The 228,502-nt window shown below is 66.5% G+C and carries 219 protein-coding genes, 2 tRNA genes, 2 pseudogenes and 1 CRISPR repeat array (1 of these 224 only partly in view); of the genes and pseudogenes, 92 read left to right on the top strand and 131 right to left on the bottom strand.

Annotated elements, in window-relative coordinates:
* On the bottom strand, positions 1-211 hold the 5' portion of the coding sequence (gene egtB, locus ERC79_RS17965; protein WP_207390535.1) for an ergothioneine biosynthesis protein EgtB. The gene continues 1,079 nt to the left of window position 1, outside the view; the window shows 211 of its 1,290 coding nt (coding positions 1-211); its start codon is at positions 209-211; its stop codon lies beyond the left edge, outside the window.
* Positions 212-213: 2 nt separating this feature from the next.
* The gene (egtA, locus tag ERC79_RS17960) at positions 214-1,440 is read right to left on the bottom strand and encodes an ergothioneine biosynthesis glutamate--cysteine ligase EgtA (protein ID WP_131579771.1); all 1,227 of its coding nucleotides are present in this window, start codon (positions 1,438-1,440) and stop codon (positions 214-216) included.
* Between the two features lie 90 nt (positions 1,441-1,530).
* Between egtA and ERC79_RS17955 the strand changes: the two genes are divergently transcribed.
* The 4 genes from ERC79_RS17955 (at position 1,531) to ERC79_RS23290 (ending at position 5,253) form a co-directional block, all read left to right on the top strand.
* The gene (locus ERC79_RS17955; RefSeq protein WP_131579770.1) at positions 1,531-2,703 is read left to right on the top strand and encodes an aminotransferase class V-fold PLP-dependent enzyme; all 1,173 of its coding nucleotides are present in this window, start codon (positions 1,531-1,533) and stop codon (positions 2,701-2,703) included.
* A gap of 291 nt (positions 2,704-2,994) precedes the next feature.
* A complete protein-coding gene (locus ERC79_RS17950; RefSeq protein WP_131579769.1) occupies positions 2,995-3,606 on the top strand; it encodes a 50S ribosomal protein L25/general stress protein Ctc in 612 nt (203 codons plus the stop codon).
* Positions 3,607-3,721: 115 nt separating this feature from the next.
* Entirely contained in the window at positions 3,722-4,294 is a 573-nt protein-coding gene (pth, locus tag ERC79_RS17945; protein WP_131579768.1) for an aminoacyl-tRNA hydrolase, read from the top strand.
* 260 nt (positions 4,295-4,554) lie between these two features.
* Positions 4,555-5,253: a hypothetical protein gene (locus tag ERC79_RS23290; RefSeq protein ID WP_207390361.1), complete on the top strand. Its 699-nt coding sequence runs from the start codon at positions 4,555-4,557 to the stop codon at positions 5,251-5,253.
* 91 nt (positions 5,254-5,344) lie between these two features.
* Here the strand turns inward: ERC79_RS23290 and ERC79_RS17935 are convergent, their stop codons facing one another.
* The 5 genes from ERC79_RS17935 to ERC79_RS17915 all read right to left on the bottom strand — a co-directional run bounded on the left by ERC79_RS17935 (position 5,345) and on the right by ERC79_RS17915 (position 11,902).
* The gene (locus ERC79_RS17935) at positions 5,345-7,012 is read right to left on the bottom strand and encodes an HNH endonuclease signature motif containing protein (protein WP_131579767.1); all 1,668 of its coding nucleotides are present in this window, start codon (positions 7,010-7,012) and stop codon (positions 5,345-5,347) included.
* A 503-nt stretch (positions 7,013-7,515) separates the two neighbouring features.
* The gene (locus tag ERC79_RS17930; RefSeq protein WP_131579766.1) at positions 7,516-8,226 is read right to left on the bottom strand and encodes a hypothetical protein; all 711 of its coding nucleotides are present in this window, start codon (positions 8,224-8,226) and stop codon (positions 7,516-7,518) included.
* Positions 8,223-8,582, bottom strand: a complete 360-nt coding sequence (locus ERC79_RS17925; RefSeq protein ID WP_207390360.1) for a PadR family transcriptional regulator — start codon at positions 8,580-8,582, stop codon at positions 8,223-8,225. The genes ERC79_RS17930 and ERC79_RS17925 overlap by 4 nt, the downstream gene beginning before the upstream one ends.
* A 149-nt stretch (positions 8,583-8,731) precedes the next feature.
* The gene (locus ERC79_RS17920) at positions 8,732-9,994 is read right to left on the bottom strand and encodes a hypothetical protein (RefSeq protein ID WP_131579765.1); all 1,263 of its coding nucleotides are present in this window, start codon (positions 9,992-9,994) and stop codon (positions 8,732-8,734) included.
* 276 nt (positions 9,995-10,270) lie between these two features.
* Positions 10,271-11,902 carry a fatty acyl-AMP ligase gene (locus tag ERC79_RS17915; protein ID WP_131579764.1) on the bottom strand — a complete coding sequence of 544 codons (1,632 nt, stop codon included), beginning with the start codon at positions 11,900-11,902 and terminating at the stop codon, positions 10,271-10,273.
* 199 nt (positions 11,903-12,101) lie between these two features.
* Between ERC79_RS17915 and ERC79_RS17910 the strand changes: the two genes are divergently transcribed.
* From ERC79_RS17910 to ERC79_RS17885, 6 genes are all read left to right on the top strand, one after another.
* Entirely contained in the window at positions 12,102-13,781 is a 1,680-nt protein-coding gene (locus ERC79_RS17910; protein ID WP_131579763.1) for a peptide chain release factor 3, read from the top strand.
* Positions 13,781-14,446: a nicotinamide riboside transporter PnuC gene (pnuC, locus tag ERC79_RS17905; protein ID WP_131579762.1), complete on the top strand. Its 666-nt coding sequence runs from the start codon at positions 13,781-13,783 to the stop codon at positions 14,444-14,446. Before ERC79_RS17910 ends, pnuC begins: the two co-directional genes overlap by 1 nt.
* Positions 14,447-14,491: 45 nt before the next feature.
* Positions 14,492-15,355 (top strand): LLM class F420-dependent oxidoreductase, encoded by an 864-nt coding sequence (locus ERC79_RS17900; protein WP_131579761.1) that lies wholly within the window; start codon positions 14,492-14,494, stop codon positions 15,353-15,355.
* Positions 15,356-15,463: 108 nt separating this feature from the next.
* The gene (locus tag ERC79_RS17895; RefSeq protein WP_131579760.1) at positions 15,464-15,877 is read left to right on the top strand and encodes a hypothetical protein; all 414 of its coding nucleotides are present in this window, start codon (positions 15,464-15,466) and stop codon (positions 15,875-15,877) included.
* 22 nt (positions 15,878-15,899) lie between these two features.
* Positions 15,900-16,601 carry a response regulator transcription factor gene (locus ERC79_RS17890; protein WP_131579759.1) on the top strand — a complete coding sequence of 234 codons (702 nt, stop codon included), beginning with the start codon at positions 15,900-15,902 and terminating at the stop codon, positions 16,599-16,601.
* Positions 16,598-17,902: a HAMP domain-containing sensor histidine kinase gene (locus tag ERC79_RS17885; RefSeq protein WP_131579758.1), complete on the top strand. Its 1,305-nt coding sequence runs from the start codon at positions 16,598-16,600 to the stop codon at positions 17,900-17,902. Before ERC79_RS17890 ends, ERC79_RS17885 begins: the two co-directional genes overlap by 4 nt.
* Here ERC79_RS17885 and ERC79_RS17880 read toward each other — a convergent pair.
* The 7 genes from ERC79_RS17880 to ERC79_RS17845 all read right to left on the bottom strand — a co-directional run bounded on the left by ERC79_RS17880 (position 17,878) and on the right by ERC79_RS17845 (position 24,739).
* Positions 17,878-18,900, bottom strand: a complete 1,023-nt coding sequence (locus ERC79_RS17880) for an enoyl-CoA hydratase/isomerase family protein (RefSeq protein ID WP_131579757.1) — start codon at positions 18,898-18,900, stop codon at positions 17,878-17,880. The two genes, ERC79_RS17885 and ERC79_RS17880, sit on opposite strands and share 25 nt — an antisense overlap.
* 253 nt (positions 18,901-19,153) lie before the next feature.
* Positions 19,154-19,600 carry a VOC family protein gene (locus ERC79_RS17870; protein ID WP_165497163.1) on the bottom strand — a complete coding sequence of 149 codons (447 nt, stop codon included), beginning with the start codon at positions 19,598-19,600 and terminating at the stop codon, positions 19,154-19,156.
* Complete coding sequence (locus tag ERC79_RS17865) at positions 19,561-20,043, bottom strand: nuclear transport factor 2 family protein (RefSeq protein ID WP_131579755.1); 483 nt, start codon at positions 20,041-20,043, stop codon at positions 19,561-19,563. Before ERC79_RS17865 ends, ERC79_RS17870 begins: the two co-directional genes overlap by 40 nt.
* A gap of 112 nt (positions 20,044-20,155) precedes the next feature.
* A complete protein-coding gene (locus ERC79_RS17860; RefSeq protein ID WP_131579754.1) occupies positions 20,156-21,958 on the bottom strand; it encodes an ABC-F family ATP-binding cassette domain-containing protein in 1,803 nt (600 codons plus the stop codon).
* Positions 21,958-22,893, bottom strand: a complete 936-nt coding sequence (locus ERC79_RS17855; RefSeq protein ID WP_131579753.1) for a 4-(cytidine 5'-diphospho)-2-C-methyl-D-erythritol kinase — start codon at positions 22,891-22,893, stop codon at positions 21,958-21,960. Before ERC79_RS17855 ends, ERC79_RS17860 begins: the two co-directional genes overlap by 1 nt.
* Before the next feature lie 62 nt (positions 22,894-22,955).
* Positions 22,956-23,699 (bottom strand): ABC transporter permease, encoded by a 744-nt coding sequence (locus ERC79_RS17850; protein WP_131579752.1) that lies wholly within the window; start codon positions 23,697-23,699, stop codon positions 22,956-22,958.
* A gap of 59 nt (positions 23,700-23,758) precedes the next feature.
* Complete coding sequence (locus ERC79_RS17845; protein ID WP_242676626.1) at positions 23,759-24,739, bottom strand: ATP-binding cassette domain-containing protein; 981 nt, start codon at positions 24,737-24,739, stop codon at positions 23,759-23,761.
* Between the two features lie 100 nt (positions 24,740-24,839).
* Between ERC79_RS17845 and ERC79_RS17840 the strand changes: the two genes are divergently transcribed.
* Positions 24,840-25,808, top strand: a complete 969-nt coding sequence (locus tag ERC79_RS17840) for a YafY family protein (protein WP_131579751.1) — start codon at positions 24,840-24,842, stop codon at positions 25,806-25,808.
* Here the strand turns inward: ERC79_RS17840 and ERC79_RS17835 are convergent.
* Together ERC79_RS17835 and ERC79_RS17830 are read right to left on the bottom strand one after the other, a co-directional pair.
* Positions 25,793-26,275 (bottom strand): nuclear transport factor 2 family protein, encoded by a 483-nt coding sequence (locus ERC79_RS17835; protein WP_242676625.1) that lies wholly within the window; start codon positions 26,273-26,275, stop codon positions 25,793-25,795. The two genes, ERC79_RS17840 and ERC79_RS17835, sit on opposite strands and share 16 nt — an antisense overlap.
* Positions 26,276-26,430: 155 nt before the next feature.
* Positions 26,431-26,634 carry a cold-shock protein gene (locus ERC79_RS17830; RefSeq protein ID WP_031940068.1) on the bottom strand — a complete coding sequence of 68 codons (204 nt, stop codon included), beginning with the start codon at positions 26,632-26,634 and terminating at the stop codon, positions 26,431-26,433.
* A 327-nt stretch (positions 26,635-26,961) separates the two neighbouring features.
* Here ERC79_RS17830 and ERC79_RS17825 point away from each other — a divergent pair, with 327 nt between their 5' ends.
* The 3 genes from ERC79_RS17825 to ERC79_RS17815 are packed head-to-tail and all read left to right on the top strand — an operon-like array spanning position 26,962 to position 30,370.
* Positions 26,962-27,171, top strand: a complete 210-nt coding sequence (locus ERC79_RS17825) for a heavy-metal-associated domain-containing protein (protein WP_131579750.1) — start codon at positions 26,962-26,964, stop codon at positions 27,169-27,171.
* 8 nt (positions 27,172-27,179) lie between these two features.
* A complete protein-coding gene (locus ERC79_RS17820) occupies positions 27,180-28,112 on the top strand; it encodes a hypothetical protein (RefSeq protein WP_131579749.1) in 933 nt (310 codons plus the stop codon).
* Complete coding sequence (locus ERC79_RS17815) at positions 28,112-30,370, top strand: heavy metal translocating P-type ATPase (RefSeq protein ID WP_131579748.1); 2,259 nt, start codon at positions 28,112-28,114, stop codon at positions 30,368-30,370. The genes ERC79_RS17820 and ERC79_RS17815 overlap by 1 nt, the downstream gene beginning before the upstream one ends.
* 19 nt (positions 30,371-30,389) lie before the next feature.
* Here the strand turns inward: ERC79_RS17815 and ERC79_RS17810 are convergent, their stop codons facing one another.
* From ERC79_RS17810 to ERC79_RS17795, 4 genes are all read right to left on the bottom strand, one after another.
* Positions 30,390-30,866, bottom strand: coding sequence for a hypothetical protein (locus ERC79_RS17810; protein WP_242676624.1), 477 nt, complete (start codon positions 30,864-30,866; stop codon positions 30,390-30,392).
* A 134-nt stretch (positions 30,867-31,000) separates the two neighbouring features.
* Positions 31,001-31,912, bottom strand: coding sequence for a 16S rRNA (adenine(1518)-N(6)/adenine(1519)-N(6))-dimethyltransferase RsmA (rsmA, locus tag ERC79_RS17805; protein ID WP_131579747.1), 912 nt, complete (start codon positions 31,910-31,912; stop codon positions 31,001-31,003).
* 29 nt (positions 31,913-31,941) lie between these two features.
* Positions 31,942-33,069: a resuscitation-promoting factor gene (locus tag ERC79_RS17800; RefSeq protein ID WP_131579746.1), complete on the bottom strand. Its 1,128-nt coding sequence runs from the start codon at positions 33,067-33,069 to the stop codon at positions 31,942-31,944.
* 10 nt (positions 33,070-33,079) lie between these two features.
* Positions 33,080-34,198 carry a resuscitation-promoting factor gene (locus ERC79_RS17795; RefSeq protein WP_131579745.1) on the bottom strand — a complete coding sequence of 373 codons (1,119 nt, stop codon included), beginning with the start codon at positions 34,196-34,198 and terminating at the stop codon, positions 33,080-33,082.
* Between the two features lie 167 nt (positions 34,199-34,365).
* Between ERC79_RS17795 and ERC79_RS17790 the strand changes: the two genes are divergently transcribed.
* On the top strand, positions 34,366-35,376 hold the full coding sequence (locus ERC79_RS17790) for a pirin family protein (RefSeq protein WP_131579744.1): 1,011 nt from the start codon (positions 34,366-34,368) through the stop codon (positions 35,374-35,376).
* Here ERC79_RS17790 and ERC79_RS17785 read toward each other — a convergent pair.
* The gene (locus tag ERC79_RS17785; RefSeq protein WP_131579743.1) at positions 35,359-36,198 is read right to left on the bottom strand and encodes a TatD family hydrolase; all 840 of its coding nucleotides are present in this window, start codon (positions 36,196-36,198) and stop codon (positions 35,359-35,361) included. The two genes, ERC79_RS17790 and ERC79_RS17785, sit on opposite strands and share 18 nt — an antisense overlap.
* 20 nt (positions 36,199-36,218) lie before the next feature.
* On the opposite strand from ERC79_RS17785, the gene metG reads away from it, so the two are divergent.
* The 3 genes from metG to ERC79_RS17770 all read left to right on the top strand — a co-directional run bounded on the left by metG (position 36,219) and on the right by ERC79_RS17770 (position 40,480).
* A complete protein-coding gene (gene metG / locus ERC79_RS17780) occupies positions 36,219-37,775 on the top strand; it encodes a methionine--tRNA ligase (protein WP_131579742.1) in 1,557 nt (518 codons plus the stop codon).
* Positions 37,776-37,817: 42 nt separating this feature from the next.
* Positions 37,818-39,092: a DUF2786 domain-containing protein gene (locus tag ERC79_RS17775; RefSeq protein ID WP_131579741.1), complete on the top strand. Its 1,275-nt coding sequence runs from the start codon at positions 37,818-37,820 to the stop codon at positions 39,090-39,092.
* 92 nt (positions 39,093-39,184) lie between these two features.
* Positions 39,185-40,480, top strand: coding sequence for an aminodeoxychorismate synthase component I (locus ERC79_RS17770; RefSeq protein ID WP_131579740.1), 1,296 nt, complete (start codon positions 39,185-39,187; stop codon positions 40,478-40,480).
* Here the strand turns inward: ERC79_RS17770 and ERC79_RS17765 are convergent.
* Positions 40,401-44,465 carry a WD40 repeat domain-containing protein gene (locus ERC79_RS17765; protein WP_242676623.1) on the bottom strand — a complete coding sequence of 1,355 codons (4,065 nt, stop codon included), beginning with the start codon at positions 44,463-44,465 and terminating at the stop codon, positions 40,401-40,403. The two genes, ERC79_RS17770 and ERC79_RS17765, sit on opposite strands and share 80 nt — an antisense overlap.
* A 250-nt stretch (positions 44,466-44,715) precedes the next feature.
* Here ERC79_RS17765 and ERC79_RS17760 point away from each other — a divergent pair, with 250 nt between their 5' ends.
* Entirely contained in the window at positions 44,716-44,898 is a 183-nt protein-coding gene (locus ERC79_RS17760; protein ID WP_131579739.1) for a hypothetical protein, read from the top strand.
* A gap of 31 nt (positions 44,899-44,929) precedes the next feature.
* Here the strand turns inward: ERC79_RS17760 and rsmI are convergent, their stop codons facing one another.
* Positions 44,930-45,760 carry a 16S rRNA (cytidine(1402)-2'-O)-methyltransferase gene (gene rsmI / locus ERC79_RS17755; protein ID WP_131579738.1) on the bottom strand — a complete coding sequence of 277 codons (831 nt, stop codon included), beginning with the start codon at positions 45,758-45,760 and terminating at the stop codon, positions 44,930-44,932.
* Between the two features lie 23 nt (positions 45,761-45,783).
* Here rsmI and ERC79_RS17750 point away from each other — a divergent pair, with 23 nt between their 5' ends.
* Entirely contained in the window at positions 45,784-47,343 is a 1,560-nt protein-coding gene (locus ERC79_RS17750; RefSeq protein WP_131579737.1) for a phospholipid carrier-dependent glycosyltransferase, read from the top strand.
* Positions 47,344-47,356: 13 nt separating this feature from the next.
* Here the strand turns inward: ERC79_RS17750 and ERC79_RS17745 are convergent, their stop codons facing one another.
* Both ERC79_RS17745 and ERC79_RS17740 read right to left on the bottom strand, forming a co-directional pair.
* Positions 47,357-48,913: a BCCT family transporter gene (locus tag ERC79_RS17745; protein WP_131579736.1), complete on the bottom strand. Its 1,557-nt coding sequence runs from the start codon at positions 48,911-48,913 to the stop codon at positions 47,357-47,359.
* Positions 48,914-49,029: 116 nt separating this feature from the next.
* Positions 49,030-49,359 (bottom strand): GntR family transcriptional regulator, encoded by a 330-nt coding sequence (locus ERC79_RS17740; protein ID WP_242676905.1) that lies wholly within the window; start codon positions 49,357-49,359, stop codon positions 49,030-49,032.
* A gap of 148 nt (positions 49,360-49,507) precedes the next feature.
* Between ERC79_RS17740 and arsC the strand changes: the two genes are divergently transcribed.
* Positions 49,508-49,855 (top strand): arsenate reductase (glutaredoxin), encoded by a 348-nt coding sequence (gene arsC, locus ERC79_RS17735; protein WP_207390359.1) that lies wholly within the window; start codon positions 49,508-49,510, stop codon positions 49,853-49,855.
* Positions 49,856-49,876: 21 nt separating this feature from the next.
* On the opposite strand, the gene ERC79_RS17730 is transcribed toward arsC, so the two are convergent.
* From ERC79_RS17730 to ERC79_RS17715, 4 genes are all read right to left on the bottom strand, one after another.
* Positions 49,877-51,106 (bottom strand): arginine deiminase, encoded by a 1,230-nt coding sequence (locus ERC79_RS17730; protein ID WP_131579733.1) that lies wholly within the window; start codon positions 51,104-51,106, stop codon positions 49,877-49,879.
* An 84-nt stretch (positions 51,107-51,190) separates the two neighbouring features.
* Entirely contained in the window at positions 51,191-51,700 is a 510-nt protein-coding gene (locus ERC79_RS17725; protein WP_131579732.1) for a DUF2505 domain-containing protein, read from the bottom strand.
* Between the two features lie 22 nt (positions 51,701-51,722).
* Entirely contained in the window at positions 51,723-52,352 is a 630-nt protein-coding gene (locus ERC79_RS17720; RefSeq protein ID WP_131579731.1) for a response regulator transcription factor, read from the bottom strand.
* The gene (locus ERC79_RS17715; protein WP_131579730.1) at positions 52,349-53,563 is read right to left on the bottom strand and encodes a sensor histidine kinase; all 1,215 of its coding nucleotides are present in this window, start codon (positions 53,561-53,563) and stop codon (positions 52,349-52,351) included. Before ERC79_RS17715 ends, ERC79_RS17720 begins: the two co-directional genes overlap by 4 nt.
* Positions 53,564-53,691: 128 nt before the next feature.
* Here ERC79_RS17715 and ERC79_RS17710 point away from each other — a divergent pair, with 128 nt between their 5' ends.
* Both ERC79_RS17710 and ERC79_RS17705 read left to right on the top strand, forming a co-directional pair.
* Complete coding sequence (locus ERC79_RS17710) at positions 53,692-54,759, top strand: ABC transporter permease (RefSeq protein WP_131579729.1); 1,068 nt, start codon at positions 53,692-53,694, stop codon at positions 54,757-54,759.
* Between the two features lie 33 nt (positions 54,760-54,792).
* On the top strand, positions 54,793-55,491 hold the full coding sequence (locus ERC79_RS17705; protein ID WP_131579728.1) for an ABC transporter ATP-binding protein: 699 nt from the start codon (positions 54,793-54,795) through the stop codon (positions 55,489-55,491).
* Here ERC79_RS17705 and ERC79_RS17700 read toward each other — a convergent pair.
* Both ERC79_RS17700 and ERC79_RS23185 read right to left on the bottom strand, forming a co-directional pair.
* Positions 55,475-56,314, bottom strand: coding sequence for an SDR family oxidoreductase (locus ERC79_RS17700; RefSeq protein ID WP_131579727.1), 840 nt, complete (start codon positions 56,312-56,314; stop codon positions 55,475-55,477). The genes ERC79_RS17705 and ERC79_RS17700 overlap by 17 nt on opposite strands.
* A 139-nt stretch (positions 56,315-56,453) precedes the next feature.
* A complete protein-coding gene (locus ERC79_RS23185) occupies positions 56,454-56,597 on the bottom strand; it encodes a hypothetical protein (RefSeq protein ID WP_165497013.1) in 144 nt (47 codons plus the stop codon).
* A gap of 268 nt (positions 56,598-56,865) precedes the next feature.
* On the opposite strand from ERC79_RS23185, the gene ERC79_RS17695 reads away from it, so the two are divergent.
* Positions 56,866-57,282: a helix-turn-helix domain-containing protein gene (locus ERC79_RS17695; protein WP_131579726.1), complete on the top strand. Its 417-nt coding sequence runs from the start codon at positions 56,866-56,868 to the stop codon at positions 57,280-57,282.
* Between the two features lie 92 nt (positions 57,283-57,374).
* Here ERC79_RS17695 and ERC79_RS17690 read toward each other — a convergent pair.
* Positions 57,375-57,450, bottom strand: a tRNA-Ala gene (locus tag ERC79_RS17690).
* 186 nt (positions 57,451-57,636) lie between these two features.
* The gene (gene glpR, locus ERC79_RS17685) at positions 57,637-58,413 is read right to left on the bottom strand and encodes a gephyrin-like molybdotransferase receptor GlpR (RefSeq protein WP_131579725.1); all 777 of its coding nucleotides are present in this window, start codon (positions 58,411-58,413) and stop codon (positions 57,637-57,639) included.
* A 537-nt stretch (positions 58,414-58,950) separates the two neighbouring features.
* Between glpR and ERC79_RS17680 the strand changes: the two genes are divergently transcribed.
* Positions 58,951-59,688: an MspA family porin gene (locus tag ERC79_RS17680; RefSeq protein ID WP_131579724.1), complete on the top strand. Its 738-nt coding sequence runs from the start codon at positions 58,951-58,953 to the stop codon at positions 59,686-59,688.
* A gap of 4 nt (positions 59,689-59,692) precedes the next feature.
* On the opposite strand, the gene ERC79_RS17675 is transcribed toward ERC79_RS17680, so the two are convergent.
* From ERC79_RS17675 to ERC79_RS17665, 3 genes are all read right to left on the bottom strand, one after another.
* On the bottom strand, positions 59,693-60,328 hold the full coding sequence (locus tag ERC79_RS17675) for a GNAT family protein (protein WP_131579723.1): 636 nt from the start codon (positions 60,326-60,328) through the stop codon (positions 59,693-59,695).
* Between the two features lie 7 nt (positions 60,329-60,335).
* On the bottom strand, positions 60,336-61,595 hold the full coding sequence (glp, locus tag ERC79_RS17670; RefSeq protein WP_131579722.1) for a gephyrin-like molybdotransferase Glp: 1,260 nt from the start codon (positions 61,593-61,595) through the stop codon (positions 60,336-60,338).
* A gap of 124 nt (positions 61,596-61,719) precedes the next feature.
* On the bottom strand, positions 61,720-62,643 hold the full coding sequence (locus ERC79_RS17665) for a UTP--glucose-1-phosphate uridylyltransferase (protein ID WP_131579721.1): 924 nt from the start codon (positions 62,641-62,643) through the stop codon (positions 61,720-61,722).
* Positions 62,644-62,702: 59 nt separating this feature from the next.
* Between ERC79_RS17665 and ERC79_RS17660 the strand changes: the two genes are divergently transcribed.
* The 3 genes from ERC79_RS17660 to cpaB all read left to right on the top strand — a co-directional run bounded on the left by ERC79_RS17660 (position 62,703) and on the right by cpaB (position 64,532).
* Complete coding sequence (locus ERC79_RS17660) at positions 62,703-63,299, top strand: 5-formyltetrahydrofolate cyclo-ligase (protein ID WP_165497162.1); 597 nt, start codon at positions 62,703-62,705, stop codon at positions 63,297-63,299.
* Between the two features lie 98 nt (positions 63,300-63,397).
* Complete coding sequence (locus tag ERC79_RS17655; RefSeq protein ID WP_131579719.1) at positions 63,398-63,718, top strand: FmdB family zinc ribbon protein; 321 nt, start codon at positions 63,398-63,400, stop codon at positions 63,716-63,718.
* A 163-nt stretch (positions 63,719-63,881) separates the two neighbouring features.
* The gene (gene cpaB, locus ERC79_RS17650) at positions 63,882-64,532 is read left to right on the top strand and encodes a Flp pilus assembly protein CpaB (RefSeq protein ID WP_207390534.1); all 651 of its coding nucleotides are present in this window, start codon (positions 63,882-63,884) and stop codon (positions 64,530-64,532) included.
* 98 nt (positions 64,533-64,630) lie between these two features.
* On the opposite strand, the gene ERC79_RS17645 is transcribed toward cpaB, so the two are convergent.
* The 8 genes from ERC79_RS17645 to ERC79_RS17610 all read right to left on the bottom strand — a co-directional run bounded on the left by ERC79_RS17645 (position 64,631) and on the right by ERC79_RS17610 (position 71,376).
* Positions 64,631-64,855 carry a hypothetical protein gene (locus ERC79_RS17645; RefSeq protein ID WP_131579718.1) on the bottom strand — a complete coding sequence of 75 codons (225 nt, stop codon included), beginning with the start codon at positions 64,853-64,855 and terminating at the stop codon, positions 64,631-64,633.
* Between the two features lie 18 nt (positions 64,856-64,873).
* Entirely contained in the window at positions 64,874-65,368 is a 495-nt protein-coding gene (locus tag ERC79_RS17640) for a molybdenum cofactor biosynthesis protein B (protein ID WP_242676621.1), read from the bottom strand.
* Between the two features lie 83 nt (positions 65,369-65,451).
* On the bottom strand, positions 65,452-66,831 hold the full coding sequence (locus tag ERC79_RS17635) for a trypsin-like peptidase domain-containing protein (RefSeq protein ID WP_207390358.1): 1,380 nt from the start codon (positions 66,829-66,831) through the stop codon (positions 65,452-65,454).
* 266 nt (positions 66,832-67,097) lie between these two features.
* A complete protein-coding gene (locus ERC79_RS17630) occupies positions 67,098-68,495 on the bottom strand; it encodes a HAMP domain-containing sensor histidine kinase (protein ID WP_131581280.1) in 1,398 nt (465 codons plus the stop codon).
* A 62-nt stretch (positions 68,496-68,557) separates the two neighbouring features.
* Entirely contained in the window at positions 68,558-69,244 is a 687-nt protein-coding gene (locus ERC79_RS17625; protein ID WP_131579716.1) for a response regulator transcription factor, read from the bottom strand.
* Positions 69,245-69,314: 70 nt separating this feature from the next.
* Positions 69,315-69,926: a trimeric intracellular cation channel family protein gene (locus tag ERC79_RS17620; protein ID WP_131579715.1), complete on the bottom strand. Its 612-nt coding sequence runs from the start codon at positions 69,924-69,926 to the stop codon at positions 69,315-69,317.
* A gap of 34 nt (positions 69,927-69,960) precedes the next feature.
* On the bottom strand, positions 69,961-70,134 hold the full coding sequence (gene rpmF, locus ERC79_RS17615; RefSeq protein ID WP_131579714.1) for a 50S ribosomal protein L32: 174 nt from the start codon (positions 70,132-70,134) through the stop codon (positions 69,961-69,963).
* Positions 70,135-70,137: 3 nt separating this feature from the next.
* Positions 70,138-71,376: a GTP-binding protein gene (locus tag ERC79_RS17610; protein WP_131579713.1), complete on the bottom strand. Its 1,239-nt coding sequence runs from the start codon at positions 71,374-71,376 to the stop codon at positions 70,138-70,140.
* A 126-nt stretch (positions 71,377-71,502) separates the two neighbouring features.
* Here ERC79_RS17610 and rpmB point away from each other — a divergent pair, with 126 nt between their 5' ends.
* The 9 genes from rpmB to ERC79_RS17570 all read left to right on the top strand — a co-directional run bounded on the left by rpmB (position 71,503) and on the right by ERC79_RS17570 (position 76,593).
* The gene (rpmB, locus tag ERC79_RS17605; protein WP_131579712.1) at positions 71,503-71,739 is read left to right on the top strand and encodes a 50S ribosomal protein L28; all 237 of its coding nucleotides are present in this window, start codon (positions 71,503-71,505) and stop codon (positions 71,737-71,739) included.
* Between the two features lie 2 nt (positions 71,740-71,741).
* Complete coding sequence (rpmG, locus tag ERC79_RS17600) at positions 71,742-71,906, top strand: 50S ribosomal protein L33 (RefSeq protein WP_114718202.1); 165 nt, start codon at positions 71,742-71,744, stop codon at positions 71,904-71,906.
* A gap of 5 nt (positions 71,907-71,911) precedes the next feature.
* Complete coding sequence (gene rpsN, locus ERC79_RS17595) at positions 71,912-72,217, top strand: 30S ribosomal protein S14 (protein WP_131579711.1); 306 nt, start codon at positions 71,912-71,914, stop codon at positions 72,215-72,217.
* Between the two features lie 9 nt (positions 72,218-72,226).
* Positions 72,227-72,481, top strand: a complete 255-nt coding sequence (gene rpsR, locus ERC79_RS17590; RefSeq protein WP_131579710.1) for a 30S ribosomal protein S18 — start codon at positions 72,227-72,229, stop codon at positions 72,479-72,481.
* A gap of 83 nt (positions 72,482-72,564) precedes the next feature.
* Positions 72,565-73,614, top strand: coding sequence for an ABC transporter substrate-binding protein (locus ERC79_RS17585; protein ID WP_242676620.1), 1,050 nt, complete (start codon positions 72,565-72,567; stop codon positions 73,612-73,614).
* Entirely contained in the window at positions 73,611-73,748 is a 138-nt protein-coding gene (locus ERC79_RS23610) for a hypothetical protein (protein WP_242676619.1), read from the top strand. Before ERC79_RS17585 ends, ERC79_RS23610 begins: the two co-directional genes overlap by 4 nt.
* A complete protein-coding gene (locus ERC79_RS17580) occupies positions 73,745-74,782 on the top strand; it encodes an iron ABC transporter permease (RefSeq protein WP_131579709.1) in 1,038 nt (345 codons plus the stop codon). Before ERC79_RS23610 ends, ERC79_RS17580 begins: the two co-directional genes overlap by 4 nt.
* Positions 74,779-75,558 (top strand): ABC transporter ATP-binding protein, encoded by a 780-nt coding sequence (locus ERC79_RS17575; protein ID WP_131579708.1) that lies wholly within the window; start codon positions 74,779-74,781, stop codon positions 75,556-75,558. The genes ERC79_RS17580 and ERC79_RS17575 overlap by 4 nt, the downstream gene beginning before the upstream one ends.
* A gap of 108 nt (positions 75,559-75,666) precedes the next feature.
* Entirely contained in the window at positions 75,667-76,593 is a 927-nt protein-coding gene (locus tag ERC79_RS17570) for an AEC family transporter (protein ID WP_131579707.1), read from the top strand.
* Between the two features lie 10 nt (positions 76,594-76,603).
* Here ERC79_RS17570 and ERC79_RS17565 read toward each other — a convergent pair whose 3' ends face one another.
* Positions 76,604-77,296: a helix-turn-helix transcriptional regulator gene (locus ERC79_RS17565; protein ID WP_242676618.1), complete on the bottom strand. Its 693-nt coding sequence runs from the start codon at positions 77,294-77,296 to the stop codon at positions 76,604-76,606.
* Between the two features lie 25 nt (positions 77,297-77,321).
* A complete protein-coding gene (locus ERC79_RS17560; RefSeq protein ID WP_131579706.1) occupies positions 77,322-78,740 on the bottom strand; it encodes an amidase family protein in 1,419 nt (472 codons plus the stop codon).
* Positions 78,741-78,958: 218 nt separating this feature from the next.
* On the opposite strand from ERC79_RS17560, the gene ERC79_RS17555 reads away from it, so the two are divergent.
* Positions 78,959-79,342 (top strand): VOC family protein, encoded by a 384-nt coding sequence (locus ERC79_RS17555; RefSeq protein WP_131579705.1) that lies wholly within the window; start codon positions 78,959-78,961, stop codon positions 79,340-79,342.
* A gap of 24 nt (positions 79,343-79,366) precedes the next feature.
* On the opposite strand, the gene ERC79_RS17550 is transcribed toward ERC79_RS17555, so the two are convergent.
* Genes ERC79_RS17550 through ERC79_RS17540 form a run of 3 tightly spaced genes read right to left on the bottom strand, consistent with a single transcriptional unit; the run spans position 79,367 to position 83,119 of the window.
* The gene (locus tag ERC79_RS17550; RefSeq protein ID WP_131579704.1) at positions 79,367-79,738 is read right to left on the bottom strand and encodes a hypothetical protein; all 372 of its coding nucleotides are present in this window, start codon (positions 79,736-79,738) and stop codon (positions 79,367-79,369) included.
* Positions 79,739-79,773: 35 nt separating this feature from the next.
* Entirely contained in the window at positions 79,774-81,717 is a 1,944-nt protein-coding gene (locus ERC79_RS17545) for a VWA domain-containing protein (RefSeq protein WP_131581276.1), read from the bottom strand.
* A 10-nt stretch (positions 81,718-81,727) separates the two neighbouring features.
* Positions 81,728-83,119, bottom strand: a complete 1,392-nt coding sequence (locus ERC79_RS17540; RefSeq protein ID WP_207390357.1) for a sigma 54-interacting transcriptional regulator — start codon at positions 83,117-83,119, stop codon at positions 81,728-81,730.
* Between the two features lie 121 nt (positions 83,120-83,240).
* On the opposite strand from ERC79_RS17540, the gene ERC79_RS17535 reads away from it, so the two are divergent.
* Positions 83,241-84,209 (top strand): alpha/beta fold hydrolase, encoded by a 969-nt coding sequence (locus ERC79_RS17535; protein WP_131579703.1) that lies wholly within the window; start codon positions 83,241-83,243, stop codon positions 84,207-84,209.
* Between the two features lie 332 nt (positions 84,210-84,541).
* Positions 84,542-84,790: a hypothetical protein gene (locus tag ERC79_RS17530; RefSeq protein WP_131579702.1), complete on the top strand. Its 249-nt coding sequence runs from the start codon at positions 84,542-84,544 to the stop codon at positions 84,788-84,790.
* A gap of 44 nt (positions 84,791-84,834) precedes the next feature.
* Here the strand turns inward: ERC79_RS17530 and purH are convergent, their stop codons facing one another.
* The 4 genes from purH to ERC79_RS23765 form a co-directional block, all read right to left on the bottom strand.
* Positions 84,835-86,448, bottom strand: a complete 1,614-nt coding sequence (gene purH, locus ERC79_RS17525) for a bifunctional phosphoribosylaminoimidazolecarboxamide formyltransferase/IMP cyclohydrolase (protein ID WP_131579701.1) — start codon at positions 86,446-86,448, stop codon at positions 84,835-84,837.
* The gene (gene purN, locus ERC79_RS17520; protein ID WP_131579700.1) at positions 86,441-87,049 is read right to left on the bottom strand and encodes a phosphoribosylglycinamide formyltransferase; all 609 of its coding nucleotides are present in this window, start codon (positions 87,047-87,049) and stop codon (positions 86,441-86,443) included. Before purN ends, purH begins: the two co-directional genes overlap by 8 nt.
* Positions 87,050-87,137: 88 nt before the next feature.
* Entirely contained in the window at positions 87,138-88,721 is a 1,584-nt protein-coding gene (locus tag ERC79_RS17515) for a DUF6350 family protein (protein ID WP_131579699.1), read from the bottom strand.
* Between the two features lie 72 nt (positions 88,722-88,793).
* Positions 88,794-89,750, bottom strand: a complete 957-nt coding sequence (locus tag ERC79_RS23765) for a DUF5336 domain-containing protein (protein WP_131579698.1) — start codon at positions 89,748-89,750, stop codon at positions 88,794-88,796.
* A gap of 137 nt (positions 89,751-89,887) precedes the next feature.
* Here ERC79_RS23765 and ERC79_RS17505 point away from each other — a divergent pair, with 137 nt between their 5' ends.
* Complete coding sequence (locus ERC79_RS17505) at positions 89,888-90,511, top strand: YigZ family protein (protein ID WP_131579697.1); 624 nt, start codon at positions 89,888-89,890, stop codon at positions 90,509-90,511.
* Between the two features lie 129 nt (positions 90,512-90,640).
* Here the strand turns inward: ERC79_RS17505 and sucD are convergent, their stop codons facing one another.
* The 3 genes from sucD to ERC79_RS17490 all read right to left on the bottom strand — a co-directional run bounded on the left by sucD (position 90,641) and on the right by ERC79_RS17490 (position 94,722).
* Complete coding sequence (sucD, locus tag ERC79_RS17500; protein ID WP_131579696.1) at positions 90,641-91,543, bottom strand: succinate--CoA ligase subunit alpha; 903 nt, start codon at positions 91,541-91,543, stop codon at positions 90,641-90,643.
* Between the two features lie 15 nt (positions 91,544-91,558).
* Entirely contained in the window at positions 91,559-92,728 is a 1,170-nt protein-coding gene (gene sucC / locus ERC79_RS17495) for an ADP-forming succinate--CoA ligase subunit beta (RefSeq protein ID WP_131579695.1), read from the bottom strand.
* A 143-nt stretch (positions 92,729-92,871) separates the two neighbouring features.
* Positions 92,872-94,722: a hypothetical protein gene (locus ERC79_RS17490; RefSeq protein ID WP_131579694.1), complete on the bottom strand. Its 1,851-nt coding sequence runs from the start codon at positions 94,720-94,722 to the stop codon at positions 92,872-92,874.
* Between the two features lie 277 nt (positions 94,723-94,999).
* On the opposite strand from ERC79_RS17490, the gene ERC79_RS17485 reads away from it, so the two are divergent.
* Positions 95,000-96,064 carry a M23 family metallopeptidase gene (locus ERC79_RS17485; RefSeq protein WP_131579693.1) on the top strand — a complete coding sequence of 355 codons (1,065 nt, stop codon included), beginning with the start codon at positions 95,000-95,002 and terminating at the stop codon, positions 96,062-96,064.
* 86 nt (positions 96,065-96,150) lie between these two features.
* On the opposite strand, the gene ERC79_RS17480 is transcribed toward ERC79_RS17485, so the two are convergent.
* From ERC79_RS17480 to ERC79_RS17470, 3 genes are all read right to left on the bottom strand, one after another.
* Entirely contained in the window at positions 96,151-96,954 is an 804-nt protein-coding gene (locus tag ERC79_RS17480; RefSeq protein ID WP_131579692.1) for a tyrosine-protein phosphatase, read from the bottom strand.
* A 127-nt stretch (positions 96,955-97,081) separates the two neighbouring features.
* Positions 97,082-97,495 carry a phage holin family protein gene (locus tag ERC79_RS17475; protein ID WP_131579691.1) on the bottom strand — a complete coding sequence of 138 codons (414 nt, stop codon included), beginning with the start codon at positions 97,493-97,495 and terminating at the stop codon, positions 97,082-97,084.
* 358 nt (positions 97,496-97,853) lie between these two features.
* Positions 97,854-99,329: a LuxR C-terminal-related transcriptional regulator gene (locus ERC79_RS17470; protein ID WP_131579690.1), complete on the bottom strand. Its 1,476-nt coding sequence runs from the start codon at positions 99,327-99,329 to the stop codon at positions 97,854-97,856.
* 240 nt (positions 99,330-99,569) lie between these two features.
* Between ERC79_RS17470 and ERC79_RS17465 the strand changes: the two genes are divergently transcribed.
* The 7 genes from ERC79_RS17465 (at position 99,570) to ERC79_RS17435 (ending at position 106,774) form a co-directional block, all read left to right on the top strand.
* On the top strand, positions 99,570-100,247 hold the full coding sequence (locus ERC79_RS17465) for a GAP family protein (protein WP_242676617.1): 678 nt from the start codon (positions 99,570-99,572) through the stop codon (positions 100,245-100,247).
* A gap of 72 nt (positions 100,248-100,319) precedes the next feature.
* Complete coding sequence (locus tag ERC79_RS17460) at positions 100,320-100,694, top strand: SHOCT domain-containing protein (protein WP_131579689.1); 375 nt, start codon at positions 100,320-100,322, stop codon at positions 100,692-100,694.
* A complete protein-coding gene (locus ERC79_RS17455) occupies positions 100,691-101,128 on the top strand; it encodes a DUF6325 family protein (protein WP_131579688.1) in 438 nt (145 codons plus the stop codon). Before ERC79_RS17460 ends, ERC79_RS17455 begins: the two co-directional genes overlap by 4 nt.
* Position 101,129: 1 nt before the next feature.
* On the top strand, positions 101,130-101,438 hold the full coding sequence (locus ERC79_RS17450) for an SHOCT domain-containing protein (RefSeq protein ID WP_131579687.1): 309 nt from the start codon (positions 101,130-101,132) through the stop codon (positions 101,436-101,438).
* Positions 101,439-101,503: 65 nt separating this feature from the next.
* A complete protein-coding gene (locus ERC79_RS17445) occupies positions 101,504-102,445 on the top strand; it encodes a DUF1214 domain-containing protein (protein WP_131579686.1) in 942 nt (313 codons plus the stop codon).
* Positions 102,446-102,672: 227 nt separating this feature from the next.
* Entirely contained in the window at positions 102,673-104,109 is a 1,437-nt protein-coding gene (locus tag ERC79_RS17440) for a hypothetical protein (RefSeq protein WP_131579685.1), read from the top strand.
* A gap of 121 nt (positions 104,110-104,230) precedes the next feature.
* Positions 104,231-106,774 (top strand): LuxR C-terminal-related transcriptional regulator, encoded by a 2,544-nt coding sequence (locus ERC79_RS17435; RefSeq protein WP_131579684.1) that lies wholly within the window; start codon positions 104,231-104,233, stop codon positions 106,772-106,774.
* A 51-nt stretch (positions 106,775-106,825) separates the two neighbouring features.
* Here the strand turns inward: ERC79_RS17435 and pcrA are convergent, their stop codons facing one another.
* A complete protein-coding gene (pcrA, locus tag ERC79_RS17430) occupies positions 106,826-109,294 on the bottom strand; it encodes a DNA helicase PcrA (protein ID WP_131579683.1) in 2,469 nt (822 codons plus the stop codon).
* Positions 109,295-109,632: 338 nt separating this feature from the next.
* On the opposite strand from pcrA, the gene ERC79_RS17425 reads away from it, so the two are divergent.
* Positions 109,633-109,932 (top strand): chorismate mutase, encoded by a 300-nt coding sequence (locus ERC79_RS17425; RefSeq protein WP_131579682.1) that lies wholly within the window; start codon positions 109,633-109,635, stop codon positions 109,930-109,932.
* Positions 109,933-110,001: 69 nt separating this feature from the next.
* Here the strand turns inward: ERC79_RS17425 and ERC79_RS17420 are convergent, their stop codons facing one another.
* On the bottom strand, positions 110,002-111,453 hold the full coding sequence (locus tag ERC79_RS17420; RefSeq protein WP_207390356.1) for an NAD-dependent succinate-semialdehyde dehydrogenase: 1,452 nt from the start codon (positions 111,451-111,453) through the stop codon (positions 110,002-110,004).
* Positions 111,454-111,532: 79 nt separating this feature from the next.
* Here ERC79_RS17420 and pgi point away from each other — a divergent pair, with 79 nt between their 5' ends.
* Positions 111,533-113,182, top strand: coding sequence for a glucose-6-phosphate isomerase (pgi, locus tag ERC79_RS17415; RefSeq protein WP_131579681.1), 1,650 nt, complete (start codon positions 111,533-111,535; stop codon positions 113,180-113,182).
* A gap of 15 nt (positions 113,183-113,197) precedes the next feature.
* Here the strand turns inward: pgi and ERC79_RS17410 are convergent, their stop codons facing one another.
* Entirely contained in the window at positions 113,198-113,998 is an 801-nt protein-coding gene (locus ERC79_RS17410; RefSeq protein WP_131579680.1) for an FAD:protein FMN transferase, read from the bottom strand.
* 65 nt (positions 113,999-114,063) lie between these two features.
* Positions 114,064-114,672 carry a TetR/AcrR family transcriptional regulator gene (locus ERC79_RS17405; protein ID WP_131579679.1) on the bottom strand — a complete coding sequence of 203 codons (609 nt, stop codon included), beginning with the start codon at positions 114,670-114,672 and terminating at the stop codon, positions 114,064-114,066.
* 77 nt (positions 114,673-114,749) lie between these two features.
* Between ERC79_RS17405 and ERC79_RS17400 the strand changes: the two genes are divergently transcribed.
* The 8 genes and pseudogenes from ERC79_RS17400 (at position 114,750) to ERC79_RS17365 (ending at position 122,884) form a co-directional block, all read left to right on the top strand.
* Positions 114,750-115,514, top strand: a complete 765-nt coding sequence (locus tag ERC79_RS17400; RefSeq protein ID WP_131579678.1) for a crotonase/enoyl-CoA hydratase family protein — start codon at positions 114,750-114,752, stop codon at positions 115,512-115,514.
* A gap of 50 nt (positions 115,515-115,564) precedes the next feature.
* Positions 115,565-116,839: a hypothetical protein gene (locus ERC79_RS17395; RefSeq protein ID WP_131579677.1), complete on the top strand. Its 1,275-nt coding sequence runs from the start codon at positions 115,565-115,567 to the stop codon at positions 116,837-116,839.
* Between the two features lie 32 nt (positions 116,840-116,871).
* A pseudogene (locus tag ERC79_RS17390) lies at positions 116,872-117,492 on the top strand (ABC transporter permease); the annotation flags it as partial.
* A gap of 471 nt (positions 117,493-117,963) precedes the next feature.
* The gene (locus ERC79_RS17385; RefSeq protein ID WP_242676616.1) at positions 117,964-118,641 is read left to right on the top strand and encodes an alpha/beta hydrolase; all 678 of its coding nucleotides are present in this window, start codon (positions 117,964-117,966) and stop codon (positions 118,639-118,641) included.
* 22 nt (positions 118,642-118,663) lie between these two features.
* Positions 118,664-119,203 carry a cupin domain-containing protein gene (locus ERC79_RS17380; RefSeq protein WP_165497160.1) on the top strand — a complete coding sequence of 180 codons (540 nt, stop codon included), beginning with the start codon at positions 118,664-118,666 and terminating at the stop codon, positions 119,201-119,203.
* Between the two features lie 88 nt (positions 119,204-119,291).
* Entirely contained in the window at positions 119,292-119,954 is a 663-nt protein-coding gene (locus ERC79_RS17375; RefSeq protein ID WP_165497159.1) for a TetR family transcriptional regulator, read from the top strand.
* A 126-nt stretch (positions 119,955-120,080) separates the two neighbouring features.
* The gene (locus ERC79_RS17370) at positions 120,081-121,310 is read left to right on the top strand and encodes an MFS transporter (RefSeq protein ID WP_242676615.1); all 1,230 of its coding nucleotides are present in this window, start codon (positions 120,081-120,083) and stop codon (positions 121,308-121,310) included.
* 122 nt (positions 121,311-121,432) lie between these two features.
* Complete coding sequence (locus ERC79_RS17365; protein ID WP_131579672.1) at positions 121,433-122,884, top strand: NAD(P)/FAD-dependent oxidoreductase; 1,452 nt, start codon at positions 121,433-121,435, stop codon at positions 122,882-122,884.
* On the opposite strand, the gene ERC79_RS17360 is transcribed toward ERC79_RS17365, so the two are convergent.
* On the bottom strand, positions 122,858-123,517 hold the full coding sequence (locus ERC79_RS17360; protein WP_165497158.1) for a TetR/AcrR family transcriptional regulator: 660 nt from the start codon (positions 123,515-123,517) through the stop codon (positions 122,858-122,860). The two genes, ERC79_RS17365 and ERC79_RS17360, sit on opposite strands and share 27 nt — an antisense overlap.
* A 97-nt stretch (positions 123,518-123,614) precedes the next feature.
* On the opposite strand from ERC79_RS17360, the gene ERC79_RS17355 reads away from it, so the two are divergent.
* The 3 genes from ERC79_RS17355 to ERC79_RS17345 all read left to right on the top strand — a co-directional run bounded on the left by ERC79_RS17355 (position 123,615) and on the right by ERC79_RS17345 (position 125,316).
* The gene (locus tag ERC79_RS17355; protein ID WP_165497157.1) at positions 123,615-124,079 is read left to right on the top strand and encodes an SRPBCC family protein; all 465 of its coding nucleotides are present in this window, start codon (positions 123,615-123,617) and stop codon (positions 124,077-124,079) included.
* Positions 124,080-124,235: 156 nt separating this feature from the next.
* On the top strand, positions 124,236-124,781 hold the full coding sequence (locus tag ERC79_RS17350) for a hypothetical protein (protein WP_131579669.1): 546 nt from the start codon (positions 124,236-124,238) through the stop codon (positions 124,779-124,781).
* Positions 124,782-124,893: 112 nt separating this feature from the next.
* The gene (locus ERC79_RS17345; protein WP_131579668.1) at positions 124,894-125,316 is read left to right on the top strand and encodes a hypothetical protein; all 423 of its coding nucleotides are present in this window, start codon (positions 124,894-124,896) and stop codon (positions 125,314-125,316) included.
* 856 nt (positions 125,317-126,172) lie between these two features.
* Here ERC79_RS17345 and ERC79_RS17340 read toward each other — a convergent pair.
* The 4 genes from ERC79_RS17340 to ERC79_RS17325 all read right to left on the bottom strand — a co-directional run bounded on the left by ERC79_RS17340 (position 126,173) and on the right by ERC79_RS17325 (position 128,483).
* Entirely contained in the window at positions 126,173-126,607 is a 435-nt protein-coding gene (locus ERC79_RS17340; RefSeq protein ID WP_131579667.1) for a hypothetical protein, read from the bottom strand.
* Positions 126,604-127,020, bottom strand: a complete 417-nt coding sequence (locus ERC79_RS17335) for a helix-turn-helix transcriptional regulator (RefSeq protein WP_165497156.1) — start codon at positions 127,018-127,020, stop codon at positions 126,604-126,606. Before ERC79_RS17335 ends, ERC79_RS17340 begins: the two co-directional genes overlap by 4 nt.
* A gap of 88 nt (positions 127,021-127,108) precedes the next feature.
* Positions 127,109-127,609: a hypothetical protein gene (locus ERC79_RS17330; RefSeq protein WP_131579665.1), complete on the bottom strand. Its 501-nt coding sequence runs from the start codon at positions 127,607-127,609 to the stop codon at positions 127,109-127,111.
* Positions 127,610-127,856: 247 nt separating this feature from the next.
* Positions 127,857-128,483 (bottom strand): class I SAM-dependent methyltransferase, encoded by a 627-nt coding sequence (locus ERC79_RS17325; protein WP_207390355.1) that lies wholly within the window; start codon positions 128,481-128,483, stop codon positions 127,857-127,859.
* A gap of 237 nt (positions 128,484-128,720) precedes the next feature.
* Here ERC79_RS17325 and ERC79_RS23600 point away from each other — a divergent pair, with 237 nt between their 5' ends.
* On the top strand, positions 128,721-128,945 hold the full coding sequence (locus ERC79_RS23600) for an SRPBCC domain-containing protein (protein WP_242676614.1): 225 nt from the start codon (positions 128,721-128,723) through the stop codon (positions 128,943-128,945).
* Between the two features lie 69 nt (positions 128,946-129,014).
* Here ERC79_RS23600 and ERC79_RS17315 read toward each other — a convergent pair whose 3' ends face one another.
* From ERC79_RS17315 to ERC79_RS17300, 4 genes are all read right to left on the bottom strand, one after another.
* Positions 129,015-131,042 (bottom strand): FtsX-like permease family protein, encoded by a 2,028-nt coding sequence (locus ERC79_RS17315; RefSeq protein ID WP_347563598.1) that lies wholly within the window; start codon positions 131,040-131,042, stop codon positions 129,015-129,017.
* 5 nt (positions 131,043-131,047) lie between these two features.
* Positions 131,048-131,779, bottom strand: coding sequence for an ABC transporter ATP-binding protein (locus ERC79_RS17310; protein ID WP_207390353.1), 732 nt, complete (start codon positions 131,777-131,779; stop codon positions 131,048-131,050).
* A gap of 165 nt (positions 131,780-131,944) precedes the next feature.
* Positions 131,945-132,607 (bottom strand): response regulator transcription factor, encoded by a 663-nt coding sequence (locus tag ERC79_RS17305; protein ID WP_131579661.1) that lies wholly within the window; start codon positions 132,605-132,607, stop codon positions 131,945-131,947.
* Complete coding sequence (locus ERC79_RS17300; protein ID WP_165497155.1) at positions 132,589-133,716, bottom strand: ATP-binding protein; 1,128 nt, start codon at positions 133,714-133,716, stop codon at positions 132,589-132,591. The genes ERC79_RS17305 and ERC79_RS17300 overlap by 19 nt, the downstream gene beginning before the upstream one ends.
* A 460-nt stretch (positions 133,717-134,176) precedes the next feature.
* Between ERC79_RS17300 and ERC79_RS17295 the strand changes: the two genes are divergently transcribed.
* Genes ERC79_RS17295 through ERC79_RS17285 form a run of 3 tightly spaced genes read left to right on the top strand, consistent with a single transcriptional unit; the run spans position 134,177 to position 137,686 of the window.
* Positions 134,177-135,715, top strand: coding sequence for a carboxylesterase/lipase family protein (locus tag ERC79_RS17295; RefSeq protein ID WP_131579659.1), 1,539 nt, complete (start codon positions 134,177-134,179; stop codon positions 135,713-135,715).
* Entirely contained in the window at positions 135,712-137,187 is a 1,476-nt protein-coding gene (locus tag ERC79_RS17290) for a carboxylesterase/lipase family protein (protein ID WP_131579658.1), read from the top strand. The genes ERC79_RS17295 and ERC79_RS17290 overlap by 4 nt, the downstream gene beginning before the upstream one ends.
* 58 nt (positions 137,188-137,245) lie before the next feature.
* Positions 137,246-137,686, top strand: coding sequence for a GtrA family protein (locus ERC79_RS17285; RefSeq protein WP_131579657.1), 441 nt, complete (start codon positions 137,246-137,248; stop codon positions 137,684-137,686).
* Here ERC79_RS17285 and ERC79_RS17280 read toward each other — a convergent pair.
* Positions 137,669-138,535 (bottom strand): DNA-formamidopyrimidine glycosylase family protein, encoded by an 867-nt coding sequence (locus tag ERC79_RS17280; RefSeq protein ID WP_131579656.1) that lies wholly within the window; start codon positions 138,533-138,535, stop codon positions 137,669-137,671. The genes ERC79_RS17285 and ERC79_RS17280 overlap by 18 nt on opposite strands.
* A 62-nt stretch (positions 138,536-138,597) precedes the next feature.
* Positions 138,598-139,356 carry a precorrin-6A synthase (deacetylating) gene (gene cobF, locus ERC79_RS17275; RefSeq protein WP_131579655.1) on the bottom strand — a complete coding sequence of 253 codons (759 nt, stop codon included), beginning with the start codon at positions 139,354-139,356 and terminating at the stop codon, positions 138,598-138,600.
* Positions 139,357-139,479: 123 nt separating this feature from the next.
* Here cobF and ERC79_RS17270 point away from each other — a divergent pair, with 123 nt between their 5' ends.
* The 3 genes from ERC79_RS17270 (at position 139,480) to ERC79_RS17260 (ending at position 141,168) form a co-directional block, all read left to right on the top strand.
* Positions 139,480-140,238, top strand: coding sequence for a thymidylate synthase (locus ERC79_RS17270; protein WP_242676904.1), 759 nt, complete (start codon positions 139,480-139,482; stop codon positions 140,236-140,238).
* Positions 140,238-140,720 carry a dihydrofolate reductase gene (locus ERC79_RS17265; RefSeq protein WP_131579654.1) on the top strand — a complete coding sequence of 161 codons (483 nt, stop codon included), beginning with the start codon at positions 140,238-140,240 and terminating at the stop codon, positions 140,718-140,720. The genes ERC79_RS17270 and ERC79_RS17265 overlap by 1 nt, the downstream gene beginning before the upstream one ends.
* 121 nt (positions 140,721-140,841) lie before the next feature.
* Positions 140,842-141,168, top strand: a complete 327-nt coding sequence (locus tag ERC79_RS17260) for a cupin domain-containing protein (protein WP_131579653.1) — start codon at positions 140,842-140,844, stop codon at positions 141,166-141,168.
* 10 nt (positions 141,169-141,178) lie between these two features.
* Here ERC79_RS17260 and ERC79_RS17255 read toward each other — a convergent pair whose 3' ends face one another.
* The 3 genes from ERC79_RS17255 to ERC79_RS17245 all read right to left on the bottom strand — a co-directional run bounded on the left by ERC79_RS17255 (position 141,179) and on the right by ERC79_RS17245 (position 143,369).
* A complete protein-coding gene (locus tag ERC79_RS17255; protein ID WP_131581261.1) occupies positions 141,179-141,757 on the bottom strand; it encodes a TetR/AcrR family transcriptional regulator in 579 nt (192 codons plus the stop codon).
* A gap of 161 nt (positions 141,758-141,918) precedes the next feature.
* A complete protein-coding gene (locus ERC79_RS17250; protein ID WP_131579652.1) occupies positions 141,919-142,830 on the bottom strand; it encodes an alpha/beta hydrolase in 912 nt (303 codons plus the stop codon).
* A complete protein-coding gene (locus ERC79_RS17245) occupies positions 142,827-143,369 on the bottom strand; it encodes a PadR family transcriptional regulator (RefSeq protein ID WP_131579651.1) in 543 nt (180 codons plus the stop codon). Before ERC79_RS17245 ends, ERC79_RS17250 begins: the two co-directional genes overlap by 4 nt.
* 236 nt (positions 143,370-143,605) lie before the next feature.
* On the opposite strand from ERC79_RS17245, the gene ERC79_RS17240 reads away from it, so the two are divergent.
* Positions 143,606-145,282, top strand: a complete 1,677-nt coding sequence (locus ERC79_RS17240; RefSeq protein ID WP_131579650.1) for a GAF domain-containing protein — start codon at positions 143,606-143,608, stop codon at positions 145,280-145,282.
* On the opposite strand, the gene ERC79_RS17235 is transcribed toward ERC79_RS17240, so the two are convergent.
* The 3 genes from ERC79_RS17235 to ERC79_RS17225 form a co-directional block, all read right to left on the bottom strand.
* Positions 145,239-146,432, bottom strand: coding sequence for an NADH:flavin oxidoreductase (locus tag ERC79_RS17235; protein ID WP_131579649.1), 1,194 nt, complete (start codon positions 146,430-146,432; stop codon positions 145,239-145,241). The genes ERC79_RS17240 and ERC79_RS17235 overlap by 44 nt on opposite strands.
* Positions 146,429-147,013 (bottom strand): TetR/AcrR family transcriptional regulator, encoded by a 585-nt coding sequence (locus ERC79_RS17230; protein ID WP_131579648.1) that lies wholly within the window; start codon positions 147,011-147,013, stop codon positions 146,429-146,431. The genes ERC79_RS17235 and ERC79_RS17230 overlap by 4 nt, the downstream gene beginning before the upstream one ends.
* Before the next feature lie 318 nt (positions 147,014-147,331).
* A complete protein-coding gene (locus ERC79_RS17225; RefSeq protein ID WP_131579647.1) occupies positions 147,332-147,970 on the bottom strand; it encodes a response regulator transcription factor in 639 nt (212 codons plus the stop codon).
* 432 nt (positions 147,971-148,402) lie between these two features.
* Between ERC79_RS17225 and ERC79_RS17220 the strand changes: the two genes are divergently transcribed.
* The 7 genes from ERC79_RS17220 to ERC79_RS17190 are packed head-to-tail and all read left to right on the top strand — an operon-like array spanning position 148,403 to position 154,292.
* Positions 148,403-149,770 (top strand): MFS transporter, encoded by a 1,368-nt coding sequence (locus ERC79_RS17220; protein ID WP_131579646.1) that lies wholly within the window; start codon positions 148,403-148,405, stop codon positions 149,768-149,770.
* Positions 149,734-150,435 (top strand): GntR family transcriptional regulator, encoded by a 702-nt coding sequence (locus tag ERC79_RS17215; RefSeq protein WP_242676613.1) that lies wholly within the window; start codon positions 149,734-149,736, stop codon positions 150,433-150,435. The genes ERC79_RS17220 and ERC79_RS17215 overlap by 37 nt, the downstream gene beginning before the upstream one ends.
* A gap of 17 nt (positions 150,436-150,452) precedes the next feature.
* On the top strand, positions 150,453-151,265 hold the full coding sequence (locus tag ERC79_RS17210; RefSeq protein WP_131579645.1) for a carbon-nitrogen family hydrolase: 813 nt from the start codon (positions 150,453-150,455) through the stop codon (positions 151,263-151,265).
* Positions 151,262-151,942 (top strand): DUF2848 family protein, encoded by a 681-nt coding sequence (locus tag ERC79_RS17205; RefSeq protein WP_131579644.1) that lies wholly within the window; start codon positions 151,262-151,264, stop codon positions 151,940-151,942. Before ERC79_RS17210 ends, ERC79_RS17205 begins: the two co-directional genes overlap by 4 nt.
* Before the next feature lie 2 nt (positions 151,943-151,944).
* Positions 151,945-153,399: a 4-hydroxyphenylacetate 3-hydroxylase N-terminal domain-containing protein gene (locus tag ERC79_RS17200; RefSeq protein WP_131579643.1), complete on the top strand. Its 1,455-nt coding sequence runs from the start codon at positions 151,945-151,947 to the stop codon at positions 153,397-153,399.
* A 12-nt stretch (positions 153,400-153,411) separates the two neighbouring features.
* Positions 153,412-153,759 carry a cupin domain-containing protein gene (locus ERC79_RS17195; protein ID WP_131579642.1) on the top strand — a complete coding sequence of 116 codons (348 nt, stop codon included), beginning with the start codon at positions 153,412-153,414 and terminating at the stop codon, positions 153,757-153,759.
* An 8-nt stretch (positions 153,760-153,767) separates the two neighbouring features.
* Positions 153,768-154,292: a flavin reductase family protein gene (locus ERC79_RS17190; RefSeq protein ID WP_131579641.1), complete on the top strand. Its 525-nt coding sequence runs from the start codon at positions 153,768-153,770 to the stop codon at positions 154,290-154,292.
* Positions 154,293-154,428: 136 nt separating this feature from the next.
* Here the strand turns inward: ERC79_RS17190 and ERC79_RS17185 are convergent, their stop codons facing one another.
* On the bottom strand, positions 154,429-156,744 hold the full coding sequence (locus ERC79_RS17185) for a LuxR C-terminal-related transcriptional regulator (protein ID WP_131579640.1): 2,316 nt from the start codon (positions 156,742-156,744) through the stop codon (positions 154,429-154,431).
* Between the two features lie 258 nt (positions 156,745-157,002).
* Here ERC79_RS17185 and htpG point away from each other — a divergent pair, with 258 nt between their 5' ends.
* Both htpG and ERC79_RS17175 read left to right on the top strand, forming a co-directional pair.
* Complete coding sequence (gene htpG, locus ERC79_RS17180) at positions 157,003-158,964, top strand: molecular chaperone HtpG (RefSeq protein ID WP_131579639.1); 1,962 nt, start codon at positions 157,003-157,005, stop codon at positions 158,962-158,964.
* A 163-nt stretch (positions 158,965-159,127) separates the two neighbouring features.
* Complete coding sequence (locus tag ERC79_RS17175) at positions 159,128-160,117, top strand: rod shape-determining protein (protein ID WP_131579638.1); 990 nt, start codon at positions 159,128-159,130, stop codon at positions 160,115-160,117.
* 31 nt (positions 160,118-160,148) lie between these two features.
* Here the strand turns inward: ERC79_RS17175 and ERC79_RS17170 are convergent, their stop codons facing one another.
* Positions 160,149-163,010: an FtsW/RodA/SpoVE family cell cycle protein gene (locus tag ERC79_RS17170; RefSeq protein ID WP_131579637.1), complete on the bottom strand. Its 2,862-nt coding sequence runs from the start codon at positions 163,008-163,010 to the stop codon at positions 160,149-160,151.
* Entirely contained in the window at positions 163,007-164,239 is a 1,233-nt protein-coding gene (locus tag ERC79_RS17165; protein WP_131579636.1) for a hypothetical protein, read from the bottom strand. The genes ERC79_RS17170 and ERC79_RS17165 overlap by 4 nt, the downstream gene beginning before the upstream one ends.
* 288 nt (positions 164,240-164,527) lie before the next feature.
* On the opposite strand from ERC79_RS17165, the gene ERC79_RS17160 reads away from it, so the two are divergent.
* Positions 164,528-166,096 carry an FUSC family protein gene (locus ERC79_RS17160; RefSeq protein ID WP_131579635.1) on the top strand — a complete coding sequence of 523 codons (1,569 nt, stop codon included), beginning with the start codon at positions 164,528-164,530 and terminating at the stop codon, positions 166,094-166,096.
* A gap of 63 nt (positions 166,097-166,159) precedes the next feature.
* Here ERC79_RS17160 and ERC79_RS17155 read toward each other — a convergent pair whose 3' ends face one another.
* From ERC79_RS17155 to ERC79_RS17145, 3 genes are all read right to left on the bottom strand, one after another.
* The gene (locus tag ERC79_RS17155) at positions 166,160-167,062 is read right to left on the bottom strand and encodes a universal stress protein (protein ID WP_131579634.1); all 903 of its coding nucleotides are present in this window, start codon (positions 167,060-167,062) and stop codon (positions 166,160-166,162) included.
* Positions 167,063-167,248: 186 nt separating this feature from the next.
* Complete coding sequence (locus ERC79_RS17150) at positions 167,249-168,289, bottom strand: LLM class F420-dependent oxidoreductase (RefSeq protein WP_131579633.1); 1,041 nt, start codon at positions 168,287-168,289, stop codon at positions 167,249-167,251.
* Between the two features lie 54 nt (positions 168,290-168,343).
* On the bottom strand, positions 168,344-169,270 hold the full coding sequence (locus tag ERC79_RS17145) for a universal stress protein (protein WP_131581257.1): 927 nt from the start codon (positions 169,268-169,270) through the stop codon (positions 168,344-168,346).
* A gap of 252 nt (positions 169,271-169,522) precedes the next feature.
* Between ERC79_RS17145 and ERC79_RS17140 the strand changes: the two genes are divergently transcribed.
* The 4 genes from ERC79_RS17140 (at position 169,523) to ERC79_RS17125 (ending at position 173,124) form a co-directional block, all read left to right on the top strand.
* Complete coding sequence (locus ERC79_RS17140) at positions 169,523-169,969, top strand: Rrf2 family transcriptional regulator (RefSeq protein WP_131579632.1); 447 nt, start codon at positions 169,523-169,525, stop codon at positions 169,967-169,969.
* Between the two features lie 24 nt (positions 169,970-169,993).
* Positions 169,994-171,217, top strand: coding sequence for a globin domain-containing protein (locus ERC79_RS17135; RefSeq protein WP_131579631.1), 1,224 nt, complete (start codon positions 169,994-169,996; stop codon positions 171,215-171,217).
* 87 nt (positions 171,218-171,304) lie between these two features.
* On the top strand, positions 171,305-172,327 hold the full coding sequence (locus tag ERC79_RS17130; protein ID WP_131579630.1) for a Dyp-type peroxidase: 1,023 nt from the start codon (positions 171,305-171,307) through the stop codon (positions 172,325-172,327).
* Entirely contained in the window at positions 172,324-173,124 is an 801-nt protein-coding gene (locus ERC79_RS17125; protein ID WP_131579629.1) for a family 1 encapsulin nanocompartment shell protein, read from the top strand. Before ERC79_RS17130 ends, ERC79_RS17125 begins: the two co-directional genes overlap by 4 nt.
* A gap of 176 nt (positions 173,125-173,300) precedes the next feature.
* On the opposite strand, the gene ERC79_RS17120 is transcribed toward ERC79_RS17125, so the two are convergent.
* Positions 173,301-174,146: a M23 family metallopeptidase gene (locus ERC79_RS17120; RefSeq protein WP_131579628.1), complete on the bottom strand. Its 846-nt coding sequence runs from the start codon at positions 174,144-174,146 to the stop codon at positions 173,301-173,303.
* Positions 174,147-174,481: 335 nt separating this feature from the next.
* On the opposite strand from ERC79_RS17120, the gene ERC79_RS17115 reads away from it, so the two are divergent.
* A tRNA-Arg gene (locus ERC79_RS17115) sits at positions 174,482-174,554 on the top strand.
* 134 nt (positions 174,555-174,688) lie between these two features.
* On the opposite strand, the gene ERC79_RS17110 is transcribed toward ERC79_RS17115, so the two are convergent.
* On the bottom strand, positions 174,689-176,926 hold the full coding sequence (locus ERC79_RS17110; protein ID WP_131579627.1) for an ATP-dependent DNA ligase: 2,238 nt from the start codon (positions 176,924-176,926) through the stop codon (positions 174,689-174,691).
* Between the two features lie 95 nt (positions 176,927-177,021).
* Positions 177,022-178,167, bottom strand: a complete 1,146-nt coding sequence (locus tag ERC79_RS17105) for an acyl-CoA dehydrogenase family protein (protein ID WP_131579626.1) — start codon at positions 178,165-178,167, stop codon at positions 177,022-177,024.
* A 120-nt stretch (positions 178,168-178,287) separates the two neighbouring features.
* Here ERC79_RS17105 and ERC79_RS17100 point away from each other — a divergent pair, with 120 nt between their 5' ends.
* Positions 178,288-178,920, top strand: coding sequence for a TetR/AcrR family transcriptional regulator (locus ERC79_RS17100; protein ID WP_131579625.1), 633 nt, complete (start codon positions 178,288-178,290; stop codon positions 178,918-178,920).
* A gap of 62 nt (positions 178,921-178,982) precedes the next feature.
* On the opposite strand, the gene ERC79_RS17095 is transcribed toward ERC79_RS17100, so the two are convergent.
* Entirely contained in the window at positions 178,983-179,600 is a 618-nt protein-coding gene (locus ERC79_RS17095; RefSeq protein WP_242676612.1) for a glycoside hydrolase family 5 protein, read from the bottom strand.
* Positions 179,601-179,974: 374 nt separating this feature from the next.
* Between ERC79_RS17095 and ERC79_RS17090 the strand changes: the two genes are divergently transcribed.
* Complete coding sequence (locus ERC79_RS17090) at positions 179,975-180,421, top strand: hypothetical protein (protein ID WP_131579624.1); 447 nt, start codon at positions 179,975-179,977, stop codon at positions 180,419-180,421.
* 392 nt (positions 180,422-180,813) lie between these two features.
* Here ERC79_RS17090 and ERC79_RS17085 read toward each other — a convergent pair whose 3' ends face one another.
* The 24 genes from ERC79_RS17085 to ERC79_RS16980 form a co-directional block, all read right to left on the bottom strand.
* Positions 180,814-181,278, bottom strand: a complete 465-nt coding sequence (locus ERC79_RS17085) for a hypothetical protein (RefSeq protein WP_131579623.1) — start codon at positions 181,276-181,278, stop codon at positions 180,814-180,816.
* Positions 181,279-181,590: 312 nt separating this feature from the next.
* Positions 181,591-184,191, bottom strand: coding sequence for a hypothetical protein (locus ERC79_RS17080; protein ID WP_131579622.1), 2,601 nt, complete (start codon positions 184,189-184,191; stop codon positions 181,591-181,593).
* A 275-nt stretch (positions 184,192-184,466) separates the two neighbouring features.
* Positions 184,467-184,901 carry a hypothetical protein gene (locus ERC79_RS17075; RefSeq protein ID WP_131579621.1) on the bottom strand — a complete coding sequence of 145 codons (435 nt, stop codon included), beginning with the start codon at positions 184,899-184,901 and terminating at the stop codon, positions 184,467-184,469.
* 26 nt (positions 184,902-184,927) lie between these two features.
* Entirely contained in the window at positions 184,928-185,278 is a 351-nt protein-coding gene (locus ERC79_RS17070; protein WP_131579620.1) for a hypothetical protein, read from the bottom strand.
* A 61-nt stretch (positions 185,279-185,339) separates the two neighbouring features.
* A complete protein-coding gene (locus ERC79_RS17065; RefSeq protein WP_131579619.1) occupies positions 185,340-185,675 on the bottom strand; it encodes a hypothetical protein in 336 nt (111 codons plus the stop codon).
* Positions 185,672-186,064, bottom strand: a complete 393-nt coding sequence (locus ERC79_RS17060) for a hypothetical protein (protein ID WP_131579618.1) — start codon at positions 186,062-186,064, stop codon at positions 185,672-185,674. Before ERC79_RS17060 ends, ERC79_RS17065 begins: the two co-directional genes overlap by 4 nt.
* 141 nt (positions 186,065-186,205) lie before the next feature.
* Complete coding sequence (locus tag ERC79_RS17055; RefSeq protein ID WP_131579617.1) at positions 186,206-187,582, bottom strand: hypothetical protein; 1,377 nt, start codon at positions 187,580-187,582, stop codon at positions 186,206-186,208.
* Between the two features lie 12 nt (positions 187,583-187,594).
* Complete coding sequence (locus ERC79_RS17050; protein ID WP_131579616.1) at positions 187,595-188,962, bottom strand: hypothetical protein; 1,368 nt, start codon at positions 188,960-188,962, stop codon at positions 187,595-187,597.
* Positions 188,959-189,279 carry a hypothetical protein gene (locus tag ERC79_RS17045; protein WP_131579615.1) on the bottom strand — a complete coding sequence of 107 codons (321 nt, stop codon included), beginning with the start codon at positions 189,277-189,279 and terminating at the stop codon, positions 188,959-188,961. Before ERC79_RS17045 ends, ERC79_RS17050 begins: the two co-directional genes overlap by 4 nt.
* A gap of 75 nt (positions 189,280-189,354) precedes the next feature.
* Positions 189,355-189,786, bottom strand: a complete 432-nt coding sequence (locus ERC79_RS17040) for a DUF2744 domain-containing protein (RefSeq protein WP_131579614.1) — start codon at positions 189,784-189,786, stop codon at positions 189,355-189,357.
* Positions 189,787-189,827: 41 nt separating this feature from the next.
* The gene (locus ERC79_RS17035) at positions 189,828-191,519 is read right to left on the bottom strand and encodes a phage tail protein (RefSeq protein ID WP_131579613.1); all 1,692 of its coding nucleotides are present in this window, start codon (positions 191,517-191,519) and stop codon (positions 189,828-189,830) included.
* Positions 191,516-192,382 (bottom strand): phage tail protein, encoded by an 867-nt coding sequence (locus ERC79_RS17030; protein WP_131579612.1) that lies wholly within the window; start codon positions 192,380-192,382, stop codon positions 191,516-191,518. Before ERC79_RS17030 ends, ERC79_RS17035 begins: the two co-directional genes overlap by 4 nt.
* 52 nt (positions 192,383-192,434) lie before the next feature.
* Positions 192,435-192,833: a hypothetical protein gene (locus tag ERC79_RS17025; protein WP_131579611.1), complete on the bottom strand. Its 399-nt coding sequence runs from the start codon at positions 192,831-192,833 to the stop codon at positions 192,435-192,437.
* Positions 192,834-192,860: 27 nt separating this feature from the next.
* Positions 192,861-193,250, bottom strand: a complete 390-nt coding sequence (locus tag ERC79_RS17020; RefSeq protein WP_131579610.1) for a hypothetical protein — start codon at positions 193,248-193,250, stop codon at positions 192,861-192,863.
* A complete protein-coding gene (locus ERC79_RS17015; RefSeq protein ID WP_131579609.1) occupies positions 193,247-193,693 on the bottom strand; it encodes a hypothetical protein in 447 nt (148 codons plus the stop codon). Before ERC79_RS17015 ends, ERC79_RS17020 begins: the two co-directional genes overlap by 4 nt.
* 38 nt (positions 193,694-193,731) lie before the next feature.
* Entirely contained in the window at positions 193,732-194,064 is a 333-nt protein-coding gene (locus ERC79_RS17010) for a hypothetical protein (RefSeq protein ID WP_131579608.1), read from the bottom strand.
* A gap of 30 nt (positions 194,065-194,094) precedes the next feature.
* On the bottom strand, positions 194,095-194,265 hold the full coding sequence (locus tag ERC79_RS23180; protein ID WP_165497154.1) for a hypothetical protein: 171 nt from the start codon (positions 194,263-194,265) through the stop codon (positions 194,095-194,097).
* 141 nt (positions 194,266-194,406) lie between these two features.
* Positions 194,407-195,069 carry a hypothetical protein gene (locus tag ERC79_RS17005; RefSeq protein WP_131579607.1) on the bottom strand — a complete coding sequence of 221 codons (663 nt, stop codon included), beginning with the start codon at positions 195,067-195,069 and terminating at the stop codon, positions 194,407-194,409.
* Positions 195,070-195,170: 101 nt separating this feature from the next.
* A complete protein-coding gene (locus tag ERC79_RS17000) occupies positions 195,171-195,620 on the bottom strand; it encodes a hypothetical protein (protein WP_131579606.1) in 450 nt (149 codons plus the stop codon).
* The gene (locus ERC79_RS16995; protein ID WP_131579605.1) at positions 195,620-195,853 is read right to left on the bottom strand and encodes a hypothetical protein; all 234 of its coding nucleotides are present in this window, start codon (positions 195,851-195,853) and stop codon (positions 195,620-195,622) included. The genes ERC79_RS17000 and ERC79_RS16995 overlap by 1 nt, the downstream gene beginning before the upstream one ends.
* Before the next feature lie 240 nt (positions 195,854-196,093).
* On the bottom strand, positions 196,094-196,759 hold the full coding sequence (locus ERC79_RS16990; protein ID WP_131579604.1) for a hypothetical protein: 666 nt from the start codon (positions 196,757-196,759) through the stop codon (positions 196,094-196,096).
* A gap of 1,110 nt (positions 196,760-197,869) precedes the next feature.
* On the bottom strand, positions 197,870-198,013 hold the full coding sequence (locus tag ERC79_RS23175; protein ID WP_165497153.1) for a hypothetical protein: 144 nt from the start codon (positions 198,011-198,013) through the stop codon (positions 197,870-197,872).
* 650 nt (positions 198,014-198,663) lie between these two features.
* Entirely contained in the window at positions 198,664-199,155 is a 492-nt protein-coding gene (locus ERC79_RS16985) for a DUF6301 family protein (protein WP_131579603.1), read from the bottom strand.
* Between the two features lie 81 nt (positions 199,156-199,236).
* Entirely contained in the window at positions 199,237-202,236 is a 3,000-nt protein-coding gene (locus ERC79_RS16980; protein WP_131579602.1) for a hypothetical protein, read from the bottom strand.
* 496 nt (positions 202,237-202,732) lie between these two features.
* Between ERC79_RS16980 and ERC79_RS23595 the strand changes: the two are divergent.
* Positions 202,733-203,472 (top strand): annotated as a pseudogene (locus ERC79_RS23595) (integrase core domain-containing protein); the annotation flags it as partial.
* On the opposite strand, the gene ERC79_RS16975 reads toward ERC79_RS23595, so the two are convergent.
* Positions 203,469-204,248, bottom strand: coding sequence for an N-acetylmuramoyl-L-alanine amidase (locus ERC79_RS16975; protein ID WP_131579601.1), 780 nt, complete (start codon positions 204,246-204,248; stop codon positions 203,469-203,471). The pseudogene ERC79_RS23595 and the gene ERC79_RS16975 sit on opposite strands and share 4 nt — an antisense overlap.
* Before the next feature lie 1,078 nt (positions 204,249-205,326).
* Between ERC79_RS16975 and ERC79_RS16970 the strand changes: the two genes are divergently transcribed.
* Positions 205,327-205,887 (top strand): ImmA/IrrE family metallo-endopeptidase, encoded by a 561-nt coding sequence (locus ERC79_RS16970; protein WP_131579600.1) that lies wholly within the window; start codon positions 205,327-205,329, stop codon positions 205,885-205,887.
* Positions 205,888-205,923: 36 nt separating this feature from the next.
* Here the strand turns inward: ERC79_RS16970 and ERC79_RS16965 are convergent, their stop codons facing one another.
* Both ERC79_RS16965 and ERC79_RS16960 read right to left on the bottom strand, forming a co-directional pair.
* Entirely contained in the window at positions 205,924-206,667 is a 744-nt protein-coding gene (locus tag ERC79_RS16965; protein ID WP_131579599.1) for a DNA-binding protein, read from the bottom strand.
* A 13-nt stretch (positions 206,668-206,680) separates the two neighbouring features.
* A complete protein-coding gene (locus ERC79_RS16960; RefSeq protein WP_131579598.1) occupies positions 206,681-206,950 on the bottom strand; it encodes a hypothetical protein in 270 nt (89 codons plus the stop codon).
* A gap of 730 nt (positions 206,951-207,680) precedes the next feature.
* On the opposite strand from ERC79_RS16960, the gene ERC79_RS16950 reads away from it, so the two are divergent.
* Entirely contained in the window at positions 207,681-208,106 is a 426-nt protein-coding gene (locus tag ERC79_RS16950; protein WP_131579596.1) for a hypothetical protein, read from the top strand.
* Between the two features lie 696 nt (positions 208,107-208,802).
* Here the strand turns inward: ERC79_RS16950 and ERC79_RS16940 are convergent.
* From ERC79_RS16940 to soxR, 5 genes are all read right to left on the bottom strand, one after another.
* On the bottom strand, positions 208,803-210,437 hold the full coding sequence (locus ERC79_RS16940; protein WP_131579595.1) for a substrate-binding domain-containing protein: 1,635 nt from the start codon (positions 210,435-210,437) through the stop codon (positions 208,803-208,805).
* A gap of 51 nt (positions 210,438-210,488) precedes the next feature.
* Entirely contained in the window at positions 210,489-210,920 is a 432-nt protein-coding gene (locus tag ERC79_RS16935) for an SRPBCC family protein (RefSeq protein WP_131579594.1), read from the bottom strand.
* A gap of 97 nt (positions 210,921-211,017) precedes the next feature.
* Positions 211,018-212,673 (bottom strand): cation acetate symporter, encoded by a 1,656-nt coding sequence (locus ERC79_RS16930; RefSeq protein WP_131579593.1) that lies wholly within the window; start codon positions 212,671-212,673, stop codon positions 211,018-211,020.
* A complete protein-coding gene (locus ERC79_RS16925; protein WP_131579592.1) occupies positions 212,670-213,032 on the bottom strand; it encodes a DUF485 domain-containing protein in 363 nt (120 codons plus the stop codon). The genes ERC79_RS16930 and ERC79_RS16925 overlap by 4 nt, the downstream gene beginning before the upstream one ends.
* A gap of 191 nt (positions 213,033-213,223) precedes the next feature.
* On the bottom strand, positions 213,224-213,673 hold the full coding sequence (soxR, locus tag ERC79_RS16920; protein ID WP_131579591.1) for a redox-sensitive transcriptional activator SoxR: 450 nt from the start codon (positions 213,671-213,673) through the stop codon (positions 213,224-213,226).
* 54 nt (positions 213,674-213,727) lie between these two features.
* On the opposite strand from soxR, the gene ERC79_RS16915 reads away from it, so the two are divergent.
* Positions 213,728-215,179, top strand: coding sequence for an MFS transporter (locus ERC79_RS16915; protein ID WP_131579590.1), 1,452 nt, complete (start codon positions 213,728-213,730; stop codon positions 215,177-215,179).
* A 35-nt stretch (positions 215,180-215,214) separates the two neighbouring features.
* Here the strand turns inward: ERC79_RS16915 and ERC79_RS16910 are convergent, their stop codons facing one another.
* The 7 genes from ERC79_RS16910 to ERC79_RS16880 form a co-directional block, all read right to left on the bottom strand.
* Positions 215,215-216,969, bottom strand: a complete 1,755-nt coding sequence (locus ERC79_RS16910; RefSeq protein ID WP_131579589.1) for a cation acetate symporter — start codon at positions 216,967-216,969, stop codon at positions 215,215-215,217.
* A 16-nt stretch (positions 216,970-216,985) separates the two neighbouring features.
* Entirely contained in the window at positions 216,986-217,360 is a 375-nt protein-coding gene (locus tag ERC79_RS16905; RefSeq protein WP_131579588.1) for a hypothetical protein, read from the bottom strand.
* Positions 217,357-218,151, bottom strand: a complete 795-nt coding sequence (locus tag ERC79_RS16900) for a LytTR family DNA-binding domain-containing protein (protein ID WP_131579587.1) — start codon at positions 218,149-218,151, stop codon at positions 217,357-217,359. The genes ERC79_RS16905 and ERC79_RS16900 overlap by 4 nt, the downstream gene beginning before the upstream one ends.
* A gap of 81 nt (positions 218,152-218,232) precedes the next feature.
* Positions 218,233-219,462: a histidine kinase gene (locus ERC79_RS16895; RefSeq protein WP_131579586.1), complete on the bottom strand. Its 1,230-nt coding sequence runs from the start codon at positions 219,460-219,462 to the stop codon at positions 218,233-218,235.
* Positions 219,438-220,646, bottom strand: a complete 1,209-nt coding sequence (locus ERC79_RS16890; RefSeq protein WP_242676611.1) for a lipase family protein — start codon at positions 220,644-220,646, stop codon at positions 219,438-219,440. Before ERC79_RS16890 ends, ERC79_RS16895 begins: the two co-directional genes overlap by 25 nt.
* 31 nt (positions 220,647-220,677) lie before the next feature.
* Positions 220,678-222,315 carry a Na+/H+ antiporter gene (locus ERC79_RS16885; protein ID WP_131579585.1) on the bottom strand — a complete coding sequence of 546 codons (1,638 nt, stop codon included), beginning with the start codon at positions 222,313-222,315 and terminating at the stop codon, positions 220,678-220,680.
* 30 nt (positions 222,316-222,345) lie between these two features.
* The gene (locus tag ERC79_RS16880) at positions 222,346-222,537 is read right to left on the bottom strand and encodes an antitoxin (protein WP_131579584.1); all 192 of its coding nucleotides are present in this window, start codon (positions 222,535-222,537) and stop codon (positions 222,346-222,348) included.
* A gap of 216 nt (positions 222,538-222,753) precedes the next feature.
* Here ERC79_RS16880 and ERC79_RS16875 point away from each other — a divergent pair, with 216 nt between their 5' ends.
* Positions 222,754-223,905 carry an acetyl-CoA C-acetyltransferase gene (locus tag ERC79_RS16875; RefSeq protein WP_131579583.1) on the top strand — a complete coding sequence of 384 codons (1,152 nt, stop codon included), beginning with the start codon at positions 222,754-222,756 and terminating at the stop codon, positions 223,903-223,905.
* A 289-nt stretch (positions 223,906-224,194) separates the two neighbouring features.
* Positions 224,195-225,078: direct repeats of the CRISPR family, unit length 28 nt; unit sequence GTGCTCCCCGCGCGAGCGGGGATGGTCC.
* Positions 225,079-225,135: 57 nt separating this feature from the next.
* Here ERC79_RS16875 and ERC79_RS16870 read toward each other — a convergent pair.
* Entirely contained in the window at positions 225,136-225,801 is a 666-nt protein-coding gene (locus ERC79_RS16870; protein ID WP_207390351.1) for a ScbR family autoregulator-binding transcription factor, read from the bottom strand.
* Between the two features lie 204 nt (positions 225,802-226,005).
* Positions 226,006-228,471, bottom strand: a complete 2,466-nt coding sequence (locus ERC79_RS16865; RefSeq protein WP_131579582.1) for an HAD-IC family P-type ATPase — start codon at positions 228,469-228,471, stop codon at positions 226,006-226,008.
* Between the last annotated feature and the right edge of the window lie 31 nt (positions 228,472-228,502).

Here is a 228,502-nt window from a genome sequence, read left to right as displayed (position 1 = left end):
CGATGTCGCGGCGCACCGGCTCCCGGCCGCCGACGTCGCGGACCAGCCAGAGTTCCTCCTGGTTGCCGATGTGCGCGAGGTCCCACACCAGCGGGCTCATGAGTGGGGAGTGCTGCGCCACCAGGTCGGCGTCGTCCAGGCAGTCGGTCAGCGCGATGCTGCGTCGGCGGGCCCGCAGCAGAGCACTTTCCAACTGCTCACGAAGTCCGATCACTACCTCTCCTCCGTCGGCGGGTGGCCTCGGCGACACCGTCGCGCCGCGGCATCGAGATCAGCGGCGTGCCGACGGTCCGTCGCATTCTCTGCGGCCAAAAACAGCAAGTCCGCTGCCGCGCTACGAAAATCGGGGTCGGCCAGGCCATCTCGCGCAGCGTCGCGCCACCGCCCGCGGGTGGCCGGCACAACATCGGTCGCTTCCCGCGCCGTCGCCGGTGAGCGAAGGAGGGCGTCGAGTGCCGCGATCGGCAACCGCCACTGACCACTCGGCTGAGCGTCGATGTAACGCACCTCGAGATGACCGACGGCGCGGACCGGTGGAAACAGCGTCGTGAGGTGGTAGTCGAGATCGCCGCGCGTGGGCCTGCGATCGATCTCGTCGTCGAGCGCACCGTCGATCCAGTCCCCGAACGTCGCATCCGGGGGCGCCGTCCAGCACGGTCCGTCGCGCACGACGCACAGCAGCGGCACATCCAGCACCCAGCGCGCATAGTCGCCGATGGGATCGGGCGAATCGTCGACGGCCGCCGCGGTGCGGGGCGGATCCAGTTCGAGCCAGGTCCGCATACGCTGCGATGCCCACGTCCCCGGCGGAATGCCGCGCAGTCGCGGCGAACACGCGAACGCCGCCGTCAGCGCCGGGCCCACGGTGTGGAGAAGATTCCACCGCAGCGCAATCTCTGCGGCATCGCTGCCCGCGTCGACGCTGACCTGGACCGCGGCCGTATTGCACATCATGAGGGTCCCGAATGGCCCGATGGCGCGGAATCGCTCCTCCATCGCCCGGTACCGCGGCGACTGCAGGAGCCGCTGCGCGGAACGTTCGGTGTCGGCGGCGGCCGCGCGGGCGGTGATGGAATGTGTGGAGAGGAGGTCGCGCAGTACTTGTTCGTCCGCGGCGAGTGTCTCGCAGAGTGCGTGCGCGCTTGCGCATGGAGCGCTGGAGAGTTCGATCTGGCCGCCGGGCTCGATGGTGACGAGGCTGCCCGCGGGAAGTGGGCGGGCGGGGGAATCGGGAGCCAGAGATCGGGGCGCGTGGGGGCCGAGGGCCGCGGCGATGGACGCGAGCGTCGGGCGGGTCGAGCCGGGAGTGTGGTGTTCCGTGAGCCATTCCAGTTCCGCGCCGATCAGACGCGGCGGCCCCAGCTTGAAACAGACCCCGCCGACGTAGGCCTGCGCGGCCGGACGCGAGGTCAGACTGGTGGACTCGACTGCGACAACCATGCCATCCTCCCCTCGGGAGCGGTCGAGCATCCTTCTCGAGGGTAGAGCGCGCTCCCTGTCGTGGCTACCACTGAGGAAGGATTTGGCGCGATGCTCAATCTCGAGCAGGTCCGACTGGACACCCCTGGGTGTCTCGATCGGGTATTCCTCGACAGTGCCGGATCGTCATTGCCGCCGCAACCGGTTCTGACGACCGTTATCGACCACCTGCGCAGGGAGGCCGAGGTCGGCGGCTATGTCGCAGCGCGCGAGCGTGCTGCCGACCTCACTGCGGTGCGAGTCTCGCTCGCCCGGCTGCTCGGCGCGGAGCCTGGCAACATAGCCCTCTCCGACAGCGCGACCCGGGCGTGGACCGACTTCGCTGGCTCGATCGCATTAGGGCCCGGGGACCGAATTCTGATATCGGCGGTGGAATACGCCGGCAACGCCATCACCGCACTGCACCGGGCGCGGACCGCTGGCGCCTCCGTGGAAGTGATACCGAGCGATCCGACCGGCCGTGTCGACCTCGACGCCTTGGAGCGAATGCTCGATGAGCGGGTTCGGTTGGTCTCGCTGGTCCACGTGCCGACGAATGGTGGCCTGATCAATCCGGTACGCGAGGTGGTGGACCTCGTCCACCGGCACGGCGCGCTCGTGCTGCTCGATGCATGCCAGTCGGTGGGGCAGATTCCGATCGACTTCGCCGCACTGGGCGTGGACGCGCTCTCCGCGACCGGACGCAAGTGGCTCCGCGGACCCCGCGGCACCGGATTCCTCTGCCTTCGCGAAGAATCGACCCGCTCCTTGATGCCCGCCGCGCTGGATCTGCATGGCGCCGAATGGGTCGCGCCGGACAGTTACCGCCCCGCGGCGGACGCCACCCGGTTCGAATTGTGGGAGTGCGACGTCGCCGCCCGTCTGGGGCTCGGCGCGGCGGCAGACTACCTGCTGAACATCGGAATCGAGACGGCCGCAACGGCAATTACCGAAAGGGCCGATGCGCTGCGGGCCGGACTGACCGCCCTCCCCGGCGTGACCGTCCGAGACCTCGGCGCCGAGCGCAGCGGCATCGTCTCGTTCACGATCGACGGCGTCGATCCATTCTTCATTCAGGACAGATTGGCGGACAGCAAGGTCGTGGTTACCGTCAGCGGCCGCTCATCGACCCTGATCGACATGTCCGCGCGGGGACTCGACGCGATCGTCCGAGCCTCGCCACACTATTTCACCTCCGCCGAAGACCTCGCAGACTTCCTGGCCGCGGTCGCGAACCTCACCTGATCCTGGAGTAACGGTTCGATGCACGGCCCCGGACGCGGTGCAACATCCGGCCAACGGCCAGCCGATTCACAGATCCGGGGCAACTTCCGGTAGAGTCTCTCAAGTTGTCTCGGCGAGGGCGATTCGCGAAGAACTTCTACCCGCGGAATCACCGTGATCGACGCGGCTACGGCTCTGCTCGAGCAGTCTGTACAGTCTGCTCCCTTGCCGTCCGTGTCCGTCCCCGCCTCAGCGCCGCGACGACGACCGACCGCCAGCGAAGATCTCATGTGAGTTGTAGGAGCCGTTCAAATGTCTGACGAAAATCGCCTCGTAGCCGCCACGCGCACCGAGTTCGGTAAGGGCGCCGCCCGTCGTGCTCGTCGCGATGGCCAGGTTCCCGCCGTCCTGTACGGCCACGGTACCGACCCGCAGCACCTGAACCTCCCGGCCCGCGAGTTCGCAGCGATCCTGCGCGCCCACGGTACCAATGCCGTCCTGACCCTCGACATCGACGGCACGGAGCAGTTCGCGCTGACCAAGTCGGTCGTCGTGCACCCGATCCGTCGCTACATCGAGCACACCGACCTGCTGGTCGTGAAGAAGGGCGAGAAGGTCACCGTCGAGGTGCCCGTCGTCCTCACCGGTGAGGCCGCTCCCGGTGCCCTGGTCACCCAGGACGTCACCACCATCAAGCTCGAGGCCGAGGCGCTGCACATCCCCGACCAGATCGAGATCTCCATCCAGGGCGCCGAGGCCGGCACCCAGATCCTGGCCGGCGCTGTCGCGCTGCCCACGGGCTCGGCACTGCAGGACGATGCCGAGCTGCTGCTCGTGAACATCGTCGCTTCCCCGTCTGCCGAGTCCCTCGAGGGCGAGGCAGGCGCGGGTCAGGCTGGCGAGGAGCCGGCCGCCGAGGCCTGATCAGTTCTGCGCTGAACGTCGTGCGGCGCGTCGATCCCGAACTCGGGAACGGCGCGCCGCTGTCGTATGGGAAGACCGTGGCACAGAAGGCGACCGTATGAAAGGACACAGCTCGGTGAGCGACGAGACCGCGTTGGTGGTCGGCCTGGGCAATCCGGGACCGCAGTACGAGAAGACCCGGCACAACATCGGATTCATGGTGGCCGACGTGCTCGCCGGGCGCCTCGGCGGAAAGTTCAGCGCCCACAAGCGCAGCGGTGCGGAGATCATCCAGGGGCGTATTTCCGGTCGGCAGACGATCCTGGCGAAGCCCCGCTCGTACATGAACCTCTCCGGCGGCGCCGTGTCCGGCCTCGCGCGATTCTTCTCCGTCGAGCCGTCGAACATCGTCGTCGTGCACGATGAGCTCGACCTCGATTTCGGCACCATCCGCTTCAAGCTCGGCGGCGGCGAGGGCGGACACAACGGCCTGCGCTCGATCTCGACTTCGCTGGGCACCAAGGACTACCTCCGCACCCGTATCGGTATCGGCCGTCCCCCGGGTCGACAGGATCCGGCCGACTACGTCCTCAAGCCGTTCTCCAGTGTCGAACGTAAGGAACTGGACCTCGTGTGCGAGGAAGCCGCCGACGCCGTCGAGCTGCTGCTCCAGATCGGCCTCGAGGCCGCGCAGAACCGGCTGCACTGACGCCTCGCACCGGCTGACTGCGCCGGGCGCACGTCGGGTGGGGGCTGGGCGCGGGATCGGCCGGGCTGGGCTGGGCGCACACAGCTTGTGGCAGCGTCGCACAAGTCGTAGCAGCGTCACACACCCGTTCCGCATCAGCCGGTGTGTGGCCTCGACAGGAAGCATGTGTCGTCCGGAGGTTGGCGAACCGGTGCGTCGGCGTTCCCGAAGCTGCTCGGCCATGATCTGATCAGCACGTCCGTCCGAACCAGGAGATTGCTGTGAGCGGTCCCACCAATCCCACCGATCCGGCCGATCCCACCGATCCGGCCAGGCAGGGATACCCCACACCGGGCTATCCGATGAACCAGGACTACTCCGGTGATCCGGGGTATCCGGACCGTCAGGGTTATCCGTCAGGTCCGGGCTATCCGGCGCCGTACCAGCCGGTTCCTGGAGGCCTCCCCGCCGGGCAGGTGCCGCCACAAGGCGGATTCCCGGGAGGCCCGGTCTTCCCCGGCTGGAGCCCCGCACCTGCACCGCCGAAGAACCGGTTCTGGGTCGGATTCGCATCGGGGTTCGGCGCGGCCGCAGTCCTGGCGGCGTTCGTGCTGGGCGCCGTCCTGGTGATCCGCATGGTCGCTTCGTCCGGCACTTTCGATATCCCCGGCACCCTGAGCCTCACCGGTAGCACCACCACCAGCGGACTGCCCGCCGGATTCGAATGCGCCGGAGCAGGTGGATACGACGACATCATCCCCGGCACCGAGGTGACCGTGTCGGACGAGTCCGGAACGATCCTCGGAAAGGGTGAATTATCCAGCAGCACTGGAGGTTCCGGATATTGTGACTTCGAGTTCACCATTCATGACGTGCCACGCGGCAAACACTTCTACGACGTCGAGGTCTCCCAGCGCGGTGCGTTGTCCTTCACCGAGGAGGAAGCCGAGAGCGGGCTGTCCCTGACCCTTGGCACCTGAGGGCAACGCCGGACCGCGATTGTCGGCGCAATGGCCTGCACGTCACGGCCACAGGTTCGACGAAGTCGAGATCGCACGCCGCGTGGCCGTTTCAGAAGGGCGGGGGCTCGTCGAAGTCGATGATCCGCGGCGGCGGGGGTGTGGGGGGTGTCGGGGTGGTGCGGTGTCGGTGGCGTGCGGGGATCAGGCTGTCGAGTAGGTAGTCGAGGTCGAGTTCGGCGCTCGAGTAGTTCAGCCGGGTGAGGGTGCGGGTGTCGGTGAGTCGGGCGAGGAGTTCGTCGTCGAGTCCGGCGGTGAGACCGGGCGGCATTGCCGGATCGCAGAACGGTCCGTGTGGCTGTGTCACGGTGGCCCGGCCGGTGGGGTCGATCCATTCGAGGTGGCCTTCCCCGATGTGACGGACAGCCCAGTAGCCGAGGGTCTTGAGTCGGTGATGGGTCCTGCACAGACACGCCAGGTTCGATTCGGTGGTGAGCCCGCCCCGATCGGGGTTGTCGTGATCGAACGGAACCGTGTGGTCGAGGTCGCAGTCGGTGGCCGGTGCGGCACAGTTCGGGAATCGACATCCGCCATCGCGGGTACGGACGATGTCCGCCAACGCGGCGGCAGGCCGATACGTTCTTTCCTGCCGGTGCGCTCGTGTTCTTGCCGCTACCGAGCGCGGGGAACACTCGGGGGCAGGTAAGGGGTGACCGATACCGAGTACCGGTCCGGTGGGCAGATCTGCGGTCAGCCGGGCGCGATCTCCTGCGGACAGGGTGAGGACCTGCTTCCAGGTGGCATCCGCGGCGAGTTCACGGGCGAGGTCGGCGTCGATGGCCCCGTAGCCGGACAGGTAACCGGGGTTGTCGTCGAACCCGAGGAGGGTCGACGCATCCACTCCGACGAGTACCTGCACCCCGACGCCCCCGCCCCCGGTGGCTGGAGCACTGGTGGTTGGGGTGCTGGTGGTTGGGGTGCTGGTGGTCGGGGTGCTGGTGGTTGGGGTGCTGGTGGTTGGGGTGCTGGTTCGAGCGGTGCAGTCGGGGCGGGCGCAGCGGCAGTCGAGGTGGGTGTGGCCGGCGGCCAGGGCGACGAGCGCATCTGCGCGGCGTTGCGCCTGGGTTCGGGGGTCGCGGGCGCAGACGTCGAAGGTCATCGCGCGGAGGCGGCCGGCGAGGATACGGCCGCCCTCGGCGGGGAGCAGCCCCTCGAGATGCGAGGTCGCATTGTCGCCCGCGATCACCCGGACGTCGCGGTCCCCGGCGGCGCGGAGACGTCGTTCCCGGGCGCCGTCGGGGTCGAGTCGGGCGATCAGCCGTCGGGCACGGTCCTTGAGTCGGGAGGTGTTCGAGCGGGCCGCGCCGTCGAGCAGGAGGCGTTCGATGTCTTCGAGTTTGTCGTCGGAGACGTTCGCCAGCGCCTCGGACAGTGCATACGCTTTCGCGAGGTCGATCCGCCCCGTTTGGAACGCGGCACGAACCTGATGCAGATGCCACCGCAGATCGCAGCCCAGTCCGATCATGCGCCGCGCCGAGGTCTCGGTGAGACCGAGGATGCCGGCGACCTCGACGTGCGCGAACTCACCGTGGCGTGCCTCGTTGCGTCCCGCGCGCGCATCTTCCTCGCAGCGCACCACGAACAGTGTGGTCACCAAGTCGATCTCGCAGAACTGTTCACGGGCGATGCGGGCGTGCTGCTCGGCGAGCACGGCGGACACATCAGCGTTCACCACCGCGCCATCCACCACCGCGCCGTCCACCACCCCGGTATCGAACATGTTTTCGATCATAGTGGGACCTGCCGACACTTTCAGGCGTCGACGCTGATCTCGATCTATTGCCGGTTCGGCCTCGACTAATCGCGCACCCCAGCTACGGTGTGCAACTCGGCGCGGGCGGTGTTGTCGGGGGAAATGTCCGGTGCCGAGGCTGCCAGTCGGCACGGGGCGTCGGACACGTCGGTGCCGAAGGTCGATCGCTACGAGGCTCTGGCGGCGAAGTACGCGCAGGACTGGCCCGCGTGGAGGCACTGCAAGATCGCCGTCCTGATGCACGCCAACGACCACCCCGGTGTCGGATTCGACCGTGGAGCGGGCTTTGCGTCGCCATGGGCTGCTGTTGCCGTACCTTGCACGCCTGGAGTAAGTCGGCGCTCAATACACCTGCCGGAGCTGTCCTCCGCGCAGCTCCGGTCATCCGCCGCAACATGACCGCATCGTGACGTAAGACCTTGCCGTGCAGACACTTTCGATCCGTCACCCTACGACATGGCAGCAGTCACTCAACCAACGTCATTACCCACTACATCTCGACCGGTTTCCGTTTCGCTGTCATTGCGCCCATTCACGCCAAGGTATCGAGCGAGCCCGATCGTGAGCCCCAGTCCGACGACCACAACTCCGACGACCGTGACGAACACCGGCACGGACGTGTTGAAGCCTCTCGACCAGGCGACGGCGACGCCCGCTCCGGTGCACAGTACGCCGCCGATCGGGAGCAGCACAGAAAGCCATCGCACGGTCGACAGTGCATTCGGGTCACCGAAGCATCGCAGGACTCCCCACACGCACAACAGGGCACACAGATACCCCAGGAGCCCGCCCGAGGCGTAGAAGGGCAGGACGAATGGTCCCGGGTCGAACGCCGTCGACCAATCCGAGAACCCAGCGAGGAGCACGAGGAGAACGACGGACATGCCCGTCACGATGCCGATGAAAGCTGAGGGGATAACCAACGCCAATCGCAAAGCGCGACCGCACATTCCGCGCTCGATTGCCCATGACCGGAGCATCTGATCGCTATCCTCGCCCAGTACCGAGTCCACGCCGTGACCATCCTGGTGCGCGCCGTTGAGTTCGGTCTCGAGCTCTGCGAGCAGCGCCTTCCGGTCCGCCGTGCGGACACCTGCGCGACGCCAGAGGCTGTTCGCCTTCCGGAGGATGACTGTGAACCCTTCGACGCTGTCAGAATGTGCGTCCGCGGTGGTAATCATGGGAGGTCCTTTCCGATGTCGGCTGCGGTGCAAGACTGCAATAGCGAGGTGACACTGGTCGAGACGGCGAGCCATTCCGCGGTGCCGCTCTCGAGCAACCTGGCCCCGTCCTCGCTGAGCGAGTAGTACTTTCGCGGTGGGCCAGACGGCGATGGACGCATCTGCGATGTGACGAGGCCCGACTTCTCCAGTCGCGCCAGCAACGGATACGTGGATCCACCCGAGACGAGGAGATTCTGCTCGGCCAGCCGTACTGTCAGTTCGTACCCATACACCGGACGTTCCCGCAGCAAGGCCAGAAGGCAAAGGTCCAAGACTCCTCGAAGCACGAGGCTTCGCCTCTCCACGGCACTCATGCTGAGCATGATAGCAAGTGGCCGCTTGCTGAGCCGCCACCGTTCACCCGGTGCAGCACCGAGAGATCTTCCTGCTCGACAACGGAATCCCCGCAGGTGGCCGGGATGACTGAAACGCGGGTGCGGCGATGCGAGGAAGCGGTTTCCGGTCAGCCGAGGACGCGCCGGGAGTTGAATGCAATAGCCACCAACCCCAACCCGTACACAGCGGCCGCCCCGAGAACAAGACCCACCGAATGCCCAACCGGGCCAGTGAGACCAGCCGCGACACCCAGCGCAGCACAGAACGCCACATTGAATACTGTGTCCTGCAACGCGAACACCCGCCCCCGGCGATCATCGTCGATCTCGATCTGCACCGCCGCATCACCCGTCAGCTTCACCGTCTGACCAGCAAACCCCAGCAGGAACGCCCCCACCAACAACAACGGCTGCCACAACGACGCCACCACAACCACCTGCACGACAGTCGCGAACACCAAGGCGACAACGACCGTCCGAGACCGTCCCAGAACAGGAATCAACCACGGCGTCGACAGAGCCGCACACAGCATGCCCGCCGCCGTCGCCCCCACCGCAACGGTCAAACCGGCAAGGCCACCCGACAGTGCACCACCGACATCCGGCCCACGCAGAACCAACACCATGACCAAGGTGTTGACACCGAACACCATGCGATGAACGCCGATTCCGATCATCGCCGTCGTCACACCAGGCGCCCGCCACACCGCAGACACCCCGGTACGCAACCCGGACACAACCACCGCGGCCGCACCCCGTCCCGCAACCACACCGGTACCATCGCCCGCCGCCGGACCGAGCACCCGATGCCCGAAACCACTGACGATCCACGCACCGATCACCGACGCGACAGCGCCCAGCGACACCGCGACACCGGAGCCGAAGTCCCCCTCACCGACCACCCCGATCACCACGACGGCGACACCCGCACCTGCCGCCGAGAACCCCGATCCCACCGTCGCAAGCACCGAATTCGACGGCACCAACCAACTCTGCTGCACCACATGTGGCACAGACGCAGACACACCCGCGAGGACGAAACGACTGACACCGATCACCACCAACGCCGACAACAACAGCAGCGTCTCCCCCGCACCACCGAACAACAGCATCGCGACAACGACGATCAGACAGCCCCGCAGCACATTCGCCCACAACAAAACCGATCGACGATCCCACCGATCCAGCAGAGCACCCGCGAACGGACCGATCACCGAATACGGCAACAGCAGCACCACGAAACCGGCAGCAATCGCAAGCGGCTCCGCCTCCCGCTCCGGATTGAACAAGATCGCCCCACCCAGGGCCGCCTGGAACAACCCATCGCCGGCCAGCCCAACAAACCGGACCGCTGCCAGACGACCAAGGCCCGGCGACCGCCGCAGCGTCATTCCGACAGCCGTCCATCCCGGCCGCCTCGACGAAGCACCCCGGCCACGCCCACCCGACGCCCCGTCGAGCCACCCACCCACGGATCCCTCACCACCGAGATCCTCAGCACACAAGGGCTTCTCGCCAAACCGGAGAGACCACCGGGCCGTCATCGAACTTCCAGCTCAGGACTCATGCTCAGCAAGGTAGCAGGAGCTAGCTTGCTGAGCAATATACCTTCCAGTGCGCCACCTCTACCCTGACCGCGAGAGCGAAATCCTGCTTCGCCCTGCCGACTACCCCAGCAATGACACCGACGTCGACCGCCGCAGCTTGCCGGATGAGGTCTTGGGGATACTCCCAGGGCCGAGTACTGCCACGGTCCTCGGCCGCACCCCAACCTCCGAGACGACCGCGTGTACGACCTCGCGCTCGATCCGCTTCACCTCTTCGGGATCGCCAATTGCATTGGTTTCCACAGCAACTGCGAAGCTCTCGCGCTTCTGACCGGCGTCCAATCTGATCGCGACGGCGTTGCCGGGACGCACCCCCCTCACCGACCCGGCCGCGCGCTCGATGTCGGTGGGATAGATGTTCCGGCCGCCCATGATGATGACATCCTTGACGCGCCCGCAGACCACGACGAGTCCGTCCTCGGTGAAGTACCCGACGTCGCCGGTGTTGATCCAGCCGTCGGCGTCCTGCGTCGGCTCCGGACCGTTCACCGTCAGATATCCGGGCGTGACGGCCTTTCCACGTAGTTCGATGATTCCGACTGCACGGCGGGGCAATTCGAGACCATCCCGTGCGACGACGCGACCTTCGAGACCCGGCACCAGCGGACCCAAAGTCGGGAGTGCGCGCGCATTGTTTCGGTTGGAGGGCACCGCCATGCCGCCGGACTCGAGCAGATCTGGATCTACATGGTCGAGAACCATCCCCTGCCCCGGTTCCGGGACCGACACCGCGAGCGTCACCTCCGCCATACCGTAGGTCGGCGCGAGCGCCATCGGATCCAGGCCGAATCGCGCACCGGCCTCCGCGAGCGCAATCATGGTGTCCGGGTCGACCGGTTCGGCACCGTTGAGCAGGCACCGCATGGTGGACAGGTCGTACTCGCGCTCGGGTGCCTGCGCCAACCGGCGGGCCAGCAGCGAGTACGCGAAGTTCGGTGCCGCGGTGACGGTTCCACGGTACTTCCCCATCAGCTCCGCCCACAGCAGCGGCGAGTTCAGGAAGTCCAGCGGCGTGATGTGGACGGTGGTGGCACCGATCTGCATCGGAACGGTGAGGAATCCGATCATGCCCATGTCGTGGAACAGTGGAAGCCAGCTGATCATCACGTCCTGCTCGGGATTGACCTTGACGCGGTCGATCATGGAATAGGCGTTGGCGTAGAAGTTCCCATGAGTGAGCTGGACCGCTTTCGGAGATCCGGTGGAACCGGACGTCAACTGCTGCAGCGCGATATCGGTTTCGGCGGTCTCCACCGGGGCGATGTCGTGGCCGCCGCGCATCTCGTCGATCGTCACGACCTTGACGCCCCGCTCGACCAGCAGCGGCGTCGCCGCCTCGAACGGCGCTCCGACGATCACCGCGGCTGCCGTGACCATCCCGATGATCGTCTCGGTGTCCTGCGCCCACACATGCAGGTCGGTGCGTGGCGTCGGCTGATGAAGCATCGTCACCGATGCACCGCGCATCCATGTCGCCTGGCAGGCCGGAGCAATATCGGCAGGCATTCCGGCGAGCACACCGATCGCGTCGCCGTGCCCGATGCCGGCGTCTGCGAGGGCCCCGGCCATGCACCGGGCCTGCCGATGCACCTCGCCCCATTCCTGGCGCAGCGGGGCATCGGGTTCACCCGTGATCAGGGCCTGCGAGCTGGTCGCGGCCGTGGCATACATCTCGTCGGTGAACTTGCTCATCGCAACTCCTGCCGGTCCCTGTCGGGACATTACGACTGCACCCCCGGTTCCCGACACGTTTGTCCACAAGCGGTGCCGACCTGTTACCCCGTCGGCGGTGCCGACCTCACTCGCGCGCAGAGCCCGCGTACCCTGGTATCGGTTTCTCACCACCTTGTAAAGTCCGGATTCCGTTCACGAACCTGAGAGGCTCACCCCGTTGACTACCGCGCCCGACTCGGCCGAGCTCACCCCTGCCGAGACGGCGTCCTCCACCGCTGCTGGCCCGAAGTCGCTGTCGACGGAGGCCGCGCGACGCCGCACGTTCGCCGTCATTTCACACCCCGACGCTGGTAAGTCGACGCTCACCGAGGCCCTCGCGCTGCACGCGAAGATGATCTCCGAGGCCGGCGCCGTCCACGGCAAGGCGGGACGAAAGGCCACGGTCTCCGACTGGATGGAAATGGAGAAGGCCCGCGGCATCTCGGTCTCCTCCACGGCGCTGCAGTTCAACTACCACTCGGAGGAGTCCGGCGACGACGTCGTCAACGTCGTCAACCTCGTCGACACCCCCGGTCACTCCGACTTCTCGGAGGACACGTACCGCGTGCTCACCGCAGTCGACGCGGCCGTGATGCTGATCGACGCGGCCAAGGGCCTCGAGCCGCAGACGCTCAAGCTCTTCCAGGTGTGTCGCCACCGCGGCATCCCCGTCATCACCGTGATCAACAAGTGGGACCGTCCGGGCCGCACTCCGCTCGAGCTGCTCGACGAGATCAACGAGCGCATTGGCCTGACCCCCACTCCCCTGTACTGGCCGGTCGGTATCGCCGGCGACTTCCGTGGACTGCTGCGCCGCGGGGAGGACGGAGTTGCGCAAGAGTACGTCCGCTTCACCCGCACGGCGGGCGGCGCCAAGATCGCTCCCGAGGAGCGGCTCACACCCGAGCAGGCCGTCGAGCGCGAGGGCTCGGAGTGGGAGACCGCGGTGGAGGAGAGCGAACTGCTCTCGGCAACCGGGCAGGACCACGATCAGGAACTGTTCCTCGCGGGGCAGACGTCCCCGGTGATCTTCGCGTCCGCGATGCTGAACTTCGGCGTCCGGCAGATTCTCGACGCACTCATCGCGCTGGCCCCGCCGCCGGCCGCCCGCGACGACATCGCCGGCAAACCGCGTCAGGTCACCGACCCGTTCAGCGCGGTCGTGTTCAAGGTCCAGGCCGGTATGGACACCGCGCACCGCGACCGTCTCGCATTCATGCGCGTCGTGTCCGGCGTGTTCGAACGCGGCATGGTCGTCACGCACGCTCAGACCGGTAAGCCTTTCACCACCAAGTACGCTCTCACCGTCTTCGGCCGCGACCGAACCACCGTCGAGAACGCGTACCCCGGCGATGTCGTCGGACTCGTGAACGCGAACGCACTGGCTCCCGGCCACACCCTGTTCAGCGACAAGAAGGTGGAGTTTCCGCCGATCCCGTCTTTCGCGCCCGAGCACTTCTCGGTGCTGCGCGCCGAAAGCGCCAGCAAGTACAAGCAGTTCCGCCGCGCCGTCGATCAGCTCGACTCCGAGGGCGTCGTGCAGATCCTGCGCAACGACATCCGCGGCGACGCTTCACCCGTCATGGCGGCCGTCGGCCCCATGCAGTTCGAGGTGGTGGCCGCCCGGATGATGGCCGAGTTCAATGTCGAGGCCCGGATGGAGCCGCTCGGCTACGCGCTCGCCCGCCGCACCGACGCCGAGTCCGCTGTGGAGCTGGGCCGCCAGCGTGGAGTCGAAGTCTTCACGCGCTCCGACGGTGTCATGCTGGCTCTCGTCAGCGACAAGTGGCGACTGCAGTACATCCAGAAGGAACTGCCGGAGCTGACGCTCGAACCGCTCGTGGCCGCAGCCGACTAGTGAGCGTTCTCCAGACCCTGTTCGACGCCGAACTCCACATCGGTGACGCCACTATCCTGTGGCGCGAGATCATCGGGAACTCGTTCGGTATCGCGTCCGCGATCGGCGGCATGCGACGCGTCGTGTGGGCCTGGCCAGTGGGCATCATCGGCAACGCACTGCTGTTCACGGTGTTCATGGGCGCGCTGTTCTACACCCCGCAGGACCTCAACCTGTACGGGCAGGCTGGACGGCAACTGCTGTTCATCACCGTCAGTGTCTACGGCTGGACGCGGTGGGTTCAGTCCCGGCACGACTCGGGCAAAGCGGTGCTGCCGCACTGGGCGTCCACGCGGCAACGGATCGCGATGGTCACCACCATGGTCATGGGCACCGTCGTGTTCGCTCAGGTCTTCGGGATGCTCGGCTCGTACGGCCGGTGGGCCGAGGCATGGATCTTCACCGGATCGATCCTCGCCACCTACGGCATGGCCCGCGGCTGGACCGAGTTCTGGATCATCTGGATCGCCGTCGACGTGGTCGGCGTCCCGCTGCTACTGAAGGCTGGCTTCTACCCCTCGGCAATCCTGTACCTGCTGTATGCCGGATTCGTGGTGTGGGGCTTCGCGGTGTGGCTACAGATCCAGCGGCGATCCACGGCCGAGTCCGTCGTCACCGCAGCCTGACCCCGTACCAGGAATGAACCACCGGCCGGTCCGGTTGCAGCCGGTATGGCACAGGACACAGCAGAGCCCCTGAACCTCGGCGCGTTCGGCGTCTGGCGTCACGCGTTCGGCCTGACCCCCGAGGTAGGCGAGGAGATAGAGCGGCTCGGCTTCGGCACCATCTGGGCCGGCGGATCCCCGCCCGCAGACCTGGCGGTGATCGAGGACCTCGTCGCCGGCACCGAGACGGTCACTGTCGCGACGGGGATCGTGAACATCTTCGCCGCGCCCGCCGGCGAGGTCGCGCGCTCGTACCACCGGATCGAGGCCCGGCATCCCGGACGCTTCGTCCTCGGCATCGGTGTGGGGCACCCGGAAGTTCCCGGCATGGGCGCCGAGCGGCCGTACGACGCCCTCGTCCGATACCTCGACGCCCTCGACGACGCGGGTGTTCCGGTGCAGCGGCGCATGCTCGCCGCGCTGGGCCCGAGGGTGCTGAAACTGGCTGCGGACCGCTCGGCCGGCGCCCATCCGTATCTGACGAACCCCGAGCACACCCGGGAGGCGCGCGAGGTGCTGGGCCCGAACGTGTTGCTGGCCCCGGAGCAGAAGGTGGTGCTGGATACCGACACGGACGCCGCACGCACCGTCGGGCGCGCAGCCGTCGAGAACCCGTACCTGCACCTGCGCAACTACCGGCGCAACCTCGAACGGCTGGGCTACCCGGCCGAGGAACTAGACCACGGCGGCAGTGACCGCGTCATCGATGATCTTGTCGCACACGGCGATACGACCACCATCGCACGGCATCTCACCGAGCATCTCGACGCGGGCGCCGATCACGTTGCGATACAGGTACTGCCGATGGCCGCAGATCCACTGCCGGCGTTGCGGGAACTCGCTGCGGCGCTGGGGATCGTGCGTACGTAACTCTCTCACCAACCCCTAAGACTTCGCTAACGGGTACCGAGTTTTTCGGCCATAACTTTGCTGGTGTCGGGGCCACCGGGGCGTCGACACCGAGCGAGGAGTCCGATCATGACCAAGTCCCGCATCAGCCACACCACGCGCCGGCGAGCGGCCGTCGCCGTCGCGAGCATCGCCGCGGCCGGTGCCCTTGCCGTGCCCGGCGTCGCCTGGGCCCAGAACGCCATCCCCGCAGGCTCGCCGTCGGTCGTCGCTCCCGCCGCAGCCGCAGCGGCAGGTACTCCAGCCACAGCGGTCACCCCGGCCACCGAGACCGCGCCGGCCGTCGTCGATCCGGGTTGCTCGGTAACGGCGACACGCCTGTCGGACGAGGAGATCCATAAGCAGATCGCCGACGGCGCGCTCGGTGGCCCCATGGTGATCGAGCCCGGCGACGTGACGCTCGGGGAGAGCGTGTCCCGAAATTATGTGGCCGAGAACGAGACAGGGGACGCTGCGAGGACGATCGCGGCACGGAACTGCTGAGCGTTCTCGGAGTACGGGCACTATGGACCGAGTGACCGATAGCGCCCGCATCCTGCTCGTCGACGACGACCCGAAGGTCCTGTCATCCCTCACACGGGGGCTCCGTCTGTCCGGTTTCGAACTCGAGACCGCACTGGACGGAGTCTCCGCGCTCCGTGCCGTGACAGCGTCGAACCCCGACGCGATCGTGCTCGACGTCAACATGCCGGGGCTCGACGGGGTGAGTGTGGTGACGGCGCTGCGAGCAATGGGCAACGAGGTGCCGATCTGTGTGCTCAGCGCACGCAGCACGGTCGGCGACCGGATCGCGGGCCTCGAGGCCGGTGCCGACGACTACCTCACCAAGCCCTTCGAACTCGGCGAACTCGTGGCGCGGCTGCGGGCACTGCTCCGCCGGGCGCCGCGCACCCCCGCGCCGACGGGGATCGTCACCGTCGGCGCCCTCGAGGTGGACCTGCCGGGCCGACGCGTCCACACGAGGGGTGAACGCGTCGAGCTGACCAAACGCGAGTTCGACCTGCTCAGCGTCCTCGCCGAGAACGCGGGGATCGTCCTGAGCCGGGTGCAACTGCTCCGTCTGGTGTGGGGCTACGACTTCGACGCGGACACCAACGTCGTCGACGTCTTCATGACGTATCTGCGAAAGAAGTTGGAGGCCAACGGGATGCCACGCGTGCTGCACACCGTGCGAGGGGTCGGATTCGTTCTGAGGGAGCAACCGTGAAGAGACGTCGCCGCTCGCTGTCCTTGCGGGCCCGGGTAGCCCTGGTCTCCGCTCTGGCCGCCGCGATCGTCATCGCCGCGATCGGATTTGCCTTCGCGGTATTCCTGCGGGTCAACGGCTCCGAACAGCTCGATCGCACCCTCGACTCGGTGTCGCTGAGCATGGCCACCGACCCCGCTGCCTCGGCCGACAACACCGTGGCTCCCGTTCTGCCCGAGGACCTCAGCCCACAGGTCGTGCAACCGACGGCCATCGCCGCCGACCCGGTCCGCGCGACCACGATCGGCGGCACCGCAGTGCGGGCGAAGGACGTCCCGATCAATGGAGCCATAGGCCAGGTGGTCGCTGTCTCGGTTCCCGAGGATCCGATGAGTCGCGCCATCCGGGAACAGCAGTGGCAGGTTGCCGGTGTCGCCCTTGCTGCAATCGCGGTGGCTGCCGGGCTCGGCTGGTTGCTGGCCGGCCGCGCGGTTCGGCCGCTGCAGCGCCTCGCGGCCGCGACCCACACTGTCGGTGACGAACTACCCGCCGCACTGCCCGACATCCGCGGCGCCCGCGAAGCCGAGGAACTCTCCGACGCCCTCTCCCGCATGCTGGATCGAATCAGCAAGGCCCGCAGTCGCACCCAGGAGGCTCTCGGGGCGGCGCGGGACTTCGCAGCGGTATCCGCGCACGAGCTGCGCACGCCGCTGACCGCGATGCGCACCGACCTCGAGGTGCTCACCACACTGCCGCTCACAGAGGAGCAACGGACCGAGATCCTGCGCGAGGTGCTCGCGACGCAACGACAGATCGAGGCGACGCTCACCGACCTCGAGCGGCTCGCGGTGGGCGAACTGTCCGACGCCACCGACCACGAGGACCTCGACCTGGCGGAACTCGCCGATCGCTGCGTGCAGGAGTTGGCCCGCCGACTACCCGACGTACAAATCGAACTGAACTCCCCACCCACGGTCAGCGTTCGCGGCATTCCGTCGGGACTGCGCCTGGTCCTCGAGAACGCGGTCACGAACTCGGTACGGCACGGGCGCGCCGAACGGATCCGGATCACCCTCGTTCACAGCGACTCTCAGGGAGCGGTCGTTGCCGTCGACGACGACGGTATCGGCATTCCCCAGCACGAGCGTGCCCCACTGTTCGAACGGTTCGTGCGCGGATCGTCCGCCGACCCCGAAGGATCCGGACTAGGGCTCGCCCTGATCGCACAGCAGGCAGCGCTGCACGGCGGACGGGCCGAACTCTCCGACAGCCCGCTCGGCGGGACGCGCCTGCTGATCTACCTCGCGGCACGGCCCGCCTGAACGAACAGGGCTTCGATCAGGGTCGGATCGACGCCTGCGAGAGTGTCCGGCGACCAGCGCGGGTTGCGGTCCTTGTCGACCAGCACCGCTCGTACACCTTCGATGAAGTCGTGGCTGCGGGTGATCTCTGCACCCAACGCCAATTCCATTGCCAGACACTGTTCGAGCGTGAGTGCTGCGCCGCGGCGGATCAGCTCCGCGGTGACCCACAAGCTGGTGGGTGACAGGCTCGTCAGCGCACCTCGCGTACGGACAGTCCACTCGTCGTCGCCGGTGAGCCTCGCGACCATCTCCGGGACCGTTCCCGACCCGAAGACTCGGTCGATCTCGGCCATCCGGGCCGCCAGATCGGAGACGGGCGCGTCCTGCACATGCTTGCCGAGCGCGGCCTCGATGTCGCCGGTGCGCAGGTCGTCGGCAAGCTCCGCGAGACGCTCACTCGGCACGAAGTGGGTAGCCAGGCCAGCGGTGATCGCGTCCGCGGCGGACGCACGGGCACCGGTGAGCCCCAGGTACATTCCGGTGGCCCCGGTCAAACGCGGCAGGAAGTGGCTGGCCCCGATGTCAGGGAAGAAGCCGATCGCGGTTTCGGGCATCGCGAGCGCCGCCCGCTCGGTGACCACCCGGACCGAGCCGTGCACCGAAATCCCCAGACCGCCGCCCATCGCGTGCCCGTCGATGAGCGCGATGTACGGCTTGGGGTACTCCGCAATGAGCGCATTGAGCCGGTACTCGGAGGCGAAGAACTCATGGACCGCCGCATGGTCCCCGTCGAGCGAATCCTGGCGCACCGTCTTGATGTCACCGCCGGCACAGAACGCACGGTCGGATGCACTCGTGACGAGCACCGCTTCGATCGTCTCGTCGTCGCGCCACTGCAGCAGCGGGACGTACATGTCGCGGATCATGCTCGCGTCCAGCGCATTGAGCGCCTTCGGCCGGTCCAGCACGATTTCTGCGACCGCTCCGTGCACGCGGGTCTGGATGTACGACGTCATCGAGTTTTCCTCCACTCACCTCGAACAGGTCACGGCCCCAGCGCGTCACAGTCCCAGCCCCCGACACCGGGGCGTTGCCGGTACCGCACCCGCAGGTGCCGTCGGCCCGGATCCGCATGTCAGAACTCGATCGTTTCCGGGACCGGACACCAAGCCTGCCAGGTCGACGAGACGAACACCGGATCGGGCCTCACATGGATCCAGCTGCGGGCATCGGGCAGGGGCTCCGGGGCGGGACGGTCGCGCCGTGACCCTATGCGCCGGCAGTCTCCTTCATCGGCCCCGACAGCATCCACCGGTGTCCGAACGGATCGATCAGAGTCGCGTTGCGACGGCCGTGGTTCTCCGAGATCCATCGCTCGACCGTGCCGCCGGCATCGTGCGCCCGCTGGAGCACCGCATCGGTGTCGTCCACAGGGAGCATCAGGCTCACTGAAGTCGCGCCCGCCTCAGGTGCGGTCAGCCCCATCTCCGGAAACTCCTCGGCCAGGTAGATCAAGCCGGTCTGCAGACGCAGCTCCACGTGCCCGATCCGGCCGTCGTCCATCACGATCGGTTCCCCGAGCACCTCGGCCCCGAAGACCCTGCGATACCACTCGACGGCGTCCCGCGCGCCCCGCACCGTCAGGTACGGCACTGCGCCCGACGCTGGGAAACCGGTCACGGCATCATCCCCGGAGGGGAGCCGATCAGGGCCCATCGGTTGGACGTCAGACGGAAACTCGGCACGTCCGCGAGCGAGTACACCGACTCGTAGGTGCGCTCGTATGCCGTGTGTGCGATGCGCCAGCGACCGGCACCGTCGCGTGCATACCGATCCTGGTAGAAGGCGGCGCCATGCATCAGCATCTGATCGCCCGGGATCACGACCGTGTCCGACAGGTACCAGATACCGGTCGCGGTATCGCCGTTCACCTCGATCTCGGGGTGCCCGCAATGGTGCTCGGTGATGACGTGCGGCCCGAGCGTGTCCTGCAGGAACGACACGAAGGCGTCCCGCGAATCGAATCGCAGGTGCTCGGCGTACGTCGCCGTCACTTCGGGTAGCAGGGTCTCCGTGAACTCGGCCCAGGACTTCGTGTCGAGCGCGCGCACGTATCGATACTTGAGCCGACTGATCTCGGCTATCGCCTCCAGGTCCACGATCCTGCCCTCCACACGCCGCCGACCCGCCTCGTGCGTTCGGTATAAGTGCAGGCTAATCGCCTCTGCGGCGGTGTGGGGCGGGTAGCGGAATTATCGTTGGCGCACCGTGTCAGTCGAACTCGGCCGCCAGCTCCATCCACCGCTCCTCGGCGGCTTCCTTCTCCGCCACGACATGCTTGAGCTCGGCATCGAGGGTCATCAGCTTCGCCTGTTCCGTTGCCGCCTCGGCGAGCTGTGCGTGCAGCTTCGCCTCGCGCTCGTCGAGCTTGGCGATCGCGCGCTCGAGCCGCGACAGCTCCTTGCGGGCCGCCCGATCGGCAGCGCCGTCGCGGTCCGCCGACCGGGAACCGGCGGAAGCGGCGGCCCCCACTCCTGAAGCCACCGACTGCGCAACGTTCTCGGGCTTCCGTGCCAGCACCGCGCGCCGACGGAGATACTCCTCGATGCCACCGGGAAGGTTGGTCAGCTTGCCGTCACCGAACAGCGCCCACGTGGTGTCACAAATGCGCTCGACCAGGTACCGGTCGTGCGAGATGACCACCATCGTGCCGGCCCAGCCGTCGAGCAGATCCTCGAGCTGCTGGAGAGTGTCGATGTCCAGGTCGTTCGTGGGCTCGTCGAGCAGCAGCACGTTCGGTTCCGCCATCAGGACGCGGGTGAGCTGCAGACGACGGCGCTCGCCACCGGACAGGTCACCCACCGGGGTGCGCTGGCGCGCCGGCGTGAACCCAAGCCGCTCCGCGAGCTGACCGGCCGAAATCTCCTTGTCCCCCAGCGTGATTCGCTCGGCGACATCCTTGACGGCGTCAAGCACCCGCATATTTGTCGGCAGGTCGTCGAGCTCCTGGCGCAGCCACCCGATCTTCACCGTCTGGCCCTGGATCCGCTTGCCCGACGCCGGCTCGAGCTCGCCCGCGAGTGTGCGCAGTAGCGTCGTCTTGCCGGAGCCGTTGACGCCGACCAGGCCGACACGCTCGCCCGGAGCGAGACGCCACGTGAGGTCGTGGACCAACTCGCGGCCGTCCGGGGTGGTGAGCTTGGCGTCCTCGATTTCGATGACGACCCGGCCCAGGCGGCGCTTCGCAAACGACGCGAGCGCGATGCTGTCGCGCGGAGCAGGAACGTCGGCAATCAACGCCTCAGCGGCCTCGACCCGATACTTGGGCTTGGACGTCCGGGCCTGCGGGCCGCGACGGAGCCACGCGAGTTCCTTGCGGGCGAGGTTCTGCCGGCGCTCCTCGGCGGCATCCGCCTGACGGGAACGCTCGGCCCGCGCGAAGATCCAGTCGTTGTAGCCGCCCTCGTAGCTTTCGACCTTGCCACCCACCACCTCCCACGTCCGGTTGGCGACCGTGTCGAGGAACCAGCGATCGTGGGTGACGACAACCAGAGCGGAGCGCCTCGAAACGAGGTGTTCGGCGAGCCACTGCACACCCTCCACGTCGAGGTGGTTGGTGGGCTCGTCGAGTACCAGCAGATCCAGGTCCTGGACGAGCGCCGCGGCCAGTGCGACGCGGCGGCGTTCACCGCCGGACAAGCCGTCGACCTTGGCGTCCAGGCCCAGGTTGTCGATGCCGATCCCCGCGAGGATGCCGCGGATCCGCGCGTCGCCGGCCCACTCGTGGTCGGCGACGCCGAGCGGCCCGAGCACGACCTCACCGACGCTGGAACCCTCCGGGAGCACTCCGCGCTGGGTGACCACGGCCATTCGCAGGCCACCGACGCGGCTCACGCGCCCCTCGTCCGGGCTCTCGACGCCCGCTAGGACCTCGAGCAGCGTGGTCTTGCCGCCGCCGTTGAGGCCGACGACGCCGATGCGCTCGCCCTCCTGCACACCCAGCGAGACGGAATCGAGCAACGGCTTGATGCCGAAGGACTTCGAAACCTGCTCGAGATTGATCAAATTCGCCATCAGTGGCGTCCTTCCGGATCAGGGTCGATCACGCGGGCGCCGGGCACGGGCCCGCTCGCGACACGCACGGTGCGGCAGACGCCGGCACCGGAAAGTTCTGCCCCCACCTGCACGGCGGACTCGGCGTCCGCACACAGGAATGCACACGTCGGACCTGAGCCGGACACGATGCCCGCGAGGGCTCCGGCAGTCACCCCGGCGCGCAGGGTCCGGCGCAATCCGGGGGCCAACGACAGCGCCGCGGCCTGCAGGTCGTTGCCGAGCAGGGGCGCCAGCGCGGCGGCGTCGCCCGTGGCCAGGGCGTGCATCAGATCCGCGACATCCCCGACCCGCGGCGGCGCACCCTCCGACCGGAGCCGGTCGAGCTCCCGAAACACCGTCGGTGTCGAGAGCCCGCCCTTCGCGAGCGCGAGCACCCAGTGAAACGTGCTGCGGGAAAGCACCGGAAGTAGCTTCTCGCCCCGTCCGGTGCCCACTGCGGTGCCGCCGTGCAAAGAGAACGGCACATCACTGCCGAGTCGCGCGGCGAACCCATCCAGCTCGTCGCGGCTCAGGCCCAGCCTCCACAACTCGTTGAGTGCAACCAGTGCCGCGGCCGCGTCGGCGCTGCCGCCGGCCATGCCACCGGCCACCGGGATGCCCTTGTCGATCGAGATCTCCACGGCGGGGGCGATACCGGCCTCGGCGGCAAGGATCTCGGCCGCCTTCCACACCAGATTGGTGCGGTCGGTGGGTACCGACGCCGCGCCCTCGCCGCGCACTCGGACCGTGAGCGTCTCGGCCGGTACCACCGAGAGATCGTCCGTGAGCGACAACGCCTGAAAGACCGTGCTCAGCTCGTGATAACCGTCCTCGCGCAGATCACCGACGGCCAGGTGCAAGTTGACCTTGGACGGGGCCCGGACGGCGATGGGACGAGGAACGACGGAAAGCACAAGTTCCAACAATAGGCGCTCGGCACGGCCTGGCGAAAACGCACCTCAGACGCTACTTCCGCCTACCGCACCGCGCGGACGCCCACACCGATTCCCACGGCCGCGACGGTGACCGCGGCCACCACCCCCGACAACACCGTTCCGGACGCGAGATCCCCGGCGAACAGCGCCCGCTCCGCGTCGACGACATAGCCGAGTGGGTTGATCGCAACCAGCGCCCGCATCCAGCCCGGGGCGTCGTCCAACGGCAGCATCGTCCCGGACAGAATCAGCATCGGGAACATCAGCGTCTGCTGCACCACCCAGAACATCCAGTCCTGCTCGCGCACCGCGAGCGCCAGCGCGTACGACAGCGCACCGAGCCCGATACCGAACACCCCCAGCAACAGAACGCCCACCACGGCCCCGAGCGCATCGACGTCCAGCCCCAGCGGAAGCGCCACCAGGATGATCAGAACCGCCTGCGCCGCAAGGGGAACCATCTCCTTCCACGCCCGGCCGATCAGCAGCGCCGAGCGGTGCAGCGGCGTGACCAGCATCCGTTCGTGTGAACCCTGCTGCATCTCCATCAGCAGGTTCGACCCGGTCATGGACGTGCCGAAGATCGCGATCATCACCAGTACCCCGGGAATGAACCAGTTCCACACTCCCTCCCCCATGCCGGGGACGCTCTCGAGCAGCGGACCGAACAGGGCGAGCAGAATCAGCGGTTGCGCGAGACTGAACACCACGCTCACCGGGTCGCGCAGGGTGGGACGCAGTTCGCGGACCATGACGATGCCGCTGTCGCGGACGATGCCGGACATGAGGGGACTCCTTGTGCTGGTTCGAGGACGGGTTCGAGTCGGTGACGACGATGCGGCGTTCACGCGACGGTGCTGGTCTCGCGCAGGCTGCGACCGGTGAGGCCGAGAAAGACGTCGTCAAGGGTGGGCCGGTCGATCTCGGCGGTCGCGACGTGCAACCCGCGCGCCTCGGAGATACGGAGGAACTCGGGCAAGGTCGCGTCGCCGGCGCTGGTCCGCACGTGCACCGAGGTTCCGGACACGGTCACCTCGCGGACCGTCACCAGCGTCCCGGCCAGCCGGGACGCCTCGAGCGCGCGTTCGGAATCCGCGAATCCCACCGTCAGCAGATCGCCGGCCAGCTCGGACTTCAGGGCCGGCGCGGTGTCGTCGGCGATCACCGTGCCCCGGTCGATGACGATCACCCGTTCGGCCATCGCGTCGGCCTCTTCGAGGTAGTGCGTCGTGAGCACGATCGTGGTGCCCATCTGCTCCCGGAGCCGCAGGATGTGCTCCCACAGGTTGGCCCTGCTCTGCGGGTCCATGCCGGTGGTGGGTTCGTCGAGAAACAACAGCGGCGGCCGGTGGACCAGGCCCAGAGCGATGTCGAGGCGCCGGCGCTGACCGCCCGACAGCGTGCTCACCTTCCTGGTGGCAAGGTCGGCGAGGTCGAGCGCCGCCAGTAGTTCGTCGGCCCGGATCGCGGACGCCGTCTTCGTCATCGCGTAGCAGAGCCCCTGGGTCACCAGCTCGTCCCGCACCCGCTGGTTGTGCCCCGCCCCGCTACCCTGCCCCACGTAGCCGATTCGGCGACGAACCTCGTCGCGGTCTGCGGTGACGTCGAATCCCGCGACGCTTGCCCGGCCCGACGTCGGCGCCAGCAGCGTCGTCAGCATCCGGAGCGTCGTCGACTTGCCGGCACCGTTGGGTCCGAGCAGCGCCACCAGCTCACCATCCGCGACCTCGAGATCGACGCCCACGACGGCGTCAACCGTGTTCTTGCCCTGCTTGAAGCGCTTGGTGAGCGCCTCCGTGCGGATCATCGCGTGCGTGGTCTGCATCGTCCCTGCTTCCCCGTTTTCGTGGTTCGTACCCGGTCGCCACGAAACTACGAGCAATTGCGGACACCTACGGTCCTCGTTGAGTGCAAGGCTGGGCCACATGAGGGAAACATCGGCGCGACTGCTGAGACTGCTGTCCCTACTCCAGACCCGACGGGACTGGTCGGGGCAGGAACTGTCCGAGCGGCTCGACATCACCCCGCGCACGGTGCGCCGCGACATCGACAAGCTGCGCAGCCTCGGCTACCCGGTGGATGCGACGGTCGGGATCGGCGGCGGGTACCGGCTGGGTGCGGGCGCCGAGATGCCGCCGCTACTGCTCGACGACGACGAGGTCCTCGCCGTCGCCCTCGGCCTGCAGTCCGGCGCCACCGGATCGGTCGTCGGGATCGGTGAGTCGTCGCTGCACGCACTGACGAAGCTGCGTCAGGTGATGCCGTCGCGTCTGCGACACCGGCTCGAGGCGCTGCAGGTCGATGTCGTCGAACGCGAACCGGTACGGAGCGCTGTGGACGCAACCGTGCTGTCGGCGATCGCGTCGGTATGCCACAACCACGAGCGACTCCGGTTCGACTACCGCTCGCACGACGGCAGCGAGACCCGTCGCGAGGTGGAGCCGTACCGCCTCGTCCGCTCCGGGCTGCGCTGGTACCTGGTGGCCTGGGATGTCCTGCGCGAGGACTGGCGCTCGTTCCGGGTGGACCGGATGGAACCCAAGATTCCCACCGGCCCCCGATTCGCGCCCCGGGAGCTCCCCCCGGGCGGAGCCGCCGAGTTCGTCGCCCGCGGCGTGAACCGGGTGGCCACCCAGGCCCGCGCGCGGGTTCTGCTCCACGCGCCGATCGAACAGATCGCACCGATGGTCGACGGGTCCTGGGGCACGCTCGAGGACGCGCCGGACGGTCGGTGCATCGTCTCGCTCGGCGGCAGTTCCATATCGTCGATCGCCCGCTGGCTCAGCGCCTTCGACGTCGACTTCACGGTGCTCGATCCCGAGGAGTTACGAGTCGAATGCCGGCTCAGGGCCGACCGACATGCGCTGGCGGCCGAGCGCTACCGCGGAGCCTGACCGGGCACGTCCATCCACATGCCGCCGACGTCGTTGCGAATCCATTCGACGACGATCCGCCGGTCGGCGATCGCCCACCGGTTTTCACGCCGCTCGAACCGGTCGAGGTAGCGCAACCACACCGTCAGGAAGTTTCGCTGAGGGTTTCCGGCGTCCGCGGCACTGGTGTGCTGGGCCATCACGTAGGTCTCGGTGTCGGCGGTGTCTCGGTCCGGGTCACCGGACAGTTCGATGAGCATGTTCCCCACGAAATGGAAGGTGCGGTCGAACAGACCGAAGCCGGCCGGGTCCCCGAGGAACTCCATGAATTCATCGACCCCGCCCTGATAGAAGGGGGCGTAATCGTTGTGCGCGTCGGCGAAGAAGCATGCACGCACGGCATCCCAGTCCCGGCGATCGACGCTCCGGTAGTACCGGTGCAGGACGTCGCCGATCTCGGCACGATCGGAGAGTTCGTCGGGTGTCACGTCGATCCTTCTTGTCGCACAGCAGGGTTGACGCACCCTACTGCCGGAAGCGCCTGCCGTGCAGGCGATCAGGACGGAAATGCGAAGCGGGGCCCCACTCCGTAGGAGTGGGGCCCCGCTCACGTCAATCTCCGGCTACGCGGAAACGCGAGTCGTCAGACCGCGGTGACGTCGGTGGCCTGCGGGCCCTTGTTGCCCTGGCCGACCTCGAAGCGCACGCGCTGATTCTCTTCGAGCGTACGGAAGCCGTTGGTCTGGATGGCCGAGTAGTGGACGAAGACGTCGGCGCTGCCGTCGTCGGGCGCGATGAAGCCGAAGCCCTTTTCAGCGTTGAACCACTTCACGGTGCCTTCTGCCATGTTTCTTCTTCTCTCATTGTAAAGGTGTGAACTCAGGAACCCGATCTTCTGGGAACCCGGGCCGGCGTCACACGGCAACTTCATCGACTTCTCGACAGAGAGAGAATCCGTCACCCGCAACTTCAGGATTTGCGAGCGTGGAACAACACAAACACAAAAACTACGACCACTTCAAGTGAACCACAGCCCACCGGGTTACGCCCGTGGCCCCACCCCCGGCGTGGCGTAGATCTCTCACGAACACTTGCACTCAGTACCCCCTAGGGGTATCTTTCGATTAGTCCGTTACCCGCACGGGGTAGTGGTACCAATTCTCGAGGAGCCACCATGAGCACCGCCCAGTACACCGTCACCGGAATGACCTGCGGACACTGCGTGGCCTCGGTCAAGGAAGAAGTCGGCGCCATCAGGGGCGTCTCCGATGTAGCCGTCGACCTCCAATCCGGCCGGCTGACCGTTACCTCCGACACCCCGCTCCCCGAGGCAGCCGTCACCGCGGCCGTCGAGGAAGCGGGATACACCGCCCAGCCGATCTGAGGATTTCGATGCGCACGTCCACCACGCTCATTGCTTACGCCGGGGGACTCGCAGTGGTATTCGCTGCGGCCCTCGGCGTGGGCGCCGTCACAGGAAGCCCCATCGACACGATGAGCACACATAGCGACGACCACGGGGCGGCAGCGCCCGCGGACACCACTGGCCCGGCTGCCCCGGCCGGCCTCCAGGTCTCCCAGGACGGTTACACGCTGAGCGAGATCACCGCCCCGGGTGGACCGGGCGAGCCCGGCACATTGAGCTTCCGCATCCTCGACGTGCGGGGCGAGCCGGTTCGGGAGTACGACGAACTGCACGAGAAGCAACTGCACCTGATCGTGGTGCGCGCTGACACCTCGCAGTTTCGCCACGTCCACCCCACGCTCGGCGCCGACGGCACCTGGTCCACCGACTGGACCTGGCCCACCGGCGGCACCTACCGGGTGTTCACCGACTTCCAGGCCACCGGCGCCCCCGCCCAGCTCACGCTCGGACGCAACGTCGACGTCACCGGCACGTTGACGCCCGCACCGCTGCCGAACACCTCCCGCACCGCGAACGTCGACGGCTACACCGTCACACTCGACGGCGATCTGACGACCGCTGGCGGCCCACTCACACTGAGGATCGAGCGCGACGGCGTCCCGGTCACCGACCTGGACCCGTATCTCGGTGCATACGGCCATCTGGTCGCACTCCGCACCGGCGATCTCGCCTATCTGCACGTTCACCCCGAGGGCGAGCCTGGCGACGGCGTCACCGCCCCCGGCCCGGACGTCACGTTCCACGCTCAGGCCCCGAGCGCCGGAACCTACCGGCTGTTCCTCGACTTCCAGCACGACGGCGCCGTGCGCACGGCCGAGTTCACCGTCCCGGTAGGGACCGCTGCCGAGCACGCCGGTGCCGTGACCGCCCCCACCGCCACCCACGAAGGAGGGCACTGATGACCACCCCCGATCTCGTCACGGGCCGTAGCGACACCGTCGAGCTCGCGATAGGCGGGATGACGTGCGCCTCCTGCGCCTCGCGGATCGAGAAGCGCCTCAACAAGATCGACGGCGTCACCGCGACCGTCAACTACGCCACCGAAAAGGCAAAGGTCACCTTCGCCGATTCGGTCGGAACCGACGATCTGGTCGCGGCAGTGCAGAAGGCCGGTTACACCGCGACCCTGCCCACGCCCCCGACCATCGACGAATCCGGGGACGCAGAGGATCCGCGTGATCGTGAACTCGCCTCACTGCGCACCCGACTGATCGTCTCGACCGTGCTGTCGGTTCCGGTAATCGCGATGGCGATGGTGCCGGCCCTGCAGTTCACCAACTGGCAGTGGCTCTCGCTCACCCTCGCCGCACCGGTGATCGTGTGGGCGGGCCTGCCGTTCCACCGCGCCGCGTGGACCAACCTGCGGCACGGTTCCGCCACGATGGACACGCTCATCTCCCTCGGCACATCGGCCGCGTTCCTGTGGTCTCTGTATGCGCTGTTCTTCGGCACCGCCGGAAACCCCGGCATGACGCACGCCTTCGAGTTGACCATCAACCGGATGGACGGCGCCGCGAACATCTACCTCGAGGTAGCGGCGGGCGTCATCACATTCGTTCTCGCCGGACGGTACTTCGAGTCCAAGTCGAAGAGGACCGCCGGCGCGGCCCTGCGCGCCCTGCTCGAGCTCGGCGCCAAGGAGGTCTCGGTGCTGCGTGACGGGGTCGAATCCCGCATTCCCGCAGACCAATTGCAGGTCGACGACCTGTTCGTCGTCCGTCCCGGAGAGAAGGTCGCCACCGACGGCGTCGTCGTCGAGGGCAGCTCCGCTGTCGACATGAGCATGCTCACCGGCGAGTCTGTGCCGGTCGAGGTCGGGGTGGGCGACGATGTCGTGGGCGCCACCGTCAACGCCGGCGGACGGCTCGTCGTCCGGGCTCGCCGCGTCGGCAGCGACACCCAGCTGGCGCAGATGGCCGCACTCGTGGAGGACGCCCAGAACGGTAAGGCCGATGTCCAGCGTCTCGCCGACCGCATCGCGGGCGTGTTCGTCCCGATTGCGATCGCAATCTCCGTTGCCGCCCTGGGCTACTGGATCGGAACCGGTAACCCACTGCAGATGGCGTTCACGGCCGCTGTCGCGGTGCTGATCATCGCGTGCCCGTGCGCGCTGGGGCTGGCCACCCCGACCGCGCTGCTCGTCGGCACCGGGCGCGGCGCCCAGCTAGGCGTTCTGATCAAGGGTCCCGAGGTGCTCGAGACCACCCGCGGTGTCGACACGATCGTGCTCGACAAGACCGGCACCGTCACCACCGGCAAGATGACCCTCGTCGACGTGGCGACCGCCGCCGGTGTCGATCGCGACGAGGCGCTACGTCTGGTCGGCGCGCTCGAGAACGCGTCCGAGCACCCGATCGCCCAGGCGGTTGCCGCCGGTGCCGCATCAGAAACCGGAACCCTGCCCGGTGTGGAGGATTTCGTCAACGTCGAGGGCAAGGGCGTGCAGGGCGTCGTCGACGGCCACGCCGTGATCGCCGGCCGCGAGAGCCTGCTCGCCGATTGGTCGCAGCACCTGCCGGCAGATCTCGCCGAGGCCAAGCGAGATGCCGAGAAACTCGGGCAGACCGCGATCGCGGCCGGCTGGGACGGACAGGCGCGCGCCGTATTCGTCGTCGCCGACGCGGTCAAGGACACCAGCGCCGATGCCGTCCGACGGTTCAAGGACCTGGGCCTGACACCCATCCTGCTCACCGGAGACAACGAAACCGTCGCCCGCACCGTCGCCGCACAGGTCGGCATCGACACCGTCCTCGCCGAGGTGCTGCCCGGCGACAAGGTGGATGCGATCAAGGACCTGCAAGCGCGCGGCAAGGTGGTCGCGATGGTCGGCGACGGCGTCAACGACGCCGCGGCGCTCGCACAGGCCGACCTGGGACTGGCGATGGGCACCGGCACCGACGTGGCCATCGAGGCCAGCGACATCACCCTGGTCCGCGGCGACCTCAGGTCGGCGGCCGACGCGATCGAGTTGTCGCGCAGGACGCTACGCACCATCAAGGGCAACCTGTTCTGGGCCTTCGCCTACAACGCGGCGGCGATCCCGCTGGCCGCGGCGGGGCTGCTGAATCCGATGCTTGCGGGTGCGGCGATGGCGTTCTCGAGCGTGTTCGTCGTCAGCAACAGCCTGCGGCTGCGACGGTTCGCACCGTCACGGTGAGCTCGGCTCCTTGCGTCGGCTACAGCGGACGAACCGTCTGAGTGCACACCGTGAACTGCCGTTCGGCGTAGACGAATCCGCCCTCCGCGCACTGCTTGGCATCCGTGGTGCCCTCGACGATCTCGACGGCACGCTCGATACCCGGCGCGTGAGGGTCGGCGCAGTCCACGCGCTGCGGTTCGCCCTCGCCGTCGGGCACGCTCATGCAGCCACCCATCACCCAGTCGATATCGAGACACAGGGCGCCGCGCTCGCTGCCCCACTCGGTCTCGTAGTAGACCTGGTCGACATCCGATGGGCACTGCGCGTTCCTGGCCGCCTTGGCAACAACCTTGAAGTTGGATTCGTTGCTGCCACAGGCCGCTGCGTCGATCGTCGCGGCGTCGTCGGTGCCACCCAGACGCACGCAGTCACCGATCTCGACGTCCAGATCCACCGATCCGCCACGGTCGCTCCCCTTCGTGGCATCACCCGAGGCGGTCGGCGTGCCCGCCACCGACCGCTCCCCGGCGATCATCCACTGCGATAGCGGACACCATTGTGGTCGAAGAGACCGATCGGCACGAATCGTGGTGACCGGCTACCCCGGTCATGTACCGAATCGATTGCACCGAGCGAAAGTCGGAACGCCTAAGCAGATCCGGGCACCGCAGCCAGCCGCACGAACGCCGCTGCGTCCAGCGTCTCGCCACGCATCGACGGCTCGATTCCCGCGGCAACGAGACGGCGTTCGGCCTCGGACGGCGAACCCGCCCAGGCGGCGAGTGCGGCGCGAAGTGTCTTGCGGCGCTGCGCGAATGCCGCGTCGATCACTGCGAACACCTTGCGTCGATGGTCCGCATCGATCGGCCACGGAGCCTCGTCGTAGCGATCCAGACGCACGAGACCGGACTCTACCTGCGGCACCGGCCAGAACACGGCGCGTCCCACATGGCCGGCACGCTTGACCGACCCGAAGAAGTTGGCCTTGACGCTCGGCACGCCGTACACCTTGTTGCCCGGTACCGCCGCGAGGCGATCCGCGACCTCGGACTGCACCATCACCAATGCGGTGCGCAGGCTCGGGAACTCCGAGAACAGGTGCAGCAGCACCGGAACGGCGACGTTGTACGGCAGATTCGCGACGAGTGCGGTGGGCTCGGCGGGCACGTCGCCCGGCATCACCCGCATCGCGTCGGCGCCGACGACAGTGAGCCGGTCCGCCAGCCCCGGCGCACGATCGGCGACCGTCGCGGGCAGCCGCGCCGCGAGTTTGGGATCTATCTCGACGGCGACGACCTTGTCGACGACGTCGAGCAGTGCCAATGTCAAGGAGCCGAGTCCCGGACCCACCTCGAGAACCGTGTCCTGCGGTCCGACACCGGCGGACGCGACGATGCGGCGCACCGTGTTGGCGTCGTGGACGAAGTTCTGTCCGAGCTGCTTGGTGGGGCGCACCCCGAACTCTTCGGCGAGGGCGCGGACCTCGGCGGGCCCCAGGAGGGCGGCCTGTCCTCGCGAATGACCAGGGGCTGGTACCGGGTTGTTCGAAGCGTCTGACACCTGGAGAACCTAACGCACGCGGCAAACGGTCAACGCAGGCCCAACCTGCTGGTGCACGAGGGCCACGCACCCCAGCCCTGCGTCTGCTGCGTCCGGCTGGCGATCGCGATCTGTTCCTCGCGGGTCGCGAGATCGGCGCGGGGCGCGTACTTGAGCCCGCCCTGACGCTCCCACGTGTTCTGGTCGAACTGGACGCCGCCGTAGAAACCGTTGCCTGTGTTGATCGCCCAGTTACCGGTGGCCTCGCACTGCGCGAGCGCGTCCCACGTGGCGCCGTCGCGTACCGGCGGCACCTCGGTGCCCGGCTTGGCGCCCACTCGGACGACCTTCGGCTGTGCCGGGGTCGTCACGGCGGTCCCGACCGGCTTGCGGCTCGTCTCGATGCCGTTGACGGTGGTGACCTCGTACGTGACGTCCGCGACGCCGGCGACCCCCGGATTCTCCACGACGGTGCGGCTCATGTTCATCGCCGGATCCTCGATGCGCTCCTCCGGCGGCGCGACCGGTTCGGTGATCACGCGGGTCTCGACACGACCGCGGGTCACGGTGACCGCCATACCGTCGGTGAGCGGGGTTTCCGGCGCCGGTTCGACGGTGTCGGCCTGCTCGAGCGGGGTGCCCTTCGCTGCGAGGAACTCCCCCACCGTCGGGGCGGCCAGGCGCACGTCGACCGGAGCGGCGGCGCCGTCGACCAGTTTCACCGTGCGCGGGTTCAGCACGTCGAGGTCCGCACCCTCGAGCGGCAGTCGTTGCGACCGCGATGCCGACACGTGCACGTCGCCTGCGAGCCGGAACTGGTCGAGTGCCTCGTCGACGGTGAGGGCCGTCGTCCACAAGGTGCGAGGTTCACCGTCGACCGTGAGCGCGACCTCACGGCCGCGGCGCAGCACCACGGTGTCGCCGTCGTCCAGACCCGAATCCGCCGCGGGGGCAACCACATCGTGCTCACCCAGCGAGTAGCCGGCGGCAGCGAGCACGCCGTTGACGTCGGACGACATCGTGCCCACGCTGACCAGTTCGCCGTCGACGTCGACGGTCACCGTCTTGTGCTGGGCGATGGCGATGCCACCGCCGGCCGTGAGTGTCACGAGGGTCGCGGCCACCACGGCGTACAGGACGGGTGAACGACTCGAGTTGATCTTCGACAGCGGCGACATCGGAATTCCTTTACCGGAGGCCTAGTTTGCTGGTGCAGGACGGCCACGCACCCCAGCCCTGTGCGGCCTGGACCTTCTCAGCCACCGCGATCTGCTGCTCGCGTGTCGCACGGTCGGCCGTCGGCGCATACTGCGTGCCGCCGTACGCCGCCCATGTGCTCTGACTGAATTGGAGGCCGCCGTAGTAACCGTTGCCGGTGTTGATCGCCCAGTTACCGGTGGCCTCGCACTGCGCGAGCGCATCCCATGTGGAGCCGTTGCGCACCGCCGGTTCGGGCATGGTGCCGACGCGGATCACGGCGGGAGCCGGCTCACGCAACACATTCGAGGACAGCTCCTGGCGACCCGTCTCGACGCCATTGACGGTCTGCACGGACACCGTCACGATGCGCTCACCGGGGACACCCGGGTTGTCGACCGCGGTCTTGCCCTGCATCAGCTTCGGGTCGTCCACACGATGCTCCGGCGCGGCGATGGGAAGCGTCTCGGTGCGCGTCTCGGTACGGCTGCGGGTCACGACGATCTCGAGGCCGTCAGCCAATGGGGTCTCGGGCGCCGGCACCACGGTGTCGGCCTGCTCGAGCCGCGCATCGGTCGCGGCGAGCAGCTCACCCACGGTGGGGGCCGCGACCCGCAACTCGGCGGCCGGTGCGCCCCCGTCGGAGATCCTCACGGTCTTGGCATTGACGATGTCGAGAGCCACACCCTCGAGCGGAATGCGCTGGCCTCGGGACGCAGAAACGTAGGCGTCCCCGGCCAGGGCGAGCTGACGCATCGCGTCGTCGACCGTGAGCGCTGTGGACCACACCGTGCGGGTCTGCCCGTCGACGGTCAGCAGGATCTCACGGGCACGGCGCAGGACGACGGTGTCGCCGTCCGACAGCTTGGCATCGACGCCGGGCGCGACCACGTCGTGCTCACCCACCGGATAGCCCGCACTGTCCAGCACAGCACCCACATCCGAGCGCAGCGTGGTCAGGGACAGCGTGTCGCCGTCGACGTCCAGCGTGATCGTCTTGTGCTTGGTGACGACAAGTGCGCCGCCCACGACGAGGGTCGCGAAGAGCGCGGCGACCACGACGTAGAGAAGGGGCGACTTGGCGGTGTTGATACGGGCAAAAGGCGACACGAATATTCCCTGGGCTGACGACAGGTTGATCACAGCACGGTAACGAGGCGGCTGTGATCTGGCAACCACAACGTGTCGATCAGCACATACCCGCCCCACAACGTCTCGAAAGGGCGCGGAGTCGATCACAGAGCGGTCACGGACCTCGCTGTGGAAGGGTGAGGGACATGAGCAACGCCGAAGCCCACCCGATCGAGATCGAGTGCAAACACGGCCCCGACGCACCCGCCATCGACCGGCAGCTCATCGAGATCATCACCTCCCGTGAGGTCCCGCTCGGCGGACCGCGTGCCATGCCGGTGCGGCGTACCCTGCCGCAGCGCAAGCGCTCGCTGATCGGCGCCTGGTGTTTCGCCGACCACTACGGCCCCGACGATGTCGCCCGCACCGGCGGCATGGACGTCGCCCCGCACCCGCACACCGGTCTGCAGACCGTCAGCTGGCTTTTCGCCGGCGAGATCGAACACCGCGACAGCAAGGGCGTGCACGCGATGGTGCGCCCCGGCGAGGTCAATCTGATGACCGGTGGTCACGGCATCTGCCACTCGGAGGTCTCGACCCCGGAAACCACGGTCCTGCACGGCCTCCAACTGTGGATCGCACTCCCCGAGAATTCCCGCGACGCACCTCGCAACTTCGAGCACTACGTGCCGCCGGCCGTCGCGATCGAGGGCGGGTCTGCTCGGGTCTTTCTGGGTTCACTGGTGGGCTCGCAGTCGCCGGTGCACACCTTCACGCCACTACTCGGCGCAGAACTGACGCTCGAACCGCGCGCCACAGTGCGACTGGAGGTGGATACCGCGTTCGAACACGGCGTCCTCGTCGACACCGGTGCGGTCCGCCTCGAGGACGTCGACGGTGTCGATCTGGCCCGCGCCGACCTCGGCTACATCGGGACCGGCGCGTCGACGCTGACGCTGACCAACCGCACTGACGAAACCGCCCGGACAGTGCTCCTCGGCGGAGAGCCCTTCGGCGAGGAGATCGTGATGTGGTGGAACTTCGTCGGCCGCAGCCACGATGAGATCGAGGCCTTCCGGGCCGCGTGGCAGGCCGAGTCGGACCGGTTCGGCAAGGTGGACGGCTATCAGGGAGCGGTCGCACGACTGCCCGCGCCGGCGCTGCCGAACGCACGGATCAAGCCGCGAAAGAATCCACCGTCAGACGCGCGCCGCTAGCCCGTAGACGCGCTCGGCTGTCGCGGTCGAGGTCTTTGCCAGCGCCGCCGGGTCCTCGCCGCGCAGTTCCGCGAGCGCCCGGACCGTGTACGGCAGGCAGTACGACTCGTTGGGCGCGCCGCGGTACGGGTGTGGGGTGAGGAAGGGAGCGTCGGTCTCGACGATCAACTGACCGGACGGGACCAGCGGCGCCGCCTCGCGCAGCGCCTTGGCGTTCTTGAAGCTGACAGTGCCGGAGAAGCTCAGCACGTAGCCGGCGTCGACACAGGCCCGCGCCATCGTCGCATCCGACGAGAAACAATGGAAGATCACCGTCTCGGGCGCTCCCGCGTCGTGCAGGATGCGCAGCAACTCGGTGTCGGCGTCGCGGTTGTGGATCATCAACGGTTTGCCGAGACGCTTCGCCAGGTCGATGTGCCACCGAAAGCCCCTCTCCTGTTCCTCGGGCGTGGCGCAGCCGTCGAGCTTGCCGGGCCAGTACAGGTCCAGTCCAGTCTCGCCGACCGCCACCACCCGCGGGTCGGAGGCCAGACGCTCGATCTCGGCCTTGGTCGCGTCGTCGAGGACGTTGGCCCGCGTGGGATGGATCGCGACGGCAGCGAACACCCGGTCATCCCAGTTCGCGGCGTCGACGGCGAAGCGCGCGGCGTCCAGGTCGTCGGCTACCGTCACCACCCGTTCGACGCCGACCGAGGCGGCGCGGTCGACTATCGCCCGCACGCTCGCGGCGTCCGTCGCACCACACGCATCGAGGTGGGTGTGGGCATCGATGAGCGGAAAAAGCGGCTCGGGCAGGTCCGGGGCGGGACGATCCTTACTCACGTCGATAGAGTAGGCGCACCATGACTGTGCCTGCCCAGCCCTCCCGGACCCCGTTCTATCTGACGACTGCGATCGCGTACCCCAACGGCGCCCCGCACATCGGGCATGCCTACGAGTACATCTCGTCGGACGCAATCGCACGCTTCAAGCGCCTCGACGGATTCGACGTGTTCTTCATGACCGGCACGGACGAGCACGGCCTGAAGATGCAGCAGACGGCCGCCAAGGAGGGCATCGACGTCCGCGATCTGGCCGCGCGCAACTCGGACGTGTTCCAGGCCATGGACAAGGTCCTGAACATCTCGTACGACCGGTTCATCCGCACCACGGATGCCGATCATGAGGTCGCGAGCAAGGCCATCTGGGAGAAGATGGTCGAGGCCGGTGACATCTACCTCGACACCTACTCCGGCTGGTACTCCGTGCGCGACGAGGCCTTCTACACCGAGGCCGAGACCACGCTGCAGGAGGACGGCTCCCGGCTGTCCACCGAAACCGGCACTCCGGTGGAGTGGACCGAGGAGTCCACGTACTTCTTCCGACTGTCCGCATACCAGGACCGGCTGCTCGAGCTCTACGAGCGGCACCCCGAGTTCATCGCGCCGTCCACCCGCCGCAACGAGATCGTCAGCTTCGTCAAGGGCGGCCTCAAGGACCTGTCGATCTCGCGGACCACGTTCAACTGGGGCGTTCCGGTACCCGGCGATCCCGACCACGTGATGTACGTGTGGGTGGACGCGCTCACCAACTACCTCACCGGCGTCGGCTACCCGAACACCGACTCCGAGACATTCGGAAAGTACTGGCCCGCGAGCCTGCACATCATCGGCAAGGACATCACGAGATTCCACACCGTGTACTGGCCGGCGTTCCTGATGTCCGCCGGTGTGGAGCTGCCCGAGCGCGTCTTCGTGCACGGCTTCCTCTACAACAAGGGCGAGAAGATGTCGAAGTCGGTCGGCAACGTCGTCGACCCGCTCGCAATGGTGGAACAGTACGGACTCGACGCCGTCCGCTTCTTCCTGCTGCGCGAGATCTCGTACGGCCAGGACGGTAGCTACAGCCACGAGGCCATCGTCACCCGCATGAACGCGGACCTGGCGAACGAGCTCGGCAACCTCGCGCAGCGCTCGCTGTCGATGGTCGCGAAGAACTGCGACGCGCGGGTCCCGACCCCGGGCGAGCTCACCGACGACGACCGCGCGCTGCTCGCGCAGGCCGACGCGCTGCTCGCCAAGGTCCGGGCCGAGTTCGACGTGCAGGCACTGCACCTGGCGCTCGAGGCGATCTGGCACGTGCTCGGCGAGACCAACCGGTACTTCTCTCAGCAGGAACCGTGGGTGCTGCGCAAGACCGATCCGGCCCGCATGGCAACGGTCCTGTACGTGACCCTCGAGGTGGTCCGCATCGTCGGCATCCTGGTGCAGCCGGTGATGCCGAACGCGGCCGAGAAGATCCTCGAACTGCTCGGCCAGGCGCCCGATGCCCGCGCCTTCACCGACCTCGAAAACCGCATCGTCGCAGGTACGGCCCTGCCTGCGCCGGTCGGCGTATTCCCCCGGTATGTCGAGGAGTAGCACTCACCGAAAGCTGTCGGACCCGTGGTGCACACTGTCGCCATGGGGAGAAACAGAACATACATTCGAAGCGCGGAGTCCTCTGCGACCGAGGACTTCGACGAGTTCGAGGACTCATTCGCGGATCCATTCGGAGACGACATGTTCGACGACTTCGAACGGTTCGAGTGCCCACCACCGAGGGGGCGTTCCATTACCGGCATGCTGACCGCACTCGCCGAGGCCTACGAGCGGGGATGGCAACCGGCCGACGTCATGCACGTGACGCGGCGCACACTCGGCAGCGACTCGACGGCCGTCACTGCCGCAACCCTGCTGTACCAGTACCGGGCAAGCGGTGCTGCGGAGCGGGCACCGCACGAATGGGCCACCCAACTCGATCAGATCGCGGAACGCGAATCAGCTGCGGCACTCTTCGCCGCCGGCCTCCCGGACGGATGCGACAGCGACGCATTCGGCGCCGCACTGGACTCGTCCGGATGGCACCTCGGCGATAACGAGTCGACCGCGATGACGCTGTTGTGGCTCGAACTGCCTCGGGTCACCGAACTGTGCGAACCACCGTCGTCATGGCCCCGGATCCGTGTCGAACCCGCGCAGACCGCCGCCGATGAAACCGCGGACCCCAAGGTGCTCAACAAGATTCGGGGACTGCTGGCCAAGGCGGAGGCCACCGAGTTCGTCGAGGAGGCCGAGACCTTCACGGCCAAGGCACAGGAACTGATGACGCGGTATGCGGTCACCGCGGCACTGCTGCATGCGGCCGCCGCCGGGACCCCCACCGTCCGCAGCCGTCGCATTCACCTCGACAATCCGTACGTCAAGGAGAAGGTGCACCTCCTCACCGCGATCGGCGACGCCAATCGGGTGCGGACAGTGTGGTTCGACAGGTTCGGGATCGCGACGGTAGTCGGCAGCCCCCTCGATCTCGACCAGGTAGACCTGCTCTTCACGTCGCTGTTGATCCAAGCCACCCGGGCGATGCAGGAATCGGCGCCGCCCGCGAAGAAGGGATCACGCACCACCTCGTTCCGCAAAGCATTTCTCTTCGGGTTCGCAGTCCGCATCGGGCAACGTCTCAAGGAGGCCGGTAGCCGGGCCACCGCAGAGGCTGCGGCAGAAGCGGCGGTGCCGGTCGGCGAGCTGGTGCCCGTCCTCGCGGCACGGTCCGAGGCGGTGGACGCCGAGTTCGACCGGCTGTTCCCGAACACCAAGACGTTCCGAAGCAGATCGGTGGATGCGGTTGGGTGGCACGCGGGGCAGTCCGCTGCGGACGACGCCTCACTGGCCCCGGGCGGTCGGGCGATTCCCAGGTGAGGTCGCCCGGGCCCCGAATCCGGGGCCCGGGCGCTCCGGCTGCGCGATGGTCCGCTGTCACCGGCGGCCGGGTCACATGGAAGGCTGAAGGGATGCGAATCGAGCGACTGGGAGTCGGCGGCACGGCCGCCGACGTGCTCCGGACGCTTGCTCACCGCGCGGAGACCCGAGGGCTTCCACCCCCGGCCGGACTGATCGGGACGTGGTTCGGTGCCGCCGCTGTGATCGCCCCGAGCGTGCACGCCGCCCCGCACGACCCGCGGACCGCGTTCGCCCGGGCCGATGGTGTCCCGACCCGACCGACAGCACCCGACGGGCCGATGATCGGCGGCGGCTGGATCGGCTATCGCGGCTACCCCGACCGCTCCGGCATTCTGCCCGAATCGGCGGGCGGATGGACCGATCATGTTCTACGACTGGACATGGCGGGCTGCTGGTGGTTCGAGAGTCTCACCGAGATGCCCTGTCCTGTGGATATTGCCGAGGCGGTACTCCGCCCGGAACTTGACCGACAACCGTGGCGCGTCGAGTGGATCGAACCGGACCGGGACGCCCATCGCGACGGCGTCGGACAGTGCCTCGATGCGATCACCCGCGGGGACGTGTACCAGGCCTGCGTGTGCACCCGGTTCCACGGAACGAGTTGGGGCAGCCCCGTCGACTTCTTCGCCGACGCGGTCGAGAAGACCCGACCCGTTCGGGCGGCGTTCGTGCAGGGCGATTGGGGTGCGGTGGCATCCCTGTCACCGGAACTGTTCCTGTCCCGGCGCGCGGGCCACGTCATGTCGAGTCCGATCAAGGGCACGCTGCCCCTCACTGCTGACCCCGCAATGCTGCGCCGCTCCGTGAAGGACGTCGCGGAGAACGTCATGATCGTCGACCTGGTCCGTAATGACCTCGGGCAAGTGGCTGAACCCGGCTCGGTGGTGGTCAGCGACCTGCTGCGCGTCCGGCCTGCACCCGGCGTGTGGCACCTGGTGTCGACTGTCACAGCCGAGTTGCCGGGCTCGGTGGACACCCCGGGACTGCTCGACGCCGCGTTCCCGCCGGCCTCGGTGACCGGTTGTCCGAAGCACGCGGCGCGTCAACTGCTCGCCGGGTGGGAACCACATCCACGCGGCGTCTATTGCGGCACCGTCGGCATGCACAGCCCCATCGCAGGCATGGAGCTCAACGTCGCGATCCGCACGGTCGAGTTCGATGCGACGGGCAGAGTCGAACTCGGAGTCGGCGGTGGCATCACCATCGATTCCGATCCCGACGCCGAGTGGCAGGAGTGCCTCGACAAGGCCGCGAGCATCATCACGCTCACCCCGTCTCGCACGCACCCTGACCGGACAACGGCATCTCGAAGTGTGCTGGCCGATCCTGTGTCAGTTCCGAGGTAGCCGAACAGATTCGGCGGGTGATCGCGTCCGCGTCCAATCGCCAGGTACGCAGCACGCCGTCGCCGCCGGCCGCGACGACAGTATCGGTCCGCGGCAGGAACGCCACCTGCCAGCGCCCAGTGCCGATCGTCGTGATCGGGCCACCCACAGCCTCGCCGCCGTCATCGCCGGTCACGGACCACAATCGAACGGTGCCGTCGTCGCTGCCACTGACGACGTGTTTGCCGTCGGCGCTGAACACGACGCTGTACACGGTGCCGGTGTGTCCGCGCATCGGCACTTCGTGCGGCCGGAACCCACCGTCCACGGTGCGGTCCCACAGCAGCAGCGTGTGATCGTCGCTCGCGGTCACCAGCGTCGCACCGTCGGGACTGAACGCGACCGCGTTGACGCCGCTGTCGTGGCCTCCCGGCGGCACCGGACGTATCGCGGGCGCCGACGGATCGGTGACGTCCCACGCGTGGATGTCCCCGTCTGCACTGGCCACGACGAGCGTGTCCCCGCTCGGGCTGAAGACCGCACTGCGCACGAGGTTGTGCGGGCCGGTCAGGCTGGCGCCACGCCGCACCGGATGCACCGGGTCCTCGACGTTCCACAGCGCGACGCTGAAGTCGCCGTCACCGATCGCCAGTGTCCGGCCGTCCGGGCTGAACGCCATCTCCCAGGTGAACCGTGTGGCGGTGGCGATGGGGGCACCGAGCTGGCGGGGCGACGCCGGGTCGCGGACATCCCACAGCTGCACATATCCGCCCGAGGTCTGGGTCGTGGCGAGCAGATCACCGTCCGGCGACATCACCGCGACATTGGCGCCGCCGAGTGGCCGCGGCACATCGATGGCTCCGCTGCGCGACAACCCACCGCCGTCGTCGATCGCCCACAACCGGACCGTCGAGTCGTATCCGGCGGTCGCGAGGATCGACCCGCCACGATCCATCGCAGGCAAGGTCATCGCCGAATCCGACACCGGCACCGTGCCTGTCGGCAGCGACCAGATCCGCACCAGCGAATCCTGCCCACCGGTGACGATCGCACCACCGTCGGGGGCGAGTGCGAGGGCCGGCACCCCGCCGCCGTTGCCGCTGAGTGCGGGCCGCAGCTCGTGCAGGCTCCGGGTGGATTCGTCGACCGACCACAGCCGGGCCGTCCCGTCCCACGAGGCACTCGCGAGCGTCGCGCCGTCCGCGGCGAACGCGATGGTCCAGATGCCACCCGTGTGCGCCTGGATCGGCGAATCGATCAGCCGGATCGCCGCGAGATCGGTCGCGTCGAACATTCGGATGAGCCCGTCGTCGCTGCTCGCGGCGAGGCTGCGTCCGTCCGGGCTGAACGCGACCGAGTGCACCACGTCGTCGAAGCCGGTCAACTCCGTGATCTGCCGCGGCCGCGCCCGATCCGTGATGTCCCACACCCGGATAGTGCGGTCGTCGCTCGCAGTCGCCAGGACGTTCTCGCCCCGGAACGACACGGTCCGCACGCCGCCGGCGTGACCGCCCAGCCTCCACGTCGGGAACTGGGCCGCCGCCGGGTCGGACGTGTCGAACAACGTGACCGTGCCATCGTCGTGCGGCGCCGCGAGTAGTCGGCTATCGGGGCTGAAGCGAACGTTGTGCACAGCCCCGGACCCGGTCCGGAGCCCGGGCAGCAGCGTCCGCGGGGCGGAACGGTCGGAGATGTCCCATATCCATACGGAGCCGTCACCTGCACCCGCGGCAAGCAGTCGGTCGTCGCGGGAGAAGGACACCGACGCCATGTACTGATTCGGTCCCATCAGATCGGCACCGAGCTGGACCGGGTTGTTGCGGTCCGTCAGATCCCACAGACGCACGGTGCGATCGTCACTCGCGGTGGCGAGGGTCGTGCCATCCGTCGAGATCGCAACACCGTAGACCGGACCTGTGTGACCGGGCAGGACTCGGGCGATCGACGTGTTCTCGGTCGCGACCAGTCGCGAGTACGCGTCATCGCTGTCCGGCCGCATCTGCCACGCCGCCAGCGACAGCTGAGCCGCAGTCGTCGGATCGGTGTCGCGCAGGGCGTCGGCCAGCGCCACCACCTGCTGGAACTGAGCGGTACTGCGTTCGGACTCGGCACGGGATTTCGCCCCCAGTGCCATCGAGCCCATCACCACGGCTACGACGGTGGTGAACGCGAGCGACGCCATCACCCCTCGCTGTACCCACGTGTGACGCCGGACCTGCCGACGCGAGGCCTCCAGGAACTCGAAGGCCACGGGTGTCAGCGACGCTGAGGTGGCAGGCAGTCCCGCCCGGCCCGCATCGGCCCGCGTCGCTCTGTGTTCGGCCAGCATGTCGAGGCGTCCACGGTGGTAGAGCAGGCTGTGGTTCCGCTTCGCATCCTCCCAGTGCGCGGCGTCGGTCTCGATCTGCTGCCGCAGTGCGGAATACGAGCGATCCTCCTGGATCCAGGCCTTGAGCCGCGGCCACGTGTCGATCACCGCGTCGTGGATCAGCTCCACCTCGTCACCGTCGACCACCAGCACCCGGGCACTGACGAAGTGATCCACCACCCGGCGGCCCGCACCGGCGTCATCGGCGTCGAAGGCCACCAGCTGGGACAGCGTCCGGCGGATCTTCACGTCGGTGCCGGTGCTGGTGACGTAAACCAGGTGCACCATCATCGCCCGAGCGAGGACGCGTCCCCGCTCGTCGAGCTGTTCCCAGGCCCGCTCCGCAGCGGCGGCGATGGAGCCACGGACCCCGCCGGTGGCGCGGTAGCCCGCGATGGTCAGCTGACCGCCGCGACGCCCCTCCCACATCGTGTCGAGCAGGTGCGACACGAGCGGCAGCACCGTGCCGCTCCCGTCCGCAGACGTGAGCACCCCCAGGTCGTTGAGGATCAGGTCCACCAGTCCGGGCTCGAGCTTGAGCCCGATCATCCGGGCCGGCTGAGTGATCACCTCTACGACATCGTCACGCAGCAGCGGCGACACCGGCTTGCTGCGCTGTTCGAGTGCCCGCGCCAGAACCGGAAAGGCCAGCGCCTGTGCGTAGAAGTCCGAACGCATCGTCGCGACGACCGACGGAGTGTCGGACGGTTCGCGACCGGCGCGCGCGGTGGCGGCGAAGTCGAGAACCTGGAGGAACCGGTCATTCTCGTCCGGGTCGGTGCACTGGGTGAACAGTTCCTCGATCTGGTCGACGACAACGAGCATCTGCTGTGCCCCGGATCGGTCCGCAGCACGGCGCATCGCGAGTTCGACCCGCTGGTGCCCGGGCGCCACAACGACATCGGCCAACTCGGGTACCGCCGCAACGAGCGCCGCAATGGGGTTCGGGCCGGGGGTGAACACCACGGGCGCGAACGCGGCGAGTCCCCCACCACGTTCGCGGCCCCGCATCTCGGGAATCAACCCGGCCTGGACCAGCGACGACTTGCCTACTCCGGAAGCCCCGGTGACGACGACCAGACCCTGCCCCTGCGCCGCGACCACCGCGCCGACCAGTCCGCTCACGCTGTTCCGGCGGCCGAAGAACAGGCGCTCGTCCTTTTCCCGGTAAGGCGCGAGGCCCCGGTAGGGCCGCACCCCCGCGGGCAGCGTCGGAGCTCCCGACTCGGCGGCGACCGCGGCACGGGCCGTCGGCACGGCATTGGCGTTCTGCCACCACGTCTGCCACTGCCGCATCGAGAACAGTCCATCCGACGGCGGCTGCCCACCGTGCAACGCGCGGGCCATGCGGATGAGGACCACGAGGACGGGACGGATCGATTCGAACGATGCCGGCATTCGCTTGCCCGATCGCCAGTCGCTGATCCGCTGGACCGACACCGGCTTCTCGCCGCCCATCGATCGGATGAGAACGCCCGCCTCGGACATCACCTTCTTGAGCGGCGGTCCGCCTGCGGTCGCGAACAGCAGTCGCAACTGGTCGGCGAAGAACAGTCGCGGCTCAGCTCCCGATGGTGGCTGCCCCTCCGGGCCCGATCCCGGCGTATCGGACGTCATCGCCCACGCACCGTTCCCCACTCCCCGACTGTCGACCCACCGGTTCCCACCGCCGAACACCCTTCGAATTTCCGCTGCGGAATAATTCCTCACCACCTCCGAACTGCGATGATAGCCCGCTGAGGAGACCTTCCGGTTTGTCGTGATCGCTCGGCGGTCCAAAGTTGTCATCGACGCACAACGGCCTACGCCGTCGGCGTGCTTACCGGCGGGGGCTGGATTGACGAGGGGTAGTCCCAGCCGGTGCACGCGACGGAGCAAGGAGCTCGGCATGATCGACAGAGCAACCAGGATGACGGCCAAGGCGCCGCCCACTCTCGGTGCTGCTCTCGTGATAGCCGCGACCGTGGGCCTGATCGTGCTGTTGGGTGCGGCCCCCGCCGATGCGGCCGCGGCCCCGGTGGGTGGGAGCCCGGCTTCGGCCGGACCTCCCACCCACAACCGGGCCGTTTGACGGGGGTCGGCGGGGGCGTTTCTCCTTGGGCTCAGTCGCGCCGCGCGGCGAGCACCGTCTCATAGAGTTCGCGCTTGGACACGCCCTCGGTCGCGAGCTGTGCGCAGGCGTCCTTGAGCCGCACACCGTCAGCCACCAATCGCTCGACCTCCCCGACGAGATCCTCCGGATCCACGGATATCGGCTGCGCTCCCTCGAGCACCACCGTGATCTCGCCGCGTGCACCCTCTACGGCCCACTCCGCTAGTTCGGCGAGCGTGCCCCGCCGTACCTCTTCGTACGTCTTGGTCAGTTCACGGCACACCGCGGCGCGACGCTCGCCGCCGAGGATCTCGACCGCGTCGGCGAGACACGCGGCCAGTCGGTGCGGCGCCTCGAAGAACACGCACGCGCGAGGCTCGGTGCGAAGCGAGGAGAACCACGTCCGGCGCTGCCCCTGCTTTCGCGGTGGAAATCCGTCGAAGCAGAACCGCTCCACCGGCAGCCCCGACAGCGCGAGCGCGGTCGTCACCGCGGACGGGCCGGGCAGGCACGTCACCGGCAGCTCCTTCGCGACGCACGCAGCAACCAGCCGGTAACCGGGGTCACTGACCGACGGCATACCGGCATCGGTCACCAGCAGAACGGTCTTCCCCTCTTCGACGTCGGCGACCAGCGCAGGCAGCCGGGCGACCTCGACCTGGTCGTAGAAACTGACCACCCGGCCGGTGATCGCGACCCCGAGTGCCGCGGCGAGCGACTTGGTCCGGCGGGTGTCCTCCGCAGCGACAACGTCGGCCGAGCCGAGCGCGGTGCGCAGCCGTTCGGAGGCATCACCGATATCGCCCATCGGAGTTGCGGCGAGGACGAGGCGACCAGTCATGGGTGACAGCCTACGATCGTGTCGTGACCCAGCTGACGGACGAGCGCCCGACACCGCCGTCAGCCGGCGCTCGCGTCGTCAGTCCGGGACCGCTGGTCCCGGCGGCGGACTTCGGTCCGACCGACCGGAGGCGCGGTTGGGTGGTGACCCTGTTGGTCACGGCGATCGCCGCGATCACCCGGTTCACAATGCTGAACTATCCCACCGACGCCGGCACGCCCGTGTTCGACGAGAAGCACTACGCGCCACAGGGGTGGCAGGTTCTCACCGGCAATGGCATCGAGGACAACCCGGGATACGGGCTGGTGGTGCATCCCCCGGTCGGCAAGCAGCTGATCGCGATCGGCGAGGCGCTGTTCGGCTACAACGGCTGGGGCTGGCGGTTCGCGTCCGCGGTCGCGGGCACCCTGCTGGTGCTGCTGGTGGTGCGGATCGTACGGCGTCTGAGCCGCTCCACGCTGGTGGGTGCGATCGCCGGCATCCTCCTGATCGTCGACGGCGTCACATTCGTCTCCTCCAGGCTGGGAATGCTCGACATCTTCCTGGCCCTGTTCACCGTCGCGGCGCTGGGCTGCCTGGTCGTCGATCGAGACCAAGTGCGCCAGCGAATGGCCCGGGTTCATGCGGAGGGCCGCATCGACCTCAGCTCGCTCGGCCCCCGGATGGGTGTGCGCTGGTGGCGGTTCGGTGCCGGAATCATGCTCGGGCTGGCGTGCGGCACCAAGTGGTCCGGGATGTACTTCATCGCATTCTTCGGGCTGCTCAGCGTCGCATTCGACATCGCAGCGCGGCGAGCGTACGGCGTGCGCAAGCCGTGGCTCGGTACCGCGGTCCGCGACATCGGACCGGCGCTCTACGCGCTGGTGGTGATCCCGCTCGGGGTCTACCTGGCGACCTATTGGGCCTGGTTCTCGAGCGAGACCGGCGTCGACCGGCACGCCGTAGGCAACCAGATCGGCACCGGTGGCACGTTCTCGTTCGTCCCCGAGGCATTGCGGGCGCTGTGGTACTACAGCGGCAAGGTCCTCGAATTCCATTCCGGCCTCACCAATTCCGCGGGCAATCGCCACCCGTGGGAGTCGAAACCGTGGACGTGGCCGATGGGCCTGCGCCCGATGCTGTACTACTTCGCCGAGGGCGAGCACGTATCGGGCTGCGGCGGTCAGACTTGCGTCAAAGCCATCATGCTGATCGGCACGCCCGCGATGTGGTGGCTGGCCTTGCCTGTGCTGGGCTGGGCGTTGTGGCGCACCGTCGTCAGCCGTGACTGGCGGTACGCGACCGTCCTCACCGGTTACGCCGCCGCGTTCCTGCCGTGGTTCGCGACCCTCGACCGTCAGATGTACTACTTCTACGCCGTGGCTCTGGCACCGTTCCTGGTGATGGCACTCGCCCTGGTTCTCGGCGAGATCCTCGGCACGGCGCGCGATTCCGCTGAGCGCCGGGGCACCGGACTGCTCGCGGTGTGTCTCTACGTGGGCCTGGTGGTCGCGAACTTCGTATGGCTGTGGCCGATCCTCACGGCCATGCCGATCACCCCTGAACTGTGGCAACAGCAGTTGTGGTTGCCGAGCTGGCGTTGACGTGGGCTGACTGTCACGTCCATCGGCGTCGCCCACGAACTGACAGGCGGCGTTCCTTGCGATCCGCCAGGATCATCGGGTCACGCGAGAGATCCCGGTACAGCGACAGGCACAGACCGATCATGACGACGACGAACGGCGCGGCAGCGATGATCGTCATCGTCTGCAGTCCGGTGAGCGCATCGGCGCCACCGGTCCACAGGATCAGCGCCGCCACGGCGCCGGTGAGCAGACCCCAGAAGACGACCACCCATCGCGACGGCGCCAGGGCCCCACGCTGCGACAGTGTGCCCATCACCATCGAGGCCGCGTCCGCACCGGAGACGAAGAAGATCGCGACCAGCAGCATCACCAGCACCGTGGAGACCCCGAACAGCGGCAGGTGTTCGAGCATGCCGAACAGCTGCGATTCGGTGGTATCGCGGCCGGCCAGATCGGCGCCCTCACGCTGCTGGGCGATCCCCGCGCCGCCGAACACCGAGAACCACACCAAGCTCACCAGACTGGGAACGAGGATCACGCCGACGACGAACTGCCGGATGGTGCGTCCACGGCTGATCCGGGCAAGGAACATCCCGACGAACGGGGTCCAGGAGATCCACCAGGCCCAGTAGAAGATCGTCCACGACGACAGCCAGTCGGCTGTCGCGGGATTACTCGACGCCGCGGTGCGCGCCGACATCGCTGCCACGTCTGCGACGTATTTGCCGATCGTGGTCGGGATCAGGTTGAGGATCAGCACCGTCGGCCCGAGCACGAACACGAACACCGCCAGAGCCAGCGCGAGAACCATGTTGATGTTCGAGAGCCACTGGATTCCCTTGGCGACACCCGATACCGCGGAGGCGACGAAGGCCAGTGTGAGGACGGCGACGACGGCGACGAGCAGGAAGGTCCCTACCTCACCCATCCAGCCGATCACCTCGATGCCGGACCCGATCTGCAGGGCACCGAGCCCGAGGGACGCCGCGGTACCGAACATGGTCGCGAATATCGCGAGGATGTCGATGGCTCGTCCGATCGGTCCCTCGCTGCGGCGGCCGAGCAGCGGGAAGAATGCGGCGCTGATCAATTGGGGCCGTCCGCGCCGGTAGGTGCCGTACGCGATCGCCATCCCCATCACCGCATAGATCGACCACGGATGCAGGCTCCAATGGAACATCGTGGTCGCCATCGCCGTCCCGACGCCGCCGTCGGTTCCGGGCGGCGGGATGACGTAGTGGGCCACCGGTTCGGCGACACCGAAGAACATCAACCCGATGCCCATCCCTGCGCTGAACATCATCGCGATCCAGCTGACGGTGGTGAAGGCGGGCTTCTCCCCGTCCCTTCCGAGCGGGATCTGTCCGTACCGGCTCGCCGCGAGCCACAGTGCGAAGATCACGAAGCCGGAGGCGGCGATCACGAACAGCCAGCCCATGTTGGTGACCAGCCAGTCGAGCACAGCACCGGTGACGGATTCGAGGTTCTCCGGCGCGGCGAGCCCCCAGACGACAATGGCCGCGACGGCGGATGCGGCCACGGTGAACACCACACGATCGGTCCCGGACAGCTCACGCGCGCCTGACATCCTTCACACGGTGCTCACCTCGACCCGCAAAAGCAAGCGCCGGGCGACTCGGCGAAGTACCGGCAAATTGCGATCCCGACAGATTCGACTACAGAAATCAGCCGAGGTCGTGGATGTCAGGCGCCGCGCAGGGCGGCTGTCACGAATGCGACCGCGTCCTCGTTCGAGATCCCCAGGCGGCGGACGGCGGCGACGTAGTCGGTTGCCGCACGCTGCCCCTTCGTCCGCGTCGGATCACCGGATTCCGCCACGAACGATCCCAGTCGGCCACGGGTCTCGATCACGCCGAGCTGCTCGAGTTCCCGATACGTGCGGGCGACCGTGTTGGGCGCGACACCCAGATCCGCGGCGAGCGCGCGGACTGTCGGAATCTTGGTGCCGGCCACCAGCTCCTCCCGCTGGACCATCTCGAGGATCCGCACCCGGAGCTGCTCGAACGGCGGCATCTCCGAATCGGGATCGATCACGATGTCCACGGCGGGCCTTTCGTCGTCCGGGTCTCGTCGATTCACCGTAGCGCGGCGACGGCGTCCGCGATCGAAATCGAGTCCACCGTTGCGTTCTCTGTCGCCGTCACCATGCAGAATGGCAGGCATGGCGAAGACCGCAACGATTTATCACAATCCCCGCTGCAGCACGTCGCGGAACACGTTGAAGCTCATCGAGGAGGCAGGCCTCGAACCCACCGTCGTCAAGTACCTCGAGACGCCGCCGTCCCGGGACGGCCTGCGCAAGCTGCTCGACGATGCGGGCCTGCGCCCGAGCGAGGCCATCCGCACGAAGGAGGCAATCTACAAGGAGCTCGGTCTCGCGTCGGCCTCGGAAGACGAACTGCTCGACGCGATGGTCGACAACCCGATTCTGATCGAGCGCCCGATCGTGGTGACAGACAAGGGCACCGTGCTCGCGCGCCCGTTCGAGAAGGTGCGCGAGATCCTCTAGTTCCTTCCCGGAGGAAACGGTTCAGGCCAGCGGATCGCGCGCGAGCGGGCACGACATGCAGCGCGGTCCGCCCCGGCCTGACCCGAGTTCCGAACCGGAGATCCGCAGAACTTCGATCCCCGACGCCTCCATGCGGGCGTTCGTCTCGACGTTGCGCTCGTACGCGACGACAACACCGGGCGCGAGGGCCAGGGTGTTGTTGCCATCGTCCCACTGTTCACGCTCGGCGGTGATGTGGTCGTCGAGGCCGGTGTCGATCACCCGCAGCTTCCCTATTCCCATCGCCGCCGCGGCCGCTTCGAGGAACGGCGCCGGGCCACCGATGCCCACCCCCGTCTCCTCGCGTCGAATCGTGAACGCCGACAGGCTGTCCCGCACGGCCGCGTACATCACCACCGCATCCGAGTCGACCATCGTGCACACGGTGTCCAGATGCATCGACGCGCGCCGCTGCTCGATCGGAACGGCCAGCACGGTGTGCGCCAAACCGTCCTCGAACACGCTGCGCGCCAGCGCTTCCGCACCGGCCGGCGTCGTTCGCTCCCCCACCCCGACGGCGATGACCCCGGGCGCGAGCAACAGCACATCGCCGCCCTCCACCGGAGCCGTGTGGGATTCGTAGGCCCGGCGTACACCCCGGAACCGCGGATGGTGCGCGTAGATCAGGTCCATGAGCGAGGCCTCACGAACCCGCGCGGGGAGAGCGAGCGACGTGATCGCCACACGCCCGCCCACCCAGAACGACGAGTCCCGGGTGAACAGCAGGTTCGGCAGCGGGTCTATGACGAAGTCTCCCCCGTGATGCATCAGCCGGACCAGCGACGGAGCCGACGCGCCGGTGCCGATCGGCAACTCGTCGAACGTCATCCCCGCGGTGAGGATCATGGCCAGCTCGGTGGCCGGGATACCCCGCAGATACGCCGACAGGTCCTGTGCGAGCGTGTGGCCCAGCCTCCGCGGATCGACCGCCGCCGCTATCCCCTGCATGCGCGCCGCGCCGCTGGCAGTCAAAGTCTCGGCGAGGAGGTCCGCCAGCAGCAGCACCTCGACGCCGTACCCGCGCAGCACATCGGCGAATGCGTCGTGCTCGTCCTGGGCACGATCGACCCAGGGCAGGCCGTCGAAGAGCAACTGGTCGTTGTTGCGCGGGGTGAGTCGCCGTAGTTCGTCACCCGGTCGATGCAACAGCACCGTTCGCAGGGTCCCCACCTCGGTGTCCACACCCAGCCTCGCCGGCTCCCGCGCGCTCATGCGTAAACGGTAGTACCGCCGATCGCCGTCGGCATCCCCTGAGCATTCCAGAACCCGGCCCCCCAGGGCGCGATCCCGGAACGCTCACACCGCGCGATCGAGCCTGCGCTGGGCCTCATCACGATCCCGCGCCACCATCTGTTCGACCATCTTCCGCACCATCAGCTCGATTTGGCTTCCCAGCAACGGGATGCGAACCCGGACCGTTCCACGAATGTCGAGCACGGACCCGCTACCGCCGGGCCGCAACCGGTACTCCCCGTCGATCGTGACGGGGATCCCGGTGGAGCTACCGGAAAGCCGACCCGATGCGCTTCCGTCGCGGACCGTGCGCCACGTGTCGATCCTCTCCATCCGCAGATCGCCGCGCACTGTCCGGGCGACCACCGCCGGAAGCCTGTCCGGATCGACTGTTTCGGTCATCGTCACCGTCACGAGCGGTAGTCCGTCGTCGTCCGCTACCGACTCCACCCGCACCGTTCCCCGCGACCCCTCGACGATGCGCGAGCGCCAGTAGTCCTCGTCGATCAGGACGGCGTGCACCCGCTCGACGGGATGGTCGAACTCGGCCGAGAACTCGAACCGCTTCGGCATATCGCCGACGGTACCGGACGGATCAGCTGATCAGACCCCGTTCGCGCGCCGCGGCCACCGCCGCGGTTCGGCTGTCCACCGCAAGCTTGGTGAACGCGTGCACCAGGTGCGATTTCACCGTCGCCTCACTGACGAACAACTGCTTGGCGATGGCCCGATTGGACAACCCCCGGGCGACCAGCGCGATCACCTCGACCTCACGGGCGCTGAGCTCGGCGCGCGGCTGCTGCATTCTGCGGTAGAGCCGCTGTGCCACATCCGGATCCAGGACGGTCTCACCGCGTGCGGCGGCGAACACCGACTCGATCAGCACCTGTGGATCAGTGTCCTTGAGCAGATACCCCGCGGCGCCTGCCTCGACGGCCCGCAGGATGTCGGCGTCGGTATCGTACGTAGTCAGCACCACCACCCGGGGCGGATTCTCGGCGGCGACGATGCCGGCCGTCGCCTGGGCACCATCCATTCCCGCGCCGAGGCGCAGATCCATCAGCACCACATCGGGTTTCGCGATCGCAGCGAGTGTCACGGCCTCCTCGCCCGAGGATGCCTCCGCGACCACCTCCACGCCGTCGTGCGACGCCAGGAGTGCCCGAAGACCGGCCCGGACCACCGGATGATCGTCGACGAGCAGCACCCGGACCTCACCGCTCATGCCGGACGCCCGACGGGAAGTGTTGCGGCGACAGCTGTTCCGTCCCCTGGTGCCGATTCGACGACCAGTGTGCCACCCAGCAGCGCCAGCCGGTCCCGCATCGCTCGCAGGCCGAACCCTCCGGCCTCGCGCTCGCTGAACCCGATACCGTCGTCGGCCACGTCCAGTCGCACCTCGTCGTTCGCATACGTGAGCGTCAACCGGACCCGATCGGCGTGCGAATGCAGCCGGACGTTCGCGAGTGCACTCTGCGCCACCCGCAGCAGTGCGACGTCGTAATCCATCGGCAGCGGAACGGGGTCGCCATCTGTGAACAGTTCCCCGACTGTTCCGGTGTGCTGCTCGAGCTGAACCAGCTGCCTGCGCAACGCCGACTCGAGCGGTGCCGACTCGAGATCCGACGGAGTCAGCGCGTCCACCACCCGCCGGGCCTCGGTGAGGTTCTGCTGAGCGGTGTCGGCGATCTGGGTGAGAGTCGGAGTGGCCTCGGTTCCCCGCAGACCCGCGCGGGCCAGCAGCAGGATCGACGAAAAGCCCTGAGCCAGGGTGTCGTGGATGTCCCGGGCCAGGCGCGAGCGCTCAGCGAGGGCGCCGGACTCACGCTGCAGAGCAACCAGTTCGTCCTGCGCACCGAGCAGCTCACGGTGGGCCTCGGTGAGTTCTTCGACCAGGAGTTGCCGCTGCGCCGCCTCGCGAACCAACTGTTGATAGACCATCGCCATCCCAGCCGCTACCGCGGCACCGAAGATCGGGCCGACGACGGATGCCACCGTATTGGTGGCGCCGTGCCACAAACTGGCCGCGATCGCCACCGCAGTCAGCGCCGCCGTCGTCACCAGCGCGAACTGCACCGACAGGAGGTGGAAGCACAGAAAGAACAATGCGAAGACCAGCCAGGCGAAGTTGGCGTCCGACGCCACCAGCGTGAGCCACCCCAGAATCAGGACCGCCAGCCAGATCTGTCCCGGACCGCGCTGGATCGACTGATCACCGGCAACGCCGCTGCGGCGGACGAACCAGACGCCCGTGGCGTACCACGCGAGCTCGAGTGCCGCCAGCACGACGATCCACGCCGCATGCGGCCCACGCTCGACCAGGACACGTCCAACGCCCACCGCGAGCAGCAGCACGAACAGGAGATGGGCGCCGATCTGCATTGTCCGCAATACCGGCGCAACGCCGCCAGGGTGGTGCACATCGGAGGTTCGCATTTCACTCACGCTAACACCGCGTACCGCCGGGTCACCGCGGCGAACACCGATCTCCAACTTTCGATGGATCAGCGAACTCAACCGATGCGCGATGCCCGGCACCACCGACCTCGACGACGCTGGACAGCATGTTCCTCAGTATCCGAGACCTCCGCTTCGCCAAGGGTCGATTCACCCTCATGAGCTCGGCTCTGTTCCTGATCTCCCTGATGGTCGTGATGCTGTCGGGGCTGACCACTGGACTGGGCAACCAATCCATCGCCGCAGTCAAGCACATCGGTGCGAACAGCTTCGCGTTCGGCAAGCCGGCCGAAGGACAGTCCCTGTCGTTCGGGGAGTCCACCGTGACCGAGCAGCAGCGCGATGCCCTCGCCGCCACCGATGGTGTCGATGAGGCGGCCGTCATCGGGATCGCCCCGGTGCGGATCACCATGGGAGACAGAGAGGTCGCCGCTTCAGCGTTCGGTGTGGACGGTCACTCGTTCGCCTCTCCCGCCCGCATCGACGCGGGCTCCGTCGCGGTCGACAAGGAGCTTGCGCGGGACAACGGCTGGGATGTCGGGAGCCGGATCGACATCGGCGCCGACACCTTCACTGTCACCGCCCTCGTCGAAGACTCCCTCTACAGTCACCAGCCGGTCGTGTGGATGAACCACGACGCGTGGACACATCTGCCGGCCGCAGGCGGCAGCGACGGCACCGTGATCGCGATGCGCACCTCCAGTGGGTTCGACTCCGGCGCCGCGGCCAGAGCCACCGGCACGTCGATCACCGACGAGAGCGGCGCCCTGAACGCGATCGGCTCCTACACCTCCGAGCGCGGATCCCTGCTGTTGATGCAGGCCATGCTGATGACAGTCAGCGCCCTCGTCGTCGGTGCGTTCTTCACCGTCTGGACCATCCAGCGCAGTCAGGACCTCGCCATCCTCAAGGCTGTCGGCGCCTCCACGAAGTACCTGCTCAAGGACGCACTCGGGCAGTCGCTGATCGTCCTGACGCTCGGCGCAGGCATCGGCACCCTGGCCGCCGTGGGCCTGGGCGCGATCGCCTCGCAGGCCGTGCCGTTCACACTGACCCTCTCGGGCACGCTCGTCCCGTTCGCCGCCCTCATCGTGATGGGCATGATCGGCGCCACTGCGGCACTCGCCCGGATCGTCTCGATCGACCCTCAGACCGCGCTCGCGAACGCGCGCTGAGCCCGGCGTGACAGAACTCGAAAGGACCTCATCATGAGCATCTCGCTCCGCAACGTCGTACTGACCTACCCCGACGGGGACAACCGACTACGCGCGCTCGACGACGTCGACCTGGAAGTGAACCGCGGCGAGCTGGTCGCCGTCACCGGGCCGTCAGGCTCCGGGAAGTCGAGCCTGCTCGCGGTGGCCGGACTGCTGACGAATCCCGACGAGGGCAGCGTGACAATCGACGGTACCGACGTCACAGGGCTCGACCGCGCGGCCCGCACCGACATGCGCCGCGAGAAGCTCGGTTTCGTGTTCCAGCAGTCGAACCTGCTGCCGTCGCTCACCGCGACGGAGCAATTGCAGATGATCACGCATCTGAGTGGGGGTTCGGTGCGCGACAGCCGCGGGCGGGCCCGCGAACTGCTGTGCAGTCTCGGGCTCGAGGGCCAGCTCGATCGACGCCCGAACCAGCTCTCCGGTGGCCAGCGCCAGCGCGTCGCGATCGCCCGATCACTCGTGAACGCCCCGGCGGTCCTGTTGGTCGACGAGCCGACATCGGCGCTGGACGAGGAACGCAGCCGCGAAATCGTCGCCCTGCTCGCCGAGCTGAGCCGCGAGCGTTCCGTCGCGACGGTGATGGTGACGCACGACCTGAGTCAGCTGGACCTGGTGGACGCCGCATTCGAGATGCACAGTGGCGCACTGCGTCCGCGGGCCGCGAAGATCGCTACAGCAGCTTACTGAACTGGTCGTTGGCCTTCTGCATCACGAACTCGTAGGGCGGAGCGAACTTTCGCGCCCACCAGTAACCGAAGCGGACGTCATTGGACGTGTACACCAGGTACCTGTTCTTCTTGATTCCCGCGACGATGCAGTTGGCCACCTTCTCAGGTGAGACCGCTCGCTTTTCGAACCGATGGGTGAGCTTCTTGATGCGCGGATCTTCTCGGTCCACGCCGGCGATCTGCACGGTGCCCACGAGCGGGGTCTTGACCCCGCCGGGCACCACCAGGCTGACACCGATGCCGTGCCGCTTGAGGTCGAACCGCAACACCTCGGAGACGCCGCGAAGGCCGAACTTGCTGGCGCTGTATGCCGCATGCCACGGCAATGCCAGCAAACCGGCCGCGGAGGACACGTTGACCAGGTGTCCACCGCGTCCGGCGGCGATCATCGGCGGCACAAAACGCTCGATGATGTGAATCGGCCCCATCAGATTCACATCCACCATCGACTTCCAGTGTCGATGTTCGAGATTCTCGACGGTCCCCCATGCGGAGATGCCTGCGACGTTCATGACGACATCGAGGCTGCCGACCTGCTCGTGAATCTCATCCGCGAACACGGTGACGGCATCGAAGTCGGACACATCCAGCGCCCGCGTGTAGGTCACCGTCCCCCCGGCCCGGCTGCACAGTTCGACAGTCTCGGCCAGCCCTGCCTCCGCGATGTCGGTGAGGAACAACTCCGCGCCCTCGCCAGCGGCCGCAACGGCCGTCGCCCGGCCGATTCCGCTGGCCGAACCCGTGATCAGGCACTTCTTCCCGTCAAGTGTTTTGATCGCCATCGCTTCGAAATCCCCCACCTCTGCCGATCGGTTGGTCGGCAGTGTACGTGACAGGCGTCACCGTGGCGCCGGACGATCCACGGCGCCGGGAACTATCCGCGATCAGTCACAGACGCTGGCACACCAAGCGTCACAGACGTCACAGACGCTGCGCCATCTCGTCCTGATAGTCGCGGATGGTCTTCTCGATCCCGTCCGCATCCTCCGGACGACCGTGGCTGCGAGCCTCGTCGGCCCGATCCCGCAACACACTGATCGCCCTGCGCAGTTCGTTGTCGCTCATTCTGCGGTCCATAGATTTCAGTGTCCCCGCCGATCGGGGGTTTTTCCAGTCACCCAATGGCGTCGCCGGATACTCCCCGATCGCCCCGATTACTCCTGATCGAGCTGCGAGTTATCCCGAAGTTATCCAAACGTCGCTGAAGACCATCCGCTCGCCCGCGCAACTGGCACCAAAGGACCCTCGCTGGTCCACGCAGCCGCGATGAACGCTCTATCAAATCCCCATCGCGAGCTACCCGTCGGCTATCTCCGATGTTATGATCGTCGCGATGTCTGATTTCGCCGCACGGCTCAACAAGCTCTTCGAAACCGTTCACCCGCCGGGACGGAAGCCACACACCAATGCAGAGGTGGCGAACGCACTCATCGCGGACGGCCACCAAATATCCAAGCCCTACATCTCCCAGCTGCGCTCCGGCCAGCGGTGCAACCCCTCGGACGAGACCGTCGCGGCATTCGCGAAGTTCTTCAAGGTCAAGCCCGCCTACTTCTTCAACGACATTTACGCCGCGAAGGTCGATCACGATCTCGACCTCGTGGCGCAACTGGAGGGCTACGGCCTGCGACGGCTCGCGACGCGCGCCTTCGACCTGTCGGAGGAATCGCAATCGCTGCTCACCACTTTGGCCGAGAAACTCCGTGCCGCAGAAGGCCTGCCCGATGTTCCACCCGATGCATCTCACTGAGCGCTGAACCGGCAGGCGACGCAGCGCCGGGAGAGCAGCCGCCAGACAAAGCAAAGAGGCCCCCTCTCCCGAAGGAAAGGGGGCCTCATTGTTGGTGGAGCTGAGGGGAATCGAACCCCTGACCTCTTCGATGCGAACGAAGCGCGCTACCAACTGCGCCACAGCCCCGAACCACGATCATGCTCTCGCTGACCGCTCGGCAACTCTAACAGGCGCCGTCCCCAGACGAGAAATCGCATGGTCAGCGGCCGAAAGCGAGAAACGAGGAGGGCGCCCGATCACCGTGGTGACCGCGCGCCCTTCTCGTTCTGTCGAACAGTTGTCACGCTGCGCTGAAGATAACTGCCATAAGAGTCACTGCCCTGCAGCTCTGCGGTATCCGTAATCGCGATCGCCGTACTCGCCGACCTCAGCGTCGTAATGCTCGAGGTGATCGAATGCCGGATCCCCGTCGTCCACCTCGAGCACCACCGCGCCCGGCCGGCGCAGCCGCGGCGGGACGAGCCGCAGTTCCTCGTCCGACAGCGACTCCACGCCGAGTCGTGATCGACCGAGCCGCGCCATGCGGCGACGCCGGATCTCCTGCTCGATGTTGACCTGACGCCGCAGATACGTCATGTATCCGGCGAGGGCGCACACCGACAGCGCGCACACCCACCACATCGTGGCAGACAGGATGATTGCCAGGGCCGCCGTCATGATCGAGGCGAATACCAGCGCGAGCACGCTGCGCTGCCGGAACCGATACCGGGCCGCGCGCGCGATCGCGTCGGCCTCCGGGTCGAATCCGCCGCGGCCGCGCCGATTCGGGACGAACTCCCGTGCCGCGGCGCGCTCGCCCGCATTGATGTCGTCGTCGGCGTGGGTGTCCATTCGGTCCTCCGCGTCTATGCCGTAATAGTCGTCGACGTCCTGCAGTGCCGGTTCCGGACGCCAATCGGGATCGCTCCGATGCCCGGCCGCCGGACCCCGCGCCGTCGGGCGTTGTGCATCGCCCCGGTGCAGAACCCGAGTAGCGAGCGCCGCGTCGGAGGTCTGTCTGATGCGAGGCCGCTTGCTCGCGAGCATTGGAACGAGGACGAACAGCCACACGGCTACCAGCCCGATCCAGATGATCGAAGAGTTCGGCATACGGCGACCTCCTCCCAGTCGTCTACCAGCACTGATGACGCCACTGACCCGTTCAGGCTAGTTGCATCTGCACCCTAATCCTCGCAGACGCGCCGACTCAGCTTTCGCAGGTGTCACACCTGTCACTCGATTATCGCCTCTCGAGGCCGGAGTTGCAGCCTCGAGATTCACCCGGGTACGAAAAGGACCGAAGCGGACCGCACCACTGCCTCGACCGCGACCGACCGCGCGCACCCGGACCGGACGTCTCGAGTCTCCTGAACTCGAGATGTCGGGCCCCTGTTCGTGTCCGAATCTCAGCCATATACGCAGAAATCGGATAATTCACCGAATAGCGGCAAATCGACACGGGGTGATTCGGCAACCGAATCGTTAGCATTCGTATATCAAATTTGAGAAAACAAGTCCCCAAAACCTTACGCAAAAGTGACGGACAACCAATACTGCAATCGGGGCCATTCCGGTTTTTCGGGACGATCCCAACCTGCCCGAGGCCGGCGCGCTCCGGTCGTAGACGAACGAAGACGAGGAATTCCCATGCACGTGAATCACCGGTCTTTCCTGCGCCGCAGGCTCGCGCGATCAGGCACCGCAGTTGCTGCGGGAGTCGCGGCGTTGATGCTCACCGTGGCAGCCGGTTCGGCCGGTGCGAATGTCCAGGTCCAGGAGCCGACGTCCGCTCAGACCGTGAGCTTCGACGGCTGGAACCTGTCGGTGAATCAGACGGATCAGTCGATCACCAGCGTGCCGCCGCTGTCGGGTAACCAGTTCACTCGAGACCTGTTCGCGAGCGGTCGCGCCCTCGCCACCGTCAGCGGCAACGGGACCGCACCGTTCACCGGTGGCGTGCTCGAGGTCGGTTACCAGATCGGTTACCAGGCCGACGTCTCGAACGGCGCCGTCATCACCGGCAATGCGGGCATCACACCCGGCGCTGTCTACATTCCCGAAAGGTCCGAGAATCTCATCCTGACCGCCGATCCGAACATCCCGCCGGTCGTGGAGTTGTTCACCGGCGAGGCGCTCGAGCTGGGTGTGGAGACACCGATCGAAGGAAACATCTCCACCCAGATCGCCCCCGGCACCATCGCCACAGTTCCGGTGCAGAAGAAGGAGTGCAAGTCGACGCAGTGTGCGATCACCCTCCGGAACATTCACCTCGAGGTCAATCACGCGCTCGGTTCCGTTTCGGTTCGCTCGTACGCCATCTTCACGGCGTCGACCGATGTCGCAGACGACGTCGTGGTCAGCTACGGACCGCCGGTGATCGTCTGATCACCTATTCCCAGGTGGCCCGTCCCGCACGCACCAAACGATCGGACACCGACCCGGGGACTTCCTCGACAGTCATCGCAACCAGCAGGTGGTCACGCCACTGACCGTCGACGTCGAGGTAGCGGCGCAGCAAGCCCTCTTCCCGGAACCCCACGTGACGCAGAACCGCCTGGCTCGCCAGATTCTCCGGGCGCACGGTGGCTTCGACGCGATGCAGCGCCATCGGACCGAAGCAGTGATCCAGACCGAGCGCCAGCGCCGCCGTCGCGACCCCCTGCCCACCCACATCCTTCGACACCCAGTACCCGATCCACGCCGAGCACAACGCGCCGCGCACGATGTTGCCGACCGTGATCTGGCCACAGAACGTGCCGTCGACCTCGATCACCATCGGCAGCATCCGCCCCTTGCGAGCTTCCGAACGCAGGCTCGAGCACATACCCGGCCACGCGGCGACGTGGTGCCGTTCGTCCCACGGCGCCTGGCCGGTCGGCTCCCACGGCTCGAGATGTTCGCGGTTCGCGATGCGCAGCCGGCTCCACACTGCCGCGTCCCGCAATCGGATGGGCCGTAAGGTGACCCGGCCCGCCGCGACCCGGATCGGACCAGGTTTCGCCGGCCACCCCGGGTGAGCGGACATGGGCCGCTCAGCTCCGCTGCGCCAGGAAAGCGACTTCCACCTCTTCACCCGTACGGATCTCGGTGACCTCGGGTTCGACCAGGACGAGACAGTTGGCCTCTGCCAAAGTGGCGAGCAGGTGCGAGGACGCGCCCGGCGCCCCGCCGAGCGCCTGGACCAGGTACTCCCCCGTGGACTCGTCTCGCATCAGCTGACCGCGCAGAAATCCCTTGCGATTCTCGATCGATGTGATCGGCGCGACCGTGCGCGCTGTGACTATGCGGCGCATCGGCTGACGTCGGCCGAGGGCAATGCGGATCAGCGGACGCACCATCACCTCGAACACGACCAACGCACTGACCGGATTGGACGGCAGCAGGAAAGTCGGCACCTCGTCCCGGCCGAGCTGACCGAATCCCTGCACCGAACCCGGATGCATCGCGACCCGTTCGACCTCGATGTCACCGAGATCCGCCAGCGCCTCGCGGACCTCGTCGGATGCGCCGCCACCGACTGCGCCGGCGATGATCACGATCTCCGACCGGATCAGCTGCCCCTCGACGACCTCACGCAGCCGCCGCGCATCGGTGCCCGCGATGCCCACCCGGTTGACGTCGGCACCCGCGTCACGAGCCGCGGCAGCCAGCGCGTACGAGTTGACGTCGTAGACCTGCCCCGGTCCCGGCGTCCGGTCGATGTCGACAAGCTCGCCGCCGACGGAGATCACCGACAGCCGTGGGCGCGGGTGGACCAGGACCTTGTCTCGGCCCACGGCCGCGAGCAGACCCACTTGGGCTGCGCCGATGATCGTGCCCGCCCGCACCGCGACGTCACCGGGCTGCACATCGTCACCGGCGCGGCGCACATAGTCGCCGGATCGGACCGGCTTGTAGACCTTGACGCGGGCGTGCCCGCCATCGGTTCGATCCATCGGCAGCACGGCGTCCGCGAGCGTCGGCAGCGGTGCCCCCGTGTCCACTCGAACAGCTTGGCGGGGCTGCAACCGGATCGGCTGCCGCGATCCCGCTGTCACCTCGCCGACGACGGGGAGGGTGAGCTCGGTGGGTTCGCCGTCCTCACCTCGGATGTCGGTTCCCGCATCGAGGACGTCGACGCTCCGCACGGCGTAGCCGTCTATGGCGGCCTGATCGAATCCTGGTAGCGGCCGTTCGGTGACAACTTCCTCGGCGCACAGCAAGCCCTGCGCCTCGGAGATCGCAACCCGGACGGGCCGGGGTGCCACCGCGGCAGCAGTCACCCTCGACTGCTGCTCTTCAACCGAGCGCATGTGGATCCCGTCCTCCCGACCTGTCTTACCGACCCTGTCTTGCCGGCGCTGAAGCTCACCGACGGTGTTGCCGACGCAGCCCAGACGCCGCCGCCGACACAGTTTCAGCGGCGGCGCCGGCAGACTACTCCGCCTCGGACGACTGCAGGCGCTCGGTCAGCCACTCGCGGAGAGACGGGCCGTATTCCTCGCTGTCCAATGCAAAGTCAACCGCAGCCCGAAGATAGCCGCCGGGATTTCCCAAATCGTGTCGGGTCCCACGATGAACCACGACGTGGACCGGGTGGCCTTCCACAATCAGCAGCGCGATGGCGTCGGTCAGCTGCAACTCGCCGCCCGTACCGGGTGTGATGCGGCGCAGCGCGTCGAAGATCGCCCGATCCAGCAGATACCGACCGGCCGCGGCGAACGTGGAGGGAGCATCCTCCATAGCCGGCTTCTCGACCATGCCGGTGACCTTGAGCACGTCCGGATTGGTCGCGTCCGGCACGGTCTCGACCTCGAAGACGCCATAGGCACTGACCTGGTCCTTGGGCACGTCGATCGCGCACAGCACGGACCCACCACGCTTGGCGCGGACGCGGGCCATGGTGTCGAGCACGCCGCGCGGCATCACCAGGTCATCGGGCAGCAGCACCGCAATGGCGTCCTCGTCGTCATCGAGCACAGCCTCCGCGCAACCGACTGCATGGCCGAGCCCGAGGGGTTCCTCCTGCACGACGGATTCGACCTCGAGCAGTCCCGGCGCCTTGCGCACCTTCTCGAGCAGGTGATGCTTGCCACTGGCTTCGAGCTTGCTCTCGAGAACCAGGTCCTCGACGAAGTGAGCGACGACACCGTCCTTACCGGGCGAGGTCACGATGACGAGCCGGTTCGCTCCGGAGTCGGCCGCCTCTCCCGCCACCAACTCGATACCCGGTGTGTCGACCACCGGGAGTAACTCCTTCGGAACGGTCTTGGTAGCCGGAAGGAAGCGCGTTCCCATACCGGCAGCTGGCACAACCGCCGTCCGAAAGTGCCTCTTGTCATTGGTGACGGCATCTGTCATAACTCACCACCCTATCTACAGGCCCCCGTGGCCAGTCGCACGATCCTAAGGTGGCGATCATGAAACTGCCGACCAAGGCCGAGTGGCGCAGCCACATCCTCCGCGAACGCAGGGCGGTGGGACCCGAGACGAAATCCACCGAGGACGCGGCGATAGTCGCGATCGTCACATCGGTCGTTCCCGCCGGTGTCACCGTGTGCGCATATGTCCCGGTGGGCACCGAACCGGGTTCGATCGAGATGCTCGAAGCACTCCACGACTCCGGATGCCGCGTGCTGCTCCCGGTAACCGGGGAACCGGGTCCGCTCGAATGGGCGGAGTTCACCGGGAGCGCCGATCTCATACCTGCCGGCCACGGTCTCCGGGAGCCGTCCGGTCCGGTCTTCCCTCCGGCCGAAGTCGCGTCCGCATCCGCGGTGCTGATTCCAGCGCTGGCGGTCGACGAGCGGGGTGCCCGCCTCGGCCGCGGAGCCGGGTTCTACGACCGCACGCTGGGACTGGCGGAACCCACCGCAGCACTGATCGCCGTAGTCCGGGACAACGAGCTGGTTCAGCGCCTCCCCTCGGACCCGCACGATGTCCCCATGGGCTGGGCGCTGACTCCCGGCCGCGGGATGGTGCGGCTCGACGCGGGGGGTGTACCCGACCAGCAGTGATCATGGCTGCGGAACACCGGCCTGGTTCGCGCTGTTGGCACTGTCGACTGTAGAGTGCCAACATCTGCGGTTTGACTACACAGTGCGGAGGAACCCCAGTGCCCACCTATTCGTACGCCTGCACCGAATGCGACAACCGATTCGACATCGTGCAGTCGTTCAGCGACGACACCCTGACCGTCTGCCCGGAGTGCTCCGGCAAGCTCCGCAAGCTCTTCAACTCGGTCGGCATCGTCTTCAAGGGCAGCGGCTTCTACCGCACCGACAGCCGCGGTAGCGGCAGTGGCAGTGGCAGCGGCAGCGGGGGAACCGCAAGCGAGCCCGCGAAGTCCGACTCGGCGTCCGGCACCAAGTCCGAGCCGAGCACACCGAGTTCCACCTCGGCCCCCGCTGCCGCACCCGCAGCGGCCGCCAGCTGACGCCGCGATACGACGCCGTTCTCCACATCTCGTAGGTCCATCCACAGGTTTTCTTCCACGCCTGTTCACGACGAGTACGGGTCCAGTTTGCGCAGATAGCGTGCACGTCATGGCGCACGAGATGTTCCGGCGACGCGACCCTGACGGTCACGGGCCGCTGACGATGTCCCTGACCGGTCGGCTGGGACGCCTGGTGCGTCCCGGGTGGGCCCGGTCCGACGTGGCTCGCCGCGTCGCCGCGGGGCTTCTCGTCATCGCCGCGACCGTCCTATGGATTCGTGACGGTGCCGCGGATACCGGCGAACCGGTGGTGGTCGCGTCCCGCGATTTGTCACCGGGCCGGGTTCTCACCGCGGACGATCTGCGTACGGCCGACCACGATGCCGCTGCTGTCCCCGACGGCACGGTGGGCGCCATCGACGCCGCACTCGGCCATACCCTCTCCTCCCCGGTCCGCGCTGGGGAGATCCTCACGGACGTGCGGCTACTCGGCCCCCGTCTGGCACAGGCCGCGGTGGGCTCCGCCGACGCACGTGTGGTGCCCGTGCGCCTGTCCGATGCCGGTCTCGCCGGACTGATCCGAGAGGGCGACCGAGTGGACGTCCTCACTACCGGTTCGTCATCCTCGACGACCGATTCCGCTCCCCCGGCCGCCACGATGCTGGCCTCCGGCGCCGCCGTGGTCCTCGTGGCACCCGAACCGGACGGCCCCGGCCGCGCCGATCGGGTTGTGATGTTGGCCCTACCGACGCCCGAGGCCGGAGCGGTCGCCGCGGCCTCGCTGACTCACGCGATCACCGTCACGCTCCACTGAGCCCGGGCAGCTCCATCCGGCCGATCGACAATGCGCGTGCCCCCGGATGGGAGCACGCGCAGGTGTTCATTCGAATCACTGATCGCCGATTGCCTATTTCAACCGTGATGCGGCGGGACCTGCCGTCGCAGCCATTCGTCCTGATCGTCCCGTCCACTGCCCCTGGAGGATGCACCGTCCGGGGACCGCTCGTCGGAGGTCTGCTCCGGGAGCACCGCACCGAAAACGGCCTCCAGGCGGGCCCGGTCGATCCGGGTCCGCCTGGTCGTCGGCGACTTCTGGCCGGCGACTGCCGAGTCGCCAGTAGTCGTCTCGTCCGACATGTCTGTGTTCGCCCCGTCCTACTCTTCGATGGCCGAGAGCTGGCCGATGACGTGGCTTGCGAGCGGAGTCAGCGTCGCCATCCCGTCGCGCACCGCGGCACGCGACGATGCGAGGTTGACCACGAGCGTGCTGCCGGAGATACCGACCAGGCCGCGTGAGATGACCGCGTCCACGACCCCCGCTGCCAGCCCGGACGAGCGCAATGCCTCACTGATTCCGGGCAATTCGCGGTCCAGGATGTCCGCGGTGGCGTCGGGGGTGACGTCGCGAGGCGAGACTCCCGTACCGCCGACCGAGATCACCAGATCGACGCCGCCGATCACCGCGGTGTTCAGCGCGTTGCGGATCTCCACCTGGTCGGCAGATACCGCCACCGTGGCGTCGACCAGAAATCCTGCCTCGGTGAGCAGTTCGGTCACAAGGGGGCCGGTCGAGTCGACATCGCCGTGCGCGGTCCGGTCGTCCACTATGACGACGAGCGCGCGTCCGGCCAACGGTGCTTCGAGTTCCATGGTCCCTACCGTAGTGGCCTCCCCCGGGCCCGACGGGACCTGCCGGTGAATCCGTGCCAGCACGGGCCTGCCTCCGGCGCGCATCACTTGCCACCAGTGGTGGGCGCGGTACCCAGCTGGACGTCGACGGTCTTCGAGTTACCCGCCGTGTCCTGGTAGGTGACGGCCACCTGATCGCCCGGGGCGTGGGAACGGATGGCCGCGATCAGCGCATCGCCACTGCTGATCACCCGGTCTTCGACCTTCGTCACGACGGCGCCCTTCGGGATTCCGGCCTTGTCTGCCGGTCCCCCAGCAGTGACGTCCACAACCGCAGCGCCGCCCGTCGACTCCTTCGCCGAGACCTGCACGCCGATGATCGCCTGGGTCGCCTTGCCGGTCTTGACCAGTTCGTCTGCGATCCGCCGCGCCTGGTCGACCGGAATCGCAAACCCGAGTCCGATCGAACCACCCTGACCGCCCGCAGTGGCGATCGCGGTGTTGATCCCGATCAGCTGGCCGTCCATGTCGACGAGCGCACCACCCGAGTTGCCCGGGTTGATCGCGGCGTCGGTCTGGAGCGCATCGATGACCGTGTTCTGGTTACCCATCTCACCGCTGGTCGATACTGGCCGGTCGAGCGCCGAGACGATGCCCGAGGTGACGGTGCCGGCCAGGCCGAGCGGAGAACCGATCGCGACAACCTGCTGGCCCACCTGCACGTTCTCCGAGGAACCCAGCTCGACGGGGGTCAGGTCCGACTTGCCCGACACCTTGATCACCGCGATGTCCGACGTGGGGTCGGTACCCACGAGGGAGGCCGGCGCGGTGGTGCCGTCGGAGAAGGCCACCATCAGCTTCGCGTCCGGTCCTCCGCCGGCGATCACGTGGTTGTTCGTCATGATCAGCCCATCCGAAGACAGCACGACGCCGGAGCCCTCACCCTGACGGGTGCCCGCGACCTGAATCTGCACCACGCTCGGGACGACCTTGGTCGCGACCGCCTGAACCGATCCGGCGGGAGCGTTCGACGCCGGACTGGTGCTGGCCTTCGGGGCATTGAGTGCATTCGACACGGGAGCGTCGCCACCGTTGTTGGACGATGTCGCGATCGCACCCACCGCACCACCGATACCGCCGCTCACCAGCGCCAGCGCGATCGCACCGGCGACCAGCGCGGAACGACCGCTCCGCTTCGGACCCGGTACAGGTGCGCCGGTCGTGGGCAGCGTTCCGGTGGTCCCGACTCCCGGCATCTGCTCGGTGGGCTGGTACGCCGAGTGGTACCCGGGCTGCCCGTAGCCGCCGACCTGCCCCGGCCCACCCTGGTAGCCGGGGTTTTGCGGGTGGTAAGCGGCGCCCGAGCGCCACGGATCCTGCGGCACGGACGGGCCGGTGCCCGGTTGCGGGCTTCCCTGCTGGTGAGCGCCGTGCTGGTGAGCGCCGTGGTTGGGGTCGCCGTGAAGATTACGGTCGTCGGTCATCGCACCGCTTTCGTGTCGTGACCACCTGGGTTGGGCGGTCGCAGTGTCTCTGGAGATCGGTGACCGGGCGACGCCACGGAATTGCTGCCGCCGCGTCGTGTCGATTCACCGAGGGTCCGGCTGTCGTCCGGTCGCTGGTATCAGGTTGCACCGTGTGGCTGAGAGCCCGCTGAGACGCTGCCTTCAGTTTCCCGTGTCCTCGGCGATCGCGGACATGGGGCCGCGGTGACCTCGGTCTTGGCCGCCGATAGCGGGACATGAAACGGTCAGCGAGGGTCGGCCTCGGGCTCTCCCGGCAGGACGATGCGCACGCGAGCACCCCCACGGTCGGACGTCTCCACCGCGATCGTCCCACCGTGCTTGACCACCACCTGTCGCACGATCGCCAGGCCGAGCCCCGACCCCGGCATGGACCGGGACGCGGTGGACCGGTAGAAGCGTTCGAAGACCAGTTCCCGATCCTCCTCAGGGACACCCGGACCGGCGTCGTCGACAGTGAGTTCGAGTAGTCTGTCGCCGATCTGACGCATCGCCACCTGCACCTGCTCGCCGGGCGGACTCCACTTCGCGGCATTGTCGAGCACGTTGAGGACCGCCCGCGAGAGCCCGGCCTGGTCGCCGTACACGAACCATGGCGTGGTCACCGCTTCGAAGTCGATCTCATTGCGCCGGCGGCGGGCTTTCTCGAGCGACCGCTCCACTGTCTCGCTGATGTCGACGAGCTCGAACACCGTCTCGGGCGCATCCTCACGCGCGAGGTCCACCAGGTCACCGACAAGGGTGGACAGTTCCTCGATCTGGGCCACCACATCGACCCGGAGTTCGGCCATGTCCTGGTCCGGAATATGCGGTGCCCCCGGCCGGCTCGACGCGATCAGCAGTTCCATGTTGGTGCGCAGCGAGGTCAACGGAGTGCGCAGTTCGTGCCCGGCATCGGCGACCAGACGGCTCTGCCGCCCCCGAGATTCCGCGAGCGCGCGCAGCATCGTATTGAAGCTGACTGTCAGCCGCGCCAGCTCGTCGTTGCCGGTTACCGGAATGGGTGTGAGGTCATCGGTGCGCGCGACGCGTTCGGCCGCGGCCGTCAACCTCGCGATCGGCCGAAGCCCGGTTCGTCCGACGGTGGTTCCGGCCGCCGCGGCAAGTACGACACCGCACCCGCCGACCACCAACAGAACCCACGCCAGACGATCCAGCACGTCCTCGGTCGGCTCCAGCCGCTGCGCGATCACCAGGGTGCTGCCGTCACGAGTCCGCTCGGCAAGCACTCGATTGCCCTCGACCGTTCGCAACGACACGTCGTTCTGGCCGCGCGCGACCGCGAGTTCGGGCGGACCGATCGGCACCGCAGAACCTGGCGGTATGTACTTGTTCAGATCCGGAAAGATCAGCGCCACACTGATATCGGTGGTGTAGAGCGTGGCACCCGCGATGTACCTCGGATCGAACGTGATGAGGTCGTTGTCGACAATCGCGGAGGCGCGTGACTGCAACTGATGATCGACATCCGCGTAGAGAGCGCGAGAGACCACCGCGTACGCGGCGATCGCCATCACGGCCACCACGATCGCCACGACGGACGCCGCGAGCAGCGTCACGCGCCACCGCAGCGACACCGAGCGGGTCAGGGGCATCGGCGGACGCATCTCGTGTGGCAGCGGCATCGGACCGAGCGGCGTTCCGGGCCCGGCCGGGCGGGCTCCCGTACGACCGAACGGGGCAACCATCACGGCGGGGTCTCCCGCAACACGTAACCGACACCCCGGACCGTGTGGATCAACCGCGTTTCGCCGTCGGCCTCGGTCTTGCGGCGCAGGTAGCCGACGTAGACCTCGAGCGCATTGCCGGATGTCGGAAAGTCGTAACCCCACACCTCCTCGAGGATTCGGCTACGCGAGAGGACACGGCGCGGGTTCGCCATGAGCATTTCGAGGAGCGAGAACTCTGTGCGGGTGAGACTGATCGAGCGTCCGCCGCGGGTCACCTCACGCGTCACCGGATCCAGGCTCAGATCCTCGAACGTCATTGCCTCGGACTCGTCACCGACTGCGGAAGTCGTGCGCCGCAGCAGCGCCCGCAGCCGCGCCAGCAACTCCTCGAGAGCGAACGGCTTGGGCAGGTAGTCGTCGGCCCCCGCGTCGAGCCCGGCCACCCGCTCGGACACCGAATCACGAGCGGTGAGAACGAGAATCGGCAGATCGTCGCCTGTGCTACGCAGACGCCGGCACACCTCGAGCCCGTCGACCCTCGGCATCATCACGTCGAGGACCAGAGCATCCGGCCGCGACGCGGCAACCTTCTCGAGCGCATCGAGTCCGTCGACCGCGAGCTCTACGGTGTACCCGTTGAAACTGAGGGAACGCCGCAGCGACTCCCGCACGGCCCGGTCGTCATCGACCACCAAAATGCGCATGCGGCCATTTTGGCCCCACCGACTGAGATCCCGCTGAGAGGATCCCGTTGACCAGCCCCGGCGTGTCGCGTCACTCCCGCGGCAGCCGCGGCCCCGGAAGGCTCCAATTCCGCCACATCGCGACCAGCCGCACCGTCGAGGCGACGACTGTGCCGATCATCAGCGCAGTGTTGCCGGCCAGGCCCACGGACGATCCGGCCACGACGATCGTCGCGCCGAGCAAGGCCGGGATCGCGTAGAAATCGCGGTGCAGCAGCAGCGGAACCTCGTTGACGAGAACGTCACGCAGAATGCCCCCACCGATCGCGGCGGTCGCCCCGACGAGGGTCGACGCGAGCGGACCCGCGCCGGCGTCCAACGCGATCGCCGCGCCGGTGCTCGCGAACAGACCCATACCCAACGCGTCGAGTACGAGGATCTCGCGGCGCAGCTTCCCGAGCGTCGAGTGCACGAAGAACACGACCACCGACGTCACCGCAGCGGTACCGAACAACGGCCAACTGGTCAGCGACGTCGGAGGGTGGGTGCCGAGCAGCACGTCGCGGACGATGCCGCCACCGATACCGGTGAAGACCCCGACGACGCACACCCCGAATATGTCGAACCGTTTGGTGACCCCGACCAGCGCGCCGGATGCGGCGAACGCCGCGATACCCACAAGCTCGAGAATCTTCAGCAGCACGCGGACAGCGTCGCACGCCCCGGCGCGCCGGGTGTCACAGCCTTCCCGGATCGATCCGGCCGAGCCGGACCGCGCGCACCAGACGTCGGGGGACGCGATGTGTTCGGCCGTCGACGGTCACCGTCACCAGATCCGGGACGGCTGCCTTCCACTGGGACCGCCGACTGCGGGTGTTGGCGCGCGACACGCGCCGCTTGGGTACCGCCATCGTTCAGCCCTCCCCGTGTCCGCGGCTGACCCCAGGGCACGCCGGGTCGGGATCCGCGCACGGGTCTTCGTGGAACTCCCCGAACGGGTCCTCCAACGTGGACCATGCCGACTCGTCTGCCATCTCGCGCTCGGTGAGCAGTGCCCAGTTCAATGCGCGAGTCACCGCGTCCGGATCGGCGTCGTGGACGAGCACCACGAGTGAGGTGTCCCGGTCACCGAACCGCTCGTCCCAGCCCAGCGCGGCGAGCGCGCGCCGTTCGTCGTCGACGTCCGCGAGCTCGTCGTCCGTCATCGCCGCCAGCCATCGGTCCGCACTCGCCACACGCAGCCCCCCGCCGGCGGATTCGAGCCACAGCGCGACATCGGATCGCGTCGCAAGCCACATGCGGCCACGCGCCGTGACAACGCCGTCGAGCAGGACGTCGATCGCCTCGTGCAGCCGTCCGGGGTGAAAGGGCCGTCGGGCAGTGAACTCGACGAGTGACACCCCGTGCTCGGAGTGCAGGGGCGGGCCGCCACGCAGCAGCGGCGCATGCGTACCGAAGATCCGACCGCGTCGGGCATCCGGCGGGATGAGCGGCAGCAACGCACCCGCGTCGGGTGTCCTGGAGATCGGCGCACCGGGCGCAATGCGGGCGAGAACTGCCCGCAGCTGGTGCGACAGCCACGGCTCGCCGGTGTCGTTTTCAACCACGAGCGCATCGGCGAACTCCACCTGCCCGACGGCCACCTGGGCCAGGGTCCGGTCGTCGTCGAGATCCTCGTCTCCGGTGGCGGCAAGCCACCACTCCTCGGCGTCGAGGCAGGTCACGACCGCATCCACCCGGACGTCCCGGATCGCGGGCACGTCGAGTCGGTTGCCCACACCGACCACCGGTACGTGCTCGATCGCCCAGCACACGGCCTCCGGTTCGAGTGCACGGTCGAGCTCGAGCACGATCCGGTCCACAGACCCACGCGCATGGAGGCGGCGCAACAGCGGCAGCAGGTCGTGACGCAGCGTGCACGACACGCACCCGTGCGCCAATTCGAGGATCTCGGTCCGCACCTCCGGGGCCCCGACCGACCCGGTTGTCACGGTCCGGCGGACCACCCCCTCGCCGAGCTGCCCGAGGTCATGGTGGATCACTGCCGTACCCGCCCTCCCGTCACCCAACAGCGAGAGCGCCGTCCGGCGGACCGGACCACTCCAGCCCGCGACGAGAACCAGCGGTGTGCGGCCGTCCGGCACGTCAGCCACAGCCACCCCTTTCGAAAACGGTTGTCATTAACATTTTGTCAGGTTACACTTTCGCCCGCTTGTCGACAACCATTTTCACTAACCGCTCGAGTTCGGTCCCGCGCGGGACCGGAGAGGAAGCCCCCCATGCCCGCTCGCTGTCAGGTGACCGGCCGGACCCCGGGATTCGGCAGGTCCGTGTCCCATTCGCACCGGCGCACCAGCCGCCGCTGGGATCCCAACATCCAGAAGAAGACCTACCTCGTGCCCAGCTTGGGGCGGCGCATCACGCTGAGGCTGACCCCGAAGGGCATTCGCACCATCGACCGGGACGGCATCGAGGCCGTCGTCGCCCGCATGCGGGCCGCGGGAGAGAAGGTCTGACCATGGCAGGCAACGAAGTCCGCCCCGTCATCAAGCTGGTCTCGACCGCGGGGACCGGGTATCGGTATGTCACCCGTAAGAACCGCCGCAACGACCCCGACCGGATGGTGCTGCGGCGCTACGACCCCGTGATCCGTCGGCATGTCGACTTCCGAGAGGAGCGCTGACAGACATGGCCAAGAAATCGAAGATCGCGCGGAACGAGCAGCGCAGAGCCGTCGTCGCGCGGTACGCAACGCTGCGCTCCGAACTGAAGGAGACCATCCGTCGACCATCCAGCTCACCCGAGGAACGCACCGAAGCCCAGTACCGGCTTCGACAGCTTCCGCGGGATGCGAGTCCGGTAAGATTGCGCAATCGAGACGCTGCGGATGGACGTCCGCGCGGTCACCTGCGGAAGTTCGGCCTTTCCCGCGTGCGGATGCGCGAGATGGCACATCGCGGGGAGCTGCCAGGCGTACACAAGTCGAGCTGGTAAGGAAATGCAATGGCAGTAAAGAGAGCACCGTCGAAGAAGGCGCGCACCGAGCAGGGCCGCCGCCCCAAGAAGAACCCGCTGATCACCGCGGGTGTCGAGACCGTCGACTACAAGGACATCAATCTGCTCCGCACCTTCATCTCCGACCGCGGCAAGATCCGCAGCCGCCGCGTCACGGGCCTCACCCCGCAGCAGCAGCGCCAAGTCGCTGTCGCGGTCAAGAACGCTCGCGAGATGGCCCTGCTGCCCTTCACCAGCCGGTAACAGAACGCAGAACGACGGCAGGGGCCGCGCAGTCGACTGACTGCGCGGCCCCTGCTGCTTTCGGTCCACGCTAGATTCTCCGGGTGTCGATTTCGCTCCGCGCCGCTGCCGTCCTGACCGCCGCCACCCTCGCCGTCGGAGGTGCCGCAGCCTGCTCGTCGAACTCCACGACGGCCACGAACGCCGGCGGTGCCGATTGCATCACCGACTTCGATCCGGGCGTCGATTACTTCACCGACAAGCAGACGGTCGACTATGCCGAGAACTTCGACATCGAGTACCACAACTCGTACCAGGTGGTCACGGTCCGCCAGCCCGGCCAGGCCGAGGAGGCATACGTCCTGACGCTGTGCGGCGCCCCGAAGCCCGAGCTGAGCGGAGCCCTCACAGACGCGCAGCGGGTCGTCACCCCGGTGACCGACCTGTTCGCCGAGTCCACGACTCACCTGCCGAGCCTCGAGGCCCTCGGCGAGCTCGACGCCCTCACCGGCTTTGCGAGTGCCGACTACGTCTACAGCGATGCCGCCCGCACGCGCATCACCGGCGCCGGCGTCACCCAGTTTGCGACCGCCGGGCAGGTGGACGCCGAGGCGGTCGTCGCGGAGGCACCGCAGGCACTGGTCACGGGCGGTTTCACCGATCCCGCGTTCGCAGTGATCGAGCGTGCCGGGATTCCGGTACTCGACAACTACGACTGGCTCGAGGCCGATCCGCTGGGCCGCGCAGAATGGATCAAGTTCTTCGCTGCCCTCACCGGAACCGAGAAACAGGCCACCGAGACATTCCGCGGGATCGTCGCCGACTACAACGAATACTCGACGCTCGCGGCAAGCGCAGCACCGGTCACGATCGTGCCCGGACTGCCCTATCAGGGCGCGTGGTCCGTGCCGCTGGCCAGCTACTCCAACGACCTGTACGCCACCGCCCGCATCACACACCCGTGGATGACCGAACCCGGCACCGGCAGCCTGCAGACCGAGCTCGAGACCGTATTCGCGCGGGCCGGCGACGCCCCACTCGCGATCAGCAACTCCGCGAACAAGACGAAGGCCGACGCGATCGCCGCCGAACCCGCCTCGCCGAATTCGCGGCGTTCCGCGACGGACAGGTGTGGACGTCGTCGAGCCGGATGACCGACGCCGGCGCCCTCGACTTCTACGAGCAGGGCGTGCTGCGCCCGGATCTGGTGCTGGCCGACCTCATCGCGATCGCCCACCCGGACCTGATGCCCGGGCACGAGTTCACCTTCTACCGTCGCCTGCAGTGAATCGCACCGCAGCGGCACTGACCGGACTCGGCGCCCTCGTCGTGGTGGCGGTCGTGCTCGCCGTGTCGGTGGGATCGGTGGCAATCCCGTTCGGCACCACCGCGCGCTACCTGTTCACCGGTGACACCGGAACCGGACGCTGGACGACGCTGATCGAGGACATTCGCCTTCCCCGCGTGGTCACTGCGGCCTGCGCGGGGGCCGCGCTCGCGGTCGCGGGCCTCCTGATGCAGACACTGTTCGCGAACCCGCTGGCCGACCCGTACATCCTCGGCGTCTCGTCCGGCGCGAGCCTCGGAGTCGCGCTCGTGGTCCTCGGCTCGGGGACGGGAGCCGGCGTGTTCGCCGCGGTGGCCGGCACGGGGCGCCTCGGCATCGCTGCCGCCGCGGCCGTCGGCGCGCTGGCGGTCCTGCTGGTGGTGCTCGCGATCTCCCGATGGATCCGGTCCGTGGTGACCCTGCTGATCGTCGGCATCATGGTCGGCTCGGTCACCAGCGCTGTCGTCTCCCTCCTGGTCGCGTTCTCCCAGCCAGCGCAGATGCAGCAGTTCATCCTGTGGGGACTGGGGTCCTACTCCGGTGCTTCCTGGTCGGATCTGCGGGTGCTCGTGCCCGCGGTGCTCGTAGGCGTCGTGCTCGCCGCAACGCTCGTGCGGGCTCTCAACGCGATGCTGCTCGGCGAGGATTACGCCGATTCGATGGGAGTCCACCTGCTGCGCACCCGCACCGTCGCCATCACGTCGGCGGCACTGCTCGCCGGTGCGGTGACCGCCTTCTGCGGTCCGATTGCGTTCCTCGGAATCGCCGTCCCCCACCTGGCGCGGCTCGTGCTCGGCACGTCGGACCACCGGGTGCTGCTGCCGGGCGCGATCCTCATGGGTGCAGCGGTGTCACTGCTGTGCTCGGTGGTCGCGCAGCTCCCGGGGCGCGACGGCGTGCTGCCACTGAACGTGGTGACCGCACTGGTCGGCGCGCCGGTGGTGATCCTGGTGCTGATGCGATCGCGTCGGGCACGGGCAGGAGGCGTCGCATGACGCTCGTGCTCGACGATGTCACCGTCGGTTACCCCGGCCGACCCCCGCGACGCATCCTCACCGGACTCCGTCTCACTGCCCACTCCGGGCATGTCACGGCGCTGCTCGGACCGAACGGCGCCGGAAAATCGACACTGCTGCGCTCGGTCGCGGGTCTACAGCGGGTCCTCGGTGGGGCCGTGCGGCTCGACGGCGCCGACGTCAGCGCACTGCCGCCGGCGCAGCGCGCCCGCAGGATCGCGGTGGTTCTCACCGACCGCGTCGACGCCGGACTGCTCACCGGCAGTGAGGTCGCCGCGCTCGGCCGCCTCCCGCACCAGGGGTTCGCCTCCCGGCTCAGTGCCGCCGAACGGACGCTGATCGCCGACAGCCTCGACCGCATGGGTGCCGCACGACTTGCCGATGTCCGGCTGCACCAGATGTCCGACGGTCAGCGGCAGCGGGTCCTGATCGCACGAGCTCTCGTGCAGCAACCGGCCCTACTGGTGCTGGACGAGCCGAGCGCATTTCTCGACATTGCCGCCCGCGTCGAACTGCTGGCACTGCTCGAGGAGATCGCGACCGACTCCGGCATCACGGTGCTGATCTCGACCCACGACGTCGAACTGGTCCTGCGTACCGCCCGGCACGTGTGGCTCGCGGCCGGCGACGGCACCGTCGTCGACGGCACCCCGTCGGAGCTCGTGCAATCCGGCGCGATCCGCGCCGCCTTCGATTCGCGCCGGGTCCACTTCGACCCCGCGGACGGCATCTTCCGCCTCGCCTCCAACCCCTGAAACGGGAGTTCTCAGCATGCTTCGGGCCGGGTGGGAGGTGAACGCCCGTTCGAGGTTGGGGATAGACTTCTGTCGATTTCTCGGTTCGGTTCTGGAGGTGCCCGCGACGTGTCGGGTGTGGTCGCGGGTTTCACGGTGATCTTCGTCGTCATCGCGATCGGGTTCTTCCTCGGTCGCAGCGGCACGCTCGGCGATCACGGGCAGTTCGTGCTCAGCCGACTGGTGTTCTTCGTCGCGACGCCCGCGCTCCTCTTCGACACCCTCGCCAATTCCGATCTGTCCGTGGTGTTCTCCCCCACCCTCGCGGTCGCTTCGGCCACGGCCTTCGCGGTGGCCGCCCTCTACCTGTTGATCGCCCGGCTGTGGCTGCGACGCCCGCTCCCGGAGCTGACGATCGGCGCGCTGGCTTCGTCGTATGTGAACTCAGCGAACCTGGGCATCCCCATCGCGGTCTTCGTACTCGGCGACCCGTCGTTCATTGCCCCGCTGCTGCTGTTCCAGATCATGGTCTTCTCGCCGATCGCGCTCACCGTCCTCGACATCAGCACGATGCACAAGGGCAGTTCCCGGCTCGAGACGATCACCGCGCCGTTCAAGAACCCGATCGTGCTGGCCGGTGCGGCCGGCCTGGCGGTCGCGGTGTCGAACTGGACTCCGCCCGAGGCACTGATGCAGCCCTTCCGCCTGATCGGCGGTGCCTCGGTGCCGGGTGCGCTGCTGGCATTCGGGCTGTCGCTGTACGGCGTGCGAGTACTCGAGAAGGGCGCGAGCCCGCGCCGAGACGTCGCGCTCGCGTCGGCGCTCAAGATCCTCGTCCAGCCGGTGCTGGCCTATCTGATGGCGCGCTATCTGCTCGACCTCGACGGGCACGAACTCTTTGCGATCGTTGTCGTCTCGACGCTGCCCACCGCGCAGAACGTGTTCGTCTACGCCAGCCGCTACCAGCGTGGCATGGTGCTGGCCCGCGACGCCGCGTTCGTCACGACGCTGGCGTCGATCCCCGCGATCGGGATCGTGGCCGCGCTGCTGGCCTGAGCCGACCGACTCACAGGACGCCCAGTTCGGTGGCGCGCACCGCCAGCCGGACCCGGGACCGCGTCCCGGTCTTGGCGAAGATGTTCTCCAAATGTGTGGCCACCGTCCGCCTGCCGACCATCAGCTCGGCCGCGATGTCGGCGTTGCTCAGCCCCTGTGCCACGAGGACGACGATCTCGTGCTCACGGGGACTGAGCCGAAACGCGGCCCGATCGTTGTGGTCGGCGACGAGACGCCGACACTGCCCCGCCAGAAGCTCGATGCGCGACCGCGTCAAGGAGTCCAGCACGCCTCGGTCGAAGCTCACGTGCAGGACGCCGGTCACGACCCCCTTCTCGACACCGAGCGCGACCGACGAACCCTCCCGGAAGCCGGAGGGCCGCAGCACATCCTCCGCCGTTCTCGACTGCTCGAAACCGGGCACGTCCTCCCAGCACACCGGCCTTCCGGAAGCCACTCGGACGTACTCGAAGACCCGGGCATCAGCAACGAAGCCGTGAGCCAGATACTCCGCGACGTCCTCCCGGTACCCACCGTTGGCCAGGACCTGGTGGACGCGGTCACCTCGTGGCCGGTACGTGATCGCCGCCGCCGCGTAGTCCAACTCGCCGGCCCACCGGGCCAGCAGACCGTGTGCGAACGTCACTGGGGACCTGGTCCACATCAGGTCCCGGTCCCCAGTCACGTCACCACTGTCGGCCATGCGCCGAATGTACCAATTCTGTGAGCTACATCACCGGGCGCCGATCGGCCCACGGTCGTGCCTGCTCGAGATTCGCCGCGACCTTCAGAACGAGTGCATCCCGGCGGTGACGTGCCGCGATCTGCAGGCCCACCGGTCGACCGTCCGCGGTGAACCCGGCCGGCACCGTGATCGCCGGGTTGTTGAGCATGTTGTACGGGTAAGTCAGCAGCCAGTCGAGCAACTGCTCGCGCAGCGGCTTGCCCAGCAACCAGTCGGGCGCGAACTGCGTGAGCGGGAAGGTGGCGGATGCCAGCGTCGGAGAGATGAGGACGTCGTAGTCGTTCATGAACTCGGTCCAGGTGTCCCACATCCGGCCACGGAAGGCGTCGGCGCGCCCGTAGTCCACACCGGTGAGCCGCCGTCCTTCGTGGATCAGCTCGATCAGGTTGTCATCGACCTCACCGTGCAGCGAATCCCAGTCGAGCATGTCGTGCTCGCCCGCGAAGCCCGGCACCCAGACGCCGTGCCACATCGCCTCGGACGGATTGCCCCATGCCGGGGTGGCCTCAGTGATCTTGGCGCCCATCTCCTCGAAGCATGCGACGGCCTCGGCACACACGGCCGCGACGTCGGGTTCGACGTACCCCAGGCCCAGATTCGGCGACCACGCCACTCGCAGCCCGTCGATACTCCCCCGCGCCGCCTCGACGTACGACTCCTCGACGCGCTCGATACTCAGCGGATCCGAATTATCCGGTCCAGCAAGGATATCCAGCATCAGCGCATTGTCCGCGACGGTCCGGGTGATCGGCCCGTGGTACGCCCAGTTGTTGTAGCGCCCGGGCAAGATCGCCTGCGGGATCACACCGGTCGTCGGCTTGAGTCCGACGACTCCACACATTGCGGCCGGAATCCGTACCGAACCCGCGCCGTCACTACCCTCGGCGAGTGGGCCGAGGCCCGCAGCCACCGCGGCGGCAGCACCACCACTGGAACCGCCGGCGGTATGCCCCGGCTTCCACGGGTTGTGCGTCGGCCCGAACAGATGATTGTCGGTTCCGCCGTAGTAGCCGGTCTCCGGGGTGTTCGTCTTGCCCAAGTAGAGACCGCCTGCCTCACGCAGCCGCGTGACGATCACCGCATCCCGCTCGGCCGTGTTGTCTCGCATGGGCTTGAGCCCGAACGTGGTCGGGAGTCCGCGGACGTCGGTGAGGTCCTTGATGGTGAAGGGCACGCCGTGGAGCGGACCGAGCGGTTCACCACTGCCCTGTGCGCGCGTCAACTCCTCAGCGTCGCGACGCACCTGCGCGGCGTCGAAGTGCACGATCGCGTTGACCGAGGGATTGACCTCCTCGACCCGGCGGATCATCTCCTCTGCGATCTCGTTGGGCGACAACTCCTTCGAGGCGACCTGCGCGGCCATCTCGGTTGCCGGCATCCAACCCAGATCCGATGCGTTCATGGGAACCACCCTTCACGGTGACGTATTTCGAGGACGAACGCCACGCTATGACCGCCGTCACACCTACACCATCGGTCGGATGACCGATGGCGTCATCGAGCAACCATTGGCAGAGAAGTGAATACTTGCCTCCACCATCTCGACACCACACCGCTGCGAACCATTACCGACCGCTGGCCGGCGCCTGCCCCGGACCACGAAAGAGAGGAAGAGGCACCATGCGGATCCACCTGACGAGCGTGCACGTCGACGATCAGAACAAGGCGCTCGCGTTCTACACCGACATTCTGGGCTTCACGAAGAAGCACGAGATCCCACTCGGCGAGCACCGGTGGCTCACCGTCGTCTCCCCCGAGGACCCCGACGGCACCGAGTTGGTCCTCGAACCCGACGCACATCCCGCCGCCCAGGCCTACATGAAGGCGCTTGTCTCGGACGGAATCCCGATCACGTCCTTCGCCGTCGACGACGTGCAGGCCGAGTACGAACGATTGCAGAGTCTCGGCGTGGTGTTCACGCAGGCCCCGTTGACGATGGGCGCCGTCACCACCGCGGTGTTCGACGACACCTGCGGCAACCTGATCCAGATCGCCAGTCAATGAACCCGAGTCGACAAACCCGCTGATTCACGCGGGGGCGGGCGGCTTCTTCTCGCGAACACTCGCGAGGGCCGTGTACAGGAGGCCCGCCGCCGAGAGGACTAGCAAGCCTCCGGCCACGCGTCCGAACACCGAGTCCTGCGTGACCACCATTGCGGCACCCCCGATCCCGATGACCAGCGCGATCGCCCCGGACACGAGCCTCTGACGCGGCGTGTCCGTCGGCATCGACGGCTTTCCCTGGCGGCCGCGCCACCAGTCGAGGGCCATCATCGCCAGCAGGAACTGCCAGAACAGCATCATCCAGTCGCCCTGGACGATCCCCGTGACCACGAGGAACAGCCACGACAGGCCCGCGATCACGATCGCGGCCCGGATGAGGATCCTCCGCAGTGGCATCGGACCATCCTGACGGAGACCGGCTTGGATGTACATCACCGGCGCGGGCGACGCATCCGCATGTAGTCGCTGACGACCGCGGCACCGAGCCCATCGAGGTCGGGCGCCACCACCCGGCCGCCGACGCGCTGGGCCATCCGGTCCACGACTCGGGCCAGTCCCGGGTCGTCCCCGAGCCGGAAGATGGTGACCTGGGCACCAAGCCGGGAGAGGGTGTCGAGTTCGCGCACCGTCAATCCCAGGGTCCGCGCGCTCGGCGGATAGTCGAAGAAGGCCTGCCCGTCGGCCTCGAGGTGCGCGGTCGGCTCACCGTCGGTGACGATCAGCACGACCGGCTGCGAGTTGGGGTGCCGGCGTAGGTGCCGAGCGGCGAGCAGCAGCGCATGATGCAGGTTGGTGCCCTGGTCCCAAGCCCCGTCGAGGCCTGCCAGCTCGGCGGCGGTGAGCACCTGCGCGTGGCGTCCGAATCCGATCAGCTGCAACGCATCACCGCGGAATCGGGTGGTCACCAGGTGATTGAGGGCGAGGGCGGTGCGCTTCATCGGCACCCATCGCCCGTCCATCACCATGGAGAACGACGTGTCGACCAGCAGCGCGACGGCGGCCCGGGCACGCTGTTCGGTCTCGGCGACCTCGACGTCGGTGACCGCCATCTGCACCGGCAAGGCGCCGGGATTACGCAACACCGCGTTCGTCATCGTGCGGGTGACGTCCCACGGTTCGGTATCGCCGAACTCCCACGGCCTCGACGCCCCCGTCGGCTCCCCCATCGCACCCGCGCGCCGGGTCTCCCGCTGGCCGCCCCTGCTCGAGAGACGCTGCGCGACATCACGGAGCGCCGTCCGGCCCAACTGCCGCATCGCCTTCGGAGACAGCCGCCACCGGCCGTCGGCGCCGCGGTCGAAGAAGCCCTGCTGCTGCAACGCCCGCTCGAGGTCGGCGAGCGTCCGCGCATCCGCGACGGCCTCGGCGCCGAGCTGCCGGGCGAGCGCCTCGGTGTCGATGTCGTCGAGCCCGGCACCCGGATACTGCTGCGACAGTTGCTCGGAGAGCTGTTCCAGTTCCGCGACATCGGCCAGGGCGGAGGTCCCTTCGCCGAGCCCCATGCCCTCATCACCGCCGAAGCGGGCGCTGCCGTTCCAATCCTCACCGGGCCGGGCCGACTGCAGGTGCGCATCGAGCCGGTCCAGCTGATCCATCAGCGACGGATCACCGAAGGCCTGCTGCGCCAACGCATCCAGCTCCGCCCGCTGATCGGGGCTGAGCGAGTTACGTAGCCGCTGCGCCGCGGCAGCCCGGGCCGCCAGCGAGTCGAGCAGTTCCTCGGTGGTACGGGGGTTCTCCGGGAAGAACTCGCCGTGTTTGTCCATGAACTGTCGGAACTGCGCGGTGGTGTCCTCGCCGCGGGCATGACTGTCCAACAATGCATTCAGATCCTCGAGCATGCCCCGGATCCGCTGCCGATCCTCGTCGGTCGCACCCTCGAGGGTCTGCTTCATCCCCGCGAACCGTTGATCGAGCAGCTCGCGACCCAGCAGGTCTCGGATCTTCTCGTAGTCCTCGCGGGCCTGGCTGCTGCGCCAGTCGTAGTCGGCGAGATCCGCAACGGCCTGCGCCGTTGATGGCGGCAGCTCCTCGATGCGCATCTCCGCGAACCGGGCGTCGTCGTCTAGCGCCCGGGCCAGTTCCTTACGCTCGGCGAGCACCGCGCGGTCGAGCAGCTCGCGCACCTCGTCGAGGGTGCCACCTAGATTGTTACGCGAGAGCAGCTCGCGGCGTCGCCGATTGGCCTGCGCCGCAAGGTCGTCGAGCCCGCGACGCTCTCCGAAACCGCGCCGCAGCAACTCGCGCAGCGCCTGCCGCGGCGATACTCCCTCGAGCACGTCGTCGCCGATCGCGGCCAACGCATCGCGCAGGTCCACCGGCGGTGCCAGCGGATCACCGCCCTCGTACGGCCCGTACCGGGCGCCGCGAGACATCATGCCGCCCTCACGAGTACACCGACTGCCCGTCCTCGTCGGGGTTCTTCGAGATCCGTCGCGCCAGGTACAGCCCCTCCAGGGCGAGTTCGACGGCCGAGGCCCGTTCACCGTCCGATTCGGCACCGAGCCGGACGGCCACCTCGTCGAGCACATCGAGCTCGGGCAACTCGCCGAGCAGTGTCTTCGCGGTGACGCGCTCGCCGGTGACGACCGGTTGCCCCTGTTCCACCGCCGCGACCAGCGGTGCAAGGTCGATGCCGCCGAGCCTCGTCCGCGCGGTATCCGCCGTCGCCCGGCGCAACAGATGTTCGAGCACCTCGAGTTCGCGTCCCTCTTCACCGGATTCGAACTCGATCTTTCCGCGCAGCACCTCCACGATGGTGCCGAGGTCTATCGGCCGGGCCACCGGATCCGCCTCCCCCAGCACCGCACTGCGGTGGACCGCGGCCGCGCTGACCGTCTCCGCGCCGGCGACGGCGAATCGGGCCGACACCCCGGACCGCTGGTCCACCGACGTCGACTCCCGTAGCAGCCGGGTGAACCGGGCCAACACCTCGAGCAGGTGGTGTGGCACCGTGGCCTGCAGGTGCGCCTCCTGCTCGATCACGGCGATCTCGTCCTCGAGCAGCGCTGGATAGTGCGTGCGGATCTCGGCGCCGAACCGGTCCTTGAGCGGGGTGATGATGCGGCCGCGGTTGGTGTAGTCCTCGGGGTTGGCGCTGGCCACCAGCAATACGTCGAGCGGCAGTCGCAGGGTGTAGCCGCGGACCTGGATGTCGCGTTCCTCCATCACGTTCAGCAACGACACCTGGATCCGCTCGGCCAGATCGGGCAGCTCGTTGATCGCGACGATCCCGCGATGTGCGCGGGGCACCAGGCCGAAGTGGATGGTCTCCGGGTCACCGAGGCTGCGGCCCTCCGCGACCTTGACCGGGTCCACATCGCCCACCAGGTCCGCCACCGAGGTGTCCGGTGTCGCGAGCTTCTCCGCGTAGCGCTCGCTGCGATGCCGCCAGTCGACGGGCAGCGCGTCGCCCAACTCTGCGGCCCGCCGCACCGACAACGGGGTGATCGGCTCGTAAGGGTGCTCACCGAGCTCGGATTCGGCGATCACCGGCGCCCACTCGTCGAGCAGCAGGTGCAATGTCCGCAGCAGCCGCGTCTTGCCCTGACCGCGCTCACCGAGCAGCACCACGTCGTGCCCCGCGATGAGTGCCCGCTCGAGCTGCGGCAGTACCGTCTCACCGAACCCGACGATCCCCGGCCACGGGTAGACGCCGTCGCGGAGTGCCGAGAGCAGATTCCCGCGCAACTCCTCCTTGACCGAACGCTGGATGTGCCCGGAAGCGCGAAGCTCGCCGACGGTCCGTGGCAGCTGCGGGGGCAGTGTGGCAGTCACCACTCCAAGCTACGAGTGTTCGGGGGATTCGGCACCTGGACGGCCCATACCGTCGGGTGTGACCACTGTGCCCGAATAGACCTCTGACAGACGTCTGTCAGACCTCTGATAGACACTGAACATGGCCGACACCGAGATCACGTTTTCCACCGGCGACATCACCCTGCACGGAAGCCTCCGCATGCCCGGCGGCATCCCCGGCAGCGCGGACTCGGCACCTGCGGTACTACTTCTCGCAGGCAGCGGGCCCACCGACCGCAATGGCGACAGCGCGCTGCTACCGGGCCCGATCGGTACCCTCGAATTCCTCGCCGACGTCCTCGAGCGCAACGGCTTCGCGAGCCTGCGTTACGACAAGCTCGGCAGCGGCTCCACGGGGTTGGGCCCGTACGACATCGAGGACATCGGTGACCTCGGGTTCTCGACATTCGTGGATGCGGCGTCGGCTGGCCTGCGGTTTCTCGCGAGACGGCCCGGTATCGACGCCGACCGCGTGTTCGTGATCGGACACAGCGAGGGCGCCCTGATCGCCCTCACGCTCGCCGACAGCGGTGCGAATGTCGCGGGACTGGGCCTGCTCGAGCCGTTGAGCGTGCGTTTGCTGGACCTGCTCACCACGCAGATCGACGGGCAACTCACCGCGGTCGTCGGCGCCGGACAGCTTCCCGTGCACCTCGCCGACGAGCTGCGTCTCGCGCTCGCGGGCGCCGTCGAGTCCCTACGCACGGACGCGACACTCAGCGATGACCTGCCCGACCCGCTGCGCGCCGCCGGACTGGTGCCGGCAAATGCTCGCGCCCTCGCTGAGGAGGACGCGCTCGACCCACGCGAGCTCGCGGGCCGCCTGCCGATCGGCATGCCCGTGATCACCAGTTGCTCCGCGAAGGACATCCAACTCGACTGCGCCGACGTCGATGCACTCGACGCCGCACTCGCCCACACCTCCTTGACGTCGGTGCGGATGACGACGGCCAATCATGTTCTCAAGGAACTCGGCGACGCGGCCTCCACCGGAGCCGACTACATCGAGCTGCTGCCCTGGTCCACCGAGTTCACGAACGGCTTCGAGGACTGGCTCGCCAGCCTCTGACGGACCCTCCGCGATACGTTCGGCGCAAAACAGAGATGTCGCCACGCGGTAACTGCTGTATCGTCTTCCGTTAACCAGAGGGTACGCACGAGAGAGGTACGGTCACGATGCGCGTCACGAAGACAGCAATGCATGCAATCAAAGCATTCGACAAGCACGTATTTTTCGCCGTACCGGCATGGCACAGCCACGCATCCTTCGAACGGTGGCCCTGAGAATGAGATTTCCTTAACCGGATCATTTTTCGGGCACCCGAAGGCGCATCGCCTCGGGTGCCCTTCTTTTTCTACCTCGGGACAGCTTGTACCGATACACAGTTCAGGAGAACCATCATGAAGCTTCGACTCGGCGCACTGAGCGCCCCGACCCAGAAACTCCCCGGCGACCTCACCGGGCACGCGATCACCATCGACCTCAGCCACATCGGCGTCGGCCAGGACGCTGCCGCGGCCGCTCTGATCAGTGAGCTGCTCGCGCGCGGCGCGGCCCGTCTCGTCATTTCGGGCACCGACGACGCCAAGGCCCGCGCACTGGTCGAGTCCGCCAAGCACAACGCTCCCCCGTCGGGAATCGCGGCCTGACAAAGGCTCGCGAACCCGACGAGGGAGCGCAGTAGAACGGTGGATCAGTGCGCGAAGTGGCGCGCACCGGTCAGGTAGAGGGTGACGCCGGCCTCGCGGGCGGCCTCGATGACCTCGTTGTCGCGGACCGAGCCACCCGGCTGGACGACTGCGCGGACGCCAGCGTCGAGCAGGACCTGCAGTCCGTCGGGGAACGGGAAGAACGCGTCGGACGCGGCCACCGAACCCTTGGCGCGGTCACCGGCCCGCTGCACCGCGAGGTGCGCCGAATCGACGCGGTTGACCTGGCCCATGCCGACGCCCACCGAGGCGCCGTCGTTCGCGAGCAGAATCGCGTTGGACTTCACGGCACGGCATGCCCGCCAGGCGAACCCGAGATCCGCAAGGGTCTTCGCGTCCGCGGCCTCACCGACGACCAGCGTCCAGTTGGCCGGGTTGTCACCCTCGGCGTCGAGGACGTCACGCTCCTGCAGCAGCATGCCACCGGAAATCGGCCGCAGCTCGATGCCGGTCTCGGTGGGAGCGGCGGCCTCGAGGACGCGCACGTTCTTCTTGCGGGCCAGGACCTCGACGGCGCCGGCCGCATAGGACGGCGCGATGACGACCTCGGTGAAGATGTCCGCGACCTGCTCGGCCATCTCGACGGTGACCTCACGATTGGCGGCGATGACGCCACCGAACGCACTCACCGGATCGCAGGCGTGCGCCTTGCGGTGCGCCTCGGCAATGTCTGCGCCTACCGCGATGCCGCACGGGTTGGCGTGCTTGATGATCGCGACCGCCGGCTCGGCATGGTCGAACGCGGCGCGCCATGCGGCATCACCGTCGGTGTAGTTGTTGTACGACATCTCCTTGCCGTGCAACTGCTTCGCCTGCGCGAGGCCCGCCGGACCAGCCGGGCTGTCGTACAGTGCCGCCGCCTGGTGCGGGTTCTCGCCGTAGCGCAGCACCGCGGAACGCTCCCACGTCGCACCGACCCACTCGGGAAACTGCGACAGTTCAGAATCCCCCGTCGCTTCGCTCGCCTGTTCAGAATCCCCCGTCGCTTCGCTCGCAACCGACTCGACCAGCGTCGACGTCATCCAGGACGCGACCGCGACATCGTAGGACGCGGTGTGCTGGAACGCCTGCGCCGCCAGCGCGGTGCGCTCGGCGAGCGTGAAGCCGCCGGCCGCGACCGCGGCCAGGACGTCGTCGTACTTCTCGGGGTTCACGACCACCGCCACCGACGGGTGGTTCTTCGCGGCGGCCCGGACCATCGATGGTCCGCCGATATCGATCTGCTCGACGCACTCGTCCGGGGTGGCACCCGAGGCGACGGTCTGGGTGAAGGGGTACAGGTTGACGACCACCAGCTGGAACGCCTCGATACCCAGTTCCTCGAGCTGCGCAAGGTGCTCGGCCTTGCGGGTGTCGGCGAGGACGCCGGCGTGCACGCGGGGGTGCAGCGTCTTGACCCGGCCCTCGAGGCACTCGGGGAAGCCCGTCAACGCCTCGACCGGCGTCACCGGAATACCGGCGTCCGCGATCGTGGCGGCGGTGGAGCCGGTGGAGACCAGCTCGACACCGGCCTGGTGCAGGCCGGTGGCCAGTTCGACCAGGCCGGTCTTGTCGTAGACGCTGACCAGTGCTCGGCGCACTGCCTTGCGTTCACTCACTTGGGATCACGGCCTTTCGTCCGTCGGAAACAACACCTCGGAGGGCGACTTCGGCCACGACCACGGCCAGCAGTCGACGCTCAACAGTCTTGATGCGCTCGTGCAGCGCCGACTCGTCGTCGTCGGCATGCACCACCACGGGCTCTTGCGCCAGGATCGGACCGGTGTCCACACCACCGTCGACCAGGTGCACGGTCGACCCGGTGACCTTGACGCCGTATGCGAGGGCGTCGGAGACCGCGTGCGCACCGGGGAACGAGGGCAGCAACGCGGGATGCGTGTTGATGATCCGGCCGCCGAAGCGATCGAGGAACGCGGGGCCGAGGATCTTCATGAACCCGGCGCTGACGATCAGGTCCGGCTGGTGCGCGCCGACGGCCTCGGTGAGCGCGACATCCCACGCACCGCGGTCGGCGTGATCGCGCAGCACAACCCGGAAGTGCTCGATACCGGCGGCGTCGGCGTGCGCCGTCGCGCCGCATTCGCGGTCGACGCCGACCGCGACGATGCTCGCGGGGTAACCGTCGACGCGGGTGGCGGCGATGAGTGCCTCCAGCAGGCTGCCTGTCCCCGATGCGAGTACGACGATCCGAGCGGGCACCGTGGGCCGCAGCTGGTCACGCGTGGCAGTCAGCGCACTACTCCTGGTTTTCGAGACGGTCCGGCCGGATCACGGGCCGGGTTAGAGCCTAGTCTCTGGGAGTCACCGGGCTGTCCGGCAGGTCGCCTTCCCGTGCTTCCGGAGCCTCCGCGCCGTCCGCAGCCTCCGCAACCGGTGTCAGGTCCTCCTCGATCACCGCCACGACTTCGGCGTCGACGATCGTGTCGGCCTCGTGTTCCGTGCCTTCCTTGCCTTCCTTGCCTTCCCTGCCTTCCGTGTCGTTCTCGACGACCTCGGTGGCTTCGGTGGCCTCTACGGTGCCGTCAGCTGTCGGGGACTCGCCTGCGACCTCGCCTTCCGGGAGCGCTGTCGCCTCGCCGGACTCGTCCCCGGACCGGTAACGAAGAACCGGCGCCGCGACAGCATCGACGACCTCGATCGGAGTGATCGCACCGCTGTCGGCCACTTCCTCCGCGGATGCCTCACCGACGTCCGCGCTGTCGGACCGGACGCCGCCCCGCAAGGTGAGGAGCAGCGCGACGGCCACGCCGGGCAGTGCCAGCCAACCGAAGGTGACCAGGCCGAACGCCCACCACTCGACACCGACAAAGCCGAAGGCGCCCACCTCGCCGCCGCCCGCGTATCCGACTGCCGCGGCCGCGACGCCGACGCTCGCAGCCGCAATCAGCACGGCGTACGAGGTTTCCACGGGTGGCAGCCGCAGTCGGCCACAGTCACGCCCCAACAAGGCACCGACGATCACCGGCACCGCCAGCAGGATCGGCCACCCGGATCCCGCCAGCTCGGTCGGGATGCCGCCCAGCACCGGCATGGGCGGCACCGCTCCGGGCAGGATGTCGAACAGACTCAGCGAAGAACCACCGACATGAACCGTGCCACCGGTCAGCACCGCGGCGGCACCGACCGCGACATTCGGCAGGTACAGCACCGACAGGACGGTCAGCCCCAGCATTCCCATCACACCGCCGCCCTCGTCGATCAGCGCCCCGACCTCGGACCACGACAGCACCAGCGACGCGACGGTAGCGAGGCCACCCGCGGCCAGGAGCAGCCCCGACGCACGAACCGCGGAACGGACGGCCATCGGGAGCCAGTCGGGCAGGCCGAGCCGCTCACATTCGGCCCTGCCGATCACCGCGGCGATGCCAGCGGATGCCGCAACAAGGTGGATGCCTATCGTCCAACCCGATGCCTCGGGAGCGCTCGGCGGCGAGAGGGCTATGACGGTCGCGGCGTCGGAGACGACGGCGAGCGCGATCAACGTCATCACGAGCGGACCGGCCACGGCCGCACCCACGACCCGAAGTGCCTCGGGCAGCGATGTGCGCGGGGTGACCGCGCGGGCACAGCCACGTCCCACGGCCCACATCAGGATCGCGGTCGGCAGCAATGGCAGGATCGCCAGCGGCGCACCGGTGATGGTCAACGAAACCTGGTGCAGCGCCAGCCAGCTCGCAGCGATGGCACCGAAAGTTCCGGTGAGGTCGCTGTTCGAGGCGACCAGAGTGACAATAACGACAGCGGAGAACAGCACCACAGCCATGGCCGCGGGGCGCACCGCAACCGTGAGCAGCTCACGTGTCTGGTCTCGGGTCGGGCCGGAACGGGAGGAGGTGTCGCCGCGGGCGCCGCGACTCAGCAGAGAACTCATCGATTCGAGGGTCGCACCTACACCCGGCGGCACCACTCAGGCGCGCCGAGTCGTGGTGTACGTCCGGCGCAGCTACTTCTCGTCCTCGCTCTCCGCCTGCGGATTCTGGGGCTGAGCCCCGAACGCCTGGGTGGGAGCATTGGTCGGGTCAGCGGGACGCTCGGCGGACGGCCCCTGCGGCTCGGACGGCCGTGATTGGGACGGCGACGACTGCTGGGACGGCGACTGCTGCGCAGGCGACTGGTACGCCGAGTGCTGGCCGGCCTGGAACTGCCCGTAGCCCTGCGCCTGCTGTTGCCCCTGCTGGGGCGCGTAACCGGGTTGGGACGCCCCGCTCTGCTGGCCGTAACCCTGCGGAGCGCCATAGCCCTGCGACTGGCCGTAACCCTGTGGCTGGTGGTAACCCTGTGGCTGGTTGTAGCCCTGCGGAGCGCCATAACCCTGCGCCGGCCCGTAGCCCTGCGACTGGCCGTAGCCCTGCGCCGGCCCGTAACCCTGCGGCCCGCCGTATGCCTGCGGATGTCCATACGCAGTGTGCGGCTGGCTCGGGGCCGGGCGCATTGCCGGCGCCTTCACCAGGCCCGCACCGAACAGGACCCCCGATATGGCCGCCGCAGCCTGGAGGAAGCCGAGGACCAGGATCGCGATGCCACCAGCGGCGAGGCTCGCACCGCTACCGATGTTGAGCATCAGTGCGAATGCAACGAGGAAGCCGACCAGGGATGCCGCGGCCGCGGGACCCGTGTACGACTGCCCGGGCAGCAACGCCAGCCCGGACAGCAGCCCGCCCAGAAGCAGGAGCGAGATCGGGACGACACCCAGGGAGGAGAACGCATTGGACGAGGCGACCACGCTGATCCCGAATCCGCTCGAGGAGTTCTTCAGGTATGGAGCGAACCCGAGTAGAAAATTCGCGACGCCGAGCGCGAGGACCGCGATTCCGAGATAGAACGGCAGTGCCTTCGTGTCCCCCTCGGCCGACGCCTGCGATGACGGGTCGTAGTCGGACCCTCCGCCGGTGAAAGTCATGTCTGCTCCTAGTCGACGAATCCAAACCCCATGAACGCTACCCCCCTACGCTGCGCATCTCATCGGTAAAGGTGTCCACGACCCGGTCACGACGCAGGCACATCCGAACGCCGGACTTGCGCACGGGAAGATGAACCATGCCCTTCACGCTGCCCGCCGGAGCCGACGCCGTCGCCGAGACCGAGGTGAAGCACTCTCGTTTCATCGCCGTGCTGCGCCGAGTCGACGACCCCGCTGCGGCCCAGGGATTCCTCGACGAGCAGCGCCGGCAGTATCCCGACGCACGGCACCACTGCTCCGCCTACATCATCGGCAACAACGCGAGCGACCGCGTCGAAAGGTCCCATGACGACGGCGAACCGGGCGGCACCGCGGGCGTGCCGATGCTGCAGGTGCTGCGCACCCGGGAGCTGGTCGATGTCGCAGTGGTCGTGACCCGCTACTTCGGGGGCATCAAACTCGGCGCCGGCGGACTGGTCCGCGCCTACTCGGGAGCGGTCGTCGCCGCCGTCGACGCCGCCACGCTCCTGACCCGCGACCGACGGGAGTTGTTCACGCTCGCAATAGATCACGGCTCGGCGGGACGCGTGGAGGCGGACCTACGCAGCCGCGGGGTGACGGTCATCGAGACCGTGTACGGGCTGCGGGCGGTCCTCACCCTCGCCGCCCAGGACGCGTCCGAGCTGACTGCCGTCGTCGCCGCCGTCACGTCCGGAACGGGCGATCTCGAACCGGCCGGGGAGATGTGGGTCGATCTTTGATCCGAGCCGGGCCGGGCCGGGGCTATCCCGCGCGCACGGGAAAGCCCGGGCACCTTCACGGTCCCCGAAAGGAACGGAAGGTACCCGGGCTCGAAGTATCCGACTGTCGGGCGCCCAGCGCCCGACGGATCAGAGGCTCTTGAGGATCTCGCGCGCGAGGGCAGCGGTCTCGGACGGCGTCTTGCCGACCTTGACGCCAGCCGCCTCGAGGGCATCCTTCTTGGCCTGCGCGGTGCCCGACGAACCGGAGACGATGGCGCCGGCGTGGCCCATGGTCTTGCCCTCGGGAGCTGTGAAGCCCGCCACATAGCCGACGACCGGCTTCGAAACGTTGGCCTTGATGTAGTCGGCGGCACGCTCCTCGGCGTCGCCACCGATCTCACCGATCATCACGATCAGCTTGGTCTCGGGATCCTTCTCGAACGCCTCGATGGCGTCGATGTGGGTGGTGCCGATGACCGGGTCGCCGCCGATGCCGATGGCGGTCGAGAAGCCGTACTCGCGCAGCTCGAACATCATCTGGTAGGTCAGGGTGCCGGACTTGGAGACCAGGCCGACCGGGCCCTTGCCGGCGATGTTGGCCGGGGTGATGCCGACCAGCGCCTCACCCGGGGTGATGATGCCGGGGCAGTTGGGGCCGATGATGCGGGTCTTGTTGCCCTTGTCGACGTTGTAGGCCCACGCGTAAGCGGAGTCCTGCACCGGGATGCCCTCGGTGATGACCACGAGCAGCGGGATCTCCGCGTCGATGGCCTCGACGATGGCGTCCTTCGAGAAGGCCGGGGGAACGAACGCGATGGAGACGTCCGCGCCGGTCTCCTTCATGGCCTCGGCGACGGTCGCGAAGACCGGCAGCTCGACGGCATTGCCGTCCTTGTCGGTGTGCGAGACGGTGGTGCCGGCCTTGCGGGCGTTGACGCCACCGACAACCTGGGTGCCCGCCTTGAGCATCAGGGCGGTGTGCTTGGTGCCCTCGCCGCCGGTGATGCCCTGGACGATGACCTTGGAGTCCTTGGTCAGGAAGATAGCCATTGTTGTGTGTGTCCCTTACTTCGCTGCGAAGGCGAGCTCGGCAGCCTTGTCGGCAGCCTCATCCATGGTTGCGACGACCGTCACCAGCGGGTGGTTGGCCTCGGCGAGGATGCGACGACCCTCTTCGACGTTGTTGCCGTCCAGGCGCACGACGAGCGGCTTGTTGGCCTCGTCGCCCAGGGTCTGCAGGGCACCGACGATGCCGTTGGCGACCGCGTCACACGCGGTGATGCCACCGAAGACGTTGACGAACACGCTCTTGACCTGCTCGTCGTTCAGGATGACGTCGAGGCCGGCAGCCATGACGGCGGCGGAGGCGCCGCCACCGATGTCGAGGAAGTTGGCGGGCTTGACGCCGCCGTGCTTCTCACCGGCGTACGCGACGACATCGAGCGTCGACATGACCAGACCCGCGCCGTTGCCGATGATGCCGACCTGGCCATCGAGCTTGACGTAGTTGAGGTCGTTCTCCTTGGCCTTGAGCTCGAGCGGGTCGGTAGCGTCCCGGTCCTCGAACTCGGCATGGCCGGGCTGACGGAAGTCAGCGTTGGCATCCAGGGTGACCTTGCCGTCGAGGGCCAGGATCTGGTCGTCGGGCGTACGGACGAGGGGGTTCACCTCGACGAGGAGAGCGTCTTCCTTGATGAAGACCTCCCACAGCTTCTGGATCGTGACGGCCGCGGCGTCGAGCACCTCGGCGGGCAGCTTTCCGGCCTCGGCAATGCTGCGCGCGAACGCGAGGTCGACGCCCTTGACGGCATCCACGGGGATCTTCGCGAGGGCGTCGGGGTTCTCCTCGGCGGTGACCTCGATCTCGACGCCACCCTCGACCGAGCACATGGCCAGGTAGGTGCGGTTGGTGCGGTCGAGCAGGAAGGAGATGTAGTACTCCTCAGCGATGTCACTCGCCTCTGCGACCAGCAGCTTCTTGACAACGTGGCCCTTGATGTCGAGGCCCAGGATCGCCTCGGCGTTAGCCACTGCGGCTTCGACGTCGGGCGAGTACTTGACGCCACCGGCCTTGCCACGGCCGCCGACCTTGACCTGCGCCTTGACCATCACCGGCTTGCCGATTTCCTCGGCAATCTCACGCGCCCCGGCGACCGTGTCTGTAACACGCCCGGCCGACGTCGGCACGCCGTGCTTGGCGAAGAGTTCCTTCGCCTGGTATTCGAAGAGATCCATCTGCTCACCGTCTCGTCTGCGTTGACGCCCGCTCGAGGGGTAAGAGCGGGTCCGTTCGGACTTTAACTAGGTCAATCAATCGACTATCGCTCGCATAGATGCCATGTGGCACATCTCACGCGCTACGGCAGTCGAGGTGCACTTCACCGCAGTTTCCGTCGGGCGGCGAGCACAGCGGCCACCACGAGAAGCACCACTGCAAGGATTGCAGGTCCCATACCCGGGCCTGCACTCGGATCGGCTAGACGGCTCGCCACCAGCGGCCAGGACGCCACGTGAATCCCGATCGCGACGGCCGCACCCGCGAAAAGCGCAGCACCTCGGGCGGGGCGCGCCTGCATCGCGACGACGACCGCTGCGACGATCGTGACTGCCAGTAGCAGCTGCCCCCACGCCTCGAGTCCCCATGGAAAACGGCCGAGTGCGGCTGCGGTGCCGTCACTTCCGCGGTACAAGGGCAGCGCGAAGGCCACGAAGGCCGTGACGGCGGCGAGGCCGCCGACTACCAGTACCGGGCGGTCGGCGACGACGGTCTCGGAGGTGTCGACATCGTCGCGTTCCGCCGCGCCCGCCAACCCGGCCAGGGCTCCCGCGGCGAGGGCGGCGAGCGCCGACAGCGCGATCAACCACGTGCCGGCCCCGAACCCCACACCCGGAATCTCCCGGGCCGGAGCAGCCGCCTGCACGACCGCGGTGGCCGCCGCGACGACCGGCGCCCACAGGACACCGACAGCGGGGCGCACGAGCGCCGCGAACTCCGACAGCAGCAGCCACACGCTTGCGACCGCCAGGACCGCACCGGCGACGAGGGCGATGCGGGTCGCGGGAATCACCGGGTCGGTCAGCGGAGCGGGAACCGTGAGGACCGGCAGCATGGCTCCGGCGCCCGCGAGGAGTCCGGCTGCTGTTCCCGTCGCTCCCGCAGCGACATGCCAGTAGTGCGTCCGCTCGTGGGCGGCCAGCCGGCGGGGCTGCTGCGAGATCGCCGTGAGACCGGCGACCGCACGCATCTCACGCCTACGCACGACAACTGGAATCGCGGCCGACGCCAGCACCAGTGCCCCCGCGGACAAGGTCCCCCACACGGTGCCCGAACCCGGCGCGAGCCGCTCCCCGGCGAGCCCGCCGGCGAGCCGCGCGCCGACAAGTCCGAGCAGAGCCAACGCCGCGCCTGCCACCGCGCCGGCCGCCACCGTCACATCGGTGGCGGCCAGGGCGGCAGCGACGACACCGAGTATCGCGACAGCCAGAAAGGCCGCGCCGATCGCGGCGGGCGCACCCGACCCGAGCACCTCAGGAACCACGATCACCGGATCGGCCGAGGACAGCGGCGGCGCGAACAGGGCGAACGCCGACACGATCGCGGATGCGACGGTGCCCGCGGCGAGGCCGAGTCCGATCCGGCTGCCGGCGGGCCGGCCGGAGGCCTCGGGATCCGGCGAGGCGCCGTAGCCGTCGGCATGCGATGCGCGGTGGATCACCATCAGGCCGAGCAGCCCGGCCACGGCGGCGCCCACGTGCCCTATGAGGACCACGGCCGCACCGGGTCCGGCCGTGATCGCGGCGGCCGTCAGGGGGCGAAACAACTCGAGCCGGTTCGCGTCGATCGGGCCGGTCCAGAGTTGCAGGTCGAGCACACTCATTCCCACCGCGACGGAGCCCGCCCCGGCCAGCAGCCCGCCGACGAGGGCGGTCCGGCGGGCGAGCAGGGCCACCGTGGCGGCTGCGGGGACGGCGAGCGCGAACGCTGCGCCGACGAGTGCCGCGGCGCCCACCGCGTGCAACTCGGCCCCGCTGGACTCGACGCGGGCAACCGGCACCAGGAATCCGGCCGCAATCGCGAACCCGGACAGCACCGCGAGGGCGACGGCGCCGAGCTGAAGTGCTCCCACCTCTCCGGCCGGTCGCGAGGTGGCCGGCGCCGGCTGACGCGCCTCGGCCACGACCACCCCGGCCCCGATCCCTGCGGCCCTCGACTGAGTACGTGAATCCACCTGCGAGACGCTATCGCCTCCCGCCCCGCGCGGCGGGCTAACTGGAAGCGGGCCCATGTACCGACGGCACTGTAAGGACCCGCTGTAACGAGATCGCGCCATCCCGATATATGAACGAGACCGACCGTCATGTTCCTCATCGCCCCAGCTCAGACTGTGACGACAGTCACATCTACTGCCCCGTTCCGGCCTACAGGTTGCCCCGCTGCAACCGTTTCGTTACCGTCGCCAGGGTCTAAGTCACAGGCAGGTCACGAGCAGGAGGACGGCAGGACACATGCGCCACCGAACTCAGTTCACCGCCAGCCGCTTTGTGAAACAACACGCTGACGCGGATTTCACCACGGAATCTTCGGTCAGGCTGCTGGACGAGGGCGTCGAACACAGGTATCCGACGCCCCCGGAGATTCGTTACTCCGAGGCCGAAAGTTCTGAGATTCGCAACGTCATGCTTTTTCGCACGAACAGCCCCAGCTCCGAAGATCCCGAACCTGCGAACCTCGAAATCGACGCCCCCACCGCGGGCATCAATTCCGCGATCGCGCCGGGTCCCGCGACGCAGCCACCGGATGTCGTCTCCCCCGCACGCCGTGTCGGCCTGCACCGCATCCCGACTCCCCCCTCCGCCCTCAAGGGCCGTGCCGCAGTCATCGCGGTAGCCGCAGGCGCCGTCGTCGCCGCGGGCCAGGCAGCAACGAATGCGCCGGCCCAGAACTCCGACCATTCCGAGGTAGCCCTCGACGAGACAAGCTCGGTGACCGCGACCGCCGTCCCGCAGGCCGCACAGTTCAGCAACACCGCGCAGTCCCCCTCCGACTCGTCCGCACCCCAGGTGCTCGCCGTCGCCAACCCGACGGATCTCGGCCAGTTCAGCAACCTGCTCGCCAAGGGTCAGCGCTTCAGCGAGGAGCGCGCCGCCCGTGAGGCCGCGGCTCGTCGGCCACTCTTCGCACTTCCCGCGCAGGGGACCTACACGTCGGCGTTCGGAGCACGCTGGGGCACGCTGCATGCCGGTGTCGACATCGCCAACGCGATCGGTACCCCGATCTACGCGGTGGCCGACGGCAAGATCATCGACTCCGGCCCGGCCTCCGGCTTCGGGATGTGGGTCCGCATCCAGCATCCGGACGGCACGATCACCGTCTACGGGCATATCGACACCACCCTGGTTCAGGTGGGTCAGACGGTGATGGCCGGCGATCAGATCGCCACGATGGGCAACCGCGGCTTCTCCACCGGCCCGCACCTGCACTTCGAGGTCCATCTCGCGGGCGAGAACAAGATCGACCCCCTTCCGTGGCTCGCCTCGCGTGGCATCAGCCTCGGCTTCGAACAGCCCTGACGCTCGCTACCACGATCACGGCCTGCGTCACCACGCTGAGGGCGTAGATCAGCAGGCCTCCGGCGATGTCGAGCGTGTGGACGGTGTTACGAAGACCGAGTGAACCGCTCGCGCAGCGTCACGAGTTGCTCGGCAGTGAGGCCGAGCCCATCACGCGCGTAGTCCTCGACGGTGCCGAAGTGCGTGCGCATCTCGTCGAGAGCGGCATCGATGTAGCTCTCACGGACACCAAGGAGCGGACGGATCAGCTCCGGGTCGACGCCCTTGCTCGCGACGAAGGCGAGGATCGGATCGGTCATGGGCGCCAGATCGGTATTCGTCTCGAGGTAGTCGGCACGCACGTCGCTCTCGTCGGCGCCGAGGAGAAGCAAGAAGGAGGTCGCGGCCCATCCGGTGCGATCCTTGCCGGTGGTGCAGTGGAAGAGAGCTGCCCCGGTACGCTTCTCATCGATCAGGTCGCGATAGAACGCGCGGTATGCAGTCAGCGCTGAGGGCAGACTGACGAAGTTTCGGTTCGCCTCCTCCATCTGCGCGATCCCGCGTCCATCGCTGATCGTCTCGGCGTATGCGACCGGATCCGTCATGAGTAGTCCAGTGGCAGCGGCATTCTGGGCATTGTCGGCCAGCACGTCGAGCCAGACCGTGCGCACCGTATCGGGAAGGCGATCGAAGGCACCCTCGCGCTCGGCGGCGGTGCGGAGGTCGTACACAGTCTCGACACCGAGGACCGAGAAGGCGGAGAGGTCGTCGTCGTCGAGCTTTGCGAGCGTCGCCGAGCGGTACAGCGCGCCCGGACGGACGGCGCCGGATGCAACGGGAATGCCGCCGAGGTCACGGAAGTTCGGGGCACTCTCGAGGAGAACGCGACGGTCGAGCGGGTGAGCGGTCATCACTGACTCCTACCAGATTCGTACGGCGGCCAGGGCGGGCCCGGGACGGGCGAGGACACGATGGATGGATCGAGCGAGCGTGGAGGTGGGACACCAGGCACTGCCGGTCGAAATCCCGAACTGAGCATCACGCCTGATTCACACTGCGCACAAGCTTCTCTGCACTGCGTCGTTTGAGCCACCTGTCTATGACGAAGGCCATGAAAATCCACCCGCCGAGTGCGGTGATCACCCAGACAATGATCGGTGCGAGGATCCAGGACTTGACGCCGCTGATCTCAATGCCATCGGGGAACAGGGATGCCACCCACAGCGCGAGCAGCGTCGCGACCAGCCCGACACCACCCGCAAGCGGAGCCGCATAGTGTTGCGCCACGCTGAGCACGAAGGGGCCGAGAATCATGTGGGCCAGGGTGAATACGCCGATTGCCACGAAGAATCCGGTGAAGCTCAGATCCACCCCGGGCAATACGAAATGCACCACGATCAACGCCACCACACCGAGTACGCATTGCGAAATGAGCTGGAACAGCAGACGCATTCGTCGTGCCTCCTTGATCGGTCAAGCCACCCGGCGACTACCCGGTGTTCTCGGAACAATAGTGGGTTTGCCGTCCGACAACCGTCCGTCCAAGGCGTCGCGGCGAGGAAGCCGAAACCGGTCGGCTGCACTTCACTGACCTCATGGAGCCAACGACAGCAGGCCTAGAGCCCGCGCATAGGACCAGGTCTCCGACGGTCTGCGATCCACCAGAGCCGATCCGCCCGAATCGGCCGCAGCCAATAGCGGCAATCTCGACAACAACCCCAGACCGAAGAAAACTACCCGCGTTTCTACCCGCCCGACGGGCATGGTTGACCGCTCCACATCGACACCAGCAGCAATTGGGATGAGCCCACTATCTGTTGTCGGCAACTTGAATAGCGGCACGGCGTTTGGTCACGCCCAATTTGCGGTAGATCGCGCGAATATGCGTCTTCACCGTGGGGTATGCGATGCCGAGGTGCACAGCAATCTCATCCGCGGTCATCGCGGTGCGCAGATATGTGAGTATCTCCTTCTCTCGTTCCGTCAGGACTCCCACGAGCAGTGCAGACAGCCGATTCCGTCGTTCCAGGATCGTGCACAAGAGCCCTTGATGTCTCGATCCCCGAACTGCGTGTGCGTTCAAGAGATCGACAATCACCGGATCGTCGGAGAGAAATGGGGCAAGAATCCGTTCGGGGATTGCAGCCTCCAGCGCACGATCCAGCTGCTCATGCGCTTGGAGTCCGCGCCCTGCCATGGAGCTCAGTGCGGCCGAGGTGACGAGTGTGCTCACCAGCGCATATTGTGGCAGCCCGGCCGATGTCGCGAGGCGAAGCGCTTGAGCCGACGGTTCCGAATCCCCCAGGACTCGGTAGAGTTCCGCGAGAAGCGCATGAGCGACCGCAGCACCTGTGCGGGTAAGCGCGGGCCTTGCGATACGGCGTGCTTGCTCGTCCTGCCCTTGCGTGTGGGCGAGCCAGGCCGTGGTGACACGCCGCAACGTATCCCAAGGAATGCCATGCTTGTCCGTAGTGCTCACGCCTCGCAGCAGACGCGCCGCCGTGTGGTACCGGTCTTCCCGGCGCAGAGCGATCAGGCACATCACCAAGTAGAGACGGGCGAGCGCCTCGAAGTCGGTTCCGGGACTGCCCTCCACGATGATGGAGTCGAACTGAGCGATCGCCTCCTCGAAGTCACCCCGCCAGAAGGCAATGCACCCTCGATTCGACTGTGGGAGACCGCCTTCGAAGCGTTCCCAGTCGGACGCCACTTCCCTCGGAGGGAGCCCGTCGAGGATCTGTTCGGCTTCGGTGAATGCTCCCGCGTGGGTGAGCGCAAAGGCCAGATTGGACTGTGCGAGACGTAACGTCTCCGCACGAGACTGCAACTTCGCCTCATCGCTGGCGGAACGAAGTAGCGCGATGGCACGAGGGAGATCACGACGAAGCCTGACCTCGGTCCATCCGAGGAGGAAGAGCGCGGACGGATAGTCGTCCTCCGGTTCGCACTGGGCGAGCGCTCGACGCGCGCGATCGGCGATGACGGCCTTGGTCGAGGTGTCTGGGGCGAGCAGCAGCTCAGTGAAGCAGACGACGAAATCGTCAGACGCAACCCGCAGGCCCTGACCGCGGAGAAACTCCGCGCCGTACGGGTCGCCACTGAGATCGCGGCAGCACGCCCGAATCAGCAGGATGTGCGGATCGTGCGGGTCAGGATCGGCAAGGCAGAGCTGCTCGAGTTCCCCGGTGTGAGATTCGAGAATCAGACGGAGCCAGTTCTTCCGTAGAACTCTTCGAGCCTGCTCCGCCTCACCAGAGGCGAGTGCCTCGCGCACCGCTTCGATCATGTGACGAAGATACTCGAGACATTCGTCGGCCACAGAGATCCAGTCTCATCCGCTGCGGATGAGACCGCGGTTGATGTAGCCCGGAGCCTGTGAGAATTCCGGAATGAACCGAATGCTTGCCGGGCCGAGCCACCGGAATGTCGGGCGAGAGCTCCGTGCCGGAGTCACGCTGCTCGCGTTCAGCCAAGTGTGCAGCGGCGCCTTTCCCACCGATACGACTGCCCCGCAGAGGAACTGACCATGTTGGGTTCTGTCATCGGGGAGACGCTGCCGCTCGCGCTGGGCATCGCGATCAGCCCCTTCACGATCATCGCGGCCATTCTCATGCTGCTTTCCTCCAGCGCACGCCGCACCGGCCCCGGTTTCCTGATCGGCTGGATCCTCGGGATCGCCATCGCGGTGACGGTGTTCGTGTTGCTCGCTGGCCTGCTCACGCCTGACGGCGATTCGGGCGGATCGAACGTCCCGCGGGCAATCGTGCAGCTCCTGCTCGCGGCCCTGTTCCTGCTGCTCGCGGTCAGACAATGGCGGGGCCGACCGGCGCCCGGCGAGAGTCCCGCACTCCCGAAGTGGATGGCCGCCATCGACGGCTTCACGTTCACGCGAGCACTCGGCCTCGGTCTGTTGCTCTCGGCGCTGAACCCGAAGAACCTCCTCATCGCCGCGAGCGCCGGAGTAACCATCGGAGACGCCGGCCTCGCCGCCCTCCCGGCAAGCATCGCGACAGGGGTCTTCGTCCTGTGCGCGGCGTCGACGGTGTGGATCCCGGTCACGGCGTTCCTCGTCGCTTCAGAACAGCTCCGGGGGCCGCTGGATGCCCTGCACCGGTGGCTCGTCCGCGAGAACGACGTGGTCATGACCGTTCTCATGGCATTCATAGCGGTACTCATGGTCGGCAAGGCCATGGCCTCCTTCTGACCTCTGCCGCATCGCTGTCTCTCATTCATCGGCCGCGAACCCGCGCCCACTTACAAGAAACGGACAACACACATGAGCTTCTGGGAAAGCCTCGGCTGGATGCTGTGGGCGACCGTCTTCATCGGATATCTCTTCGCACTGTTCGCGATCATCACCGACCTGTTCCGCGACCATAAGCTGAGCGGTTGGTGGAAGGCCGTCTGGGTGTTCTTCCTGCTGTTCCTGCCCATCGTCACAGCGCTCGTCTATGTCGTCGCCCGCGGCGGCGGGATGACGGAACGCAGCAACAAGGCCGCACGTGACGCGGAGAGCGCTGCCGAATCGTATATACGCGAGGTCGCAGGGAAGAGCCCCAGTGAGGAGATCGCCACAGCCGCAGCCCTGCGCGAAGCTGGAGCGATCAGCGAGGACGAGTTCGCCACACTGAAGATGAAGGTCCTGTCGTGAGTGCCGCACGTTTCGGACCTGTCGACTTCTACCTTCTCGGCCTGCCCGGGGAAGGCCTCGATCCGGCCGCATTCTCCGCGCTCACCGACCTTACGGATACCGGCCTGGTGCGCCTGCTCGATCTGATCATCATCTCCAAGTCAGAGGACGGCGAACTCACCCTCATCGAGGTCGAGGAGTTGCCGAACGGCTTCGAGATCGATGTCGCGACACTCGGCGCGTCCGGCCTCCTCGGGCAGGAAGACATCACCGAACTCGCGGCGGCGATCCCCGCCGGCGCTGCAGCGCTGCTGGTCGCGCTCGAACTGGTCTATCAGCGCGAGCTCGCCGCCCGGACCGCTGAGTCCGGCGCGGTGTTGCTGGGCTACGAGCGGATACCCGCCCCGGTCGTCAATGCCCTCATGGACACGATCATCCCGAAACTGGAGGTCTGACATGCCGTACATCCCGAGAAGAGGCCGCCCCGGACTGCTGGGCCTTGCCGCCCGCACCGCCGTCGTGGCCGGTACCGCGACCGCGGTCAGCGACGGCATGGCCAGCCGCCGCGAACGGAAGGCCCAAGCAGAATACGAACAGAACCAGTACGAATTTGCCCAGCAGCAGGCCGCACACGCAATGACCACACACGCGCCCGCGGCCCCGGTCGATCTGGTCGGCGAGTTGCAGAAACTGGTCGATCTCAAAGCACAAGGCCTGCTGAGCGATGTCGAGTTCGAAGCCGCGAAAGCTCGACTGCTCGCCTGAATTTCTCCGACGGGGGCGAGGCATACCCGCTCCCGTTCCGTACCCGACACCGAATGGAACCCGCTATGTCCGCGATCCCCGTCAACGTCCTGAACTTCAATCGGGCAGAATCCGATCTCATGTTCGCTCGCCTGGCCGCGGGCGTAGGTCTGGGCACATGGAACCACACCCGTGAGCTCAAGCCGCTCGACGACCAGCCCATTATCCGCCAGAACCGCGACACCCTGTACAGCAGCACCATCATCGACGTACGCGAAAACGTCACGATCACGGTGCCGGATACCGGCAAGCGCTACATCTCCGTGTGGGTGATCAATCAGGATCATTACGGTCCGATGATCCTGCGCGATCCTGGCGAGCACGTGCTCACGCGCGAACTGGTCGGCACCGACTACGCCGCTCTCATCGTCCGCATTCTCGTCGATCCGAACAGCCCCGAAGACGTCGCAGAGGTGAACCGACTACAGGACGCCCTGGACATCGACGGCGGCGGCACAGGTGAGTTCCCGTTGCCCGACTACGACGAGCAGTCGCAGACGGAGACACGCGACGCAATCCTCACTCTCGCTCGCGGCGTCAGCAAATATGACCGGTCCTTCGGCACCGCGACGGAAGTCGATCCGATCATGCACCTGCTGGGCACCGCCTCCGGCTGGGGTGGCCTCCCCGAACGAGAGGCCACCTACATCAGCTTCGACGAACGCCTCCCGGTCGAGGAATACCGCCTCCGCCTGAACGACGTTCCGGTGGAAGCATTCTGGTCGGTGTCGTTGTACAACGCGGCCGGATACTTCGAGGAGAACGCCCTGGGCGTGAACAGCATCAACAGCCTCACCGCCACCCCCGATGCCGACGGCGGCACCACCATCCGGTTCGGCGTACACCTCGACGGTGTCGCCAACGCCCTGCCGATCATGCCGGGCTGGAACTACGTGCTGCGGCTGTACCGCCCCTACCCCTCCGTGCTCGACGGCACCTGGACGGCGCCGCGTCCCGAGGCGCTCTAGCGGGAGCGGGGCCCTCCAGCGGGAGTGGGGGGGCGACCGCCCACCAAGTGGGGGCCGCACCGGCATGCGAGCAGCACCCCGGCCAATGCCATTTGGTCACTCACGCCGTCCAGTGGACCGTCTCCTCGCCGAAGGACTCTCACTCGCAACCTCGTCAGAGGACCGAGCCCGTGTGAGACCGGACGGGGGATCTACCACAAGTTGTCAGCCACCTCACAAGGAGTGCAATGCCTTCATTGAGAACGTTCGTAGCTGCGGCGGCGCTGACCGCGATCACAGCGTTGCCCGGGATTGGGCCTGCAGTCGCGGCGCCGGCGATCGGGTCTGTCGATCTCGGTTCGTCGAGCGGCTCCGGGTTCGGGTCCATCGATCTCGGTTCGTCGAGCGGTTCCGGGTCCGGGTCCATCGATCCCGGTTCGAGCGGCCCCGATCCCGAGCATCCGTTGTCTACCTGCTTCTGGTCCGTGCCAGTCAATCCCGAGCTCGCGGACCCGCAGCTCAACTACGCCTTCCCCGACACCGCGGCGATCTATTGGGCTGCACAGTTCACTATCCCGGAGGATGCCGAGCTGGCCATCCGGGGGCAGTACGCGCACGCCCGCTACCAGTCGTTGAACTCGTACAACGCCGCCACCGCAATGCCGACCGCCGTCCTCAACGACATTTCGACCGTCCCGGACGCCGGTTCGCAGAACACCTATCTCCCGGGCGCCGACCGACTGAATGAAGACGACAGGTCGTACACGGTCGCTGTCCTCAACGAAGCCCAGCCGGCTCAGCCACAACCCAACACTCTGTATGCCGGTGTGCCAGGCCAGGATCGGATCAGCCTCCTCTACCGCATCTATCTTCCCGACAATGGACGTGATCTCACCGGCGGCGTAGGACTACCGGAGCCAGAGTTGCGCTTCTCCGATGGCCGGGTGCTACGCGGCGACGCACTGTGTTCGGCACTCAACGCGGACAACGCGATCCTGACGCCTGCCTCGCTTCCGCTGGATACGTACAAGGCCCTGCGTGACCAGCCGGGCAAGCCGGCGACATTCCCTGCGGACCAGACGCCGGTGTGGCGGGCCTACTACAGCGCCGAGTTCACCATCGGGTGTACCTATCTCGGCAAATGCGATGGCACACCCCAGCGGGTGGGCGGACAGTACTCCAACATCGACAACAGCTACGTCACGGCCGAAGTCAACCGCGGGTTCGGCGACGTTCTGGTACTTCGTGGCGAACTGCCGCGGACTCCGAGGACGATGGCAGGCGCGCCGAATGTCGACGGCGCTGTCGACATGAGGTTCTGGTCGATGTGCAGCAACGAATCACTGGCAACGACGAAGGTGATCGCATGCCTGTACGACGAGCAGGTGGTCACCGATGCGGCAGGTCGTTACACCATCGTCGCGTCGCTGCCGGAAGACCGACCGGTAAACGCTACCAAGGAGTGCGGGGTCTCATGGCTGCCGCTCTCGCCGACTGGCGATGGTGCCGGGCATCCCGACGATTCCCTCCTGATCATGCGGAACATGCTGCCGTCCAAGGACTTCAGTCATGCCGCGCACGACACCAAGACCCCCGGCGACGAGAAGGCCGTGATGGGGCGGTACTTGCCGGAAGGGCAGTACACGGCCAAGTCCGACTTCGAGGCGAGTGGCTGCGCCGAGTAGTCGGACATCTGAGCGAGCGACGTGCGGCTCGACTGTCCGTCACCGGCACTTCGCCCACCAGAATCCCGGACTGGGTGGAGGACACGGCCGCAGGTGACTCCGAGACCGAGAGTGTTTGTGCATGAGTGGAAATGGGAGACGTCGGCTGTCGTCCGCTAGTCGTGAGGCTCGCACGCAGGTGCTGGTGCGTGACCGGGTGATCCGTCTGATCGAGGGTGAATCCCGGCAGCCGCGGCTCCGCATCCTGCGGGGTCCGTTGGGTGCCGGGAAATCCTTGGCCGCGGCCCAGTGGGCGACCGTGCAGGCCGCACCGATCGCCTGGGTGAGTGCGCGCGAGACCGCTGGCGACCTGCACCGATTCTGGGAACTCACCGCCGCACGGCTGGCCACGGCCGCCGACATCCAGCCCGAGGACGATCTGCATCGCTACCCGTCGCTGCTGTCCGTCGTGAGCGGCCTGCCCGGTAAGGTCCACCTTGTTGTCGACGACTGGCACCTCCTCTCCTCCCGCGAGACGGACGAAGCCCTGGCCCAGCTCCTTGACAACGGACCCCGGCTTTCGCTGGTCGTCCTCGGGCGCCGCTTCACGGCCCTCGATGCTCCGCTCACCACCGCTCGGTACGAATCATGTTCCCTCACTTCCGGGGACCTGGCATTCACCTGCGACGAGACCGTGGCGCTTGCGGGGACCTGGGACACCGACCCGGGCTGGCTCGAAGGCATCCGGAGACTCGTCCGGTCCTGGCCGCTCGCCCTCACCGCGGCCTGCACGATCAACCTCACGAACGTGCCGGCCGCCTCCTGGGCGGAGGAGTTCCTCACCGGCAGCATCGAAACGCTGCTGTGGGATCGAACGGATCCTGAACGACGCCTCTTTGCTGTCCTTTCCGGCTGCGGCACGCCCATGCCCACCGCGGCAGTCACCCGTCTGTCCGGACTAACCCGGCAAGAGACTGCCGCCGCGCTGCACAGCTTGGAGAACGCGGGCCTGGTCCTACGCAACCCGGCCAACGGATCGAACCAGGTGCATCCCGCATTGGAGACCACCGCTCACACAATCGTGGAGCGTGAACTCGGCAACGAAGAGATCCTGGGCCTGAAAATGATGTGGGCGCGCGACATGGAGCGCAAGGATCCAGCCACCGCCGCGCGGCTGTTCAGTGAAGCCGGTGACTACACCGAACTCCAACGGTTGCTGGAATCACAACCACGCCTGGTCCTCGACCCTTCGCCCATCGCGTCAGTACTCACCGCGGTTCCTCGCGAAGTCCTCGATCGGTCGCCGCTGCTCGCCGGGGCCCGAATGCTCCATGGTTACGCTCGTGCCGAAACCTCGGTGCTCTCACTACGCAGCTCGGTGGAGGCCTTCCGAACCGCAGCCGACGCGGCGGGCCACGCCCACACCGAATCCTCCGCAGTGGCCCGGTATCTGCACATGACAGCAGAACGGGTCCTCGGAAACTCGGTGGCCGCACAGAGCCACGCCGAAGCGTTGGAATTCCATCTCGCGGAAACATCCGACGATGCGGCCTCGCCCTTACGCACGGCGAGGTCCCTCATGCATTCGGGAATCGCGTTGACGTACACACTGAATGGGGAAATCGTCGGCGCATCAAGGAATTTCGGGGAGGCAATCCGACTCGGTGATCAAACCGGAGAAGCCCGGGATCGGCTCTGCGCGCACGCCGGAATGGCCTTCCTCCACGCCGTCGAGGGAAACATCCATGCGGCACGCCACGCGATCGAACGAATCGGGCGGCGCCACGAGACGGACGGACGTGCCCACACCGCGCCCATCCGGTGGCAACTCCAGTTCACGAGAGCGGTCATCACGTTCGAAACCCCGAACTCGAACCGGCCTACACGGCTACTGCTGGACGAGGAGGAGGGCTGGGGTCGCTGCGAGTTCTGGCCGCTGCTCGTTGTCGCTGAGGCAGCGTCGGCGCGCAAACACTTCGGAAACGCCGACGCGCTGGCACGGCTCACCCGCGCCCGGGCCATGAGCCTCCCGTCCACACCGTACTTACGGACCGAGCTCGCCGCCCACGCAGCGAACATGCTGCTCGCGCAGGGCGATGTCACCGGTGCGGAACGCCAGCTTCACGAGCTTCCGAACTTGCCGGTCGTGGACGTCACGTCTGCCCGGATAACTCTCACTCGCGGGCAGCCCGGTGACGCCATCACCAGACTCGACCGACTACTGAAGCGGCAGGTCTCGCCCCGCTACCGTGGTGAAGCGCTCGTCCTCCTCGCGGTAGCGCTCTGGAACGCGGGTGCGGAAAGCAAAGCGGTGGCCGTGTTCGAACGGGCCATGGCCCACAAGCACCTCTACGGGCAGGGCACCGTGCTCGGCTCCGTACCCTTCGACCGCCTCCGCGCACTCGCGGTCCACGCACGAGAGACCGGGACCGTCGATGCCGTAGACGAGATCGACGGGCTGCCCGCAGGGCTGAGAGTGTCGCCGATTCCCCCGCTCACGGAGGCAGAGAGACGCACCCTCGAGGCACTCCGAAACGGGAAGACCACCCGGGAAGCAGCGGCCGAGCTCTTCATCTCACAAGACACCGTGAAATACCGGCTCAAGAGCATCTACCGGAAGTTCCAGACCGCCAATCGTGCAGACATCCTCTACCGTGTCGAACACGCCGGCCTCCTCAGGCCATGATCTGCCTACCGAGCAGCTCTGACCAGAAGTAACGTTGCCTGCCCCGTTGTGTCAGAGCTTGACCATCGGCACGCCACCGATCAGCATCAGGCGCACCTTACCGGCCGAACCGAAGTCGATCGTCACGGTCGCCGTCGGTCCGGCACCCTTCGTCTCGAGCACCTTGCCGAGCCCGTACTTGTCGTGACTGACGCGGTCACCGACCGCGAGCACCAGGTTGTTGTTGCGGCCACGCGGCGCCCCGAAGCTGGGCGCCGACGGGACCGCACTGCGGCCGCCGACACCGAAACCGCCACTGCCATAACCTGATCCGCCGTAACCGGAGCCTTGCGGTCGACCCCCGCCTATCGCACCGCCGACACCGAGCACACCGGGGTCCTCGCGGCGCCAGTCCACGAGTTCCGCCGGAATCTCTTGAAGGAAGCGGGATTCCGGATTCGTTACCGGCTGCCCCCATGCCGACCGCACGATTGCGCGCGTGACGTACAGCCGCTGACGTGCGCGGGTGATGCCGACGTACGCGAGGCGGCGCTCCTCCGAAAGTTCCGCCGGATCGCCGAGCGCGCGCATGTGCGGGAACTGACCGTCCTCCCAGCCGGTGACGAACACGACCGGAAACTCGAGCCCCTTCGCTGTGTGCAGCGTCATGAGAGTAACGACCCCCTCGCCCTCGTCGGGCACCTGATCGGAGTCCGCTACCAGCGAGACACGTTCGAGGAATGCCGCCAGCGAACCGGGGTCGGGCAGGCCCTCTCCGTCGGTCTCGTCGACCTCGCCGGCCATCGCTTCCGCCTCGGCGAAGGCCGCCGCGTTGCGTGCATCGGAGCTGAATTCCCGTGCCACGCTGACCAGCTCGTTGAGGTTGTCGAGGCGTGCACCGTCCTGCGGGTCACTGCTGGCCTCGAGCTCACGCCGATAGCCAGTGCGGTCCAGAACCGCCTCGACGACGTCGCCGATATCGGTGAGATCGTTACCGTCGGCGTCGGTGCCGGACAAGAGCATCCGCAGCCCGTCCATCAGTTCCACGAACGACGCAATCGCCTTTGCCGAGCGGGTGTTGAGCAGTGGCACCCCACCTTCGGCGCCCACGCGCAACGCCTCTGCGAACCCGGTGCCCTTCTGCTCGGCATACACGGCCACGCACGCCTCGGCGCGATCGCCGATGCCGCGTCGCGGGGTGTTGAGGATGCGACGCAGGCTCACCGCGTCGTCCTCGTTGGCGAGCACCCTGAGGTACGCGACGATGTCGCGTACCTCCTTGCGTTCGTAGAACCGCGTGCCGCCGACCACCTTGTACGGGATGCCGAGGCGGATGAAGATCTCTTCCAGCGCGCGGGAGGAGTTGTTGGTGCGATAGAACACCGCGACATCGCCGAACTTTGCGTCGCCGGCGTCGACCAGCCGGTCGATCTCCGACGCGACGAACTGTGCCTCGTCGTGCTCGTTGTCGGCGACGTACCCGGTGATGAGCTCACCCTCGCCGGAATCGGTCCACAGGCGCTTCTCGCGGCGGCCGGTGTTGCGGGAGATCACCGAGTTGGCCGCCGACAGGATGTTCTGCGTGGACCGGTAGTTCTGCTCGAGCAGGATCGTGCGGGCATCCGGGTAGTCCCGCTCGAACTCCTCGATGTTGCGGATGGTGGCGCCGCGGAATGCGTAGATGGACTGGTCGGCGTCACCGACGACACACAGTTCGGCCGGCGGAACGGCGTGCGGGTCCTCGCTCGCCTCCCCCACCAGTTCCCGCACCAGCACGTACTGCGCATGGTTGGTGTCCTGGTACTCGTCGACCAGCACATGCCGGAACCGGCGACGGTAGTACTCGGCCACCTGCGGGAACGCCTGCAGCATCCCGACGGTCTCGCTGATGAGATCGTCGAAGTCCAGCGCGTTCGCGGCGCGCAGTCGCTGCTGGTAGTGCGTGTACACCCGTGCGACCAGCTTCGGCATCTCGGCCGGGTCCTGGGCGGCGGTGGCCGTCGCCTCCTCCGGATCGATCAGCTCGTTCTTGAGGTTGGAGATGTGCGTCGCCAGCAAGCGGGCCGAGAAGCGCTTGGTGTCGATGTCCAGGTCCTTGGAGATCATCGTCAGCAGGCGACGGGAGTCGTCGGCGTCGTAGATGGAGAAGTTCGAGTTCAAGCCCGGCAGCAGCGCCGCCTGCGCGCGCAGGATCCGCACGCAGCTCGAGTGGAATGTCGACACCCACATGCTGTTGGCACGTGGGCCGACCAGCTGGGCGACGCGTTCACGCATCTCGGCAGCGGCCTTGTTGGTGAACGTGATGGCCAGGATCTGGCCGGGCATCACACCTCGATCGGCGAGCAGGTACGCGATCCGGCGGGTGAGCACCGCGGTTTTGCCGGAGCCGGCACCCGCGACGATCAGCAGCGGCGAACCGGCATGTCGCACGGCCTCGCGCTGCTGCGGATTGAGACCTTCGAGCAGCGCGTCCGGCGACGTACCGGCAGCGCCACGAGGCCTGACGACCCCGCCGACCGTGGAATCGGAAATAGTGTTCATCGCCTGTCTACGCTACCGGCGGATACCGACACACCGGCAGCTGCCCGATCGGCTTCGCGGTGAAGGCTGTCACCTCTGCTTGGGCGGACCCCGATTGCGTGGCAAACTGGAACGATGATCATTGCCGCGCAGAGCCCTCTCCGGGGTCCGTCCCAGGGGCGCACTAGTCGCGAGCATTGGCGATTCCCCAGCGGGCACCGGCCGATGGTGCCCGCGGCCTGATCACCCGCGAGCCCCGAGGTCCACATCGGATCCGGGGCGTTCTTGTGAGTTGGACCCGGATCCGTAACGACTCCAGGGAACCCGGACGATCCTAGTTCCGACACGAGGAGAAGATAATGAGCAGTCCGACCGCAACTCCTTCATCCGAGTCACCCGTCCCCGTCCCTGCGACCGAGGCCGAGATCGACGAGCTCCGCAAGGAGATCGATCGTCTCGATGCCGAGATCCTGGCGGCCGTCAAGCGTCGCAGCGAGGTGTCCCAGATCATCGGCCGGACCCGGATGGCGTCCGGTGGCCCCCGCCTGGTGCACAGCCGTGAGATGAAGGTGCTCGAGCGGTTCAGTGAGCTCGGCCAGGAAGGGCACACGCTCGCGATGCTGCTGCTGCGCCTCGGACGCGGTCGGCTGGGGCACTGACCTGTCCCACTCGAACTTCACGCGCGAACCGCCCGGTCATCGAGACCGGGCGGTTCGCGTCTGTCAGGCTCAGGTCAGTGCGATGTACTTGGTCTCGAGGTACTCCGCGATACCCTCGCTGCCACCCTCCCGGCCGAATCCGGACGATTTGACGCCCCCGAACGGCGCGGCCGTATCGGAGATGACGCCACGGTTGACGCCTACCATGCCGACTTCGAGAGCGTCGGATACGCGCAGCGCCCGGTCCAGGCTCTGCGTGTAGATGTAGGCGGCGAGGCCGAACTCGGTGTCGTTCGCCGCAGCGACGCCCTCCTCCTCGGTGTCGAAGCCGGTGATCGCGGCGACCGGGCCGAACACCTCCTCACGCAGGATTCGCGCGGACGCTGGAACGTCGGTGAGGACGGTCGCGGGGTAGAACCACCCCGGCCCGCCGGGTGCCCTGCCGCCGATCAGTACCTGCGCACCGGCCTCTACAGCGTCGGCCACAAGTTCGGAGACCGTCGCGAGCTGATCCGCGTTGATCAACGGCCCGAGGGTTGTGTCAGGGTCGATACCGGGGCCCAGTTTCGCTGCTGCCATGCGTTCGGTGAGCTTCGCGGTGAACTCCTCCCGGACGGCGTTCGCGACGTGGAAGCGGTTTGCAGCCGTGCACGCCTCGCCGCCGTTGCGCAGCTTCGCGAGCATGGCCCCGTCGACCGCGGCGTCGACATCGGCGTCGTCGAACACGACGAACGGAGCATTGCCACCGAGCTCCATCGATGTGCGCAGCAAGCCCTTCGCCGACCTCTCGACGAGCAGCCGCCCCACCGCGGTGGATCCGGTGAACGTGAGCTTGCGCAGCCGCGGGTCGCTGAGCAGCGGTTCGGTCACGGCGCTCGAACGGGATGTGGGCAGGACCGACAGCACACCCTGTGGCAACCCGGCCTCGACGAACAGCTCGGCGAGCGCGAGCATCGTCAGTGGCGTTTCGGAGGCGGGCTTGACGATCATCGTGCAACCGGCGGCGAGCGCGGGCCCGATCTTGCGGGTACCCATTGCGAGCGGGAAGTTCCACGGTGTGATCGCCAGACACGGGCCGACGGGCTGCTTGCTGACGAGGATGCGCCCATTGCCGGCGGGCGCGGCCTGATAGCGGCCTTCCATCCGGACGGCCTCCTCGGCGAACCATCGGAAGAACTCGGCCCCGTACTTCACCTCAGCGCGGCTCTCGGGCAGTGCCTTGCCCATCTCGAGGGTCATCAGCTGAGCGAACGTCTCGGCGCGGGCGGTGATCGTCTCGAACACCGAGCGCAGCAGTTCGCTGCGTTCGCGGGCGGGCGTGGCGGCCCAGTCGCGCTGGGCGACAGCCGCGGCGTCGAGCGCCTTGACGGCGTCGGCAGGACTGGCATCGGCAACCTCGGTGAGGATCTCACCGGTCGCGGGATCTCGGACGGGGAACGTGGCACCGTTCTCGGCATCGACGGGTGTGCCACCAATCCACAGTTTGGTGGGAACGGCACGAATCAACTCGGCTTGGTTCATACTTCCCATCATGCGCCGACACTTCACTCAGTGAGAGTCACAGCGGCAATCGTGCGCTCGGCCACTAAGCTGCCCATCTATGAGCACAGACATCACCGGTACCGCAGCCTGGCAGAACTTGGATGCGCATCATCGTGTGATCGAATCTGCCCATTTGCGAGACCTGTTCGCCCAGGATCCCGATCGCGGCACCGAACTGACCGTGACGGCCGGCGACCTCTACATCGACTACAGCAAGCATCGAGTGACCCGCGAAACCCTGGGCCTGCTGGTGGAACTCGCCCGCGCCGCACATGTCGAGGAACGCCGTGACGACATGTTCACGGGCGCGCACATCAACACCTCGGAGGACCGCGCGGTGCTGCACACCGCGCTGCGCCTGCCCGCCGACGCGCAGCTGACAGTCGACGGCCAGGATGTCGTCGCCGACGTGCACGAGGTATTGCGCCGGATGGGCGAGTTCACCGATCGCTTGCGGTCCGGCCAGTGGCGCGGCGCCACCGGCGAACAGATCCGCACGGTCGTCAACATCGGCATCGGCGGCTCCGATCTGGGACCGGTGATGGTGTGCGGCGCGTTGCGTCACTACGCGGACGCCGGCATCTCGGCGCGGTTCGTCTCCAATGTCGACCCGTCGGACCTGGTGGCGGCGCTCGCCGATCTCGACCCGGCTACCACGCTGTTCGTCGTCGCGTCCAAGACATTCTCGACGCTCGAGACCCTCAGCAATGCCTCGGCGGCACGACGCTGGCTGGTCGACGAACTCGGCGAGACCGCGGTGCCCAGGCATTTCGTCGCGGTGTCCACACATGCGAAACGGGTTGCGGCGTTCGGCATCGACACCGCCAACATGTTCGGGTTCTGGGACTGGGTCGGCGGACGCTACTCGGTGGATTCGGCGATCGGCCTGTCGGTGATGGCGGTCATCGGCAAGGAACGGTTCGCCGAGTTCCTGGACGGCTTCCACACGATCGACGAGCACTTCCGGACCGCACCGCTCGAGCGCAACGCACCGGTCCTGCTGGGGCTGATCGGCGTCTGGTACTCGAGCTTCTTCGACGCCGAATCGCGTGCCGTGCTTCCGTACTCGAACGATCTCGCCCGGTTCGCCGCGTACCTGCAGCAGCTGACGATGGAATCCAACGGCAAATCGGTGCGGGCCGACGGCTCACCGGTGACGACCAAGACCGGTGAGATCTTCTGGGGCGAGCCCGGTACCAACGGCCAGCACGCCTTCTACCAGTTACTCCACCAGGGCACCCGACTGGTGCCGGCCGATTTCATCGGGTTCGCCGAGCCCACCGACGACCTGCCGACGGCCGATGGCACCGGCAGCATGCACGACCTGCTGATGAGCAATCTGTTCGCGCAGACGAAGGTGCTCGCGTTCGGCAAGACGGCCGAGGAGATCGCCGCCGAAGGAACCGCAGCGGAACTCGTGCCGCACAAGGTGATGCCCGGAAACCGCCCGTCGACGACGATCATGGCGCCGAGGCTCACCCCGGCGGTCGTCGGCCAGCTGATCGCCCTGTACGAGCACCAGGTGTTCGTCGCGGGCGTGATCTGGGGCATCGACTCGTTCGACCAGTGGGGCGTGGAACTCGGCAAGGCGCAGGCCCTCGAACTCGGCCCGGTGCTCACCTCACCGGATGCACCTCCGCAACTGGATGATTCGTCGACCGATGCGCTGGTCCGCTGGTACCGCGGACGGCGTGGCCGCACTGTCTGACGCGATGCGCAAGTCTCACGCCGCGTGCGGATGACTCCAGCTGCGCGTGGTGTACACCCGGCCCGAATTGTCGACCAGGCGGGCTGCCAGATCGTGCTGTTCGAGCCACGGCACCGCGCCCAACCCGCGCACGATGGCGGCGGAGCTCGCCGCGTACGCCCACAGGGCGTCGCCCGCCACCACCGACACCTGATCCCACTCGCCGCTGAGCGCTTCGCGCCCGTGGAAAACCCTCCCCGCGCTGACCGAGGACATCGACGCACCAGCCGGTAGCTCGATTCCTCCATCGCCGGGCACGGTCACCTGCCAACCGCCGGCCGGACAGTGGCCCGCGGTCGCGATGGCGCCGCCGATCCGGACCAGGACACCGCACTCGAGTTCGCTCGCCACCAGCTCCGCCGCCCGGTCCGCGGTATCCGCCTTCGCGGTATCGCTGATGTCGAACGAGACACCCCACGGAGCGAGGACGGTGTCGTCGTCGATCTGCACGTCGGCGAAGGTCGGCTCAGGATGGATCGACGGGACACCGGTCGGCGGCTCCTCGATCGCGACGGGGCTCACGGAGCCGTCAGTCATCCGGGCCACCCACAACGCCGAGCGCAGCAGACCCGCGAGCCGGACACTCACCCGTACCGGAAGCCCCTGTGCGAGGTTCACCGCATGGATCTCGGCGTCACCGCGCTGCAAACTACAGGCGGCTTCCACCTCGTCGAGCATCCTGCCCACCCGGCCCACCGCCGCGCTCAGGGCCGCCGCCTCGGTGACCTGTACTTCGATCTCTTCGCCCCAGGCGCTCCATCGTGTATCGACCAACATGATCATGCTCCGTGCGTCCGAACCGTGCTGTTCCCCAGTATGCGCCTGCCTCGCAAACGCGCAGCTCAACGCGCCTCGGGAGGACAGCCGACGGCGGTGAGGGCGAAGCGGACGAGGTCGTGGAGGACGGCAGGATCACTGCCCCCTGCCGCAAGGGGCCCGGTAAGGACCTCGGCGGTGGCACCGACGAGGGAGGCCGCGACGAGCGGCACATTCTGGGGCCCGAGTTCGCCGTCGGCCACCCCGTCCGCGACGGCCGCGGCGAAGGCGTCGGCGAAGGTGCGACGGAAGACGAGCCGCTCGGCGTCGACGGCAGCATCCACTGGTTCGGCGAGCAGCGTGTAGGCAAGTTTCGGGTTCTTCATGGCACGCCCGCCGAAGGTCTCGATCACCGCCGAGATCCGGGCCGCGGCTGATCTCCCCGGGCCCGCGGCGGTGTTCACGGCGGCCACCTCGCGGCCGACAATCTCCCGGAACACTGCCACCACCAAATCCGACTTGCCCGAGAAGTGGGTGTACACACTGCCGGTCGCGACCCCGGCGCGGGTGGCGACGGCCGCGATCGTCAGACCCTGGTATCCCTGCTCGGACAGCACAGCGACCGCGGCCTGGAAGATGGTCTCGCGCTGGGCCGCGAGGCGCGCTTCGACGGCGGGGGTTCGGCGGTAGGCCATGGTGGTAGTGAACCAGGCATAGCGGTGAAGCCTCTATTCAGCCCATTCGCCACGCCGTCCGCGGGTAGCGTCGAACCATGCCGGTGCGCAGCGAGAAGACCGGGCCCGTCACCACCGTCGTGCTGTCGAGGTCCAAAGCGCGCAACGCAGTCGACGGACCGACGGCCGCGGCGCTGGCCGATGCCTTCCGAGAGTTCGACAACGACCCCGACGCCGCGGTCGCGGTGCTGTGGGGCGAGGGCGGCACGTTCTGCGCGGGTGCCGACCTGAAGGCACTCGGCACGGACCGCTCCAACCACATCACACCCGACGGGGACGGCCCGATGGGGCCGACCCGAATGCAGCTGTCGAAACCCGTGATCGCCGCGATCTCCGGTCACGCCGTCGCCGGCGGACTCGAACTGGCGCTGTGGTCCGACCTCCGTATCGCCGAGTCGGACAGTGTCTTCGGCGTCTTCTGCCGACGGTGGGGCGTTCCCCTCATCGACGGCGGCACGGTGCGGCTCCCGCGCCTCATCGGCGCCAGCCGGGCGATGGATCTCGTTCTCACCGGACGCGCGGTCGACGCCGACGAGGCGCTCGCGATCGGCCTGGTCAACCGCGTGGTCCCGCACGGGCGGGCGCGCGCGGAGGCCGAGAAACTGGCGGCCGAACTGGCCGGGTTCCCGCAGACTTGTCTACGGGAGGACCGGATGTCGCTGCTCGAGCAGGAGGGTCTCGGGGAGGACGACGCGCTGTCTGCCGAATTCCGGCACGGCATGGTGGCGGTGACGGTCGACGCCCTCACCGGGGCCGCGCGATTCGCAGCCGGTGAGGGCAGGCACGGTCGGTTCGGCGACTGAGGCGGCCACTCCCCGATCTACCTCCAAGTCTCGCGGTAACGTCGGTTCCCATGGATCGTTTGACCGTGGTGGACGAGATCTTCCTGCGCAGGCATCACGGCTACGGGCTCCCGATCGTGATGCAGGGACTGTTGCGCGCGGCGGATGTCGTGGACGCCGCGGTGCTCGAATCGGTGCACGCTGCGCTGACCCGGGGCGCACTGGCCCGTCGGGTCGTTCGCCCTCGCGTGCCCGGCGCCCGCCCGCGGTGGGAGCCGAGCGCCGACGCCCATCCGCTGCGCATGGACATGGATCCGATCGCGCCCGGCGATGTGGTGCGTTGGGCCGATGCGCAGGCCCACACCGACGTCGACCCCGAGCGCGGGCCCGGCTGGGCGCTGTCGGCCGTGCCCGTCGTCGGCGGAGGCACCGTGATCTCACTGGTGTGCTCGCACGTCATCGCCGACGCACGCGGCCTCGTCGGCGCGGTGGACGCCGCGCTGACCGGACACATCCCCAGCCCGCCGCCGGAACGTACGTCGGACGTCGCCGACGCGGCCCGCATGGTGGGCACGGTGCTCGGCCGGGGCGCCGCCGCGACGGCGGCCCTGGTCTTCTCGGCCCGTCGCCGTCAGGAGGTGCGCGATTTCGCGGACGCGACGCCGAAACCGCGGCCGGAGACGGCGCATGCTCCGACCTCGACGTGCAACGCGATCCTCGACATCGACGTGCCGGCATGGGATTCGGTGGCAGCCGAGCACGAAGGCACGCCGAACGGCTTGTTCATCGCAGTCGTCACCGAGATCGCGGACGCGGCCGGTGTGCCGATGCCGCTGCACATCAGCGTCCCCGTGGACGCTCGCACCTCCGACAGCGTGCACAACGCCATGGTCATCGCCGAAGTGGTTGCAAAACCAGATGATTCGCTTTCCGAGATCCGTGACGCGAGCCGCGCCGCGTTTTCGCGCCGGCCAATGGGGGCACCTGCCGGGTTCCCCGAGGAGATCTCCCAACTACTTCCCGATCGGCTCGCCCACCATCTGACGGCGGGAGCGGGCGAACGCGACGCGCTGTGCTCGAACATCGGCCGGCTGCCGGATTCGCTGGCAAGGCTCGGTCCGTACCGAACCACCGGAGTGGCCACCCGGGCAATGCATCCGAGACTCACCACCGATCGCGCAGCAGGCACCACCACCCGGCTGTCCGCGTACCTGTGCTCGAACGGCCACACTTACACGTTGTCACTCGTCGGGATCGATCCCACGTACTTCACAGACCCCGGCCGACTTCGCGAGATCGCCGTCGCGGGACTCGCAAGGTGGGGGCTGTCGCCGCGGTTGTGGTGATCACACAACGGGCTTGCCCTTCCACTACTCACGCGATAAGGACGGACACCGACAACTACGTCAATTACCTGCTACCGGGGATCATGCTGATCGCAATCGCGTCGGGCATCGCGTACACGGCCGTCCGGTTGTTCACCGATACGAAGAGCGGCATTTTCGAGCGGTTCCAGTCCATGCCGATCGCCCGATCGTCAGTACTGTGGGCGCACGTTCTGACCTCGCTGGTTTCCAACATGCTGTCGGTCGCGATCATTGTGCTCGTCGCCCTCGTCATGGGATTCCGCACATCGGCAAACCTGCTGGCCTGGCTCGCTGTTGCCGGAATCCTGGCGCTGTTCACCCTGGCACTCACCTGGCTCGCAGTCATCGCCGGCCTGACAGCGAAGTCCGTGGAAGGTGCCAGCGCCTTCTCCTACCCGCTGATCTTCCTGCCGTTCATCAGCTCTGCTTTCGTCCCCACGAACTCCATGCCCGGTCCCGTGCGCGTCTTCGCCGAGAATCAGCCGGTAACGTCGATCGTCAACACGATCCAGGATCTGTTTGGGGAACGATCGGTCGGCGGTGAAATATGGGTCGCTCTCGCCTGGTGCCTCGGCATCCTCGTTCTCGCGTATGTCTTCGCGATGGTCTCCTATCGACGCAAGATCGCCTGAGGGACGTATCGGACATGCTCCCCGCCAGTCTCCCGTGAGACTGGCGGGGAGCATGTCCCTTTACCACCCCCGCCACTCCCCTGCCACGCGAAGGTTCTGCCCTGATGCAGGTTCTGCGCAGCAATCCTGCACCTAGCGAGGGTGATTCACGAGGACGCTCCTCGTAATGGCCACCAAGGCACTGTCGGCCATGGACAGACCTACCTACTGGAACAGGATGATTCCCCTCAAACTTCTTCACTACCAATGCGATCGGTGATCCACAGGGAAACCCTTCGGTTTCTACCGGCGGCCGCGCCCCTCGCTCCGATGATCAGTAGACACCCCGTTGACAAGTGCCGTGGCTCACATCTAATCTTCTCTCACTGGATTTACACGATCGTGTAAATCTGCTTCTCCAAGGAGGCAGTTGCCGTGTCAACTTTCGTTCTGCTGCATGGCTCATGGCATGGATCATGGGCATGGAGAGGAGTGCGCAGGCGCCTGGCCGAGCGGGGGCATACGATCTTCACTCCCACGCTCGCCGGGTGCGCCGAACGCTTCGATGCCAACAATCATGCGGTCACTCTGAGAACCCACATCAACGAGATCGCAGGCATGTTGCGCTTCGAAGATCTGGACAACGTGGTCGTCGTCGGACACAGCTATGCGGGCACGCTGCTCGAGAGTATTGCCGCGCTCGAGCCCGAACGCGTCCGGCACCTGATCAATCTCGATGGCCACATCCTCGACCCTGGACAACGCGCCTACGACTTCTGGTCGTCGGAACAGGTTGACGAGGCTCTCACCTCGACCGAAGCCGGACATCCCTTCCGCAAGCCGCACCCACCCGAGACCCTCGGGATCACAGACCCAGCCCAACGCCGGTGGGTCTCCGCGCGACTGACCCCCCACCCACTCGGCTGCTACCGCGAATCCGTTCCGCCGGAAACGATTCCATCTACGACGGCCGCAAGGACCTACGTGCGTTGCATGGCTGGGCCCATCACCCACATGTTCGACGTGCATGCTGTCCGCGCACGCGAACGCGGTTGGTCTGTGTCGGAGATCGACGCCCCACACGACGCGATGATCACCCACCCCGATGTCCTGGCCGACCAGTTGGCGGACATCGCATCCCAAGCCATGGCCCACCCCGGCCATCGCTGATTCAGAAACAGGAGAAGAAGAGATGTCCCAGTCCACCACCCAGCGTCCCGCCGTAACCGACTACAAAGTACGTCCCACCGTGAACTTTACGGCCGCCGAACTCGAGGCCAGCCACATCGCTCGCTTCCATGAGTTGATCGAGGATGTCGAGGTGTTCAGCGACATCAAGTCCGCTGTGGGGCGCCGCAAGCACTTCCACCCGTTGTCCCCGCGCGGACATCTGGGGCCCGCAAAGATCACCACACCGCACAACTTCCACATGAGCTACGTCGAGGTCCCTCCGGGTTCGAGCTCGTTCCTCCACGCACACGACGCCGTGGAAGTGTTCATTCCGATTCACGGCAAGATCGCCTTCATTTTCAACGACGGCGGCGAGGAAGAGATCGTCCTGGATCCCCTCGACGTCTTCTCCGTCCCGCCTCACATGATCCGCAACTTCAAGAACATCGGGACGACCAATGCACTGTTCCTGGTGATCTATGACGGCGACGATGTCCTGAACAAGATCTACGTCGACCAGGAAACTCACGACAAGTTCGCACGAGAGGCGGCCGAGCGCTAGGGTCGAGCAGCCCAGTCGCACGGCGAGCCCACGGAACACGACTGCTACTCTTGCGACCGCTCGAGAGGACGTGAGAAGGATGGTTGCGATGGCGCGCGAGGACGACTCCCTCGACCGCCGCAGCAGGATCAGCAGAGCTGCCGAGCATCTGTTCTCAGAACGCGCATACGAAGCAGTCTCGATCCGTGACATCGCCGCCGACGCCGGCGTGAACAGCGCCCTCATTCGCTATTACTTCGGTACGAAGGACGAGTTGTATCGGGCGCTGTTCACCGACCGATACCAGGTCATATCGGCCGAACGAATGGCCGGGCTCACCGCTGTCCCCGACGGACTACCTGCCCGGGAGTCGCTCCGAGCGATCATCAGGGCATGGATCGCTCCCGTGGCGAGACTTGCGTGCCGCGAAGGCGACGCCAACTTTCTGATGTTGCTCGCTCGCGACCTGCTACGTCGTGACGACGAAATGCACTCCGGATTCCGCGAGGAACTCGACACAATGGCGCTCGAATGTATTGCCGCACTCAAGAACTGCGCGGCCGACGCCACTGAGAGCCAAGTCATCACAGCATATACGTGGTTCGTCTCGCTCGCGGTCAACGCAACTGCCAACCGCAGGCGCGCCGCCCGACTCACCTCCAGCGGCCGCCCCGAACCAATCGACGAGACCGAGTACGTCGATTCACTCGTAGCCTTCGTCACCCCCGGAGTGGCCGCGATGCTCGGGCTCGGCCTCAGCACGCAGAACTAGTTTCCCCGCAACGCAATTCCGCGCGGACTCCCACGAAACGTCGCTGCGCACCCACCCGTCACCACGTCATCAGAGGCGTCCCCTGGAACAAGCGATTCCCGGACGGACCGCCCGGAGAGTGCCACCATGAAGATCCCCATGCGCTGGATCGTCCTCATCGGATCGTTCATCGCCTATATTTTCGACGCCCTCGAAGTCGTCATCCTATCGATTGCACTACCCGACATCCGTGAAGATCTCGGACTGTCCGCAACCCAAGGCGGTCTCATGGCGACCGCTACCCTGCTCGGCATCGGCGCAAGCTCAATTACCGCCGGGTGGTTCGCCGACAACTACGGACGCAAGAAACCACTCCTCTACTGCCTGCTGATCTTCGGCGCCTTCACCGCGGCGATCGCGTTCATCGGCAACTTCTGGATCATCATGCTCCTCCGCTTCATCTCCGGTTTCGGGTTGGGTGGTGTCTGGGGCATCGTCTCCGCATACATTGTCGAGACCTGGCCCGCCCACCGTCGTGGTCGCGCCGTGGCGTTCGTCCTCAGCGCCTTCCCGATCGGTGGAGTGCTGGCCGCACTGCTCGCCCGTCTCGTCCTTCCGGACTGGCGGCTGCTGTTCTTCATTTCCGGAGTCGGCGTGGTCATCCCCCTCGCCATTGTCGCCTTCGGGTTCAAGGAATCCGCCGAATGGCAGACCGCCCGAAGGAACAGTACCGACGAGACTGCGACAGTGTCGGTCGCGCGCATCTTCAAACCCGATCTGCGCCGGACAACCCTCATCGGCACCGCTGTGTGCTCGCTGTCCCTGGTCGCGTGGTGGGGATCGTCAACCTGGCTCCCAACGTTCCTACACGAGGACAAAGGCGTGCCGATGACGACGGTGACGCTGTTGCTCACCTTGCTGAACGTCGGAATGTTTCTGGGCTACAACATTTTCGGCATCATTGCCGACAAGTACGGCCGCAAGCTCGCGATCATCATCAGCCTCGCCGGGACCGGACTCACCCTGCCTCTGTACGTTCTCGCCGGCGACGAACAATCGCTCTACTGGCTCGGTCCACTGTTCGCATTCTTCGTCGCCTTCTTCGGGCTCTACGGCTCCTACCTGAGCGAGATCTTCCCGACAGAAGTTCGAACGACCGGCGCCGGATTCTGCTTCAACATCGGGCGAGGAGTATCAGCACTCGCGCCGCTGATACTCGGCTTCATCGCCGGCGGCGTCGGACTCTCCACAGGCCTGCTCGTCTGCGCCAGCCTCTTCATCGTCGCCGCGGCGATGATGACGTTGATGCCCGACTCGAACCGGCGCCCGAAGGAACAGCACCAGCACAGCGACCGCGAGCCGACGGTCTCTCTCTAGGTAGAGGCAGCATCAGTCCAGTTGTCCGCCGAGTACAGAGCCTCGTCATCCGGCTCGGCGGTATCCGCCGCCGACCGTCCGGAAGTGGCGCGAAACCGTTCTCCCCGGCCTACCGTGGATCCATGGCTCCCGAAGAGTTCGACGTCATCGTGATCGGAGGCGGGCCGGCCGGGGAGAACGCGGCGGCCTACGCCATCGCCGGTAGCAACCGCACCGCGGCACTCGTCGAACACCAGTTGGTGGGCGGCGAGTGTTCGTATTGGGCGTGCATGCCGTCGAAGGCACTGCTCAGACCGGTCGAGGTGCTGAGCACCGCCCGGCACATGCCCGGTGTGGGGGAGAAGGTCAACGCGTACGGCCTCGACACCGAGGCCGTCCTGGCGCGCCGCGACCGATTCACCCACAACCTCGACGACTCGTCGCAGGTGCTGTGGGCGGATTCGGTCGGCATCGACGTGATCCGCGGGAGTGCACGGGTCACCGACGTCCGGGAGGTCACGGTGGGCGAGCGCGTGCTGCGGGCCCGGCACGCGGTGGTCCTCGCGACCGGCACGACGGCGAGCGTGCCGGACCTGCCGGGCCTGCGGGCCGCGCTGCCGTGGACGTCGCGGGACGCCACCAACGTCCGAGAGGTCCCGAAGCGGCTCGCGGTCGTCGGCGGTGGCGTGGTGGCTTGCGAGGCCGCGACGTGGCTGCACGAACTCGGGGCCGATGAGGTGACGCTCCTCGTCCGCGGATCGGCGCTGCTCGAGCGGACCGAGCCGTTCGCGGGTGAACTGGTCGCCGAGAAGTTGCGCAAGCACGGCATGAACATCCGCTTCGGCACGTCGGTGCAGTCGGCGTCCCGCCCCGACGCGGCCGACACCGGCGTCGGCCGGATCCACGGCGGACCGGTCACTCTGAGCGTGAGCGGCGACAGTTCCGACCCCGAGCTGACAGTCGACGAGGTGCTGGTCGCGACCGGCCGCACCCCCGCCACCGCGGGCCTTGGCCTCGACCGCGTCGGGCTTCCCGACCACGGCTACGTCACCGTCGACGACCATCTCACCGCGACCGGGGTGGACGGCGACTGGCTGTACGCGGTGGGAGACGTCAACGGCCGGGCACTGCTCACCCATATGGGCAAGTACCAGGCCCGGGTGTGCGGCGATGTGATCGCCGCCCGCGCGGAGGGCCGGCCGCTGGACGGGCCCCGCTTCGTCGCGTCGGCGGACCACGGCCAGGTGCCGCAGGTGGTGTTCACGACGCCGGAGGTCGCGGCGGTCGGACGGACCGAAAGCCAGTCCCGTGCAGATGGATTGGATGTCGGCGTGGTCGCGGTCGACATCGACGTCGCGGGCGCGGCGCTGTCCCGCGACGACTACTCCGGGCGTGCGTCGCTGGTGATCGACCGCGCCACCGACACGGTCGTCGGGGCCACGTTCGTCGGCTCGGGGGTCGCCGAACTGGTGCATGCCGCGACCGTCGCGGTAGTGGGCAGGGTGCCACTCGAGAGCCTGTGGCACGCGGTCCCGTCGTATCCGACGGTGAGCGAGGTGTGGCTGCGGCTACTCGAGGCGTGGCGCGCTCGATAGGCGCGGCTTCTCGGCCCTGACCACCAACCCCTCGAGTTGGATCGCGAGCAGACTGCGGGCAGCGGTCTCGAAATCGACCGGGAATGCCGCCTGCACCGACCAACCGGACGCGGCGCCGACGACCGCGTGCAGTCCGGCGACCAGGTACGCCTGATCGCGCACCGACAGCATGACGCCGAGTGCACCGCCGAGGATCCTCGCCAGTTCGGCTTGATTCCGTCGCCCCTGACCGCGACACCGTTCGAGCGCCTCGTCCGGCATCGGGTAGCGCAACAGTTCCGAGGATGCCGCGATCAGCCGGGACAGCAGTGGCCGCTCGGCGAGAGTCGCGGCCGTCGTCGCGGCGACCTGATCGATATCGATCGCGGTGCCGGTGTGCCGTAGCCCCGAATCGAGGTCCGGCAGCCACAGCGCGTACTCCCCGTCCATCAGATCGAGGAGCACACCCTCGCGGGAGCCGAAGTAGCGCAACACGTTCGAGGACGCCAGCCCGGCTTCGCGCGCTATCGCCCCCAACGACAGTGCGGTTACGTCGGCCTCGGCCAGCAGACGCCGCGTCGCCGTCAGGACGTCCTCCACCCGTCGAGCACGCTGCGCCGGCGTGCGTGCCCTCTGGAACGTCTCGTCGCTCACGGCACTCCCTTCACGAATCTCCTCCAAAATAACAGAAGACTCTTCTATTATCGGCGAACGCGCGTCCGAGCGGACGCACAGACGGGAGGCGATCACTGTGGGTCGACGGTTCAGGTACGCACTGGAGCGGAACGGCCGCGCCGACGCCGCAACGATGTTCGATCTGCTGCGTGACGCCGAGTCGTGGACAGAATGGGCCGGCTCCCCGATCACGCACGCGGGCTGGCGCGACGAAGCGCCCGCCGTGGGCGACGACGTCGTAGGGCGTGTGCGCCTCGTGGGTAGCCGGCGATCCCGGACGCCGGAGCAGGTCACGATTGACGACCGGCCCCACGTGCACGGTTACCGCGTGCTGACGCGATGGCCGGTCCGCGACTACCGGTCCCGCGTGGAGTTCACGCCACGGAACGACGGCACCACCACGGTGCGCTGGTCGGGAGATTTCGTCGAACGGATCCCCGGAACGGGATGGCTGTGGAAGCGGTTCCTCCTCCGCTTCCTCGGCGGTCTCGCCGACAACCTCATCCGGGAAGCGCAGCGGCGCGCGGCTGCACACGATTGACGGGGTCGGCGATGCCAACCTGTGTGTCTCCGTGCCCACGATATCTGGAATCGACCTCAATGGGCGGAACCGCAACTCGGCAGACCATCAGTGCGCTGTGGGCGGCGCCGGCTCCCCTTGCATCACAGTAGAACTGCCGCCGCGTATGGTCCCCACATGGGGAACTCATCGAAACGCGTGCGCCCATCGGCGTGTGCGCTCGTCGGGTCCGGCGTGGCGTTCGTACTCGCCACGAGCTGGTTGCTGCTCACAGCACCCGGCCAGCTGCCATCGCACTTCGAGGGATCCGGCGAGATCACCGAATGGATGAGCATCGGCCAGTACGTCACCGTCACCAGCGCCTTCACCCTCGGCACAGCACTGATCTGCGGTGGTGCTCGGTGGTACATCCCCAAGATCCCCGACCGCGCGCTCAATCTGACGGGCTCACAATCGAATTACTGGGCACGGCCCGAGAACAGGAACGAGTTCGACACCAAGATCATCGTTGACGTCGAGTGGATCGGCGTCCTGATCACCCTCACCATCCTCGGGGTCACGTGTCTGGCCTGTATCACCGCCGCCGGTGTACACATCCCGTTCTGGATCAGGCCGACTACGACCGTGCTCCCGATGCTGGCGCTGCTCGGTTACATCGGATATGTCTCCTACTCGGGCCGCTATAGCCCGCCGTCGTCGACAACCCGCCACCCGAGACTGTGACCTACCTGCCGACGTCCGGCGCGGGCGTGACGACGCCCGGGTCCGGACTCCACCGTCCGTCCTCGAGGTACGTAGGTTGTGGCCCAGACTCGGAGGGGCGCTGCATTTCACCATGGGACCGCCCCTGCGGTTGCTTGTACAGCGGTATGACCGCGCATGGCGTGAGGGAGTCGCGTTGGTAGTTGCCGCAGTGCCACGCACACCGTGGCCGGAGTTTGTGATCTTCGGAGTCGGGATCGTTTCCGCGCTGGCCTCGGCGCTGTTCGACTCGGACCCGTGGTTCATCGCTTCGGTCTTCACGTGTATCTTCGCGGGTCTGTCCATGGTGGTCACCAGAGTCATCGGCATGCGAGGGCGCACCGTCCAGATCGCCGCAATCGTGGCCGGAGGAGCAGCCGTCGCGTTCGGCGCCGTCTGGATGGCGCGCCATTGGAACGAGCCGGAGATCTTCTCCCCTGCGTTCGTCGGATACCTCGGCGGCGGGGTGTTGTTGTCGGGCATCCTCAATCTCGTGTTCGGGTCCCCACGTACGTAACGAGATCGGGCGAGGCGGGCGCCATTCGCCGCGGCGGGGATGCCGGTCGCGTCGGTCTGGTTGTGGCCGGTGTCGGCCAGGTCCTGCTCTTGGCCGCAACGATCGTGTTGTGGGTGCTCCGGCGCGAGTCCCGGGTGGAAGTGACTACGGCTCGGGAACCAGGTCCTCGGGCTCCATCGGAAACGAGTACTTGCCGGGAGCGTCGTCAACGGCCTCAATGACAAAGCGATCACTCTCGTCGATGTCGACGATCGTGGGAATTGACGCCCCACCTGGGCGGATTCGGACACGACTGCCAACCTGCAAACCCGTACGGGTTCCTTGATTCTCGAGCTCCGACCATGCCGAACTCGACCGAGAATGGGCGCAATTCTACGGCGGCCATGCGGTTCGATGACCAATCCTTCGGACTCCGGCGACCCGGACAACGACGATGTGCCGTACACAGTGGTACATAAGGGTGTTCGGCTCAACATCAACCCTGCTAGGACTCGGCGGCGCGGATGTCACGGGACCGCCGAGCAAGCGGGGTGAGCGATGCACCAGCTCACACCGACCGCAGCATCCTTATCCGTTCCGCGACGCGAGAGGGCGCGGCCACGCACAATCTGGCTATGAGTGCCGCGAAGGCTCCGCCGACGGCGGGGGCGTCGCGCCTCGGCTGCTCAGCCACTCCCAGTTCAGCAATTTGAGGGGCCACATGCCGGTCGGCGGCCAGCCGGGCGATGAATTTCGTCGAGCCCGTCAGGAGCGGTGTCAGCAGGCCCTTCCCACCACTCCAACACCGCCTCCCGCGAAGTCGCGTCCTCGGGAGTTGCGATCCTTCCAGCAAGCCTGGACGCCACCGAATCTTGGATCAGCCGTTGAGTGATGGATCCGGCTGCAATGTGATCCCGGCGATGCCTCCGAATCGACTGGAGAGAATCTGCAGTTCGGCGCGCAGGCTCGGGTAAAGGTCGGTCAAGGCGCTTTGAATGAACTCCACCCTCTCTTCGTCAGATGCGGCATCGAGCGTCGACGAATCCGGTTCTCCCTGTCGTCCTCTGGACATCTGTTCGTCGTTCGCATACATACCTGTCACTGCGACTGCGACATACATGATGCCGGGACGATGAAATTTCGTCTCCAACGTGACGAGAACCGTGCCGTCGATCCAACCTTGCGCGCTGACGCCGCCCTCACTCAACCCGTCGAACCATGTTGGCGGTTCAACGCTCTGCCCATCGCGTTCGAGAAGGAGCTTCGACGGGTCAACATGCCGAAGAGACAACTCGGTCAATCTCGGGGTCATGTCGAAACCGGCGTTTCGGGGAAGACGCGCGCCGAGAACCCCCGTACCAGAACGGTTCGAGTTGCCGGCTTTTTCACCTGCGCCATCAGGTTCTCGGGCTCTTCACGCGGTTGCCGGAAAACGGCATCTGCTCGTTCAGCGATCACCTTGGTCTTGTGCTCCTGATACGAGCACACCCCGTAGGTGACCATGGCGTCGACCGCTTTCGCGTAACGCCGGATGGTCGCGAAAGTCGCGTTCGTGCCGCCCTGCTCGAAGCGTGAGACGAAACTCGGATCGACCCCCATGCGCGCTGCCACCTCGCCCGCCGACAGGTTCAGCTGGACCCGACGAGCACGCAATTCACGAACGAGTTGGTTCTGCGCTCGCGCGAGGTCAACGCCGAGACGGTCTTCCGAACTCGCGTCGTCCATACCAGGGAGCACCATGTCGTATTACTCCTCTCCGATGCACAACCCGCCGACCTGCAGACTTGACTTTTAAAGCAAGTCTAGCAGGACTTCACTCCCACACCCGCCACAACCGAACCGGATCGTGGGCCTCACACCACTTGATCCCCCGCCACATCGCGTCAAGCATGTCACCGGTCTGCCCACCCTGGTCGTAGTCGCCGGCGACGCCTTTCCCTGCAGGGCACGAGGACCCGAGGATCGCATCTGCCTCACCATCCGGAGCAATCTTCGTCTCGAGGAAATACAGTCGATAGTCGACCTGTCTACCCCAAGTGCCTTCAGCTTTCAGTTCACCGAGCCAGGGCATGGGTTTGCGACTGAAGTGCCTTTGCCGGTCCACGTGCCAGCCGACCGGAACGGTGTAGGTGTCACCGCCGTTGTCGTCGACATCGAGCCCGACGTCGATCGCATCAATGATCAAGGCCGCGAGTACCTCGTAAGCGTCGCGATCGACCCGCTTCAGCTCAATTAGTTCATCCGCGCAGCTGTCGGTGTAGTTCCAGTCGCAACCCGGAGTGTGGATGCGGCTACGCCGAAGATGTTCAGGCACCGAGGCAAGTCCACGTCCCCGCGATCGTGGCACCAACGCATTCCTCCCCACCCACGAACAGCCAGTCGACAGTCGAGGAGTCAGGGTACGGCAAGCGCCTGACGAACGATGGGATAAGGCGTACGCGCCCCGCGCCGAGAGTTGATATCGAGGGAAGCCTGCGGCACCCCAGCTGCAAAGGCCAGTGGGACAATCAGTCCGAACGACGTGGGCCTGCCGGGCCGACACTGAGCCGTCCTGGAACCGATCACCCGGCACCCTGCCGCCGTGCCGTGATCGCGCCGTGGGGCCGGTAGCCACTTCCCGTTCTTGTGTGGGTCTCGATCACTTCGAAGCCGGACGCGGCCAACTCCCGGCCGAGCTCGACCACCGGCCATCGATAGGCCGTGGTGGCGGCGTGGTCGAACGGTTCCACCGCCCTGCCTTCGAAGAAGCCCACCAGCAGGCCGCCGCCTGGACGGATCACGCGCGCGAACTCGGCTAGCGGAGTCCGGAAGTCCTTCGGGTGGTGGTGAATCAGCGAGTACCAGGAGAGGACACCGCCGAGCGATTCCGTTGCGGCGTCCAAGGTCTCGAAGCCGCCGAGATCGAAGGAGAGATGCGGATACCGAGCGCGGGCACGGTCGACGAACTCGGGGACCAGGTCGATCCCGCTCGCAGCGAGTCCGCACCCGGCCAGGAAGTCAGTCCACTGTCCCGGCCCACAGCCGGCATCGAGCACGGGACCGGTCAGGGTATCGGCCCAACTGCCCACCAGCGCCCGGTCGGACGGGTGAACCGACGCCATCGAGCCGAAGAGGTCGACGTATTCCCCGGATCGGGCCGAGTACGCCTCTCTGACGATGTCACCTGTTCGGGCGCCCGCGTTATCCATGGTGTCGATCATCGCCCAGGAGGACACTGCGGACGGGGCGACCCGCCGCGGCACGTCCAACCCCGCCCCGAACCTTGGCTGACACAGCTGGTACACCCTGATCGCGCCCGCCCTTGCCCCTCGAGTGCGACGCTCACCTACGACTCCCCCGACCTGGTCGGCAAGAGCACCGCCCACACCGACTCCTATCATGGACTTTTCACGGTCATCGACAACGACGAGCATGCGCAGGAACAGATGGAGTTCGAGACCGACGACCCGGACATGCGCGGGTTGATGACCTTGTCGATCGAACTGCGAGACCACCCCGACGGCACCGAACTGGAGGCCCTCCACACCGACCTACCGCGGGGTGTGAGTGCCGCCGACAACGAGTTGGGCTGGAACGAGGCGCTGGATCGGTTGTCCGCCCTGGTCGAGGACGCCCGGAACACCGACACCACTGGTCGAGAACACCTTTGACAGGCAAGGTGGTGTTCACAACGCCGGAGGTAGCCGACGGCGGACGCACTGTCTGGCGTGCAAAACTGCTCAGTTCTGTAGATCCGACGCCGCATGACGCTGCCTGCTCCGCACGACCGGGTCTTCCGCGCGCCGACCGGTCCCAGGTTTCCTCAGCCGAGTCACCAGAACAGGAGCCGCCACGGCCGCGACCGGAATGCCCACGACGAAGGCCAGCGACAATATCGACAGCGAACTCGGTTCCGCCAATGGACTTCCCAGCAGCGCGGTGCGAACCATCACCCCTGTGACTGCGGTGACCGCGAGGCCCGTGACCAGGCCTCCGCTCATGAGCAGGACCGCGCTGAGCAGTTCGATTCGAAGCCCCGCTCGAGCGGACACTCCGAGGCGCGTCAGACCACGGCGGGTTCCACTCCGAGTTGTCGACCACATGAGCGTCGCGTTGACGGTTGCGAGGAAGCAGAACAAACCGGCTGGAAGGAGCACCACGATCACACCGGCCAGATCCCCCGATGCGTACTCCGAACTCGACGTCGACAGCCATTCGGCTACACCCAGCACCTGCTCGCCGGGCACCGCAGCGCGTACCGACGACAGAATCTCATCGGCATCGACGCCCTCGGCGGCTGCGACGAACGCAGGCCCTGCGACGGCGTCGGGGGCGTTCGCGGCCAGCCACTCTCTCGGAACGAGAATCGAGGGCACCAGTGTGGGGCTCCCTTGTACGATCGCGACGATCGGCAGGTTGTGCAGTACCCCGTCACCTGTGGCGAATCGAAGCTCCTGCCCCACGGCGTAATCGTCGTCCGAGGCTGCCTGTGCACTGAGCGCGACGCCTGGAACCGGCCCGCCGGTCATGTCCTCGAGGCGACCGTCCAGGACACGAACCGAGCGGGTGCTCGAGAACGGCACCGGTTCGATCCCTGCTGCGTCCAACCCGATTGCAGTGTCGCGATCGGTGGTGACCAGTTCGGTTGACAACGACGCGTCCACCACAGCGTCGGGCACGGAGGCCCAGTTGATGTCCGCGGGAGGATTCGTGACCACGAAGTCCGCACGAACCTCTTCGCGGGTGGCAAGGTCCACGGCGGTGTTGTCGGCACCGATCGTGACCAGTACCGAGCCTGCTATGCCGACGAACAGCAATGCAGGCACAGCGAGGACCGTCGTAGCTGCACGAGCGGAGCGCGCAGTTCGGGTCGCGAGGTGGACCGTTCCGTCGCGCCTACCGCGAATGAGGTCCAAGGACCTCGCCAACAGTCCCACGATCGCCGGAATTGCAACCGGGGCAACCGCAGCGAGCGCTCCACACAGAATCATCGGAAGAAGAAGCCCGAGTCCGACGGCCCCGTCGCCCGGCGCTCCGGCGCCGAGTGCTCCGATCACCAGAACGAGAGCCAGTGCGGCACCCGACAGTGCCCAGCGTCGAGCCGGAATTCTGTGCGTGACAGTGATGGAACGTGTGGCAGCCAGTGGGGAGACGCCGAGAACTCGTTTCGACCCGATGCGGGCGCCGACGATCGCGACACCGATCGTCGCCACCACTGTGGCGGCTAGAGACAACGCCTGGCCGGTGACGTCGAACTTCTCCGACACGAACCCTGTGTCGATCAGAAGTCCGAGGACCAGAGGTGCTATTGGGATCGACAGAACGACGCCCGCGATACCGGCAACCGTTGCGAGCGTCACGATCTCCCAGATCAGAAGGCGACGAAGTATGGGCGCCGTGGTACCGAGCAACCGTAGAATTCCCAGCTCGCGCCTCCGTGCGGCAATCACATAGCCGACCGTCGTCGCGAGGGTGATCCCGGTCAAGAAGCACGCGATGATCCCGACGGTTCCCGCGACGGACATCAGATCCTCGGCGCCTGATCCCAACGGCGTGTAGAACTCCGTCGCGACCGTGGGTGCCCCATCGTTGTCGAGCACGCCCGAGCCGCTGACCTGTACCTCGAATCCCTCGTCCGGTGCCATGACGGCCGTTGCCAGGAGCTGGGCACAGACCCCGATCATCGCCGCACCGATCAGCAAGGTGGTGAATGCGCCGAGGAACAGGCCGCGATGATGCCGAATGTTCGCTGCTGCAAAGCGCAACATGGTGGTCACCGACGCCTCCGGCGAGCATCTTCGTGCACCGAGTTAACTGCCCGGGACACGCGATCCGCGTCACCGCCGGGGAGTCTGCCGACAACCATTCCGTCCGCCAGGATGATGACTTCGTCCGCCCACGATGCGGCCCACGCGTCATGGGTCACCATGACGACGGTCGAGCCGAACTGGGAGACGACCTGTCGAAGCAGAACCAGAACGTCTTGTGCAGTGCGGACATCGAGTGCCCCGGTTGGTTCGTCGGCGAACACCACGGCCGGCTGGTTCAGCATGGCTCGTGCGATCGCGACCCGCTGACGTTGACCACCGGACAACGTGTCGATCGAGTCGCGCGCTCGATCAGCGAGGCCCACCCTGCCGAGAACCTCGCGAACGCGTCCAACTCGAGGATTCGCACCTGCAAGCCGTGCCGGCAGCGCGACGTTCTCCGCGACGTCGAGTGCGTCGAACAGGTTGTAGTCCTGAAAGACGAACCCGCAACGATCCCGACGAAGCTCTGCGAGCTGGTCATCGTCCAGCCCTCCGAGCGGGATACCGTCCAGTGTCACCAGCCCCTGATCGGGCTGCTCCAGCCCGCTCAGAAGGTTGAGTAGCGTCGACTTGCCGGAGCCCGACGAACCCATGATCGCCGTCCACGTCGACGGTGCGAAGCTGTGGGTGACACCGCCGAGGACTGGTCGTGAACTCTTGTCGAACCGTTTCGTCAGTCCCTGCGCTGCGGTCACACCGCGAGCCGGTGGACGTGGCCGATCAGTGTACGCGTTGGAAGGCATGTACACATCGAAGCCTCTTCTTCGGCCTGAATCAGTAGGCTGCGGGCTACCTCGACGGTAGCGCGTACGCGACCATCGGTCGTAAGTGGACACGCCCTCGATTGCGGCACAAGTCCCTCACCCGATTCCGCGAAGGTAGGTCAGCACCGCAGTCACGCGGCGGTCGGTGTCGGACCCGAGGGGCAGCTTGGCGAAGATGTTCCCGACGTGCTTGCGCACCGCTGCATCCGAGACGACGAGGGTTTCGGCGATGCGCGCGTTGGTGTTTCCCTCTGCCATCAAGGACAACACCTCGAGTTCGCGCGCGGTCAGCGTCGCCAACGAGCCCTGTCGGCGCGAACTGCCCACGAGCGCCTGGACAACTTCGGGATCGATCACTGTTGCGCCAGATGCGACCTTCTCCACTACATCGACGAATTCTCTGACGTGTCCGACACGTTCCTTGACGAGATATCCGATCCCACCGAGGGCGGGATTGTCGATCAATTCGGAGACGTACGCGACCGAGGTGTATTGCGAGAGAATCAGAACGCTGAGATTCGGTCTCTTCTTTCGCAATTCGACGGCCGCCGCCAAGCCTTCGTCGGTGAAAGTTGGGGGCATCCGAACGTCGGTGATCACCAGATCGGGGTTGTGGGCGGCAACTGCGCCGAGAAGCGAGTCGACGGTCGAGACCGATGCACACACATGGTGGCCTGCCGACTCCACCACGGCCGCGATTCCTTCGCGCAACAGTGGGAGGTCGTCCGCCAATACGATTCTCAGTCCCTGATCGGGCATCTCATCTCCACTGTTGTTCCACCGCCGGGCGGGCTCGACACAGAGATCGTGCCACCGAGTGCGTCGACGCGGTGCGACAACCCGACGAGACCGCGGCCCGATTTCGGGTCGGCTCCGCCGATGCCGTCGTCGGAGACCGCGAGAGTCCACATGCTGCCCGTCGCGATCGCAGTGATCGACAGATTCGTGGCATGCGCGTGCTTGATCGAGTTGGTGATGGCTTCGCTGATGACGAAGTACGAGACTTGTTCTATCCGAGGAGGTGGGCGGAAATCCGAGGGCAGATTCAGCGTCACGTCGACGGGAAGCTCGCCGAGGAGGTCCTCGACCGCAGCGACGAGTCCGGATTCCGTCAAGGCTTGCGGCAGGATTCCGCGAATGGTGCGCCTGAGTTCCCGCATCGACTCGTCGACCTGACGATGAGCAGTGCGGAGCAGTTCACGTGTTCGGTCGTCCACCGCCGACTGCTCGGCAAGCCCGATACTCAGTCCGACCGCGACGAGTCGGTGCTGGACTCCGTCGTGGAGCATGCCCTCGATTCGGGTTCGTTCGATGTCGAAAGCGTCGAGTAGGTCAGTCCTCGACGTGTGCAGGCGATCGACCTCGACTTCGAGCTCGGCTGCCGAGCGCAACGGAACCGTATGTGCTAGAGCGCTGTTGGTGACAGCCACGGCAGCGCAGGCATACAGCACCACGACGATCGTGGGTAACGCGAGTGCGGGCAACCACAAGGCCGCCGACAGTGTCGTCACCTGCAAGGTGAACACGCTGATCGGATCACTTCGAACCAAAAGTGGGGCCGCGAGAAGCGTTGTCGTCACCACAACTCCGGCGACCAACACTACTGCAGCGACCGGGGCCAGGACTGCGGCGACGACAAGTGCGTACGCCGCATGACGGACCGGCGGTGCGCTTGCGTTCCCTCTCCCGCCAACCCGCCACGATGTCGCTGTCGCCGGCTCGATCACGGCCAGTCGGGACACCTCGGCAGAGACGACCGTGCGTGCCAACACGTCCCGCCATCCCGGAACAGCCATCGCAACCAGTAGCGGAACGGCGAAGACCAGCACCATCCCGCCTACCACAACCGTCGAGGCGACGTACAACACCGCACGCCATGGCCACGGTGACAGGAGAAACCGGAGTGGTGGGTACAGCGACGAAGTCAGCGACGCCCTTCTGCCACCGCCCCACCGGTTCACACGGGCACCTTATCAAGCTCGTCGGGCGGCGTCGATCAAGTCCGGGACCACCGCACGCACCAACACCGGCCACGGGCATCTCGGCGAGATCGAACCGCCCCTGTCAGTCGAGGATTCTCGAGATGAACTGTGGACAGCGTGGCAGATCACTGTAAATCCATTGTTGTACAGCGTAACTCCAAGGATCGAGGCGGGCTGGGATTGCCGCGGGGCGAGCAGGAGATCCCGACAAGCGACGACGCGAGCCTGAGAGAACGGCCGCGGGTCGGACGGTGCACCCTGGTTGAGCTCAGCTGAGCACCCTCCGGCTGTCCAACCTGTTCACCACTCGCCTGACCACACCCGCCGAGCGCCGTATAGTCACGCCATGACCCCGAGCCTGGAAGTCAGCACCACCGACGGCGTCGTGCGGGGCCGCCGGCTCGGCGATCTGCTGGCCTGGCGCGGCATCCCGTACGCGGCCCCACCCGTCGGCCCACTACGCTTGCGGGCGCCGCAGCCGGTTCAGCCGTGGACCGGTACTCGCGACGCCATCGACTTCGGCAATGCCGCGCCGCAACACCGGGCGGGTACGGCACTGCGACCTGGGAAGTACCAGCCGACCTCCGAGGACTGTCTCACCCTCAACGTCCTCGCGCCCGCCGCAATGGCGAGCGCGCCACGGCCCGTCATGGTGTTCATCCACGGCGGCGCGTTCACAATCGGCACCACTGCCCTCGGCCTGTACCGCGGCGATCGCCTCGTGCGCCGCGGCGATGTCGTTTTCGTATCCCTGAACTATCGCCTCGGCTCGCTGGGCTACCTCGATTTCAGCGAGTTCTCCACCCCGGATAGGATATTCGAATCCAATCTCGGCCTGCGCGATCAGGTGGCGGCATTGCAGTGGGTACATCGCAACATCACCGCGTTCGGCGGCGATCCCGACAACATCACCCTGTTCGGCGAGTCGGCTGGCGGCACCTCCGTCACCACCCTCATGGCCACACCCGCCGCTCGCGGACTGTTCGCACGCGCGATCGCCGAGAGTCCCGCACCCGGACTCGTGAACGACGCTCAGCGGGCTACCCAGTGGGCTCGCGAGTTCGTTGCGTTGCTCGGCGCCGATCCGTCGGACGCCACCCGCGCCCTGCACGCGGCAACCCCTGCCGAACTCGGGAAGGCCGGGAATCGTTTGAGCGCAAAGGTTCTCGCCGAGACACCCGGGCTGCATCCGTTCGGGCCGGTGGTGGACGGCGACCTCCTGCCCACGCAGCCGGGCACCGCATTCGCCACCGGTACCGCCCACCGGGTGCCGCTGATCATCGGCACCAATGCGCGCGAGGGGACACTGTTCCCCAAAGTGCTCGACGGACTGCCGACCAACGCGAAGCGCATCGACACGATGTTCGAACTCACCGACCCGGACTCGCGGGCTCGGGTGATCGCCGCATACCCCGGCTATCCCGGCCCGCTCGCCGCGGTCGACCTCGGCGGCGACCTCACCTTCTGGAAGCCGTCGGTCGAGATCGCCGACGCGCACGCCGCGCACGCCCCCACTTACAGCTACCGGTTCGATTTCACACCGCGACTGATGCACTGGCTCGGACTGGGTGCGACCCACGGGTTCGAGATGTTCGCGGTGTTCGGGTACGGCAACTCCCCGGTTGGTCGCGCACTGACTGGCCCCGGCGGCAGGCGCGGGCTCCGGTTCGTCACCGAACGGATGCAGGAGAACTGGATCAACTTCGCCCGCAACGGGGTTCCGACACCGTCATGGCCTCGGTACGATCCTGAGCACCGTCGCACCCTGATCTTCGACAAGCCCACTCGTGTCGAACGCGATCCGGGCCGGGAACGGCGACTCGCGTGGGCCGGATATCGCGGATACCTCGACGGGAACCCTGCCGAGCGCGAGCACCGGGCATGACTGGTGCCGACGTAGAGGTAACAGTCCAAGACGGCGTCGTTCGCGGACGGAAACTGTCGGATCTGCTGTCGTGGAAGGGAATTCCATACGCGGCGCCGCCGGTGGGACCGCTGCGACTGCGCGCCCCGGAACCGGCGCAGCCATGGACCTACGTCCGCGACGCCGGTGAGTTCGGCCCGCCTGCGCCACAACAGCGCCGGCGGGGCGACGAGAACTGTCTGACGCTCAACGTGCTACGTCCGGCCGCACCGAGCAAGACTGCCCGACCGGTGATGGTGTACATCCACGGCGGCGCCCACACCGCGGGGACGTCGGCGGATCCGCTCTACAGCGGCGCCGCACTGGTCCGTCGCGGCGACGTCGTCTTCGTCTCGATGAACTATCGGCTGGGCGCTCTCGGTTACCTCGACTTCTCCGAGTTCTCCACTCCCGAAATCCCTTTCGATACAAACCTCGGCCTACGCGATCAGGTCGCCGCACTGCAATGGGTGCAGCGGAACATTGGCGCGTTCGGCGGCGATCCATCCAACGTCACGCTGTTCGGGGAGTCGGCCGGCGCCGACGCGGTCCTGACGCTGATGTGCACCCCCGCAGCCGAGGGTCTGTTCGCCCGCGCCATCGCACAGAGCCCGCCGCCGGCCACGTCGAACGGACCGGAACTGGCCGCACGGTGGGCCCGCGAGTTCCTCGACATCGCGGGGGTGTCGCGGTCGGACGCCGCCACCTTCCTGGCCACGGCCCCACCTGAACTCCTCGTCCGCGCGGCCACCACGCTGAGCGCCCGCGGCGCCGACGAGGTGCCCGGCACCCGACCGTTCGCGCCGATCCAGGACGGCGACGTACTACCGGAGCATCCGCTGAATGCGTTCGAGGCGGGCGCCGAGCTCCGAGTGCCGCTGATCATCGGCACGAACGCGCAGGAGGGCCGGATCTTCCCCAGATTCCTCGACATCCTGCCCACGAACCGGACTCGGATCGAGAAGATGTTCGCCGACACCGATCCCGCGATCAAGGCCCGAGCGATCGGCGCGTACCCCGGATATCCGGGTCGACGCGCGGCCGCGGATCTCGGCGGAGACGTCGTGTTCTGGGAACCGTCGCTGCGATGCGCGCACGCGCACACCCGGCACAGCGACACCTACATGTACCGGTACGACTTCGCTCCGCGCCTGCTGCGGCTGACGGGGCTGGGCGCGACGCACGCGACCGAACTGTTCCCGGTGTTCGGCGCGCGCGGACTCACCGCCCGCACCCTGACCGCTCTCGGCGGCCGTCGCGGCATGCGCACTGTCTCCGACGCGATGCAGAGCCACTGGCTCAGCTTCGCCCGCGGTGGGCGCCCACTCGGGACGTGGCCGCGGTACTCCCTGGAGCGCCGGGACACGCTGATCATCGACGAGGTCTCCCGGGTGGAGTGCGATCCCCTCCGAGACCGCCGCGAGGCCTGGATCGGATACCGCCACCGGCACTGATTCCCCGGTGAGCTACGGTTGCAAGTTGCAACCAAGTCTCAGGCTGTGGGGGATCTCGATGTCCGTGCTCGATCGTCGCCTGGGCGGCGACGGATGGGTCGCCCAGCTGACCAGGTTCGCTCTGGTCGGCGGATCGAGCAATGTCCTGTACGCGTTGTCGTTCGTGGCGCTCGACGCATACGGCACCTTCGTCGCGAACGCGGTCGGGGTCGGCCTCAGCACGATGCTGGCCAACGAGTTGCATCGACGACGCACGTTCCGCGCTGCCGACCGGGTGCGCTGGTTCGTGGCGCAATGGGAGGGCGGCGCGCTGGCGCTGCTGGGGCTGGTCCTCAGTTCCCTGACCCTCACGGCCCTGCACTTCTTCTTCCCCGACACCACCGACGCCGTCGCGATAGCGCTGGTGATCGCGGTCAGCGCGCTCACCGGCGGCCTCCGGTTCCTCGCGCTGCGCGGCTGGGTGTTCGGACACCGCGAGCCGCTACTTCAGCAGTCGTGACATCCGCCGGTCGGCGAGGATCCTGCCGCTGGTCTGACATGTCGGGCAGTACTGGAACGATCTCTCCGCGTACGACACCTCCCGGACTGTGTCCCCGCACACCGGGCACGGCATCCCGGTCCGAGCATGGACGGTCATCCCGGCCCGCTTCTCGCCCTTGAGCCGGGCCGCCTCCTGCCCCACCAGGCGTTCGACGGCGTCGGACAGCTCGGCGCGCATCGCGTCGTACAGGCGGTCCACCTCGTCCGGCGACAACTTGGACGTCGTCGCGAAGGGCGACATCCGGGCAGCGTGCAGGATTTCGTCGGAGTACGCGTTCCCGACCCCGGCGAGCAGCGACTGGTCCACCAGCGCCGTCTTGATCCGGGCCGACCTTGTCGCGAGCACCTCGCCGAACTCCGCACGCGTCACCTCGAGCGCATCGGGGCCGAGGCGCGCAATTCCGGGCACCTGCTGCGGATCAGTCGCCACCCACACCGCGAGCCTTTTCCTGGTGCCGGCTTCGGTGAGGTCGAACGCCGGCGTCTCCCCGTCCGGTGTGAAGAAGTGCACGCGCAGCGCCAGCGGCCCCTTCCCCGGCTTGGGCGGTGCGGCGCTGGGGTTGTCGATCCAGCGCAGCCACCCGCCGCGCGAGAGATGCGTGATCAGCCACAGTCCGTCGCAGTCCATCGCGAGGTGCTTGCCGAACCGCCGCGCACCGGTGACGTCCCGGCCCTGCAGTGCGGTGATCGGTGGGTCGAACGTCTTGAGCACGCTCATCGCCGCGACGTCGACGCGTCCCACCACCGCACCCACGGCATGGGTGCGCAGAAACTGTGCCAGGGCCTCCACCTCGGGCAGTTCGGGCATGGAGCCAGCGTAATCGGTGGCGGCTTCGCCGCCCGTGCGCGGTTTCCGACCCTCTGGACTCGCTATCCACGCACGGGCGCGGAGCGCCTCACCAGGTAGGTGTCCATGATCCAGCCTTTGCGCTCACGCAACTCGGCACGCAGCCGGACGATCTCGTCCTCCACCTCGCGCAGGTTGCCGGAGATCAGGACCTCGTCGGGCAGGCCCAGGTACGCGCCCCACCAGATCTCTACGTCGTCACCGGCAAGATGCGTGAAGCTGCAATCCGCGTCGAGCATCACCACGGCCGTGCCGACGCCGTCGGGCAGGCCCTCGCGCAGCCGGCGGCCGGTGGTGACGTGGACGGGTTCACCGATCCGGTTGAGCACGATTCGGTGTTGTGCGGCCAGCGACTGAATGCTGGTGACGCCTGGGATCACCGAATACTCGAAGGAGACGTTGCCACGCCCGAGGACGCGTTCGACGATCCGCAGCGTGCTGTCGTACAGCGACGGATCGCCCCACACCAGGATCGCGCCGACGCCGTCCTCGGCTGTGAAGTGCTCCTCGAAGACCTGCGCACGACGGTCGTGCCAGTCGTCGACGACGCCGGTGTAATCCGACGGCGTCCGGTCCCGCGGCGGATCCACGATGTCCACGACGCGGTACTCGCGAAGCATGTGTTCGGCGAGGATTTCCGTCCGCAGATCGACCAATTCCTGCTTCTCGTCGCCCTTGCCGATGATGAAGAAGACATCGGCCCTGTTCATGGCCTTGACGGCCTGGATCGTCACCTGGTCGGGGTCGCCGGCACCGATGCCGATCACGAGAAGCTCACGCATGGCGCGAGGCTATCGTCCGTGCGCGGTTACGGAGTCTGCGGACCCACGATCCGCGCACGGGCGGCGAAGCCGCCTAGACTCGGGTCCGTGCACTCGCCCTACGAAGATCTCCTCCGCCTGGTCATGGACACCGGAATCGCCAAGGCAGATCGCACCGGAACGGGGACGCGCAGCGTCTTCGGCCACCAGATGCGCTGGGATCTCGCCGAGGGTTTCCCGCTGATCACCACAAAGAAGGTGCATCTCAAGTCCGTCGTGTACGAGCTGCTGTGGTTCTTGCGCGGCGAGTCCAACGTCAAATGGCTGCGGGAGCACGGCGTCACGATCTGGGACGAGTGGGCCGACACTGACGGCGAGCTGGGACCGGTCTACGGCGTGCAGTGGCGGTCGTGGCCCACGCCGTCGGGCGAGCACATCGACCAGATCACCAAGGTGATCGAAACGCTGAAGGCCAACCCGGATTCTCGACGGATCATCGTCTCTGCGTGGAACGTCGCCGACCTGGACGCCATGGCGCTGCAGCCGTGCCACGCCTTCTTCCAATTCTATGTAGCCGACGGCAAGCTCAGCTGCCAGCTGTACCAGCGCAGCGCCGACCTGTTCCTGGGCGTGCCGTTCAACATCGCCAGCTACGCGCTGCTCACACATATGGTGGCGCAGCAGACGGGGCTCGAGGTGGGCGACTTCATCTGGACCGGCGGCGACTGCCACATCTACGACAACCACGTCGATCAGGTCACCGAGCAGCTCTCCCGTGAGCCGCTCCCCTACCCGACGCTCGAGCTCAACAAGCGCGACTCGCTCTTCGACTACACCTTCGAGGACGTCGAGATCGTCGGCTACCAGCACCATCCGGCGATCAAGGCGCCGGTGGCGATCTGATGATCGGCCTGATCTGGGGCCAGACCATCGCGGGCGTGATCGGCCGGGACAACACCATCCCGTGGCGGATCCCCGAGGACATGGCGCACTTCAAGGACGCCACCATGGGTCACCCGGTGATCATGGGCCGGCGGACGTGGGACTCACTGCCACCGCGATTCCGCCCGCTCACCGGCCGACGCAACATCGTAGTCACCCGTCAGCCGGGATGGTCGGCTGACGGTGCCGAGCCCGCGGACGGGATCGAGGCGGCACTCGCGCTCGCCGGGAACACCGCCTGGGTCATCGGCGGAACCCAGATCTACACCGCGGCAATGCCTTTTGCCGATCTGCTGTCGGTCACCGAGATCGATGCCGAGATCGAAGGCGACGCCTACGCGCCGGCAGTTGGCGACGACTGGGTGGTCGGCGATGCCGACGACTGGCGAATCTCGGAGAAGTCTGGACTGCGCTACCGGTTCGTCAGCTACGTCCGACGCTGACCCTCCGGGTCGACGGTGGCCGACGGTGGCCCAACCGTTAGGCTGATAACCCGGTCATCTCCGGCGCAGTGGGTCATACTGCGGGAACATCGTCACTGTAGTCACCAGGAGTTGGCCCTTGATGGACAAGATGTCGCTGACAGCACTCGCCCGGCAGCAACTCAAGCTTGCGGCCGGAGCGTCGAGCGGGCGCAGTTCTCAGACCGTGTACGGCGGGCACCAGCGCAGCCTGCGTCAAACGGTGATCGCGCTGAGTGCGGGCAAGAGCCTCGCCGAGCACGATAGCCCCGGCGAAGCGACGCTGCTCGTACTCAGCGGAAAACTCGCCCTGATCAGCGGCGAGAACTCGTGGAAGGGGTCGACCGGCGACATGCTCATGATTCCGGCGACCCGGCACAGCGTCGAAGCCCTCGAGGACGTCGCCTTCCTGCTCACGGTCGCGAAGTAGCGCCCCTCCGTCAGCCGACACGCGCGTCGGCTGACGGAACGAACATGACGGCGGGCAGCCCGCCGACGAACTGGCGCAGCGCCTCCTCGTCGGCGGTGTCCACGTCACCCTCGGTGGTGATGAGGGACGCAATCAACCGGAAGGCCCATTCGGAGACGACCCGCGGGCTCACCGACGCAAGCTGTTCCGGCGTGAGCATCCGCTCGAAATGTGGCACGAGGAACTCGGCACCGACCTCGATGAAGGGCTTGGCGCGCACTGTGAACCACGGCACCACCACAGCCGGATCATCGCGAAGCCCCTTCTGCAGCAAGGCGTGCCGACGCGCGTAGCCGACCGCGAACACTACGCAGTCGACGAACCCGGCCTGCAGCTGATCGTGGCCCCGCAGCACCGGATCGAGGACCGCGAAGAACCGCGAGATCTCGCGCTGGAACAGTGCCTCGAAGATCGCGGATTGGTCCCCGACATACTTGTAGACCGTCGGGCGCGACAGTCCTGCCCGCTCGGCAATCACGGCGTGCAGTCGAGAGTTGTACCCGGACTCGACGAGGCAGTACTCGGCGGCGTCGAGTATCCGCTCACGCATCGCGACAGAACTTTGATCTTGCACAACGGCATCCACGGCGAACAGTGTAGTGACGACGAAGCGAAGCGAAACCCATTCACATTCTGCTGACAGATGTCGTCCACAATCGCATCCGCCATCGACCTCGACCTCGGATGCGCTGACGTTCTTGTGCGGCGCGGTCAGCCGGTAGCCCTCGCACCATCCGACACGTCACGCAGGATCTCGTCACCATGCTCGAAAGGAGCGAAGTGCCCACCGGGCACAAACCGCGCCGTGCACCGCGGGAGACTGTCGGCGAAGCGGCGCGCCAGGGCGACCGGAACCTTCGGATCGTCGGACCCGTGCCACAACGTGATCGGACCATCGATGTCCGCCGGATCGAATCCCCAGGGACGCAGATACTGCTGGAGGTCACCGGCAGTGGCGGCTCCGCCCTGACTGGAGGACTCCCGCACGTCGGCAAGGTAGGCTGCGCGGCTGGACTCACTGTCGAGCAGCGAGCGAAAGACCGCGCGGTCGCCCTCGGGAAGGGCACGCGCGACTCTCGACACGAGCGTCTCGGCGTCATCGGCGGACTGACGCGCCATCATCGACGCCGACAGTGCGCAGAGCCGCTGCAAAAGCCATGGCGCCCGGCGCGCGAGTCGCCAGTACAACGCGTCGCCTCGACTCGCGGGAGCCCACTTCTCCCGCGCACCGACCGGCGGCATTCCGCTCAGGATCGTCGTACTCGTCACCAGATCGCGGCGAGTCGCACTGAGCGCCAACGCCGGTCCCGCGCCCATCGACACACCGAGCACCGCAACTCTGTTCAGGTCGAGATGGTCGGCCAGTACGCACGCGTCCTCTGCCCAGTGCCTGAATCCGCCCGCCGGATGAGGTGACGACAGCCCGTAGTTCGGGCGGTCGACGGCGATGATCCGGACACCGTGACGATGCAGCAGTTCTGGCGGCAGCATCCAGCCGGCTGCCCACCGGGAGGATGCGAACCCGTGGACGACGAAGCAGGGCGCGCCGGCCGGATCGCCGAACACGGCGTACCCCATCTGCCGACCGTCCGGTAGTTCGAGGCTCATCGAGGTGTCGTTCATGCGGTCGCCTCTTCGTCGCGGGAGGGCCACGCCGCGACGGTCTCGATTGCCCAGTCCGCCCACGTGACCATCGCCTCGAGACGCAGGATCCCGGCCCTGAGGCCGAGCAGAGCAGCACGGTCGGCGGGCCGGGTGAGATCGAGGCTCCCCTCGAGCACCCGCATTCCGCGCAACCTCGCCCGGTGGTACTCGAGCTCGCCGGACAGGAACCCGCTCGCCTCGCACGGCTCGACAAGCCACAGCGCGAAGGAACGCAGCACCGTTTCGTTGCGCAGGGAGTGATCCGGGGCAGTGACGGTCAACCACTCACGGAGCTCGGCCAGGCCGTCCGCGGTGATCTCGTACGCCCGGCGACCTCGCGGCCCTTCCTCCTGCTCTCGGATCATCCCCTCGGCTGCAAGACGTTTCAGCTCGGGGTACACCTGAGTCGGTTTGGCGTGCCAGACGAACTTCAGCACGCCATCGAACTCCTGACCGATGTCGTAACCGCTGCGCGGCTCCCCGGCGATCAGAACAAGCAGAGCTTTCCGTAAGGACATAACTACAATATGACACTAAAATAATTGAATGTCACGGGTAGTGCTCATCCCCCGGGCGAAACCCGAGATGCATGAAATGGGAAGTCCGGCGCCGACCCCCTCCCCGAGGATCGACGCCGGACAGTCTGATGAAGTGCCGCTACGCGCACTCCGACGGATACATCGGGGCTCCACCGCGGGGCGTTACGCAAAAGCGACCGAACTACCTCATTTCCGGCGCCACCTATGCTTCGTCCATGGTGAACAGCGGTCACAGGGACTTCGAGAACCTCGAAGAATTGCTCGCAGATATCCGCAGCCGACTCCTGGACATCAAGGCGACGCCGGCGCAGCTGCGGGAACTCCTCGAGGCGGTACTCATGGTGGGGGCCGGCCTCGAACTGGACTCGATTCTCCAGCGGATCGTGCAGTCGGCGACAACGGTGCTCGGCGCCCGCTACGGCGCGCTGGGGGTGCGCGGGCCGGACGGCGGACTGTCGGAGTTCGTGTACGAGGGGATCACTCCCGAGGAACGGTCCCGTATGGGACACCTGCCGGAGGGTCGCGGCCTTCTCGGATTGCTGATGGAGCACCCGCGTCCGGTCCGCATCGCGCACCTCGGCGAACACCCCGCATCGGTGGGGTTCCCGCCCAATCACCCGCCGATGAACAGCTTCCTCGGTATGCCGATCATCGTGCGCGGCCACGTGTTCGGCAGCATCTATCTCACCGAGAAGCGCACGGGCCCGGAGTTCACCGACGCCGACGAGACGATCCTCGCGGCACTGGCCACGTCGGCGGGCGTGGCCATCGACAATGCCCACCTGTTCGAGGAGGCACGCACCCGGGAACGGTGGCTGACGGCCCTCGCATCGTTCAACGCCCGCCTGCTGTCCGGCGGGTCGATCGACGACGCACTCGAACTGCTCGTCACCCGCACCCGCGACCTGTGCAGCGCGAGCGGCGCGTACGTGGTCGTCCTCGATGGCGACCAAGCCGTGATCGAGGCCGCGGACACCGATAGTGGGCCCCGGCCGGGCGCCCGGATCGACCTGTCGGAGTCCGACCTGCCGGGTGTGGCGCTCGGGCGACGCCCGGCCTTGCTCACCGACCGCGACCGAGTCGACCCGTTCCGCACCTCTACCACCGTCCACCTGGCTGCGCTTCCGCTGTCCACGACGTCGGGCGTAGCGGGCCTGCTGGTGGTCACCCGAGACGAACGTCAAGCGGGGTGGACCACCGACGAGGTCACCCGCCTGGCATCCCTCGCCGATTCCGCCTCGCTCGCAGTCGAATTCGCCGATCAGCAGCAGCGACGGCGGCAGCTCGACCTGCTGGCGGACCGGGACCGCATCGCTCGGGACCTGCACGACAACGTGATCCAGCGTCTGTTCGCGACGGGGATGAGCCTGCAGAGCCTGCTGGCCGACGAGAAAGCCCTCACATCGGAGACGGTCTCTGCAACCATCACCGAATCCGTGTCACAGCTCGACCGCACGATCCGCGAAATCCGCACCACGATCTTCGATCTGCACACTGCTGGCGAGCAGGCCACCACGAGCCTGCGACGACGGCTGCTCGACACGATCGGCGATCTGACGACCCGGTCGTCGCTGGTCCCGAACGTTCAGTTCACCGGCGCCATCGATACTCTCGTGCCGGTGCGGATTCACCCGCACGCCGAGGCGGTGCTGCGGGAGGGACTCAGCAATGCGCTGCGGCACGCGCACGCGTCGACCATCGCGGTCGAGATCGATGCCGCGGACCACCTCACCATCCGCATCTGTGACGACGGCATCGGGGTCCCGGACAATCCGCGCCGCAGTGGCCTCGCCAACCTGGCACGCCGCGCCGAACAGTGCGGCGGCCACTGCACCATACTGCCGAGCGTCAGCTGCGGCACCGAGCTGACGTGGCGGGTGCCGCTGCGGTGAGGACGCAGTTGGTGCGCTCGAAGATCGTGGGCATGCACTTGTTGCAATGGGTGCAGAGTGACCTCGTGGCCGGATCCCTTCGCATGTGCAGCAACAAGTCCGGTTGGCGAAGCAGGGCCCGAGCCATCGCGACGAACTCGAACCCTTCGTCCATGGCGAGGTCCATTGTCTGTTTGTTGGTGATACCACCGAGCAGGATCAGCGGCATTGTCAGTTCGTGCCGGAACTGGCGTGCCAGGTCCAGGAGGTACGCCTCGCGATAGGGGTACTCGCGGAGAAATGCCCTGCCTCCCAGCTGGAGGCCCCACCTCAGCGGGGGCCGGAACACGCGGGCGAACTCGAAACGAGGGGCGTCGCCGTGAAAGTAGTACATGGGATTGAACAGCGAGCTGCCGACAGTCAATTCCAGGGCATCAAGTGCTCCGTCGTCCTCGAGCCAACGGCCGATCTGCAGGCTTTCCTCGATACGCAGACCACCGGCAATCCCGTCGTCCATGTTCAACTTGGCCGTGACTGCCAACCGGTCACCGACCTCCTCGCGGACTGCCTGCGCTATCTCCCTCGCCAGCCGTGCCCGGCCTGCAAGGCTGCCGCCATATTGGTCTCGGCGGCGGTTCAAAAGCGGGCTGAAGAAGGAGCTGACCAAGTAGTTGTGGCCGAAATGTAGTTCAACAGCATCGAATCCGGCGGCTTCGGCTAGTCGGGCCGCCTCGGCATGAGCGCGGACTACCGCACGAATCTCCGCGGTGTCCGGGCGTCGCGTCGTGCGCATACCCAGCGGACTGAACAGCTTCCCCGGCGCGAGCGCGGGCGCCCGATTGGAGGCCGCGTTGGCAACGGGGCCAGCGTGCCCGAGTTGCGCGCTGACAGCTGCGCCCTCTGCATGCACGGCATCGATCAGCCGCTTCAGCCCCGGCACGGCTTGGGGTCGCATCCAGATCTGATGCCGATCGGTCCGGCCACCGGGTGTGACCGCACAGTACGCGACGGTTGTCATGCCGACCCCACCAGCCGCCGGCGCACGGTGGTACTCGATCAGGTCGTCGGTGACGAGCGCGTCGGGCGTACGGCCTTCGAACGTGGCCGCCTTGATCACTCGGTTACGCAACGTGACCGGGCCGAGCTTCGCCGACGCGAACACGTCCTTCATCGTGCCTCCACCGGCGCGGACAGACCTGCCGCTACGAATGCTCGTAGTGTGGCGATCGCATGGGGCGATAGCACACGGTCGCCGGCAAGCGGATCACCGAACTGGCCCAGTAGGAGGTCGAAGGCGAACATCCATCGTGCCTGCGCCTCACGGATCGACAACCCAGGCACCCGACTCTGCAGCATTTCGGCCCATGGTTCGAGGCTGAACCATGTTGCCGCCCAAACGACCTCCCGGCGACCGAGCACCAGCCGAGCAAGCAGGTGAAGATAGAGGCGGCCCGCCGGATCGGCCGACAGCGCGATCAGTGGTTCTATCACCGCATCTACGCACTCGGGCACATCGCCGCTCCGCCCGGAGAGGGCTTCCAACGACGGGGTCCACACCGGACCGAGACGCGCCTCCAACAGTGCAGCAACAAGGCTCTCCTTCGTTCCGAAGTGATAGTGCACTGCAGCCGGGTTGACTCCGGCCGCCGAACACACCGCCCGAATCGACACCCTTTCGTAGCCCGTTTCGAGGAGTAGGCGCTCCGCTGCCAGCAGAAGCCGCTCACGTGTGTCTGTCGCCACGTCGTTCATACATGCAGTAGAACACGTTTCAATCGTCGATTCAATCAATGATTGAATCGAGCCGGAGTCAGGCCCAACGCAAGTGACCGGACAAGGCGAGGATGTCATCGGCACGCCGAATCCGACCGCAACACGCACCGCCGGACCGACACGGCGGATGCGTGGACCTCTCGGTGCTCACGCTCGCGGAACGCAACGCGCCTCACGCCCACTCCGGGTGACGAGGGCTCAACGATCATCACCCAGGACGCAACCGAACGCGGGGACCAACCCGGTTTCTCGAGACCTCGGCGGTGTCGCCGGGCACAGCCCGGATGATCCTGCCGACTAGCCCCGCCGACCGTTCCGCAACTCCGTCGCAAGGACGGCGGCCTGGGTGCGGCGCTGCATACCGAGCTTGGCGAGCAGCCGCGAGACGTAGTTCTTGATGGTCTTCTCTGCCAGAAACAGCCGCTGCGCAATCTCCCGGTTGGTCAGGCCCTGTCCGATCAGGTCGAACACCGCCCGCTCCTGCTCAGACAGTTCGGCGAGCGGGTCAGTGTCGCGCTCGGAGCGGATCCGTTGCATCAGCACGGCCGTGGCGCGACTGTCGAGCAGTGAACCACCGGCGCCGACCGTCCGGACCGCGGAGACGAGGTCGGTGCCGAGGATCTGCTTGAGCACGAAGCCAGACGCACCGGCCATGACAGCGTCGAACAGCGCTTCATCGTCGGCATAGGACGTGAGCATCAGGCAACGCAATTCCGGCAGCAGGGCCCGCAGGTCGCGGCACAGTTCGACGCCGTTGCCGTCGGGAAGCCGCACGTCGAGGACCGCGACATCGGCGCCGCTACCCGGAAGGCGGGCCAGGGCCTCCCCCACCGACGCGGCCTCGCCGACCACCGTGAGATCCGGCGCGCTGCCGAGCAGATCCACCAGCCCGCGCCGAACGATCTCGTGATCATCGACGAGAAAGACCCGTGTCATTGGTGCACCTCCGTAGCTGTCAGGAAAACGCTACCGCGCCGGTCGCATCCCGGCGGTCGCGGACCCTCGCGCTCCGTGGAATCAACTGCGGGCACCCCGCTCGACGGAAGTACTGACCCCGCGCACGACACGAGCGGGCGCAACCTGGATCCACACGCGTCGTCCGTCGGGTCTCGTGAACAACTCGTCGAGGACATGAGCAGGACTTTTTCACCCCTTGCAGTTTTGTCGACTGATCGTATACAACTAGTACACACGACGATCGTGATCGGCTTCACAGGCCGAGAACTGTTGGGATAAACGAAGGCTCGGTGGCTGCGCCAACAACCACCGAGCCGGGCAGCACCACCGCGCACCGTGAACGCGCCTACTGGGAGGTAGGCGCCGGGCGCGTATCTCGTCACGAACCGACGATTCGACCAGGAGTCGACCATGGCAACTGCCAACACTGAATCTACCAACCGCAGACCACACACGAGTTTGCCCGTCATAGCAGGCTCGAGCCTCGCCGGAACAGCAGTCGAGTGGTACGACTTCTTCCTGTATGGCACGGCGGCTGCGCTCGTCTTCAACAAACTCTTCTTCCCCTCGGAAGATCCCCTGGTCGGCACGATGCTGGCGTTCGCCACATACGCCGTCGGCTTCATTGCCCGACCACTCGGCGCAGCCGTTCTGGGCCACTACGGCGACGTCAAGGGGCGCCGCGCCACCCTTATCGCCAGCCTGATGCTGATGGGTGTGTCGACCTTCCTCATCGCTTTCCTTCCCAGCTACGCATCGATCGGAGTGGCGGCGCCACTCATCCTGGTGTTCCTACGCCTCGTACAGGGATTCGCACTCGGCGGCGAATGGGGCGGAGCGGTTCTGCTCGTATCCGAACACGGCGATTCCAAGCGACGCGCATTCTGGTCGGCCTGGCCGAACCTTGGTCCACCACTCGGAAATCTCTTGGCTGCAGGGGCATTGGCCATTCTCGGTGCCACCCTGTCCGAAGAAGCATTCCTGTCATGGGGATGGCGCATCGCCTTCGCACTGTCGGCTCTCCTCGTTGTGATCGGACTTGTCCTGCGCCTCTACGTCGCTGAGACCCCACTGTTCGAGCAAGCGAAGCAGTCGGCTCCCGCGCGCGACCAGGGAATGCCACTGAGCGCTGCGATACGCGGGCACTGGAGACAGATCCTCCTCGCCGCGTGCACTCGGTTCGGAGAGAACGCCGGCTTCTACATATTCTCGCTCTTTGTCATCACCTACATCACGCAGATCCTCGACCTGGACCGGAGTACCGGGCTCAACGCCGTGATGATCGGCATGGTCGTAGCGTTGATCGCGATCCCACTGTTCGCGGTGCTCGCCGACAGGATCGGCAGGCGACCGATCTACATCGGCGCCTCCACGGCGACAATTGTCTGGGCGTTCGCATTCTTCGCGCTGCTCGATACGACGAACACCTTCGCTATCGTGCTCGCCGTGTCGGTCGGTCTGCTGATCTTCGCCGCGTACAGTTCGGTCATCGGCGCCTTCTTCTCCGAGCTGTTCCCCACGGAGGTCCGCTACTCCGGCGTCTCCCTGGCGTACAACCTGGCCTCGGTCCTGGCCGGCTCGTTGGCACCGATCATTGCGATCGCGCTGTACAACCGATTCGGCACTGGGTACGCGATCGGCGTCTACCTTGCGCTGATGGGCCTGATCTCCCTGGTGGCATCGCTGCTCACGACGGAGACACAGTCCGTCGACCTCGCGGCAGTGGGTGCCCGCGAAACCTCATGCACGCCGGAACAGCCGGCTGCAGTCATTTCCTGAATCCTTATAGGGGGCAAGTCATGTCGACACCTAGGACTAGCGGAGCGACCGCACCTGAACTGGCATACGAATGGTTGAAGAAGACCATCATCACCTTGCCCCGCGACGAAGAAATGTTCCTGTCCGAAGCGCAAGTCGCGGCGTCTTCGGGCATCTCACGGACACCCGTTCGTGAGGCACTGATGCGATTGGAGGCCGAAGGTTTCATCCGGAGGGTCCCGCACAAGGGCGCATACATCCCCGCCCTGTCCGACAGTGACGTCGAGGCAGTCATGCAAGCGAGACGGGTTGTCGAGGAGTGGTCGGTCAATGAGGTCGCACCTGATCCCGGCCTAGTTCCCGACAGGCTCCGTACGCTACTCGAGAAGCAGGAAAACGACGTCGACCCAGTTGATTTCATCGCACATGACCTCGAGTTCCATACGACGATCCTCCGGGCGGCCTGCAACCCGCTGATGAACGATTTCTACAGTTCACTCCGCGATCGCCAGATGCGAATGGGTGTGCGCATCGTGATGGCGGACGAAACCCGCAAGAAGCAGGTCCTCATCGAACACAGCGCCATCGCGGATGCGATCGCCGCAAAGGATGCCGAGGCCGCGGTACGAGCCGTACGCGAGCACCTCGAAACCACACTGCGATCGATGAAGGCACCGAACCTGTAATACCGCAAAGGAACACCATGAAGATCGCACTGGCACAGGTCGCCAGCCCCGATTCCGAAAGTCCAGCCCACCGCCTCGAGAGAGTACGGACGCTACTCACCGACATCACTGAACCGGTCGATCTGATCGTTCTCCCTGAACTGTGGGGAATCGGATACGGCCACTTCGCGGACTACCGCTCCGCCGGCGAATCGCTCCACGGGCCCACCGTCCAGACACTCTCGAAGATTGCGGCGGAGCGACACTGCTACGTCCATGCTGGCACGATCGTAGAACGATCCGATGGAGACCGGCTCCGCAACACGGCGGTGCTGATCGGGCCGAATGGTCGGATCATCCACCACTACAGCAAGATTCACGTCTTCGGCTATGAATCACTCGAGGCGAAGCTGCTCGAGCCGGGGAAGCAGATCCATACCACCGAAACACCGTTCGGCCCCATGGCCGCTACCACCTGCTACGACCTGCGCTTCCCCGGTCTATGGACGGAACTGGTCCGCATCGGAGCAAAGATCGTTGTGGTTCCCGCAGCGTGGCCAGCCGCCCGCCGTGAACATTGGCAGCTGTTGACCTCGGCACGTGCCGTCGACAACCAGGTGTTCGTGATCGCGTGCAACGCGACGGGCACTCACAACGCGGTCGAGTTCGGGGGACACAGCCGGATCGTGGACCCCTGGGGGACTGTCATCGCCGAGGCCGGCACCGCCGAAGGCATCACGATCGCCGATATCGACCCAGGATCGGTCGACCGTATCCGCACCGAGTTTCCGGTCTTGCGCGACCGGCTCGACGACTACAGCATTCTCGATCACGGAAGGGTCTCCCTATGACCGGCTCCGCCACCGCAGCGGCACTCACCTTCGGCCTGCTGGACTCGACCGAGACGATTCGGTTGGCCGCCGCGCGCGCGATCGTTGCTGGATACACCGGGCGTGACGAGGTCGCCGTACAACACCACATCGACGAACTCGCCGCGATCGGTGTGGCACCACCCGAGCAGGTTCCGATGTTCTATTCGATCGAGGCGGTGACGGTGACCACCGCGCCGAACACACCGGTCGCGGGTTCGTACACGTCCGGGGAGATCGAACCGGTAGTCCTCCGATACTGCGGGCGCTACTTCCTCGGTGTCGGTTCGGACCACACGGACCGGCAGCTCGAAACCGTCGACATCGCAGACTCCAAGCGCGCGTGCCCCAAGCCGCTCGGTACCACCGTCGTCGAGATCGACGACTGGGCCGACTTCGACTGGGATGCGTGCCGAGCGCGCAGCTGGGTGGACGGCAAGCTTTACCAGGACGGCACGCTCGTCAATCTACGGACCCCGCAGAACCTGCTGCGAATCCTGACCGATCGCCTCGGCGACTCCGGCGAAGATCTCATTTGTTTCGCCGGGACACTCCCTCTACTCGACGGCGAATTCACGCCCGGCAACAGCTGGGACCTCGAACTCACGCTGCCCGACGGCCGCACCCTCACCCACTCGTACACCACCGGAGGACACTGATCATGCGTACCGGAGCCGAATACCTAGCTTCTCTGAACGACGGCCGAGTGGTTCTCGTCGACGGAAAAAAGGTCGAGGACGTCAGCCGGAATCCCGCGTTTGCGCCCGCAGCCCAGACGATTGCCGAGATGTTCGATCTGGCCGCGGACCCCACCCGGAACATGCAGTACACCGCACCCGAGACCGGGTCCACCGCCAACCGTGTCTTCGGAATTCCCCGCAGTGCCGAAGAACTGCGCCTCCGGCGTGAGGCCATCCAGACCTGGGCGCGGCACACCAACGGCTGGGTCGGACGCAGCCCTGATCATGTGGGCACCTTCATCGCCTCTTTCGCGGCGCACCCGGAGGTGTTCGCCGGGGGCGAGCACGATTTCGCTGCGAACATCACGGCGTTCCACAAGCGCGTGCTCGAGGAGAACCTCTACGTCTCGTACGCGATCATCCCGCCACAGGTCTCCCGCGCGACGACCGCATCGGGCTGGGATGGCGAGTACCTCCAGGTCGGTGTGGTCCGAGAGACGGACGAGGGGATCGTCGTGCGCGGGTCGCAGATGCTCGCCACCGGCGCTGCGATTGCCGACGAGATTCTCGTCTCCTGCATCAAGCCGCTCGGCCCGGACGATCAGGACTTCGCGATCTCCTTCGTCGTACCCGCTGCCGCAGAAGGCTTGAAGCTGTACTGCCGTCGACCTTATGCGCCCGCTGCCACGAGCAGCTTCGATTACCCCCTCACCAGTCGGTACGACGAGCCGGACGCCCTCGTCGTGTTCGACGATGTCCTGATCCCTTGGGAACGGGTTTTCGTCGACCGAGACACGGCGGGCGTTCGTCGGCAGTTCTTCGACACCGGCGCGCACCTGCTGGGGAACTGGCAGGCCCAGATCAGGTTCGCCACCAAACTGCAGTTCATCGCCGGAGTCGCTCGCCGAGTCACTCAGGTGAACGGTGTAGACAAGATTCCCAGCGTCCAGGAGAAGCTCGGTGAGCTGGCCGCGCTGGTATCAGGTGTGGAGTCCGCGATCCTCGCCGGCGAGTACACCGCCGAACCCGACGACGCTGGCCAGTGGCTGCCCGGCCGTCGGGCGATCTACGGTTCGATGGGGCTGCAGTCCGAGACGTACCCCCGAGTGCTGGCGATCCTGCGGGACCTGGTCGGTGGAGGTGTACTGCAACTGCCGTCCAGCGTGCACGACATGACCAGCCCGTTGACCTCGCGCGACATCACGCACTACGTGCAATCTCCAGGTGTCGCGTCCGAGGAGCGGATCAAGCTCTTCAAGCTCGCGTGGGACATCATCGGATCCGAGTTTGCGGGCCGACACCAGCAGTACGAGATGTTCTATGCGGGAGCACCTTTCGTCGTCAAGGGTGCATACACTTACCGAAACTACGGATACGAGGAGTCCCTCCAGCTCGTGGAGGACTTCCTCAGCTCCTACAAGCTCGAAACCGCCTGAAGGGAACAGATCATGGCAAAGCCCGAATACGAGTTCTTCCCGGTCACCGATATCGACTACACAGTCTGTCCGGGAGACAACCCGATGATCACCGAACGCATCCTGGCCTCGGACCCAGAGGGAAGGGTGGCAACGCGGATCCTGCGGTACGAGCCCGGCGCCGACTCGACACCGATGGGCGTCCAGAAGCACGACTTCTGGGAAGAGGTCTACATCTTGGAAGGATCGTTCACCGATCTCACACTGGGGGAGACATTCACGGCGGGGATGTACGCCTGCCGTCCGCCGGGAATGCCACACGGTCCTTGGAGCACAGACGAAGGTGTCGTGACCTTCGAAGTCCGGTACCACAGCAAGTAGGTCCGACAATGACTCTGCCTGCATTCCAGACCCCCACCCCGACGGACATGCGGCGCAGCATGGGCCGTTTCACCACCGGCGTCGCCGTCGTCAGTGCCGACGACGGCTCCGGCGATCCGTGTGCGATGACGATCAGTTCGCTCACCTCGATAAGTCTCGAACCGGCGATCCTTCTCGTTTCCCTCACCCAGGGGTCGCGGACAACCACAGCAGTCGACCAGACCGGAGCTTTTGCGGTGTCGATCCTGGGCTCGAGACAGGAGGCACTTGCCCGCCGTTTCGCTACCCGTGGCGGTGCCAGGTTCGAGGATCTGCCCTTCGACCTGGGCCGCGCCGGCCTGCCGATGATCAAAGATGCCCTCGCACAACTCGAGTGCACGGTCCACGCCGCGCACGACGTTGGAGACCATCGCGTCTTCTACGGCGAGGTTACCGATATGCGTTGGCGTGACGGGAACGGACTCGCCTTCTACTCGGGTCGTTTCGGTGATTTCCTCGATTTCGGGCACGACGAGGTGCCCTGGTTGTTCTGACCGGAACGATTGCCCCGCCGACACAGTGGCGGCATCCGACACGTTCGGGCTGGACGTACACATCGACCAGCCCGAACGTGCCGTCCCCAGTCACGTACGCTCAGCAGTGTCACGGCTGAGCGACGGCCGCCGACGTTCAACCGTCCCCGTGATGTTCGACGGTCCACGCGGCGATCTGTGCGCGCGATTTGAAGCCCAGTTTGTCCCGTATGTGCTCGACGTGCCCCTCGACGGTGCGCTGAGAGATCACCAGCCTCTCGGCGATCGCCTTGTTCGTCATCCCCTGTGCCACGAGGTCCGCCACCTCGCGCTCTCGAGGGGTCAACCCGCCGCTGTCGGCCGTGGGTGACGGCAGAATGTCCGGCGGCTGTTCGCCGAGCGCATAGGCGATTGCCTCGTCGAGACTCATCGTCTTCCCCCACTCGAACGCCGCGTCGTATGCCTTGTTCCCCAGCGCATCAACTGCGGATCGCACGCAGGAATCGTGATAGTCGACCATGGTCCGAAACGTCGCCATGGGACTACCCGTAGCGGCGAACAGGGTGTCGGCGACGCCCATCAGCACTGCGGCCCGCTCCGGGTTTGCCTCGGCGGCCGTCCACGCGAGTTCCTCGAAACACCATGCGAAACCGAATTGATTGCCCAGTATGCGAAGCTGCGGCAGGGACTGTTCTAGAAGCTCGGTTCCGCGCTCGCATTCACCGCGGCGCCACATCGTGAATCCGTAGTCGGACATCGCCATTGCGCGCCACATAGTCTCTCCGTGGGCATCGGCCAGCTCGAGGAGTTCGTCGTAGAGATCAGCCGATCGTGCCGGATCGCCGAGGGTGTCGACGACGAATCCGAGCCAGTACAACACCTGGATCAGTCGGGAATCATCTCCGTCCGCTCGAAAGAACTCGGCGGCCTGTTCCAGCGAGACGCCACCCAGGTCGAGATCGTCGCGGGCGACCGCGCAGCAGCCCCGCGCGAATGCGGCCAGCGCGCCCAGGGATGGATCTGCCACCCGATCGGCTATGCGGCGGGCCTTCTCCGCGAGCACCGTGCTCGCCGGTATGTCTCGCTGCAGTGCCGCCAGCACACTGTCTACGCACATCGCGACGCCGAGGTCGACGGTCGGCGGCCCACCGTCACCGAGGGCGCGGTCGAGCCAGTAGCGTCCCTCGTTGAATTGACCTCGCACGATCCAGAACTCGTACAGCCCAGCGGGGATCCGCACGGCGGCGCCGGCGGACATCGGGTCGCCGAGACAGAACTCCATCGCCTCGCGCAGATTCGCTTGTTCGCTTTCGAGCCTCACCACCCACTCGATCTGCCGGGGGCCGATCCAATCACGTTGGGCTCCTTGCACGAGCGCCTCGTACCAATCCCGGTGCCGGCGACTCAGCAGGGTCGGCTCGCCATCCTCGCGCAACCGCTCCCGGCCGTACTCGCGGAGGGTGTCGAGCATGCGATACCGCACAGTCGCATCCGCCTCTTCTCGGATCAGGATCGACTTGTCGACCAATGACGTCACGAGATCGAGCAGATCGCCATCGGTCGGCTCGTCTGCCACCACGCCCTCGATCGCGTCCAACTCGAAGCTTCCCGCGAACACCGACAGACGCGCCCACAGCCACTGTTCGCGTGCAGTACACAGGTCGTAGCTCCAGTCGACGCACAATTTCAGAGTCTGTTGACGGCTCGGCGTGGTGCGGGTCCCCATGGTCAGCAGCCGGAATCGGTCGCTGAGGCGTTCGAGCACCTGGTTGACGGACAGCGCCCGCAGCCGGGCTGCCGCCAGCTCGATCGGCAGGGGCATGCCCTCGAGTCGCTCACAGATCCGGGCAACCACGGGACTGGTGTCGTCGGTGAGCCGGAAACTGGGCACGGCGGTACGCGCCCTCTCCTCGAACAGCACCATCGCGTCGTAGCTGGACGCCGCGGCCGGTGACGAGATCGATCCGGATCCATCCGGGACAGTCAACGGCGGCACCCGCATCACGACCTCCCCACCGATGCCGAGCGGTTCTCGACTGGTCGCCAGGATCGACAATCCGGGGCAGGCTCGGAGCAGCGACGCCGTGAGAGCGGCAACGGGAGCGACGAGGTGCTCACAGTTGTCGAACACCAACAATGCTCGGCGGGCCGCGAGATGATCGATCAGCACTGCCTCCGGCGACCGAACCGACCAGTCCTGAAGGCCGAGGGTTCCGGCCACGGTCTGCGCCAACAGGTCGGCATCGTGGAGCTGGCTCAGGTCGACGAACCAAGTGCCGTCGACAAATGCTCGCTGTGCGTCCCCGGCCACCCGGAGGGCGAGCCGCGTCTTGCCGACCCCTCCCGGTCCAGCCAGCGTCAGGAGGCGTGATTCGGATAGCAGCCGCCGGGCTTCGGCGATCTCGAGCCTGCGACCGACAAAACTGTTGACCTCTTCGGGCAGGTTTCCCCGTCCGGCTCTGCTCTGCGTCATACCGCCCGTCCTGGAAGGCAAGTTCCCAGCCCTCCCCTCGGGTCGGCTCACTGGATGCGCAGCCCGAGCGCCCGGGATCCGCGCGCAACAAGCACGAATTCAGGATACGTCGGTTTCGGCACCGCAAGCCGCTCGATCTCCGGACCGTCGGCAACTTCCGCCGGCCGCCGCGCCGCAATCGCCGCCCCTTCCACACCCGAGCAGTCGGCGCCGTCCTACGATTTGTCTCGACCGTTCTGCTGTCGAAGGGAACCAGGAATGACCACGAATACCGAACAGCGCGAGTTCCAGACGGAGACTCGACAGATTCTGGATCTGATGATCCACTCGGTGTACTCCAACAAGGACACCTTCCTCCGGGAGCTCGTCTCCAACGCCTCGGACGCACTGGACAAGTTGAAGCTCGAAGCGTTCCGCGACAAGGACCTCGAGGCCGATACGTCCGATCTGCACATCGACCTCGCGGTCGACAAGGAGGCGCGCACGCTGACTGTGCAGGACAACGGCATCGGCATGTCCCGCGACGAGGTGATCGACCTGATCGGCACGCTTGCGAAGTCGGGGACGGCCGAGCTGCGCCGCAAGCTGCGCGAGGCCAGAGAAGGCGCGGCCGCAGCTTCCGCACAGGAAGAATTGATCGGCCAGTTCGGCATCGGCTTCTATTCGACGTTCATGGTCGCCGACAAGGTCACGCTGCTCACCCGCAAGGCCGGCGAGAAGCACGCGACACGGTGGGAATCCAGCGGCGACGCCACGTACACGATCGAGACCGTCGACGACGCCCCCCAGGGCACGTCGGTGACGCTGCACCTCAAGCCCGAGGACGTCGAGGACCACCTGTACGACTACGCGTCCGAGCGCAAGCTCCGCGAGATCGTCAAGCGCTACTCGGATTTCATCGCCTACCCGGTCCGGATGCAGGTCGAGCGTCCGGCACCGAAGAGTGACGACGACGCCGACGACGCGCCGAAGACGGTCGTCGAGACCGAAACGCTCAACTCGATGAAGGCGCTGTGGGCCCGCCCGCGCAGCGAGGTCTCCGACGACGAGTACAACGAGTTCTACAAGCACGTCAGCCACTCGTGGGACGACCCGCTCGAGGTCATCCCGATGAAGGCCGAGGGCACCTTCGAGTACCAGGCGCTGCTGTTCATCCCTTCACACGCGCCGTTCGACCTGTTCTCGCGGGAGCACCGCGCCGGCATCCACCTGTACGTCAAGCGGGTGTTCATCATGGACGACTGCGAGGAACTCATGCCCGAGTACCTGCGCTTCGTCAAGGGTGTCGTGGACGCGCAGGACCTGTCGCTCAACGTCTCTCGCGAGATTCTGCAGCAGGACCGGCAGATCCGTGCGATCCGCCGTCGCCTCACCAAGAAGGTCCTCACCACCATCAAGGACATGCTCTCGTCCGAGGACGAGGCCACCCGGGAGAAGTACCGGACCGTATGGTCGCAGTTCGGTCGGGTCCTCAAGGAGGGTCTGCTCTCGGACTTCGACAACCGCGACACCCTGCTCGAGATCTCCTCGTTCGCGTCGACACACAGCGAGGACGAGCAGACCACGCTCGCGCAGTACGTCGAACGGATGAAGGACGGCCAGGAGCAGATCTACTACCTCACCGGCGAGTCCCGCCAGCAGCTCGAGGCGTCCCCGCACATGGAGGCGTTCCGCGCGAGAGGACTCGAGGTGCTGCTGCTGACCGATCCGGTCGACGAGATGTGGGTGACGTCGGTACCGGAGTTCGACGGCAAGCCGCTCCAGTCGATTGCGAAGGGTGAGGTGGACCTCGACACCGAGGAGGAGAAGAAGGACGCCGAGGCCAAGCGGGAGGAACAGGACAAGCAGTTCGCCGACGTCCTCGCCTGGCTCACCTCGGCGCTCGAGGATCAGGTCAAGCAGGTGCGACTGTCAACCCGCCTGACCGACTCCCCCGCCTGCATCGTCGGCGACGAGTTCGGAATGACACCGTCGCTCGAGCGCATGTACCGCGCCTCGGGCCAGGAGGTCCCGCACTTCAAGCGGATCCTCGAGCTCAACCCGACGCACCCACTGGTCGAAGGTCTGCGCGCCGCGCACGCCGAGCGCGGCGACGACCCGAGCCTCGCCGAGACCGCCGAATTGCTCTACGGCACCGCACTTCTCGCAGAGGGCGGCGAGCTGGAAGATCCGGCACACTTCGCAAAAATGCTCGCGAATCGCCTGGCCCGGACCATCTAGGCACGCTCACAGGTTCGACGCAGCGCCCGCGGGAGTCCCCTCCCGCGGGCGCTGTCGTGCGCGGGGACGGCCGCATCGAGCACTGCCCCCGAAACTGGCCATGAACCTCCCCTGGGTGCGTAGCATCTAACCCATCTCGTTCGATTCCCTTCGGGAGGCCGACGTGCGTGGACTTGGCATCGATCTCGGAACTACGAACACTGTCGTCGGGACCTTGGACGACGGAATCGTCCTGAACGAACCGTCTTTCATGCTGGTTCGGAACAAAGATCCGCACCGTGCCCTCGCGATCGGCCAGGACGCGCGCAACCTCGTCGGCCGAACGCCCGCAGGAATCACGCAGGTTCGCCCGATGCGCGACGGCGTGATCGTGGATCTGGAGTCGGCCCGAGCTTTCGTCACAGCAGTCCTCGAGCAGGTCGCCCCGCACCGGCGGTACGGTCGGCGGCCGACGGCGGTCATCTCGGCTCCGGCCGGGGCCACCCCGCTCGAGCGCCGGGCACTGCTCGAGGTCGGGCACGAGGCCGGCCTGCGCAAGGTCGGACTGATCCCCGGACCGGTGGCGGGAGCACTCGGGTGCGGCGTCAACCCACTCGAACCTCGCGCCCACCTCATCGTGAGCGTCGGTGGCGGCACCTCGGAAGTCACCGCCATCTGTTTCGGTGGCGTGATCTCGCACCGCAGTTGCCAACTGGCCGGGGAGGAACTGACCGAGGCGCTGCACCACCACCTGCGTGAGGAGCACCAGATCATCGTCGGCGAGCTGACCGCGGAGCGCGCCAAGATCGGCGCACCCGAGACCGCCGGGGAACAATCCCTCGTGGTGGAGGGGCTCGACGCCGTCACTGGCCGTGCACGGCTGATCTCACTCGATGTCGAGGAGATCGTGGAAGCGCTGCGGCCGACCACGACCGGCATCGTGCAGACCTTGGCCGCGTGCCTGGAAGACCTTCCCCCGCAGGCGATCAGTGACGTGATGTCCGAGGGCGTCCTGGTGATCGGGGGCAGCGCGATGCTCCGCGGGCTGTCTCACCTGTTCGAAGAATCCTTCGGGCTCCCGGTGAAGACCGCCGACCATCCGCTGACATGCGTCGCCGAGGGCGCCACGGCCTGTCTCGATCACCCGGAGGTCGTTGCCGCCTACAGCGGCTGATCACCCAGCTCCGAGCCCGAAGAACATCCGGTCACCGACCCGGTGCCGGTGCCGCCGGCCCCGGTCGCTCCGCCAGGTAGCGCTCGAGTATCGCCTTGACGACCGGCCCGGACGTCGCCGATCCGAAGCCACCGCCGCGCACCAGGGCCGTGACAACGATTTCGGGAGACTCGAAGGGCACCACCGCAGAGAACCAGGCGTTGAGGCCACCCGGCGCCGACGGGTCCTCCGCCGTGCCGGTCTTGGCGCCGGCCGTCACCGGCAGCGTGGCGAGCTGTCCGGCAGTACCGGCCGTGGCCGACGCCCGCATCCCGGCGCGGACGGGACCGAGCTTGTCGGCGAACGGAAGCCGCTGCGGCTCCCCCGTCGGAATGGGCGCCCCGTCTCCGGTCGCGTCGGCGGCGGCGAGCTGCGGGGTGACGATCGACCCGGTGGCGATGCCGGACGTCCACCGCGCCACCTGAACCGGGGTCGCCGTCACGGTGCCCTGACCGATACCCATCAACAGGGTCGAACCCGGGTACCAGGTGCCACCGATGTCCGCGACCGTTTCCGGAGTGCCGAGGAACCCCGCGGACTCGCCGGGAAGATCGATGCCCGATCGGCTGCCCACGCCGAGTTCGGAGGCGGTCCTCGCCATCCGCTCGGGACCGAGGAGCTCGCCGAGCTTGTAGAAGTACACGTTGTCCGACCACTGGATCGCGCCCAGCAGCTTGTTGGGCCCCATCGGTTGCCAGTTCGCGAACGTGTGCCCGCCGTAGCTGTAGGCGGCGCCGGTCTCGATCACTCGCTCCGGGTCCAGGACCTGATCCTCCTGGTTCGCCGACGCCACGACGATCTTGAAGGTCGAGCCGGGCGGCGCGGCGGTCTGGTAGGCGTGGTTGAGCATCCGGCCGGGTCCGGTCCCCTCGGTCTGTGCGGCCAGCGCGACGGCGTCGACGGGCGGACCGTAGACGTTGTTGTCGTACCCGGGGACGCTGGCGAGTGCGAGCACCCCACCGGTGCGCGCGTCCATCACCACAGCAGCACCCAGGTCACCTCCGCTGCTGCGGACCGCCTGGGCCAGTGCGTCCGTCGCCAGGGTCTGCAAGCCGATGTCGAGGTGCAGTCGTAGGTTGTGGCCCGGTACCGGATCCACGCGCTCGGCCGGTCCGACCAGATTCCCGGCGGGATCGACATAGACGCACTGTCTGCCGTCGGTGCCGCGGAGCAGTGCGTCGTACTGCTTCTCGAGACCAGCTCGGCCGACCCGAGACCCGAGTGCGAGTTGCGGCCAGCGTTCCATGTCCTGCGGATCGCCGACACCGACGTAGCCGAGGACGGAAGCGAGCGCGGCTCCGGACGGATAGTGTCGCCGGCCTGAGGGGACGACGAGCACACCGGGGAGCTTCGCATCGATGATCCGACGCGCCTGATCGGGGGGAACCTGGCCGACGACGGCCTGCATCTCCCCTTCGCCGCGGCCCGCCAGGGCCTTCGTCAGCTCGGCGTCGGGCTCGCCCAGCAGCGCGGCGAGCATGGTGCGATCCCCGGAATCGTCCTCGTCGAACATTCGGCTGACCACCGAGATGGAGTACTCGGGCACGTTGGTCGCCAACGGCACACCGTTCCGGTCGAGGATCTCGCCCCGCTCGGCGGGCAGTCGGATGCAGCGGGTCATCTGGGTATCGCTCAGCGCGCGCAACTCCGGACCGCGGTCGCTCTGCAACTGCCAGGCGAAGATTGACATCGCCACGAGGAGTGCGGTGACCGCGAGAGAACCCGCGGTGACGCCCCGCGGCCGGCGACGGCGCGTGGACGGCTGAGCCCAGAGCGGCCGACCGACACCGTCGCGGCGCACGGCGAGCACGAGCCCGATCGCGACGAATCCGACGACCGCGACGGTGCCGCCGTAGCTGAACATCGGTAGCGGCATTCCGGTCTGGGGCAGCACCGACAGGCTCGCACCGATGGACAGCACCGCATGGATACCGAACAGCCCGCCGACGCCCGCGGCCACGAGCGCGGCTTCCCGGGTCCGGGCCCGTCGTGCGGCGAGCGCGGCACGCCAGGTGATCACCAGGCTGGCCGCGATGACGGCAATACCGGCGAACAGCCCCCACCCGTATACGACGCTCGCGAAAGCGAGGTCGTGCTCCGCTTCGGGAAGGTAAGCGGCCCTCAGATCGTAGATGGGGTCTCGCGCCAGGCCCCACAGACCACCACTGCCGATTGCGATATCGGCCTGCATCGATGCCCAGCCCGATCCGCTCGGATCGGCGTCACTCGACACGAAAGTCTGGATCCGTTCGAGCTGGTACGGGCGGAGGAAGAGCACGGCAATGGGCAGCGCGGCGATCCCCAGCGCGAACACCGGCATCAGCGGCGCCATCGGCACCCTGGCCAGGATCAGCATCAACAGCGCAATCGCGACGAGCACCACGGCACTCGACAGGTCTGGCTGCAGAGCGACGAGTGCCACGACGGCACCCGCGATCGCCAACGCCGCCGCCAACCGGCCGAACGTATAGCCGCCGGCCAGAATCGTTGCCGACACCATGACCAGACCGAGCTTGGCAATCTCGGACGGCTGGACGGTGAACAGGCCGAAGTCCAGCCACCGCTGGGCGCCCTTGACCGCGACCCCGACGAGCGGCACCGCTGCCAGCATCACGACCGAGACCCCGAGAGTCGCCACTCCGAAGCGGGCCAGGTTGTTCACCCGCATGCGCGAGACGACCCACATCAACCCGAGTCCGATCACGGTGAAGAACGCATGGCGGATCGCCTGCGACGTGAGCCCGATCGAGACCAGGTTGAGCAGGCCGAGGACAGCGAGGACGACCGCCGCCGCAACGATCCAGGGGTCGGATTCCCGATCGTGTCCCCGCACCCGGCCGCCGTCCCCACTCATCGGCAGGCCGCCTGCTCGGCGGGCACGTACAGCGGCTCCGACGCGACGACCGCCGGGGCGCTCGTGACCGCGGCGATGGCCAGAGCGGAGCCGTCGGGCAGCGTGGTCCGGCTCAGTCCGTACACGCCGTTCCGCCCCGGCTCGGCGGGCATGGTGACGTCACCGCCCCCGTGCACCTCACCGGTGCACCGGTCGTAGACGTTCAGCTTCCAGGTGATCGCACCGACCGCTGACGGATCCAGACGGACGTCCACCCGTACCGCGCACGGCCTGCCGGGGCTGCACGACCCGTCGGCGAAACTCGCTGTGACACCAGCGATCTGACCCGCAGCTGCCGGAGCTCCGGTATCGACCGGCGCGGGCGTGGTACCGCCCGCCGCCGCCGGTTCCGCCGGTTCGGGCGGCGGCGGCGACACCGGCTCGATCCGGTTCTGCGCGGAGGACGTGTCCACTGGATCGAGAATGGCGTCCCAGCCGCGGCTCAGTTGTTCCCACGCGCGAGGAGCCGCCATGACGGACCCGGCAAGAACGACGATCGCGAGCACTGCGTAGACACCCTGACGCCGGGACGGCCGACGTCGACGGCTGTGCCAGGGGCTTCGGACCGGCGGGTACCAACCGGCGCTCGGCACCAGCGACCCGGCAGGCACGGACGGACCGCTCGGCATGGCAGTCCGATCTTCCCGATCCTCCACTGCCGCGCCGTCCAGATCGGGCCGGACCATCGTCGCCCTGACGAGTTCGCCGATCTGGCGCCTCCGCCGGGACTCGTCGACGAGGTCGAGCTCGGGATCGATCACCCGACGAACCCGACGAATCAGTCCATCCGGATCCTTTGTGCCCGAAACCGATTCGTTCAGAAGATCACCGAACCCAGAACCTCGGCAGTTCGTCGCGATACTGCGGATCAGGACCGCGGTCGCGTCATCCGTCTCGATGTGGGAGCCGCCGTCGATCGTGAGCCGTCCGCCGTCGGACACCATGACGGAGTCGTCCCGCACCGTCACCGGTCGGCCACGTCGCACGCTTGCCAGTTCGACCTGGCCGATCAGGTCCGCGACCAGTTGCGCGGCCTGTGCCGACGTCAGCCGCGCGACCGCGAGCAGCGTCGGGAGTCCGACTCCGACAGTGCCGCCACCCGAGTCGTCCTCGACTGGTTCGGGTGTTTGCGGTCGGGCCGTTTCGGGCTCGCTTCCGTTCGCGTGGACTCCCAAGGCTGCTTCGTTCATCGCGCATCCCCGAAACGATCTGCCTCCCGCGGGCGGCAACAGAACCGGAGCGGGCGGGCGGTGGACTGGGCTGTGCTTGCTCGTGTCGAAATCCATTGCGCCTGTTCGAATCTATTTAACTCCGATCCGGTCCACCGAGGGGAGGAATCGCGAAGGCGAGAAGCTCGCGCTCGCGCCGGCGCACACAATCCGACCGGCCTCCGATCATCGGAACCCGCGGTCGCCGACCGAGGGCGCCGTTCTGTCTGATTCGATCGCAGCCCGCATCGTTTCGTAACGTAAGTAGCCGTGTCGATCGAAGTTCCTCCCCCGATTCCCACGCCGGCCCGCGCGTGGCCCGCGCTGGTACGCGTGCCGAGGGACGGCCGTCGCTGGCCGGGGACGACACGGGCCGCCGTCGCCGTGGCCCTGCCGGGTCTGGTCGGTGTCGCTCTCGGTCATGATCTACTGGCTGCGATCGCAGCTCTCGGCGCGTTCGCGGTGGTGTACGGCGAGGGCCGTCCGTATCGGGTGAGATGGCGCGCCGTCTCGGTCGCGGGCTGCGCGATGGTGGCGGCGGCGTCCATCGGGGCCGTCGTCGGGGCGAGAGTGCATGACGAGGCCGTCGCGGGCGGATCACCGCTGTGGCCGATGGCGCTGGCGCTCTCGATGACCGCGGTCGTGGCGGCGGGCGCGTTCGTCGTCGACGCGCTGCGACTCGGTGCGCCCGGTGCCTTCCTTCCCCTCCTCACCGTGGAGATCGCATCGGCGTTGCCGGCTGTCGGTGTCTCGGTGCGTGAGGTGGTCAGCTGGACTGCTGTCGGCGCGATCACCGCGGTGCCGGTGGCGATGTCAGGATGGCCGTTCCGTCCGCACACACCCGAACGCGCCGCCGTGGCGGGCGCGGTCGCCGCCGTCGCCGCATTCGATCGCGACCGGGGCTCGGCGGGCCTGCGGCACGGGGCTGTGAAAGCGGTCCACGCGGCGTGGCACTGCCTCCACGACGGGGGGCTCACGGCCCGGGACCACTCGCTGATCCGAGAATTGCTGGACACACAGCGCCGCTGCGTGACGCTGCTGCATGGAACGGAGACGCTACTCGACGCCGACAGCGAGGATCTCCGTCAGAGGATTCCGCTGCCCCGTCCCACCGTCCTGTTCCGACTGCAGCGGGCACTGTCGCCGCACGGCCGCTCTGTCCTCATCGTCGTGCGGCTGGTCACGGCGTGCACGGTGGCGGGTGCCGTCGCGATGGGACTCGGTGTGGCCCGGCCGGATTGGGCGGTCATCACCGCGGCGATGATCCTGCATCAGGGTCCGGACCGGATCCTCGGAACGTATCGGGCGGTGCACCGCTTCGCAGGAACCGTACTGGGCCTGGTGCTGCTCGCCGGATTGACCCCGTTCGACCCGTCCGGCGCCGCACTGGTCCTGGTGGTGGCCGCAGCGATGGCCGGACTGCAGGCGTACCTCGTCCGCAACTACGGACTGGCGATGGTTTTCATCACGACGCTGGCGCTCCTGCTCGCCGGGCTGGGTTCGCCGAACGACCTCACGGGTGTCACGCGTGACCGTCTGATCGAGACGGTGATCGGAGTGGTCGTCGCGGTGGTCGTGCTGTGGATCGTGCGGCCCGGCGCCTACCGGAGGATCCTCGACGACGCGGACGACCGGGTGGCGACGACGATCGAACGGATCGGCCTCTCGCGCGATCGGCACGAGGTGCGCGGCCTGCGCCGGGAACTCGAGTTCGACATGCACACCGCGACCGCCGCGGCGCTGGCGGCCGCTCACACCGATCCGGTGTGGACGCAGACTCGGTGGACCCGGCACCACCGGCTCAACGAGGCCGGCTGCCAGGTACTGGCGCTCTCCTGAGACGAGAGAGCGGCCGTGGATCGCCGGGAGAACCCCGACGATCCACGGCCGCTCGCGTCTTGGCTAGTCGGCGGTCCCGGAAGGCACGATCAGCACCGGGCAGTCGGCGGTGTGCAGCATCGCGCGGCTGGTGGAGCCCAGCAGCATGCCTCGGAAGCCGCCTCGGCCACGCGTGCCGACAACGATGAGCTGGGCCTGCTCGGCGTACTCGCTGAGCACGCGCACCGGCCGGTCCCGCGCGACGACACGCTCGACGGTGACGTCCGGGTAGCGCTCCTGCCATCCCGCGAGACGCTCCGCCAGAACCACTTCCTCGCCGGTCTGGATCCGGCTCCAATGCGGGTCATCGGGAGTCGCGCCCAGTGACGGCTGCACGCTCACATCGCTCCACACGTTTACCGCGATCAGGGTCGCATCGCGCATTGCGGCCTCCGTGAACGCAGCCTCCACAGCGGGCTTGCAGGATTCGGAACCGTCGACGCCGACAACGATCGGACCTTCCGTCGGCGGGCGCCCGTCGAGGGTGCGGCCGCGGATCACCGCAACCGGGCACTGGGCGTGCGCAGCGACCGCGGCTGTCACCGATCCGACCACCAGGCCGGTGATCTCGCCGTGTCCGTGCGAGCCGAGGACCACCATCCATGCCTGCTTCGACAGCTCGATCAGCGTGGGGGCCGGACGACCGTCGATCTGCTCGGTGGTGATCTCGATCGACGCCAGATCCTCCACCGACTGCTTGGCCAGCACTTCGGCACTGTCCAGTCGAGACCGGGCCGTGTCGTGCAGTTCGTCCTGGAAGCTGCGGGCGAGATAGGGCTCGGAGTAGTAGAAGGCGGGGATGTGCACGGCAGTGACGATGTGCAGGTGCCGCCGATGGGCAGCAGCGGAACGCGCCGCCCACACCACCGCGTTCGATGCCGCTTCGGAGCCGTCTACCGCGACGACGATCGATTCGGTTGCGCTCATGGATTCAGCTTCTCCTTCACCTGACGGACCAGTCGAGAACCATTGTCCCGGTTTCGGCGGGCCCTCGTGTGGGTCTTCGGCCCCGAGTCGGCCGTGATGCCGGGCACGTCGGGGATCATGTGCACGCCCGAGGCCCCGGAATCCGCAGGGCGAACTCCGGGGCCTCGCGACAGGGCGGGCGCCAACTCAGTCGACAATCGCGCGCAGTTGCTCGATCAGCTTCACTCGTCCGGCACGATCGGCCGCCAACGGTGTCACGTTGAGGGTCGTCACGCCCGCTGCCGCGAACGCCGCGATGCGTTCCTTGACGAAGCTCTCGGTGCCGATCAGGGAAACAGCGCGTACGAGCTCGTCGGGTACCGCGGCCGTCGCTTCCTCCTTCTTGCCGGCCAAGTACAGATCCTGAATCTTCTCGGCCTCCTCCTCGTATCCGTAGCGGCAGGCGAGGTCGTTGTAGAAGTTCTTCCCCTTGGCGCCCATACCGCCGATGTACAACGCCAGATGCGGCTTGATCCACTGCAGCATTGGCTCTACGTCGTCACCGATCGCCAGCGCCGGACCGGCGTAGATCTGCAGCTCGCCCAGGCTCGGATCGCGCTTGGCCTTGCCGGCAGCCAGGGACTCGCCCCACACCGCCTCCGCCTTCTCCGGGTGGAAGAAGATCGGTTCCCAGCCCTCCGCGATCTCGGCCGTCAGCGCCACGTTCTTGGGGCCGAGTGACGCGATGACGACCGGAATTCGTTCGCGCACCGGGTGGTTGATCAGCTTCAGCGGCTTACCCAGGCCCGTGCCCTGATCTGCGGGCAGCGGGATCTGGTAGTACTTGCCCTGATAGTTGACCTTCTCCCGGCGCCACACCTGACGGCAGATGTCCACCAGCTCGCGGGTACGGCCCAGCGGCGCGTCGTACTTCACGCCGTGGAAGCCCTCTATCACCTGCGGGCCCGACGCGCCGATGCCCATGACGAACCGGCCGTCCGAGACATAGTCCAGACCCGCTGCCGTCATCGCGGTGAGGCTCGGCGTGCGCGTATAGATCTGGAAGATGCCCGACGCCAGTTCGATCGTCGACGTCTTGGCCGCGAGGTAACCCAGCTGACTGACCGCGTCGAACGAGTACGCCTCGGGCACGAACACGATGTCGAGGCCCGCCCGCTCGAGGTCGCCGACCTCCTCGACGGTCTCTGCGAACCCCCCGCTGTAGTTCAACCCCATACCGATGCGCACTTCGGCGACCCCAATCTCGTAGTACCTGTGACGGACGTTACGACGTCACGAACTCTACGACCGTGCAGGCCGGACCACCATCACCGGGCACTGCGCCTTCTGCACCAGTTCGTTGCTCGTCGACCCGAGCAGCAGACCACGGAAGCCACCACGCCCGCGGCTTCCGACCACCACCAGCTGTGCCTTCTGCGACCACGCCAGCAGATGCGTGCGCGGACCGTCGATGTAGAGCTCGCGCTGCACGGTGACGTCCGGGTACTGCTCCTGCCAGCCGGCCAACCGCTCGGCGAGCACCTCGTGCTCGGCATCCTCGAACGCGCGGGGATCCCTGATCGCGCCGCGACCGCCGGCCAGCGTGCCATGTGGGGTATCGCTCCAGGCATGGATCGCGACGAGCGGAGCCCCGCGCTGCGCGGCCTCTTCGAACGCCACCGCGATGGCTCGCTCACTCGTGGGGCTGCCGTCGACGCCCACCACGACCGGCCCCTCGTCCGGGACCTTGCCGTCACGCTCGTGTACCACGACGACCGGGCACACCCCATGGCTCGCGGCGTTGACGGCGGTCGATCCGATCCCACTGGCGGAACCGCTGCCGGAGGCGCCGAGGACCAGGGCCCGCGAGTCCTCGGACAGCGACACGAGCCAGCGAGCTCCGCCCATTGTCGAGATCTCGGTGGAGACGTCGATGTCGGCAGAGACCTCGCGCGCCGCTGCGGCCGCGCGCGCCAGGGTCTCCTTACCTTCGTCCTCCATCCAGCCGTAGATGCCGGCGACGTCCAGGTACGGCGCGCCGTAGGTGTAGGGCGAGAAGTCCAGGGCGTGGATGATCCGCAGCGACAGGCCGCGGGCCGCGCACATCGAGGCGGCCCACCTCACCGCCGCTTCCGCGGCGGGTGATCCGTCGACCCCGACCACCACCGAATTCCCGTCGCGTGCGATCGACGGTTCCCTCGTGCCCTGCTCAGTGCCCTGCGCGGTCATTGCGCTCACCCTCATTCCGTTGAGACGAATCGGTGCGGCATCAGTGCTCGTTCCTGCTTCGGATCGAGCCGATCATGGTGCCGCTCCCGACGTTAGTCACTCGAACCGATTTGCGCGGGGATGCGTGAGTCCCGAGCGGTTCGGGACCAAGGTCCCCATCGCCCGGCGCCGAAGGTCATGACCTTGGGAAACGACGTGCGACGCGGCTCACATTTAATTGGAATTTTGTATTCCAATTTCTACGGTCGAGGCATGCAACTGACGCAGTTCACCGATCTGGGCCTGCGGATCGTCACGCAACTGACGGCCGGGATGCCCGGGGACAGCGCCCCCAGCACCCGATCGATCGCGGATCAGCTTGCCGTCTCGTACACGCATGCAACCAAAGTGGTTGCGCGACTGAGTGAACTGGGCATGGTGACCACCCGTCGCGGCCGTGGCGGCGGCCTGGCGATCACCGAACTGGGCAGGACCGCGTCGGTGGGCTGGCTGACGCGTCAGCTCGAGGGCGACGGCGAGGTTGTCACATGCGAGGGCGACAAACCGTGCCCGCTGCGTCACGGCTGCCGACTGCGCTCGAAGCTGCGCGAGGCGCAGGAAGCCTTTTACACCGCACTTGACACGGTCACCGTCCAAGACCTCACGTCCCCCACAACCGCACTACCGACACCCTCCGTGCCGGCAGTGACCGAACCGTAGAACCCGACCGACAAGGAGAATCCGATGCTCTCTGAAGCCTCGAAGGAAACCATCCGCGCCACTCTGCCCGCCGTGGGCGCCGCGATCGGTGACATCACGACGCTGTTCTACCGCAGGATGTTCGACGCCCACCCGGAACTCGAGCGGGACCTGTTCAACCGTGGCAACCAGCGTCAGGGTGAGCAGCAGAAGGCCCTCGCGAGTGCGATCGCGGCGTTCGCCACCCTGCAGCTCGACCCGGATCCGGAGCGGGTGCAGACCATCCTGTCGCGCATCGCACACAAGCACGCGTCGCTCGGGATCACCGCGGACCAGTACTGGATCGTGCACAAGCACCTGTTCGAAGCGATCGTCGAGGTCCTCGGCGAGGCCGTCACCCCCGAGGTGGCATCGGCATGGGACGAGGTGTACTGGCTGATGGCGAACACTCTCATCGCGATGGAGGCCGGGTTGTACGAGAATGCCGGCGTCGAGGCCGGCGATGTCTGGCGCCGGGTCCGGGTGACCGGACGGACGCAACAGTCGGAGGATACGGTCTCGTTCACGCTCGCCTCACTCGACAGCGCACCCTTGCCGACCTTCACACCGGGACAGTACATCTCCGTTGCTGTGCAGCTCCCCGACGGCGCGCGGCAGATCCGGCAGTACAGCCTGGCCTGCGATCCCACCGACAACGAGTGGCGCATCACGGTCAAGCGGATCGGCGCAAACATGCGAGTCGACGGCTCCGTAACGCCGGTCGGCGAGGTGTCGAACTTTCTGTACAACAACGTTTTCGAAGGTGACGAGCTGAGCGTGTCGCTGCCGTTCGGCGACCTGGTGCTACCCGGGGACGACGCACCACTGCTGCTGATCTCGGCTGGCATCGGCTGCACCCCGATGATCGGCATGCTCGAACACCTCGCGAACACCGAAGACCGGCGCAGCGTCGCGGTGCTGCACGCGGACCGATCGGCCGCGCAGCATGCTCATCGCGCGGAGCTCGCCGAACTCGTCGACCGAATCCCCCTGGCGGTCATGCACCGTTGGTACGAGGACCTCGGTGCGCGAGAGCCGTTCGCCGGCACCCGCCTCGGCCGAGCCGACCTCACCGACGTGAGCATCGAGCCGGGGACCCGCGCGTTCCTGTGCGGCCCGCTGCCGTTCATGCTCTCGATGCGCGAGTCGCTGATCGCCCGGAACGTACCGACGGAGAACATCCACTACGAGGTGTTCGGCCCCGACAGCTGGGCCGGCGCGTCCGCGTAGGGGACCCCGGGGGCGCAGGCGGACGGGTCCGCCTGCGCGCCCAGCCCGTTCCCGGGCAACGCTGACGGGAGTGTTCTACGGTGAGGTGTGGCCCGACCCCAGTTGATCCTGACTCCGCTGACACCCGCGGCGATCTTTCTCGTGCTCACCATCGACGAGGGCGGTGAGTCCATCACCCGTGACGTGCTCTCGGATCTCGACGGCCTGCGCAAAGCCGTCGGATTCCGGGTCCCCGACTCAGGTCTCGTATGTGTCGCCTCTATCGGCTCGTCCGCATGGGACCGTCTGTTCTCCGGTCCTCGCCCCGCCGAGCTCCACGAGTTCGTCGAACTCGACGGCGGCCGCCACCGCGCGCCCGCGACGCCGGGCGACCTGCTCCTGCACATCCGCGCGGTGTCGATGGACCTGTGCTTCGAGCTGGCGTCGAAGGTCGTCGGACGGCTGCGCGGCGCCGCGACCGTCGTCGACGAGACGCACGGGTTCCGGTTTTTCGAGCAGCGCGACCTGCTCGGGTTCGTCGATGGCACCGAGAATCCCGAGGACGCCGAGGCAGCGGAAGCTGCGCTCGTCGGCGACGAGGATCCGGACTTCACCGGCGGCAGCTACGTGATCGTGCAGAAGTATCTGCACGACATGGACTCGTGGAACGCGATCTCCACCGAGGAGCAGGAACGCGTGATCGGCCGCACCAAGCTCGACGACATCGAACTCGACGAGGCCACCAAACCGTCGAACTCCCATGTCGCCCTGAACACGATCACCGACGAGAACGGCGACGAGCTGCAGATCCTGCGGGTGAACATGCCCTTCGGCAAACTCGGTGATGCCGAGTTCGGCACCTACTTCATCGGCTACTCGGCCACCCCCTCGGTGACCGAGGAGATGCTCCGGAACATGTTCATCGGCAAACCCGAGGGCAACACCGACCGCATCCTCGACTTCTCGACCGCCGTCACCGGCGGCCTGTTCTTCTCCCCTACCGTCGATTTTCTCGACGATCTCCCCCCGGCGCCGGGTCTCCGGCCGGCCGACGACGAAGGCCTGAGCCTGTCGCCCGCTACTGACGGATCACTCGGAATTGGCAGTTTGAGAAGGAGTTCCACACGATGAACAATCTCTATCGCGGTCTAGCCCCGATCACCGACGCTGCTTGGGCGTCGATCGAGGAGGAGGCGACCCGAACCTTCAAGCGACACATCGCGGGGCGCACCGTCGTCGACGTCTCCGGGCCGCACGGCACCAACTTCTCCGCCGTCGGGCTCGGTCGCACCACGCCCATCGAAGCGCCGGGCTCCGGAGTGCAGGCCCGTCAGCGTCGCGTCGCGCCGCTGGTGGAGCTACGCGTGCCGTTCACGCTGTCGCGTGAGGAGATCGACAACGTCGAGCGCGGCGCCCAGGACTCCGACTGGGACGCCGTGAAGGACGCCGCGAAGAAGATCGCGTTCGCCGAGGACCGGGCGATCTTCGAGGGGTACGCCGCTGCCGGCATCGAGGGGATCCGCGCGAGTTCGTCGAACCCACCGCTGCATCTGCCCGAGGATGTTCGTGACGTGCCGGAGGCCATCAGCCAGGCCCTGTCCGAGCTGCGCCTGGCCGGCGTCGACGGCCCGTACTCGGTGCTACTGAGTGCCGAGGCTTACACGCAGGTCAGCGAGACGTCCGATCACGGCTACCCGATCCGGGAGCACATCAGGCGGCTCATCGACGGCGACATCATCTGGGCACCGGCGATCGACGGAGCAATCGTCCTGACCACCCGGGGCGGCGATTTCGACCTCCAGATCGGCCAGGACCTGTCGATCGGCTATCTGTCGCACGACGCGAATACCGTCGAGCTCTACTTCCAGGAGTCGCTGACCTTCCTCAACTACACCGGAGAGGCGTCGGTCGCACTGTCGGCACACTGAACCGGCGCGGAGCCGTTGCTCGACGACTCAAGATAGCGAAGGCTAGCTTAACCAAATCTGAGCGCTGCGGCTCGGCCATCCGCCCCCCGATCCGAGCCACCTGGCTATATCTACGAAGAAAGTCCCTGTCCGGGCGCTGGCGCTGGACAGGGACTTTCCTCATGCTCGGGCTGGGTTCACATGGTGGCCGAGGCGCCGCGCCACGTCACCGACACGCCGCGCTCCTCGAGCCACGCCGAGGGGTCGACCTTGGCTCCGCCCGCGTTCCACACCTCGAAGTGCAGGTGCGGGCCGGTGGACTGGCCGCGGTTCCCAACGGTCGCGATCTGCTGGCCGGCGGACACCCGCTGACCGGTCGACACCCGATAGTCGTTGATGTGGCCGTAGACGGTGGTGGTGCCGTCGTCGTGCTTGACCCGCACCCACAGGCCGAACCCGGACGCCGGACCGGCATCGACAACGACGCCGTCGGCCGCGGCGTACACCGGAGTGCCGATCGGGGCTGCGATGTCGAGGCCGCCATGATGACTTCCCCAACGAGGGCCGAAGTCGGAGGTGAGCTGACCGGAAACCGGCTTCACCGCACGCGGCTTGACCTGGTTCAACGACCCGAAGTTGGCCTCCGCTGCGGCGGTGAGGTCGCGCACCACGGCCTCGGCCTGCGGCATACCGGCCGGGATGTCGAAAGCCCTGACCGAGTCGATGACCTGCTGGGCGGTCGGCGCGACCGGCAACGGGGGCAGAGCGGGAAGCTGGATCTCGGGAAGGGCGGGCAGCGCGAGGCCCGCGGGCAGCAGACCCTCGGGAACCTGGAACTGGGCCGGCACATCGACGGTGTCGGCCGCAGCACTCCCAGCACCGAGCTGCGCGCCAGCGGTGAGGATCGCACCGGTCGCGGCGGCCACGGTCGCGGCCTTGAGTCCGACACCCGGACCTGCGCTCTCGCAGCGGTGGCGACCTCGCGGGACAGTCGGATCGAACTCGAGAACAGCGTCGGATTCGCTCCGGCGGTGACGTCCCACAGTCAATTACCTCGTCAATCGTCTAGCGGCCGCGCACTTCCGGAGTGCACTCAAATTTGCTGCCGAGCCAAGGTAACAAATTCATATAGCTCCCCGCCAGCGTTACCTGATCTTTATCTGGCGTGGCGTCGGGTGCCTGGGTCGACACCGCCTTCGCCGGGCCGGACAGGACCGCGAATCCCGGTCGCCTCGGCCGCCCGGACAGCCCCTTGCATGTTCGCGGGCGCCCGTCGCGCGACGAGGCGACCGAGTGATCGGAGGAGGTCGAAGCCCGCTACACTCCCTAGTGCGGAACAGCGCGAACAGGGTTGGATCACCTGCTCGGGCCCGCCCCCGCCTTCGTAGCTCAGGGGATAGAGCAACCCTCTCCTAAAGGGTAGGTCGCAGGTTCGAATCCTGCCGAGGGCACTCACACCCCCTCCCCGTTCCGGGCGGGGCGCCCCCTCACCCCTGCCGCTCCGCTTTTCGTCGCGCCGCGCCCCCAATCGGCACAGCGGCACCGCCAGAACCGGAGCGGCGGCTATGAGCACGCGGACGGCGGGCTACTCCCGCCGCACCTCCCCCGGCGTCTTGTCCTCCCGAACACCCCGCCAGCTCGGGTGCCGCAGCCGGCCGGCGCCGGTCCATTCCCGGAACCGCACCTCCCCGACGATCGTCGGGGTCACCCACACGGTGTCGCGGACGTCGGCGCCGGGCACGTCACCGGAGAACGGGCTGCCAGTGGCCTCGAGCGGGGCGAGCATCGACCCGAGCCGCTCGAGTTCACGCTCACTGAACCCGGTGCCCACCTTCCCGATGTACTGCAGACGGCCGTGCTCCGGAATCCCCAGCAGCAGCGCGCCTATCGCCCCGCCGCGCCCGCCCCTGCCGCGCCGCCAGCCGCCGACCACCACTTCCTGCGAAAGCCAGTTCTTGGTCTTGATCCAGGACGAGCCCCGTTTACCAGGCAGGTAGACGGAGTCTCGGCGCTTGGCCACCACGCCCTCCAGTCCGCGCTCCCGGCTGCGATCACGCGCCTCGTCCGGGGAGTCCGGCAGTCGCGGCGGCACCACCAGCCCGTCGACCGCCGCTGCGAGCGCCTCGAGTATCCGGCGCCGATCGTCGTACCGCTTACGCAGCAACGACACCCCATCCAGATAGAGCACGTCGAACGCCCAGAACTGCGGGACACCGCCGGCCTGCAGCGCCGGAAAGCTCGTCCGGCCCTGCCGGTCCAGGCTCACCACCTCACCGTCGAGGACCACCCGGTGCCCATTCAGTGACGACTTCAGTGACCCCAGGGCCGGATAGCGGTCGGTGACATCGTTTCCGGCCCGTCCGCGCAGTAGTACCGCGTCACCATCGAACTCGACGATCAGCCGGATGCCGTCCCACTTACCTTCGAATGCCCATTCATCCGGGTCCAGCCCATCCAGAGTGCCGGTGGTCGCGAGCATGGGCGAGAGCCCGCGCGGCAGCTCCGCGCCGTGTGTACCTTCCTTCATCAAGTGCATCAGCCATTGGTCGCCGTCCGTGCGAATCAGCGCGTACTGCCCCTGCACGCGACTGCCGAACAACCGGACGACCACCTCGTCGTCGCGCCATTTGACCGGCTCGTAGGTCCCAGCGTCCCAGATACTCACGGTGCCGCCGCCGTACTCGCCCTTGGGAATCGATCCGGAAAAGCTCGCATACTCGAGCGGATGATCCTCAGTGTGCACCGCGAGCCGGTTCTCGCTCGTCGATGTCGGAACGCCCCGCGGCACCGCCCACGACACCATCACACCATCGTGCTCGAGTCGAAAGTCGTAGTGCAGCCGGCGTGCGTGGTGTTCCTGAATGACGAAGGAGTTTCCCGCGCCACCTTCTTCTTTCGTCTGCGGCATCGGTTCGGGAGTCCGCGCGGGATCGCGTTTGCGACGGTACTCGGTGAGGGTGTCGAGCGGCGGGTCCAACTCGGCCAGCAGATCGCCGTCATGCCGGAATCGCGCGAGCACTTCGTCGAAGTGCAGCTGCCGCAGCTGCGAATCCTCGAGCTCCGCCCAGCGACGCGGCGCCGCCACCGTGGGTTCGCGGCGCCCGCGCATCGAGTAGGGGGCGATGGTGGTCTTGGCTGCGTTGTTCTGGCTCCAGTCCACGAAGACCCTGCTGCCGCGTACCGACTTCGCCATGGTGGCAGTGACGAGATCCGGGTTCAGCTGTTCCAAACTAGTCGCGACCTTCTTCGCCACCGTCGATGTCCCACCTGGTGCGAGGGCCCGATCCAACGGTATGTAGACGTGAATCCCCTTGCTACCGCTTGTGACTGGAAATGCCGACCATCCGAGACTCGCGACCAGATCCCGGACCGCGAAGGCCACCTGTGCGCATTCCGGCAGGCCTACCCCGTCCCCCGGATCGAGGTCGAAAACCAGCCGGGTCGCCGGCCCTGGTTCACCATCGACGAATCGCCATTGCGGGACATGCAATTCCAGCGCAGCCTGCTGCCCGACCCAGGCCAGCGCCGCCGCCGAGTCGAAGATCGGATACCGCACCGTCCGATCCTTGTGATGGACGGCCTGCCAGGTGAGCCAGTTCGGCGCCGACGCCGCCAGGTTCTTCTCGAAGAACGACGGCTCGTCCACCCCGTTGGGCCAGCGCTTGCGAGTCGCCGGCCGGTCGATGACATGCGGCAGCATCGCGGGCGCGATCTGGGTGTAGTAGTCGATCACGTCACCCTTGGTAGTGCCCGTGGCCGGATACAGCACCTTGTCGAGACGGCTCACGGACACCCGGCGTCCGTCGATCGTGCGCGTGGACATCCGGGCACCTCCCGTCGGTGTACGAACATTGTGCTCCGCGAGAGGTGCCCCGTGTCAGATTCTGGAGATCCGAGAAGTCCTGGGAATCCGGGAAATCACAGCGCGAGATCGCGCCCGATGATCTCCTTCATGATTTCATTGGTTCCCGCCCAGATCTTGGTGACGCGGGCATCCATCCACGCCCGCGCGACGCGGTACTCGCGCATGTAACCGTAACCACCGTGCAATTGGACACAGTGGTCGAGGACGTCGTTCTGGACCTGCGCAGACCACCACTTGGCCTTGGCCGCATCGACCGCACTCAGCCCGTCTGCAGCGTGTTCGGCGACCGCGGCATCGATGTACGCCTGCGCAACCTCGATCTTCGTGACCAGTTCGGCCAACAGGAACTTGTTGTGCTGGAACGACCCGATCGAGTTGCCGAAGGCCTTGCGCTCCTTCGCATATTCGATCGTCTCGAAGAGAATCTGCTTGGCGTGCGCGACGTTGGTCACCGCGGCGCCGATGCGTTCCTGAGGCAGCCGTTCCATCATCGCCACGAAGCCGCCGCCCGCCTCGCCGAGCAGGGCGTCCGCGGGAAGCCGGACACTGTCGAAGAACAACTCCGCGGTGTCGGCCTCGGGCTGGCCCACCTTGTCCAGCTTGCGCCCCCGCTCGAAGCCCGGCAACGAGGCGTCGACCAGGAACAGGCTGATGCCCTTGGAGCGCTGGGTCGGATCAGTGCGCGCCGCCACGACCACGACGTCCGCGGTGTAGCCGTTGGTAATGAAGGTCTTGGAACCGTTGAGGATCCAGTCCGAGCCATCCCGGACGGCCGACGTCTTCAGATTGGCGAGATCCGATCCCGCGGACGGCTCGGTCATCCCGATCGCCGCCACCACCTCACCAGTTGCCATCCGCGGCAGCCACTGCTGCTTCTGCTCCTCGGACGCGAGGTCGACGACGTACGGCGTGACGATGTCGAAGTGGATACCGAAACTCGACGCCAGCGCCATGTTGACGGCCGCGAGCTCCTCGGTGGCGACCGCGTTGAAGCGGTAGTCGCCGGCCTCGCCGCCGCCGTACGACTCCGGAATCTCCAGGCCGAGAATGCCCTGCTTACCTGCCTCGCGCCACACCTCACGCGCGATCAGCTTGTCCTCGATGTAGGACTCGACGTTCGGCACCACATCCCGCGACAGGAAATCGTGAACAGACGAACGGAACTGCTCATGATCGGCAGTGAAAACGGACCTCTTCACTTCGCACCCTTCCAGATCGACCAAAATTCTAAGCGCTCGCTTAGTTTGTGATGAGAGTGTGCGAAAGTCAATGCGAGAGCGCCGACACCGGGTCGGCTGAGGCAGCGGAGGCCGGAAGAAATGTCATCACGAACACGGTCCCCTAAGAGCAGTCGTCCCATCGGGGATGCGGAGCAGCGATTGCTCGACGCCGCCCGCGACGCCTTCGCGGACAAGGGCTACCACGGAACCAGTACCCGGGAGATCGCCGCCGGCGCCGGCATGAGCCCCGCGGCGATGTACATCCACTTCCGATCCAAGCAGGACATCCTCGCCCGGTTGAGCCTCGAAGGCCACGTCACCGCACTGGCGGCGCTGACCGACAGCGTTCAGACGCCCAGCTCACCGACGAAGCGCCTGCGTGCAGCGGTGTACGCCTTCGCGCATTGGCATGCCGAGAACACCACGACGGCCCGGGTGGTGCAGTACGAGCTGTCCCATCTGGACCCCGACAGTCACGCCCAGGTGGTGCAGTTGCGTCATGACATCGTCACCACGGTCCGCTCGATCATCGAGGACGGCACCCGCGACGGCGAGTTCGCGGTCGACAACATCGACACCACGACCCTGGCGGTCCTGTCGCTGTGCATCGACACTGCGCGCTGGTACCCGTCGCGCGAACTGCACAGCCCGGACGCCGTCGGCGCGGCCCTCGCGGCGCTCGCGCAACGAATGGTCGGGGCAATCGAGCCTACTCCCGCACCCCGCTTCTAAGCGATCGCTCAGTCCAGGTTCGCGGCGTACGCGCCGTCGGCACGCGCCGTCGGCACGCGCCGTCAGGCGCCAGCCCCGTCGACCCGGGTGAGTTCGACCGCCGACAGGTTCACGGTGTCCAACTGCGGCCGTTCCGCTCCCGGGTACCACGCCTCGACGCGTCCCGTCCCGGCGCCGGTGAATCCTCGCGCCCTGACCTCGCCCTGGGTGCCCGGGGATCGCCCGCGGATAGGCCCGGACAGTGGGGTCGCGAAGCCCTCCACCTGCCCCAGAGACTCACCGGACGGGCAGTCGATGCGGTTGAGATTGCCCTGCGGCCAGTAGGTGTTCCCGTCCCGCACGGCGTGCGGATCTCCACACGCCTGCGTCCACGACCACCACGCGCCACCCATGCGATGCGCGTTCATCGCGTCGACGAACCGGTCGACGTCGTCGGCCTGCTCATCGGGCTCGCCGAACCAGCCCCACTCGCCCGTCCACAGCGGTGCGTCGTACAACGCTGCCTGGTCCGCGATGCGGAATCCGTCCTCGAGAGAGGGGAATTCGCTACTGACGGTGATCGACTGGCTGTAGAGGTGCGGCGAGAAGACCACGAGCGGATCGTCGAGGTAGCTGCGCGGGGCAGGGCGTCGAAGCCGAAGGCAGACCAGATGGCACTGGGCTCGAGCATCGGTGGGCACGCCTGCCCGTCGGGAGTTCCGATGCTTTCAAGCCACACCCGAGAGCTGGCAAACAACAACGCAGCCACACCCGGCCCACCCGGGTCACAGTCACAACGTAATCGACCGAAGTAACTGCACCTACGAACTTAAGGACCACCATCATTCGGGGCCGTGGACCCCGACGCAACCCGACCGCGTCGGCCACCCCGCCGCGCCCGGAAACCGGAACCATCACCGGGACAAGAAAACCGAACTCGATTAGGCCGGCATGCCGCGCTCACGAAAGATCGAGGTTAGTGCGACGCGATTAGGGGCCTTCACTGTCACGCAGATTGTTCGTGATAAGTTCGTGATAAGCATTTCATCCAAAAGGCATGTCGAAGGGGAAACGTATGGACCGCCGCAGCTTGATCGCGATCGCTGAGCAGTTGGTACCGGAGAGTCCGGCGCTCACCGAGGCGGTCCGGGCGGCGGTGGATGACAGATGGGCATTGGCGGAGCTGACCCAAGGTCTACAGGACGCTGCGGTCATGGAGTACATCGACTGGTCTGACGATCCGGAGATGGCCCGAGAAACATTGGAATCCTTGAAGTTCCACCCGTCGTCCATGTCATGGGACTGGTGGGAAGAACACGAGGATGACGACGATGGGGACGAGGACATCGAGCGGTTCCTCGGCTTGGCTGGAGAGCAGAGCCGCAAGCACGGCGTGCTCCTGGTTCAACTCGATCTCGGTGCCGATGGCTACCTACTGGGTTTCGTTCCCACAGGCTCGGCCAAGGACATGATCAAAGTCGGATCATTGATTGTCGTTCGCAGAGGCTGGCAGGATTCGTGAGGCGGCGCATTGTTCGCCGCCTCACGCGAACCCTCAGTGAGCGATTCTACTTGCGGAACTTGCCAAGGTGATTGAACCGCCCTGGATCTAGTGGTGACTTCGTTCAGGCCATCAGGGATCGAGGGAGCGATGGTGCGCGCCCCGGCGTCAGCACTAACGAAATGAGCCAACTCAGGTCCTGTGGGTGACTGATGGCTGTGCGAGAACTTCCATCATCACACCCCAGGACCCGCCTACATGTTGTGTCCTATCGTGCCAGCGCCGGACGCGGTCCATACACTCCCGATCCGCAAGAGTCGGTTGATGCGCCCCACCGAGAAGTGATTCAACCCACGGTCACCGATCCAGAGGACACCCATAGCGGATATCCCGCCGTCTGGGATACAGAAAGGTCAGCAGCCTCGGGCGTGCCGATATTCCGGAAACCTATCCGCTAGAGCTCTATCGAACGCGGCGGCACGCTCGAATGAATCCATATTCGGCTGCACGTGATCGCGCCCAAGGTGCGCTGTCATCAATCCTGCTGCATCAGTGAAGTAACCATTGACGATGCACAAGATTATAGTCGCCCGTAGAACACGGGGGTCAATCCGGTCATGCGAGGTCCCCGGGATCGGCTCCTCCGCCACCCGAATCAACCTCTCAAGAGAGTTGCGATCGTCGAACCATTTCGCAACAGCCCCAGATACGCGATTTTCAAACCACTGCACGGCAATCGGCACGTCCGCTTCAGTAATCACCCATGGCGCCTTCCCCACCGACTCCAGACCCGGCAGATTGTTAAAAGTCCACTGGTCAACATACTCAAGGAAGCGGCTGTCCGGACCTTCACCCTTCAGCAGTGCGTCCGATGGCATTGATCGTAGGATGTCACCTACCGCCGAAGATATAAGGCATACAATTCCCGTACACCTCGCGGCACCGTCCCTCGAATAGCCAATATTTGCTTGCACGGCAGCGACGGTATGAGGAATTCCAACAGCATCAGTCGTGAACCAAACGGCACCCTCGTTACACTCCGCTAGGGAACCAGACGGCATGTATCCCGCGTGCACCATTGCATCGGTCAATTCCCCCTTAACCATATTGGCAACACGGTCTCTTTTACGAGCAGCCACAAATTACTCCTTTCAGGCGAGAGCCCCCACCAGATCGATTCACCCTAGATATCACAAATGGGCGCCGTATGTCCACACCGCTAGCGCCTCCCGCCCACCGGGCTCCCGAGCCGCCTCTTGACTTGATCGCACAATGTTCACCGTCATGGACTCATCGCGAGGCACGGCGGAGCGTGCACTTCGCTGCAAGCGAGCAATGTTCGTTTCAGGATACGGCGGAGAAGAAACCACTGGAGCGCTGATGTTTCCGATCAATGAAGCGACGAGGTCCAGGTCAGATTCGGAGTCGGCCCCTCCTGCGGATTCATCTTGCCCAAGCATGTAAAGCAGGGATGCGGGGATACCGATTACGGGCAACATTGAAAGCAATCCAGGATTGCTTGAGTTCTTTGTCTTAGCCCAATAGTTCGGAAGTAAGGGCGGCAGGCCGGCGGTAGTGGCCGCGGCGTTGATTTCCGTCACCAGGTCGTTCAGAAACTGTTGAGACAATCTAGCCGAGGCCCCCCAGTTTCCGACCTTCGTCCGGAAGAGGGTCTCATAGTCGAGAGCGAATGACTTAGCCGCCATCTCAATGATTTGAGGTGTCGGCATGTAGTCGACATTCCAAAAGTGTGCCTCGACCCTGGAGATCACATCATCTGCCAGGAGGCCTGCAGATTTCAGTTCGCCAATACGAACAGATAGAGGTTCTCCATCGACATCAAGGGCTTTGGACAGATTCAAATCCGAGGCTGTCAATGTCCCTTTGTTGAGTTCCGGATAGGCCCGAACCTGACCCTTTCGGGTAAATCTCGGATCTTTACCGAACTTTGATTCAATAACCTCCAACTTTCCGGTCTTCGGATTGATGACAATGAAGTCCGGCCTCACCGTGACCCATTTACCGTCGACACGAACTCCAATTGTAGGTTGTTCGGCGAGGATTTCATATCCTTCTAGCCGCAATTTAGCGCGAGTGAAAGCTTCACCAACACCGCCGCGAGCGGGGTTACTCAGATAAGTTACGGCATTAAAAACCCCGGGAAGATCCCAGGGTTTGACTCCCAACGGTCCAACGCGAATCATGTTGGTCGTGTCGTCCGGCGCTGTACTGTTGGTCAAATCCCGATCATGGCGCGAATTTGTTGAAAATTCCGGGAGCACTTCGGGCACACTTGGGTTCGCCGGAGCACCCTCCCCTGGCGTTTGATGCGGAGAAGTCCGCGGTGGGGATTCCGGCGATCCGGTTCGCGTAGGACCAGAATCGCCTTCGCCGAGTCCGCTCGCGCCGTGGGCGTCTCCGCCCTGCGACAATCTGCTACTCTCGATCGCCGCGAGGACTTCTGGGGCATCCATCCGCGCCCCCTGCTGCCAGGGACGCAACTCGTCGACAGTCCTGAGTTCCCTTACAGCGGCTAGGATTTCGGCCTCAGATTTGCCGGCCGCAACCATTTCATCGATCAGCAGTCCTTCGCCGTCTCGACTTCCTCGCCGGATTGCCCCAAGACCCTTCGGTCCGGGAATGAAAAAAGTTGCGCCAGTCAGGATCGCCTTGGTGATGGATACTGTGCTGTCTTCGGCGTATTCATCAGTGTTGGTGCCCACCACCACCGCCTGGAGTGCTTGCCAGCGTTCATGACCGTCGCCATTGAATATTGGCTTCAACGTTTCAACCGTCTCGCGCGCGATATCGTCAGACGTCACTGCCGCGTCATGTTGCCCCCAGAGCGGGCTGACTGTGTTGTACACCGCACCCAAGTCAGTCATACCGAAGGCCGCGCGGCCCAACCCGTAGCCGAATTCGAGGGTGGTGTCGACAGCCTTTCTAACAGCGTTCCGCTTGTCTCTTGGCTTCTTGATAATGTTTCCGTCGATGTCGTAGACCGTTTCGTCGAGCTGGACATCTAGGCGGGTAATGGTGGTCTTTCCGTCGGCGTCGGTGATGATGGTGTCGCGATACCACTCACCCGGATTCTTGCCACGGAATTCGTCGGTGAGCTTGCCGTTCTCGTCCATCCGGAAGTGGTGTACGCCCGAGTCGGTCTCTTCGGTACGCGTCAGGACCCGCTTGCCTTGGCTGTCCGGGCTTACCTGCCATCGCTGCGGGCCGTTCTTACCCGAGATGTCCCGCCAGCCGTAGCCTTCGCTATCGACCTGACCGGTGAATGTGCTGACGAGCCCCCCTTGCTCGTTTCGGGTGGTCTCCGAGAATGTCTTGTTGCCGTAGCTGTCGACATGAACGTTGTCGTACAGACCGCCCTCGTTCGCGACACCTACATCGGTGCCCACCCGGTTCCCGTCTTCGTCGTAGGAAGCGGTATAGGTGTTGTTGTAGTCGCTGGAAATCCCGAACTCGTGGCTGGCCTGGCCCGCAGTCGATGTCCCGGGATCGAAGTGCTGGCCGTAGACCTCGGTGTCCTGCCCGTCCTTGCCGGCGTAAGATGAGGTGCCGGTGGAGTCGTCGTTCCACCGCTGCCACCCGCCATTTCCGTTGTCGACTACACGCGAATTGGTCGTGCTGCCATCAGGATTGATGATTTGCTGATCGACAGTCTGATTGCCGTTCCCACTTGGGATGGTGTTCTTGACGGTTCGCCCGTCGGGCAACGTTGTAGTCCACGTATCACCCTCCTGGCGGCCAGTGGTGTCGGGCAGACCGTAGATATCTGACACGGATCATCGCCTCCTCAAAGATTTCAGGCGCGCCGCGACCAGGCTCGAAGTGCTGCAAGCTACGCGGCACCCGGATGGGTAGCGGCGGCGAGCAATTCGGCGTGCGCGCGCAGAGAGTTGTCGACCGGTCTGTGACAAGTCGAGAAGAGACATGTGCCGCGCTCAACCAAAGGTTGAGCGCGGCACATGTAGAACACGATCCCCGATATCGGGAATGGCTTTACACCACTAGATGCGGTGCCGCCCGGGTGCGCGGAGCGGGAATGAGCACCGAGTTACGGAATCGCGAACGAAAGCTCGCCGGTGGCGGTGGTGACCGCGTTGGCGGTACGGGCCGTCACCGCGGCGCCGAAGCCCGCGGCCAGGACAACCCGGCCACCGGACCCGACAGCGGCACGAGCCGTAGCCGATCCTCCACTTCCGAGCGAAAGAGTCGCCCGCATTGCGGGTTTCGTAGCGAAAGTCAAAGACCCGAGCCCGGTCGCCTCCGCGGAGAGCTTGGCCGAGGGCTTGAAGGTCACGGCTGGAGTGGCGGTTCCGCCGAACGCGGCGTACACGAACGCCGGGATGACCGGGACCCGTGCACCGTCGACCCGGCTGACCGGCGACCCCGGCAGGGCCACCACCATCGCCGGTGGCGCCGCGACCGAGGTGAGCACTGTCGGTCGCGTGGGCAGTGCGGCCACGATCGCCTGTGCTGGTGCTGGCATAGCAGCCTCCAAATCGAAGAGGTGAATCAGCTCACGGCGAAGGTCGGGGTGATCAGCAGGGTGCCCTGGGCGCCCAGCATGGTCGGGGAGATCGCGACCTTGTCGATGAACGTGCCTCCGGTGGCGGCGCTCCACAGACCGGCGTGGGTGTAGGTGCCGGCGGGCAGGTTCACGGTGACCTGGCTGCCGGTGATCTGGCCGTTGGCCGGCGCGCCCCAGGTGGTGGCCACACGGACATAGGCCGGCGCACCACCCGAGGCTTCCGCGAGGCCGGTGGGGCCCGGGTCGCTGGTATGGACCGAAACATACATAGTGGGCGCCGCATTGGCGTAGGCGGCGCACAGAGCGTTCTTGGTTGACGTAACAGCGATAGCCATGATGTTCTCCTCGAGAATTGTTTTTGCAATGAATTTCGCCGTTGTCGAGCGGCGAAAGAGGTCAGTTGCGGATGACGGAGCCGACGTACCAGGCGTAGGTGGTGGCCGGGGTGGTCGTGTAGGTGACCAACATCGTGTAACGCGAGTTGGTGGGGATCGGATCGGACGTGGCCGCGGGTACGGTCCAGCTGGCTGCGGTCGGGGTGACGGTGGCGGGCCAGGTACCCAGCGATGCGCCGCCGGGCGCGGTGAGCACGATGGAAACCTTTGTTCCGGCCGGGAATACGGCCCCATTGGAGGGCTGAATGGTCTGCACGAAGCCGGCGCCGGTGGTGAGTTTGAGTGGTTCGATCTTCGGCTGGTAGCCGAGGTATCCGGGATCGATCGGTGATGTCATGTGATTCCTTCGCTGTGTTCGACCTCGTCCATGAGTTCTCTGGACAGGTTCAGTTCCGGGATGCGGCCGTGCTGGGCCGCTTCGATTACGCCGCGCAGTACCGCGAGCGCCTCGCGGAAGAGGCCGGTGACACGGTCCAATTCCTGCCTGGACGCCGCCTGCGCGGCCTCTACTCCGTCGAGCCGCAGGGAGACGACCCGCAGTTCTTCCGACACACGGGACAGGGTCGCCAATGCGATGTCGTTGACCTGTTTGGCGGCGGACACTTCGTGGCGAATATTCTGTGCCGGTTGAGCTTTCCGCGCCCGAAGCCAGGAGTAGAAGCTGGCGGCGCCGGAGCCGCCCAGAAAGGTGGCGGCGCTGATCAGCGTGGTTTCGAGAAGGGGCATCAGGTCCCTTCGGACCTGGGCACGGTCCGCTGGTGATGGCGCTGCGCCATTGTGGACTCCAGGGGGTTAGTAGGGTCGCCAACGGGAGAGGGCTCGACCAAGTCGGCCCTGCGAAGGCATCGGGGGCGAGTTGGGCACCGGCTAGGCGCGGTTGATCAGGGCCCCGTCGAAATAGGTGTTGGGGCCGAAGAGATTGTTGTTGGCAAGGGAGCTGCAGCCAGGAGCGACGACTGCCCCCGCGGGCAGGAAGACCACGAACGTGGCCTCGACGCTCGAGGCGTACCCGTAATCCTGGAGCTGAAGGATCTTGGGCCCGGTGCGCAACTGCCGCCAGGTCGCGGCGGAGTTCGGGGCCCACCAGAGGTCGGCCCCGATCACGGTGGGCACGGTGAAGTACAGGCCGAGGCTCATCCGGTACCAGCCTGAGACCGGCACCTGAACTTGTCCGAGCCCCAGGGCGGAGACCGTCACTGCCGAGCTGTGCCGAACGGTGTCGAAGGTACCTGCCGCGACGGCACGGGACCCCGCTGGCTGGGGCACGTTCGCGGAACTGATGCGGGCCAGCGCCCAGCCGATGCCGGTGACCGGCGGGGACACAAGGTCGCTAGCCGTCAACGCGGCGACGGCGAAGGAGAAGGAGGAGTACGCGAACGAGGCCAACCAGGTGTACCAGTTGCCGAATCCGAAAGACCTGTTCCCCACACCGACGGGTGAGCTCTCGACACTGTCGTTGTAGGCCAAGATCGGGACCCCGTTGATCAGTACCTGATAGTTCGCTCCGACCGCGTTCAGGGTGACGGTATCGCCGGTTCGGAGGGTAACTGCCGCGGTGCCCCATGGGGTGTAGTTCAGCCCGGTTGTGCGGGTGCCTCGTCCGAGCCGTACTTCATTGGCCAGTATGTCGACGTAGACGAAGGTGGCCAAGTCGGGCGCGGCACGAATGTAGAGCGGGGTGTTGGATGCGCCGGCTTGATTTGCGCGGCCCATGACCGCCGAGACCGATTGATCGTCGGTTCGCAGCACCGTCTTCGACAGTGCGACGACGACGGAGCCGTAGCCGATGGGCTTGTCACCTCCCTGGTTCAGTTGAACCTGACCGCTGACAATGGTCAGGTCTGGGACTTGACCGAATTTATAGGTGGTGTAGCCGGATCCGAGCTCCGTGCGCTCGAAGTCATCAGAAAACGTGGTGCCACTCAGCTGTTCGCCAGGCCGCCGCGGTGTCAGGGCCTCGATAGTTGCTTTGTTGACATCGGCAACCGTCTGCGCACTGGCGGCTGTAGAGTTGGCCTCGGAGGACCGCGTTTGCGCTGTTGTGGTAGCGGATTGGGATTTGTCGGTGATCGCCTTCCAGTTGCCGCCGATGGCGGTCACGCCCGCGAACGAGCCGATGACACCGGAAACGGTCGACTCGCGGGCACCCTCCCAGGTGAGCTTCTGGAGGTTGCTGATGTTGTTCGAGGCCCCCGCGGTGCCGACGTACGCGCCGGTGGGGACCGATTTGTCAGGTGAGGTCACAGTCAGGCTCCATCAGTAGCTCAGCAATGCGCCATCGAAATAGGTTGCCGTGCCGACGAACCCGTTGTTGGCACTGAGGTAGTAGCCCGGCGCCACCACCGATCCCTGCTGCAGAAAGGCGGTGAATGAGCTGCCGACGCTTGAGCTGACGACGCCTAGTGGCGCGGAGTCGCTGGCCGTGCGAGCGCCGACCCGAGACAACGACCAGGTTCCGCCTGGCGCCGGCGCGGTCCACAGTCCTACCCGCGCTCCGGTGTTAGACGAAGACAGGGCATACGCGGTCGTGATCGCGTACCAACCCGCCTTCTCGATCTGCACCTCGCCGCGGCCGAGATCGGGTACGGCGACGCCTTTGGCGGCGCCGATGTTGTCGAAAGTGCTTGCAGCAACGCGTACTTCACCGGCCGGCTGCGCGACAGCGACGGGGTTGAGGCGGTACAGCGACCACCCGGTGCCGACGACCGGCGGCGAGGACAGATCGGCCGCGGCGAGCGAGTTGATCGCGAACGAGAAGTATCCGAACAGCCCGGTCCAGTAGTACTGACAGCCGAAGCCGAAGGACCGGTTGTTCGCTCCGATCGGAGATTTAGGGGGCGCTGCGGTATCCCCATCCGTGTGACCGACAACGAGAACGCCGTTCACCAGAACCTTGTAGGTGCGACCCACCGCTTCGACGGTGACGGTAGCGCCGGTAGTGACCGTGGCCGATTTCGACGCCCATTCGTTGTACACGGTGGTGTTGCCGCTGCGCGTGCCCCAGCCAAGTTCAACGCGGTCTCGATAGACATGGGCGTACACGAAAGTCGACAGGTTCGTCGCGGAGCGGACGACGATCCGGGCAGCGGCCTTGTAGGCCTCCTGAATCCGGCCGACCACCACGGATACGCGCTGATCATCGGTGCCCGTCACGGTTTTGGACAGGGCGACAACATCGCCGGTGTTCTTGTCACCGATGCGATTGAGTTGCACCTGTCCGTCGATGACCACCAGATCCGCCACCGGGCCGGTCTTGAATGTGGTGTAGTCCAGACCCAACGCAGTGCGGCCGAATGCGTCGGAGAACGCTGTACCGCCCGTGGCCTGGGCGGACTGAACCGCAACCAGTTCCGCCAGGTCCACGGCGTTCTGGGCCGTGGTATTCTCCAGGGTCTCAGCCGACGCCTGCGCCTGGGAGGCGCCGGACTGAGCATCGGTGGCAGCGTTCAACGCCAGCTTGGCCACCGAGTTCAGATTCGAGCCGATCGCTTCCACACCGGCGAACGACGCTGTGACCCTGGACAGGATCTGCGTCCGGGCCGAGTCCCAGGTGACCATCGGCAGGTTACGAATCGAGCCTCCGGTGTATGCGCCAGGCGGTACCCACTTGTCCGGGCTGGTCATCGGGCACCGCCCGTCGAAAGGTGTCCCGCCACCGGATGGTCCGAATCCGAGACTCCGACCGCGTCGGTGAAAGATTCCACCAGCTCGGCCGCAGCGTCCGCAGCGGCCACCAGCACCGGCTCGTTCTTGACGATCCATACGTTGACGGTGCGCAGCACTTCGAGTGCGGTGAGCAGTGCAACGCCCGCGCCGACCGCGGAAGCCGGAGCGTACTGCAGCAATGCCACCGAAACGGTGAGGACGCTGATGATGCCGCCGATCAGCGACACCACCGCTTTCGCGTTGCGAGCGACGAAAGCTCCAACATTCTGAGCCATGAGCAACTCCTAGGGAGACAATTGCGCCGGAAGGCGCGAGAAGTGAATTGAAGGCGGCCTGATCCGGGCTCGTCCTCAGCTGCCGTCCGGGAGATCCTCGACAGAGCCGACTCTTGCGGTGTTCAGGTCGAGATCACGCGGGTCCACCAGGTGCTTGAGTTCACCGGATTCCCTGAGCTGCTCTACCAGGTGAGCCCTTTCGTCCGGCGTCAGCTCGGTGACATCCGGTGCCGAGCTCTCCGGCGGACGCGGCGCGCCCTTCTCCGCCCACTGGCCGGCGCCGTTGAGCCAATGCGAGAGACCGCGCGCGGGCGGGTGGTACTCCTTGGTCTGCTCGCTGGCGTAATGGCGAAATCCGAGGTCCCACAGGTGTTTCGACCACTGCCGTAGCACGTCGGGATGCACGAGAAGTGGTGAGTTCTGGGGGCCGGGCAGGCCGACCAGCGCCCACACGAAGGCCTCGCTGGGATCGTCGGGGTTGCACTGCTCGAGGGAAGGGATGGACATGTTCTCTCCGGAGGGTTTCGATGGGGATTCGGCGGGCGGAACTACATCTGGACGGCTAGTGCGTGGATGTCGTCGACAATGTCGGCAACCACGCGCATGGACTTGGCGAAGGGCATGTCGTGGTCACGTTCCGAGCCGACGGTGACCTGCCAGGCCGGACTCGCGGTCCGCGACCAAGCCAGTTCGAGTTCGGTGACCTGGTCGACGTACACCGTGTCTTCGGGCATGCCCTTGACGGTGGAACCGACACGGTCGCCTAGGAAGAAGTGGCCCAGCCCTTGGTCGCCGATCAGATACGGCTCCCCGTTGGCGACGATGAACTTGTGGGTGAAGTGCTGACGGGTCTTCCACATACCCTGACCCAGGGTCAACAACGAGCCGAGGGTGTAGGCGCGGTCGGCACTGTTTTCGAAGTGCTCCCAGTAGTGCGACCAGCCCGCGGCGCTGACGCGCTGCCCCGATGTGTGCTTCTGCCAGGCCATCAGCGTGTCCGACAACAGTGACGTCGCGATCGTGTTCGCCACCGCCGTGGCGGCGTTCACCACACCACCGGCGATGGAACCACCGAACGGAATCTCACCGAGAGCGCCGGCGACCAGCATGCCGACCACCTGGATCGCCGAGGAGATCGCCTCGTTCACACCGGGCATCGAGTGACCGCCGGTGAGAACCTGCACCGCCGACGAGGGATTGACGATGAACTGTGAGGTCTGGATGCCCGTGTTGTCGTTCTGCCGGTAAACCACCCACGGATGCGACGGGAGCGTGCCCATCCAGCCCTTATGGTCCGGATTCCTGTACAGCTCAGGCATATTCGGATCCTTCAGCGCACCACTCGGGCTGTAGTCGAGCATGGTGTTGTCGAACACCTGCTTGGTGCGCTCGAGCCCAGCCCAGACGTTGCCGCCGGTGCTGGTACCGGTCCAGAAGCCGGACTTGTCGACGATGTCGACAACCAGGCAGCCGTGCCGGACCTTCGCACCGTTCCACGGTGGCGGATCACCCTGCAACCAGCGCCGCGTGACGACCGCCAGCTGCGCCGTTTCCAGGGTGCCCGCCGAGGCTTCGTGGAAGTTCTGGAAGCGAGAGCTGAAGATCGTCCACATCGACGTATCAGATAGGAAATTACCAGGTTTCACCACGACTCCCCACGTGGACTGGTCAAGGCTGCCCCACTGAGTGGGGTCCATCGGATCGTCGGGCAACGTCCACAGCCCACCTTGCAGGCGGAGCAGATTCAGATGCAACGCGGTTTTGAGCACCCAGACGCTGGGCCCCGCGAGCAGGAACTGTCGCGGGAACTGAACCGTTTCCGGCAGAAACGGATTCGACCAGCAGTAGATGTGCTTGAGATCCTGGTAGGAGTGCATGAACAGCAGCTCGACGGTGGTGACACCGTGGCCGTCGGTCTTGATGACAGCCTTCTCCAGCCGCCCGTCCCAGCGCGCTCCATCCTTGTCGACGGTGATGTGCACGTTCTTCTTGGTGCGGCCATTGATATCGACCGCCCACTTCGCCAGGTAGTAGTCGTAGGGCAGCACCAGTAGACCGGTCCCGGCCTGGTTCAGAATCCAGCGGAAATCAGCGCTGATCTCCGCGCCGCATACACCGCGCAGCTTCCAGTCGCCATCCCACAGGCGGATCAGGGGCCGCGCGAACCGCTGCTGCTTGCGAACCGTTTTGGCCGATTGCGCATCCGCGTAGATCGCGGGGAGGTCCAGCACCGAAGTCACTGCAGCCCCCACGGGCGCGACCAGTTACGCGGCTGCACCACCAGCACCGACGCGCCGGTCGGCGCACCACTCACCTTGACCGGTATCGCGGTGGCCGGCGTGTACGGGGGCACAGGATAGAGGAAGCTGACGCCGTCCATCAGCGCCCAGATCTGGGAGCCGTCCTTGGCGACGATCATCTCTTCCATCGGGTCGGTGTCGACCGTCAGATCCTCGCTCTCGGTGGTCATCGGCAATTCGATCACCCGATCGCCGTGGCGATCGACTGCACCCCATGAGAAGTCCGGCAGTGTCCACTTACCCGGCGCCGAACATACCCACTTGAGCCACATCGGCTGATCGGTCGGGTTGGCGATGGTGACCGTGCCGGACTGGTCCTTGACCGCGCCGGTGGTGTCGATCGTGGAGGTCCAGGATCCGGTCACGTCAGACTCGACCCACCACGGATTGCCCGCTGTACAGGTCATGACGACCTTGCCGATCGACTTCAGATGCGGATCCTTGTCCGGCTTGAAGTCCGGTTGCTCCGACATCCTCAGTTTCAGCGTTCGCGTGCCGAAATCGGTCGTGATCGTCAACGTCGCGTCGCGGTCGTAGGCCCAGGCCTTGCGCCACGCGGAATCCACCGCCTCCCACGAACTACCCGCGGTCTGAAAGACATTGACCGCGAAAACGACATCGCGCTTGTTCGTCCGGTAACCACCGAACGAGGAACCGGCCTGAAACGCCGACTGATTCCAAATCGTCGTCACCGGCGCGTCGTACAACCCGGTCGGCGACGTGGCCAGCTCTACACCCTCACGACCACTCCCCTGACCGGCGATGGTCCATCGTGAGCCATCGACTCCGGTCACCGTGATCATCGCAGCATTGGACGCCACAGATTCACCCCAATCCATATCATTGCCGCGGCAACTAATGAGACAATTCCCATTGCGCCGCCAGAATTTTCAATCTTCCGATGATGTCTTCATTGCTCGACATCGAGATATTCACCGTCGCCGGCTGCCCACCGGGGGTCGGCTGGGCCGGGCCGCTACCGCCGCCTGATCCACCGCCCGCCGAACGCGCCGCCAGCATCTTCTGCAAGAAGGACGGATCGGCGTTCAACGCCTGCAGAAACGGGCGGTTTGCCGCGGTCGATCGTGCATTCATCACGAATTCGCCGTCGGAAAGGTAGGCCGGAATCTTGTCGCCGATCGACGATCCCGGCCCCTTGACATCGCCGCCGGTGGCGTAAGCGGGCACATTTGCGTTCTGCCGCAAGAAGCTCTCCAGGCTGCTTCTCGCGTCACTACTTTCGTTCATAGTCATATCGATTCGTTTGCCATCGTCTGCGCGTCAGCTCACGAAGACCGACACGAACAGTCCACTGCCGATGGCCTGGCCCGTGCCGTTCTGGTGCAGTCGCACGTCCAGCACATCGCCGGAGCGCAGTACCGGTTGCGCAGTGAGCGGAATGGTGACGGGGATTTCCGCGGCCAGTTTCAGGCCCGCGGTCAGCGTGAGGCTCGCAAAGGTCTGCAGCACAGCGCCATCGCGCAGCTGGCGGACAGAGATGGTGGCGTTGTTGGTCGCGGCGCCGGTGACAGTGGCAAACCCCGGCGGTGCGACCAGCTGGACATCGGTGACGGTGTCGCCGCTGTAGAAGGCCGGGGAATAGACCCCGGCCAGGGTTGTGGTATCGGCCGCGCCGGCGGCTTGGGCCGGCAGCGTTGCGGAATAGATCATTCGTCCTCCCAGGTGGATCCGGTGAACTGGTCGATGAGGCCTTGCATCGACTCGTCTCGTTGAGCGTCGCGGACGATGTCCACCGCGGTGACCGGCCGAGGCATCGGCGTCATCCGGGGCGGGTCGCCACCGGCGGCAGCGATCACCGCGGCCTGCACGCCCTGGAGTGCGTCGATGATCGACAGCAGCAGATAGCTGTCGATGGTGTATCCCTCCGGAGTCGGGCCGGCGGGTTCGGTCTCCACTTCGTACAGGTCGAGTTCGGCCTCGGCTTGTTCGGCGGCGAGCATCTGCTCGGCCAGCTCACGATCCATCGCCAGCGCCGAGCGGTATTGTGAACCGTGCGGCAGCCTGTCCTTGACGGACCAGATCGTGCGCCAATCACGGTTGCGAATAGTGTGGGGCCCGAAGCATTCCCGGATGTCGATGCCGCGCTCGAGCAAGTCGTAGTCGAGCGCGGCACCGAAACGTTCCCAGAACTCTACGAGCCCTGCGATCCCCCCGGCAGCTCCGAGGAGCCCTGGCCGAAGAGGTGGGCGTAAAGATCCTTCTGGAAGGCGAACCACTCGTCGAGCGGCCGATCGGCGAACAGTTCTTCGACGGCTTCGTACTGGTCGCCCAGCACGATGACCATCTGTTCGTCATCGCTGGCGGTCCGGCGCAAGGCCAGGACCTGGCTGCGGGTGACCGGTGCGATCGCGATGTCGTCGGTCAGGCGGTAGGGCGCGCGTCGGTGCGGGGCGAGCTCTTGCTGCAGCTCGTAGAAACGACCGCCGACCTGGGCCTGGTCGGCCGCTTCGGGTGTGGATGCCATGATGCAGTTTCTCCGGGTTGTTTTGTGTTACTAGGACTTCGATGCGCGGCCGCGGCCCGGCTTTTCGACGGCCTGGACCTCGGCCTTCTCGGCGTGGCCGAGCTTGAAGACCGCGGTGACGTACTCGGTCGCGTTGGAAACGATGTAGTCGTCGACGCCGTCGGTCATGGTGACGGGGTACTCGGTGGGGATGGCGGACACGGTGGACCCGCTTTCTTCTCCGGCAAGAATGGATAGGGAATGTGTGGGGGCGTGCCATGACCGGAGACACATGACACGCCCCACGCCCAAGTCCGTGGACCTGGGAGATCGAGAAACCGTCAGGAGACGGTTGGGGGTGCTTTACGCAGCGTTCGGGATGTTGGTCTGGCTGAGGATCTTCTTCCAGCCCGAGCCGCCGAAGCCATGGGCGATGGCGTAGCCGGCGGTGTCGTCCTTGAAGGCGACCATGGTCAGCTTCTGGGCGAGGACTTCGGTGGGGTTCCACTGCTCGCCGCCGTACTTGCTGACCGCGACCTTCGGCAGCACCTTGTAGACGTAGATCGGGTTGGCGTCGTTGCCGTCCTTACCGATGATGATTGCCGAGTAGTAGGTGATCTCTTCCGAGGCCGGCTGGGCGAAGAACACTTCGCCGGAGGCGGCATTAGCCTTGATCGCCGACAGCGCGGTGCCAGTAGCCAGGTTCAGCGTCAGCGCGGTCGTCTGCTGCGGCTGGAACTCGATGGTGGTGATATCGCTGGTGACATCGTTACGCACCGGCTGCAGTTCACCGTAGGACTCGATCGGCGCGGCGGTGATGCCACGCGCGAAGGCCACACCGGTCTTCTTGTCGATCAGGCCGACAGGCTGGTAGGCCGGCGGCAGCGTCTGCAGGACGCCGGAGGCGTCGGTCAGCGCGGACGGCGCCGGGGTGTAATGCGGTGCGATGAAAACGGCCGCGTCGAGCGGCTTGAGCAGCAGCGACCGCTGCGCGTTCTTCAGCGCGGTGAGGTTGGTGGCAGGCATGTGTCTCCAATCGAGCGCCCGCGGATGCAGGCATGGTTAACAGGAATCGGCACCGAGCGGCGCCGGTGAAAGCCCCGTCGAGGACGGGATTCACCCACCGCCTACTGGCGGCGAGCTTCGATCGAGAACGCGACCTCGACCATCTGGTTGAGCGGGTCGAGGTCGGGCACCTCGGTGAGACCGCGGCCACGACGCAGGATCGGCGGATGGAACTTCGGTTCCTCTGCCGCGATCTCCTCGGTATAGTCGACGAGCACACCGTTGACCCGGTTGGCCGGGGCGCCGAGCATCGCCGTTCGGATCTGCACCGAAAGCTGCTGCGCCTGAGCGCGAGTGGTGCCGAAGGCCACCACGCTGACTTTCGCCTTGTAGGTGATCGCGTTGATATCGAGCGTCCCCCCGGTAGTCCGCACCCAGATCAAGGGCAGCGTGGACTGCAGGTCCGCCGAGGTGGCGGGCAAGGTGGTGACGGTGGTCGCGGTCGGGGTGAACAGGTCGACCATGAACTGCTCGAAGTCGGGGAACTCCCCCGGTGCGGGATAGGTCGGCATTACGCTGCTTCCGGTGCCAGGCCGACTGTCACCTCGGCGCCGAGAGCGCCCTCGGGCGCACCCTCGGAGGTCTCCTGCGGCGGAATGGCCGCGGCCACTGTCATCGCGACGCCCTGGGCGAGGTCGGACAGCACATTGACATCGGCCTTCAACATCGCGAGTCGCGCGACCACGGCCTGCACTTCGGTCTGGATACGTTCAGCGAGACCGCTGGGATCATCGGAACTGGGCACGAGATTCTCCAAATGTTGGGTTCACGGGTAGTCCGTGGAAACGAATGGTTCGGATTCGGTCCGGAGGCATCGACTGCGCTACTGGACCCAGCGGGGCTTCCACAAACCCCGTTCTGACACTTCGGGTTACAGACCGAGCAGCGGCAGCAACAGCGGAAGCACGCTGACAGCCTCGAGGACGTCGACGACGGTACTGAGCATTTCTCATCACCCCCTTTCGCTCGTGCGAGCGGGAGCGCTTCAGCGCACGTGGCTCAGATAGGTTGCGATCCGCTCGCGTAACGGGTCGTTGGTGAAATTCGCGCCGTCGGGGGCGGTCTTGATCACGTTGATGGTGGTGCTCCGGTCTATCTCCGGGCTCATATGCCCTACGGGCGCGCGAAATTGGGGCTGCACCAGCTTCGGGGCGTCCTGGCGGAGGTTCTGCGATGCGGAGGACAGGGTCTGCACCACGGTGCTTACCGTGCTGGTCAACGCGGTGGTCGCGCCCGCGGCGGCGGCTGCGGCCGGGCCTGTGACGGCACCGACCATAGCCGTGATGGCGGCTTCGCCACCTGCGGAGACGATTTCGTCCCGCGTGCCCTTGTAGATGTTGTACCAGTTGTGCCACTGCAGGAACGGGAAGAGCGAGCCGACCGGAGCCGTGGAGAGGAAGCCGCCGGCGTCGGTGGGACCATGTTCGTCCTCCACTTCGCCACCGGAAGCGTAGCCCTTCACGTTGACCATCGCCTTGGTCGGGCCCTTCAGCGCACTGCTGGCGATCGACGCCCACTGCAGGAAGGGAAGCAGGCGTCCGGGTCGTGAGACCGACAGTGCGCCATCATCATAGCCGTTACGGCGGCCTTCCCATTCGCCGTCGGCGAAACGCACGAACTGTGCGTCATCTCGTACATCTTCGAAAGACATTGTCGACCATCCATTTGGTTCCAGGCGGTGACCGCGGGTCGGTGCGCATTGAGCAGCGCGGCGAGCCGGTCGCAGTAACCGTCAGTTCGGTATATGACGTTGCGGGCGAAGCGGATACGGTCGGCCAGTGCGCTCCCCCACCCGCCCAGGACGGCGAAGCTGAAAGCCGACACGGTGTCGGCAATCATGCGAAGCGGCAAATCAGTAGGGCAGCAGGTGATTCCATCGGCGTGGTGGACTACTTGCATCCGAGGATCTCCACACGGTTCGGGGGTAGCACGGATCTCCGCGACCAGCGCCCGAACGCCCATCGCGACCGACTACCCCTCGGAGCAACCGGCAACGAGGTTCTGAGGGTTGGCGGGACCGACACTGGCCGGGGCCGATCAGGTACTTGCTGCAGTCGAGCCGGCGCGTGATGCACGAGAGCATATTCACCGGTGCGCATCACACGCTCTCCGGTGCCGCGACACGTCAGAACAGTGATCACGCCATCCACCTTTCTGTATTGCGGAAATCCCTGTGCGGAAATCCATTCGATAAGTTGGAGGAGTCCCGCCCCCGGAGTCGAGGGAATGCTCCGGGGGCGGGACCATGACGCCCCTGCGCTGCGACGACGCCTGCGACCGCGGATCACCCGCGGGAGACGGGCGCACAAGGGGCGGGCATGTGGGACGCTCTGAACCCGCTTTTCAACCAGATAGTTGTTCGGGGGCGAACCACATGAGCTGGGAGTGACGGACTATCAGCAATGTCGAGATTGTTGCATTCGAGAGGTGAGAAACGTTGGAAGGAATTCCGATTCGTTCCTGGCCTGTGGCTCAAGCCTACGACGGGGTGTGTGACAACTCGCCGAAAAGCGACCAACAGTGCAGGTAAATAGTGATTTTAAACCACCCTGCGGTTGCCGGAGGGGTCATTCCGCGGATGGTCGCCGAGACCCGCCACGAACACGACTCGGATTGGGCGCCGATCGAGTCCGTCGCAGGCAAGCTCGGGAGAGGTAGTGCTCAGACGCTCCTCAACTGGAGCGATTCCGGGCAACGCGCCGGCGTGACCTCCTACGCTGCGGCCGAATTGCGCAAATTGCGAGCTGAGAATCGAGAATTCTCAGCGGGCAAACGAGCTCCGGAAGTCTGCATCGGCCTTCTTCTCAGCAAAGCTCGACCGCCAACGCAGGTGATCGTCGACGACATCGACAGCCGCAAGGAGGAGTTCGGTGTCGAGCCGATCTGCAGAGCACTTACCGAGCACGGCTGCAACGTCTCGTCGAGCACCTACTACAACGCCCGCAACTGCCTGCCGTCGAAACGCTCGGTTCGAGACGAAGAGCTGACGCGAACTCCGTCTACGGCGCGCGAACCGTGTGGGTGCAGTGCCGTCGTGAAGGCATCGAGGTGTGGCGCTCACCGTCGAGCGGTTGATGGGTGATCTCAGCCTCGAGGGCGCGTGACGAGGCCAGGAGGAACCACTGGTCCTCGACGCGATCTGGACCTCGGCGACGCCGTCAACGGGGGCTCGGGCGACTGACCCTGGTCGAATATGAGACCCTCAATCAGGCTTCACTCGCGGCATGAACCTACACACCCCGCGAGTCAACCGAACTCAGGGCAGTCCAGTGACTACCCCGACCTGGTCCGCAGTGTATGGACCGGAGCCCGTGAAGATGAGGTCGATTCCGGCTTGCATGGCAAAGTAGTCGCCGCCGATCTCACCCCGAAGCCTAGAACAGCATCACCGACCTTGCGTGGCGACGAAGCCCGCGAGAATTGAGGACCTCTCTCCCTCCCACTCGGCCGAATCACCGAGTAACTAGCCACCATTCGATGTCAGTGGTCCAATTCGCGGGAGAAGCGCGCGCAAACCTGTTCCCGCCCCGGATGCGATCTCGCCGACCTCGATCGCTAGTCCTCGTCCTCGTACTCCGGTTCGGGCTCGTCCAGCCATGCCTGATACCCCGGACTCGTCAGATCGAGGAAGATCGCGCTGACACTCAGATTCAGCGTAATGACCGCTTTCGGCAGGTCCCACCGGAGAGCTGCCGTTGGTCCGGGTTCGGCGCTCGTGGCTGTCCCCAGGAGTGCGGTCAATGCCACATCAAGATTCGTGAACCCTTCGACCAGCAACGGACGCACCACTGTCATGGGTGTGGCGTCATCTGCCAGGTCCGTGACCAAGATCGAAATGTATTCCATCGAACGGTTTTCCCTGTACACGTTCGCCTTCGGCCGGCTAACATTGAAGTTCGTCCGAATCGAGCCGCCACCTTGCCTGAGTTCGACGAGCTCCCATCCCGCTTGCGAACAGAAGGGATCCAGGTCATCGACAGTCCAGGTCCAATCGAAGTCTGCGGCGAGGCGGGCGATGCGGGTGGCGCCTTCGATGTCGACGTGCATGTGTGGATGCTACTTCCTTCTTGATCGTTGTTGACGTCGGCCCAATCGGGGGCGTCGAGGTGGGGGCTGACGGGTTGTCGGTCATCGGATGTGAGCGCCGTGGGTCAGCACCCTGGCAGCCTCGCGTGGGTCGACGTCGGTGGCAGGCGGTTGCGGCATGTTGATGTTGACGACCATCGACTGGTCGACCTTCTTGTCGGTGTTCGCAAGCCATGCGAGGCCGGCGAGTGGCGCGAGGGCGGGCAACCCCAGTGCAGTCCACGTGTTCAGATTGTTCAGGCCCGACGACCTCAGATCGCTGATCCATTGTGGTGCCGCGATCGGCGTCGCGCCCACGCCTGCTGTGGGTGTCGGAATAGGGGCGGACCCGGGCTGTTTGAGGTTGAACGACTTCGCGGTGCCCGGATCGAACCGGTAGGCGGTGATCTTGTTGGTTCCTGGTTCGGTATGCACCAACAGGTAGTCGAAGTCCTCGCCGTCCAGGAGCCTCTGCGCCAACTGCGGGTCGTAGTCACGCAGAGCCTGCAGCGCTTCGGAGTCCTTGCGCAGGAATTCGTCCTGCGCATAGGGCAGGGTCCCCTGCTCGACTTTGATCTCTTCGCCGACACCGGTCTCCACACCACGAGGGCTGAGACTGTTGGGCTTGTCGCCGCCCTTGAACTCCAGCAGGACAACTCTCTTGTTGCCCGCTGCGTCGGTGATTACGCCGATCCGGTCCGCGGTACCCGAACCGGAGCCCTTGTAGATGATGTCGATTCCGGCTTGCTCGGCAAAGTAGTCGCCGCCGATCTCACCCCGACGCTCGGACAAACCAGTAACCGCGCCTTTACGGGTACTCAGATCCTTCGCGAGAATACCGAGCCTTTCGACCTCAATCTCTTCGTACCGGCCGTCTAGATTCTTGCGAGTCTCCTTGAGGTTCGTTCTCGAAAGGTCGCCGATGGTGAGTTCCCTGAGGGTGCCATCTTGGTTCTTGAACATCATGGGGTGATCTGCCATGAAGCCCTTGAGCTCGAGATTGGCTTGATCACGTGCGGATTTGCCGAGGTTCTGAAGTACGTTTATTTCGTCGAGCATGTGTTGTTCGTACTCGGGCAAGCCGGTTCTGATGGTTGCGATAGGCTCCTCGACGAGACGGCCGAACATGACGATTTCGGAAGGGGCTTTTGCCCAACTTGGCATGGGTACCGTATCCGGAAGTGATTGCCCGGGAATTCTCTTGTACCACTGGCCGGTTTTTGGGCTTGCGTAGACACCAACCGGCCAGTATCCAAAAGGTGTTTCATCGGTTTTTCCAGTCCAAGGAACACGCGTTTCCGCGCTAACCCTAGTACCATTTCCGTGTTCGCCGGGGCCGCGGCGAGGCATAGTCGCGCGGGGGGTTTTTATGCCTGGAACGGTGGGCGCCCACTCGTCCCACGTCTGCAAACCTCCTTCGCCGAATCTGGCTTGGGGATTCACGAGGCCGGGACCACGGACGGGTGGGATCGTGCGTGGTGGCGCGACCGCCACTGGGGCCTCGATGCCGGGGGTGTGCCAGGGCAGCTCCTCGGGTTTCGGGTAGTCCACGATGCTGGGGCGGGAACCAACCGGTGCGCCGTCGGCGAGGAAGGACCTGGGTAGATCCGGGATCGCCTGTGCTGCAAGGGGTAATGCCCTGGCGGGGAGCTGGGAAAGCCCGGTGGTCGCTTGTGCGGCAACCTCGGCTTCGGCGACTGTCAGCGCCCTGGGTGCAGCCTCGAGTCCTTTCTCGGCCCAGTTCGCGATACCGGCGCCTACCTTGCGGATCCCGCGCCCGGCCTCGCGTACGATCAGGGTGCCGACACTCGGGACTAAGGTCAGACCCGCCATCGTGCCGCCCCACGCGGCTTGCCTCAAATTGCCATCTTCGATGCCCTCGGCGAAGTCGTTGAGGCCGGTGAGGTCACCGAGCAGATTGCGGAAACCTACCTCCCTTTGAGCCCGCCCGGAGGACTCACCGAGTTTCGGCTCGTACGGGGTGTCGATGGGGCTCAGTGATGCGGTCGGGTCGGCCTGATACATCCTGGGTGTGTTCTCGAGTTGCTCGGCCTGTTGGCGAGACAGGAGTGCGATCCCGGCGTTGGCAAGTCGCGTGCGCGCGGCAATGGCCCGTTGAGCGGTCTCAATCTGTGCCTGGTCATTGCTCCTGCCCTGCTCAAGCAGATCCTTGAGCATCGGATCATCGACCGGCAGGTAGTGGACGTGCGCCGCGATCTGATCGTTGTCCTGTTCCTCCTTGGTATAGGCGTTCTCCTCGAGCCGTTGCTGGGCTTCACTACGCAACTGAGTGCTGCGCTCGTCCAAAGTGCCTGTCGTCGAGGCCAAACTCAGGTCGTTCGCCAGCTGCGCCGCGCTGTAGTCGAGCCCGGGCACCACGATGCTGCCGTCAGTGAAGGCAGGCAGCGCGGATTGGTCCCAGTGCGCCTCCAATCGTGCGGTCGCGGCCTGCCGGGCGGCCGCCTCCGCCGCCAAACCGTCCGCGGTGTACGGGCCCAGCACACGAGGACCGTTGAGCAAGGCCAGATCCCGGTCGCGGTCGGCGGGCGTGTACGCCGCGTCCGTGGCGAACAGCCCCGCCATTTGCTGGGGTGAGATGGCCAGCCCCGGCGGATCGGACTGGACGGGTGCGCTCCCGTCCGGCAGGGTGAACGTGGTCGTCTTCCCGGTCAGTCCGTTCGCCAGCGGGACCAGATCTGTCCGCACAGTGGTGCCGCTGGGCAAGGTCGCCAGCTGGCCTGCGGGTGTCTCGTCCTCGATATACGCCAGCAGGTCCTCCGTACCAGCGGGTGGCGGCGGCTGCTGCGGTTGGCTCGCCGGTCCCTGCACCAATATGTAATCCGCCAAGCTCTGCTCCTCCTCGGTAAGAGGGGCCGGAGCGTCGGGGGAAGTCGGCGGATCGAGCAGCGGGGAGACGTCGTTGATGAAGGCGGACTCGTCGGGCTCGGGCGCAGTCGGCGGATTGACCAGCGGGGAGACGGGGCCGATGAAGCCGGACTCGCCGGGCTCGGGCGCGGTCTTGCGTTTAGTTGGTGAGGGACGTTTGTGACCTTCGGTTGCCATGGGTGTACCTCGGTGTTTCATGAAAGAGGCCGCACCCCAGGGTGGGGAGCGGCCGAAAAGGGGGCGGAAAGGAAAGCGCGGTACCCGATCAAAGGGGTATCTACCGGTGCGGAGTCGATGGGACGTCGGTCATGTGGACCACGGTGTACTCAAGGGGTGAAATGGGTTGGCAGCCAGGGCCGCTTCGCTCAAAAACGCCACGACCGGCAAAGAGGAGTGGACATGAAGGGACCCAAGCAACCTGCGCCGGAAACGCTGCCTGGGCAATATGATTCATGACCAGTCTCAGCGTTCTCGAACCTCGATCGGCCACCACGGACCACCTCACACCGAGGGCATCAGCCTATCGGATGTTTTGTGACAGTCCGACGAATGTCGACCAACAGTGCAGGTAGAGAACGATTTCGGTGAAAGTGCTGCGGCAGGCAGCGTGGCCGGTCTGCGTGCAGCGGGATTGCCCCGGGGTTGGTTTACTTCCGACTGGTGAGGATGTGCCCTAGCCCAGAAGGACCGCGAAAGACCCAACGCGGCCCTCGATATCCATGCCACGATCCGGCGTTCGGGTACCGGTTCATCGCGGACGAGCTGCCCCATCACGACATCACCGCCGGCGAAAACCGCATCCATCGGCTGTGCTCCCTGCAGCGGAATTAGTTCACGTTCGCCAAGAAACCCGGCCGAGACCGCAGGACGGACCTCCGGTGCACGGCGACCCAATCACCCTCTACTTCGCTACGACTCATCCGAATATGTTGTGGCTGAACAGAATTACCGAGAATCGCACCGCTGAAGGCTAGCTCTACCTGTACGCGATCAAGGATTGCTACTCCAACAAGATCGTCGGCTACTCGATGGCCGCACGCATGACCTCTGATCTCGCCCAGTGCACGTCGGTCGCGTTCACCGGGCGGCACGTCGAGGCCGGCATCGACACCTCGGTCGGGACCACCGGGCACAGCTACGACAATGCCCTCACAGAGACGATCAACGGCCTCTGCAAGACCGAACCGATCAAGGCCCCAGGGCCCGTGACAGACCGTTGCCCAGGTCGAAATCGCCACCTTCGAATGGATCGACTGGTTCAACCACCGCAGGCTGTACGAGCACTGCGGGGACCTACCGCCAGCCGAATTCGAGGCCTTCCACTACCGGTATCACCGAACTCCTAGAGTGAGGGCGATCGCGCGGCGGAGCTTCCACCGCGATCGAGTCGAAGCGGGGGCGCGTGGGGGTTAGAGAGCGGGCGGGATGAAGCGGCTTTCGAATTTGTCCAACCGACCGATGACGTCAGCGAGGGCGTCGACCAGGGTGTGGCCGCCGAGCTGCGGCCAGCCGGCGTACTGGCCCAGGTCGCGTTGGTCCAGGCCGCACAGCTGTTCGCGGATGTCCTTGACATCGCTGCTGATCGGGCCGCAGAACTTGATGATGAATTCCTGAAGCTGGGTGACTTCTGAGGCGCTCATCGGCGCGTCCTTTCTCTCGAGGAAGGCCGCTACGTCGCGGCGGAATTCGTCCATGTCGATGCCGGCGGGGTCGATCTTTCCCTCTCGGCTGTACTCACGGTGGGCTACGCAGTCATCGGCGGTGCGGCCGATGCGGCCCAGAATGGCGGCGCAGCCGCGTTTGTAAGCGTCGAGCTGGGCTGGGGTCCAGTCGGTTCCGTCGCCGCGGGAGACGGCTTCGATGCCGATCACGTGGTAGTTGGCGTTGTCGGTGGGCCAGCCAGGCCAGGAGCCGCGACCGGCGTGCCAGCAGACGCCCGCGGCGATGACGCGGAAGGTTCCGTCGCGTTCCAGCACCAGCTGGGCGAGGGGTCCGTCCAGGTCGGGGCGGCCGTACTGGACGATGCGCCAGTCCTCGGTGCCGCCGCCGGCGGTGTGGTGGCACAGCACGCCGCGCAGGTCGCGGAAGTCGCCGTGGCCCCGGTCGCGCCAGCCTTCGTGCTCGATCACCCGCAGGCCGACCGCGCGTAGCACGTCGGCCAGCCAGATCGGGTCTCCGGTCCAAGACATCGGGTATTTCCTTTGCTGTATGTATTGGTTTGCAGGGACATTCGGCGGCCCTGCGAGCACTGAAGGTGCGGAAGAGTGCGTGACTCCTCGAGCAGGCAAGGAAAGTGGCACCGACTCGGTGGAGGGGAGCCAAGGAAGCGAATGATGTCGGCAAATAACGGCACACACATCGCATGGCGGCAATGCCATCGAAAAATGGCACTATACAACAGATATGCACCCACACCAATCCGACGGCCCGAGCCTATCAGCGGGCCCGTGACGAATCCGGGGAAACTGGCCAACACCCCAGGTAAATAACCATTTTGAATCGTCCCGGCGAGTCTGGAAAATTACGAGTTTGACAACTCAGCGACGGACTGAGTTCGGTGATCACGCTAGTGGAGTGCCTCGTACTCCGCGGGCGGCAGGTCGCCGCAGTACTTGGCTAGCCTGCGGTGGTTGAACCAGTCGACCCATTCGAGGGTGGCGATTTCGACCCGGTCAACGGTCCGCCACGGGCCGGGTATCACCGGCCCCGGTCATGGGGTGTGTCGTTCTCTCAGTGGGGTGGGCCATCACATAGTGGTGAACGAGTTACCTACGAAAGTGACTCAAGTTCAAGGATCTACGCTCACCCCACATCAATTCTCCGGACTCACCGGGGCGGTTCATTTGCAGAGTACGGAACCGCCGTCGCACCGCCCCGATCGCAGGGGACGGACGGCTCTTGGCCGGATCTGTCAACCTGCGACCCGGCTGCAGGGCAACTCGGCCCGTGCTCGCGCCCTGCGATGAACGGTAAACTCGCGACGAACGGTAAAGTCGCAACAATGACATACGAGTTGGATCCACAGACCCCCGACGAGTTCGATGGTGACATCACCTCGGCCTCGGATTCGGACCTGGCAGATACCGCCGGCTACCACGGGCGATCAAATGGAATACCCCCAAGGGTCGGCGATTTATCCGATTTGAACGAGGAGGACAGGCGCCTGTACGACGAGTTCCTGGCCACTCTGAGGTAACGGCGGAAACCTACGCACGAATCCAGCATGAGGTCTCCATAGATCCAATTTCGAACGAGGTGTCAGCAACAATGGCCAGGCGCAGCGGCAACAAACGGTACGACGCGCGGGTCCAGGCGGCGACACTTGGCGTCACAATCGGCCATGTCGGCTTCGCAGCACCGATTGTCATTTGGCAACCGAAGTTCAGGGCGATACTAGTCACCGCGGATCTGACCACCGTGGATCGTCGAGAAGCACTCGCCCACGCGCTCGCGCACGCGCAACTGGAGCACACGGAGACCGTCCGAAAAGCACGTGCCGGCCGCGAATCTCGTCAGAGGGTGGAACTCCGCGTTTACGAGCTGGCGTGTCGCAACCTGATTCCTATCGCGCATCTCAGAGATGCGCTTGCGCGTTATACCAGCGTCGAGGACGTTGCCAGCTGGCTCCAGGTGAATCCCGATACGGTGCGCTATCGACTCCAGTACCTGTCGCACACGGAACGGCGAGTGCTGACCCCGGACATCGTGAATCGTCTCGACTGGCATGCAGACGCGAAGTACCCGCTGCCGGTCACCTGCATCTGGACCAACTCCGCGCCGCTGCCGGCATACCGGAAGCTGCCCGAGGTCCTCAGAAGATTTCGGTAGTCCCAAATGCAGAAGTTCCCTGAAATCCGTCACGATTCATGCTGATTGGCGATAGCTCCCCTGCGGCAGCGCACAAAGTTCAATCACATCGCCCAGGCGGTACACGGTGTCGTTTCCTACTACATGGCCAGTCAGCTTGCCTCGACGGGCCCACTGCCTAATCCGCTCGGCGGAGATACGGTCACCGGCGCCGTCGGACAGCAGCCGCGCGAGTTGAGCCGCGGTACCCATGATTTCGTAGGCCTGGTCCAGCATTTCGCGGCGGCGACGCCGCACTGCGACGACGGTCCCGCAGCCCTCGCATCGGACGAGGTCGGCATCGGACTGGGCGGAGAGTCCCCGGCCGCACTCACAGTTGCCAACACCGACACGAGATTCCGGGCGGTCGATCGTGCGGTACCCCAACCGAGTTGCCCTGGACAATGAGGCATCGAATCCGACGAGAGCATCCGAGTCATCGGGAATCGAGGGCAGGTGACGGATGAGAAACTGGCACTGCTCTATGGCGTTGACCGGAGCACGATGCGCGATGGCAGCCGAGACCTTCGCGGCATAGGTGGTCAGCACCCCCGCGATGTCTCGGCGCGCTTTCGCGGCACCGGTATTGAACGGCAGGACCTGCTCAGCTCTCGTCGTGCGTACATACCCCAGCGAACCCGCAGAGGTGATGGCGTCTGTGCGACTGAGAGTGATATCAAGCTCCGCCAACAGCGTTGGGATGACCTCGAGGGCCGCCATGACAGCGGCACGACGCTCGGAGGCGAGATGTTCGGTGGACATATGACCTTCCTGACTACGCGGACAGATCCAGCGCCGCCGCGGGTTGCTGCGGGTTGTATCGGACATACACGACTCCTGCGCGCACCTCTGACTCGAAGCCCGAACCGAACGCGGCCGCCATTCCAGTGCGGAGACGATGTTTGGTGGAGTGCGGGTATCGCGTCGGCCACGGATACAAGGCCCACCGCCCAGGGCTACTGCGCAACTCTTCGGCAAACTGCCGATTCTCGCGTTCACGGGCACGGGTCTGCGGAGGAGGCAGCTGGACAGGGTCATTCGACATGAGATTCCTTCCGGATACACAGCGCAAGTCGGGGACCACCGATGCACCTGGGACGGGCACCAACCCTCGCGACAGCGCCGTCGCGGGACGCGACGCAGAACTCAGATTACATCCCTACATGTATCTCTGTATTGAGAATCGCGCCCCGAGGCGGGCAAACCGGACCAAATTTCAAGCAATCATCCTCTCTACCAGGCAATTACTCTTCGAACCAGGCATCTGAACGCACATCGTTGATGATGTATCAGGTGTGTGTAATTGTTGGTAATGATATAGAATCACGGCATGAATAGCCGTCAAAGCGCCCCGGTGCCCAGGGAGGTCAGCGAGGCGATCCGTAGCGCGAGGCAAGCCAAGGGCCTGTCCCGTGATGCCGCAGCACGAGCAGCCGGGGTCAGCGTCAGCCTCTGGGCGCAGGTCGAATTGGGCACCCAGTACAAAGGTGAGAATAGGGTCGACGCCCGAACCACGGCGCGTACGCTCCAGGCCATGGCCGAGGCCGTGGGGATGGATCCTGTTCCCTTGCTCCGCAAGACGGGATTGAACAAGCCCGCGACCGGCACCCCATCCACGTCGCGTCCGCAGCCCCTCCTTGACTTGACGGGATTGTCGGATGAGGACCTGGGTAGGGTCGCCGCATTCGTCGCCGGCCTCAGAGCGCGCTGAATTTCCTACATTGACTGCAATGGCTTTTGCATACAACATACAATTCTTGTTGTAGCCTAACGCTGTGAACGAACAACCACCTTGCCTCGGACTACCTGGATTCCTGAGGCCCAAGGACACGAGCGGCTGGCAGGTGCTGCCGGCAACCATCGCGGCAAAGGCGCTTTGTTCGGACAGATGTCCGCGCGACACCTTCCTGGCTTGCGCGCGTTCAGCTTTGACCGCCGGGACTTGCTTTGGGGAAGAAGAGCCTCGCGTCGCCGACGGCGTGGTGATGGCAGGAATCGTCTGCCGCGGCGATGCCCTGACCGAGAAAGCGCTCCGCCGCGTAATCAAGCAACTCACGCAAGCGCCGACGGCGCGCCCCACCCATTGCCGGAACTGCCGCAAGCCTATGACCACGCGTCGTCGCAAGCTGGTCGGCCACGTCATCCATGAAGGGGGCGGAATGTGCACAGCGTGCCGCCGTGCGGAGCAACGATCGGCGTGACTCGACGCACAGTGCGGCACTTGCGACCACAAACCGATCAACCTCTCTCCGGGTCGATCACCGACGACTCGCAGCCTAGGCCCGCGACTGCGTCTGATTCAGTCCAGAAGTTGAACAGTGCAGGTAAACAACCATTTCCTTGTGGCCCGCTCCGCGTGTCGGTTCCATGCTTCGTTGCAAGGAGTGCGCGGGCGCTGGATCGGCGCAGTTTGCCGGAGATGGTTTGGGGAGGGTTCCGGGCGCAAGAACGGTCACCGTCCGGGGAGGGATACCCACGGCTTTGAAGACCGCTGTTCTGATGGCGCGTCGCAGTTGCAGGGTGATGGCCTCGTCGTTGTGGTGGGCGGATTCGGCGAGCACGGCGAGTCCTTCGCCGGGGCTGCCTGCGGCGAAAGTAACCGAATGGCGTTGCCGGCGCGGACGCCGCGACGCGTTCGGTGGCCCGTTCGATATCGGTCAGATACAGGTTGCGTGAAGAGATGATGATGACGTCCTTGCGGCGTCCGCGGATCATCGTTTCACCCTCCTCGGTATCCGAGGTCACCGGCCGGATCCCAGCCATCGGCATCCTGGGCGGCGACGCTCCCTCGGGCGGGCAGCAGATTTGGCGCTGCGTGAGTGCGCGCCCGGAGTCACCGAGGAGCACGTGCGCGCCGCAACGGGCGCAGCACTGCGCTGACGTAGCGACGGGTGGGATCAGCCCGCAGCGCGACTGCGCATCGCGTCGACGAACACGCCGGAAATCTCGGCGGGCGTGCGTGCGATGTGGCTGGTGCCGCCGGTGGCGGCCGAGATCTTCTGCAGGACAGCCGCATCAGCGTCCTCGGTGATGCCGATCGTGACGATGATGACCGGACGGGCGGGATCCTGCTCCCGTTTGAGCGTCGCGAGCAGTTCGTCGAGCGAGATGGTGGACGGATCCTCGTTGGCCCCGTCGGTAAGCAGGATGACGCTGTTGATCGCGGCCGGGTCGTATCCATCCTTGACCTTCCGGAACGCGGCGAGTGTCGTGTCGTAGAGGCCGGTTCCGCCCTTGACAACCGTCGGCAGGGTCCGGACGGCATCGGTCAACCGCTGGCGATGGCTGACCCCGTCGACCGTCTCGTCCAGGCGCCGGATGGGCGCGAGTTCCCTGTAGTCCTGTCCGTTGCCGCCGAGCCCGATCGAAAACGCCCAGAGCCCCAACTGGGCGTTGCCCGGGAACAGCCTGGCGCCGGTCTCGCTGGCCTGGACTGTCAACGCGATCCGCGTCTCGGGGCCGGCCTGCTCGGCCATCGAACCCGAGACATCCTCCACGACCAGTGCGCGCGACGGAAGTGCCAGCACCGCATAACGCTTCAACACCCGGGCCGTCTCGGCGGGATCGGATACGGTCAGGACCGTGATGTCACCGACCCCGCGCCCGGCGTCGAGAGGATCCTTGTCCGGACCACGGAATCCACGCTGCGCCAGTATATTCCGGCCAGACTCGGATCCCATCACCTCGGCCAGCGCGACACCGGCCTCGCGTGCGTCGTCGTGCTCGGCGCCCGTCGCGGTGGCCACGACCGGATAGTCGAGGAACACAGCACCCGAGTTCGGGGCGGTCGTCTCCAACCTCGCCGCCGAGTCGCCCTCGTTCTGCCCCACCACCTGCTGCTCCGTGGCGATTGCGATCCCCCCGTCGGACGCGACGGCCGCGAGCCGCGCGGACGGGTCGGTCTGGTGCATGTTGGCGGCCTGCGCCTGAGCGAGAGGAACCAGCGCGCCGGGCACCGCGTCGGCGGCGATGGTGCCGGCGGCGGCCTCCGACAGGGCACCGACGATGGGCGCACCCGACACGCTGCTGGTGAGCGGATCGCCGATCCGCAGACCGGACAGCTGCAGGGCGGTGAGCCACGTCGCAAAGAACGGCATATCGCCCTCACGGGCCGCGATCACCACCGGGGTCGACGCGATCGACTGGGCGGCCACGTCGAACAGTGTGCCGGTGCCGCTGCTCGCCTTCGCGACCCACTGCGAAGAATCCGGGACCCACAGGTCGGGGCCCGCCTGCTGGCCGGGTGACCCGAGCGATTCCATGCCGGACGCCGCCTCGATGCGGTAGCTGCGGCAGCCGAGGTCCTCGGCGGACGCCGCAGAAGTCACCTCGGTGAGCGCCGGTGCGATCGACGGGTCCGCGGCCACCACGTACTCGGTCACCGAATCACAGCCGCTGCTGACGAAGCGGTCGACGGCGTAGTAGCCGCCCGCCCCCACGACGACCAACGCCGCGAGAGCCATCGCACCGTACATGGCGGCGGGAGACTTGGACGCGGATTTCGCGCGCGGTGCACTGTGACGACCAGCCATGGATTGGCAACCTCTCCCCTGTAGTTCGCCGCTGCCGGCGATGTCGAGCTGTCAGCTGTACAGGGTGACAAACCTCTGCAGCGATCCCTCGATGTCACCGCGCAGTGCCCTCGCCACTCCTGACCCGATGGGACCGAACAGCGGTGCGCCGCCCAGATCGATGTCGAGCGCAACGCTGGCTCCCACCGTCACGGGCTCGACGCTCAGCACGAGACCGAGCTTCACCCCGCCCTTGCCGTCACCCTTGAGCACCAGGCTGCGGGGCGGGTCGAACTGCTCGAGAGTCCACTGCACACGGTTGCGCAGCCCCTTGACCGAAACGACGGAAACGATGGTGGTACCCGCACCGAGCTCGGCAGGAAGCTCACTGCGCCATCCCTCGTGGATGCTGAGCCACTGCTCGAACTCATCGAGATCCGACGCCCTGCTCCACGCGTCCTCCGGACTCATCGGCACGTCGACAGACACCCTCAGCTTCGCCATTGACGAATGGTAACCAATCGAAAAGTCCATATTCGCCTTGTGCGCGCTTCGTGTCTCTCTGGGGACACGAAGCGCGCACAAGGGCGAAGCCCCCAGACTAGTGAGCGACAGCCTTCTCCACACCCACACCGGTGAGCGAGCGAACCTCCATCTCGGCCTGCTTGACGGGATCCTCCGGCATGTTTCGGCCCACCCAGGTACCGGCAATCCCGAGGACGAATGCGAGCGGGATCGAGACGATTCCTGGGTTGGCCAGCGGGAACCACGCGAAGTCGACGCTGGGGAACATCGAGGTCTTCGCCCCGGACACCGCCGGCGAGAACACGATCAGCACGAGGCAGCTGAGGAGCCCGCCGTAGATGCTGAACAGCGCGCCGGTGGTGTTGAACTTCTTCCAGAACAGCGAGTAGAGCAAGGTCGGCAGGTTCGCGGATGCGGCGACCGCGAAGGCCAGAGCAACGAGGAACGCGATGTTCTGCCCCATGGCGAGGATGCCGAGGACGATCGCGACGAGACCGATCACGACCACGGTGATCCGGGAGACCCGAACCTGCTCCTCCTCCGACGCGTTACCGCGCTTGATGACACTCGCATAGATGTCATGGGCGAACGACGCCGACGCGGTGATCGCCAGGCCGGCGACGACGGCGAGGATCGTCGCGAACGCAACCGCGGAAATGATGCCCAGGAAGATCGTGCCGCCGAGCTCGAACGCGAGCAGCGGCGCCGCCGAGTTCTCCTTGCCGGGAGCGGCCAGGATCTTGTCCGGGCCCACCATCTTCGCGGCGCCGTAGCCGAGGACGAGAGTGAACAGGTAGAAGGCGCCGATCAGGCCGATCGCCCACGTCACCGAGCGGCGGGCCTCCTTCGCGGTCGGCACCGTGTAGAAGCGCATCAGCACGTGCGGCAGACCGGCGGTGCCGAGGACCAGCGCGATGCCGAGGGACAGGAAGTCCAGTCGCGACACGTCGCTGATGCCGTACTTGGCGCCCGGCGCCAGCACGTCGCGCCCGGCGACAGCGTCGTTGGCCGAGCCGTTGACCATGTTCTGCGCGTCGGCGAGCAGCTGCGAGAAGTTGCCCTTCACGGCGAACAGCACTAGCACGAACATGATTCCAGCACCGGCGATGAGCAGCACGGCCTTGACCATCTGCACGTAGGTGGTGCCCTTCATCCCGCCGATCAGCACGTAGACGATCATCAGGACGCCCACGACCGCGACGACAATTGCCTGGCCCGCAAAGTCCTTGATGTTCAACAGCAATGCCACCAGTCCGCCCGCACCGGCCATCTGCGCGAGCAGGTAGAACAACGAGACGACGAGGGTCGACAGCGCCGCTGCCATTCGCACGGGACGTTGTTTGAGCCGGAAGCTGAGCACATCCGCCATCGTGAATCGGCCGGTGTTGCGCAGTAGTTCGGCCACGAGAAGCAGTGCAACGAGCCACGCGACGAGGAATCCGATGGAGTACAGGAAGCCGTCGTAGCCGTACACCGCGATCGCGCCCGCGATGCCGAGGAACGACGCCGCCGACAGGTAGTCGCCAGCTATCGCGAATCCATTCTGCGGGCCGGAGAATTGGCCGCCACCGGTGTAGAAGTCGGACGCTTTCTTGGTGGTGCGACTGGCCCGGATCACCAGGGTCATGGTCCCGACCACGAAGGCCACGAAGATCGCAATGTTGAACAGTGGGTTGCCCACATCGGCGGAAGGTGCTGCGGGCGTTACGGCCTGGGCGAGAAGTGTGATCACTGTGCCGGACCTTCCAGTTCCTCACGGATCGCGGACGAGCGGGGATCGAGTTCCCGGTTCGCGAACTTCACGTACAGGGCCGTGATGACGAACGTCGTCACGAACTGCCCTAGACCGAGCACGATGCCCAGATTGACATTGCCGAAGACTCTGGTGGCCATGAAGTCCGACGCATATGTCGCGAGCAGGACGTAGACGAAGTACCACGCGAGGAAGAACGCGGTCATCGGAAAGACGAAGCGGCGCAGTCGGTGTCGAAGTTCCTGAAACTCCGGGCTCGCCTGCATCTCGAGGAATGCCTGCGCGTCGGGGTCGGGCCGCTGCGGCGGCGCTCCCGAGCCGAGGTCGGTGGTGGTCATGGCGGACTCCTGGGATGGCGGGCGACGGACGTCGCGGGGCGTACACAGCGACGTTAGTGAGAGCCAGATCACAGGAGAAGGGTGTGGCGCCAGTCACACGCCGAGCAGTTGTCGCATGCGCCGAACGGTCATCTCGCCAAGACGAGCGGCGGGGACGTCGGCCGCTCAATCGGTGCCGGAACTCGCCCCGCTCAGTCCTCGTGCGGCAGCAATCGCGGACCGGGACCCTCGATTCCGAGGGCGTCGCCGGGGTTGAGGACCCGACACCGCCGGAGCGACAGACACCCGCAGCCGATACAGCCGTTGAGCTCGCGTTCGAGTTGTTCGAGTTCACGCCTGCGCGCCTCGAGGTGTGCGGCCCACTGCCGGGAGATGCGGTCCCAGTCACGCTTTCCGGGCATGTGATCGGCGGGGAGTGTTGCGAACACCTCAGCCACCTCAGACAACGGAATCCCGAGGCGTTTGGCCACCAGGACCAGAGACAGCCGACGCAGGACGTGCCGACGATAACGTCGCTGGTTGCCGGCGGTGCGCTCGGAGGTGATCAAACCCTGGTCCTCATAGAACCGCACCGCGGACGTTGCGATACCGACCCTAGCGGCCACCTCGCCCACGCTCAGCAGATCCGTTGGCGTTCGCATCTCGTCAATGTCTCCTTGACTTCAAGTCAACTTGAAGTTTTAAGGTAACACATCATGAGCGAATCCATCGAGACCCAAACGTCTTCCGATTCGAAAAGGGAAGAGTTGATTCTCGCCGCGGCACATCAGCAAACGGGCGGAGGATGGGGTGAGCTCTTCTCCCGGGCACACCTCGCGGCGGTGTCGATCCTCGCTGGTGGTGTCGCGCTGTACGCGATGAACCTCTACTTCACGGCTGCCCTCATGCCCTCGATCGTGTCCGACATCGGCGGTGCCGAGTACTACGCGTGGGTGGCCACCGGGTTCCTGATGGCCGCGGTCATCGGATCGATGCTGGTCAGCCGAATACTGGGCAGCCTGGGGGCCGCCCGTTCCTACATCCTCGGGTTCCTCGTGTTCGGTGCCGGCGCGACGGTCAACGCCCTGAGCCCCTCGATGGAGATCCTCATCCTCGGACGTGTCGTCCAAGGCCTCGGCGGCGGCCTGGTGGCCGGACTCGGCTATGCCGTCATCCGCAGCACGCTTCCGGATCGGCTCTGGGCACGCGCGGCGGGTCTCATCTCGGCGATGTGGGGCGTCGGTACCCTCGTCGGACCTGCCCTGGGCGGACTGTTCGCCCAGCTCGGATTGTGGCGATGGGCGTACGGGCTGCTACTGCTGGCGGCGCTCGTCCTGGCCGTCATGGCGAACCGCGCCCTGCCGAGGCAGGCGGGAGCCGGGCAGCACGACTCGTCGGTCCCTCTCGTCTCGCTCATCCTGTTGACGCTGGCCGCGGCCGCATTCAGTGTCAGTTCGACCGTGCCGCGCGGGTGGGCGACCGGCGCCAGCATCCTGGTCGGCGTACTCCTGCTGTTCGCCTTCGTCACGTTCGAACGACGGAGCACCACAACCGTTCTGCCGCAGTTGACCTATCGGAGCGGGAACCCGCTCAAGTGGGTGTATCTCACCGTCGCGGTGCTGTGCGCCGGTGTGATGGCCGAGACCTTCATTCCGCTGTTCGGTCAGGAGCTCGGTGGCCTCACACCGCTCGTCGCCGGGCTGCTGGGCGCCGCAATGTCGGTCGGCTGGGTCCTCTCGCAGCTGTGCAGCGTCAACCTCGAGTCGCTCCGCGCGCAGACCATCGCGATCCGGCTCGGCCCGGTACTGCTCACCGCCGGACTGATCGTGTACGGGCTGCTCCAGGCCGATGGCGCTGGCGCAGCTCTCGTGATCGCGTGGGCGGTGGTGCTGTTCGTCGCCGGCGTCGGGATCGGCATCGCCTTCCCGCATCTGAGTGTGGCCGCCCTGCGCAGCACCACGGACGAGGCCGAGGGCAACAAGGCAGCGGCTGCGCTCAACACGACGCAACTGATCGCCTACTCCGTGACCTCGGCACTGACCGGCACCCTGGTCACCATGGGCGGCGCCTCGCTGCTCGACTCCGCGCGCTACATGGCCTTCGGAGTCGCGATCATCACCGCGCTCGGCGTCGTAACCGCCAGCTTCTCCATGAGCAACCGTCGATAGCGCCGCTCATCGCACTGCGGGCACGACGCGTCCGCTCACAACGACCGCAGATCGCGCTCCCGGTCTCGGCTCATCCCGAGCCGCTCGGGGGCGTGCATACGGGTGAAGATCCGCCCCACATCCTTCGGTACCCGTCGACGCGTTGCGAGGCTCACCACCACCATCGTCGCGAAGGACAGCGGCACGCTCACCGCGGCCGGGTATCCGATCAGCGCTGACGGCCAACCCTGCCACACGTGGTCGGACACCCCTCCGAGAACCGCGAGTAACGCGGCGCCGCCGCCGGCGACCCCGCCGACCACCAATCCGGCCGCCGCACCCGGTGCCGTCAGCCCCCGCCACCAGATCCCGAGCACCAGCAGCGGACACAACGTCGAAGCTGCCACGGCAAACACCAGTCCCACCGACCTGGACAGATCCAGCGACGCCGCCCCCAGCGCCAGTGCGACTGGCGCAGCACCGGCGAGCACCGCCGCCACCCGGAAGTCCTGTACCCGGCCGCGCAGCACATCGGTGCTCAACACCCCTGCAATACCCACCAGCAGTCCCGAAGACGTCGAGAGGAAGGCCGCGATCGCACCCGAGGCGACCAGCGCGGCCAACAGCTGTCCTCCCCACCCGGAAAGTACCGATCCGGGCAGCAGTAGCACCGCCGCATCGGAGGTCCCGGTGATGAGCAGCTGCGGCACGTACAGCCGCGCGAACACCCCCAGCAGCACCGGGAACAGGTAGAACACCCCCACGAGCGCGATCACCACGAGTGAGGTCAGCCGCGCGGCCCGACCGTCCGGGTTGGTGTAGAAGCGGACCAGCACGTGCGGAAGCCCCATCGCGCCGAGAAACGTCGCGAGGATCAGCGAGTACACCTGGTACAGCGGGTGCGGGCCACCGAACCCGCCGCCCGGCGCCGCCCACGTCGCGTTGTCGGCCGGGGCCCCGGCCACCACCGGCACCGGCGAACCCGCAGGCAGCGACAGCGACGTACCCTTCCCCAGTTCGTGCCGGCCGACGTCCAGCCGCACGGGACCGGACACGCTCTGCCCGTCGATCTGCCCGGTGACGGTCACGTCGATGGGGACGCCCACCTGCACCACGACATCGGTGGTCACGTCGACGGTCGTCGCCACACTGACGGTCGGGGGCGCGGGCTCGGCCAGCGGTCGGCCGTCGGAGAGAAAGTGCCCGGCCAGCACGAGCGCGGGCACCGCGACGGCCGTGAGCTTGAGCCAGTACTGGAATCCCTGCACGAAGGTAATCGACCGCATACCGCCGCCGACGACGTTCGCGATCACGATGATCCCGACGCCGGCTACTCCCACCCAACCGGGCACGCCCAGCAGAATGTTCAGCGTCAGTCCGGCGCCCTGGAGCTGCGGCACCATGTACAAACCACACACGAGCGCCACCACCAGCATCGCCAGCCGCCGCAACCGCACCGAACCGAGCCGGAACTCGGCGAAGTCCGGGACCGTGTAGGCGCCCGATCGACGTAAGGGCGCCGCGACGAACAGCAGCAGACCCAGGTAACCGGCGGTGAACCCGATCGGGTACCACAACGCGTCGGCCCCGTACTTCGCGATCAGCCCAGCAACACCGAGAAAGGAAGCGGCCGAGAGGTACTCACCGGAGACCGCGGCGGCATTCCAGCGCGGTCCGACACTGCACGAGGCCACCAGGAAATCGGAGGTGGTGCGCGCCAAGCGCACTCCATAGACACCGATCGCGACGGTAGCGACGGCGGCACCGATGAGGCCCAGAACCGTCATGAGGGGAATCGACTGCCCGGTCATCTGTCCCGCATCCGGCTCAGTCGTCGACCAGGTCGGTGAAGTCCTGCTCGTTGCGCTCGGCCGCCCGAATGAAGAACCAGCCCGCCGCCAACAGAATCGGGCCCGCCACAGCGCCTGCAAGCAACCACGGCAGCCGAACCCCGAACACCGCGACCTCGGCAGTGGCCGGGAAGGCCACCAGCAGCAGCGGAACCACACCGAACAGCAGACCCACAGCCAGCGCGACCCGCAGCGCAAGACTCAGCTGCGCGCGGATCAGGCCCCGGACCATCGCGTCCCCGACCTCCGTCTGTTCCTGCACCTCGACGCGAGATCGAACGATGCGGGCGCCGCGCCGCTGCGCCAGCACCACCCGCTGTCGGGCGGGCGGGATCGCGCCCGGGCCGGTCATCGCGAGTTCCAGACCTGCCGCGGGCCACGAATCAACCGGTCCTTGAGCTCCCGGGTGTGTCGACGGCTGACCGGCAATTCGACGGCCGGGGCATTTCCGTGCGGGCGCAGGCACACCACCAGCCCGGACCCGACGCTGCGGATTCCGGTCACCTCGGCCAGCGACACCAGATAGGACCGGTGCACACGCAGGAACCCGGCGTCGGACCAGCGGCTCTCGAGTGACGAGATCGGGATCCGTACCAGGTGCGAACCGGTTGCGGTGTGCAGCCGGGCGTAGTCGCCGTCGGCCTCCACCCACTCCACCGCCGAGCGTGGCACCAGCGTGGTGACCCCACCGAGTTCCACCGGGATCACCTCGTCGGCGGCCGAGGCGTCCGCCGTCCCCTGCCGCGCGCGACGGCGGGCGACGATGCGGCGTACCGCCTCCTCGAGGCGTTCCTCGCGCAGCGGCTTGAGCAGGTAGTCGACGGCGCCGAGATCGAACGCGGCCACCGCGCGGTCCTCGTGCGCGGTCACGAACACCACCGACGGCGGGTGTGCGAACTGGTTGAGGATGCCGGCCAGCTCGAGCCCGTCGAGTCCGGGCATGTTGATGTCGAGGAACGCCGCGTCGACGCGTCCGCCGCGCAGGATCCGCAGCGCTGTAGTCGCGTCACCGGCGGTGAGGACCTCGCCGACTTCCTCGCGGGCACGCAGCAAGTACGCCAGCTCGTCAAGGGCTGGGCGTTCGTCGTCGACTGCCAGCACGGTCAAGAGGCCGTCCGGGGGCCCATCAGAGGTCTCGTTCACAACGGGTCCCATCGTGCCATGTCGAGGCAGCGGTCAGAACGATGCGGGCCGACGGGTCCGTTCGGATTCGAGCGTTCGGATTCAGGCACGGATGCCCGGCCTGAACTTCGGAACCCGCATGCTGACCTTGGTACCGGCTCCGGGAGCGGTCTCGACCACCAGCCCATAGTCGTTGCCGAACGCCGCGCGCAGCCGGTCGTCGACATTGGCGAGGCCGACGTGAGCGGCCTCGGAAGCACTGGGGCCTCCGGTCCCGGAGGAGACGGCGTCCAACTCCCCCGACCGCAACAGTTCCGGGTCCATCCCCACCCCGTCGTCCTCGATACTGATCACGCAGTCGGTGCCCTCATCGGACGCGACGATCGTCACCGTCCCCCCGTCCCGTTTCCCCGATAGTCCGTGCCGAACCGCGTTCTCCACCAGCGGTTGCAGTGCCAGGAACGGCAGCACGACGCTGAGTACCTCCGGCGCCACCTGCAAGCGAACCTGCAGGTGGTCACCGAACCTGGCGCGTTCGAGGGTGAGGTAGCGGTCGATGTTGCGCAGCTCGTCCGCGAGCACTGTGTACTCCCCAGCCGAGCGGAACGAGTAGCGGGTGAAGTCGGCGAACTCGAGCACCAATTCGCGGGCCCGGTCCGGGTCGGTGCGCACGAACGAGGCGATGGTACCGAGTGCGTTGTAGATGAAGTGCGGGCTGATCTGGGCGCGCAACGCCCGAACTTCGGCGCGGTCGAGCCGCGCCCGAGAAGCGTCGAGCTCGGCCAGCTCGATCTGGCTGCAGGCGTACCGCGCCACCTCGGTCAGGGCGCCGAGCATCGCGGGACCCGGTTCGGTAGTGGTCACCACTCCGAGGACTCCGGCGACGCCGGTGTCCTCGATCAGCAGCGGCTGCGCGATCAGCGCTCGCACGTCGTGGTCGGCGGGGGTTCGGTCCAGGTCGGCATGTCCGACCAGCACCCGCCGGCCGCCGTCGACAGCCCGCGCCGCCGCCGCGAGGAACTGAGCGGACAGTGTGTCGTGGGGGCCGTTCCATGCCAGCAGGTCGCCGTCCGGTCCGGCGATCGCGAGCGCCTGCGCCCCCGTGAGCCGCCGCAGATGCGGCGCCGCCTCCCGCGCGGAAGTGTCGTCGAGGCCGCGGCGCAGTGGCCGCGCCGCCAACGATGCGGTGTGCAGTGTGTCGTGCACCGCGCGTTCGGCGGGCGTCCTGAGCACCCGGCGCGTACGCACCCCCACCACGATCAGCGCGGCCACCACTACCACCGCGGTCACAATCCACACCACTGCCGTCACGGCGTCGCCTGCCCCGCACATGTGTTCACGACCGCGGTGCTGGTGAACCGACCCGCCACCCAGTCGATCGCCCCGGGCAGCGCCCGCGCGTCGGCGTGCACATCCTCGGGACGGACCCGCAGTTCGATCACGTCACCGAATCCGCAGGCCCGGTCGACCGCCGCAATGGTCCAGTCGGGACGAATCAAGTTGTCCTTGCCCCCGACGACCACGAGCATCGGCGCCGCCGCGGGGCGCTGAGGAAGCGCATCGGCAGTAAGCCATTCGCGCATCTGCACCACGTCGCCCGTACTGCGTGGGACGGTGTCTGCCGGGGTGAGATTCACCGCTACCGAGAGCTTGCGCGACGCAAGTACACCCGTGCACGCACGGAGTACGTCGCGATTCTCGGTGAGCGGGCCCCGAATGTACGCATTCGCGTCGAGTCCGGGATGGGCCACCGATAGACCGTCGAGCAACATCGGCAGAAACATCTGTTGTGGCACATTGAGACTCACCGGTCCAGCGGTGACGATCGGGGTGAGATCGGCTGGTGGGGACAGGCTTGCGGCGCCGGTGAACTCGAGCCCGTCACCGTACTGCGCGGCCTGCTCCGCCGCAGCCCACGACGCCTGCCCGCCCTGCGATACCCCGATCGCCGCCCACCGGGCGGACGTGTCCGGCACCAGGATTCGAGCGGCGCGGACGGCATCGATCAGGTTGTGAGCGGCCGTCACCGGTTCTAGGTACGGGTGTGGGCCGTCCGTTCCGAGGCCCTCGTAGTCGGTGACCGCGACCACGAATCCGCGCGCGATCAGATCCCGGACCAGCCCGGCGGAACCCAGCAGATCCGGATGCCCGGAAGGCGCACACTCATCGAGCAGTCCTGTGGTGGGATGCCCGACCGTCACCACCGGCCAACCGCCGGGCGGTGCTTGGCCGGGCGGAGCGAACACCGTGCCCGACACCACGGTGGCGCGGCCGTCGATGCCCGAGGTCGAGCGGTACAGGATGCGGTGCCCGGACAGGCCGGTTCCGGTGAACGGCTCGTCGGCAGTCACGATTCCACGGTCGGCTGGATCGGGCAGCGCGGTCGTGGTTGGCAGCACGGTCGTGGTTGCCTGACCGGGCGACGGAACGGATCCCGGCTCCCCCGTCGTGGCCGCGCACGACGCGACCAGCGCCGAACTCGCCAGAACGGTCAGGGCCATCCGAAATCCGGTCACCGCTCGATTGTGCCTGCCGTCCGCCCTCCCGTCAGCCCCACCGCCTGCGAACTCGCTGTTCCGCGGCCGCCTCTTCGATATCGCGGGACTCGAGTTCGGTGCGCAGCACCTCATCGTCGAGAAGGCCGTCGTCACGGGCGGCGATCAGGGCGCTGCGTTGCGCCTGCAGCACCTGGCGCCGGACGGTGTCGAACTGTGCGCTCGCACGGTTGATCACGATCGTGGAGCCGTCGACGTCACCCTCGGCCGCTTCGACCTGCGCCTGCGCCCGGATCGACACCCGCACCCGATTGAGCACTCGGACGAACTGGTCGGGGTCGGCGCTCGCTGGCGGGTGCGCCGCTACCTCGGCGAGCGCCCGGTCGGCGGCGTCGGCGGCGATACGGCGGGCGAGCACAGTCTGCTTGTGAGCTCGCTCGAGCTCGGCGGGGTCCGCAACATCGAGGCGCCGGATCATCATCGGGATCGTCGACCCCTGGATCACCAGCGTTCCCACTGCCACCACGAATGCGATGGCTTGAATGACGCCGCGGCCGGGGAAAGGATCGCCCGCCGCAGTGAGGACCGGCACGCCGCCCGCGGCCGCAAGAGTGACGACGCCACGCATGCCGGCCCACGACACGACGAGTTTCTGTCGCCAGTTCAGCCCCGCCCTCGCCGCCGATCGGCGGCGAGGATCGAACCGCATCCGCGCTCCGCCCCAGTTCAGGAACACCCACAGAGGACGGACCAGGATGACGACGACGAGGACCGCGAAGCCGTACGCGAAGACGTGATGAACCGGAAGCCCATCATCAGCGACGTCGTCGATGACGAACTTGAGCTGCAAGCCCATGTACGCGAAGACGAACATCTCGAGCAACAGGTCAAGCGTCGCCCACAGCGAACGCTCCTGAATGCGGGTGGGAATCGACACGTTGGTGGCATGGTGGCCCATCACGAATCCCGCGACCACCACCGCGAGCACACCTGAACTGTGAATCTCCTCCGCAGCGAGGTACGCGGCGAACGGAAGTACCAACCCCAGAACGGTTTCGAGCGGCGAATCGTACATCCGGGCGCGCACGACCCGCACGATCGTCGCCATCACCACACCGACGACAATGCCGCCGCCGACCTCGTAGAAGAAGAACAGCACCGGTGACTCGACGACGACGCGCGTTCCGGCAACCGCGGCGACGCCCACTGTGAAGAGCGTCAGTGCGGTCGCATCGTTGAGCAGTCCCTCGCCGGTGAGAATCGCCAGCACACGCTTGGGCAGGCCGAGCTTGCGACCTACCGACACTGCACTCACCGCATCTGTCGGCGAGACAACAGCGCCGAGAACCAGCGCTGCCCCCAGCGTCAGTTCCGGCACCAGCCAGTTCGAGAAGAAGCCGACGACGAACGCCGTCACCAGCACCAGTCCGACGCCGAGACGCAGAATCGGAGCGATGTTGCGGCGCAGGCTCGCAAGGGAGAAATCGAGCGCCGCCGAATACAGCAGCGGCGGAAGCACGACCCCGAGAATCACCTCGGGGGCGAGCTCGATCCGGGGCATCCCCGGTATGAAGGACGCCGCGGACCCGAAGGCCACCAGAACCAGTGGGACCTGCAGGTCACGGCGCTTCGCCAGACTCGTCACCGCGATCGCGGCAATCACGACAAGCAGTACCAGTGTTCCGTTCACGCGATGATTGTGCCCGCCCCTCGGCGGAGGTCACTCCTTCGGTGGCACAACCTTCCTCGCGGCATCCGCTGCCTTGTCGATCTTGTCGCTGTACTTGCCGCCGGTCTTCTCGTCGGCCAGGCTCGCCGCCTTGTCGATTGCACCCTGCACCTTGTCCGAGTGTTCGGCTGCCAGTTCCTGGCCCTTGCCGACAAGTCCCTTGATCGAATCCATGAATCCCATACCGACATCCTCCTCGGATCTGCGCCGCTGCGGCGCCCTGACCCCAGTCTCACACCATCGGGGCTGCGGTTCCACGGGCCGACGAGTCGAGACCCCCTGACGCGCTGCGATCTCGTCGTGGACACCGCACCCTCCTCCTGATATAGATTAATCATCTAACTACTTTATGTGCATCGGGTCTCCTAGAACCCGAGCCCGTCCGGAGGAGTACCAACCATGTCCGAGGCGTACATCGTCGATGCCGTTCGAACCGCGGTCGGGAAGAAGAACGGCAAACTGTCCGAAGTTCATCCGATCGACTTGGGTGCCAGTGTGATTCGGTCCTCCCTCAACCGGACCGAGATCGATCCGGCCGCGGTCGACGATGTGATCTTCGGCTGCGTCGAAGCCATCGGTGGCCAGGCGGGGAACATCGCGCGCACCGCGTGGCTTGCCGCGGGCTTCCCGGACGAAGTGCCGGGTGTCACTGTCGATCGACAGTGCGGATCGAGCCAGCAAGCACTACATTTCGCCGCACAGGCTGTGATGAGCGGCACCTCGGACCTGGTCCTCGCGGGCGGTGTCCAGAACATGAGCCGGATCCCGATCTCCGCCGCAATGACCGTGGGCAAGCAATACGGGTTCGAGACACCGTACGCAGGTTCCGTGGAGTGGCAACGTCGATACGGCGATCAGGAGGTATCCCAGTTCCGCGGTGCCGAGATGATCGCCGAGAAGTGGGGCATCAGCCGCATCGACATGGAACGCTGGGCGTTGCAGAGCCACGAACGGGCCCGCCGAGCCATCGCCGAAGGGCGATTCGCCGAGGAGATCGTTCCCGTCGGAGAGTTCATGCGTGACGAGGGACCGCGCGAGACCAGCCTGGCCGAGATGGCCGGATTGCCGACCCTCCGCGACGGCGGCCGCCTCACCGCCGCGCTGGCCAGCCGCATCGCCGACGGCGCCAGCGCGGTCCTCGTTGCGTCCGAGGCTGCGGTGAAGGCGCACAACCTGATTCCCCGCGCCAGGATCCACCACCTGAGCGTCCGCGGCGCCGATCCGATTTTCATGCTGAGCGCACCGATCCCAGCCACCGAGTATGCGCTGGCGAAGACCGGCATGAGCATCGACGACTTCGACGTCGTGGAGATCAACGAGGCGTTCGCATCGGTCGTACTGGCCTGGCTCCGCGAGACCGGAGCGGACCCGGCGAGGGTCAACGTCAACGGCGGCGCGATCGCCCTTGGCCATCCGCTCGGCGCGACCGGCACCAAGCTGTTCGCCACCCTGCTCAACGAACTCGAGCGTACCGGCGGACGCTACGGCCTCCAGACCATCTGCGAGGGCGGTGGCACCGCCAATGTGTTGATCGTCGAACGTCTGAACTGATGTGCACTTAGACCAAGACTTGCCTGGGACTGACGTGTGATCTTGGTCCGCTCGGTAGCGGGTGAACAACGACTCGCGTTCGAAGTCAACTGGCACCACTGGCAGCCAGTCGACGTCGACGGTCTTCAACTGAAGCTGCGTAGTTCCTAAAGCAGAGAAGCCGCGCCGCCTCCGACCTTCGTGAGGGATGGAGCAACGCCAGCAAGAACCACAGAGTCGGTCGCCGTAGTGGCCAGGGAAAGTGAAGCCAGTTCGCGGATCCTGCTAGCATTCCCGCAGATCAGTTAGTGTGCTCCCCGCGCGAGCGGGGATGGTCCCTCGACCAACTGCTGGCGTGCACGAGTGAAGTCGTGCTCCCCGCGCGAGCGGGGATGGTCCCGATGTTCCGCCGTCGACGCCGGCCGCTCACGTGTGCTCCCCGCGCGAGCGGGGATGGTCCCTCGTACTCGATTCCGTCGCGCTGAATCGGCTTGTGCTCCCCGCGCGAGCGGGGATGGTCCGGCCGGGCAGTCGAAGCGGAAGCGTGATGCTGCGTGCTCCCCGCGCGAGCGGGGATGGTCCCCGAGTTGAGCATCATCGTGCCGTTGAGGAGCACGTGCTCCCCGCGCGAGCGGGGATGGTCCCTGCTGCCGGTATCCGATGGTGTCAGGATGCGCGTGCTCCCCGCGCGAGCGGGGATGGTCCCGGCCGGCCCGGAAACGCCACGAGGTGGATGTTGTGCTCCCCGCGCGAGCGGGGATGGTCCCCGACCATTCCGACGCCCAGCTCGTCGTCGGCGGTGCTCCCCGCGCGAGCGGGGATGGTCCCATGGCCATGTTCTCGGCCTCGAAAGACCACTCGTGCTCCCCGCGCGAGCGGGGATGGTCCTCGCCGATGGGTTCCCCGTAGAACGCTTCAACGCGTGCTCCCCGCGCGAGCGGGGATGGTCCCGCCTACCACTGCCCCAACTGCGGGCGCTGGCACTGCTCCCCGCGCGAGCGGGGATGGTCCGCGTTGGGCTGCATCGGGAGAAGGACGCCGGGCGTGCTCCCCGCGCAAGCGGGGATGGTCCCTTCGCGGCCGCCCTTGGTGGTATGAGTGGCACGTGCTCCCCGCGCGAGCAGGGATGGTCCTGGCGGCGTCTACATCGGACAGCCGACCACTCGGTGCTCCCCGCGCGAGCGGGGATACGAAGAGCTCCACCAGAAAGCACGAGACCCGTTGTCATCGGCCTCCGTCAGCTGCACATCGCTAGTCTCCGTTGCAGTTCGACGCCGTCGACCAGCGCGCGGCGCGGATCCGGCCGATCTGACCATGCCGATCCACGGGCACGATGCTCGGCAACAACAACTCCCACATCTCGTCCACGCGGCGCTCGAGATCCTCGGTCCGGCTCAGCGCGCGGGAGATAACACGGGCGCCCGCAATTGCGCAGATCAGATGGCGCGCCAATACGAGTGGCGAGACCGTCTCGACAAGATCGCCCTGCTCCACCGCCCGCGCGGCCAGACGAGCGCAGCCTTCAGTCCACTCGAGGTACGGGTCGCCCGGGGCCCCGTTCAATGCCTCGACAGCCCCGAGTTCGACGGTGAGCCGAGCACCGGCGCGCACCACCGGGTGGACCAGAGTCTGCCGCGCCAGCTCGTGACACAGCATCACAACCTGCTCGAGACCCCGCGCATCGGATGCGGCGATGGCCTCCACGGCCTCGAGCGAGATTCGGTGCTGTTCACCGATGATGAACTGCGCAAGGTCATCTTTGGATGCGAAGTGGAAGTACAGCGCGCCCTTGGTGATCCGAGCCCCGTCGACGATCTCCCCCACGCTGGAACCGAAGTAACCGAACCGATCGAATGCCTGCGCCGCGCCCATCACGATCTGCGCTCTGGTCGCGACGGCGCGCGCCTGCTGGACCACGTCCCCACCTCCCGGCTGCCTTTACGGTGGCCTCGCCGCGAATCCGTGCAGCCCGTCGTCAATCTCGGCGAGACGAGCGCGCTTGTTCTGCCGACCACCGCGGGGGACCGTACCAGCAGGGGGCGGAAAGGGGTAGATGTTCTTCTGCTCTCGACCGGTCGGCGCAAATGGCCAGCGCAGTATCAGTGCACGGTCAGTGCAGTATCAGTGCACGCCCGGCAGATCCTCGCTCGACGCGAACAGGCGCCGGTGCTCGCCGTGGATCCGGCCCGTCACCCACCACCCGACTTCGACCAGGACGACACCGACGAGACCGCATACCAGCGCCGTCGTCGTCGCACCGACGTTGGACGGATCGAGTTTGAAGAACTCACGGGTGAAGCTCAGTGCGAACAGAATCAGGTACGCCAACACCGATCCTGCGAGCAAGACCAGCTTCCACCACGTGTAAGGACGGGCGACCACGGCCAGCACCCACAACGCGATCATGATGAGCGTGATGAGCGCCGCGGTGCCGGCCTGCTCGGTCTGCTGCTCGGTAGCCTCCGGACCCGCATAGGCGAGCAGGTACGACACGTAAGTCGCGATACCGATGATGACGCCCGACGGGATCGCCAACCGCATGACCCGGCCGACGAAACCGGTGCGGGCGCGTTCGTTGTTGGGGGCGAGCGACAGGATGAACGCCGGGATGCCGATCGTGAACCACGCCGCGATCGTCACGTGCCGCGGCAGGAACGGATACGGCAGCGGATCGAAGTCGAAGATCTGCGCAGCCGCGCCTGAGATGCCGATCAGGAACGCCAGCAGAACCGAATAGACGGTCTTCGTCAGGAACAGATTCGAGACACGCTCGATGTTGCCGATCACTCGGCGGCCCTCACTGACGACGTACGGCAGCGTGGCGAACTTGTTGTCCAGCAGCACGATCTGGGCGACCGCGCGGGTGGCCGGGCTGCCCGAACCCATTGCGACACCGATGTCGGCGTCCTTGAGCGCGAGTACGTCGTTGACACCGTCGCCGGTCATCGCGACGGTATGGCCGCGGGACTGCAGCGCGCCGACCATCGACCGTTTCTGGTCCGGCCGCACCCGGCCGAATGTGGTGGCTCCGTCGAGGACGTCCGCGAGCTCTTCCTTGCCCTCGGGAAGTTGTCGGGCATCGATCGCGTGATCGCCGCCGGGCAGGCCGAGCGAGCTCGCGACAGCGCCCACCGAGACGGCGTTGTCCCCCGAGATGACCTTGACGTCCACCTTCTGGCTCGCGAAGTACTCGAGCGTCTCACGGGCGTCGGGGCGGACCTTCTGATCGAGCACGACGAGCGCACGCGGCGTCACGGTCCCCGGCGCATCCGGAGCATCGACGGGGCGGTCACTACTGCCGAGCAGCAGCACTCGCAGCCCCTGCGCGCCGATCTGCTCGGCCTCGCGGGCCATGTCGCTGTCCGGGTCGAGGAGAACATCCGGTGCACCGAGCAGCCAGTTGCCGTTGTTTCCGTAGGACTGACCGCTCCACTTCTTCGCCGACGAGAACGGCGCAACCGCGGTGGCCTCCCAGCCCGGATCCTCCGTCAGCGCCTCCTTGATGGCGAGCACACTTGCGTTGGGGCGCGGATCGTCCGCCACCATCGCGGCCAGCGCGCGGGCGGCAAGCGAGTCGTCGGGCTTCGCGGTCCGCAGCTCCGACAGCCGCATCCCGTTCTCGGTGAGCGTGCCGGTCTTGTCTGCGCACACCACATCGACGCGGGCCAGGCCCTCGATCGCGGGCAACTCCTGGACCAGGCACTGACGCCGGCCGAGGCGGATGACACCGACGGCGAACGCGATCGACGTCATCAGCACCAGACCCTCGGGCACCATCGGCACCAGCGCGGCCACCATGCCGTTGAGGGCCGGGCCCAGCGCCTGTCCGCTCGAGAAGAGCTGGTTGTAGATGATGAGCAGACCGGCCGGGATCATCAGGTAGGTGATGAACTTGAGGATCTTGTCGATGCCCGAGCGCAACTCGGAGTGCACCAGCGTGAACTTGCTGGCCTCCTCGGCGAGCTTCGCGGCATACGCCTCGCTGCCCACCTTCGTGGCCCGGTAGGCGCCGCTACCGGCGACGACGAAGCTGCCCGAGAGCACCCGCGAACCCTCCGGCTTGTGCACCGGGTCGGCCTCTCCCGTGAGCAGCGACTCGTCGACCTCGAGTGCCGACGCTGTCACCACGACGCCATCGACGACGATCTGGTCGCCGGGTCCGAGCTCGATGATGTCGTCGAGCACGACACTCTTCGGTGCCAGGGGCGCCGGAGAGCCATCGCGACGGACCATCGGCTTGGCCTGACTGACGATCGCGAGCTGATCGAGGGTTCGCTTGGCACGGATCTCCTGGATGATGCCGATCCCACTGTTGGCGATGATCAACAGACCGAACATGCCGTCGATGATCGAACCGGTGGACAGCACGATGATCAACAGCACGCCGAGGATCGCGTTGATCCGCGTGAACACATTGCCGCGGACGATGTCCTTGATGGAGCGGCTCGCCCGATCCGGGACGTCATTGGTCTGCCCGTTCGCGACCCGCTGCGCTACTTGATCAGCGGTCAGGCCCCGCTCGATGTGGTGCGGATCGGTCTCCAGGGTGCCGACAGCGCCACCGTCGTCGGGCTCGTCTGTTGCCATGACACGAAGGTTATGCCAACCCGGACGATCC

Origin of the sequence: Rhodococcus sp. ABRD24 (genome assembly GCF_004328705.1) — a bacterium.
GTDB lineage: Bacteria > Actinomycetota > Actinomycetes > Mycobacteriales > Mycobacteriaceae > Prescottella.
The sequence above is the reverse complement of the archived record's forward strand: the minus strand, read 5'-3'. Positions and strand labels throughout refer to the sequence as shown.

What these genes read in the sequence shown, in the direction of transcription:
- ERC79_RS16895 (WP_131579586.1), bottom strand. Translation starts at nt 219,462, where the DNA reads ATGTGCGGGGCAGGCGACGCCGTGACGGCAGTGGTGTGGATTGTGACC.
- ERC79_RS17880 (WP_131579757.1), bottom strand. Translation starts at nt 18,900, where the DNA reads ATGACGTCGTACATCCAGACCCGCGTGCACGGAGCGGTCGCAGAAATC.
- ERC79_RS23185 (WP_165497013.1), bottom strand. Translation starts at nt 56,597, where the DNA reads ATGAGCGACAACGAACTGCGCAGGGCGATCAGTGTGTTGCGGGATCGG.
- ERC79_RS17100 (WP_131579625.1), top strand. Translation starts at nt 178,288, where the DNA reads ATGTCATCACGAACACGGTCCCCTAAGAGCAGTCGTCCCATCGGGGAT.
- ERC79_RS17450 (WP_131579687.1), top strand. Translation starts at nt 101,130, where the DNA reads ATGCCGTACATCCCGAGAAGAGGCCGCCCCGGACTGCTGGGCCTTGCC.
- rpmB (WP_131579712.1), top strand. Translation starts at nt 71,503, where the DNA reads ATGCCCGCTCGCTGTCAGGTGACCGGCCGGACCCCGGGATTCGGCAGG.
- ERC79_RS16935 (WP_131579594.1), bottom strand. Translation starts at nt 210,920, where the DNA reads ATGGCGAAGCTGAGGGTGTCTGTCGACGTGCCGATGAGTCCGGAGGAC.
- ERC79_RS17075 (WP_131579621.1), bottom strand. Translation starts at nt 184,901, where the DNA reads ATGCCAGCACCAGCACAGGCGATCGTGGCCGCACTGCCCACGCGACCG.
- ERC79_RS17315 (WP_347563598.1), bottom strand. Translation starts at nt 131,042, where the DNA reads ATGTTGCGCTTTGCAGCAGCGAACATTCGGCATCATCGCGGCCTGTTC.
- ERC79_RS17085 (WP_131579623.1), bottom strand. Translation starts at nt 181,278, where the DNA reads ATGCCATCGGACGCACTGCTGAAGGGTGAAGGTCCGGACAGCCGCTTC.
- ERC79_RS17915 (WP_131579764.1), bottom strand. Translation starts at nt 11,902, where the DNA reads ATGAGCAAGTTCACCGACGAGATGTATGCCACGGCCGCGACCAGCTCG.
- ERC79_RS17820 (WP_131579749.1), top strand. Translation starts at nt 27,180, where the DNA reads ATGCGCACGTCCACCACGCTCATTGCTTACGCCGGGGGACTCGCAGTG.
- ERC79_RS17070 (WP_131579620.1), bottom strand. Translation starts at nt 185,278, where the DNA reads ATGGCTATCGCTGTTACGTCAACCAAGAACGCTCTGTGCGCCGCCTAC.
- ERC79_RS17740 (WP_242676905.1), bottom strand. Translation starts at nt 49,359, where the DNA reads ATGCCGCCGTTCGAGCAGCTCCGGGTGCGGATCCTCGAGATGGTCCAG.
- ERC79_RS16925 (WP_131579592.1), bottom strand. Translation starts at nt 213,032, where the DNA reads ATGACCACCACCGACCTCGGCTCGGGAGCGCCGCCGCAGCGGCCCGAC.
- ERC79_RS17250 (WP_131579652.1), bottom strand. Translation starts at nt 142,830, where the DNA reads ATGAACGACACCTCGATGAGCCTCGAACTACCGGACGGTCGGCAGATG.
- ERC79_RS17480 (WP_131579692.1), bottom strand. Translation starts at nt 96,954, where the DNA reads ATGACCGCTCACCCGCTCGACCGTCGCGTTCTCCTCGAGAGTGCCCCG.
- ERC79_RS17255 (WP_131581261.1), bottom strand. Translation starts at nt 141,757, where the DNA reads ATGCGTGAGCGGATACTCGACGCCGCCGAGTACTGCCTCGTCGAGTCC.
- ERC79_RS17815 (WP_131579748.1), top strand. Translation starts at nt 28,112, where the DNA reads ATGACCACCCCCGATCTCGTCACGGGCCGTAGCGACACCGTCGAGCTC.
- ERC79_RS17010 (WP_131579608.1), bottom strand. Translation starts at nt 194,064, where the DNA reads ATGGCATCCACACCCGAAGCGGCCGACCAGGCCCAGGTCGGCGGTCGT.
- cobF (WP_131579655.1), bottom strand. Translation starts at nt 139,356, where the DNA reads ATGCGTGAGCTTCTCGTGATCGGCATCGGTGCCGGCGACCCCGACCAG.
- ERC79_RS17400 (WP_131579678.1), top strand. Translation starts at nt 114,750, where the DNA reads ATGCCGGTGCGCAGCGAGAAGACCGGGCCCGTCACCACCGTCGTGCTG.
- ERC79_RS17220 (WP_131579646.1), top strand. Translation starts at nt 148,403, where the DNA reads ATGGCAACTGCCAACACTGAATCTACCAACCGCAGACCACACACGAGT.
- ERC79_RS17775 (WP_131579741.1), top strand. Translation starts at nt 37,818, where the DNA reads ATGGGGAGAAACAGAACATACATTCGAAGCGCGGAGTCCTCTGCGACC.
- ERC79_RS16940 (WP_131579595.1), bottom strand. Translation starts at nt 210,437, where the DNA reads ATGGCTGGTCGTCACAGTGCACCGCGCGCGAAATCCGCGTCCAAGTCT.
- ERC79_RS17410 (WP_131579680.1), bottom strand. Translation starts at nt 113,998, where the DNA reads ATGTTGGTCGATACACGATGGAGCGCCTGGGGCGAAGAGATCGAAGTA.
- soxR (WP_131579591.1), bottom strand. Translation starts at nt 213,673, where the DNA reads ATGCGAACGCCAACGGATCTGCTGAGCGTGGGCGAGGTGGCCGCTAGG.
- ERC79_RS17665 (WP_131579721.1), bottom strand. Translation starts at nt 62,643, where the DNA reads ATGACAGATGCCGTCACCAATGACAAGAGGCACTTTCGGACGGCGGTT.
- glp (WP_131579722.1), bottom strand. Translation starts at nt 61,595, where the DNA reads ATGCGCTCGGTTGAAGAGCAGCAGTCGAGGGTGACTGCTGCCGCGGTG.
- ERC79_RS17265 (WP_131579654.1), top strand. Translation starts at nt 140,238, where the DNA reads ATGATCGGCCTGATCTGGGGCCAGACCATCGCGGGCGTGATCGGCCGG.
- ERC79_RS16910 (WP_131579589.1), bottom strand. Translation starts at nt 216,969, where the DNA reads ATGACCGGGCAGTCGATTCCCCTCATGACGGTTCTGGGCCTCATCGGT.
- ERC79_RS17790 (WP_131579744.1), top strand. Translation starts at nt 34,366, where the DNA reads ATGAGCAACGCCGAAGCCCACCCGATCGAGATCGAGTGCAAACACGGC.
- pgi (WP_131579681.1), top strand. Translation starts at nt 111,533, where the DNA reads ATGAGCACAGACATCACCGGTACCGCAGCCTGGCAGAACTTGGATGCG.
- ERC79_RS23600 (WP_242676614.1), top strand. Translation starts at nt 128,721, where the DNA reads ATGGAGTTCGAGACCGACGACCCGGACATGCGCGGGTTGATGACCTTG.
- ERC79_RS17185 (WP_131579640.1), bottom strand. Translation starts at nt 156,744, where the DNA reads ATGACGCAGAGCAGAGCCGGACGGGGAAACCTGCCCGAAGAGGTCAAC.
- ERC79_RS17895 (WP_131579760.1), top strand. Translation starts at nt 15,464, where the DNA reads ATGACCAAGTCCCGCATCAGCCACACCACGCGCCGGCGAGCGGCCGTC.
- ERC79_RS17305 (WP_131579661.1), bottom strand. Translation starts at nt 132,607, where the DNA reads ATGCCCGATCAGGGACTGAGAATCGTATTGGCGGACGACCTCCCACTG.
- ERC79_RS17935 (WP_131579767.1), bottom strand. Translation starts at nt 7,012, where the DNA reads ATGTTCGATACCGGGGTGGTGGACGGCGCGGTGGTGGATGGCGCGGTG.
- rsmI (WP_131579738.1), bottom strand. Translation starts at nt 45,760, where the DNA reads ATGACTGGTCGCCTCGTCCTCGCCGCAACTCCGATGGGCGATATCGGT.
- ERC79_RS17190 (WP_131579641.1), top strand. Translation starts at nt 153,768, where the DNA reads ATGACTCTGCCTGCATTCCAGACCCCCACCCCGACGGACATGCGGCGC.
- ERC79_RS17800 (WP_131579746.1), bottom strand. Translation starts at nt 33,069, where the DNA reads ATGTCGCCGCTGTCGAAGATCAACTCGAGTCGTTCACCCGTCCTGTAC.
- ERC79_RS17925 (WP_207390360.1), bottom strand. Translation starts at nt 8,582, where the DNA reads ATGAGTGCCGTGGAGAGGCGAAGCCTCGTGCTTCGAGGAGTCTTGGAC.
- ERC79_RS17225 (WP_131579647.1), bottom strand. Translation starts at nt 147,970, where the DNA reads ATGACACGGGTCTTTCTCGTCGATGATCACGAGATCGTTCGGCGCGGG.
- ERC79_RS17025 (WP_131579611.1), bottom strand. Translation starts at nt 192,833, where the DNA reads ATGACTATGAACGAAAGTAGTGACGCGAGAAGCAGCCTGGAGAGCTTC.
- ERC79_RS17900 (WP_131579761.1), top strand. Translation starts at nt 14,492, where the DNA reads ATGGCACAGGACACAGCAGAGCCCCTGAACCTCGGCGCGTTCGGCGTC.
- ERC79_RS16875 (WP_131579583.1), top strand. Translation starts at nt 222,754, where the DNA reads ATGTCCGAGGCGTACATCGTCGATGCCGTTCGAACCGCGGTCGGGAAG.
- ERC79_RS17635 (WP_207390358.1), bottom strand. Translation starts at nt 66,831, where the DNA reads ATGACCGACGACCGTAATCTTCACGGCGACCCCAACCACGGCGCTCAC.
- ERC79_RS17645 (WP_131579718.1), bottom strand. Translation starts at nt 64,855, where the DNA reads ATGTCGGACGAGACGACTACTGGCGACTCGGCAGTCGCCGGCCAGAAG.
- ERC79_RS17745 (WP_131579736.1), bottom strand. Translation starts at nt 48,913, where the DNA reads ATGTCAGGCGCGCGTGAGCTGTCCGGGACCGATCGTGTGGTGTTCACC.
- ERC79_RS17335 (WP_165497156.1), bottom strand. Translation starts at nt 127,020, where the DNA reads ATGGACGACGCGAGTTCGGAAGACCGTCTCGGCGTTGACCTCGCGCGA.
- ERC79_RS17155 (WP_131579634.1), bottom strand. Translation starts at nt 167,062, where the DNA reads ATGAGCGCAACCGAATCGATCGTCGTCGCGGTAGACGGCTCCGAAGCG.
- ERC79_RS17045 (WP_131579615.1), bottom strand. Translation starts at nt 189,279, where the DNA reads ATGGCTCAGAATGTTGGAGCTTTCGTCGCTCGCAACGCGAAAGCGGTG.
- ERC79_RS17695 (WP_131579726.1), top strand. Translation starts at nt 56,866, where the DNA reads ATGTCTGATTTCGCCGCACGGCTCAACAAGCTCTTCGAAACCGTTCAC.
- ERC79_RS17285 (WP_131579657.1), top strand. Translation starts at nt 137,246, where the DNA reads ATGTCCGTGCTCGATCGTCGCCTGGGCGGCGACGGATGGGTCGCCCAG.
- ERC79_RS17060 (WP_131579618.1), bottom strand. Translation starts at nt 186,064, where the DNA reads ATGCCCCTTCTCGAAACCACGCTGATCAGCGCCGCCACCTTTCTGGGC.
- sucD (WP_131579696.1), bottom strand. Translation starts at nt 91,543, where the DNA reads ATGGCTATCTTCCTGACCAAGGACTCCAAGGTCATCGTCCAGGGCATC.
- ERC79_RS17955 (WP_131579770.1), top strand. Translation starts at nt 1,531, where the DNA reads ATGCTCAATCTCGAGCAGGTCCGACTGGACACCCCTGGGTGTCTCGAT.
- ERC79_RS17860 (WP_131579754.1), bottom strand. Translation starts at nt 21,958, where the DNA reads ATGGCGAATTTGATCAATCTCGAGCAGGTTTCGAAGTCCTTCGGCATC.
- ERC79_RS17295 (WP_131579659.1), top strand. Translation starts at nt 134,177, where the DNA reads ATGACCCCGAGCCTGGAAGTCAGCACCACCGACGGCGTCGTGCGGGGC.
- ERC79_RS17380 (WP_165497160.1), top strand. Translation starts at nt 118,664, where the DNA reads ATGTCCCAGTCCACCACCCAGCGTCCCGCCGTAACCGACTACAAAGTA.
- ERC79_RS17930 (WP_131579766.1), bottom strand. Translation starts at nt 8,226, where the DNA reads ATGATTACCACCGCGGACGCACATTCTGACAGCGTCGAAGGGTTCACA.
- ERC79_RS17345 (WP_131579668.1), top strand. Translation starts at nt 124,894, where the DNA reads ATGGGACCGCCCCTGCGGTTGCTTGTACAGCGGTATGACCGCGCATGG.
- ERC79_RS17195 (WP_131579642.1), top strand. Translation starts at nt 153,412, where the DNA reads ATGGCAAAGCCCGAATACGAGTTCTTCCCGGTCACCGATATCGACTAC.
- ERC79_RS17235 (WP_131579649.1), bottom strand. Translation starts at nt 146,432, where the DNA reads ATGAAGGACGTGTTCGCGTCGGCGAAGCTCGGCCCGGTCACGTTGCGT.
- ERC79_RS17230 (WP_131579648.1), bottom strand. Translation starts at nt 147,013, where the DNA reads ATGAACGACGTGGCGACAGACACACGTGAGCGGCTTCTGCTGGCAGCG.
- ERC79_RS17760 (WP_131579739.1), top strand. Translation starts at nt 44,716, where the DNA reads ATGATCGACAGAGCAACCAGGATGACGGCCAAGGCGCCGCCCACTCTC.
- ERC79_RS17830 (WP_031940068.1), bottom strand. Translation starts at nt 26,634, where the DNA reads ATGGCAGAAGGCACCGTGAAGTGGTTCAACGCTGAAAAGGGCTTCGGC.
- ERC79_RS17340 (WP_131579667.1), bottom strand. Translation starts at nt 126,607, where the DNA reads ATGACCCCGAGATTGACCGAGTTGTCTCTTCGGCATGTTGACCCGTCG.
- ERC79_RS17395 (WP_131579677.1), top strand. Translation starts at nt 115,565, where the DNA reads ATGGATCGTTTGACCGTGGTGGACGAGATCTTCCTGCGCAGGCATCAC.
- ERC79_RS16990 (WP_131579604.1), bottom strand. Translation starts at nt 196,759, where the DNA reads ATGTCTTTCGAAGATGTACGAGATGACGCACAGTTCGTGCGTTTCGCC.
- ERC79_RS17445 (WP_131579686.1), top strand. Translation starts at nt 101,504, where the DNA reads ATGTCCGCGATCCCCGTCAACGTCCTGAACTTCAATCGGGCAGAATCC.
- ERC79_RS17145 (WP_131581257.1), bottom strand. Translation starts at nt 169,270, where the DNA reads ATGACCGCGCAGGGCACTGAGCAGGGCACGAGGGAACCGTCGATCGCA.
- ERC79_RS17535 (WP_131579703.1), top strand. Translation starts at nt 83,241, where the DNA reads ATGGCCGACACCGAGATCACGTTTTCCACCGGCGACATCACCCTGCAC.
- ERC79_RS17850 (WP_131579752.1), bottom strand. Translation starts at nt 23,699, where the DNA reads ATGTCCGGCATCGTCCGCGACAGCGGCATCGTCATGGTCCGCGAACTG.
- glpR (WP_131579725.1), bottom strand. Translation starts at nt 58,413, where the DNA reads ATGCCGAACTCTTCGATCATCTGGATCGGGCTGGTAGCCGTGTGGCTG.
- pcrA (WP_131579683.1), bottom strand. Translation starts at nt 109,294, where the DNA reads ATGAACACTATTTCCGATTCCACGGTCGGCGGGGTCGTCAGGCCTCGT.
- ERC79_RS17950 (WP_131579769.1), top strand. Translation starts at nt 2,995, where the DNA reads ATGTCTGACGAAAATCGCCTCGTAGCCGCCACGCGCACCGAGTTCGGT.
- ERC79_RS17205 (WP_131579644.1), top strand. Translation starts at nt 151,262, where the DNA reads ATGACCGGCTCCGCCACCGCAGCGGCACTCACCTTCGGCCTGCTGGAC.
- rpsR (WP_131579710.1), top strand. Translation starts at nt 72,227, where the DNA reads ATGGCAGTAAAGAGAGCACCGTCGAAGAAGGCGCGCACCGAGCAGGGC.
- ERC79_RS17125 (WP_131579629.1), top strand. Translation starts at nt 172,324, where the DNA reads ATGAACAATCTCTATCGCGGTCTAGCCCCGATCACCGACGCTGCTTGG.
- arsC (WP_207390359.1), top strand. Translation starts at nt 49,508, where the DNA reads ATGGCGAAGACCGCAACGATTTATCACAATCCCCGCTGCAGCACGTCG.
- ERC79_RS16865 (WP_131579582.1), bottom strand. Translation starts at nt 228,471, where the DNA reads ATGGCAACAGACGAGCCCGACGACGGTGGCGCTGTCGGCACCCTGGAG.
- rpsN (WP_131579711.1), top strand. Translation starts at nt 71,912, where the DNA reads ATGGCCAAGAAATCGAAGATCGCGCGGAACGAGCAGCGCAGAGCCGTC.
- ERC79_RS17550 (WP_131579704.1), bottom strand. Translation starts at nt 79,738, where the DNA reads ATGCCACTGCGGAGGATCCTCATCCGGGCCGCGATCGTGATCGCGGGC.
- ERC79_RS17505 (WP_131579697.1), top strand. Translation starts at nt 89,888, where the DNA reads ATGCCCTTCACGCTGCCCGCCGGAGCCGACGCCGTCGCCGAGACCGAG.
- ERC79_RS16915 (WP_131579590.1), top strand. Translation starts at nt 213,728, where the DNA reads ATGAGCGAATCCATCGAGACCCAAACGTCTTCCGATTCGAAAAGGGAA.
- ERC79_RS17170 (WP_131579637.1), bottom strand. Translation starts at nt 163,010, where the DNA reads ATGAGTGGGGACGGCGGCCGGGTGCGGGGACACGATCGGGAATCCGAC.
- ERC79_RS17270 (WP_242676904.1), top strand. Translation starts at nt 139,480, where the DNA reads ATGGACACCGGAATCGCCAAGGCAGATCGCACCGGAACGGGGACGCGC.
- ERC79_RS17215 (WP_242676613.1), top strand. Translation starts at nt 149,734, where the DNA reads ATGCACGCCGGAACAGCCGGCTGCAGTCATTTCCTGAATCCTTATAGG.
- ERC79_RS16880 (WP_131579584.1), bottom strand. Translation starts at nt 222,537, where the DNA reads ATGGGATTCATGGATTCGATCAAGGGACTTGTCGGCAAGGGCCAGGAA.
- rpmF (WP_131579714.1), bottom strand. Translation starts at nt 70,134, where the DNA reads ATGGCGGTACCCAAGCGGCGCGTGTCGCGCGCCAACACCCGCAGTCGG.
- ERC79_RS17165 (WP_131579636.1), bottom strand. Translation starts at nt 164,239, where the DNA reads ATGAACGAAGCAGCCTTGGGAGTCCACGCGAACGGAAGCGAGCCCGAA.
- ERC79_RS17630 (WP_131581280.1), bottom strand. Translation starts at nt 68,495, where the DNA reads ATGCCGCTGCCACACGAGATGCGTCCGCCGATGCCCCTGACCCGCTCG.
- ERC79_RS17920 (WP_131579765.1), bottom strand. Translation starts at nt 9,994, where the DNA reads ATGACGCTGCGGCGGTCGCCGGGCCTTGGTCGTCTGGCAGCGGTCCGG.
- ERC79_RS17575 (WP_131579708.1), top strand. Translation starts at nt 74,779, where the DNA reads ATGACGCTCGTGCTCGACGATGTCACCGTCGGTTACCCCGGCCGACCC.
- ERC79_RS17030 (WP_131579612.1), bottom strand. Translation starts at nt 192,382, where the DNA reads ATGATCACGGTGACCGGAGTCGATGGCTCACGATGGACCATCGCCGGT.
- ERC79_RS17870 (WP_165497163.1), bottom strand. Translation starts at nt 19,600, where the DNA reads ATGGGCCCTGATCGGCTCCCCTCCGGGGATGATGCCGTGACCGGTTTC.
- cpaB (WP_207390534.1), top strand. Translation starts at nt 63,882, where the DNA reads ATGTCCCTGACCGGTCGGCTGGGACGCCTGGTGCGTCCCGGGTGGGCC.
- ERC79_RS23610 (WP_242676619.1), top strand. Translation starts at nt 73,611, where the DNA reads ATGACCGACGCCGGCGCCCTCGACTTCTACGAGCAGGGCGTGCTGCGC.
- ERC79_RS17240 (WP_131579650.1), top strand. Translation starts at nt 143,606, where the DNA reads ATGGTGAACAGCGGTCACAGGGACTTCGAGAACCTCGAAGAATTGCTC.
- ERC79_RS17405 (WP_131579679.1), bottom strand. Translation starts at nt 114,672, where the DNA reads ATGGCCTACCGCCGAACCCCCGCCGTCGAAGCGCGCCTCGCGGCCCAG.
- ERC79_RS17375 (WP_165497159.1), top strand. Translation starts at nt 119,292, where the DNA reads ATGGCGCGCGAGGACGACTCCCTCGACCGCCGCAGCAGGATCAGCAGA.
- ERC79_RS16960 (WP_131579598.1), bottom strand. Translation starts at nt 206,950, where the DNA reads ATGTCGAATGACCCTGTCCAGCTGCCTCCTCCGCAGACCCGTGCCCGT.
- rpmG (WP_114718202.1), top strand. Translation starts at nt 71,742, where the DNA reads ATGGCAGGCAACGAAGTCCGCCCCGTCATCAAGCTGGTCTCGACCGCG.
- ERC79_RS17725 (WP_131579732.1), bottom strand. Translation starts at nt 51,700, where the DNA reads ATGCCGAAGCGGTTCGAGTTCTCGGCCGAGTTCGACCATCCCGTCGAG.
- sucC (WP_131579695.1), bottom strand. Translation starts at nt 92,728, where the DNA reads ATGGATCTCTTCGAATACCAGGCGAAGGAACTCTTCGCCAAGCACGGC.
- ERC79_RS17515 (WP_131579699.1), bottom strand. Translation starts at nt 88,721, where the DNA reads ATGAGTTCTCTGCTGAGTCGCGGCGCCCGCGGCGACACCTCCTCCCGT.
- ERC79_RS17720 (WP_131579731.1), bottom strand. Translation starts at nt 52,352, where the DNA reads ATGAGCGGTGAGGTCCGGGTGCTGCTCGTCGACGATCATCCGGTGGTC.
- ERC79_RS17260 (WP_131579653.1), top strand. Translation starts at nt 140,842, where the DNA reads ATGGACAAGATGTCGCTGACAGCACTCGCCCGGCAGCAACTCAAGCTT.
- ERC79_RS17730 (WP_131579733.1), bottom strand. Translation starts at nt 51,106, where the DNA reads ATGAGCGCGCGGGAGCCGGCGAGGCTGGGTGTGGACACCGAGGTGGGG.
- ERC79_RS16970 (WP_131579600.1), top strand. Translation starts at nt 205,327, where the DNA reads ATGGCCAGGCGCAGCGGCAACAAACGGTACGACGCGCGGGTCCAGGCG.
- ERC79_RS17710 (WP_131579729.1), top strand. Translation starts at nt 53,692, where the DNA reads ATGTTCCTCAGTATCCGAGACCTCCGCTTCGCCAAGGGTCGATTCACC.
- ERC79_RS17365 (WP_131579672.1), top strand. Translation starts at nt 121,433, where the DNA reads ATGGCTCCCGAAGAGTTCGACGTCATCGTGATCGGAGGCGGGCCGGCC.
- ERC79_RS17350 (WP_131579669.1), top strand. Translation starts at nt 124,236, where the DNA reads ATGGGGAACTCATCGAAACGCGTGCGCCCATCGGCGTGTGCGCTCGTC.
- ERC79_RS17110 (WP_131579627.1), bottom strand. Translation starts at nt 176,926, where the DNA reads ATGTCCACGCGCACGATCGACGGACGCCGGGTGTCCGTGAGCCGTCTC.
- ERC79_RS16905 (WP_131579588.1), bottom strand. Translation starts at nt 217,360, where the DNA reads ATGACCGGCCCGGGCGCGATCCCGCCCGCCCGACAGCGGGTGGTGCTG.
- ERC79_RS17675 (WP_131579723.1), bottom strand. Translation starts at nt 60,328, where the DNA reads ATGTCCGCTCACCCGGGGTGGCCGGCGAAACCTGGTCCGATCCGGGTC.
- ERC79_RS17425 (WP_131579682.1), top strand. Translation starts at nt 109,633, where the DNA reads ATGAGCAGTCCGACCGCAACTCCTTCATCCGAGTCACCCGTCCCCGTC.
- ERC79_RS17715 (WP_131579730.1), bottom strand. Translation starts at nt 53,563, where the DNA reads ATGCGAACCTCCGATGTGCACCACCCTGGCGGCGTTGCGCCGGTATTG.
- ERC79_RS17040 (WP_131579614.1), bottom strand. Translation starts at nt 189,786, where the DNA reads ATGTCCATCCCTTCCCTCGAGCAGTGCAACCCCGACGATCCCAGCGAG.
- ERC79_RS17565 (WP_242676618.1), bottom strand. Translation starts at nt 77,296, where the DNA reads ATGGCCGACAGTGGTGACGTGACTGGGGACCGGGACCTGATGTGGACC.
- ERC79_RS17555 (WP_131579705.1), top strand. Translation starts at nt 78,959, where the DNA reads ATGCGGATCCACCTGACGAGCGTGCACGTCGACGATCAGAACAAGGCG.
- metG (WP_131579742.1), top strand. Translation starts at nt 36,219, where the DNA reads ATGACTGTGCCTGCCCAGCCCTCCCGGACCCCGTTCTATCTGACGACT.
- ERC79_RS16975 (WP_131579601.1), bottom strand. Translation starts at nt 204,248, where the DNA reads ATGTCTTGGACCGGAGACCCGATCTGGCTGGCCGACGTGCTACGCGCG.
- ERC79_RS17460 (WP_131579689.1), top strand. Translation starts at nt 100,320, where the DNA reads ATGAGCTTCTGGGAAAGCCTCGGCTGGATGCTGTGGGCGACCGTCTTC.
- ERC79_RS17140 (WP_131579632.1), top strand. Translation starts at nt 169,523, where the DNA reads ATGCAACTGACGCAGTTCACCGATCTGGGCCTGCGGATCGTCACGCAA.
- egtA (WP_131579771.1), bottom strand. Translation starts at nt 1,440, where the DNA reads ATGGTTGTCGCAGTCGAGTCCACCAGTCTGACCTCGCGTCCGGCCGCG.
- ERC79_RS17210 (WP_131579645.1), top strand. Translation starts at nt 150,453, where the DNA reads ATGAAGATCGCACTGGCACAGGTCGCCAGCCCCGATTCCGAAAGTCCA.
- ERC79_RS17245 (WP_131579651.1), bottom strand. Translation starts at nt 143,369, where the DNA reads ATGTCCTTACGGAAAGCTCTGCTTGTTCTGATCGCCGGGGAGCCGCGC.
- ERC79_RS17700 (WP_131579727.1), bottom strand. Translation starts at nt 56,314, where the DNA reads ATGGCGATCAAAACACTTGACGGGAAGAAGTGCCTGATCACGGGTTCG.
- ERC79_RS17200 (WP_131579643.1), top strand. Translation starts at nt 151,945, where the DNA reads ATGCGTACCGGAGCCGAATACCTAGCTTCTCTGAACGACGGCCGAGTG.
- ERC79_RS17825 (WP_131579750.1), top strand. Translation starts at nt 26,962, where the DNA reads ATGAGCACCGCCCAGTACACCGTCACCGGAATGACCTGCGGACACTGC.
- htpG (WP_131579639.1), top strand. Translation starts at nt 157,003, where the DNA reads ATGACCACGAATACCGAACAGCGCGAGTTCCAGACGGAGACTCGACAG.
- ERC79_RS17005 (WP_131579607.1), bottom strand. Translation starts at nt 195,069, where the DNA reads ATGCCTGCCACCAACCTCACCGCGCTGAAGAACGCGCAGCGGTCGCTG.
- ERC79_RS17470 (WP_131579690.1), bottom strand. Translation starts at nt 99,329, where the DNA reads ATGATCGAAGCGGTGCGCGAGGCACTCGCCTCTGGTGAGGCGGAGCAG.
- ERC79_RS17000 (WP_131579606.1), bottom strand. Translation starts at nt 195,620, where the DNA reads ATGCCGACCTATCCCGCACCGGGGGAGTTCCCCGACTTCGAGCAGTTC.
- ERC79_RS17280 (WP_131579656.1), bottom strand. Translation starts at nt 138,535, where the DNA reads ATGCCCGAACTGCCCGAGGTGGAGGCCCTGGCACAGTTTCTGCGCACC.
- ERC79_RS17290 (WP_131579658.1), top strand. Translation starts at nt 135,712, where the DNA reads ATGACTGGTGCCGACGTAGAGGTAACAGTCCAAGACGGCGTCGTTCGC.
- ERC79_RS17770 (WP_131579740.1), top strand. Translation starts at nt 39,185, where the DNA reads ATGCGAATCGAGCGACTGGGAGTCGGCGGCACGGCCGCCGACGTGCTC.
- ERC79_RS17020 (WP_131579610.1), bottom strand. Translation starts at nt 193,250, where the DNA reads ATGATCTATTCCGCAACGCTGCCGGCCCAAGCCGCCGGCGCGGCCGAT.
- ERC79_RS17050 (WP_131579616.1), bottom strand. Translation starts at nt 188,962, where the DNA reads ATGACCAGCCCGGACAAGTGGGTACCGCCTGGCGCATACACCGGAGGC.
- ERC79_RS16985 (WP_131579603.1), bottom strand. Translation starts at nt 199,155, where the DNA reads ATGCACGTCGACATCGAAGGCGCCACCCGCATCGCCCGCCTCGCCGCA.
- ERC79_RS17840 (WP_131579751.1), top strand. Translation starts at nt 24,840, where the DNA reads ATGAGGGAAACATCGGCGCGACTGCTGAGACTGCTGTCCCTACTCCAG.
- ERC79_RS23765 (WP_131579698.1), bottom strand. Translation starts at nt 89,750, where the DNA reads ATGACTTTCACCGGCGGAGGGTCCGACTACGACCCGTCATCGCAGGCG.
- ERC79_RS17705 (WP_131579728.1), top strand. Translation starts at nt 54,793, where the DNA reads ATGAGCATCTCGCTCCGCAACGTCGTACTGACCTACCCCGACGGGGAC.
- ERC79_RS17440 (WP_131579685.1), top strand. Translation starts at nt 102,673, where the DNA reads ATGCCTTCATTGAGAACGTTCGTAGCTGCGGCGGCGCTGACCGCGATC.
- ERC79_RS17545 (WP_131581276.1), bottom strand. Translation starts at nt 81,717, where the DNA reads ATGTCTCGCGGCGCCCGGTACGGGCCGTACGAGGGCGGTGATCCGCTG.
- ERC79_RS17435 (WP_131579684.1), top strand. Translation starts at nt 104,231, where the DNA reads ATGAGTGGAAATGGGAGACGTCGGCTGTCGTCCGCTAGTCGTGAGGCT.
- ERC79_RS17135 (WP_131579631.1), top strand. Translation starts at nt 169,994, where the DNA reads ATGCTCTCTGAAGCCTCGAAGGAAACCATCCGCGCCACTCTGCCCGCC.
- ERC79_RS17090 (WP_131579624.1), top strand. Translation starts at nt 179,975, where the DNA reads ATGGACCGCCGCAGCTTGATCGCGATCGCTGAGCAGTTGGTACCGGAG.
- ERC79_RS17530 (WP_131579702.1), top strand. Translation starts at nt 84,542, where the DNA reads ATGAAGCTTCGACTCGGCGCACTGAGCGCCCCGACCCAGAAACTCCCC.
- ERC79_RS17845 (WP_242676626.1), bottom strand. Translation starts at nt 24,739, where the DNA reads ATGCAGACCACGCACGCGATGATCCGCACGGAGGCGCTCACCAAGCGC.
- ERC79_RS17475 (WP_131579691.1), bottom strand. Translation starts at nt 97,495, where the DNA reads ATGCGTCTGCTGTTCCAGCTCATTTCGCAATGCGTACTCGGTGTGGTG.
- ERC79_RS17680 (WP_131579724.1), top strand. Translation starts at nt 58,951, where the DNA reads ATGCACGTGAATCACCGGTCTTTCCTGCGCCGCAGGCTCGCGCGATCA.
- ERC79_RS17560 (WP_131579706.1), bottom strand. Translation starts at nt 78,740, where the DNA reads ATGAACGCATCGGATCTGGGTTGGATGCCGGCAACCGAGATGGCCGCG.
- ERC79_RS17485 (WP_131579693.1), top strand. Translation starts at nt 95,000, where the DNA reads ATGCGCCACCGAACTCAGTTCACCGCCAGCCGCTTTGTGAAACAACAC.
- ERC79_RS16965 (WP_131579599.1), bottom strand. Translation starts at nt 206,667, where the DNA reads ATGTCCACCGAACATCTCGCCTCCGAGCGTCGTGCCGCTGTCATGGCG.
- ERC79_RS16980 (WP_131579602.1), bottom strand. Translation starts at nt 202,236, where the DNA reads ATGGCAACCGAAGGTCACAAACGTCCCTCACCAACTAAACGCAAGACC.
- ERC79_RS17660 (WP_165497162.1), top strand. Translation starts at nt 62,703, where the DNA reads ATGAAACTGCCGACCAAGGCCGAGTGGCGCAGCCACATCCTCCGCGAA.
- ERC79_RS17890 (WP_131579759.1), top strand. Translation starts at nt 15,900, where the DNA reads ATGGACCGAGTGACCGATAGCGCCCGCATCCTGCTCGTCGACGACGAC.
- ERC79_RS17625 (WP_131579716.1), bottom strand. Translation starts at nt 69,244, where the DNA reads ATGCGCATTTTGGTGGTCGATGACGACCGGGCCGTGCGGGAGTCGCTG.
- ERC79_RS17465 (WP_242676617.1), top strand. Translation starts at nt 99,570, where the DNA reads ATGTTGGGTTCTGTCATCGGGGAGACGCTGCCGCTCGCGCTGGGCATC.
- ERC79_RS17325 (WP_207390355.1), bottom strand. Translation starts at nt 128,483, where the DNA reads ATGGATAACGCGGGCGCCCGAACAGGTGACATCGTCAGAGAGGCGTAC.
- ERC79_RS17420 (WP_207390356.1), bottom strand. Translation starts at nt 111,453, where the DNA reads ATGAACCAAGCCGAGTTGATTCGTGCCGTTCCCACCAAACTGTGGATT.
- ERC79_RS17370 (WP_242676615.1), top strand. Translation starts at nt 120,081, where the DNA reads ATGAAGATCCCCATGCGCTGGATCGTCCTCATCGGATCGTTCATCGCC.
- ERC79_RS17065 (WP_131579619.1), bottom strand. Translation starts at nt 185,675, where the DNA reads ATGACATCACCGATCGATCCCGGATACCTCGGCTACCAGCCGAAGATC.
- ERC79_RS17640 (WP_242676621.1), bottom strand. Translation starts at nt 65,368, where the DNA reads ATGGAACTCGAAGCACCGTTGGCCGGACGCGCGCTCGTCGTCATAGTG.